This window comes from Paraburkholderia sp. J8-2 (assembly GCF_905220195.1).
In the GTDB taxonomy this organism is placed as follows: domain Bacteria; phylum Pseudomonadota; class Gammaproteobacteria; order Burkholderiales; family Burkholderiaceae; genus Paraburkholderia.
This window is the reverse complement of sequence record NZ_CAJMZA010000007.1, coordinates 171,429-382,542: the sequence shown is the minus strand read 5'-3', so window position 1 is coordinate 382,542 and position 211,114 is coordinate 171,429. Positions and strand designations below refer to the sequence as shown.

At 65.2% G+C, this 211,114-nt stretch carries 172 protein-coding genes, 1 tRNA gene and 2 riboswitches; of the genes, 90 read left to right on the top strand and 83 right to left on the bottom strand.

Going from position 1 to position 211,114, the window contains the following annotated elements; all coding sequences use genetic code 11:
• Nucleotides 1-68: 68 nt before the first annotated feature.
• Nucleotides 69-1,082, bottom strand: a complete 1,014-nt coding sequence (locus U5A52_RS19160) for a LysR family transcriptional regulator (protein ID WP_321916803.1) — start codon at nucleotides 1,080-1,082, stop codon at nucleotides 69-71.
• Between the two features lie 167 nt (nucleotides 1,083-1,249).
• Here U5A52_RS19160 and U5A52_RS19155 point away from each other — a divergent pair, with 167 nt between their 5' ends.
• From U5A52_RS19155 to U5A52_RS19145, 3 genes are all read left to right on the top strand, one after another.
• Nucleotides 1,250-3,469: an FUSC family protein gene (locus U5A52_RS19155; protein WP_321935813.1), complete on the top strand. Its 2,220-nt coding sequence runs from the start codon at nucleotides 1,250-1,252 to the stop codon at nucleotides 3,467-3,469.
• A 129-nt stretch (nucleotides 3,470-3,598) separates the two neighbouring features.
• The gene (locus tag U5A52_RS19150) at nucleotides 3,599-3,820 is read left to right on the top strand and encodes a hypothetical protein (RefSeq protein ID WP_158759427.1); all 222 of its coding nucleotides are present in this window, start codon (nucleotides 3,599-3,601) and stop codon (nucleotides 3,818-3,820) included.
• Between the two features lie 196 nt (nucleotides 3,821-4,016).
• Nucleotides 4,017-5,543, top strand: a complete 1,527-nt coding sequence (locus tag U5A52_RS19145; protein WP_321916807.1) for an acetyl-CoA hydrolase/transferase family protein — start codon at nucleotides 4,017-4,019, stop codon at nucleotides 5,541-5,543.
• Between the two features lie 87 nt (nucleotides 5,544-5,630).
• Here U5A52_RS19145 and U5A52_RS19140 read toward each other — a convergent pair whose 3' ends face one another.
• Together U5A52_RS19140 and U5A52_RS19135 are read right to left on the bottom strand one after the other, a co-directional pair.
• Nucleotides 5,631-5,882 carry a GlsB/YeaQ/YmgE family stress response membrane protein gene (locus tag U5A52_RS19140; protein WP_321916894.1) on the bottom strand — a complete coding sequence of 84 codons (252 nt, stop codon included), beginning with the start codon at nucleotides 5,880-5,882 and terminating at the stop codon, nucleotides 5,631-5,633.
• 186 nt (nucleotides 5,883-6,068) lie between these two features.
• Nucleotides 6,069-6,776: an MgtC/SapB family protein gene (locus tag U5A52_RS19135; protein WP_321916809.1), complete on the bottom strand. Its 708-nt coding sequence runs from the start codon at nucleotides 6,774-6,776 to the stop codon at nucleotides 6,069-6,071.
• A gap of 217 nt (nucleotides 6,777-6,993) precedes the next feature.
• Here U5A52_RS19135 and U5A52_RS19130 point away from each other — a divergent pair, with 217 nt between their 5' ends.
• From U5A52_RS19130 to U5A52_RS19105, 6 genes are all read left to right on the top strand, one after another.
• The gene (locus U5A52_RS19130; RefSeq protein ID WP_321935812.1) at nucleotides 6,994-8,040 is read left to right on the top strand and encodes a LysR family transcriptional regulator; all 1,047 of its coding nucleotides are present in this window, start codon (nucleotides 6,994-6,996) and stop codon (nucleotides 8,038-8,040) included.
• A 265-nt stretch (nucleotides 8,041-8,305) separates the two neighbouring features.
• The gene (locus U5A52_RS19125; RefSeq protein ID WP_321935811.1) at nucleotides 8,306-11,515 is read left to right on the top strand and encodes an efflux RND transporter permease subunit; all 3,210 of its coding nucleotides are present in this window, start codon (nucleotides 8,306-8,308) and stop codon (nucleotides 11,513-11,515) included.
• Nucleotides 11,516-11,534: 19 nt separating this feature from the next.
• On the top strand, nucleotides 11,535-12,782 hold the full coding sequence (locus U5A52_RS19120) for an efflux RND transporter periplasmic adaptor subunit (protein ID WP_321935810.1): 1,248 nt from the start codon (nucleotides 11,535-11,537) through the stop codon (nucleotides 12,780-12,782).
• Nucleotides 12,783-12,784: 2 nt separating this feature from the next.
• On the top strand, nucleotides 12,785-14,314 hold the full coding sequence (locus U5A52_RS19115) for an efflux transporter outer membrane subunit (protein WP_321935826.1): 1,530 nt from the start codon (nucleotides 12,785-12,787) through the stop codon (nucleotides 14,312-14,314).
• 139 nt (nucleotides 14,315-14,453) lie between these two features.
• Entirely contained in the window at nucleotides 14,454-15,143 is a 690-nt protein-coding gene (locus U5A52_RS19110; protein ID WP_042265081.1) for a heavy metal response regulator transcription factor, read from the top strand.
• On the top strand, nucleotides 15,140-16,579 hold the full coding sequence (locus U5A52_RS19105) for a heavy metal sensor histidine kinase (RefSeq protein ID WP_321916816.1): 1,440 nt from the start codon (nucleotides 15,140-15,142) through the stop codon (nucleotides 16,577-16,579). Before U5A52_RS19110 ends, U5A52_RS19105 begins: the two co-directional genes overlap by 4 nt.
• A 30-nt stretch (nucleotides 16,580-16,609) precedes the next feature.
• Here the strand turns inward: U5A52_RS19105 and U5A52_RS19100 are convergent, their stop codons facing one another.
• Nucleotides 16,610-17,701, bottom strand: coding sequence for an AI-2E family transporter (locus tag U5A52_RS19100; protein ID WP_321916818.1), 1,092 nt, complete (start codon nucleotides 17,699-17,701; stop codon nucleotides 16,610-16,612).
• A gap of 105 nt (nucleotides 17,702-17,806) precedes the next feature.
• Nucleotides 17,807-18,964, bottom strand: coding sequence for a metallophosphoesterase (locus U5A52_RS19095; RefSeq protein ID WP_321935809.1), 1,158 nt, complete (start codon nucleotides 18,962-18,964; stop codon nucleotides 17,807-17,809).
• A 438-nt stretch (nucleotides 18,965-19,402) separates the two neighbouring features.
• Here U5A52_RS19095 and U5A52_RS19090 point away from each other — a divergent pair, with 438 nt between their 5' ends.
• Together U5A52_RS19090 and U5A52_RS19085 are read left to right on the top strand one after the other, a co-directional pair.
• Nucleotides 19,403-19,738 carry a hypothetical protein gene (locus U5A52_RS19090; protein WP_321916822.1) on the top strand — a complete coding sequence of 112 codons (336 nt, stop codon included), beginning with the start codon at nucleotides 19,403-19,405 and terminating at the stop codon, nucleotides 19,736-19,738.
• 89 nt (nucleotides 19,739-19,827) lie between these two features.
• Nucleotides 19,828-20,424 carry an alpha-ketoglutarate-dependent dioxygenase AlkB family protein gene (locus U5A52_RS19085; protein WP_321916824.1) on the top strand — a complete coding sequence of 199 codons (597 nt, stop codon included), beginning with the start codon at nucleotides 19,828-19,830 and terminating at the stop codon, nucleotides 20,422-20,424.
• A gap of 135 nt (nucleotides 20,425-20,559) precedes the next feature.
• On the opposite strand, the gene mdcH is transcribed toward U5A52_RS19085, so the two are convergent.
• Genes mdcH through U5A52_RS19045 form a run of 8 tightly spaced genes read right to left on the bottom strand, consistent with a single transcriptional unit; the run spans nucleotide 20,560 to nucleotide 27,575 of the window.
• Nucleotides 20,560-21,498: a malonate decarboxylase subunit epsilon gene (gene mdcH, locus U5A52_RS19080; protein ID WP_321935808.1), complete on the bottom strand. Its 939-nt coding sequence runs from the start codon at nucleotides 21,496-21,498 to the stop codon at nucleotides 20,560-20,562.
• Nucleotides 21,495-22,172, bottom strand: a complete 678-nt coding sequence (locus tag U5A52_RS19075; protein WP_321935807.1) for a malonate decarboxylase holo-ACP synthase — start codon at nucleotides 22,170-22,172, stop codon at nucleotides 21,495-21,497. The genes mdcH and U5A52_RS19075 overlap by 4 nt, the downstream gene beginning before the upstream one ends.
• Nucleotides 22,172-22,987 (bottom strand): biotin-independent malonate decarboxylase subunit gamma, encoded by an 816-nt coding sequence (gene mdcE / locus U5A52_RS19070; protein WP_321935806.1) that lies wholly within the window; start codon nucleotides 22,985-22,987, stop codon nucleotides 22,172-22,174. The genes U5A52_RS19075 and mdcE overlap by 1 nt, the downstream gene beginning before the upstream one ends.
• Nucleotides 22,984-23,865 (bottom strand): biotin-independent malonate decarboxylase subunit beta, encoded by an 882-nt coding sequence (locus tag U5A52_RS19065; protein WP_321935805.1) that lies wholly within the window; start codon nucleotides 23,863-23,865, stop codon nucleotides 22,984-22,986. The genes mdcE and U5A52_RS19065 overlap by 4 nt, the downstream gene beginning before the upstream one ends.
• On the bottom strand, nucleotides 23,862-24,164 hold the full coding sequence (locus tag U5A52_RS19060) for a malonate decarboxylase subunit delta (RefSeq protein WP_321916836.1): 303 nt from the start codon (nucleotides 24,162-24,164) through the stop codon (nucleotides 23,862-23,864). Before U5A52_RS19060 ends, U5A52_RS19065 begins: the two co-directional genes overlap by 4 nt.
• Nucleotides 24,152-25,108 carry a triphosphoribosyl-dephospho-CoA synthase gene (locus U5A52_RS19055; RefSeq protein WP_321935804.1) on the bottom strand — a complete coding sequence of 319 codons (957 nt, stop codon included), beginning with the start codon at nucleotides 25,106-25,108 and terminating at the stop codon, nucleotides 24,152-24,154. Before U5A52_RS19055 ends, U5A52_RS19060 begins: the two co-directional genes overlap by 13 nt.
• A gap of 6 nt (nucleotides 25,109-25,114) precedes the next feature.
• Nucleotides 25,115-26,788 (bottom strand): malonate decarboxylase subunit alpha, encoded by a 1,674-nt coding sequence (gene mdcA, locus U5A52_RS19050; RefSeq protein ID WP_321916840.1) that lies wholly within the window; start codon nucleotides 26,786-26,788, stop codon nucleotides 25,115-25,117.
• A complete protein-coding gene (locus U5A52_RS19045; protein WP_321916898.1) occupies nucleotides 26,772-27,575 on the bottom strand; it encodes a GntR family transcriptional regulator in 804 nt (267 codons plus the stop codon). The genes mdcA and U5A52_RS19045 overlap by 17 nt, the downstream gene beginning before the upstream one ends.
• 217 nt (nucleotides 27,576-27,792) lie before the next feature.
• Here U5A52_RS19045 and U5A52_RS19040 point away from each other — a divergent pair, with 217 nt between their 5' ends.
• A complete protein-coding gene (locus U5A52_RS19040) occupies nucleotides 27,793-29,094 on the top strand; it encodes an MFS transporter (protein ID WP_321916842.1) in 1,302 nt (433 codons plus the stop codon).
• 19 nt (nucleotides 29,095-29,113) lie between these two features.
• Here the strand turns inward: U5A52_RS19040 and U5A52_RS19035 are convergent, their stop codons facing one another.
• Nucleotides 29,114-30,040, bottom strand: a complete 927-nt coding sequence (locus tag U5A52_RS19035; protein WP_321916843.1) for a DMT family transporter — start codon at nucleotides 30,038-30,040, stop codon at nucleotides 29,114-29,116.
• Between the two features lie 149 nt (nucleotides 30,041-30,189).
• Between U5A52_RS19035 and U5A52_RS19030 the strand changes: the two genes are divergently transcribed.
• A complete protein-coding gene (locus tag U5A52_RS19030; protein ID WP_158759449.1) occupies nucleotides 30,190-31,059 on the top strand; it encodes a LysR family transcriptional regulator in 870 nt (289 codons plus the stop codon).
• On the opposite strand, the gene U5A52_RS19025 is transcribed toward U5A52_RS19030, so the two are convergent.
• The 6 genes from U5A52_RS19025 to U5A52_RS19000 form a co-directional block, all read right to left on the bottom strand.
• A complete protein-coding gene (locus U5A52_RS19025) occupies nucleotides 31,047-32,096 on the bottom strand; it encodes an ABC transporter ATP-binding protein (protein WP_321935803.1) in 1,050 nt (349 codons plus the stop codon). The two genes, U5A52_RS19030 and U5A52_RS19025, sit on opposite strands and share 13 nt — an antisense overlap.
• 4 nt (nucleotides 32,097-32,100) lie before the next feature.
• Nucleotides 32,101-33,726, bottom strand: coding sequence for an iron ABC transporter permease (locus U5A52_RS19020; protein WP_321935825.1), 1,626 nt, complete (start codon nucleotides 33,724-33,726; stop codon nucleotides 32,101-32,103).
• A gap of 73 nt (nucleotides 33,727-33,799) precedes the next feature.
• Nucleotides 33,800-34,819 carry an iron ABC transporter substrate-binding protein gene (locus U5A52_RS19015; RefSeq protein WP_321935802.1) on the bottom strand — a complete coding sequence of 340 codons (1,020 nt, stop codon included), beginning with the start codon at nucleotides 34,817-34,819 and terminating at the stop codon, nucleotides 33,800-33,802.
• Nucleotides 34,820-34,861: 42 nt separating this feature from the next.
• Nucleotides 34,862-36,181 (bottom strand): iron uptake transporter deferrochelatase/peroxidase subunit, encoded by a 1,320-nt coding sequence (gene efeB / locus U5A52_RS19010; protein ID WP_321935801.1) that lies wholly within the window; start codon nucleotides 36,179-36,181, stop codon nucleotides 34,862-34,864.
• A gap of 2 nt (nucleotides 36,182-36,183) precedes the next feature.
• On the bottom strand, nucleotides 36,184-37,344 hold the full coding sequence (locus U5A52_RS19005) for a hypothetical protein (protein ID WP_321935800.1): 1,161 nt from the start codon (nucleotides 37,342-37,344) through the stop codon (nucleotides 36,184-36,186).
• Nucleotides 37,345-37,438: 94 nt separating this feature from the next.
• Nucleotides 37,439-38,953, bottom strand: coding sequence for a carbohydrate porin (locus tag U5A52_RS19000; protein WP_415766395.1), 1,515 nt, complete (start codon nucleotides 38,951-38,953; stop codon nucleotides 37,439-37,441).
• A gap of 320 nt (nucleotides 38,954-39,273) precedes the next feature.
• Between U5A52_RS19000 and U5A52_RS18995 the strand changes: the two genes are divergently transcribed.
• A complete protein-coding gene (locus U5A52_RS18995) occupies nucleotides 39,274-40,134 on the top strand; it encodes an arylamine N-acetyltransferase (RefSeq protein WP_321935799.1) in 861 nt (286 codons plus the stop codon).
• 47 nt (nucleotides 40,135-40,181) lie between these two features.
• Nucleotides 40,182-40,880 carry an isoprenylcysteine carboxylmethyltransferase family protein gene (locus tag U5A52_RS18990; protein ID WP_321935798.1) on the top strand — a complete coding sequence of 233 codons (699 nt, stop codon included), beginning with the start codon at nucleotides 40,182-40,184 and terminating at the stop codon, nucleotides 40,878-40,880.
• A 6-nt stretch (nucleotides 40,881-40,886) separates the two neighbouring features.
• On the opposite strand, the gene U5A52_RS18985 is transcribed toward U5A52_RS18990, so the two are convergent.
• The 7 genes from U5A52_RS18985 to U5A52_RS18955 form a co-directional block, all read right to left on the bottom strand.
• Complete coding sequence (locus U5A52_RS18985; protein WP_321935797.1) at nucleotides 40,887-41,666, bottom strand: hypothetical protein; 780 nt, start codon at nucleotides 41,664-41,666, stop codon at nucleotides 40,887-40,889.
• A gap of 86 nt (nucleotides 41,667-41,752) precedes the next feature.
• Nucleotides 41,753-41,893, bottom strand: coding sequence for a hypothetical protein (locus U5A52_RS18980; RefSeq protein ID WP_321916856.1), 141 nt, complete (start codon nucleotides 41,891-41,893; stop codon nucleotides 41,753-41,755).
• Entirely contained in the window at nucleotides 41,868-42,872 is a 1,005-nt protein-coding gene (gene cydB, locus U5A52_RS18975) for a cytochrome d ubiquinol oxidase subunit II (protein WP_321935796.1), read from the bottom strand. The genes U5A52_RS18980 and cydB overlap by 26 nt, the downstream gene beginning before the upstream one ends.
• A gap of 37 nt (nucleotides 42,873-42,909) precedes the next feature.
• Nucleotides 42,910-44,349, bottom strand: a complete 1,440-nt coding sequence (locus U5A52_RS18970; RefSeq protein ID WP_321916861.1) for a cytochrome ubiquinol oxidase subunit I — start codon at nucleotides 44,347-44,349, stop codon at nucleotides 42,910-42,912.
• A 410-nt stretch (nucleotides 44,350-44,759) separates the two neighbouring features.
• The gene (locus tag U5A52_RS18965) at nucleotides 44,760-44,948 is read right to left on the bottom strand and encodes a 4-oxalocrotonate tautomerase (RefSeq protein WP_028205614.1); all 189 of its coding nucleotides are present in this window, start codon (nucleotides 44,946-44,948) and stop codon (nucleotides 44,760-44,762) included.
• 44 nt (nucleotides 44,949-44,992) lie between these two features.
• Complete coding sequence (locus tag U5A52_RS18960) at nucleotides 44,993-45,769, bottom strand: class II aldolase/adducin family protein (RefSeq protein WP_321935795.1); 777 nt, start codon at nucleotides 45,767-45,769, stop codon at nucleotides 44,993-44,995.
• A gap of 10 nt (nucleotides 45,770-45,779) precedes the next feature.
• Nucleotides 45,780-46,751 carry an urea transporter gene (locus tag U5A52_RS18955; RefSeq protein ID WP_321935794.1) on the bottom strand — a complete coding sequence of 324 codons (972 nt, stop codon included), beginning with the start codon at nucleotides 46,749-46,751 and terminating at the stop codon, nucleotides 45,780-45,782.
• A gap of 178 nt (nucleotides 46,752-46,929) precedes the next feature.
• Here U5A52_RS18955 and U5A52_RS18950 point away from each other — a divergent pair, with 178 nt between their 5' ends.
• Nucleotides 46,930-47,511 (top strand): putative glycolipid-binding domain-containing protein, encoded by a 582-nt coding sequence (locus tag U5A52_RS18950; protein ID WP_321935793.1) that lies wholly within the window; start codon nucleotides 46,930-46,932, stop codon nucleotides 47,509-47,511.
• A 5-nt stretch (nucleotides 47,512-47,516) separates the two neighbouring features.
• Here the strand turns inward: U5A52_RS18950 and kch are convergent, their stop codons facing one another.
• The 4 genes from kch to U5A52_RS18930 all read right to left on the bottom strand — a co-directional run bounded on the left by kch (nucleotide 47,517) and on the right by U5A52_RS18930 (nucleotide 51,258).
• Nucleotides 47,517-48,698, bottom strand: coding sequence for a voltage-gated potassium channel protein (gene kch / locus U5A52_RS18945; protein ID WP_321916868.1), 1,182 nt, complete (start codon nucleotides 48,696-48,698; stop codon nucleotides 47,517-47,519).
• Nucleotides 48,695-49,576, bottom strand: coding sequence for a mechanosensitive ion channel family protein (locus tag U5A52_RS18940; RefSeq protein WP_321916870.1), 882 nt, complete (start codon nucleotides 49,574-49,576; stop codon nucleotides 48,695-48,697). Before U5A52_RS18940 ends, kch begins: the two co-directional genes overlap by 4 nt.
• A 123-nt stretch (nucleotides 49,577-49,699) precedes the next feature.
• Entirely contained in the window at nucleotides 49,700-50,236 is a 537-nt protein-coding gene (locus U5A52_RS18935; protein ID WP_321935792.1) for an N-acetyltransferase family protein, read from the bottom strand.
• A 98-nt stretch (nucleotides 50,237-50,334) separates the two neighbouring features.
• Nucleotides 50,335-51,258, bottom strand: a complete 924-nt coding sequence (locus U5A52_RS18930) for a DMT family transporter (RefSeq protein ID WP_321916874.1) — start codon at nucleotides 51,256-51,258, stop codon at nucleotides 50,335-50,337.
• A 122-nt stretch (nucleotides 51,259-51,380) separates the two neighbouring features.
• On the opposite strand from U5A52_RS18930, the gene U5A52_RS18925 reads away from it, so the two are divergent.
• On the top strand, nucleotides 51,381-52,799 hold the full coding sequence (locus U5A52_RS18925; protein ID WP_321935791.1) for a PLP-dependent aminotransferase family protein: 1,419 nt from the start codon (nucleotides 51,381-51,383) through the stop codon (nucleotides 52,797-52,799).
• 24 nt (nucleotides 52,800-52,823) lie between these two features.
• On the opposite strand, the gene U5A52_RS18920 is transcribed toward U5A52_RS18925, so the two are convergent.
• Together U5A52_RS18920 and U5A52_RS18915 are read right to left on the bottom strand one after the other, a co-directional pair.
• Entirely contained in the window at nucleotides 52,824-54,128 is a 1,305-nt protein-coding gene (locus U5A52_RS18920) for an MFS family transporter (protein ID WP_321935790.1), read from the bottom strand.
• A 247-nt stretch (nucleotides 54,129-54,375) separates the two neighbouring features.
• Nucleotides 54,376-55,959: an MDR family MFS transporter gene (locus U5A52_RS18915; RefSeq protein WP_321935789.1), complete on the bottom strand. Its 1,584-nt coding sequence runs from the start codon at nucleotides 55,957-55,959 to the stop codon at nucleotides 54,376-54,378.
• Nucleotides 55,960-56,070: 111 nt separating this feature from the next.
• On the opposite strand from U5A52_RS18915, the gene U5A52_RS18910 reads away from it, so the two are divergent.
• The 3 genes from U5A52_RS18910 to U5A52_RS18900 all read left to right on the top strand — a co-directional run bounded on the left by U5A52_RS18910 (nucleotide 56,071) and on the right by U5A52_RS18900 (nucleotide 59,072).
• A complete protein-coding gene (locus U5A52_RS18910; protein WP_321935788.1) occupies nucleotides 56,071-56,811 on the top strand; it encodes a TetR/AcrR family transcriptional regulator in 741 nt (246 codons plus the stop codon).
• 89 nt (nucleotides 56,812-56,900) lie between these two features.
• Entirely contained in the window at nucleotides 56,901-58,463 is a 1,563-nt protein-coding gene (locus tag U5A52_RS18905; protein WP_321935823.1) for a deoxyribodipyrimidine photo-lyase, read from the top strand.
• A gap of 198 nt (nucleotides 58,464-58,661) precedes the next feature.
• The gene (locus U5A52_RS18900) at nucleotides 58,662-59,072 is read left to right on the top strand and encodes a response regulator (RefSeq protein ID WP_028205606.1); all 411 of its coding nucleotides are present in this window, start codon (nucleotides 58,662-58,664) and stop codon (nucleotides 59,070-59,072) included.
• Between the two features lie 136 nt (nucleotides 59,073-59,208).
• On the opposite strand, the gene U5A52_RS18895 is transcribed toward U5A52_RS18900, so the two are convergent.
• Together U5A52_RS18895 and U5A52_RS18890 are read right to left on the bottom strand one after the other, a co-directional pair.
• Complete coding sequence (locus U5A52_RS18895) at nucleotides 59,209-59,835, bottom strand: Fur family transcriptional regulator (protein ID WP_321916884.1); 627 nt, start codon at nucleotides 59,833-59,835, stop codon at nucleotides 59,209-59,211.
• 57 nt (nucleotides 59,836-59,892) lie between these two features.
• Nucleotides 59,893-60,519 carry a glutathione S-transferase gene (locus tag U5A52_RS18890; RefSeq protein WP_321916886.1) on the bottom strand — a complete coding sequence of 209 codons (627 nt, stop codon included), beginning with the start codon at nucleotides 60,517-60,519 and terminating at the stop codon, nucleotides 59,893-59,895.
• 220 nt (nucleotides 60,520-60,739) lie between these two features.
• Here U5A52_RS18890 and U5A52_RS18885 point away from each other — a divergent pair, with 220 nt between their 5' ends.
• Entirely contained in the window at nucleotides 60,740-62,416 is a 1,677-nt protein-coding gene (locus U5A52_RS18885) for an ATP-dependent helicase (protein ID WP_321935787.1), read from the top strand.
• A gap of 12 nt (nucleotides 62,417-62,428) precedes the next feature.
• Here U5A52_RS18885 and U5A52_RS18880 read toward each other — a convergent pair whose 3' ends face one another.
• On the bottom strand, nucleotides 62,429-63,376 hold the full coding sequence (locus U5A52_RS18880) for a phosphoribosyltransferase (protein ID WP_321935786.1): 948 nt from the start codon (nucleotides 63,374-63,376) through the stop codon (nucleotides 62,429-62,431).
• 285 nt (nucleotides 63,377-63,661) lie between these two features.
• On the opposite strand from U5A52_RS18880, the gene U5A52_RS18875 reads away from it, so the two are divergent.
• Both U5A52_RS18875 and U5A52_RS18870 read left to right on the top strand, forming a co-directional pair.
• Nucleotides 63,662-64,201: a molybdopterin-dependent oxidoreductase gene (locus U5A52_RS18875; RefSeq protein WP_321935785.1), complete on the top strand. Its 540-nt coding sequence runs from the start codon at nucleotides 63,662-63,664 to the stop codon at nucleotides 64,199-64,201.
• Nucleotides 64,202-64,211: 10 nt separating this feature from the next.
• Nucleotides 64,212-66,101, top strand: a complete 1,890-nt coding sequence (locus U5A52_RS18870; protein WP_321935784.1) for a hybrid sensor histidine kinase/response regulator — start codon at nucleotides 64,212-64,214, stop codon at nucleotides 66,099-66,101.
• 118 nt (nucleotides 66,102-66,219) lie between these two features.
• On the opposite strand, the gene U5A52_RS18865 is transcribed toward U5A52_RS18870, so the two are convergent.
• Nucleotides 66,220-67,074, bottom strand: a complete 855-nt coding sequence (locus U5A52_RS18865) for a helix-turn-helix domain-containing protein (protein WP_321910432.1) — start codon at nucleotides 67,072-67,074, stop codon at nucleotides 66,220-66,222.
• A gap of 271 nt (nucleotides 67,075-67,345) precedes the next feature.
• Between U5A52_RS18865 and U5A52_RS18860 the strand changes: the two genes are divergently transcribed.
• Nucleotides 67,346-68,023, top strand: coding sequence for a C39 family peptidase (locus U5A52_RS18860; protein ID WP_321935783.1), 678 nt, complete (start codon nucleotides 67,346-67,348; stop codon nucleotides 68,021-68,023).
• A gap of 13 nt (nucleotides 68,024-68,036) precedes the next feature.
• Here the strand turns inward: U5A52_RS18860 and U5A52_RS18855 are convergent, their stop codons facing one another.
• On the bottom strand, nucleotides 68,037-68,999 hold the full coding sequence (locus tag U5A52_RS18855; protein ID WP_321910436.1) for a LysR family transcriptional regulator: 963 nt from the start codon (nucleotides 68,997-68,999) through the stop codon (nucleotides 68,037-68,039).
• A 322-nt stretch (nucleotides 69,000-69,321) separates the two neighbouring features.
• Entirely contained in the window at nucleotides 69,322-70,374 is a 1,053-nt protein-coding gene (locus U5A52_RS18850; RefSeq protein WP_321910438.1) for an NAD(P)-dependent alcohol dehydrogenase, read from the bottom strand.
• Between the two features lie 191 nt (nucleotides 70,375-70,565).
• On the opposite strand from U5A52_RS18850, the gene U5A52_RS18845 reads away from it, so the two are divergent.
• The 3 genes from U5A52_RS18845 to U5A52_RS18835 all read left to right on the top strand — a co-directional run bounded on the left by U5A52_RS18845 (nucleotide 70,566) and on the right by U5A52_RS18835 (nucleotide 74,798).
• Nucleotides 70,566-71,546, top strand: a complete 981-nt coding sequence (locus tag U5A52_RS18845; RefSeq protein WP_321935782.1) for an AraC family transcriptional regulator — start codon at nucleotides 70,566-70,568, stop codon at nucleotides 71,544-71,546.
• Nucleotides 71,547-71,606: 60 nt separating this feature from the next.
• The gene (locus U5A52_RS18840) at nucleotides 71,607-72,539 is read left to right on the top strand and encodes a 2-hydroxyacid dehydrogenase (RefSeq protein WP_321935781.1); all 933 of its coding nucleotides are present in this window, start codon (nucleotides 71,607-71,609) and stop codon (nucleotides 72,537-72,539) included.
• A gap of 216 nt (nucleotides 72,540-72,755) precedes the next feature.
• The gene (locus U5A52_RS18835; RefSeq protein ID WP_321935780.1) at nucleotides 72,756-74,798 is read left to right on the top strand and encodes an EAL domain-containing protein; all 2,043 of its coding nucleotides are present in this window, start codon (nucleotides 72,756-72,758) and stop codon (nucleotides 74,796-74,798) included.
• Between the two features lie 9 nt (nucleotides 74,799-74,807).
• Here the strand turns inward: U5A52_RS18835 and U5A52_RS18830 are convergent, their stop codons facing one another.
• The 3 genes from U5A52_RS18830 to U5A52_RS18820 form a co-directional block, all read right to left on the bottom strand.
• Nucleotides 74,808-76,124: an MFS transporter gene (locus U5A52_RS18830; protein WP_321910443.1), complete on the bottom strand. Its 1,317-nt coding sequence runs from the start codon at nucleotides 76,122-76,124 to the stop codon at nucleotides 74,808-74,810.
• Nucleotides 76,125-76,191: 67 nt separating this feature from the next.
• Complete coding sequence (locus U5A52_RS18825) at nucleotides 76,192-77,424, bottom strand: CoA transferase (protein WP_321935779.1); 1,233 nt, start codon at nucleotides 77,422-77,424, stop codon at nucleotides 76,192-76,194.
• 11 nt (nucleotides 77,425-77,435) lie between these two features.
• A complete protein-coding gene (locus U5A52_RS18820; protein ID WP_321935778.1) occupies nucleotides 77,436-79,205 on the bottom strand; it encodes an acyl-CoA dehydrogenase family protein in 1,770 nt (589 codons plus the stop codon).
• A gap of 131 nt (nucleotides 79,206-79,336) precedes the next feature.
• On the opposite strand from U5A52_RS18820, the gene U5A52_RS18815 reads away from it, so the two are divergent.
• Nucleotides 79,337-80,248 (top strand): LysR family transcriptional regulator, encoded by a 912-nt coding sequence (locus tag U5A52_RS18815; RefSeq protein WP_321910448.1) that lies wholly within the window; start codon nucleotides 79,337-79,339, stop codon nucleotides 80,246-80,248.
• A 10-nt stretch (nucleotides 80,249-80,258) separates the two neighbouring features.
• Here the strand turns inward: U5A52_RS18815 and U5A52_RS18810 are convergent, their stop codons facing one another.
• Entirely contained in the window at nucleotides 80,259-82,811 is a 2,553-nt protein-coding gene (locus U5A52_RS18810) for an adenosylcobalamin-dependent ribonucleoside-diphosphate reductase (protein ID WP_321935777.1), read from the bottom strand.
• Nucleotides 82,812-83,057: 246 nt separating this feature from the next.
• Between U5A52_RS18810 and U5A52_RS18805 the strand changes: the two genes are divergently transcribed.
• Nucleotides 83,058-83,558 carry a thioesterase family protein gene (locus tag U5A52_RS18805; RefSeq protein WP_321935776.1) on the top strand — a complete coding sequence of 167 codons (501 nt, stop codon included), beginning with the start codon at nucleotides 83,058-83,060 and terminating at the stop codon, nucleotides 83,556-83,558.
• A gap of 25 nt (nucleotides 83,559-83,583) precedes the next feature.
• Here the strand turns inward: U5A52_RS18805 and U5A52_RS18800 are convergent, their stop codons facing one another.
• Entirely contained in the window at nucleotides 83,584-83,883 is a 300-nt protein-coding gene (locus tag U5A52_RS18800) for a DUF3331 domain-containing protein (RefSeq protein ID WP_158759490.1), read from the bottom strand.
• 383 nt (nucleotides 83,884-84,266) lie between these two features.
• Between U5A52_RS18800 and U5A52_RS18795 the strand changes: the two genes are divergently transcribed.
• Nucleotides 84,267-85,334, top strand: coding sequence for an AI-2E family transporter (locus tag U5A52_RS18795; protein ID WP_321910455.1), 1,068 nt, complete (start codon nucleotides 84,267-84,269; stop codon nucleotides 85,332-85,334).
• A 37-nt stretch (nucleotides 85,335-85,371) separates the two neighbouring features.
• Here the strand turns inward: U5A52_RS18795 and U5A52_RS18790 are convergent, their stop codons facing one another.
• Both U5A52_RS18790 and U5A52_RS18785 read right to left on the bottom strand, forming a co-directional pair.
• Nucleotides 85,372-86,226, bottom strand: coding sequence for an alpha/beta hydrolase (locus U5A52_RS18790; protein WP_321935775.1), 855 nt, complete (start codon nucleotides 86,224-86,226; stop codon nucleotides 85,372-85,374).
• Nucleotides 86,227-86,352: 126 nt separating this feature from the next.
• On the bottom strand, nucleotides 86,353-87,450 hold the full coding sequence (locus tag U5A52_RS18785) for an OpgC domain-containing protein (RefSeq protein WP_321910459.1): 1,098 nt from the start codon (nucleotides 87,448-87,450) through the stop codon (nucleotides 86,353-86,355).
• 725 nt (nucleotides 87,451-88,175) lie between these two features.
• On the opposite strand from U5A52_RS18785, the gene U5A52_RS18780 reads away from it, so the two are divergent.
• Nucleotides 88,176-89,033, top strand: coding sequence for a peptidoglycan DD-metalloendopeptidase family protein (locus tag U5A52_RS18780; RefSeq protein ID WP_321910461.1), 858 nt, complete (start codon nucleotides 88,176-88,178; stop codon nucleotides 89,031-89,033).
• 196 nt (nucleotides 89,034-89,229) lie between these two features.
• Here the strand turns inward: U5A52_RS18780 and prpF are convergent, their stop codons facing one another.
• The 4 genes from prpF to prpB form a co-directional block, all read right to left on the bottom strand.
• Complete coding sequence (gene prpF / locus U5A52_RS18775) at nucleotides 89,230-90,420, bottom strand: 2-methylaconitate cis-trans isomerase PrpF (RefSeq protein ID WP_321935774.1); 1,191 nt, start codon at nucleotides 90,418-90,420, stop codon at nucleotides 89,230-89,232.
• Nucleotides 90,421-90,489: 69 nt separating this feature from the next.
• Nucleotides 90,490-93,087, bottom strand: coding sequence for a Fe/S-dependent 2-methylisocitrate dehydratase AcnD (gene acnD / locus U5A52_RS18770; RefSeq protein ID WP_321935773.1), 2,598 nt, complete (start codon nucleotides 93,085-93,087; stop codon nucleotides 90,490-90,492).
• Nucleotides 93,088-93,225: 138 nt separating this feature from the next.
• On the bottom strand, nucleotides 93,226-94,392 hold the full coding sequence (gene prpC, locus U5A52_RS18765; RefSeq protein ID WP_321910466.1) for a 2-methylcitrate synthase: 1,167 nt from the start codon (nucleotides 94,390-94,392) through the stop codon (nucleotides 93,226-93,228).
• 42 nt (nucleotides 94,393-94,434) lie between these two features.
• Nucleotides 94,435-95,325: a methylisocitrate lyase gene (prpB, locus tag U5A52_RS18760; protein WP_321910468.1), complete on the bottom strand. Its 891-nt coding sequence runs from the start codon at nucleotides 95,323-95,325 to the stop codon at nucleotides 94,435-94,437.
• A 275-nt stretch (nucleotides 95,326-95,600) separates the two neighbouring features.
• Between prpB and prpR the strand changes: the two genes are divergently transcribed.
• Nucleotides 95,601-97,655: a propionate catabolism operon regulatory protein PrpR gene (prpR, locus tag U5A52_RS18755; RefSeq protein ID WP_321935822.1), complete on the top strand. Its 2,055-nt coding sequence runs from the start codon at nucleotides 95,601-95,603 to the stop codon at nucleotides 97,653-97,655.
• A 7-nt stretch (nucleotides 97,656-97,662) separates the two neighbouring features.
• Here prpR and U5A52_RS18750 read toward each other — a convergent pair whose 3' ends face one another.
• Nucleotides 97,663-98,055 (bottom strand): hypothetical protein, encoded by a 393-nt coding sequence (locus tag U5A52_RS18750; RefSeq protein ID WP_321910470.1) that lies wholly within the window; start codon nucleotides 98,053-98,055, stop codon nucleotides 97,663-97,665.
• A 213-nt stretch (nucleotides 98,056-98,268) separates the two neighbouring features.
• On the opposite strand from U5A52_RS18750, the gene U5A52_RS18745 reads away from it, so the two are divergent.
• Both U5A52_RS18745 and U5A52_RS18740 read left to right on the top strand, forming a co-directional pair.
• Nucleotides 98,269-98,889, top strand: a complete 621-nt coding sequence (locus U5A52_RS18745; RefSeq protein ID WP_321935772.1) for a DNA-3-methyladenine glycosylase — start codon at nucleotides 98,269-98,271, stop codon at nucleotides 98,887-98,889.
• Between the two features lie 204 nt (nucleotides 98,890-99,093).
• Nucleotides 99,094-99,435, top strand: coding sequence for a DUF4148 domain-containing protein (locus U5A52_RS18740; protein ID WP_321935771.1), 342 nt, complete (start codon nucleotides 99,094-99,096; stop codon nucleotides 99,433-99,435).
• A 409-nt stretch (nucleotides 99,436-99,844) separates the two neighbouring features.
• Here the strand turns inward: U5A52_RS18740 and U5A52_RS18735 are convergent, their stop codons facing one another.
• The gene (locus U5A52_RS18735) at nucleotides 99,845-100,288 is read right to left on the bottom strand and encodes a CBS domain-containing protein (RefSeq protein WP_321910474.1); all 444 of its coding nucleotides are present in this window, start codon (nucleotides 100,286-100,288) and stop codon (nucleotides 99,845-99,847) included.
• Nucleotides 100,289-100,596: 308 nt separating this feature from the next.
• Here U5A52_RS18735 and ribA point away from each other — a divergent pair, with 308 nt between their 5' ends.
• The 8 genes from ribA (at nucleotide 100,597) to U5A52_RS18695 (ending at nucleotide 109,250) form a co-directional block, all read left to right on the top strand.
• On the top strand, nucleotides 100,597-101,244 hold the full coding sequence (gene ribA / locus U5A52_RS18730; RefSeq protein ID WP_321910476.1) for a GTP cyclohydrolase II: 648 nt from the start codon (nucleotides 100,597-100,599) through the stop codon (nucleotides 101,242-101,244).
• A 65-nt stretch (nucleotides 101,245-101,309) separates the two neighbouring features.
• Entirely contained in the window at nucleotides 101,310-102,140 is an 831-nt protein-coding gene (locus U5A52_RS18725; RefSeq protein ID WP_321935770.1) for an SH3 domain-containing protein, read from the top strand.
• 532 nt (nucleotides 102,141-102,672) lie between these two features.
• On the top strand, nucleotides 102,673-103,302 hold the full coding sequence (locus U5A52_RS18720) for a hypothetical protein (protein WP_321910480.1): 630 nt from the start codon (nucleotides 102,673-102,675) through the stop codon (nucleotides 103,300-103,302).
• Between the two features lie 253 nt (nucleotides 103,303-103,555).
• A complete protein-coding gene (locus tag U5A52_RS18715; RefSeq protein ID WP_321910482.1) occupies nucleotides 103,556-104,254 on the top strand; it encodes a response regulator transcription factor in 699 nt (232 codons plus the stop codon).
• On the top strand, nucleotides 104,251-105,675 hold the full coding sequence (locus U5A52_RS18710; RefSeq protein WP_321935769.1) for a FecR domain-containing protein: 1,425 nt from the start codon (nucleotides 104,251-104,253) through the stop codon (nucleotides 105,673-105,675). Before U5A52_RS18715 ends, U5A52_RS18710 begins: the two co-directional genes overlap by 4 nt.
• 11 nt (nucleotides 105,676-105,686) lie before the next feature.
• On the top strand, nucleotides 105,687-108,098 hold the full coding sequence (locus U5A52_RS18705; RefSeq protein WP_321935768.1) for a CHASE2 domain-containing protein: 2,412 nt from the start codon (nucleotides 105,687-105,689) through the stop codon (nucleotides 108,096-108,098).
• 54 nt (nucleotides 108,099-108,152) lie between these two features.
• Complete coding sequence (locus U5A52_RS18700; protein ID WP_321935767.1) at nucleotides 108,153-108,770, top strand: DUF4136 domain-containing protein; 618 nt, start codon at nucleotides 108,153-108,155, stop codon at nucleotides 108,768-108,770.
• A 99-nt stretch (nucleotides 108,771-108,869) separates the two neighbouring features.
• A complete protein-coding gene (locus tag U5A52_RS18695; protein WP_321935766.1) occupies nucleotides 108,870-109,250 on the top strand; it encodes a VOC family protein in 381 nt (126 codons plus the stop codon).
• Nucleotides 109,251-109,257: 7 nt separating this feature from the next.
• Here U5A52_RS18695 and bluB read toward each other — a convergent pair whose 3' ends face one another.
• Genes bluB through U5A52_RS18675 form a run of 4 tightly spaced genes read right to left on the bottom strand, consistent with a single transcriptional unit; the run spans nucleotide 109,258 to nucleotide 112,303 of the window.
• Nucleotides 109,258-109,962 (bottom strand): 5,6-dimethylbenzimidazole synthase, encoded by a 705-nt coding sequence (bluB, locus tag U5A52_RS18690; RefSeq protein WP_321910489.1) that lies wholly within the window; start codon nucleotides 109,960-109,962, stop codon nucleotides 109,258-109,260.
• Nucleotides 109,946-111,256, bottom strand: coding sequence for a cobyrinate a,c-diamide synthase (locus U5A52_RS18685; RefSeq protein ID WP_321935765.1), 1,311 nt, complete (start codon nucleotides 111,254-111,256; stop codon nucleotides 109,946-109,948). The genes bluB and U5A52_RS18685 overlap by 17 nt, the downstream gene beginning before the upstream one ends.
• A 4-nt stretch (nucleotides 111,257-111,260) precedes the next feature.
• On the bottom strand, nucleotides 111,261-111,863 hold the full coding sequence (cobO, locus tag U5A52_RS18680) for a cob(I)yrinic acid a,c-diamide adenosyltransferase (RefSeq protein WP_028205563.1): 603 nt from the start codon (nucleotides 111,861-111,863) through the stop codon (nucleotides 111,261-111,263).
• Between the two features lie 14 nt (nucleotides 111,864-111,877).
• Nucleotides 111,878-112,303 carry a cobalamin biosynthesis protein gene (locus U5A52_RS18675; RefSeq protein WP_321935821.1) on the bottom strand — a complete coding sequence of 142 codons (426 nt, stop codon included), beginning with the start codon at nucleotides 112,301-112,303 and terminating at the stop codon, nucleotides 111,878-111,880.
• Between the two features lie 166 nt (nucleotides 112,304-112,469).
• A riboswitch (cobalamin riboswitch) is annotated at nucleotides 112,470-112,740 on the top strand.
• A gap of 220 nt (nucleotides 112,741-112,960) precedes the next feature.
• On the opposite strand from U5A52_RS18675, the gene cobW reads away from it, so the two are divergent.
• From cobW to U5A52_RS18655, 4 genes are all read left to right on the top strand, one after another.
• Entirely contained in the window at nucleotides 112,961-114,052 is a 1,092-nt protein-coding gene (gene cobW, locus U5A52_RS18670) for a cobalamin biosynthesis protein CobW (protein WP_321910493.1), read from the top strand.
• Between the two features lie 27 nt (nucleotides 114,053-114,079).
• A complete protein-coding gene (gene cobN, locus U5A52_RS18665) occupies nucleotides 114,080-117,874 on the top strand; it encodes a cobaltochelatase subunit CobN (RefSeq protein WP_321935764.1) in 3,795 nt (1,264 codons plus the stop codon).
• Nucleotides 117,871-118,920, top strand: coding sequence for an ATP-binding protein (locus tag U5A52_RS18660; protein WP_321935763.1), 1,050 nt, complete (start codon nucleotides 117,871-117,873; stop codon nucleotides 118,918-118,920). The genes cobN and U5A52_RS18660 overlap by 4 nt, the downstream gene beginning before the upstream one ends.
• 140 nt (nucleotides 118,921-119,060) lie before the next feature.
• Nucleotides 119,061-119,585: a vWA domain-containing protein gene (locus U5A52_RS18655; protein WP_321935762.1), complete on the top strand. Its 525-nt coding sequence runs from the start codon at nucleotides 119,061-119,063 to the stop codon at nucleotides 119,583-119,585.
• Nucleotides 119,586-119,592: 7 nt separating this feature from the next.
• Here the strand turns inward: U5A52_RS18655 and U5A52_RS18650 are convergent, their stop codons facing one another.
• Nucleotides 119,593-120,549 (bottom strand): flagellar brake protein, encoded by a 957-nt coding sequence (locus U5A52_RS18650; RefSeq protein ID WP_321935761.1) that lies wholly within the window; start codon nucleotides 120,547-120,549, stop codon nucleotides 119,593-119,595.
• Between the two features lie 258 nt (nucleotides 120,550-120,807).
• On the opposite strand from U5A52_RS18650, the gene U5A52_RS18645 reads away from it, so the two are divergent.
• The gene (locus U5A52_RS18645; RefSeq protein WP_321935760.1) at nucleotides 120,808-122,325 is read left to right on the top strand and encodes a sensor domain-containing diguanylate cyclase; all 1,518 of its coding nucleotides are present in this window, start codon (nucleotides 120,808-120,810) and stop codon (nucleotides 122,323-122,325) included.
• 10 nt (nucleotides 122,326-122,335) lie between these two features.
• On the opposite strand, the gene cobJ is transcribed toward U5A52_RS18645, so the two are convergent.
• Genes cobJ through cobG form a run of 4 tightly spaced genes read right to left on the bottom strand, consistent with a single transcriptional unit; the run spans nucleotide 122,336 to nucleotide 126,784 of the window.
• A complete protein-coding gene (gene cobJ / locus U5A52_RS18640; RefSeq protein ID WP_321935759.1) occupies nucleotides 122,336-124,048 on the bottom strand; it encodes a precorrin-3B C(17)-methyltransferase in 1,713 nt (570 codons plus the stop codon).
• On the bottom strand, nucleotides 124,036-124,767 hold the full coding sequence (locus tag U5A52_RS18635; protein WP_321935758.1) for a precorrin-2 C(20)-methyltransferase: 732 nt from the start codon (nucleotides 124,765-124,767) through the stop codon (nucleotides 124,036-124,038). The genes cobJ and U5A52_RS18635 overlap by 13 nt, the downstream gene beginning before the upstream one ends.
• Nucleotides 124,768-125,394, bottom strand: coding sequence for a precorrin-8X methylmutase (locus tag U5A52_RS18630; protein ID WP_321910507.1), 627 nt, complete (start codon nucleotides 125,392-125,394; stop codon nucleotides 124,768-124,770). It lies immediately after the preceding gene.
• Complete coding sequence (gene cobG / locus U5A52_RS18625) at nucleotides 125,387-126,784, bottom strand: precorrin-3B synthase (protein ID WP_321935757.1); 1,398 nt, start codon at nucleotides 126,782-126,784, stop codon at nucleotides 125,387-125,389. Before cobG ends, U5A52_RS18630 begins: the two co-directional genes overlap by 8 nt.
• A gap of 95 nt (nucleotides 126,785-126,879) precedes the next feature.
• Nucleotides 126,880-127,068, bottom strand: a riboswitch (cobalamin riboswitch).
• A 141-nt stretch (nucleotides 127,069-127,209) separates the two neighbouring features.
• On the opposite strand from cobG, the gene cbiE reads away from it, so the two are divergent.
• Genes cbiE through cobM form a run of 3 tightly spaced genes read left to right on the top strand, consistent with a single transcriptional unit; the run spans nucleotide 127,210 to nucleotide 129,904 of the window.
• The gene (gene cbiE / locus U5A52_RS18620; RefSeq protein WP_321935756.1) at nucleotides 127,210-128,436 is read left to right on the top strand and encodes a precorrin-6y C5,15-methyltransferase (decarboxylating) subunit CbiE; all 1,227 of its coding nucleotides are present in this window, start codon (nucleotides 127,210-127,212) and stop codon (nucleotides 128,434-128,436) included.
• Nucleotides 128,433-129,176, top strand: coding sequence for a cobalt-precorrin-6A reductase (locus U5A52_RS18615; protein ID WP_321935754.1), 744 nt, complete (start codon nucleotides 128,433-128,435; stop codon nucleotides 129,174-129,176). The genes cbiE and U5A52_RS18615 overlap by 4 nt, the downstream gene beginning before the upstream one ends.
• Complete coding sequence (gene cobM, locus U5A52_RS18610; protein ID WP_321935753.1) at nucleotides 129,173-129,904, top strand: precorrin-4 C(11)-methyltransferase; 732 nt, start codon at nucleotides 129,173-129,175, stop codon at nucleotides 129,902-129,904. The genes U5A52_RS18615 and cobM overlap by 4 nt, the downstream gene beginning before the upstream one ends.
• A 2-nt stretch (nucleotides 129,905-129,906) precedes the next feature.
• Here cobM and U5A52_RS18605 read toward each other — a convergent pair whose 3' ends face one another.
• Entirely contained in the window at nucleotides 129,907-130,353 is a 447-nt protein-coding gene (locus U5A52_RS18605; RefSeq protein WP_321935752.1) for a MarR family transcriptional regulator, read from the bottom strand.
• Between the two features lie 115 nt (nucleotides 130,354-130,468).
• Between U5A52_RS18605 and U5A52_RS18600 the strand changes: the two genes are divergently transcribed.
• Both U5A52_RS18600 and U5A52_RS18595 read left to right on the top strand, forming a co-directional pair.
• Nucleotides 130,469-130,834, top strand: a complete 366-nt coding sequence (locus U5A52_RS18600) for a hypothetical protein (protein ID WP_321935751.1) — start codon at nucleotides 130,469-130,471, stop codon at nucleotides 130,832-130,834.
• 13 nt (nucleotides 130,835-130,847) lie between these two features.
• A complete protein-coding gene (locus U5A52_RS18595) occupies nucleotides 130,848-131,465 on the top strand; it encodes a glutathione S-transferase family protein (RefSeq protein ID WP_321910521.1) in 618 nt (205 codons plus the stop codon).
• A 62-nt stretch (nucleotides 131,466-131,527) separates the two neighbouring features.
• On the opposite strand, the gene U5A52_RS18590 is transcribed toward U5A52_RS18595, so the two are convergent.
• Together U5A52_RS18590 and U5A52_RS18585 are read right to left on the bottom strand one after the other, a co-directional pair.
• The gene (locus tag U5A52_RS18590; RefSeq protein WP_321935750.1) at nucleotides 131,528-133,003 is read right to left on the bottom strand and encodes a sodium:solute symporter; all 1,476 of its coding nucleotides are present in this window, start codon (nucleotides 133,001-133,003) and stop codon (nucleotides 131,528-131,530) included.
• The gene (locus U5A52_RS18585) at nucleotides 133,000-133,215 is read right to left on the bottom strand and encodes a DUF3311 domain-containing protein (protein ID WP_321935749.1); all 216 of its coding nucleotides are present in this window, start codon (nucleotides 133,213-133,215) and stop codon (nucleotides 133,000-133,002) included. Before U5A52_RS18585 ends, U5A52_RS18590 begins: the two co-directional genes overlap by 4 nt.
• Before the next feature lie 247 nt (nucleotides 133,216-133,462).
• Between U5A52_RS18585 and U5A52_RS18580 the strand changes: the two genes are divergently transcribed.
• Both U5A52_RS18580 and U5A52_RS18575 read left to right on the top strand, forming a co-directional pair.
• Entirely contained in the window at nucleotides 133,463-134,140 is a 678-nt protein-coding gene (locus U5A52_RS18580; protein WP_321910527.1) for a MarC family protein, read from the top strand.
• Nucleotides 134,141-134,195: 55 nt separating this feature from the next.
• On the top strand, nucleotides 134,196-135,029 hold the full coding sequence (locus U5A52_RS18575) for a class II glutamine amidotransferase (RefSeq protein WP_321910529.1): 834 nt from the start codon (nucleotides 134,196-134,198) through the stop codon (nucleotides 135,027-135,029).
• Nucleotides 135,030-135,052: 23 nt separating this feature from the next.
• Here the strand turns inward: U5A52_RS18575 and U5A52_RS18570 are convergent, their stop codons facing one another.
• The 4 genes from U5A52_RS18570 to treF form a co-directional block, all read right to left on the bottom strand.
• Entirely contained in the window at nucleotides 135,053-137,041 is a 1,989-nt protein-coding gene (locus U5A52_RS18570; RefSeq protein ID WP_415774021.1) for a PAS domain S-box protein, read from the bottom strand.
• Between the two features lie 71 nt (nucleotides 137,042-137,112).
• Nucleotides 137,113-138,027 carry a glycosyltransferase family 2 protein gene (locus U5A52_RS18565; RefSeq protein WP_321935748.1) on the bottom strand — a complete coding sequence of 305 codons (915 nt, stop codon included), beginning with the start codon at nucleotides 138,025-138,027 and terminating at the stop codon, nucleotides 137,113-137,115.
• 242 nt (nucleotides 138,028-138,269) lie between these two features.
• Nucleotides 138,270-138,944, bottom strand: coding sequence for an HAD family hydrolase (locus tag U5A52_RS18560; RefSeq protein ID WP_321935747.1), 675 nt, complete (start codon nucleotides 138,942-138,944; stop codon nucleotides 138,270-138,272).
• A gap of 116 nt (nucleotides 138,945-139,060) precedes the next feature.
• Nucleotides 139,061-140,872 (bottom strand): alpha,alpha-trehalase TreF, encoded by a 1,812-nt coding sequence (gene treF, locus U5A52_RS18555; protein WP_321935746.1) that lies wholly within the window; start codon nucleotides 140,870-140,872, stop codon nucleotides 139,061-139,063.
• A 235-nt stretch (nucleotides 140,873-141,107) separates the two neighbouring features.
• On the opposite strand from treF, the gene U5A52_RS18550 reads away from it, so the two are divergent.
• Nucleotides 141,108-142,280, top strand: a complete 1,173-nt coding sequence (locus U5A52_RS18550; protein ID WP_321910540.1) for a 4-hydroxybenzoate 3-monooxygenase — start codon at nucleotides 141,108-141,110, stop codon at nucleotides 142,278-142,280.
• Nucleotides 142,281-142,366: 86 nt separating this feature from the next.
• Here U5A52_RS18550 and U5A52_RS18545 read toward each other — a convergent pair whose 3' ends face one another.
• The 4 genes from U5A52_RS18545 to U5A52_RS18530 form a co-directional block, all read right to left on the bottom strand.
• Nucleotides 142,367-143,419, bottom strand: a complete 1,053-nt coding sequence (locus tag U5A52_RS18545; protein ID WP_321935745.1) for an Ldh family oxidoreductase — start codon at nucleotides 143,417-143,419, stop codon at nucleotides 142,367-142,369.
• A gap of 40 nt (nucleotides 143,420-143,459) precedes the next feature.
• The gene (locus tag U5A52_RS18540; protein ID WP_321910544.1) at nucleotides 143,460-144,956 is read right to left on the bottom strand and encodes a DASS family sodium-coupled anion symporter; all 1,497 of its coding nucleotides are present in this window, start codon (nucleotides 144,954-144,956) and stop codon (nucleotides 143,460-143,462) included.
• Nucleotides 144,957-145,259: 303 nt separating this feature from the next.
• A complete protein-coding gene (locus U5A52_RS18535; RefSeq protein ID WP_321910546.1) occupies nucleotides 145,260-145,589 on the bottom strand; it encodes a DUF4148 domain-containing protein in 330 nt (109 codons plus the stop codon).
• A gap of 204 nt (nucleotides 145,590-145,793) precedes the next feature.
• The gene (locus U5A52_RS18530; RefSeq protein WP_321935744.1) at nucleotides 145,794-146,477 is read right to left on the bottom strand and encodes a DJ-1/PfpI family protein; all 684 of its coding nucleotides are present in this window, start codon (nucleotides 146,475-146,477) and stop codon (nucleotides 145,794-145,796) included.
• Between the two features lie 179 nt (nucleotides 146,478-146,656).
• Here U5A52_RS18530 and U5A52_RS18525 point away from each other — a divergent pair, with 179 nt between their 5' ends.
• Nucleotides 146,657-148,183, top strand: coding sequence for an oligopeptide:H+ symporter (locus tag U5A52_RS18525; protein WP_321935743.1), 1,527 nt, complete (start codon nucleotides 146,657-146,659; stop codon nucleotides 148,181-148,183).
• A gap of 69 nt (nucleotides 148,184-148,252) precedes the next feature.
• Here the strand turns inward: U5A52_RS18525 and U5A52_RS18520 are convergent, their stop codons facing one another.
• Nucleotides 148,253-148,690, bottom strand: a complete 438-nt coding sequence (locus U5A52_RS18520; RefSeq protein WP_321910550.1) for a carboxymuconolactone decarboxylase family protein — start codon at nucleotides 148,688-148,690, stop codon at nucleotides 148,253-148,255.
• Between the two features lie 166 nt (nucleotides 148,691-148,856).
• Here U5A52_RS18520 and U5A52_RS18515 point away from each other — a divergent pair, with 166 nt between their 5' ends.
• The 8 genes from U5A52_RS18515 (at nucleotide 148,857) to U5A52_RS18480 (ending at nucleotide 157,763) form a co-directional block, all read left to right on the top strand.
• Nucleotides 148,857-150,347 carry a PLP-dependent aminotransferase family protein gene (locus U5A52_RS18515; protein WP_321935742.1) on the top strand — a complete coding sequence of 497 codons (1,491 nt, stop codon included), beginning with the start codon at nucleotides 148,857-148,859 and terminating at the stop codon, nucleotides 150,345-150,347.
• A 323-nt stretch (nucleotides 150,348-150,670) separates the two neighbouring features.
• Nucleotides 150,671-151,117 (top strand): HU family DNA-binding protein, encoded by a 447-nt coding sequence (locus tag U5A52_RS18510; protein ID WP_321910554.1) that lies wholly within the window; start codon nucleotides 150,671-150,673, stop codon nucleotides 151,115-151,117.
• A 588-nt stretch (nucleotides 151,118-151,705) separates the two neighbouring features.
• Nucleotides 151,706-152,155, top strand: a complete 450-nt coding sequence (locus U5A52_RS18505; protein WP_321910556.1) for a DoxX family protein — start codon at nucleotides 151,706-151,708, stop codon at nucleotides 152,153-152,155.
• Between the two features lie 111 nt (nucleotides 152,156-152,266).
• Nucleotides 152,267-152,815, top strand: coding sequence for a potassium channel family protein (locus U5A52_RS18500; RefSeq protein WP_321910558.1), 549 nt, complete (start codon nucleotides 152,267-152,269; stop codon nucleotides 152,813-152,815).
• A gap of 100 nt (nucleotides 152,816-152,915) precedes the next feature.
• Nucleotides 152,916-153,146 (top strand): YtcA family lipoprotein, encoded by a 231-nt coding sequence (locus tag U5A52_RS18495; RefSeq protein ID WP_321935741.1) that lies wholly within the window; start codon nucleotides 152,916-152,918, stop codon nucleotides 153,144-153,146.
• Nucleotides 153,147-153,168: 22 nt separating this feature from the next.
• A complete protein-coding gene (mdtN, locus tag U5A52_RS18490; RefSeq protein WP_321935739.1) occupies nucleotides 153,169-154,227 on the top strand; it encodes a multidrug transporter subunit MdtN in 1,059 nt (352 codons plus the stop codon).
• A 5-nt stretch (nucleotides 154,228-154,232) separates the two neighbouring features.
• Nucleotides 154,233-156,308, top strand: a complete 2,076-nt coding sequence (locus U5A52_RS18485) for an FUSC family protein (RefSeq protein WP_321935738.1) — start codon at nucleotides 154,233-154,235, stop codon at nucleotides 156,306-156,308.
• Nucleotides 156,309-156,320: 12 nt separating this feature from the next.
• Nucleotides 156,321-157,763 (top strand): MdtP family multidrug efflux transporter outer membrane subunit, encoded by a 1,443-nt coding sequence (locus U5A52_RS18480; RefSeq protein WP_321935737.1) that lies wholly within the window; start codon nucleotides 156,321-156,323, stop codon nucleotides 157,761-157,763.
• Nucleotides 157,764-158,000: 237 nt separating this feature from the next.
• Here U5A52_RS18480 and U5A52_RS18475 read toward each other — a convergent pair whose 3' ends face one another.
• Nucleotides 158,001-159,173 carry a porin gene (locus tag U5A52_RS18475; RefSeq protein WP_321910565.1) on the bottom strand — a complete coding sequence of 391 codons (1,173 nt, stop codon included), beginning with the start codon at nucleotides 159,171-159,173 and terminating at the stop codon, nucleotides 158,001-158,003.
• A 220-nt stretch (nucleotides 159,174-159,393) separates the two neighbouring features.
• Nucleotides 159,394-160,803, bottom strand: coding sequence for a YihY/virulence factor BrkB family protein (locus tag U5A52_RS18470; protein ID WP_321910567.1), 1,410 nt, complete (start codon nucleotides 160,801-160,803; stop codon nucleotides 159,394-159,396).
• Nucleotides 160,804-160,997: 194 nt separating this feature from the next.
• On the opposite strand from U5A52_RS18470, the gene fdnG reads away from it, so the two are divergent.
• The 9 genes from fdnG to U5A52_RS18425 all read left to right on the top strand — a co-directional run bounded on the left by fdnG (nucleotide 160,998) and on the right by U5A52_RS18425 (nucleotide 173,419).
• Nucleotides 160,998-164,069, top strand: coding sequence for a formate dehydrogenase-N subunit alpha (gene fdnG, locus U5A52_RS18465; protein WP_321935736.1), 3,072 nt, complete (start codon nucleotides 160,998-161,000; stop codon nucleotides 164,067-164,069).
• 12 nt (nucleotides 164,070-164,081) lie between these two features.
• Nucleotides 164,082-165,020: a formate dehydrogenase subunit beta gene (gene fdxH, locus U5A52_RS18460; RefSeq protein WP_321935735.1), complete on the top strand. Its 939-nt coding sequence runs from the start codon at nucleotides 164,082-164,084 to the stop codon at nucleotides 165,018-165,020.
• Entirely contained in the window at nucleotides 165,007-165,633 is a 627-nt protein-coding gene (locus U5A52_RS18455) for a formate dehydrogenase subunit gamma (RefSeq protein ID WP_321910573.1), read from the top strand. Before fdxH ends, U5A52_RS18455 begins: the two co-directional genes overlap by 14 nt.
• A gap of 117 nt (nucleotides 165,634-165,750) precedes the next feature.
• Complete coding sequence (gene fdhE / locus U5A52_RS18450) at nucleotides 165,751-166,683, top strand: formate dehydrogenase accessory protein FdhE (RefSeq protein ID WP_321935734.1); 933 nt, start codon at nucleotides 165,751-165,753, stop codon at nucleotides 166,681-166,683.
• A gap of 16 nt (nucleotides 166,684-166,699) precedes the next feature.
• Complete coding sequence (selA, locus tag U5A52_RS18445) at nucleotides 166,700-168,166, top strand: L-seryl-tRNA(Sec) selenium transferase (RefSeq protein ID WP_321935732.1); 1,467 nt, start codon at nucleotides 166,700-166,702, stop codon at nucleotides 168,164-168,166.
• Complete coding sequence (gene selB / locus U5A52_RS18440) at nucleotides 168,163-170,091, top strand: selenocysteine-specific translation elongation factor (protein ID WP_321935731.1); 1,929 nt, start codon at nucleotides 168,163-168,165, stop codon at nucleotides 170,089-170,091. The genes selA and selB overlap by 4 nt, the downstream gene beginning before the upstream one ends.
• A 54-nt stretch (nucleotides 170,092-170,145) precedes the next feature.
• Nucleotides 170,146-170,241 (top strand) — tRNA-Sec (locus tag U5A52_RS18435).
• A gap of 749 nt (nucleotides 170,242-170,990) precedes the next feature.
• Complete coding sequence (locus tag U5A52_RS18430; RefSeq protein WP_321910580.1) at nucleotides 170,991-172,994, top strand: SpoIIE family protein phosphatase; 2,004 nt, start codon at nucleotides 170,991-170,993, stop codon at nucleotides 172,992-172,994.
• Between the two features lie 2 nt (nucleotides 172,995-172,996).
• Nucleotides 172,997-173,419 (top strand): ATP-binding protein, encoded by a 423-nt coding sequence (locus U5A52_RS18425; RefSeq protein WP_321935730.1) that lies wholly within the window; start codon nucleotides 172,997-172,999, stop codon nucleotides 173,417-173,419.
• A gap of 63 nt (nucleotides 173,420-173,482) precedes the next feature.
• Here the strand turns inward: U5A52_RS18425 and U5A52_RS18420 are convergent, their stop codons facing one another.
• On the bottom strand, nucleotides 173,483-173,827 hold the full coding sequence (locus U5A52_RS18420; protein ID WP_321910584.1) for an STAS domain-containing protein: 345 nt from the start codon (nucleotides 173,825-173,827) through the stop codon (nucleotides 173,483-173,485).
• Between the two features lie 1,066 nt (nucleotides 173,828-174,893).
• Between U5A52_RS18420 and tssB the strand changes: the two genes are divergently transcribed.
• From tssB to U5A52_RS18335, 17 genes are all read left to right on the top strand, one after another.
• Entirely contained in the window at nucleotides 174,894-175,388 is a 495-nt protein-coding gene (gene tssB, locus U5A52_RS18415; RefSeq protein WP_321910586.1) for a type VI secretion system contractile sheath small subunit, read from the top strand.
• 37 nt (nucleotides 175,389-175,425) lie between these two features.
• Nucleotides 175,426-176,913: a type VI secretion system contractile sheath large subunit gene (gene tssC, locus U5A52_RS18410; RefSeq protein WP_321910588.1), complete on the top strand. Its 1,488-nt coding sequence runs from the start codon at nucleotides 175,426-175,428 to the stop codon at nucleotides 176,911-176,913.
• Nucleotides 176,914-177,153: 240 nt separating this feature from the next.
• Nucleotides 177,154-177,642, top strand: coding sequence for an Hcp family type VI secretion system effector (locus U5A52_RS18405; RefSeq protein WP_321910590.1), 489 nt, complete (start codon nucleotides 177,154-177,156; stop codon nucleotides 177,640-177,642).
• 23 nt (nucleotides 177,643-177,665) lie between these two features.
• Nucleotides 177,666-178,079 carry a type VI secretion system baseplate subunit TssE gene (gene tssE / locus U5A52_RS18400; protein WP_321910591.1) on the top strand — a complete coding sequence of 138 codons (414 nt, stop codon included), beginning with the start codon at nucleotides 177,666-177,668 and terminating at the stop codon, nucleotides 178,077-178,079.
• Nucleotides 178,080-178,129: 50 nt separating this feature from the next.
• Entirely contained in the window at nucleotides 178,130-179,854 is a 1,725-nt protein-coding gene (tssF, locus tag U5A52_RS18395; protein ID WP_321935729.1) for a type VI secretion system baseplate subunit TssF, read from the top strand.
• On the top strand, nucleotides 179,818-180,801 hold the full coding sequence (gene tssG / locus U5A52_RS18390) for a type VI secretion system baseplate subunit TssG (RefSeq protein ID WP_321935728.1): 984 nt from the start codon (nucleotides 179,818-179,820) through the stop codon (nucleotides 180,799-180,801). The genes tssF and tssG overlap by 37 nt, the downstream gene beginning before the upstream one ends.
• Nucleotides 180,802-180,870: 69 nt before the next feature.
• Complete coding sequence (tssH, locus tag U5A52_RS18385) at nucleotides 180,871-183,510, top strand: type VI secretion system ATPase TssH (RefSeq protein ID WP_321935727.1); 2,640 nt, start codon at nucleotides 180,871-180,873, stop codon at nucleotides 183,508-183,510.
• A gap of 98 nt (nucleotides 183,511-183,608) precedes the next feature.
• Nucleotides 183,609-186,149, top strand: coding sequence for a type VI secretion system Vgr family protein (locus U5A52_RS18380; protein WP_321935726.1), 2,541 nt, complete (start codon nucleotides 183,609-183,611; stop codon nucleotides 186,147-186,149).
• Between the two features lie 2 nt (nucleotides 186,150-186,151).
• Complete coding sequence (locus U5A52_RS18375) at nucleotides 186,152-188,854, top strand: DUF2169 domain-containing protein (protein WP_321935725.1); 2,703 nt, start codon at nucleotides 186,152-186,154, stop codon at nucleotides 188,852-188,854.
• Nucleotides 188,855-188,883: 29 nt separating this feature from the next.
• A complete protein-coding gene (locus tag U5A52_RS18370; RefSeq protein WP_321935724.1) occupies nucleotides 188,884-189,891 on the top strand; it encodes a pentapeptide repeat-containing protein in 1,008 nt (335 codons plus the stop codon).
• A 16-nt stretch (nucleotides 189,892-189,907) separates the two neighbouring features.
• Complete coding sequence (locus U5A52_RS18365; protein ID WP_321935723.1) at nucleotides 189,908-190,573, top strand: DUF3540 domain-containing protein; 666 nt, start codon at nucleotides 189,908-189,910, stop codon at nucleotides 190,571-190,573.
• Between the two features lie 9 nt (nucleotides 190,574-190,582).
• Nucleotides 190,583-190,978 (top strand): DUF4150 domain-containing protein, encoded by a 396-nt coding sequence (locus U5A52_RS18360; RefSeq protein WP_321935722.1) that lies wholly within the window; start codon nucleotides 190,583-190,585, stop codon nucleotides 190,976-190,978.
• A gap of 16 nt (nucleotides 190,979-190,994) precedes the next feature.
• On the top strand, nucleotides 190,995-191,771 hold the full coding sequence (locus U5A52_RS18355; protein WP_321935721.1) for a hypothetical protein: 777 nt from the start codon (nucleotides 190,995-190,997) through the stop codon (nucleotides 191,769-191,771).
• 142 nt (nucleotides 191,772-191,913) lie between these two features.
• The gene (locus U5A52_RS18350) at nucleotides 191,914-192,690 is read left to right on the top strand and encodes a type VI secretion lipoprotein TssJ (RefSeq protein WP_321935720.1); all 777 of its coding nucleotides are present in this window, start codon (nucleotides 191,914-191,916) and stop codon (nucleotides 192,688-192,690) included.
• Nucleotides 192,691-192,707: 17 nt separating this feature from the next.
• Nucleotides 192,708-194,096 (top strand): type VI secretion system baseplate subunit TssK, encoded by a 1,389-nt coding sequence (gene tssK / locus U5A52_RS18345; RefSeq protein WP_321935719.1) that lies wholly within the window; start codon nucleotides 192,708-192,710, stop codon nucleotides 194,094-194,096.
• Between the two features lies 1 nt (nucleotide 194,097).
• Nucleotides 194,098-194,796, top strand: a complete 699-nt coding sequence (locus tag U5A52_RS18340; RefSeq protein WP_321935718.1) for a DotU family type IV/VI secretion system protein — start codon at nucleotides 194,098-194,100, stop codon at nucleotides 194,794-194,796.
• Entirely contained in the window at nucleotides 194,793-198,665 is a 3,873-nt protein-coding gene (locus tag U5A52_RS18335; protein ID WP_321935717.1) for a type VI secretion protein IcmF/TssM N-terminal domain-containing protein, read from the top strand. The genes U5A52_RS18340 and U5A52_RS18335 overlap by 4 nt, the downstream gene beginning before the upstream one ends.
• A gap of 19 nt (nucleotides 198,666-198,684) precedes the next feature.
• On the opposite strand, the gene tssA is transcribed toward U5A52_RS18335, so the two are convergent.
• The 7 genes from tssA to U5A52_RS18300 all read right to left on the bottom strand — a co-directional run bounded on the left by tssA (nucleotide 198,685) and on the right by U5A52_RS18300 (nucleotide 210,638).
• Complete coding sequence (gene tssA, locus U5A52_RS18330) at nucleotides 198,685-200,271, bottom strand: type VI secretion system protein TssA (RefSeq protein ID WP_321935716.1); 1,587 nt, start codon at nucleotides 200,269-200,271, stop codon at nucleotides 198,685-198,687.
• 143 nt (nucleotides 200,272-200,414) lie between these two features.
• Nucleotides 200,415-201,779, bottom strand: coding sequence for an MFS transporter (locus U5A52_RS18325; RefSeq protein WP_321935715.1), 1,365 nt, complete (start codon nucleotides 201,777-201,779; stop codon nucleotides 200,415-200,417).
• Between the two features lie 97 nt (nucleotides 201,780-201,876).
• Nucleotides 201,877-202,881, bottom strand: a complete 1,005-nt coding sequence (locus tag U5A52_RS18320; protein WP_321935714.1) for an AraC family transcriptional regulator — start codon at nucleotides 202,879-202,881, stop codon at nucleotides 201,877-201,879.
• A gap of 323 nt (nucleotides 202,882-203,204) precedes the next feature.
• Entirely contained in the window at nucleotides 203,205-205,154 is a 1,950-nt protein-coding gene (locus U5A52_RS18315; protein WP_321935713.1) for an alkyl/aryl-sulfatase, read from the bottom strand.
• A 193-nt stretch (nucleotides 205,155-205,347) separates the two neighbouring features.
• Nucleotides 205,348-205,833 (bottom strand): PaaI family thioesterase, encoded by a 486-nt coding sequence (locus U5A52_RS18310; RefSeq protein ID WP_321910625.1) that lies wholly within the window; start codon nucleotides 205,831-205,833, stop codon nucleotides 205,348-205,350.
• Nucleotides 205,833-207,539 carry a GMC family oxidoreductase gene (locus U5A52_RS18305; RefSeq protein ID WP_321935712.1) on the bottom strand — a complete coding sequence of 569 codons (1,707 nt, stop codon included), beginning with the start codon at nucleotides 207,537-207,539 and terminating at the stop codon, nucleotides 205,833-205,835. Before U5A52_RS18305 ends, U5A52_RS18310 begins: the two co-directional genes overlap by 1 nt.
• A gap of 273 nt (nucleotides 207,540-207,812) precedes the next feature.
• Entirely contained in the window at nucleotides 207,813-210,638 is a 2,826-nt protein-coding gene (locus tag U5A52_RS18300; RefSeq protein WP_321935711.1) for a LuxR C-terminal-related transcriptional regulator, read from the bottom strand.
• Between the last annotated feature and the right edge of the window lie 476 nt (nucleotides 210,639-211,114).

Genomic DNA, 211,114 nt, shown 5'->3' with positions numbered 1-211,114 from the left:
CGCCAGGAAGCAAAAAAGCCGTCCATTGGACGGCTTTTTTGCTTTAGCCAGCTTTAGCAATCAAAGTCTTATTGCGCCGCCTTCTGCACAGCCGCCGCGACCGCGGCGTCCTTCGCCAAAGCAGCATCCTCTGCGACATCCGAGAGTTGCTCCTGCGTCAGCTCCTCGAGCAGCGCCAGGTCGCGCTCGATGACTTGCGGAAGATGCGCGCGCAAGAATTCCACCCACGTCTTTGTTTTCGCGTCGACGAACTTGCGCGACGGATAAAGCGCGTACACGTTCGTCTTCTGCAGCTTGTGCTGCGGCAGCACGCGCACGAGCGTACCGTTACGCAGTCCTTCGATTGCCGCGTAGACCGGCAGCATCCCAATTCCCATCCCCTCGCGTATCGCCACTGCGAGGGATTCCGCGATATTCACCTGCACGGGGCCGTCCACGTGCATTTCGACGCTACCCTCGGGTCCGTCAAGCGTCCATTCGTGCGCTGGAAACGCCGGTGATTTGAGAATCAGGCAGTCGTGATGCGATAGATCGGCGGGTGAGCGCGGTGCGCCGTGCGTATGCACATAACCAGGCGATGCGCACAGAATGCTGTACGTCGAGCCCAACTGGTGCGAAACAAGATCGGAATTCGGTAGTGACGACGCCGTGACCACCGACACATCGCTGCTGCCCTCGAAAAGATCTGGCATGCGTTGCGAGAGCGTCAGTTCGACGGTGACCTCGGGATGCAGTGCGCGATAGCGCGAAATCGCCGGCAGGACGTACTGTTGACCGATACTCGCGAAGCTGTGCATGCGCAGCGCGCCGGCCGGGCGTTCGTGCGCGCAGCTCGCTTCTTCTTCTGCACTATCGACGTCCGCGAGAATCTGCGAGCAGCGCTTCAGATACCGCTCGCCGGCTGGCGTGAGCGCAAGCCGGCGCGTTGAGCGATTGAGCAGACGGGTGCGCAAATGCGCTTCGAGTTCCGATACCGCGCGCGACATTGCGCCGGTGGTCGAATCCAGCGACTGAGCCGCTGCCGTGAAGCTGCCCGCTTCTACGACGCGGACGAACACCCGCATGTTTTGTAACGTATCCATCAGACCTTCTTGACCTTCTTGTTCGGTGCAGAAACGATATTGTCCGCCTCTCGGGGCGCGTCATTGTTGAGTGATCTGGAACGGAGGTTCCCCGCGCGTCCCATTAATGCGGCGCAATGACGCTCCTACAATCGGCCCCTGTCCTCGAAACAGCCCGAGCGTTTGTCATGAGCCGCCAGCCTGCGATACATCGAGCGTTCGACTCGCGTCGGCGCGCGGAAATCATATGGCGCGCCGCCAGACGGGCGCTGCGCGACTGGCAGGCCACCGATGGCGCGATCTGGATTCATCTGCTGAAAACGGTGGCGGCCGGCTTGCTTGCCATGGGCATTTCCATGCTGCTGGATTTGCCGCAGCCGCGAATCGCGATGACCACGGTCTTCGTCCTGATGCAGCCGCTCTCCGGCATGGTGTTCGCCAAGAGCTTCTATCGCATCGTCGGCACCGCGGTGGGAATGATTGCAGCAGCCGTGCTGGGCGCCGTGTTCGTCCAGCAGCCCGAGCTTTACATACTCGGGATGACGGTGTGGGTGGCTGCCTGTACGGCTGCCGCCATGAGGAATCGCCATTTTCGCTGGTACGGTTTCGTGCTCGCCGGCTACACGGCGGCGCTGATCGGCATCCCGCTAGTCATGCAGCCCAACGGTCTCTTTCTCGCCGCGTTAGGACGCGGCGCTGAAGTGGCCGTTGGCATTCTTTGCTCGGGCATGGTCAGCGCAGTGATCGTGCCCCGGCAGTCAGGCTCGCTGCTCGATCGCACCCTGCGCGCCCGATATCTCAATTTTACTGCGTTCGCCGCGGCGGTGTTGGCAGGGCGGCTCGAAAGGGGCGCGTTCGAAGGGCGATTCGCGAGTCTCGTCGACGATGTCGTCGGTTTCGAGGCGACGCGCGCTTTCTCATTTTTCGAAGATCCGACCATGCGCGCGCGCAGCGGCCTGCTTTCGCGCCTGAATTCCGAATTCATGGACGCCTGCGCGCGGCTGCACGCGCTGCGCCAGTTGCTCAAAAGGCTGCATTGGAGCGACGCGGCGATCGCACCGCTCGCGCCATATTTCGGCGAGCTTGCCGCGCTGCTCGCGCAACGGCCGAGCCGCAACGAAAGCGATCGCGCCTATGCGCGGCGGCTCGCCGACGGGCTCGAAGCCTTCCAGCGCACGCTGCCGCGTCACGTGCGCGAGACGCGGCGGCCGCTCGAACATGCGCTTCCCGACGCGCTGCCCGACTTCGACACCTCGGCTGAACTCATCTATCGCTTCACGACGGAGATCGTGCGCTACAGCCGCACGTGGGCATCGCTCATGGACGCGCGTCCTGCGCAGGAGCCGCGCGGCGCGCGCTACGTGCCTCGCACGAGCTGGTACGTGGTGGCGTTCACCTTCGTGCGCACGGCCGTGGTGGTCGCGGCGCTGGGCTGGTTCTGGGTCGAGACGGACTGGCCGAGCGGCGGCCTCGCGATGATTGCGGCCGCGCTCACGTGTGCGCTCACCTCGTCGTCGCCGAACGCGTCGCGCATGGCCGTGCAGATGGCGGTCGGCGCAGTCTTTGCCGCCGTGACGGGCTATCTCTTCACCTGCTACGTCTATCCCAATGTCGATGGCTTTCCGTTGCTCTGCGCGACGCTCGTACCCGTGCTCGCCATCGGCGCTTTTCTTGCCACGCGCTCGCGCATCGCGGGCTACGGCGTCGGCTTCTCGGTGTTCTTCTGCTTGCTTGCGGGTCCCGACAACGTGATCGTCTACACGCCGGATCTGCTGATCAACAACGGCATCGCCGTCGTTGCCGCGATGCTGGTTGCCTCGCTCGCATTCGCAGTGGTGTTTCCACCGCACATGAACTGGCTCGTCGAGCGTATGTGCGTGTCGTTGCGCGGGCAGGTCGTGCTGGCCTGCCATGGGGAACTGAAAGGCCTCGGGCAGCGCTTTCAGTCCGGCACGCACGATCTGATGCACCAGTTGCGGCTCCTGCTGAACGGGCGCCGCCAGGCGCACCGGCGCGCGCTGCGCTGGATGCTCGTGACGCTCGAAGTTGGGCATGCCGTGGTGGATCTGCGCAACGAGGCGCATGCGGCAGCGTGGTTCGACCGTCATGACGCGCGCTGGCCTGCCGCATTGGAGCGCGTGCAGGAGGCTATCGCGCATCTTTTCGAGAGCCCGGACGGAACCTCGCTCGACCACGCGCTCAGTGCCGTGCGCGCGGCGACCTGGATCGCCCAGGAAGCGCTCGCGACGGTGCATCACGAGCGAGAGAGGCGGCACGCGGTGCAGCGTCTGTTGAGCCACCTGCACTTCATCCGCAGCGCGCTGCTCGACCGCGATGCGCCGCTCGGGCCGCTGGCGCGCCGTGCACGCCGCACGCGTGCGCCGCGCAGATCGTTGAAAACACAATGAAAAAGCAGGCGCGCGCGATCTTGCTGCAGTCTGGAAATATGCCTTCCACCCCGCCTTCTTAATCAATTCGACCGTGAGTCATATAGTCACATCACTGCTTCGCAGTACCCGTTAGCACTGGAGAGTAAAATGAAGTCCGTGAAGATCGCTGTTGTTGCCTGTTCGCTGTTTGCCGCCGCCGCTGCTTATGCACAGAACGAAGCACCGGCAGCGAGTGTCCCCCAGCAGGTCGCGCAGTCCGCTGCTCCTCAAGTAGCGCAAGCGCCCGCTCACCGCGAAATCGTCAAGCCGGCAAAGAAAGATGAATGCGTCGGCCCGGTCAGCTTCTGCAATATTTATTTCGGTAGCTGAGATCGAGATCACGCCCGCCATGTGCAGGCGCACGCCGACATCTTGTGCCGCGACGCCTTCATATGGGTGCCGCGGCTTTGCGCATTGTGGCTGCGCGAAACACTGCAATAGTGTTTTGTGAAACTCGCAGTGCACGACCGCCGATGCAAGACCTGAGAATAGGCACCAGGCGATCAGAGAGTTTGTGGAGACTGTGATGTACGAAGACCGTATTCGTTGTGCCGCCTTGCGCGGGAAAATTACTTCGGCTGCCGAGGCGGCTCAACTCGTGCGCAATGGCATGCGCGTTGGCGCGAGCGGCTTCACGCGCGCGGGCGACACGAAGGCCGTGCCGATCGAACTGGCGCGCCGCGCGCGCGAAGAGAAGGAGCCGCTGCGCATTACGCTGATGACGGGCGCCTCGCTCGGCCACGACGTCGACCGCATGCTCACCGAAGCCGGTGTGCTCGAGCGCCGTTTGCCGTTCCAGGTCGACTCGACGCTGCGTAAGGCGATCAACCGCGGCGAAGTGATGTTCGTCGACCAGCATCTTTCGGAAACCGTCGAGATGCTGCGCGCGAACCTGCTCGGCAAGCTCGATCTCGCGATCATCGAAGCCGCCGCGATCACGGAAACCGGTGCGATCGTGCCCACCACTTCGGTCGGCAATTCGGCGAGCTTCGCGATTCTCGCGGAGAAAGTGATCGTCGAGATCAACCTCGCGCAGCCGCTCGCGCTCGAAGGCCTGCACGACGTGTGGATTCCCGGCCGGCGCCCGCATCGCGATCCGCTGCCGATCGTGCGGCCGCAGGACCGCGTGGGTACGACCGCCATCGAAATCCCGCCAGAGAAGATCGCCGCCATCGTCATCACGAACGAGTCGGACAGCCCTTCGACCGTGCTGCCCGCCGATGAAGAAACCGCGCGCATTGCCAGCCATCTCATCGAATTCCTGCAGCACGAAGTGAAGCATGGCCGCATGAACGCGCAATTGCCCCCGCTGCAGGCCGGCATTGGCACGATCGCGAATGCGGTGCTCTCGGGCTTTGTGGATTCGCCGTTCGAAGCGCTTACGATGTACTCCGAAGTATTGCAGGACTCGACTTTCGATCTGATCGATTCCGGCAAGATGGTCTTCGCCTCAGGCGCCTCGATGACGCTCTCCGCACAGCGTCAGGCTCAGGTGCTTGCCGAACTCGACCGCTATCGCGACAAGCTCGTGCTGCGTCCGCAGGAAGTGAGCAACCATCCCGAAGTCATTCGCCGTCTCGGCTTGATCGCGCTGAACACCGCGCTCGAATGCGACATCTATGGCAACGTGAATTCCACGCACGTGGGCGGCACGCACATGATGAACGGCATTGGCGGCTCGGGCGATTTCGCGCGCAATGCATCGTGCGCGATCTTCGCGACCAAGGCGATTGCAAAGGACGGCCGCATTTCGAGCATCGTGCCGATGGTGCCGCACGTCGATCACAACGAGCACGACGTGGACGTGATCGTGACCGAACAAGGTCTGGCCGATCTGCGCGGTCTCGCGCCGCGCGAACGTGCAAACCTCGTGATCGAGCGCTGCGCGCATCCGCTCTATCGCGACCTGCTGCGCGACTACTATCGCGACGCCCTCAAGATCGGCGGCCAGACACCGCACGATCTCGCGCGTGCGTATGAAATGCATCTGCGCTTCAATCAAACGGGCTCGATGCTGCCCGAAGCGACGGGCGGACTCGCATCGAACGCATAATCGCGGGAGCGATCAAAAGCAGTACACAAAATAAAAACGGGAGCACCGGCAACGGTGCTCCCGTTTTTCATTGATAGCGCGGATTCGCTACGCTCGTCTAACCAACCGGATGATGAAGAGCAGAATGACCGCACCGACAATGGCGGTGATGATCGAACTGATGATACCGGCGCCGATATGAATGCCGAGCACCCCGGCAAGCCAGCCGCCGATGAACGCGCCGACAATGCCGACGATGATATCGATGAACAATCCGAAGCCGCCGCCCTTGACGAGGACGCCAGCGAGCCAGCCTGCGATTGCGCCGATGATGAGCCAGGCAATGATGCCGTGTTCCATATGAATAGACTCCCCTTGTTGGCGTGAAAGAATCACGGTGAATGCAGCTTAGTCCAAGGGCGAATAAGCGTCCATGCAACGCGGCCAGAATTGACAGTTCTTGAACTCTGTCGCGGATAGTTTTAAAAAGCGCAATAAATTAGAAATGCAATCGTAAGGAATCCGAGCCGATGCCATGCGCAATCGTCATTCGGGCGCGATTTCGGGTTCCGCAGCCGTCCAGCTCACGCTGGACACGCCTTTCTCCATGCTCAGGCGGCTCGCCATGAGTTCGAGCTTCGACTGGTACTTCGGATGCAGGCGCATCGTTGCCGTCACGCGCAGGCGCGGCGGATCGCCGGCCAGGTCCTCGCTCGTGAGGCTTTGAAATGAAAGCGGCGTGGAGTACAAAGAATTTGAAAGCAACGTGCGGATATGGACTTCGTCCTCTTCGCGGCAAACCACAGTAAGCACATAAGCGCGCACGAGATCCGCATTCGAAACGGGCGATGCGTTGATGATGCGGCTCACCTCGCGCAGCACGGTATTCGTGAGCAGCACGACGACGGTGCCGGCCACCGCCGGGCCGTAATGACCTGCGCCGCACAGCACCCCCACGGCCGCCGAACACCATAGCGTCGCCGCAGTATTGATGCCCTGAATCGAGCCCTTCTCGCGCATGATGACGCCACCGCCCAGAAAGCCCACGCCAGAAACCACATAGGCCGCAATTTGCGTGACGCCGGTCGAGCCATTGCCGGTCAGCACGCCGAGCGTGACGAACAAGCACGCGCCGCTTGCCACGAGCGTGATGGTGCGCAGACCGGCCGTGCGTTGGCGAATCTGGCGTTCGAGGCCGATGGCGACGCCGCAGGCGAACGCCGCGAGAAGGCGCAGGGCGAATTCGAGAGTCATCGTTTTGTCATGAAAACGCAGGGCGGCCGCACGCCTTGCGGCTCTCGCGCAAGCGTGGCGGGTACATCGGGGGCCCGTGGATCATACGCGGGACGGGGCTTTGCGCCAAGCTGTCCGCGCCGTCATGTTCGAGTCAGGATCTGGCCACGGCTCGTAGGCGAAACTAGTTTCATTCGTGTGGAGATGGGAAGGCAGGCCGAATGAACGGGAGTTTCTGATGGATACGCTGCGCAATATGCGGGTCTTCGTGCGAGTGGTGGAGTCCGGCAGCTTTACGCGCGCTGCGGCGAGCGAAACGATGACGACCGCGCAGGTCTCGCGCGCGGTCACCGACCTCGAATCGCGGCTGCGCACGCGGCTCCTTAACCGGACCACGCGGCGCATGTCGATGACCGAAGCGGGCGAGCGCTACTTTCAAAGCTGCAAGCGCATTCTCGCCGACATCGAGCAGGCCGAGGCCGAAGCCGCCGCGGCGCACGCGAACCCCGCGGGCAAGCTGCGCGTGTACGGCGGCACGAGTTTCGGGCAGCACTACGTGATGCCGCTCATCGCGCGTTATCAGCAGCATTTGCCGGAAGTCTCGGTCGATCTCACCATCGCGCAGCAAATGCCCGACATCATCGAGGAGGGCTTCGATGTGGCGGTCGTGGTGGCCGCCGAGCTCGAGGACTCCGCGCTGATCTCCCAGCATCTGGGCAGCACCGCCGCGATTCTCTGTGCTTCGCCGGCGTATTTGCGCATGCGCGGCGAGCCGCAATCGTTCGACGACCTCGAGGCGCATACCTGCCTGCATCTGACCGACGCGAGTCTGCCCGCCGGCCAATGGGTTTCCGAGGGGCCGCTCGGCGAGACCTTCCGGCATACGGGCGTGACGCCGTTCCAGGTGAACAACCCCGAAGCGCTCGCGCTTGCCATACGCGAAGGCATGGGCATCGGCCCGCTGCCGGTGCCGGTGGCGCTGCCTGGGCTTGCCGACGGCACCCTGGTGCGCGTGCTGCCCACGCACACGCTGCAAAAGCTCAATATTTACGCGCTGTACGCTTCGCGCCGCTATCTGGACGCGAAGATCCGCACCTTCGTCGAGTTTTTACGCGAGAAGGTGCCGCTCGTTCTTGCCGAACAGGAGGCCGCGCTCGCCACCTGTGACGAGCCGCCGCTTCGCGAGATGGAGGCGCACACGGGGCCGCGAGGTACGCGTGCGCGCAGCGGCCGTGGCCGCGCTCACAACACGCACGACCTGGAGCGCCTGCGCCTCGTGAATTGAAGCAGTGAACTGAAGCAGTTAAAGAACGGCTCGCGAAGCGCGCGGCTGTTACCGGGCGTTTCGCGGGCGGCTTTTCAGGCGCTTCGCGACGCTGCAGCGGCGATCTATCTGCGTTCCCGTACGCTTTCGCGCGCCTCGCGCGTTGCCTGTCAATTTCGCCATATTGGCGCCAGCAAACTGCCACCGCCATTGCCTATGATGCGGCACCCGCTGGATGAATGCGTCCTCGTCTCAACCCCTCGCCTGAGTTGTCCGAAACACTGACATGTGGATTGTCAATCTCGCGCTGAAGCGACCGTACACGTTTATCGTGATGGCCATCATGATCGTGCTGGCCACGCCGTTCGTGCTTATGTCGACGGCCACCGACGTGCTGCCGAACATCAACATCCCGGTCATCAGCATCATCTGGTCGTACACGGGCTTTTCCGCGAAGGACATGGCCGACCGCATCACTTCGGTCAACGAGCGCAGTCTCACGACCACGGTGAGCAACATCGAGCACATCGAGTCGCAATCGCTGCCGGGCATCGCCATCATCAAGCTGTTCCTGCAGCCGGGCGCGAGCCTGCAAACGGCGATCGCACAGGCCGTGGCGTCGGAGCAGGCGCAGGTGAAGCAGATGCCGCCCGGCGCCACGCCGCCGCTCGTCATCAGCTATTCGGCCTCAAGCATTCCGGTGATCCAGCTCGGCCTCTCCAGCAAGTCAATGAGCGAGCAGGCGCTGGCCGATATCGCGATGAACTTTCTGCGCCCGCAGCTCATTACGATTCCCGGCGCGCAGGTGCCTTACCCGTATGGCGGCAAGACGCGCGTGATCTCCGTGGATCTCGACACGCGCGCACTCATTTCGAAGGGCCTCACGCCCGCCGATATCGTCAACGCAGTCAACGCGCAGAACCTCATTTTGCCCACGGGTACGGCCAAGCTCGGGCAAACCGAATATCGTGTGGACACCAATGCGTCGCCCGATACGATCGCGGGCCTGAACCGCATTCCCGTGCAGACGGTGAACGGTGCGACTACCTATCTCGGCGACGTGGCGCACGTGCGCGACGGCTTCACGCCGCAGACCAACGTCGTGCGCCAGGACGGCCAGCGCGGCGTGCTGCTGTCGATCCTCAAGAGCGGCGACGCATCGACGCTGCAGGTGGTGGGCGTACTCAAGGACCTGTTGCCCAAGGCGCGCGACACGCTGCCCGCCGACCTTGTTGTCAAACCGCTCTTCGACCAGTCCGTATTCGTTTCCGCAGCCGTGCAGGGCGTGGTGCGCGAAGCGCTCATCGCTGCGGCGCTCACGGCGGCGATGATCCTGCTCTTTCTTGGCAACTGGCGCAGCACGCTCATCATCGCGGTGTCGATTCCGTTGTCGATTCTCTCCTCGATCATCGCGCTCTATGCGCTTGGCGAGACCATCAACATCATGACGCTCGGCGGCCTCGCGCTCGCGGTCGGCATTCTGGTTGACGACGCAACGGTCACGATCGAGAACATCGAACGGCACTTGCATCTGGGCGCGAAACTGCACGACGGCATTCTCGAAGGCGCGGGCGAAATCGCCGTGCCCGCGCTCGTTTCGACGTTGTGCATCTGTATCGTGTTCGTGCCGATGTTCTTCCTGACCGGCGTGGCGCGCTTCCTGTTCGTGCCGCTCGCGGAAGCCGTGGTGTTCGCGATGATCGCGTCATACATCCTCTCGCGCACGCTCGTACCGACGCTCGCCATGCTGCTGTTCGAGGGCCACGATCCCAGCGCGCATGCGCAGCGCGCGCAAGGCTCGTTCTTCTCGCGCATTCACTGGCGCTTCAATCATGCATTCGAGCGCGTGCGCGCCAATTACATCGCGCTGTTGAGCCTGCTGCTCTCGCGCCGCAAGCTTTTCGGCGGCAGCTTCCTCGCGTTTTGCCTGCTGTCGCTCGTCCTTGTGTTCTTCCTTGGACGCGACTTCTTTCCCTCGGTCGATGCCGGCAACATTCGCTTGCACATGCGCGCGCCAACGGGCTTTCGCATCGAGGAAACCGCGCGCCTCGCCGACCAGGTGGAGCAGGTGGTCCGCGACGTGGTGCCGCCCGATCAACTCGATACGATCGTCGATAACCTCGGGCTGCCCTATAGCGGCATCAATCTCTCATACAGCAATGCGGGGACGATGGGCACGCTCGACGGCGAAATCCAGATCGCGCTGAAGCCCGATCACGATCCCTCCAGCACGTATATCGACAAGTTGCGTGCGTTGCTGCCGCAACGGTTTCCGGGCGTCGAGTTCTTCTTTCAGCCCGCGGACATCATCACGCAGATTCTGAACTTCGGTCAGCCCGCCGCAATCGACGTGCAGGTGGTGGGTGCGAATCTGAATCAGGACATGGCGCTGGCGAGCACGCTGCTCAAGCAGGTGCGGCAATTGCCGGGCGCCGTGGATGCGCACATCGAGCAGCGCAACGACGAACCCGCGCTCACGCTTGCGATGGACCGCTCGCGCATGCAGCAGCTGAACCTGAGCCCGCAGAACGTTGCCCAGGACGTGCTGATCGCACTTTCGGGCAGCACGCAGACCTCGCCCGCGTTCTGGGTGAGTCCGCAAAACGGTGTGGAATATCCGCTGACGGTGCAAACGCCGCAGTATCGCGAAACCTCGATGAACGAACTGATGGGCACGCCCGTTTCCGCGCACAGCACGAACGCCAATGCGCCGCTGCAGCTGGTGAGCAATCTCGTGCAGCTCAGGCCGCATAACGGGCCCGCCATCGTCACGCACTACAACATCCGTCCCGTGATCGACCTGCTCGTGAGCGTGGAGGGCAGCGACCTCGGCTCCGTTGGCGCGAACATCAACGACATCATCCGGCATGTGCAGGCGCACGCGCCGCGCGGCACGACCATCACCATGCGCGGGCAGATCGGCACGATGCGTTCGTCATTCGTGGGACTCGGCGTGGGCATTGCGATGGCGGTGGTGCTCGTGTATCTGCTCATCGTCGTGAACTTCCAGTCCTGGGCCGATCCGCTCATCATCATCAGCGCGCTGCCCGCCGCGCTCGCGGGCATCGCCTGGATGCTGTTCATTACCGGCACGCACCTGAGCGTGCCCGCACTCACGGGTGCGATCATGACCGTGGGCGTGGCGACCGCGAACAGTATTCTCGTGGTGTCGTTCGCGCGCCAGCGTCTCACCGCGGGGGCTACGCCGCTCGCCGCCGCGCTCGAAGCGGGGGCCACCCGCATACGCCCGGTGCTGATGACGGCGTTCGCGATGATGATCGGCATGGTGCCGATGGCGCTCGGCCTCGGCGAGGGCGCGGAGCAGAACGCGCCGCTCGGACGCGCGGTGATCGGCGGGCTACTGTTCGCTACGGTCTCCACGCTATTGTTCGTACCCCTGATGTTTGCGACCGTGCATACGCGGCTCGCCCAGCGCACCGCCGCGAAGCGCGAGCGCGAGGCGCAGCGCCGTGGTGCACGCGGCGATACCCGTTAAGTCACAATTGGCCGAAGACATGAACGAACCCCACCACCATTCATCTCTCGACATCACCGTCGGCGGCGAGCAGGGCATGGACCTGCCGGCGCGCGGCCAGGCGGGCAAGCGCGCACGCTTTGCGGTGATCGTGGTCGCGCTGCTGCTCGCGGCAGGCGCCACGCGCACGATCGTCTCGAACCTCATGAATGCGCACCATCTCGCCGATGTCACGAAGCAGAACGCGAAGCAGTACGTGAGCGTCGTGCAACCCGTGGCGGCAGGCGCGGACGGCCGCATCGTGCTACCCGGCACACTGCGCGGCTATGTCGAAGCGCCGATCTACTCGCGCGCGAACGGCTACGTGCGGCGCTGGTACGCCGATATCGGCGCGCATGTGCAACAAGGCCAGTTGCTCGCGGAGATCGACACGCCCGAGATCGACCAGGAACTCTCGCAGGCGCAGGCGCAGCGCGATCAGGCCGCAGCGACGCTCGCGCTCGCGAAGACCTCGTTCGATCGCGCGCAGCAGTTGCGTCAGCGCGATGCGGTCTCGCAGCAGGAACTCGACGACCGCCAGGGCGCGTTCAACACCGGCCAGGCGAATCTCGCCGCCGCCGACGCGAACGTGCGCCGCCTCACGGAGATGAAGTCGTTCCAGCGCATCGTCGCGCCGATCACGGGCATCATCACGCAGCGCAACGTCGATATCGGCGACCTCGTGAATGCGGGCAATGGCGGTGCGGGGCATGCGCTCTTTTCGATTGCGCAGTCCGACCCGCTGCGTCTCTATCTCGACGTGCCGCAGACCTACGCGCACCAGGTGGCGGTCGGCCAGCACGTGAGCGTGACCGAGCAGGAGCTGCCGGGTGTGACGTTCGACGGCACCGTTACGCGTACGGCGCAGGCGATCAACGTCGCCACGCGCACGCTGGAGGCCGAAATCTCGCTGCCCAATCACGACGGCAAGCTGCTGCCCGGCGCCTATGTGCAGGCCGCCTTGCAGACCGATGCGAAGGGCGTGCTCACGGTGCCGGGCAACACGCTGCTGTTCCGCTCGGAAGGCCCGCGTCTTGCGGTTGTCGATGCGGATGGCAAGGTCAAGCTCAAGGCGGTGGAAATCGCGCAGGACCTCGGGCAGACGCTCGAAATCAGTGGCGGACTGGAGCCGACCGATCGCGTTGTGCTCAACCCGAGCGATTCGATTGCAGATGGCGACAGCGTCGTCGTGGTCGCGCCGAACAAGACCGAATCGGCGCGTGAGGCCGCCAGACGGAGCGCGACGTGACGATGTGGCCAAAAACGCGGCAAAACGCGCGGCAAACCGTGCTGCCACGTCCGCGCGCTTACTTCACGGCGCTCGGCGCGATCGGTCTCGCGGCCTGCACCGTGGGCCCCGACTACCACGCCCCGCAAACGCAGAGCCCGACGGCGTGGCGCGTCGATTCCGCCGATTCATACTGGCACGCGGCGCAGCCTTCGCATGCGCCGCTCGATCCGCAATGGTGGAAGGCCTTCGAAAACGCCGAGCTGGACGGTCTGGAAACCGCGGCGCTCGCCGAGAACCAGACGCTGCGCGTGGCCGCCGCGCACTACGCTCAGGCGCGCGCCACGCTCGCTTCGGTGTCGTCGCAGCAAAGCCCGCAGGTCGGCCTCGACGCGGGCCTCGCGCGCGAGCGCATTTCCGCGAACCGGCCGCTCACGAACTACGCCACGCCCAACACGTCGACCGTGCAGAACCAGGTCACCGTTGGCGCGACCGTGAGCTACGAGCTGGATCTGTTCGGGCGCATCCGGCGCATGGTCGAGTCGGCGCAGGCTTCGACGCAGCAGGCCGGCGACGATCTCGCCAACGCACGTCTCGTGCTCACCGCCGAACTCGCCACCGACTACTTCGCCATGCGGGAACTCGACAATGAGATCGACGTGGTGAACCGCTCGGCGCAACTGCAGCAAAAGGCGCTCGATTTCGTGACCGCGCAGCACGATCTCGGCGCGGTTTCGGGCCTCGAGCTGCTGCAGCAAAAAGCGCAGCTCGCCGCGACGCTGACCCAGGTGCATTTGCTCGAAAATCAGCGCCAGCAGGAGCAGAACGCCATTGCCGTGCTGGTCGGCCGGGCGGCGCCCGAGTTCGCGATTGCGCAGAAGGTCACGACGCTCCCGGTGCCGGCGCTTCCCACGGGCCTGCCGAGCGAGCTGCTGCAGCGGCGCCCCGACGTGGCTTCGGCCGAGCGTGCGATGGCCGCGGCCAATGCGCAGATCGGCGTCGCGCGCTCCGCGTATTTCCCGGACATCACGCTTTCGCCCACGTTCGGTTGGGAATCGACGCGCTTTGGTGGCCTGTTTTCCGTACCGAGCCTGATGTGGTCGGTGGGCGCGACGGCCAGCGAGGTGCTGTTCGACGGCGGCAAGCGCGCGGCGGGCGTGGATTTCGCGCAGGCCGGCTACGAGTCGGCGCAGGCGACTTATCGTCAGACCGTGCTCACCGCGTTCCAGGAGGTGCAAAATGCGGTAACGGGCCTTTCGGTGCTCGAGCGCGCATCGACCGATGGCCAGGCGGCCGTGGACGACGCACGCAAGTCCTTCGATCTCGCCAACGACCGCTATCAGGGCGGCCTCGTGGCGTTCATCGACGTGCTCAACGCGGAGCAGCAGTTGCTCACCAGCGAGCGCCAGGAGGTGCAGATTCAGGGCCAGCAGGTCGCCACCGTGGTGTTTCTCGCCAAGGCGCTGGGCGGCGGCTGGAGCGCCGGCGACCGCGAGATGGCATGCAGCGCGGGTACGTGCCGCGAAGTGCCGAAGGCCGAGGGTAGAGGCTAAGCGGTATGCAAGGACTGAAAGCGGGGCATATAAGCGGGCTTGAGCGAGCCCGGCACCAGGGTATATAACAGCGCGCAACGGCGGTCACGAGCCGCAGCGGCCGGAACCGCCAGGGCAGCGCGCGAAGAGGAGGGCGGGCATGAAAGTATTGGTTATCGAAGACGAGCGCAAGGTCGTGGACTATTTGCGCAGCGGACTCACGGAACAGGGCTGGGTCGTGGACGTCGCCATGGACGGCGAGGAAGGCGCGTGGATGGCCACGGAATACGACTTCGACGTGATCGTGCTCGACGTCATGCTGCCGAAGCTCGACGGCTTCGGCGTGCTGCGCGCCGTGCGCACGAAGAAGGACACGCCGGTCATCATGCTCACCGCGCGCGACCGCGTGGATGACCGCGTGCACGGCCTGCGCGACGGCGCCGACGACTATCTCACGAAGCCGTTCTCATTTCTCGAACTCGTCGAGCGGCTGCGCGCGCTCACGCGGCGCGCACGCACACAGGAATCCACGCTGATTTCGGTGGGCGATCTGCAGGTGGACCTCATCAGCCGCCGCGCGACGCGCGACGGCGTGCGTCTCGATCTCACAGCGAAGGAATTCCAGTTGCTTTCGGTGCTCGCGCGGCGGCGCGGCGAAATTCTTTCCAAGACGCTGATCACCGAGCTGGTGTGGGACGTGAATTTCGAAAGCAACGCGAATGTGGTGGAAACGGCGATCAAGCGGCTGCGCGCCAAGCTCGACGGCCCGCATGCTGCGAAGCTGCTGCACACCATACGCGGCATGGGCTACGTGCTCGAAGTGCGCGAGGAAGGAGGCCAGACGTCATGAAACGCTCGATCTCGCTGCGGCTTTCGGCGATGTTCGCAGCGGTGTCGCTCATCGTGTTCACGCTCACGGGCGCGGGTCTCTTCTTCCTGATGCAGCGCCAGCTCTTCAACGAGTTGCGCGAAACGCTCGATACGCGCGCGCGCATTGCGAGCCTGATCGTCTCGCACGCACCGGACGTGCAGAAGTGGGCCTTCGTGCAGGAAAAGCTGCGCGACCTCTCGCCTGCGGACAGCCGCATGCACTACTACGTCGAAGGCCCCGATCCGCGCTTTCGTTTCGGCACGCCCATCGTCGGCAAGGTCACGGGTAACGTCGGACCGAACCATGTGCTCGTGCGTCCGCCCGATTGCAGCTACGACATCATCACGACGACCTTTATCGTGCCCGCGAGCGGCGACCGGCCCCAGGTGAAACTCGTGGTCGGCAGCGACTGCGTGCGCACCGAAGGCATGCTGCGGCGCTTTGGCATTGCGCTCGGCGTGCTGATCGCGCTCTCCACCATCGCGGTCGCGTTGCTGAGCCGCGCGGTCACGCGCTTCGGGCTTGCGCCGCTCACGCGCCTCTCGCGCGAGGCCGCGCAACTGAGCCCGTCGAACCGGCGCCAACGGCTGCATTCTGACGAGCTGCCCGAGGAATTGCACGAACTCGCCACGTCGTTCAATGGTGCGCTGGAGCGTCTCGACAAGGCCTACGAGCGCCTCGAATCGTTCAACGCCGACGTGGCGCACGAGTTGCGCACGCCGGTGAGCATCCTGATCGGGCAGACCCAGGTCGCGCTCACGCGCGACCGTTCGGTCGAGCAGCTGCAACAGACGCTGCAATCGAATCTTGAGGAATTCGAACGATTGCGCGTGATCGTGAACGACATGTTGTTCCTCTCGCGCAGCGACCGCGGCGAACGCGCGACGGACCTGGCAGAAGTGTCGTTGCGCTCGGAGATCGAACGCATGCTCGATTTTCTGGAAATGCCGCTCGAAGAGGCGCAACTGCGCGTGGAAGTGCAGGGCGACGCGCGCGCATGGGTGAATACGTCGCTGATTGGCCGCGCTGTGAGTAATCTGTTCGTCAACGCGATCCAGCATTCGCAGCCCGGCACGACGCTGCGCGTTACGGTCGCGCCGCAGAGCGGTCATGTCGAGATCGCCGTTTCGAATCCCGGCGAGCCGCTCGACCCCGTGACGCGCGAGCATATTTTCGACCGCTTCTACCGCATTCAGGAAGCGCGCTCGAACAGCCACGAAAATCACGGGCTCGGGCTTTCGATCGTCAAGGCCGTGGCGGAAATGCACGGCGGCACGGTGTTCGTGCGCAGTGCGGACGGCGTCAACACGTTCGGGTTTTCGGTGGCCGTGGACGGCGTCGAAGCGCCCGAAGCACCCGTTGCCGGTCTCTCGCGCCAGGGCCGCGCCGGTGTGCCGCTGCACGTCTCGCCCTGACGTTGCTCTGAAGCTGTCCTCTAGCGGCGCTTACACGGGCTCGTCTTCCACGGGCGCGCTCTCGTTTTCGATGTTGTGCTGGTCTTTGCGCAGCAAGTCCCAGCAACTGATGAAGAGCGCGGCAATGAGCGGCCCGATCACGAAGCCGTTGATGCCGATGAGCGAGATGCCGCCGAGCGTCGAGATCAGCACGACCCAGTCGGGCAGGCGCGTGTCCTTGCCTACGAGCACGGGCCGCAGCACGTTGTCCACGGTGCCGATCACGACGGAACCGAAGACGATGAGCCCGACGCCCTTCGCTACCGCCCCCGTGGAGAGGAAGTAGATCGCAATGGGCCCCCACACGAGCGCTGCGCCCACGGCGGGTAACAGCGAGAGCAGCATCATCACGAAGCCCCACAGCAGCGCGCCCTGAATGCCGAGCACCCACAGCGCGATGCCGCCCAGACCGCCTTGCACGACCGCCACCGCCACGTTGCCCTTGACCGTGGCGCGGATCACCGTCGTGAACTTGCGCATGAGATGCAGCTTGTGCTGCTCGTCGAGCGGAATGGCGTCGCGCACGAGCCGCGAAATTTCGCGGCCGTCGCGCACGAGGAAGAAGAACAGATAGAGCATCACGCCGAAGCTCACCAGAAACTGCAGCGTGTTCTGCCCGAAGGAAAGCGCGCGCGTGGCGACGAACTGGCTGATCTGCGCGGCGCCCGCCGAAAGGCGCTGCTGCAGCCCCGGCAGATCCATGAGGTCGTAGCGCGCGAGCAGGTTCTGAATCGACTCGGGCAGGGCATGAACGATCTGCGTGAAGTACGCGCCGACGTCGAGACTGCCGCCGCGCACCTGCTGATACGCCGAGGCGACCTGCTGCACCAGCGTGGCCGTCACGAGCGTGAGCGGAAAGATCACGATGACGAGACAGATCGCGAGCGTGATGAGCGCGGCGAGATTGCGCCGCCGCCCGAGGCGCGCGACGAGCCGGCGCTGCACCGGCTGGAAGATCAGCGCGAGTATGGCGCCCCAAAGCACCGTGCTGAAGAACGGCGCAAGAATGAAGCACAGCGCAATCGACACTGCGAACAGCAGCAAATAGAACGATGTCTGGTGAAGGTGCTTGTTGCCTTCCATGTGCGATGAATTCCGGTTAGAGCGTTCTGGCGGACGAACGGCGGCATCGCCGGATGATACCGGCAAGACCATGCAGGCCGTGGGGCGCAGCGTGCCCGGCGGCTTTTACCTGGCGCCCACGAGCCGTACCTGCGTGATTTCCGAAGGCGCGCCAAGGCGCTTGGGCGGCCCCCAGTAGCCCGTGCCGCGGCTCGTGTAGACCCATAGGCTGCCGAGCTTTTCGAGGCCCGCTGTGAACGGCTGCTGCAGCCGCACGAGGAAATTCCACGGGAAGATCTGGCCGCCGTGCGTGTGGCCGGAGAGTTGCAGCGTGAAGCCCGCGTCGGCGGCGGCGTGGGCCGTGCGCGGCTGGTGCGCGAGCAGCACGCGCGTGTTGACGTCGGCGGGCGCGTCGCGCAGCGCCGCCGCCGGATCGCTGCGGTGCGCGGGATCGAACTGGCCGCCCGTGAAGTCGGTCACGCCGGCCAGCACGAGCCGCGCGCCGCCATGCTCGATCACCACGTGCTGATTCATCAGCACCGTGAGGCCGATGCGGCGGAACTCGGCAATCCACGCGTCCGCGCCCGAGTAGTACTCGTGGTTGCCGGTCACGAGATACACGCCGTGATGCGCATGGAGCTGGCCGAGCGGCGCGGTGTGCCTGGCGAGATGCGCCACGCTGCCGTCTACCACGTCGCCCGTAATGGCGACCACGTCGGCGTCGAGCTGGTTCACGGCGCGCACGATCGCGTCGACATAGCCGTGCTTGATCGTCGGCCCGACGTGGATATCGCTCAACTGCACGATGGTGAAGCCGTCGAGCGCGGCGGGCAGGCCGCGAATCGGCACCTCGACGCTGCGCACGCGCGCGCGCCGCCGCGCATTGAAGAAGCCGAACCCGGTAGTGAGGAACGCAAGCGCGATGACCGCGGCGGCGCTCACGATGCGCCAGCCGGCGAGATCGATGGCGTGGGGCCACAGGGCTTCCACGGTCATGGCCGAGGCGAGCACGATGTCGCGCGCGATCGTCAGCATGAGCAGCGACGAGAAGAAGCCCATGGCGAGCATGCCGATCCAGGCGAGGCGGTCGCCGAGCGGCTGGCGCTTGAAGCGCCGCGCGAGCAAGCCAGGCGGGATGAACAGCACCGACAGGACGAGCCACAGCACGGCGAGCCATTTGCCGGCGGCGGGCACGGGCAGGTCGGGAATCAGGCGAAAGCCGACATAAGCGTGCAGCAGCACGCCAATGGCGATGAAGCGAACCAGAAACGAGAGTCGGGGCATGGCGGCGCGAACGGATGGGAGCGGACCGGCGTGAAGCCAGACCATCGAGGCCCGGCCAGCGTGGCCCGTTCGAAAACCCGGCGAACGGAGCAGCGCAGGTAGCTGCGTTGCATTCTACCGGCGCAGCAGACTTCGTGCCGCCAGGCGGCGGCGGTGAGTGGCTGCGCATGCCGCGATGCGTCATGAACCGGCCCGTCAACATCGCATCGATATCGCTTCAACATACATGCATGCGTGTATGCATCGGCGTTGGCGCTTGGTCTCTTACGCGTGTGGCAGTGCGGCATTTCCCTGGATTGCCAGGGCGATCGCAGTCGTCGCACTATGTTCTCGTGGGGCCGGGCACACTCTATTAAACGTCCATTGAATCGGCCTCTGCGATGGACTATGCTCGAAATGAGGCCCGCGCTGTTTCGGGCGCTCTGGGGGAGACGGATCATGAAAGGCATCCGGCCAGTCACACATGGGCTGCACGAAGGGTTGCATGGTCGTCACGTCGGGCACGAGGGCAGCCATGTCATGCTGCCGATGGTTGGGCTCTCGATCATGGCCATCGCGCTGTATATCGCGGTCAAGCACATCGATATCATCGATATTGGCCGAAGCGCGTTGTTCGACGTCGTGATGGTGTTCGTCGCGCTCGGTATTGCGGGCATGTTCGGCGTGCTGGGGGCCTGGCTGCGATCTCGCACCACCGATGAGCCGGCAGAAGGCTTCTGCTTCGTCGGCGCGCTCATTGGCGCGGTGGTTTTCTACGTCGCGTTGCTCACCTGATTCGCTATCCTGCGGGAAGCGAGGGCGCACGGCGGCGGGGGCCGCGCCATGCGAAACTGCACGTTTCCCGCTCGATTCAAGCATTCTCGATGTTCGATCTTTTCGACGATACGCCGGCCCCCGACGTGGCGTGGCATCCGTCATGGCTCGCGCCTCGCGCGGCCGCCGAGGCGCTCGCGCGCATCATTGCCGAGGCCGACTGGCGTCAGGAACGCATTCGCACGCCCGGCGGCTGGGTGGACCAGCCACGCCTCACCGCCTGGCAGGGCGACGAGGGTGCGGTATACATCTATTCAGGCATCCGAAATATTCCCCAGCCGTGGACGCGCCAGGTCGCCGAACTGCGCGACGCCATTTCTGCGCTTTGCGGCGTGCGCTTTAACAGCGTGCTGCTCAACCGCTACCGCATGGGCACCGACAGCATGGGCTGGCACGCGGACCACGAACCCGAACTCGGCCCCGAACCGGTGATCGCTTCGCTGAGCCTCGGCGCGACACGGCGCTTCGACTTGCGTCACAACGCGACGGGCGTGGTGCGCTCTTTCCAGCTGACGAGCGGCAGTCTGCTCGTGATGCAGGGCAAGACACAGGCGCAGTGGCGGCATCGCGTGCCGAAAGAGCCTGCCGTGACTGGCGAGCGCGTCAACCTCACGTTTCGCGTGGTAACGCCCGGTTTGCGGAAGTAGGCTGCGAGATCGTGTTGGATGGGTGATCAATTGCCGATTTTCGACGCGGCGAGGACTGTTCGGCGCGCGGCTTCGCGTTAAAAAGAAAATAAGAATTTATGCGCATAAACGCCGTGGTCGGCGTTGGCATGGCTTTCAGGCGTCGTCGCCTAGCCGCCGCCGCACGATCGCGACGAGCCGCTCCAACGGCAAACCTGAGCCTGCGAGCGCCGCCACTTCGGGATACTGCTCACGGGCGATGTCTGTGAGCACCTGGCCGGGGGGCGCCTCTACCAGCACGCTGGCGCCCGACTCGATCATGACCGTGAGCGCGTCGTACCAGCGCACCGTGTAGCGCATGTTGGTGGCGAGATCGGCGCGGATCGCGTCGGCGCTGTAGAGCGGCCGGCCGCCGCGATTGTCCACGTAGACGCCACGCGGCGCGCGAAACGGGATGTCTCGCGCCCACTCGACGAGCGTCTCTGCAGCATCGGCCAATAGTTCGCAATGCGAAGGAACGGCTACTGCCAGCCGTTGCGCCTTGCGCGCGCCGGCGGCGAGCGCGCGGGCCGCGAAGGTTTCGAGGGCGGCATCGGCGCCCGCCACGACGATCTGGCGCGGCGCGTTGACGTTCGCCACGTACACCTGCTCGCCGCCCTCACGCGCATACGCGCCCGCGAGCGTTTCCACCTGAGTCTCGCTCAATCCGGCAATGGCCGTGAGGCCATAGCCCGAGGGCCACGCGCTTTCCATCAGCTCGGCGCGTTTGCGCACCATATGCAGCGCGTCGCCGAACGCCAGGGCCTCGCAGCTTACGGCGGCCGCATACGCGCCCACGGAGAGCCCGGCGCTGAACTGCGGCGCGAGGCCTTCTTGCGCGAGCGCGCGTGCGACGGCGACGCCCGCGACCGTGAGGCCGATCTGAACGGCGACCGTGGAGCGCAAGGCGTCGTCGCTATCGAGCGTGAGGACGTCGAAGCCAAGTGCGGCCGACGCCTCGTCGAGCGTGGCCCGTACCGCGTCGTGCTGCGGCAGTTTGTGGAGGAAGCCTGTGCTTTGCGCGCCCTGGCCGGGAAAGAGCAGGGCGAGCGTCATGGCGTGTGCCAAGGGTCGGCGACGAGTTGCGCGCCGCTCGAAGCGCGCGCCAGCACGCGTGGCTTGTGCGCCGCGAGTTCGGCGAGCGCGACGCCGCCCGCGGGCGTTTCGAGTTGCGCGTCGATGCGCGTGCCGGAGCGGCTGGCGGCTTGTGCGAGGGCTTGCGCGAGCGAGTCGATCGCCGCACGCGAGATGCGTTGTGGTAGGCGAATCAGGATGTCGAGATCGCTCGATGCAGTGAGGGTGGGCACGCCCGTGGCGAGCTCGAAACCGGCGCTGCCCGTGGGGCCCCAAACATGATTGCGCAACGGCGAGGCGGAGGTGCGCAGGGTTGCTAGCGCGATGAACGCAGGCAGCGCGCGCCGTGCGCGCAGGGGATCAACGCCGAGAAGATGCTCTGGGCTCGAATATGATTCGATATCCTCAATATTGACCCACGTGCCGAAGCGCTCCGAACGTACGCCGCCGCGCACACCCACGGCCACGAAGCCCTCCGCCGCGCACGTGCGTCGCACGACGACCCAGGGTGCGCGAGCGAGCGCGCCGCGCACCCAATCCGGTTCATTGTCGCCGTGCGCGAGACGCGTGACGCACAGCAGGTCGTGCGGGCGCCAGCGCGCGTCGTCCCCACGTGGCGCATCAGCAGCGAACGGCGGGGCGGCGCACACGCGCATCAGCTAGCGTCCCACTGTTGCGCGAGGCGCTTGCGCACCTCGATCGACGCCGCGCGCGTCCGCTGCGCCGACTCACCCTGCAACCGATGCGCGAGACCGCTCTTGTCGCCGCGCGCTTCGCGCACCTTCTGCGCAAGCACATCGCGCACGCGAGCGATCTGCGCGTCGCTGGGCGCGTCTGCGTCGACGCCCTCGATCAGTTCGTCGAGCAGACCGAGCTTCGCAAACGACTCCATCGAATACGACATCGGCACGATCTTTTCGCCGAGTGCGTCGAGGTCCTCCACGCTGCGCCGCGTCACGCGCGCCGCGGCTTCCTTGCCCATGGCGTGCACCATCGTGCCGGGCGCGTCGAGCGCGACGATGCGATTGGCCTGGTAGCCATGGGCGAGGAACGCACCCGACATCGCGGGCCCGACGATCAGTGCCACCACGGGATGCCCGGCGAGCCGCGCGCTTGCATAGGCGTCCACGGCGGAGGCGCAGGCCAGGTGAATGCCGAGCATCTCCTCGCGATAGCCGTAGGCCTGACTCTTCACATCGACGATGGCGATGATGGGGCGGCGCTTGCCGCTTGCGGCGTCTTCGGCAATCGCTTCGCGCACGGCCTTCGCGAGAAGCCAGCCTTGTTCGAGGCCCACCACGTTGTCGCGTGCGCGCGGGAAACGGTTCGCAGGATCGGGCACAACGGTGATGAAGCGTGCGGCCTCGTCGTCGAGCGGCGCATCGGCATATTGCACGCATGCGCCTTGTGTGTCCGTACCCGCGAGGGCGCGCAGCCAGCGTGCGCCGCGGCTCGTCGTCGTATCGTTCATGCGTTTTCTCCGCTCAGGTTCAGGGGCGAAGCGGTAAACACCGCACGCATCGTTTCGGGGGTGACGCTGGCGGGATCGATCTGCGCGAGCTTCGTGAGCGTGCCGTCGACATTCGCCGATCGCGGCGTGTGTGGCGCTCCTTGTACAAACGCCGCGCGCACAGCGGCGCGCACATCGTCCACGGCATCGTCGACGAGCGCATCGGCGAAACCCGTCTCCGCACGTTGCTCTCCGCCGATCAATTGCCACACCTGGCGGCGGTCGCTCGAATCGAGTTCCTCGATGCTGGCTTCCTGCTCGATCACCTCCGGACCATTCATGCCAAGGCGGCCTTGCTTCGTCATGACGAGCGTCGAACATAGCGCAGCCGCGAGCGACATGCCGCCAAAACAGCCCACCATGCCCGCGATCACGCCAACCACGGGAACGTGCTTGCGCAATGCAACGATGGCCGACTGGATCTCCGCAATCACCGCGAGGCCGAGATTCGCTTCCTGCAGGCGCACGCCGCCGGTTTCGAACAGGATGACGGGCCGCACGATCTTGCCGCGCTCGCAGTCGGCGAGCGCCAGTTCGAGCGCTGCAGCGATCTTGCTGCCCGACACTTCGCCGATACTGCCGCCCTGGAAGGCCGACTCGATCGCGGCCACCACTGCCGGCTGGCCGTCGATCGTGCCGCGCGCGATCACCGCGCCGTCGTCGGCCTGGCAGACGATGCCCTGCAACGGCAGCCACGGCGATTCGATACGGTCGAACGGCCCGAGCAGTTCGCGAAACGTGCCCGCGTCCAGCACAGCGCTCGCGCGTTCGCGCGCGCTCAATTCAATGAAGCTCTCGCGCAGCAGCGCACCGGGCGTCAGTTGATTAGCGCTGCTCATGACTGCGCTCCCTGTGCCGCCTCTACGGCTTCTGCGAGCCGCAGCGCCACCACGCCGGGCGTGGCGCCGAAGTCGTTGATCTCGATGAGCGCCGCGCCGTCATAGCGCGTGAAGAAGCGGTCGAGCACGCTCTTCCAGATGTGGCTGTAGCCGTCCACGCTCGTATGCACGACCACGCGCGCCTGCATGTCGCTTGCGGGCTGCAGCAGCACCTCGAGATCGCCCGAGCCCACCACGCCCACGTGAGCGCGCGTCGTCACGGCGCGTTGCGCCGGATAGTCGAATGTCAGTTGTTCCATGAAACCGTCCTTCCGCCCATGCGGTGCTGAACCAGTTTGTCGATGAAAAGCGTCGCGGCGAGCAGATCGGCCGCACCACCCGGCGATGCGTTGAGTGCGAGCAGCGCGCGTTCTAGCGCGTCGAACGCGGCACGGCCGGCTTGCGTGGCGACGCCACCCGCATCGCGCACGCGCTGCGCGCCCGCTTGCGCGGCCTCGCGCCCGGCGAGTCCCGCGCGGTGCAGCACGCAGGTGTCGTCGAGCGAGGCCATGATCGCGAGCAAGGCGTCCACGCGCGCGTGGGCTTCGTCGTGGCCTTGCGCGCGAGCGGCCTGCAGCGCGGGCAGGCCCACGCGCGCGACGTGCGGAAAGCCTTCTTGCGCTTCGCTGCGTGCACCGCCCACGTTGTAGCGCTGGCGCACGCGTTCCCCGTTGCTTTGCACGGGTTGTGCGAGCAGGTCGTCGTAGCGCGAGATCTGCGCAGCTGTCTCGCAGATATGTGCGGCATGCGCCCACGCGCTGTCGCTGCCTTGCGGTGTATGCACGATCGCCGCGCCGGCCACGAGCAGCCCGACGATCCAGATCGCGCCGCGATGTGCATTGCTGCCTTGCGTCGCGCGCATCATCGCAGCTTCGCCGGCGCGGCCGATGCGCGCGAGATCGGTGCGCAACGTCACGCCCGGCGTGGCCCCGCGCGAAGCGCGCGCGAGCGCTTCGAACGTGGGTTCGAGCGCGTGCGCCGAGCGCAGCATCGTCGCGAGATCGAGATCGTTGTGCGCGCCACTGCCGCGTGCGTCCACGAGCGCGGGCTTCGGCGTGAGGCGCGCCTCTTCGATCAGCGCGTCGCGGGCCAGGCGTGCGAGCAGCGCTTCGGAGCAGGGCGCTTGCGAAGCGTCAGCGTAGGCAACGCGCCGCGCAAGGCCCGCCGAGCCCTCGGCAAGCACGGTAGAAGGAAGCGTGCGCATCGCCGCTTACCAGCTGCGGAAACGCGCAGGTGGCGTGTAGAGTCCGCCCGACCACGTGACCAGATCGTCGATGCTGCGCGCCGCGAGCAGCGAGCGCTTGGCCTCGCCGCGCAGAATGCCGAGGTCCTCGGGAAACTGCACGATGCCGCGGCGGCGCAGTTCGTCGGTTTTCTGCTGCTGCGCGCGCAGGCCGATGGGCGTCACGCCCGCCACGGCCGCGAGCGCGGCGCGGCGCTCGTCGATGCCCTCTGCGCGATGCAGGTGCGCAATGCCCTCTTCGGTCACGACGTGGCTGACATCGTCGCCGTAGATCATGACGGGCGCGACGGGCATGCCGCTCTTCTGGCCCACGGCGATGGCGTCGAGTTCATCCACGAAAGTCGGCTCGCCGCCTTTCTTCCACGTTTCCGCCAGTTGCACGACGAGCTTTTGGCCACGCGAAACGGGACCGTTGTCCTTGAGCAGCTTGAGCCACGCTTCGCTCGCATGGCGCCGCCCGCGCGGATCGTGGCCCATGTTCGGCGCGCCGCCAAAGCCCGCAAGCCGCCCGCGCGTGACGGTGGAGGAATTCGCGTCCGCGTCGATCTGCAGCGTCGAGCCGATGAAGAGATCCACGGCGTATTGCCCCGCGAGCTGGCACAACACGCGGTTCGAGCGCAGGCTGCCGTCGCTGCCGGTGAAGAACACATCGGGGCGCGCGGCGATATACGCTTCCATGCCCACTTCGCTGCCGAAGCAATGCACGCTTTCCACCCAGCCCGACTCGATGGCGGGAATCAGCGTGGGGTGCGGATTGAGGGTCCAGTTGCGGCAGATCTTGCCCTTGAGACCCAGCGACTCGCCATACGTGGGCAGCAGCAATTCGATCGCGGCGGTGTCGAAGCCAATGCCGTGATTGAGCGCAGTGATGCCATAGGGCGCGTAAATGCCCTTGATGACCATCATCGCGGTGAGCACCTGCAAGTCGCCAATGTGACGCGGGTCGCGCGTAAAGAGTGGCTCGACCGCGAACGGGCGGTCGGCCTGCACGACCACGTCGACCCACGAGCCGGGAATGTCCACGCGCGGCAGTTCATCGACGATTTCGTTCACCTGAACGATCACGATGCCCTGGCTGAATGCGGCAGCCTCGGCGATAGTGGGCGTGTCTTCGGTATTCGGGCCGGTATAGAGATTGCCATGACGGTCGGCCTTTTCGGCGCACAGCAGCGCGACCTGGGGAATCAGGTCCACGAACATGCGCGCATACAGCTCCACATAGGTATGGATCGCGCCCACTTCGAGCTGGCCGTCTTCGAGCAACTGCGCGACGCGCAGGCTCTGCGGCCCCGCGAACGCGAAGTCCACCCGGTGCGCAATGCCGCGTTCGAACAGCGTGAGATGCTCGGGACGGCTGATGCTCGAAATCAGCAGATGAACGTTGTTGACCTTGGCCGGATCGGCCTTTGCTAGCGAGCGCGAGAGGAAGTCGGCCTGCTTCTGGTTGTCGCCTTCCAGCGCGACGCGGTCACCTGGACGGATCAGCAGTTCGAGCGCATCGGTCATGCGGGAGGCGGGCAGGACGCCGTCTTCGAGCCAGCCGGAAATGGCGGCGAGGCGGCGGGCCTTTTCGTCCCGGCGCGTAGTCCACGAGCGTGGCGCGAGGTCAGGCGAGGTTGGCGTATCAGCTTGAGGCTTCATCGGCAGTTCGGCTCCGTGAGCGGGAAGAGGCGGCGCGCGGCTTGGCGGCGGCAGTGTGTGCCGAAGGCGGCACTGAAGTTGCCACCGAGGTTGCCACTGCAGGAAGCGCGGCGCGCTCGGTCAGGAAACGGTAGATGAGTTCGCCCGTGCCGAGCAGGTGCTCGGCCACGAGCTTTTGCGCGGTGGGCACGTCGCCGCGCTTCACGGCGGCAAGAATTTCGGTGTGCTCACTATCGGATTCACCCTTGTATTCGGGAAAGCCGAATTTCAGGCGCAGATAGCGTTCTCCGCGGCGATGCAGCGCGGTGAGCATCTCCATCAACTGGGGGCGGCCGGCAGGCGCGTAGAGGCTCATGTGAAACGCCTCGTTGCGCGCGACGTAGAGCGACGGATCGCGTTCGCGTTTCGCGGCGGCGGCCAGCGCCGTCACTTCGCGCAGCGTCGCGCTCGTGTGATTCGGAATGGCGAGGCCGAGCGCGAGGCTTTCGAGTGCGGAGCGGATCTCGTAGATCTCGCGCGCTTCGTCGGCGGAAAGCGAGGCCACGCTCGCGCCCTTGTTCACCTCGATCTTCGCCCAGCCTTCGCTCGCGAGCTGGCGCAGCGCCTCGCGCACGGGGATTGCGCTGACCGAAAAATGCCGCGCGATCGCGTCCTGACGCAGCGGCGCGTCGGGCGCGAGCTTGCCCTCGACGATCGCGCTGCGCAAGGCGTCGGCGATCATGCGCGAGGTGCTGGTGCGGGGCGCGGCTGCGCCTTCCAGGGGAAAACCATTCGTTGCGTCGCTCATGAGATCACATATTATATATAAAACGACCAAGGCGAAAGCCTCGAAAACCCGCAACACGGAAACACCAGATTCACTATAGACGGGTAAGAAGAACGGGGGCTTACAGGGAGTTCCTGAACACGGCCGGCACTGTCGCGGCCTGCATTTCCGCGTTTCGCGGCGCGCGTGCGCATCCTGCTGCGCGTGCTGGCGAGGCATCAAAGGAGAGAGGAGCATCATGAATTCGATTACCGGGTCCGCGGGGCGAACTCGCACCAAGACACCGCTCAACCGGTCGCAGATCGCCGGTTTCTGGGGCGCCTGGGCAGGCTGGACGCTCGACGGGATGGACTCGTTCATCTACGCCCTCGTGCTCACGCCCGCGCTTACGGAGCTGTTGCCGCGCTCGGGCTATGAGGCGAGTGCGGCGAACATCGGGCTTGCCGGCTCGATCCTGTTCGCGCTCTTCCTCGTGGGCTGGGGCCTGTCGTTCATCTGGGGGCCGCTCGCCGACCGCTTCGGCCGCACGCGCGTGCTGGCCGGCACCATCTTCATGTTTGCGATCTTCACGGGACTTGCGGCCACCGCGCAGAGCGTATGGTCGCTCGGCTTTTATCGCTTTCTGGCGGGCGTGGGCATAGGTGGGGAGTGGGCGCTCGCGGGCACTTACGTGGCCGAATCGTGGCCCGAAGACCGCCGCAAGATGGGCGCGGGCTATCTGCAGACCGGCTATTACGCTGGCTTCTTCATTGCGGCCGCGCTCAATTACACGGTCGGCGTGCATTTCGGCTGGCGTGCCATGTTCCTCACGGGCGCGGTGCCGGTGGTGGTGGCGATTCTCGTGCTCACGCGCGTGGAGGAACCGGCGAAGTGGCAGAAGTCGGAGGCGAGCCACGTTCATCGGGGCCGTCCGCTGCGCGAAATCTTCGGCGACCTCTATCGTCAGCGCACCGTGGTGGCGTGCGCGTTGCTGACCATCGCGATCATCGGCTTGTGGGCAGGCGCGGTCTATGAACCGTCCGCCGTGATCCAGCTTGCCACGAAGGCGGGTGCGAACAAGGCCGAGGCGATCCGCACGGCTTCGATCGCCACGGGCATCCTGTCGATCGGCACGATCCTGGGTTGCCTCGCGTTGCCGCCCATGGCCGAGCGAATCGGCCGCCGATGGACGCTCGCCGTCTATTTCGCGGGCATGGCTGTGACGATCGCGGCAAGCTTCGGCTGGGCGTTCTACCTGGAGAACGGGCTCGTGCCGTTCATCGCGCTGCTCTTCGTACTGGGCTTCTTTGGCGGCAACTTCGCGCTCTTCAGCCTCTGGCTGCCCGAACAGTTCGAAACGCGCGTGCGCGCCACGGCGTTCGCGTTCTGCACGTCGTTTGGCCGCTTCGTGGGTGCGGGCGTGAACTTCCTGCTTGGCGCCGCAGTGCTGCGCATGCACACGCTTGGCGTGCCGGTTGCGCTCACGGCGCTGGCCTTCGTGCTCGGACTCCTGATCATTCCGTTTGCGCCGGAAACGAAGGGTCAAACGCTGCCTTCGTAACCTCAGTGCGGCGCGTTGATCAGCGCCGCGCCTTCACGAGCCTCGGCGGCAACAGGCGCCAGCCGAGATTGACGCCGAGGCTCGCCGCCACGATCAGAACCATACCCGCAAGCTGCGGCACGCTCAGCGCGCGGCCGTAGACGATCGCATCGACGGCGATCGCGGTGAGCGGATACACGAACAACAGCACGGCGATCACGGGCGTGGTCAGCATCGGCAGCGCGCCGTAGATCAGCACGTACGAAAGCCCCGTGTGCAGCACGCCCATGCCCACGAGCCAGCCCCATTGCGTGGCCGAGATATGCGCGAGTTCGAGCGGAGCAAAAAACGGCGCGATGAGCGGCAGGCACACCGAACCCACCACGCATTGCGTGAGCGTCAGCAGATGCGGGCGAAAGTTGCGCAGGCTCTTGGCGATGAGCGTGACGCTCGCATAGAGCACCGAGCCGCCCAGCGACTCGCCAATGCCGATCATGTAGCTCGTGCGGTCCGCCACATGGGTTTCCGCAAGCACGCCGGAAGCGAGCACGAGCCCCACGAATGCAATGCCGATCCAGCCCAGCCGGTCGGCGCCGAGCCGCTCGTGAAAGAGCGCCGCACCCATCAGCACGACCCAGAACGGCTGCACATGGAACACGACCGTCGAAACGGCGATGCTCGTGCGATGGATCGCGTCGAAGAAGGCCACCCACTGCGTGACCATCAGCACGCCAGAGATCACCGCGAGCGCGAGCGTGCGGCGCGTGAACTGCCGCGGCGAGAGCCAGCCCTTGTAGGCGCAGTACGCGGCGAGCGCGAGCATGCCGAAAAAGCAGCGGAAGAACACGAGCGTGAGCGCGCCGAGGCGTGCCTCTTCGACGAACACGCCGATCGTGCCCATCAGGAGGCCGCCGCCCGCGAGCATGAGGACGCCTTGCTGGCGGTTGCCGTGATGTTCGGATTGCATGGCCGGAGCGGGGGAATCGAAAGCGGGTTGGGGACATGTCAGTATTCGCCAGTTGCGGGGCGCGGGCAAACGAATTAAATTGAAGAATTCCATCAACGCAGCTTATGAATGGTCACCGCAGGCCATTCTTTGCCTGACGCGCCCCGCGTATGAACCCCGAATTCGACATCGATTTGTTGCGCACCTTCGCCGCCGTGGCGGACGCGGGCAGCTTCACGAAGGGCGCCGTAGCCGTGCATCGCTCGCAGGCGGCCGTGAGCATGCAGATCAAGCGGCTCGAGCAGATGCTCGGCACCACGCTGTTCACGCGCGACACGCGCAATCTCGCGCTCACGCGGCCCGGCAACACGCTGCTCGAATATGCGCGGCGCGCGCTTGATTTGCAGGAAGAGGCATGGGCGGCGCTGGTGCGGCCCGAGGTGACCGGGCGCGTGGTGCTCGGCGCGCCCGACGACTACATGGCGTCGCTGCTTTCGCCGGTGCTGCGGCGCTTTTCGACCCTCTATCCGCACGTGGAGATCGAGATCGTCTGCGCGCAGAGCGTAGCGCTTGGGCCGATGCTCGCGGACAACAAGATCGATATCGCGTTCGTCACGCGCGACCGCAAGATGCGCGGCGAATTCGTGCGGGCCGAGGAGATGGTGTGGGTGGGGTCCGCCACCGACCCCGCGCCGCTCGCCATGTCGCCGCTGCCGGTGGGGCTCTACGAGCATGGCAGCGTGGCGCGTGCGCATACCGTGGCGGCGCTCGATGCCGCCCACATCCGCTACCGCGCCGCGTATAGCAGCGCCAGTTTGATGGGTTTGACGGCGACGGTGGAGGCGGGCATCGCGATCGTCGCGCTCACGCGTTGCAGCGTGCCGTCGCGTTTCGCGATTCTCGGCGAGGCGCAGGGCCTGCCAAAGATCGAGCCGCTGGAGATCGTGGTGGCGCGCAGCGTCAAATCGAATCGCCCGACGTGCGACTACCTCGCGCAGCAGATGGTGCAGGACCTTTCGGTGCCGCGTCAGCGCGGGTAGACGCTCACTTCGCCGCCCACCGCGAGCCGCACGCGCTCGCCTTCGCGTGGCGTGCGATAGCCGGGCACGCGCGCACGCACCGTTGCGGGCGCATCGATCAGTTGCAGCGTGAGCGCGGCGTCCTGGCCCTGGAAAGTGATGGCGCTTACCACCGCATCGAGCGCGCCGTCGCGCTGGGCGGCTTCGGGCAGCACGTCGATCTGCTCTGGGCGCAGCATGACGTCCACGGCGCCTTCTGCGCCATACTGGTCTTGCTGGATCGGCAGCGTGCCGAGCACGCAATGCGCGAACCCGTTGGCCACCGTACCCGGCAGCAGCACCGCTTCGCCGATGAAGGCCGCGAGTTCGCGCGTGGCCGGGCGGCGATAGAGCATTTGCGGCGGCCCGCTTTGCAGCAGTTTTCCGCGCCACAGCACGGCGACCTCGTGGCCGAGCGAGAGCGCCTCGGCCTGGTCGTGCGTGACGAGCACGGCGGTCGCGCCGGCGGCGGCGAGCGCGCGCGCCACGGCTTCGCGCGTTTCGACGCGCAGCGCGGCGTCGAGCGACGAGAACGGCTCGTCGAGCATCACGAGGCCGGGCGACGGCGCAAGTGCGCGAGCAAGCGCCACGCGCTGCTGCTGACCGCCCGAGAGTTGTTGTGGCGCGCGCGATGCATAGGATTCCGGAAGACCGACGAGTTCGAGCAATTCGGCCACGCGATGACGTGCGCGGCGCTGCGCGCGCGGCAGGCCGAACACGATGTTCTCGGCGACCGTGAGGTGCGGAAAGAGCGCGCCTTCCTGCGGCACATAGCCGATATGACGCTGCTCGGTCGGCAGATGCAGCCGGTCGCCGGCCACGCGGCGGCCGTCGATTTCGATCGTGCCGGCGTCGGCGCGCTCGAAGCCGCACAGCACGCGCAGCAGCGTGGTTTTGCCGCTGCCCGAAGGCCCGAGCAGCGCGACGAGCGAACCCGAACGCACGGAAAGGTCGATGCCGTGCAGAACCGGATGACCGTCGAAGGCCTTCTGCAGGCCGGAAATGCGAAGTGTGCTCATGGTCTCAGGCGTCGTGGGAGGGCGCGTTGGCCGTATCGACCGACAGGGTCACGGGTGCTTGGCCCGCGAGCGCGGAGCGGCCTGCAAACGCGAACAGCAGGCCCGAAGCGGCGAGCGAAAGCGCGGTGAGCAATGCGGCATAGGGCGCGGCGGCCGCGAAGGCGAGCGTCGAGGTGTCGGTCCAGACCTGCGTGGCGAGCGTGTGTGTGCCGATCGGCGCGAGCAGCAGCGTGGCGTTGAGTTCGGTGACCACCGAGATGAACACCATCGAAGCGGCTGCGCCAAGGCCTGGGCCCGCGAGCGGCAGCACGACGCGGCGCAGCGTGGCGAACCAGCCGAGGCCAAGTGCGCGCGCCGTATCTTCGAGGCGCTGCTGCGCCTGCATGAGCGCCGCGCGCACGCTCACGAGCGCAAGGGGCAGGCAGAGGATCGCGTACGCCGTAATCAGCAGCGTGGTGCCCTGATAAAGCGGTTCGAGCGCGCGCACGGCCAGCGAGACGATGGCCAGCGCGATGACGAGACTAGGCACGCCCTGCGCAATGAAGGCCGTGCGTTCGAGAAACGTGGCGGCGCGGCCGGGATAGCGCGCAAGCAGATACGCGAGCGGCAGCGCGAGCAGTACGGTGAAAAACGCGGCGGTGATGCCGAGGCGCAGCGAGGCGAAGGTGGTCGAAACCAGCAACTCCGGCGAGACTTCGGCGGGTGTGATCGCGGCCGCGCCCGGCTGCGTGAGCCAGTAGCCGATCATCGCGAGCGGCACGCCGAGCGTCGCCACATTGAGCGCGACGAAGCCCGCCGCAATGGGCCAGCGCCAGCGGCCGAGCGCATGGCGCACGCTCGCGCGGCGCGCGCCGCGATCCACGCGCTCGTAGCGCGAGCGCCCGCGCACGCGAAACTCGAGCACGAGACACACGAGACAGAGCAGGATCAGCACACAGGCCAGCAGCGAGGCGCCGCCGCCATCGAAGCTCGTGCGGTATTCCGCGTAGATCTCGGTGGTGAACGTGCGAAAGCGCAGCAGCGTGAACGCGCCGAATTCGGAGAGCACGCCGAGCGCAACGAGCAGCATCGAGCCGAACAGCGCAGGCCGCAATTGCGGCAACACGACACGCACGAAAACGGCCCAGCGGTTGCAGCCGAGCGCGCGCGCCGATTCTTCGAGCGCGGGGTCGAGGCCGCGCAGCGCGGCGGCCACGGGCAAATAGACGAGCGGGAAGTACGCCGTCGTGATGACGATGAACGCGCCGAGAAAGTCCTGCAAATCGAGGCTCAGCGAGACCCACGCGTAGCTCGTGACGAACGCGGGCATGGCGAGCGGCGCGGCGGCGAGGAGCGCCCACGCGCGCCGCCCGGGCACGTCGGTGCGCTCGACGAGCCACGCCACCGCTGTGCCGAGCGCGGCGCTGGCGAGCGTGGCCGAAACGGTGATCGAGAGCGTGTTGACGAGCAACTCGCCCACCAGCGGCCGGAAGATCAACTCGGCGGCGTCCGCCAGACCAAAGGAGAGTGCGCGCCAGAACGTCAGCGCGAGCGGCAGCAGCACCAGCAGCGGGCCGAGCGCGGCGGCGGCAAAGAGCGCGCGCGGCGCCCGCCGTCGCGCGCGTTGGGGAGGGCCAGCCGCGACATCCACTTGATGAGCCTCGGGTACGGCCTGCGCCGTAGTGACTGCTTCGCTCACGATCTTGCTTCGAACTCCATACGGTTTACAGCAGGCCGGCCTGGCGCAGCAGCTTGCCTGCCTGGCTGTCGTCGCCGAGCTGCTGGATGGTCAGCGCGGGCGGCTTCAGCTGGTCGAACGGCTTGTTGATGGGATCGCTCGCCACGCCGGGCCGCAGCGGGTACTCGTAGCTGATATGGTTCTGCGCCATCAGCTTCTGCGCGCGTTCGCTCACGAGGTAGGCGAGGAACTTCTGCGCACCGTCCACATTGTGCGCGGACTTCATCACGGCGGCGCCCGAAACGTTGACGAGCGCGCCCACGTCGCCATCGGCGAAGTGCGCGACGGCGCTTTGGGTCTTCTTGTCGCCGATCTCGGCGTGCAGGCGGTCCCAGTAGTAGTTGTTGATGATGCCGGTGGCGACGGCGCCACGGTTCACGGCAGCAACCACGCCTTCATCGTCGTCGAAGATCTGCGAGTTGGTCTTCAGGCCCTTGAGCCATTCGAGCGTTGCGGCTTCGCCCTTCACGGCGAGCACGGCATCCACGAGCGGCAGGAAGTCGGCGTCGCTCGGCGCGATGCCAACCTTGCCTTTCCATTCGGGCTTCGCCAGATCGAAAATCGATTTCGGCAATTGCGCGGGCTGCACTTTGACCGTGTTGTACGCGAGCACGTTCTCGCGCGCGGTCACGCCGACCCATTGTCCTTGCGGCGAGTTAAAGCGTGCGGGCACGACTGCGAGAGTGGCTTGCTGGACGGGAGCGAGCAGGCCCTTTTCTTCAAGTAGCATCAATTCCGGCGAATTCTCGGTGAAGTAGACGTCGGCGGGCGTCTTCTCGCCTTCGGCGACGAGCTGCGCCGCAAGCGCCGGGCCTTCGCCGCTGCGGATCTTCACGTCGATACCGGTCTGCTGCCCGAAGTCCTTCGCCAGCTGGTTCACGACCTGCTCGTGCTGCGCGTTGTAGAGCGTGATCGACGCGGCGTGCGCGGCGAGCGGCAGCATGCCCGCAAGCGCGAGCGAGAGGGCGGCGGCGCGCAGCGGCGCGCGCATCATGGAAATTTTCATATTGCTTCGTTGTCCGTTGTTATCGAATGATTTCAAGCGATCTCAGGCGCTGAACAGCTCCGCGCCGATGAACGAGCCCGCTTTCGCGCCGGGCGGGCACGCGAAAATCGCGCTGCCCACGTGCGTCGTGAACTGGTTCATCATGTCGAACTTCGCGAGGCGCTCGTTGATCGGAATGAAGCCCGTGCGCGGGTCGCTCTGGTGCGCAACAAAGATCAGACCCGCGTCGTATTCGGTTTCCTGGCGCCACGGCGGCCAGCGCTCGATATAGAAGTCCGTGCTGTCGTTGTACGAGTACGAGCGGCGCAGGATCTGCGCGCCGTTGTTCGACGCGCGGTTCGAAAGACGCACGTGCGAATTCTCGGGAATCAGCGGGTTGCCGTCCTTGTCCTGCGCTTCGAGATCGACGTTGTCGAACTCCTTCTTCTGCCCGATAGGCGCGCCGCTGTACTTGTGGCGGCCGAACACCTGCTCCTGGAAGCCCAGTTCCATCTGGTCCCAATGCTCCAGCGTGATGCGGATGCGGCGCACCACCGTATAGGTGCCGCCTTGCATCCACGGCGCGTCGGCGGCAGTGGCCCAGACGAACTGGTTCATCGCCTTCGGGTCGGTGGTCGGCGGATTGTTCGTGCCGTCCTTGAAGCCCATGAGGTTGCGCGGCGTCTGCGCGCGCGGGCCCGAGAGAAAGCCCGCCTGGCCCCAGCGCATCGTCAGGATTCCGTAGCCCTGGCGCGCGAGTTGGCGCACCGCGTGGAAGGCCACCTGTGCGTCGTTGGCGCACGCCTGCACGAAGAGATCGCCGCCGGTTTTTTGCGCGATCAGCTGGTCGCCGTTAAAGCGCGGCAGGTCGACGAGCGCGGCGGGGCGCTTGTGCGCGAGACCATAGCGATCCTTGTCCTGCGACGTGAAGAGGCCGGGACCGAAGCCGAACGTGACCGTGAGACCCGCCGGGCCGAGGCCCAGCACGTCGCCGGAATCGGGCGCGGGGTGGTCGTCGCCGGTGCCGTCCAGCGACGCCGCCGGCTGCGCCTGGCTCATGCGCGCCGCGGACTCGGTCCACTTGCGCAGCAGGTTGACGACGTCGTCGCGCGAGGTCGTCGTGAGGTCGAAGGCCGCGACATACGTGTGCGCCTGCTGCGGCGTCACGATGCCGCCCTGGTGCTCGCCGTAGAACGGCTCCACCGCGAGCATCGGGTCGGCGGGCATGGCGTGGTGCCTGGCCTCGGCGGCCTGGGCGAGGCCGCTCGTGGCCGCGCCTGCGCCAAGGCTCGCACCGACGCTTGCACCCAATGCGGCGCCGACTTTCAGGAAGCCGCGCCGCGCAAGGCGCGTTGGGTTGTTGGGAGTATCGTCGGAGGACATGATTATTTAGCCAGCACGAGAGTATTCACATCGTCTTCCACATAGTAGAAGCCGTCGCCCGCCGGGGTCAGCGCGATGCCGAAAAGGTCGCCGTTGCCAGGGGGCGTTTGCGCCTTGTCGGTATCGATCCAGCGTGCGTAGAGCTGCTTCGCTGCGGTCGGGTCAATCTCGACGACCTGGCCGTTCAAGGCATTCGTCACGAGCAGGTGGCCCTGCGGCGTGGTGATCATGGCGAGCGGGCGGTGCAGCAGACCGTCGGCGGTGAGCTGGCGGCCCACGCCCGCGCTCGTGTCGCGCGTGAGCGGGTCTTCGATCACGTTGATGCGGTTGCCGATCGCGTCGGACACGTAAAGCAGCTTGTTGTCCGCCGAAAGCGCGAGGCCGGTCGGGCCGACGAGGAACACGCCCTTGTCCGCCTGCGCGCCAAAGCCGCTCGCCACCACGGTTTCGCTCTTCACGACCGGCGCCTGGCCGCTCGGGATGTCGAGGTCGAGGCGCAGCACCGTGGCCTGCTTGAACACAGGCGGGTCACCTGCTGCGCTGCCCACGCCGAAGCCCGCGTTGCTCACGAACAGCGTGGCGTGGTCGCCGTTGTCGACCACGGCCATGTTGCCCCACGGGTCATTGATGTTCGGACTGCTGATGACCTTCGCGATCTTGCCGCCGCTGTCGAGCACGATCATGCAGCCCGCGCCCTTGGTGCCGGTCGTGCCGTCGTTGCTCGGCGTGCTGCCGACGATGACCCAGCCCGACTTGAGCATCGTCATCGCGGTTGAGAGGCCGACACCGCCCGGACACTCCTTGAGATCGCGCGGAATTGTCGCGAACAGCGTCATCTGCTTCGTGTCGGGGTGATAGTCGATGATGGTGCTGCCGGTGCCCTGCAGGTTGGCCGCATTGTTGAAGTTGTCCACCAGCACGTCGCCTTCTTTCACGGTGCCGGCGGAAACCGGCGCGACGAAGATCGCGTACGGGTTCTGGTCGCCGTTGTCGGGCACGGTGTTGATGAGCGTGGTGTGGTGCTTGACGGTCTCGAGCAGGCCCTGCGGGTCGGCGTGGGCCGCGAGCGGCGCGCCGGCGAGCACTGCCGCGGCGGCCAGCGCGAGCGCGGAGCGGGCCGCGTGGACCGTGCATTGCAGGAGCGTGCGCGTTGCGTGTTTCATACTGAATCTCCGTGCCTCGCGCGGCCGCAGTGCGTGCGGTTGGGAAAACGCGAGGACTTGGGGTTGAACATGGGTCGGTTGCGCTTTCTTGGGCTTAGAACGTGATGTTGGTCCGCACGCCCACCACGAACGTGTTGCGCAGCGGCGCGGTCGGGTCCTGCGGATTCTGGCCCGCGCCCGCGTTGAACGTGTATTGCGCGTCGGCCTGCAGAATCCACCATGGCGTGACCTGATACTGATAGGTCAATTCGAGCGCCGTTTCCTGCGTGCGCACGCCGTAAGGACCGCCGGTGAACATCTGCTGGTCGAGGTCGAGGTTGTGCACGTTGTTGCCGACCTTGATGTAGGTGGCGGCGATGCCCACGCTGTCGTTGTCGCGGCCCTTGAACGGCGCCTTCATCACGATGCCGAGGTTGGCCGCGAGGCTCACGAGATTGCGGTCGCCGGGCGCGCCCATCACGCGTGCGAATACGCCGATGCTGCGCGGCTCGTCCGGGTCGGGGCGCCAGATCATCTGGTCGGCCACGGCATAGAAGCTGTAGTTGCCCTGGTGCTGCAACGCAATGCCGGTCGAAGCCGGGTTCGCGAGCGAAAGCCCCGTGTTGTCGAAGCGCTGGTCGGCGAACGAGTTGGTGTTGTACCAGAAGCCCAGCTTGTAGGTGCCCGGCAGGCCGTGATTGTCTGCGCTGACCAGTTCGCCTTCTGACGGCTGGTTGATGGCGTATTGCAGTTCGCCGATCCACAACGTGCCGTTGTGCAGATTGAAGTTCGTACCACTAAGATTATTCGGATCGTTGCCGAGCGGGTCGCCGGAGAACACACCCGCGAGCGCGGTCAACGAAGGCGTGATCTGCCCGCGCACGCGCACGCCGAGACCGGCGAGCGGATAGGCGGGGCCGCCCGAGGGCATGTCGTACGAGGGCAGCGCAGGCCAGCCGAACATCGTGTTGATGAACAGCGCCCCGTACTGGCTCACGATGAATTCCTGGTCGAGACTTTGCTGACCGATCTTCACGTCGAGGCGCTTGTTGAAGAACGATTGCTGATACCACAGCTCCCACAGGCGCGTGGTCGGCGTCGCTTCAATGCCGCTCGCGGTGTTCAGCGTGCCGAGGTTCGACGTGCTCAGGTTGGTGCCGTGAATCTGCAGGGCGCTCACGTTGAAGAGGCCGCCCGGAATGCCGAGCGCCTTGCTCGTGTCGACCTGCACCGTCGCCGTCGTGAGGCCGTCGTACGCGCCGCCCGTCTTGAGACCGCCACGCAGATTCGCGAGGTACTCGCTCGTCTCGGTAAGCTGGAATGTCACACCGTATTTGCCGAGCCAAGGCCGCAGGCCGCCCATGTCGCCGAGCAGGTTCTGGCGCGTCCAGATGCCGGTCCAGAAGTTCGACGGCTGCGACTGAATGGCGAGGTCGGCTTCCGGAGCTTCAGGAGCGGCGTCGGGGTTGGCATTGCTCTGTGCGCGCGCTGCGCCGCATGCGAATGTCGCGCTCGCGGCGAGCACGGCAATGGCGCGCAACGCCGGTGCGCGCCGACGCGCCGGGCGGCCTGGCGCCGCGCTGCGCGAGCCGGCCGGCGCGGGCACGCGGACGGTTCGGGTCAATTCCATCGTATTCCTTACTTATTGAAATGATTGCTTGATTGATCGCGTTGGCGTTTGTTATTCGCAAGCCGCTGAATACCCGACATCTCCAGACGGCGCCATCGTACTAACAGCAAATGCGAGCGTCAACAAAAACGAGAATGATTCTCAACCGTTTTACGCAAGTTTTACGTGGCGTCATCTGAATGCTTACGGATGCCTGTCTATTGCGCGTTCGTGCATTACAGACAGTTAGTTTTGGACGTAATAGTCAGGCGAATGAAGTCGCATATCATCACGGTTGTGAACGCACGTTCACCGCTCAAACTTCAAACCAAACTGGCTCCATGACCGACACTTCCTCACGCTACGAACTCGATCTCGATGCGTACTTCGCCCGCATCGGCTACGGCGGTTCGCGAGCCGCCACGCTCGCCGTGCTGCGCGAACTGCATCGTCTTCATCCGCTTGCCATTCCGTTCGAGAATCTCGATCCGCTCGCCGGGCGGCGCGTGTCGGTCAAGTTGCCGGACATTGCCGATAAACTCGTGGCGCAGCGTCGCGGCGGCTACTGCTTCGAGCACAACACGTTGTTTGCGCACGTGCTCATGCAACTGGGCTTTTCCGTGACGCCGCTTTCCGCGCGCGTGCTGTTCGGCCAGGCGCCGGGCGCGCGCACGCCGCGCACGCATATGCTGCTGCGCGTGGAGGCCGAGGGCGATTCGTGGATCGTGGACGTGGGTTTCGGCGGCGCGACGTTGTGCGTACCGCTCCTGCTTTCGAGCGAGGCGCAACAGCAAACGCCGCACGAGCCGGCGCGGCTCGTGACGCTTTCAGACGATGAGCGCAAACTCGAATTGTTCGACGGCGAGAAGTGGTTCGACGTTTATCGCTTCGAGTTGATGCCCGCGGAGTGGGTCGATTACGAAGTGGCGAACTGGTATACGTCGGCGTCGCCCGATTCGTTTTTCACGTTCAGCCTGATCGCGTGCATCGCGCGTGAAGGTGGTCGCGCGATCCTGTTCAACGATCGATTTACCGAGCGCGACGCGCAAGGCCAGGTGAGCGAGGAGCGTACGATCGCCAATGGAGAGGAACTCGCGAAGTGTCTGCGCGAACGCTTCGGCATCGACCTCACCCGCGGCGAAGCGGCGCAGCGTATCGACGCCGATGTGCTCTATGCGCGCATGACTTCGCACGGCGCATAGCAGGAAGCGCGCGTAACAACACCTGGCCCGCGCGCAAGGAGGGCATCATGACGAAAATGACGAAAGCGCTAATGGCGAAGCTGTTCGTGCAAGTCGTGGTCTGGTTCGGGTTGATGGGTGCGCTGCTGTTCGTTTCGGCGGGCACGCTGGCCTGGACGGCAGCGTGGCTGTGGCTCATCGAGTGGGCGTTGTGCGGCGTGTGGATCGGCCTGTGGCTCGGGCGCGAAGATCCGGGGCTCCTCGTCGAGCGGCTCGCGCCTTTCGCGCAACGCACACAGCAGCCGTGGGACCGCGTATTCATGCTGTGCGTATCGGTGGGGTTCTGCGCGTGGCTGTGCCTGATGGGCATCGACGCCGTGCGCATGGGCTGGTCGCGCGTGCCGCTGTGGCTCAGCGTGCTCGGCGCCATTTTCATCTTCGTCGATATCTACGCAACGCGTGCGGTCTTCGCGGCGAACCGCTTTGCCGCACCGGTCGTAAAGATTCAGAGCGAACGCGGGCATACGGTCAGCGACACGGGCCCGTATGCCTACGTGCGTCACCCAATGTATGGCTTCGCGCTGCTCTTTCTCGCCGGCACGCCGCTCATGCTCGGTTCGTGGTGGGGGCTCGCGTGCGTGCCCGTCATGGTCGTGGGGATCGGCTATCGCGCGGTGCGCGAAGAGCAAACGCTCGCGGAGAATTTGCCCGGCTACCGCGAGTATCTGGCGCGCGTGCGTTATCGCTTCGTGCCGGGCATCTGGTAGCAGGGACTAGCGCGTGGCGGGCGAAGTCAACGCTTGCGCGTAGCGCCGGTAAAGCCAGGCGAGCGCCGTGGTGGTGAGCAGCGCGAACACGATATTGCCGATGCTCTGGCCAATGGCGAGCGCGGTGAGCCAACCGGGCTGCCGAACGATTTCAGGCGAAACGCCCGCGAGGCCCATGCCGATGAGCACGATGAGGCCGCATACGGCAATGGGCAGCGCCGCGACGAAGGTGACGCCAAAGAGGCTCCAGAAATGCCCGCGGCTGTCGCGCCATGCGGCGCCGAAGGCGATCGGGCTGCCGATTGCAAGCGCCGGAAAGAGCAGCGAGAGGCGCACCGCCACGAACATCCAGATTGCAAGGACCACCAGAAAGAGGAACGCCGCGCCGCCCTGGTACTGAGGCCGCAGCACGACCCACAGCAAGAGCGCGAATGCGCCGAGCGCGACCGCCAGAATGAGGCCGACCGCGAAGATACGCAGGAACGGTTTCGCCCCTGCCGGCATGAGCGGCGCGCTGCGCTCGCCTAGCAGCACGAAGCGCGAGATCTTCAGCGTGAACCAGAGGTAGACGAGCGAATTCAGCAGCGAGGCGAGATTGCCGAGCGCAATGAGTCCGGCCGAGGGCGTCGCGCCTTCGGCCGGCACGGGCCGCCCGGCGAGCCCGAACCACCCGAGCGCCGCGTAGATCACGAAAGTCGCCAGAACGAGAAACGGCATTTGCACGGCGGCCTGCCAGGCGCTCGCCCACGCGCGCTTGACGCATTCCATGAAGGTCATCTGTTGCATGAAGGTTTCACACGGGTGACAGAGAGCCTACAGTCTAACGCGGCGCCGTGAAATCGAGCGCGCCTGTGCCAATCCGCTTGTGCCAATCACTTGACGGCGAACAGCGTGAGGTTCATGAAGACCTTGAACGCGAAGCCGAGCGACACGGCCGCACCCACGCCCGCACACCAAAGGAGTACGAACCAGATCCAGCCGGGCAGCTTAGTGGTAGTGATGGGTGTCGCCATGACGCACCTTGCCTCTGAAGACCCAGTAACCGAGCATCGTGTACGCGAGAATGATCGGCAGAATGAATGCGGCGCCCACGAGCGTGAACGTCTGGCTCTCGCGCGGCGCGGCCGCTTCCCAGAGCGTGAGGCCCTGCGGAATCGCGTAAGGCCACAGGCTCACGAGCAAGCCTGCGTAGCCGAGCAGCACGAGCCCGATGGCCGCGATGAAGGGTGTCTTGTGATGGCGCGCATGCACGGCCCAGCGCATCCACGCGGCGCAGGCGAGCACGAGCAGCGGCACCGGCGCGAGACGCCAGAAGAGGCCCGAACGGAACCAGCGATCGGCAATCGCGGGGTCTTGCAGCGGCGTCCACAGGCTCACGAGCGCGATGAAGCCGAGCAGCATGACAGTAAGCGGCCAGACGAGCTTGCGCAGGCGGCGCTGCAGGTCGCCCTCGGTCTTCGCGACGAGCCAGCAGCAGCCGAGCAGCGCGTAGGTCGCGACGAGCCCGAAGCCCGAAAGCAGGCTGAATGGCGTGAGCCAGCCGAAGGCGTCGCCGGCGAACTGGCCGCCGTCCATCGGAATGCCTTGCAGGAAGGCGCCGAGCGCAATGCCCTGGAAGAACGCCGCACCGGTCGAGCCGCCGATGAACGCGAGGTCCCACAAATGCTTCGTGCGATTGGCCTTGGCGCGAATCTCGAACGACACGCCGCGGAAGATCAGGCACGCGAGCATGAACACGAGCGGCAGATAGAGCGCGGAAAGCACGGTCGAGTAGACGACGGGGAACACGGCGAAAAGCCCCGCGCCGCCTAGCACGAGCCAGGTCTCGTTGCCGTCCCACACGGGGGCGACGGTGTTCATCATGAGATCGCGCTCTTCCTCGTCGGGAAAGAGCGGAAACACGATGCCGATGCCGAGATCGAAGCCGTCGAGCACCACGTAGAGAAGAACGCCGAGCGCGATGATCGCGGCCCAGATGACGGTGACATCCATTTGCTTGCTAGCCTCGTAACGATGAATGCGGGGCGCCTCAAGCGTCGATCAGCTGATCGGCGGCGGACATGGGGCGGCGTGCGGTCTGATTCACAGTGAGCGCAGGGTGGGCCACGCGCGGTTCACGCGGCTCGTCGTGCGAGTGCGGCTTCGTGCCGGGCAGCGCAGGGCCTTTGCGCAGCAGCTTGAGCAGGTAGTAAATGCCCGTGCCGAACACGAGGAAGTACACGGCCACGAACGCCATCAGCGAAACGCCCACTTGCTGCGCCGTGAGTGGCGACACCGCTTGCGCCGTGCGCATCACGCCGTAGACCACCCAGGGCTGGCGGCCGGCTTCGGTCGTGACCCAGCCCGCAAGCAGCGTGATGAAGCCGGTTGGTCCCATGGCGAGCGCGAAGCGCTGGAAACCACGCGATTCGTACAGCGTGCCACGGCGGCGCAGCACCCAGCCCACCACGCCGAGCAGAATCATCAGGAGGCCTAAACCGACCATGACGCGGAAGCTCCAGAACAGCAGCGGCGAATTGGGCCGCTCGTCGGCGGGGAAGGACTTGAGCCCCTTGATCTCGCCGTCCCAGCTATGCGTGAGGATCAGGCTGCCCAGGTGCGGGATGGAAACGGCGTAGCGCGTGGTCTCGGCCTGCATGTCTGGGATGCCGAACAGGTTCAGTGCTGTGCCGCCTTGTTCGGTGTCCCAAATGCCTTCGATCGCGGCGATCTTGGCGGGCTGATATTCGCGCGTGTTCAGGCCGTGCGCGTCGCCCACGAGGGCTTGCACCGGTGCGAGCACGAGCAGCAGGCCGAGCGCCATCGAAAACATCTTCTTGATGGCGGGGTCGCGCCGCCCCTTGAGCAAGTGGTATGCGCCGCTCGCGGCCACCACGAGCGCGGCCACGATGAACGCGGCGATCGCCATGTGCGCAAGACGGTAAGGGAACGACGGGTTGAAAATGATCTTGAACCAGTCGACCGGCACGACGTGGCCATCGACGACCTTGAAGCCTTGCGGCGTCTGCATCCAGCTATTCGAGGCGAGGATCCAGAACGTGGAGATGAGCGTGCCGATGGCGACCATCAGCGTCGCGCCGAAGTGGGCGCGCGGGCTCACGCGGTTCCAGCCGAACAGCATGATGCCGAGGAAGCCTGCCTCGAGAAAGAACGCGGTCATGACTTCGTACATGAGCAGCGGCCCGGTTACAGGGCCGGCGAACGACGAAAAGCCCGACCAGTTGGTGCCGAACTCATAGCTCATCACGACGCCGGAGACGACGCCCATGCCGAAGGCCACGGCGAACACTTTCGACCAGAAGAGGCAAAGGTCCTTGTAGAACGGCTGACGCGTTTTGAGCCAGCAGGCTTCGAGCACGGCGATAAAGCTTGCAAGCCCGATGGAAAGCGCCGGAAAGACGATGTGAAACGAGACGGTGAAGGCGAACTGCAGCCGGGCCAGGTCGAAGGCGGAGAGTGACGTGTGCATGTGCGTGCCTGTTGCTTGCTTACCGGGAAATGCGCGGGGGAACCTGCACACTGCACCGCAGTGGGGGCGCTGCGGTTGCGTGCGATGGACGTAAGCGTAGGGGAATGGCGGCGGTTTTGCTGCACTGCGACGTGCGCCAGCGTGTCGCAGTCGTCAATCTCAATCAGTAGAAAACATGCGCTAACGCATTGATAAAGATCAATTTAGATTAAACGTTCGTTGTGCAGGCGGGGTGTGCGAGGGGTGTGGCGCTGCGGCAATACACCGCGCAGCCGCGTGGGGTGCGTCAATGCGCCTCGGGGTGCGGCGCAAGAAAGCGTGCGAGGGAGGATTCAGTCGCGCCTGGCGGCGCGGGCGCTGCGTGCGACGCCAGGCGGAAAAAGATAAGGAATGCGATAGAAGAGGAAGCGTCAGCGCGGATCGCTCCACAGCTTGCCGGCCGTCGCCCAATTTTCCGGCTTGACGTCGTGAAAGATGATGTCGACGGATTGCGGCTCCACGCCGAGCACCTTGCAGGTGGTCTCGGTCAGTGCCGCGGCGAGCTGGCGCTTTTGTTCGACGCTGCGGCCTTCGAACATTTCGATGTGGAATGTTGGCATGCGGGTCTCCTCGGAAAGTCAGTGATGCGATGGAATGGGCGTGGTTAGTCGCGGTATGACGAATCGATGCGATCGAGCTTGCGCAGCAGCGCCGGCCATTCGAGCACGCCTTCGATCGCGCCGCCGTCGCGCAATTGCTCGGCGGTGCGTTCGGCCACCTCGGGCGGCGGCAAGACGAGCGGCACGCCGCCGGCCTGCGCTTGCAACTGGATTTCGCAGGCCTTGATGAGCGTCGCCATCAGCACATAGGCTTCAGCCACCGTGCGGCCGGTGGTGAGCGTGCCGTGATTGCGCAGCAGCATGGCCGGGTGCGTGCCCAGGCTCGCGGTGAGGCGCGTGCCTTCGGCGGGCGTGAAAGCAAGGCCCTCGTAGTCGTGCCACGCTAGCTGGCCGTAAAAGCGCAGCGCGTGCTGCGAGCCAGGCAAGAGTCCGTCGCGCTGCATCGACACGGCAATGCCCGCCGTATTGTGCAGATGCATTACGCACACTGCGTCGGGCCGCGCGAGATGCACGGCCGCATGCAGCGCGAAACCGGTGGCGTTCACAGGGTGCTCGCTCTCGCCGACGATGCGGCCTTCGGTGTCGATCTTCACGAGGTTCGAGGCGCGCACTTCGTCGAAGGCGAGGCCGAACGGATTGATGAGGAAGCGGCCAGGTTCCCCGGGCACGGCGGCGGAAACGTGCGTGTAGATGAGGTCGTCCCAGCCGTTGAGCGCAATCAGGCGGTAGGCGGCGGCGAGATCGACGCGCAGTTGCTGCTCGGCGGCGGAGCGCGGTGCGGTCTCGGCGCAGGTGCTCGTCGGGCGATGGGCGAAAGACATGGCGATTCCTTCAGCGGACGGTGGATTCTTCAGGCGGCGTGGCTGACGCGGGCAGCGCGCGCAGGCGTCGCGCTGCTATATGCACGCACCAGCTCGCCAGCACGAACGGCGCGGTTAGCGCGGGCAATCCGCAGCGCACGGCGGCCAGATGCAGGGCCGCGGCGAGCATGGTCGCACAGAACGCGGCGCGCATGCCGAGCGTGCACACGGCGAGCGCCGCAAGCGCGCCATTGAAGCCCGCGAGGCCCGCGCCGAAGGCGTCCGGACTCACGCCGCACGCGAGTTCGAGGGCGCTCGCGAGCGCCGCGCCGCTGAGCGCATAGACTGCCGCGCGCCGCGACGACCAGGCGAGACCGGCTAGCACACACAGGCCCGCCGCCGCGCCCGTAGCGAACGTGGTTTGCGCGAGGCCGCTCAATACGCCAGCCGCGGCGTGGACTGCAGCCTCGAGCGGCGAACCGTGCGGGGCGAGCGGTGCAACGGCGCTCGCGGTGGCAACGGGCTCGCTGCCCGGATGCAGCGGCAGCCAGATCCAGGTCGCGATGAGGCAGGGCACGGAATACAGGCCGAGCCGCGCGCGGGCGAGCCAGCGGTTCAGCGGCCCGGCGATCCACGCGCTCGCGCCGCCCGCGATGAGCGCGAGCGCAGCCGCCGTGCCCGCGTCGCCGACGAAGGTGAACGCCGCGAGCGCGGCGAGCGCGCCGTTGTAGCCGGCGAGGCCGTCGTGGATCGCGGTTTCTGCGTGGCCCGCCACGAGCGCGCAGACGTTGGCCGCCGCGGCGCCGAGCAGGGCGGCGAGCGCCAGCCGCCAGTCGGTGAGCGCGAGCGCCGCGAGCAGGCACGCGCCCGTTCCCGCGTTCGCCTGCAGCACGATCTGGCCGAGGCTGCGTAAGAGCGCGCGCAAGGCGGGAGCCACGGCGGAATCGGCAGTATCGGCAGTATCGGCAGTGGCACCGGAGGCGGCGGGAAATCTGGCTGACATGAAGAGGTGGCGTGCGGATACTGGCGAGTGCGGCCCCGGTGCGAGACGCACGGCGGGCCAAAGTGCGAGCATAGGCGATGCAGCTAGCCTCGCGCATGCGCGCAGGTTGATAGTCGCTATTTGCCGCCGCGTTACGATACGCACACGGCGGGTACCGTGATCTTTGTGGAGGCGGACGATGCGGGAAGTGCGTTGGGCATCCGAAACGGGCGAGGGCATCGAGCATCTGGCGTTCGATGCGCATTGCGGCCCGAAATTTGGCGAAAAAGGCGACACGATCCGCGCGGAAAGCGTGGTCGTCGGCGAGCGCTACGGCAAATCTTATGGCCTGGCTTACGCCATCGAGTGCGACGCGCAGTGGCGCGTGCGTTGGGCGGCGTTTCGCGTGATGGGCGGCCGCTCGCTCGTGCTCCAGGGCGACGGCAAGGGTCACTGGGCCGACGGGGAAGGGCGCGCACTGGCAGCGCTCGACGGCTGCATCGATATCGACATCGCCGCGACACCGTACACGAACACACTGCCGATCCGGCGTTTAGGTCTCGCGCGCGGCGAGCGCCAGCCAATTCGCGTGGTGTACATCGCCGCGCCGGAGCTGGAGCCCAAACCGGTCGAGCAGGCCTACGTGTGCATCGAACGCGACCGCGAGTACCGCTACGAGGGCATCTTCCGCGATTTCACGGCGAACTTGCGCGTGGACGAAGATGGGCTCGTGATCGACTATCCGACGTTGTTTCGGCGATTGGCGCCCACGCAACGGTAAAACGGTTATGCGGCGCCCCCCGTGCTCTTCCCAAACAACAACTGCTCGATCAGCGTGTTGTCGATGGTCTCGTTGTTGAGCGTGCGCGCGAGCAGTTCGCCTGCGAGCAGTTGCGGCGAAAACACCATGTCGGGCTGCAAGAGGCGCAACCGCTGCAAGTTGCGGCTGTCGTTCACGAGTGCCACTGTGCGCACCTTCGGCGCGATCTCCTTGATCGCGAGAATCACGAACGCGTTCTCGGCGTCGTCGGAGCGCAGCGCGAGCGCGGCGAGCGCGGTTTCGGCGCCTGCGTTGTGGAGCGTGGCGGTGTCGCTCGCGTCGCCGACGATCAGGTCGGCCTCGGCCGGATAGTTGTGCGGCGTATTCGGCGCGACGATCACGGTTGCCGCGTAGCCGCGCTTAACGAGCCCCCCATACACGCTATGCGCGAGCGGCGAGGCGCCAACGATCAGATAGTGGTTCTTGCGGGTCACGTTGGAAATGCCTCCCTTGACGATGCGTTTCAAATGGCCGCCGATCACGGGCCCGATCACGGCGCTGATCGAAGTCGCGAACACGGTGATCCCGAGCACGATGATCGAGGCCGTGAAAAGCCGCGCGGTGTCCGAGTGCGGCACGATATCGCCGTAGCCGACCGTGGACATCGACACGATCGAGAAGTAGAACGCGGTGACGAGGTTGCGAATGGGCGGCGCAAAGTCGTCGCCGAGATACAGCGCGCCGAACACTGCGTAGACGACCAACGAGCCAATGCTCAGGAATGCGAACAAGGAGCCCGCAGCGACGCTCGCGCGATCGAAGCGGCGCCAGTAGTAAATGAGCGCGCAGGCGAGTGCGAGCGAGAAGGCCGCTAGCGCGTGGCTGCGATAGTCGCCCCACAGGCAGATGCTCGCCGCGCCGGCGAGCAGCACGAGTGAGAGCACCCATGCCACACGCGCGCGCAGCGCAATGCCGAACGACATCATCGTGAGGCCGGTGGCGACCAGCGCCTGGGGAAGCGCGAGCACGCCGAATGCGTTGATGAGCGTGATCCAGTCGTCGAACCAGTTGCCGCGCGCGTGTTCGAGCGCTCTCTGCGCGACCGGGCGCACGAGCAGCAGGCCGTCGAGCACCAGCAGCAAGGCCAGGTAGCCGTGCGGCACTAGCCCTCTGGCATAGCCGCGCAGGCGGCGCGCGTACGCGTTCATTGCTGCGCTTGTTGCGTCGACTGCGTCGGTTGTGTCGGTTGCTCCGGTTGCGTCTGCACGATGTGCAGCTCGCGGGTGCGCAGCGGCAGCGAGCAGTGCGCGTCGTTGAGCGCCTGGCGCACCTGGCGCGAAAGGTCCCAGCGCATGTCCCAGAACGTGTCGATGTTCGACCACACCCGGATGTTGAGCACGGCGGTGCTGTCGTCGAAGCGCGTCACCATCACTTGCGGCGCGGGCGAGGCCAGCACGCGCGGGTCGGCGGCGGCGAGCGTGCGCAATACGTCGATCGCGCGGTTCACGTCGTCGCGCACCGACACCTCCACTTCGAGGTCGAGCCGGCGCGTGGGATTGCGGCTGTAGTTGCGGATCGAATTGCTCCACAGCGCGCTGTTCGGCACGTATTCGCAGATGCCGTCCGGCTTCGTGAGGCGCGTGGTGAAGAGGTTCACTTCCTCGACGGTGCCCGCAACGGTGCCTGCGCCGCCGTCGATATAGTCGCCTACCTTGAACGGCCGCAGCAGCAACAGCATGATCCCCGCCGCGATGTTCTGCAGCGTGCCTTGCAGCGCGAGACCGATGGCGAGACCCGCCGCGCCGAGCACTGCGACGATGCTGGCGGTCTGGATGCCGATTTGCGAGAGCGCGCCGATCACGGCGACGAGGCGCACGCCCCACACGGCCGTGTCGCGCACGATGGGGCGCAGCGTCGGGTCGATGGCGCCGCCGCGTCGCGCGATCCAGTTGGCTACGCGCCGGGAGAACCACCAGCCGAACCAGATGATCGCGAAGGCCGCGCACAAGCGCAGCGCGAGCGCGGAGAGCGCGTCCCACAGGAAGCCCCAGTTGGCCGGGTGCAGGTGTTCGAGGAGGGGTTGCATGGCGAATCAGTCCTTGTCTTCGGAGCCTTGGAACTGGCTCCGTTGCGAAAGGACGTATTGTACGAGCCGCGTTTCGCTTGCGGCGCGTGTGCGGCGCGCAGGAGCGTTTTTGCGCGTGCCGCGTCAGCCTTTGGGCGGCGTATCCACGCCCGGCCCGAGCGTGCGCTGCATGAGCGCCGTGTCGCGCCACTGGCCGTGCTTGAAGCCTACGCCGCGCAGCGTGCCGGTCAGTTCGAACCCGAGGCGCTCGTGCAGTTTGAGCGAGCCGCCGCGCGGGTCGGCGACCACGGCGATCATTTGCCGCCACGGGCCTGCCTCGCAGCGTTCGATCAGCGCGTTAAGCAACGTGTGGCCGAGTCCGCGGCCGCGAAACGCTTCGTCGATATAGATCGAGTCTTCAACGGTGAAGCGGTACGCCGGGCGCGGCCGGTAGGGCGTGGCGTAGCAGTAGCCCGCCACGCGGCCGCCGATCTCGGCGACGAGCCAGGGCAGGCCGTGTTCGCGCACGGCGGCGTGGCGGCGCAGCAGTTCGTCGAGCGCAGGCGGCGTCTCCTCGAACGAGGCCGTGCCGTGCAGCACGTGGTGCGCATAGATCGCGGCGATGGCGGGAAAGTCGTCGGCGGTGGCGTCGCGCACGTGCGCGTCGGTGTGTGGGGTCATCGGTTGGAGCGAGGCGAGAAGGCACAGCGGAAGGAGGTTTGCATCCCTCACTATGCCTCGCGCGCGGGCGCATTTGAAGCGCGCCAAAAATGCGTGGCTTAGACGCGCTGCGTGCGGGTGCGATTCGCGACCGTGGATGCGCCCGTTGCGCGCCCGAAGCGCCGCGCCCCGGCCACGCACGCGATCACCACGGCAGTGACGGCGATCATCGCCGGCGGGACGGTTTCGTGCAGCAGTAGCGCCGCGAGCACGAAGCCGAAGAACGGCTGCAGCAACTGCAATTGCCCCACGCCCGCAATGCCGCCGAGCGCGAGCCCGCGATACCAGAACACGAAGCCGATCAGCATGCTGAAGAGCGACACATAGGCGAACCCCCACCACGAAGCCGCGCCGACGGCGGCGAACGACGCGGGGCGCAGCCACCACGCGAGCGGCGCCATCACGGGCAGCGAAATCGCGAGCGCCCAGCAGATCACCTGCCAGCCGCCAAGGCGCCGCGAAAGCCGCGCGCCTTCCGCGTAGCCGAGCCCGCACACGACGATGGCGGCGAGCATGAGCGCGTCGCCGAGCGGCGAGGCGTCGATGCCGTGGCGCAGCGCGAACGCCACCACGGCGGCGCTGCCCGCCGCTGAAAAGACCCAGAAGGCCGGCTGCGGACGCTCGCCCGCGCGCAGCACGCCGAACACCGCGGTGGCGAGCGGCAGCAAGCCGACGAACACAATCGCGTGCGCCGAACTCACGTGCTGGAGCGCGAGCGCGGTGAGGAGCGGAAAGCCCACCACCACACCGAGCGCGACGATGACGAGCGGCCAGATTTCGTTGCGCGCCGGCCGCGCCGCGCGCAGCGACAGAAGCAGCAACACGCCGAGCACGCCCGCGATGGTCGCGCGCGCGCCCGTGAGGAACACGGGGTCGAGGCCGAGCACGGCGAGTCGCGTGGCGGGCAGCGAGCCGCTGAAGATGAGGACGCCTGCGAGGCCGCAGAGCCAGCCATCGGTGGTGGGATCGAGCGTTTTGCGCATGGGGAATGGCCAACGGGAAAACATCGGTGATCGATCCAGCGATGATGCGCGCCGAGCCGCGCGGAGGTAAGCTACAGATCAGTACAATTTCTTCAAACTGTATTGAACACGGAGCAGTACAGATGAAAGACAGAGCGAGAACGGAAGGCTTGCCCATGACGCGCGTCGAGCAGGTGATGCAGGCGCTGCGCGAGCGTATTGCCGCGCGCTCGCTGGCCGCGGGCGCGCGCGTGCCGTCCATTCGCGCGATGAGCGAGCAGCTTGGCGTGTCGAATTCCACGGTGGTGGAGGCCTATGAGCGCCTCGTTGCCGAAGGCGTGCTGGTCGCGCGGCGCGGGGCGGGTTTCTTCGTGGCCGGTCACGCGCCGCCGCTCGCGCTTGCCGCGCTCGGGCCGCAGCTCGACCGCGAGATCGATCCGCTCTGGCTCACGCGCCAGTCGCTGCAGACCGAGGCGGGTGCGCTGCGGCCCGGCTGCGGCTGGCTGCCCGCCTCGTGGCTGCCGGAGGACGCCGTGCGGCGGGCGCTGCGCGCCATCGCACGCGATCCGCGCGCGCCGCTCACCGATTACGCCTCGCCGCTCGGCCTGCCCGCGCTGCGCCAGCAACTCGCCTGGCGGCTCGGCCAGCATGGCGTGGAGGCCGCCCCCGAGCAGATCGTGCTGACCGACGGCGGCACCCAGGCGCTCGACCTCCTTTGCCGCTTTCTGCTCGAGCCTGGCGACACCGTGCTCGTGGACGACCCGTGCTACTTCAATTTCCAGGCGCTGCTGCGCGCGCACCGCGTGCGCGTGGTCGGCGTGCCGTACACGCCAACGGGTCCGGATCTCGCCGCGTTCGAGCGCACGCTGGCCGAAACGCGAGCGCGCCTCTACGTCACGAACTCGGCGGTCCACAACCCGACTGGCGCGACGCTCGCGCCTGCCGTCGCGCATCGCCTGCTCAAGCTCGCGGAGGAACATGACCTCCTGATCGTCGAGGACGACATCTTCGCCGACTTCGAAATCGAACCCGCGCCGCGCCTAGCGGCTTTCGACGGCCTCGCGCGCGTGGTCACCATTGGTAGTTTCTCGAAGACGATGTCGGCGGCGGCGCGCTGCGGTTTCATCGCGGCGCGCACGGACTGGATCGAACCGCTCGTGGATCTCAAGCTCGCGGTCTCGTTCGGCAACGGGGAGATGGTGGCCGAACTCGTGCACCGCCTGCTCGTGGACGGCACGTATCGGCGGCATCTGGACGGCCTGCGCGCGAAGCTCGCCGACGCGATGGGCGACACGCTGCGCCGCCTTTCAGCGCTCGGCCTCACCGCGTGGACGCGGCCGCAGGCCGGACTATTCGTGTGGGCGCAATTGCCGGATGGGCTCGACGCCGCGCAGATCGCGCGCGAAGCGCTGGTGGAAGGCGTGGTGCTCGCGCCGGGCAACGTGTTCAGCGTGTCGCGCAGCGCGGGCGATTTTCTGCGTTTCAATGTTTCGCAGTGCAATCGTCCGAAGGTCTACGAAACGTTGCAGCGTGCGATGGAACGCGTGGCGCAGCCCGTTTGAGCAGCGGCGTGCGCCACGCCCGGCTCACGGCTCGTGGCGCAAATACCCTTCCTTGGCCGGATCGCGCATGCGCCACGACACGATGAGCGCAACCGCGCAGATCGCCGTGACGTACCAGTAGAACGTGGTCTCGCTGCCAACGGACTTGAACCACAGCGCGACATATTCGGCCGAGCCGCCGAAGATCGCATTCGCCACCGCATACGAAAGGCCCACGCCCATGGCGCGCACTTCGGGCGGGAACATTTCGGCCTTGATGAGGCCGCTGATCGACGTATAGAAACTGACGATGGCGAGCGCGACGATGATGAGCACGAATGCGGCCACCGGGCTCGACACGTCCTTGAGCGCGTGCATGATCGGCACCGTGCCGAGCACCGAAAGCGAGCCGAAGAGGATCATCGACGTGCGGCGGCCGATCTTGTCGGAAAGCGCGCCGAACAGCGGCTGCATCAGCATGTAGACGAAGAGCGCGCAGGTCATCACGTTGCTAGCGGTCTTCGCGTGCATGCCGGCCGTGTTCACGAGGTACTTTTGCATGTAGGTCGTGAACGTATAGAAGATCAGCGAGCCGCCTGCCGTGAAGCCCACCACCGTGAAGAACGCGCCCTTGTGCTGCCACACGCCGCGAATCGTGCCCGCGTCGCGCTTGTGGCGCGATTCGCTCGTCGAGGTTTCGTCGAGCGACTTGCGCAGATAGAGCGAGATCAGCGCCGCGGCCGCGCCGACCACGAACGGAATGCGCCAGCCCCAGGCCTTCAGTTCTTCCGTGGAGAGCGTCTGCTGCAGGATCACGAGCACGAGCAGCGCGCAGAGCTGGCCGCCAATTAGCGTGACGTACTGGAACGACGCGAAGAAGCCGCGCCGGCCCTTGAGCGCGACCTCGCTCATGTAGGTCGCGCTCGTGCCGTACTCGCCGCCCACCGAAAGCCCCTGGAAGAGGCGCGCGAGCAGCAGCAGGAACGGGGCGAACGCGCCGATCTGCGCATAGGTGGGCAGCATGGCGATTACGAGCGAGCCGCCGCACATCATGAGCACCGAGATCATCATCGCATTGCGGCGGCCGTGGCGGTCGGCGATGCGGCCGAACAGCCAGCCGCCGATCGGGCGCATGAGGAAGCCCGCGGCGAATACGCCGGCGGTGTTCAAAAGCTGCGTGGTGGTGTTGCCGCTCGGGAAGAAAGCGGGCGCGAAATACAGCGCGCAGAACGAGTAAATGTAGAAGTCGAACCACTCGACGAGATTGCCCGACGAGGCGCCGACGATGGCGAGTACGCGTCGCCTCGTGTCCTGCGCGGATAGCGTGGTTGGGTCGTTCTGGACGTCCATGGGCGGGTCTTCTCCTGGTTGTGTGTTTTATGGCGAGCGGCCGTCATGCAGCCGTCGCGAGAGTTCGAACGCGCGCCACCGGGTCCCGGCGCGCGGTGCCCGCGATTTTAGCTAACTGTAATTGAATGTGTGGAAAATGTAATGCTGATGCGAGCGGGCCCCATTAGACCGATGGGATGCCGGTTCGCGGCCAAAAAAATGCCAGCGGGAATCCGCTGGCTGGAGGGGAAAAAGCGGCGAAGCGCGCTCAATGCTGCTTGCGCAGCGGCACGTCGCGCAGCAGCAACGACAGCGCGAACGAGAACACCACCACGATCGCAGCCGAGAGGTAAACCGTGTGTAGCGCGCCCGCGAACGCGTCGAGATACTGCGCGTGCAGCGTGGGCGGCAGATGGTGGATCACGTCGGGCGTGAGCGGCTGCGGCAGTTGTACGTCGGCCGTGAGCACCTTTTCGAGTCGCGCGTGCAGCCCGTGCGAAAACACGGCGCCGAACGCCGCCACGCCCACCGAGCCGCCAATCGAGCGGAACAGCGTTGCGCCCGACGTCGCCACGCCCATGTGGCGAAACTCCACGGCGTTTTGCACAGCAAGAATCAGCACCTGCATCACCATGCCCAGGCCGCAGCCGAGCAGCCCCATGTAGAGATACATGCGGTGAATGGGCGTGTCGAGCTGCAAGCGCGCGAGCAGGATCATCGCCGCGGCCACGAGCGCCGTGCCCGCAATCGGGAAGATGCGGTACTTGCCGATCTTGCTGATGATGCGCCCGGTGATGATCGACATCACGAGCACGCCGCCCATCATGGGCAGCATCTGCATGCCGGCCTGCGAGGGCGTGGAGCCCTTCACGACCTGTAGATAGAGCGGCAGGAACGTGACCGAGCCGAACAGCGACACGCCCACGATGAAGCCGATCAGGCTCGCGAGCACGAAGGTGCGCTGGCGAAACAGTTCGAGCGGCATGATGGGCTCGGCCGCATGCTTTTCCTCGTGAATGAAGCCCGCCACGGCTACGAGGCCGAGCAGCAGCGTGAGCCAGAGCGTGGGCGACGTCCACGGCAGCAGCGAGCCGCCCTCGCTCGTGAAGAGAATCAGGCAAGTGAGGGCGGCGGCGAGCCATGCCGCGCCCATGTAGTCGATCACGTGCTTCACGTGCGCGGCGCGCGGCTTGAACACGGCGCCGATTACCACGAGCGCGATCGCGCCGAGCGGCAGGTTGATGTAGAAGATCCAGCGCCACGACAGATGCTCGACGAGAAAGCCGCCGAGCAGCGGCCCGACCACGGTGGCGATGCCGAACACGCCGCCGAACATGCCCTGATACTTGCCGCGCTCCGCGGGCGGAATGACGTCGCCGATGGCGGCCATCGTCACGACCATGAGGCCGCCGCCGCCAATGCCCTGAAGCGCGCGCAGCACGATGAGCTGCTCCATGTTCTGCGCCACGCCGCACAGCGCCGAGCCGATCAGGAAGATGACGATGGCGGCCTGCAGCACGATCTTGCGGCCGAACAGGTCGCCGAACTTGCCATACAGCGGCACGACGATCGTCGAAGTGAGCAGGTAGGCCGTGACGACCCACGAGAGCCGGTCGAGCCCGCCCAGCTCGCCGACGATGGTGGGCAGCGCCGTCGAGACGATGGTCTGGTCGAGCGCCGCGAGCAGCATGACGAGCAGGAGCGCCGGAAACAGCAGCCGGATGGGTGGATGGCCGCCCCGCGGATGGCCGCCGGCATCGGCAGCAGCCGGGCCCGACGCCGTCGCCGCGGCTTTTGCGCTGGCGCTGGCTCCCGCCGTGGCGGGCGCAGGGTGTTTCGTGCTGGGTTCCATCGTCGTGTCCATCTATCTTGAATTTAATTAATTCGGAGGTTAATATTAGGACAATTATTCCAGTTGGTCAAAATTCAATTCGTTACCGAGTTGCTAACCGATAGAACGCCTATGAAAGCGCCAGAACACACCCTCGACAGCGCAGGCGGCGCGCCAGGCCGGCCCGCCGCGCGCCGCCCCGGCCGGCCGAGCGGCGGCGTGGGCGGGGCGGAGCAGCGCGCGCGTTTGATCGACGCCGCGCTCGTACTGTTCGCGCGCCAGGGCATTCTCGACACGTCGCTTGCCGCCATTGCCCGAGAGGCCGGCGTCACGCCCGCGATGGTTCACTACTATTTCAAGACGCGCGACCAACTGATCGACGTGCTGATCGACGAGCGTTTCGTGCCGCTGCGCGAAGCGCTCGGCGACATCTTCGCGGAGCATCCCGACGATCCTGTGAAGGCGCTCACCGCGCTGGCGCAGCGCTTTGTGGCGGTGGGGCAGCGCAATCCGTGGTTTCCGCCGCTGTGGGTGCGCGACGTCATCAGCGAGGGCGGCGTGCTGCGCCAGCGCATGCTCGAGCGCCTGGGCCGTGAGAACCAGGAAAAGGCCCACACGGCGATTGCGCGCTGGCAGCGCGAGGGCCGGCTCAACGCGGCGCTGGAGCCTTCGCTGCTGTTCCAGTCGCTGATGGGCCTCACGCTGCTGCCGCTCGCCACCAACCAGATATGGCGCGGCGACGCGGCGCAGCCCCATGTTGGCGTCGAGACGATCGCGCGCCATGCGGTCGCGCTCATCACGCAAGGCGTGGGACCGGCCCGCGTAGACAGCCCCGCCGATACGCGCGTTGATACGGGCATTGATACGGATTAATCGCCGCCGCGCGCCGTGGTACGCTCCGTGACCTTTGCGGCACGGCTCGTGCGCTGTGCCGCGCGAATGTTTCCCGGTCGAGGTCCGGTCTGCCTTCTTCTTCCGTTTCTTCCCGCGCTTCTTCCAGGCAAGCGCCCGCCATCGTCTGGTTTCGCGATGATCTCCGGCTTGCCGATCAGCCAGCGCTCGCGCAGGCCGCGGCGAGCGGCCTGCCGCTGATCTGCGTTTGGATCCACGATCCGCGCGCCTCGGGCGAACGCCCGGAGGGCGGCGCGGCGCGCTGGTGGCGTCATGAGTCGCTGCGCGCGCTCGATGCTGCGCTAACGGCGCGCGGCGGCCGCCTGCTTCTCCTGCAAGGCGACGAAGTGGCAACGCTGGACGCCCTCGTCACGGAAACCGGCGCGCAAGCCGTGTACTGGAATCGCCGTTACGGCGCGGCGCAACGCGAGGTCGATCGCGCGCTCAAAACGTCGCTGCGCGAGCGCGGTGTGGAGGTCGAGAGCTTCAACGGGCAGCTCCTCAACGAGCCGTGGACGGTGCTCAATCAGTCCGGCGAGCCGTTTCGGGTGTTCAGCGCCTACTGGCGCGCTTGCCTGCGTATGGGGGACCCGCCACCGCCGCAAGGCGAGCCCGAACGGATGATTTTTCAATCGTTGCCAGCACGTCTTACCCAGCGCGCATCGAAACTCGATGCGCTCGGTCTCGCGCCACGCTCGCCCGACTGGTCGGGCGGCTTGCGCGCGGCCTGGCCAGCGGGCGAGGAAGCCGCGCTGGAGCGCCTGCGAGCGTTCCTTGCCACGGACCTCGACGCTTACGCTGGAGAGCGCGACGAGCCCGGCGACGCCGCCACGAGCCGTCTTTCCCCGTATCTCGCCGTCGGCGCCGTTTCGCCGTGTCAGGTCTGGGCGGCGCTCAAGGCGGCGCAGCACGCGCACGGCCGCGGCTCGGCGCGGCGCGCCACGAGCGCGGAGAAGTTCGCAAGCGAATTGGGCTGGCGGGAGTTCTGCCACTACCAGCGCTTTCACTACGCCGATCTGGCGACGCGCAACCTGCGTCCCGCGTTCGACGCCATGCCGTGGCGTAAGGACGCCGCTGGCCTGAAAGCGTGGCAACGCGGGCTGACCGGCTATCCGCTCGTCGACGCCGGCATGCGCGAGCTTTGGCACACGGGGTGGATGCACAACCGCGTGCGCATGGTCGTGGCGTCGTTCCTGACCAAGCACCTGTTGATCGACTGGCGCGCGGGCGAGTCCTGGTTCTGGGACACGCTCGTGGACGCCGACCCGGCCAGCAACCCGGCCAACTGGCAGTGGGTGGCGGGCTCGGGCGTGGACGCCGCGCCGTATTTCCGCATTTTCAATCCTGTGCTCCAGGGCCAGAAGTTCGACCCGCGCGGCGCCTACGTGCGCCAGTGGGTGCCGGAGTTGGCGGCCCTGCCCGATGCGCTCGTGCACCAGCCGTGGAAGGCCGGCGCGCAGCAGCTGGAAGCGGCGGGCGTGCGTCTTGGCAAGCATTATCCGGAACCTGTTGTCGAGCACGAACTGGCGCGCCAGCGCGCACTCGAAGCCTATGCGCAAACCGGCAAAGCCAAGGGCTTCGCCGCTTCGCAAGAGGGCCGGGAGCAGGGCCAAAAGCAGGGCGGCAAAGCGTGAGCGCGGCCGTCATCGGGCTGTCTTGTGTTGCGGCTATCGTGCGCGGCGCGGATGGACGCACGCTCAGCACGCCGGAACCAGACGGCATTAAGATTGCTCTATCAGGACGGCCCGCGGTGCCGTGCGCCCAGCATCACGCCGGGCTCGCAGCCTCGCGGCAATCGGCCTGACAGACAGAAAGGCATGTAAGCAAACACAATGAACGCAGTACACAAGCTCGACCGGACGACCATCGTCCTCGTCGAAGACGACCCGCACAGCCGGGCGTCACTGACTTCGCTGCTGGAGGCGGAGGGCGCGCACGTCGTGGCGGTCGAAGACGCAGAAACGGGCGTCGAAGCAGCCCTGAGCCTGCACCCCGACGCCGTGGTCTGCGACCTCGACCTGCCGGCCATGGACGGCTTCTACCTGATCCAGCGTCTGCGCGACTATGAAATTCGCGGCGATCACGCACCGACCGTCGCGGTCGCGCTCACGGGCCATACCGACGAAAGCTGGCGTTTGCGCAGTATCGGCGAAGGTTTCCAGCACTTCATGACCAAGCCGGCCCGGCCGGAGGAACTCGTGACGCTCTTGAGCGACGCAATCGACGCGCGCCAGTCGCTCTGAGGCGGCGCGCGTAGCGAGGCGGGAAACGTGCGGGTTGAGGGACTGAGGCGCCGCGACATGCGGCGCGGCTGGCGTATTGCTCGCGATTGTCCGCGATTGTCCACGATTGCCCGCGCGCAACGGCGGGCAATAACGGTTAGCTAACGGACGAGGACTGCGCCGCTTCGGGCGCGGCAGCGGCGCCTGGCTGCGCGGGCTTGCCAGCCTGATTCGGCTGATTTGCCTGACTCTCCTGGCATTGCGCGCAGAGTCCCTTTAGCTCGATCCCGTCGCCGGCGAGCCGGTAACCCGCGGCCTCGATCTGCGCAACGAGCGCCTGGCGCAGCTTCGGTTCGTGCAGCTCGGTGACGTTGCCGCACTGCTGGCACACCACGAGAATGCCGTGCTGGCACTGCGTGAGGTCGTGGCAAACGGCGAACGCGTTGATCGACTCGATGCGGTGAATCAGTCCAGCCGAAAGCAGGAAATCGAGCGCCCGGTAGACCGTGGGCGGCGCCGAACCCGGATGGATCTGGCGCATTTCGTCGAGCAGCGAATACGCCTTGGTGGCGCGTCCCGAGGCGAGCAGCAGTTCCAGCACCTTGCGGCGGATCGGCGTGAGCTTTTCGCCGCGCTCGCGGCAATAGGCCTCGGCCATCGCGAGCGCGGACTCAAGCGTTGCGCCTTGGGCGCCGTGCGAGTGGCCGTGATCGTGGTCGTGCGTCTCGCCGTGCGTGTGACTGTGCAAGGCGGAGGCGTCCGGGGACGGTTTTGCTGTCTTCATGCTTGCGATTATACGGGGCGCGCCGCCGGGCCGCCCGCGCCGTCCTGGAGTGGCCGCTCAGGTGAGCGGCAGATCGATGTACTTGCGGAAGCCCTGGCGCTGCGCAATGCGCTGATACCAGCGTTCGAGGTTCGGCAGCGGCTCGCGCTCCACACCTTCGAGCCCGAACCAGCGCCGTGCGTACGCGCCGAGCACGATGTCCGCGAGCGAGAAGCGCTCGTTTTCGAGGAAGAAGCGGCCTTGCAGGTGGTGGTCGAGCAGCCTCCACAGCGGCGTCAGCTGATCGAGATCGGCTGCGATCTTTGCGGTGTCGCGCTTCTCCGGCGGCGTGCGCACGAGCGCGAGAAACACCGGGCGCTCGGCGGGCGCGAGCGTGCTCATCGACCAGTCGAGCCAGCGCTCGATCGAGGCGCGCACCTTCGGGTCGGTCGGGTAGAGCAGGCTCGAGGGACCGTACTCCATCGCCAGATAGCGCAGGATCGCGTTCGACTCCCACAGCACGAAATTGCCGTCCGAGATCGTCGGGATCTTGCCGTTCGGATTCATGGCGAGATAGGAAGGCTCGTTGAGATGCCCGAACGGGCCGCCCGCGTCGATGCGCTGGAACGGCAGGACGAGTTCATCGCAACACCACAGGACTTTCTGGACATTCACCGAATTGGCGCGTCCCCAGATCGTGATCATCTGGCGCGTACTCCTTGCAAGGGGAAAGGGGGTCAAGCCTGGCGCAGGCCGCCACGATACACGATTCTCGCGCGGTTTTTTGCGCCGCCATGCATTTCGTAGAATAGGCGCTGCGCAGCGCCTCGCGTTCCCCCGCCGCGTCCAATTCGTGCGGCACCGCTCCCTCGATTTCCCGCGCGGTCGCGCCGCCTCGCACCCAACGTACGCCCGAGACCCGCTTATGGCCCGCATTGTCCCCGACGACTGGCAGCATCTCGAAGCCACCGGCGCCGCCGCGCGCGAGCGCGAAACGCTCGCCGCGCTCGCACGCGGTTTGCCCAACGGCTACACCGTCTATCACGGCGTGCACTGGACGCGTCTTTCCGAAGGCTTTTCGGTCTTCGGCGAGGCCGATTTCGTGATCGTGAGTCCGGCCGGCCGCGTGATGATCGTCGAGCAGAAAACGGGCTTTCTGCGCGAAACGCCGGGCGGGCTCGTCAAGGCCTACATGCAGACCGAGCGCAACGTGGCGATCGCGCTCGCGCGCACCGTCGAAGGGCTGCACCGGCGCTTCACCGCAACGTTCGGCGCCGGCACCTACGTGCTCGAAGAGCTGTTCTACTGCCCTGACCACGTGGTGCGCGAGCCGGCGATCGCGGGGGTGAATCCCGCGCGCATCGTCGACGCCACGCGCAAGACGCAGCTCGCCGCCATCGTGCTGGAAGCCATGCCCGCCGACGAGCCGCGCCTGCCGTGCGCCGCGAAAATCCATCACTTTCTCGCCGACGAACTGTCGCTCACGCCCGACACCAGCGCACTGGTCGGCGCGGCGGACACGCTCGTCACGCGGCTCGCGGGCGGCCTCGCCACGTGGGCGCGCCGGCTCGAGTTCGCGCCGTTCCGGCTGCGTGTAATCGGCACAGCGGGCTCGGGCAAGACGCAACTGGCCGTGCAGGTCATGAAGGACGCCGTGGCGCGCGGTGCGCGCACGCTGTACGTGTGCTTCAACCGGCCGCTCGCGGATCACATCGCGCAACTCGCGCCGCCCGAAGCGAAGGTGGCGACCTATCACCAGCTGTGCGACTGGGTCGCGCGCGACGGCGGCCACGTGCCCGATTTCGACAGCCCCGGCGCATTCGACGAGCTCGTGCGGCGCTTCGGCGAGATGCCGATAGCCGGGCGCTGGCAGTTCGACGTGCTGATCGTCGACGAGGGGCAGGATTTTCAGCAACCGTGGGTCGGTGCGCTCGAGCGTCTGTTGCGGCCAGACGCTGCGTGGTGGTGGCTCGAAGATCCGCTGCAGAACCTGTACGTGCGCGAGCCGCTCGCGCTGGCGGGCTGGACCGTGCTGCGCGAGAACACGAACTACCGCAGCCCGCGCGACATCCTCGCGTTCCTGCGCGACGTGGCCGGACCGACTGTGCCCGCCATCGCGCAGCTTGCCGCGGGCAGTCCGTTCGATGGCTCCGATGTGACAGTGGCGAGCTGGGACGAGCGCGAAGCCGAACCTGGCGCCGAGCCCGGCGTGGTTCTGGCGACCAAACGCGCGATCACGCAGGCGCTCTCGCTCGGCTTTCGCAAGCAGGACATCGTTGTGCTGTCTTATCGCGGGCGCGAGCATTCGCTTTTCACGGCGCTCGACCAGCTCGGCCCGCACCGGCTGCGCAGCTTCACGGGCCAGTACGACCTGTTCGGCAATCCGCAGTACCGCGAAGGCGACGTGCTGCTCGATTCGATCTACCGCTTCAAGGGGCAGTCCGCACCGTGCGTGATCCTGACCGAGGTGGAATTCGAGGCATTCGACGAGCGCGCCGCGCGCAAGCTCTTCGTTGGCGCGACGCGCGCGGCCATGAAGCTCATCGTGGTGGCGTCGCCGCGCGCCGCGCGCTTCATCGAGGGCCAGCGCGGCCACGCGTGACGGCGTTCTCGCTCAGCTCCAGGCCGAGGCGCCGATCAGCGTGCCCGTGCGCGCGTGGGCGTTCCACCAGATCACGCGCAACAGCGGCGCACTCTGGGCGATCAGGATGGCCTGGACCGGATCGCTCTCGATGAAGTGCGTGACGCCGCTGCGAATGGCCGCGGCGGCCTTGTGCGCCGCCACGGCTGCGGCCGTGTCGTCGTGCTCGTCCGGCCGGCGCATGATCAGTTCGAGGTGCCCGAAGCCGTGACGCTCGAGCCAGGCGAGTGTGCGCTCGCGGTCGATCTCGGGACGCCCCGTGATGATCGCGCGCGCGCGCTTCAGGTCGATGCCGGGCAGGCGCTCGAACGGCACCAGTTCATCGCGCTCGGCGAGCGCGGCGACGAGGTCTTCGTCGTAGCGCGCAACCGGAATGTCGGGGAGCAGGACGCCGTCGAGATCGATCGCGTAGACGGCGTACTCGTGGTCGTCGGCCATGCGCGTGCCCTCGCCGTCGCCTTCGCGAATCCAGTCGGCGCGGTAGCGGTCGGTGTAGGCCTGGCGCTCCCACGGGAAGAGCGCGAAATAGCCGCTTGCATCGATCGAATAATCGGGGCGCAAGCGGCTGAGGTCGTCATAGGCGCCGGTGAGCGTGCGCACGACGAGCCCGTGCTCGCTCAGAAACGCGATGCAGTCCACGAGCGTATGGCCGCGCCCCGCGATGTCCTCGCACAGCAGCACTTTCGCGCCCGGCTCGGGCAGCGGCAACGTGGAGTCCCAGCGCACTTCGCGCGTGGCGCGGTCATAGCGCAGGAACGCGACACCCGCGCCCGTTGCGTGCGAAACCATCAGCGCGAGCGGCGCGCCGCCGCGCAAAATGCCGACCACGAGGTCGAATTCCTCAGCGATCAGCGCCGGTTGCAGCGACTCGACCCAGTGATCGAGCTGTTCGTAGGTGAGCGGAACGACAGGTTTATCCATGGGTTGAAATGAGTGACGAAGCGCGTGCCAGGCAAATGTGCGGCAAATGCACAACGCGCGTTTCCGATAGCGGCGTGCGAGAAAAAGACGGCTATTGTCAGCGCAATGTTTGACGATATTATGCCTATGCTCACCAGCGCCTGCTGGCATGGCGGGTGGAGGAAGCGGGAAGCCGCGGGAAATGGCGGGACCAGCAGCAGAAAAACGCGGCGCAGCGCCGCGCAAAGACACACGACAACGACGCGAATCATCGCGCGAAAGGGCTCGGGCAAGATGTGGCATGGGATGGGATGGCCAGGCTGGCGGCGCTGGGCCGCCGTGGCGGGGTTCGCGCTCGCGGGCGCTCTGTTGCCGTTCGTGCAGTTTGCACATGCGGCGCAGGCGGCGGGTTCTGCGGGTTCGCTCTCGCTCGACGTGGACGGCGAGGTGCGCGTGACCAACAACGCGGCCCACACGGCGTATCACTTTACTGAGGCGCAGCTGCTTGCGCTGCCTGCGCATTCGATCACGACGGCCACGACCTGGACGCCGCGCTCGACCTTCACGGGCCCGCTGCTCTCGGACGTGCTCAAAACGGTGGGCGCCTACGGCAGCCAGATCGAGATCCACACGCTCGACGACTACACCTGCGTGGTGCCCGTGGCCGACGCCGCGCGCTATGGCGTGGTGGTGGCCTACGAGATGAACGGCCAGCGCCTGAAGGTGAGTAATTTCGGCCCGTTGTTCCTGATTTATCCACGCGACCAGCATCCGCTCGAGCTGGATGGCGCGGCCGGCGACGCGAAGTTCGCGTGGCAGATCAAGTCAATGACGATCAAGCGGTGACTGGCGGCTGATGCGACGACCCTTGCGACGCCTGCTGCAGGCGATCATCTGGATGGCGGCGTTGGCGCCGCCCGTGGTGGCGGTCGGCTATCTGCTTTATGCGAACCTGCTCAACCCGCAGGTCGTGCAGCGCATCACGGGCAATTACGACGGCCTGTACTGGGACGCCGCGCAGCTGCAGATTGCCTACGCGCGCTTCGAGAGCCAGTTGCTGATGTTCGCGGACGGCATCGACCGCGATCTCGACAAAGTGCGGCTGCGCTATGAAGTGCTGCAGTCGAAGCTCAACGTGATGAAGGGCTCGACGCTGTCGCTCGACTCCACGCCGGGTTTGAAGCGGCGCCAGGACGCCGATCTCGCCATTCTGGCCGCGACCATTTCCCCGTTCGAAGCCGAAATCGCGACGCTCTCGGACAACCCCGAACGCGCGGTGCCGATGCTCAAGGCGCTCGACCTGCACTGGACCCAGGTGACCGACCTGGCGCTGAACCGGCGTTTCGCCGACGTGACCGAGCGCGAGGCGATCCGGCACGATTTCATCGCCAAGCGGCGCGAACTGTTTGCGTCGGGGCTCGTGCTGCTCGTGCTTTCGGCGGCGGCGGGCGTGCTGCTCGTGATGAACGGCTACCGGCGCACCCGGCTCCTCGACCAGCAGCGCGCGGCGCTCGAAGCCGAGCACCAGGCGAGCCGCGCCGCGCGCGAGGCGAGCATGGCGAAGGACGCCTTCCTTGGCATGATCAGCCACGAACTGCGCACGCCGCTGCACGCAATCGTTTCGTCGATCGAACTGCTCGGCTTCAACTCGCATTCGGAAGCGGACCGCAAGGTGATCCATCGCCTCGAAACCGCCGCACGCCAGCTCGAAGCGCAGATGAAGGATCTCACCGACTACGCGCGCCTTGGCGCGGGCAAGCTCGAATTGCGTCAGGAAGAGTTCGAGCCGCGCGAACTGCTGCAGTCGATTGTCGACGAAAACGAGCAGGCCGCGCGCTCGCGCGGGCTCGCGTTCGAGCATGCGTGGGTGGGACCGCAGCGGCGGGTGGTGGCCGACCCGCACCGCATCCGCCAGATCGCCGGCAACCTCGTCACGAACGCGATCCGCTACACGGAGCGCGGCAAGGTGCGGCTCGAATTCTGGCTGCAGGCGCCCGCGCGGGCCGCGCGGCCTTTGAATGGCGAGGAAGGAGCCGTGCGGCCGGCAGGCGGCGACACGCTCGTGATCGTCGTTGGCGACACGGGGCCGGGTGTGGCGGCGGACCAGATACCGCTCATCTTCAAGGAGTTCACGCAGCTCGACACGTCGCGCTCGCGGCGCTACGAGGGCGCGGGCATGGGCCTCGCGATCGTGCGGGGCCTCGTCGAGCTGTTCGGCGGCACGATCGAGACGCAAAGCCGAGTGGGTAAAGGCACGACCTTCACCGTGCGCATTCCCGTCACGCCGGTCGAGCCGCCGGCGCCCGCGGCCGTGGCCGAAGCGGCGCTGCCTGTGCGGGCGCTGCCGCAGGTGCTCGTCGTGGACGACAACCCGCTCGTGCGCGATTCGCTATGCGAGATGGTGGCGCATATGGGCTACCGCGCGCTCGCGGCCGGCGATGCCGACAGCGCGCTTGGGCTGCTCGCCCACGAGGCGTGCGATGTCGTGCTGCTCGATCTGCATATGCCGGGGCGCGACGGGTACGATTTCGTCGCGGGGCTTCTAACCGCGCAGGATGTGCTCGGGCAGCCGCGCGTGATCGCGGTGAGCGCCGATGTGGCGGGGCTCGCGGCGATTGGGGATCATGCTGGCGCCTCGGGCGGCGAGGGCGCGCCGTTTTTCGACCGGCTCACGAAGCCGGTGCATTACGAGGTGCTGCGTGCGGCGTTGCAGCGGGCGCTGAGTGTGCCTCGGGCCGCGGCTTGAATTGTGCCTCTTGCCGCTTTGGGCTTTCCTTGTGTTCGCTGGCATACCGCCGCGAAAACAAGGAAAGGCCAAAGCAGCGAGGAACCGCAACAAACAAAAACGCTGCGCCGAGCAGCCCTCACCCGCGATTGAGCCGCTTGGAAAGATCGGCAACGAGAATCGCCATGCGCGCTGGTTTTTCATAGCACGCCACGTTGTAGTGCCGCACGACCTGGCTGATCTCCGACTCGCTGGCCTTGCCGGTCAGCAGCTCGCCGGTCAGCACGAAAATAGGCGCATCAGGGTTCTCGGACCCGCGTATGCTGCGGATCGCCTCAGCGGCGGTCTGGCTGCCGAACAGCCAGTCGATCACCACGCCGTCGAACACATTGTTCTCGAGCGCTTCGTTGAATGCCGCGAGACCATAGAGCGCGAGCGCCGCGTAACCGCTGTGCTCGAGGTAGTCGCGCAGGTTGTCGGCGGACGACTGGTCGTCGTCCACGACGGCGATGAGCGGCTTGTCGGACTCGGCGCGGCGCGGGTAGATCTCGATCTTGTGGACTTCGCGCGCGTTCTGGTAGAGCGCCCCGTCCGGACGCACGACGCGCCACTGCCCCAGCTTTTCGTAGGCGACGAAGTCGGGGCGGCTGCCCGCCTCGACCGGTGCGCCAATCCACGCGGTGCACGGCAGCTCGGCCGCGCTCACGCAGAGCGTCGCCTCCTGAGCGCTCGCGCCGACCATGCCGGGGTCGAGCAACTGCGCGCCGAACAACTGGCCCGCAGGTTCGCCGAACGCTTCAGCCACTTTCTTGATCTGCGCGAGCGTCCACGGGCTGTTCCCGCGCAGCTTGCGGTGCCCTTGCGAAAAGCTCAGGTCAAGAATCCGGCACAGCTCGGTCGTTTGCTGACGCTTGCCAATGCCGTGACGGCTCATCAGCTCGCGTACGCGCTCCGCGACCGACGCCGAGTCGGTTGTGTAGGCAACGTTCGACATACTGCTCAAAAGGGGGGACTCGTAGATTCAGTTTCTGATAGATCATGCCGTGGCGCCGTGAGGCCAGTATGACTGGACCTCGCGCAAGCTGCACACGGGAGCACGCTATTCTAATCGCATCAAATACCAAAAGACGGCGCTATTTTAGCTAAATGTAAGTTGGCGCTGAATAACGGGAATGTAAGCGTTTATTCGGCTCCGTTTACGCGGTGCTTACGATATTCGCGACATTGCGGGAAGATGCACGATTTTTAACGCCGCGCGTTCGCGCATGGCCAATCAACCTTACTACATTGAGGGGTATCGTTTGAGCGAGGTGTGCAACGGCAGGACATGGCGCCATGAAGGCGTGCCGTATTACAGCCAGTGGGGCAGCGCCGACTGGGTGGCGCCCATCGTCGAGCGCGGCGCCGACCCGTGCGAGGACCCGCACTGGCGCGCGAGCGGCTTCACGCAGGCCGATGCCTATCGCTTCTGGGCGAAGCGCCTGTGCGGCCTGACCTGCCTCGAATCGGCGCTCGACTATTGGGGCGTCGCGCATGCGCCGCGCGCGCAGCTGCTCGAAGAGGCGTTGCGGCACGGCGTCTATCGCGTGCGTGAAGACGGCGGCGTGGACGGGTTGATCTACCGCCCGTTCGCCGGATGGGTGGAAGCCGCGTTCGGCGTGCGCGTGGAAGTGATGATCGATGAGGGCATCGAGGCGAGCGCCGCGCGCATCGATGCGCAAACGCTCGCCATCGTCTCCGTGAGCCCCGAGATCCGCTACCCCGAGCGGGTCAATCCTGGCCAGGGCGGCCACCTGATCCTGCTGCACGGTCGCGGTGACGGCGGCGTCTGGTTCCACAATCCATCGGGCATCGCGCCGTATCAGGCGGATGCGTGGCTGCCCTACGAGACGGTCGCGCGTTTTCACGCGCGGCGGGGCATGGCGCTCACCCGGCCGCGCTGAACGCGCGCCTGCTTCAGGCCGGGGCCGGCTGCAGGCCGCCCAATAACTGCTGTACGCGCGACAGGTCGCGGTTGATCGCACCCGCGTCCGCAAACAGCTCCGCGAGCCAGTCCACGAACACGCGCACGCGCGGCGACAACTGGCGCGACTTCACGAACGCCACCGAAACCGGTGTGGGCAGCGGCTTCCACTGCGGCAGCACCTCCAGCAGCGCGCCGCTGTCCAGGTATGGCTGCGCCGCGAGCAGCGGCGGCTGGATCAGGCCATAGCCCTGCAGGCCGCAGGTCAGGTAGGCGAACTCGTCGGAAACATGCACGAAGCCGTCCACCTTCACCTTGGTCGGGCTGCCATCCACCTCGAAGTCGAACTCGAACGGGCGGCCCGTGAGCGGCGAGAGGAAGTTCACGACCGGGTGCTGCGCGAGATCGTCGAGCGTTTGCGGCGCGCCGTGCCGCTCGAGGTACGCAGGGCTCGCGCAGGTCACGTGCTCGAGCACGCCGAGGCGCCGCGCCGCGAGCCCCGAGTCGGGCAGCTCGCCCAACTGGATGCTGCAGTCCACGCCTTCGCCGACGAGGTCGACGTTACGCAGGCTCACGCCGATCACGAGGTCGATCTGCGGGTGGCGCGCGTGGAAGTCGTCGAGCGCGGGCAGCACGATCGCGTTGGCGATGAGGCCCGGCATCTCCACGCGCAAGCGGCCGCCGATCGCGCCAGGCGTCTGGCGCACGCTCGCTTCGGCATCGTCGATGTCGGCGAGAATCTGCGCGGCGCGCTCGTAATACGCAGCGCCTTCGGGCGTGAGCGAAAGACGCCGCGTGGTGCGCACGAGCAACTGCGTGCCGAGCAGCGATTCGAGGTTTTGCATCAGCGTGGTGGCGCTGGCGCGCGGCATATCCAGCGACTGCGCGGCTTTGGTGAAGCTATTGGTGTCGACGATGCGCACGAACGTGCGCATCGCCTGGATGCGGTCGATCACGGGCGAGCTCCTAACGATGGGCTTGAGGCTTGAACGAAATCCGCGCTGCTGCAGAAAATGGGTGAGCCGCGTAGCGATGAATGCGCTTCGCGGTGCCGGCGTCTCGCGGAAAGCGACGCTCAGCGGTTAAACAGCGATGACGATTGGATGGCGGCGCACGCGGGCGCCGGCTCGACTACGGGAGGCCGAAAAAGAAGGCCTCGAAGGGGAAGGGCTGGCGGGCCATCCGGAATGGATGGCCCGGCGGGGCAGGGTGTTACGTCTGAATGCGCAGTGCGAGCGGTGCGTGTGGCCCGCGCGATGCTTGCGCGCCAGTTGCGAGTTACTTGCGCAGCGAATCGAGGTCGATCACGAAGCGGTACTTCACATCGCTCTTGAGCATGCGCTCGTAGGCGTTGTTGATGTCCTGCATCTTGATCATTTCGATATCCGACGTAATGCCATGCTTGCCGCAGAAGTCCAGCATTTCCTGGGTCTCTGCAATACCGCCGATCAGCGAGCCAGCCAGACGGCGGCGCTTCATGATCAGGTTGAACACTTGCGGCGACGGGTGATCGTGCTCGGGCGCACCCACCAGCGTCATCGTGCCGTCACGGCGCAGCAGCTCGATGAACGGGTTGAGGTCGTGCTGCGCGGCCACCGTGTTCACGATCAGGTCGAAGCTGTTGGCGTGCTTCGCCATTTGCTCCGGGTCTTTCGAAATCACGACTTCGTCGGCGCCCAGGCGCTTGCCGTCTTCGATCTTCGAGGGCGACGTGGTGAACAGCACCACATGCGCGCCCATGGCATGCGCGAGCTTCACGCCCATGTGGCCGAGGCCGCCGAGACCCACGATGCCGACCTTCTTGCCGGGACCCGCGCCCCACGTGCGCAGCGGCGAGTACGTCGTGATACCTGCGCACAAAAGCGGCGCGACGGCGGCCAGTTCGAGGTTTTCGGGCACGCGCAGCACGAACGCTTCGTCCACCACGAGCTGCGTGGAGTAGCCGCCGTAGGTCACGTCGCCGCTCACGCGGTCGGTGCCGTTATAGGTGCCGACAAAGCCGTTCTCGCAATACTGTTCGAGGCCTTCGGCGCAACTCGGGCAGGTGCGGCACGAGTCGACGAGACAGCCCACGCCAACGAGTTCGCCCACCTTGTACTTCGTGACGCCGTTGCCAACCTCGGCCACGCGGCCGACGATCTCGTGGCCCGGCACGACCGGGTAGATCGTGTTGCGCCATTCGTCGCGCGCCTGGTGCAGGTCGGAGTGGCACACGCCGCAGAACAGCACGTCGATACGAACGTCGAGTTCGCGCAGGTCGCGGCGCTGGAATTCGAACGGGGCGAGCGGCGACGCGGCGTCGCGGGCGGCATATCCGTAAGTTGGGTACATGGGTTTGCTCTCCTCTGGTGCGTGGGTGTTGCGGCAGGGTTCCCATCGTAAGGATCGGGGCCCACCCAGGGAATACCTGAAGCTATCGAAGACTTGCCTGATTCTCCTGGCGCGCAGCACATCCACCGGTTCGGTGATAGATTGGCAAGCCTGTTTCTCTGCCTGATTTCATCTTTTGGGGCACAACCGATATGGGCTACGTCAAAACCCTCGCGGCGGCGGCTATCGCGCCGGCGGCCGCCACGCAGGCGCGCACGGTCGACCTGCTCATGCAACTCACGCAGCGCGACGGCGTGCACGACACGCCGGTCGAAGGCGTGCGGCTCTACCGCGGCAGCGAAAGCCACCCGCGCCGGCCGGTCATGTACGAACCGAGCATCTTCATCGTCTGCCAGGGCCGCAAGCGCGGCTTTCTCGGCGACCAGGTCTTCGTCTACGACGCCCAGCAATATCTGGTCCTCTCGGTGCCGATGCCGTTCGAGTGCGAGACCGAGGCGAGCCCCGAGAAGCCGATTCTCGCCATCTCGATCCGCGTCGATCTGACGACCGTCGCCGAACTGCTCATGGCGCTCGACGACCCGCGCCGCGCCGTGTCCGAACCCTCGGGCATCTACGCAACGCCGCTCGACGCCACGCTCTCGAACGCCGTGCTGCGCTTGCTCGAAGCGCTCGCGCAGTCCCACGAGGCGCGCATTCTCGGGCCTTCGATCGTGCGCGAGATCTGCTACCGCGTGCTCATGGGCGAGCAGGGCGACGCGATTCGCGCGGCGCTCACGCACCAGCACCACTTCGGGCGTATTGCGAAGGCGCTGCGGCGCATTCACACGGACTACCGCGGCGACCTCGACGTCGAAACGCTGGCCTCCGAGGCGGGCATGAGCCTTGCCGTCTTTCATGCGCACTTCAAGGCCGTCACCTCGACTTCGCCCATGCAGTACGTGAAGACCACGCGCCTGCATCATGCGCGCCTCCTCATTACGCACGACGGCTTGACCGTGAGCGCGGCGGCCACGCGCGTGGGCTATGAAAGCGCGTCGCAGTTCAGCCGCGAATTCAAGCGCCTGTTCGGCATGAGCCCCGCCGACCAGATGCGCCGCGCGCGCGACGCCGCAGCCGCCGCGGCCGCGCCGCGCGTGGAGGTCTTGCCGCCGCGCTATGTGACGGCCGTGTGATGCCAGCGCTGCGGCATTCGATTCGCATATCGAAACAATAACGAGAAGGGTGACACAACGATGAAGCCACGCCTGCTGGTCCTGATTGTGCTGACCGATGAAGACCTCGCCGCTTTCGGCGAAACATTCGATGTGATCTACGCGCCCGACGCCGATGCGCGCGCCAAAGCGGTCGCGCAGCACGGCAAGGACGTGCGCGTGGTGCTCACGAACGGCACGACGGGCCTCACCGCCGACGAAATCGACCGCATGCCCGCGCTCGAACTCGCGGGCGCGCTTGGCGCGGGCCACGAGAACATCGCGCTCGACCACGCGCGCGAGCGCGGCATCGCGCTGTGCAACGGCGCGGGCGTCAATGCCGACTGCGTGGCCGACCACGCGCTCGCGCTGCTGCTCGCGGCCGTGCGCGCCGTGCCGCAGTTCGACGCTGCTTGCCGCGCCGGTGTCTGGCGCGACGCGCTGCCCATGCGCCCCACGGTCACGGGGCGGCGGCTTGGCATTGTCGGCTACGGGCACATCGGCGAGAAGGTCGCGCGGCGCGCGGCGGGCTTTGACATGGAACTCGGCTATCACAACCGCAAGCCGCGTGAGGGCGCTCAGGCGCGTTACTTCGCGAGCGTGATGGCGCTTGCGCAATGGAGCGACTTTCTCGTGATCGCGACGCCGGGCGGCGCGCAAACGAAGCATCTGATCGATCGCACCGTGATCGATGCGCTGGGACCGCAAGGTTTTCTCGTCAACGTTTCGCGCGGCAGCGTGGTCGATACGGCCGCGCTCGCACTCGCGCTGAAAGCGGGCACGCTCGGCGGCGCGGGGCTCGACGTCTATGAGGGCGAGCCGCATCCACCCGCTGCGCTCATCGAATTGGACAACATTGTGCTCACGCCGCATGTGGCCGGCACGTCGCCCGACGTGCGCAACGCCACCGTGCGCCACTTCGCCGAGAACGCGGCGCGGCACTTCGCGGGCGAGGCGCTGCTCACGCCGCTTTGAAGTTTGCGTTGAGCGCTGTTGGCGCACGCATGTGCCTTCCGTATGCCGCCGCGCGCAAGCGCTCGCGGCGCATGACGTATCATTCCTTCTGTGCGAGCCAGAATCGCTGTTCGAGCGGCTGCTAGTGACCACAACGGCCATGAATCTGGCGTGACACCCTGCGCATTTTGCACATCTGGGCCGTGACGCCAGAGCGGTGATATCGAAGGCTCAAAGATGAAAACGCTGATCGGCGCGCTGCAAGAGCACGCGGCCCACGTGGTGAACCGCTTCTACGAGGAACTGGGCCGCCTGCCCAAATCCCGCCGTATTCTCGAAATGCTGTCGGGTGCGGAACTCGCGCACCTGAAGGCACGCCAGGTCCAGAATCTCCTTGCCCTTGCCAACCTCGGCCTCACCGCGCGCGAACACGAAGACATGGCGCAGCGCATTGGCCGTATTCATGCCATTGTCGGGCTCGACAAGGAAGAGCTCGTGCGCAGCCGCGGCATTCTGCAGGAGCTGATTTACGCGGACGTTGGCCGCACGGTGAGCACGCAGCAGCTCTCGCTCTATGCGCGCCGCCTGACTTCCGACCTCGCGTGGCAACTGAAGGCGTATCAGGCCGTGCAGGATTCGCAGCAGGAGGCGCTGATGCGCATCACGCGTCTCGTGTGGGAAGCCGGCAGCTATACGAACTTCATCGATCAGGTGATCGCCGCACTGGCGGCGCACGACGAAGTGACAGCCTGCGCCATCGGCCGTCCCGACGAAGCGGGCATTTTTCACTTCGAGGCCGGCGCGGGCGGCAAGACCGAAGGCGGCATGCTCAATGTGCTCGCCGCGCACGATCAGGAAATCAGCGTGCGCGCCGATCATCCGCAAGGGCAGGGCGCCATTGGGCGCGCGTGGCGCAGCGGCAAGCCCGAGCGCGTGGTCAACTACCAGACCGATCCGCTCGTTGCGCCGTGGCGCGATCTCGCGGCGCGCGAAGGCGTGCGCTCTTCGGTGGCGATTCCGCTGGCTGCCCCCGGGCAGCCGCCGCTCGCCGTGCTGTGCTTGTATAGCGCGTTTCCGGGCGGCTTCGTCGGGCCCGATCAGGTGGCTTTCGTCGATTTGCTGCAAACGTTGCTCGGCGGCGCGGCGATGCGCATACCCGGCAGCGATGGCCTGAGCGCCGCGGTGCCGGTGAGCGTGCGTCAGCAGTGGGCGGCGCTCGTGCGCACCGGCGCGCTGGAAATGCACTACCAGCCGCTGCTCAGCCTTGCAACGGGCAAGGCGACCAAGGTCGAAGCGCTGGCGCGCCTGCGCGACGGCGAGCGTCTGCTCGTGCCGGACGTGTTTCTCTCGGCGCTCTCTTCCGACGATCTGCTCGCGCTCTTCGCGCGCGGCATCGATCAGGCGCTCGCCGACCGTGAACGCTGGTACGCCGAAGGCCGCGACCTCGATGTCTCGATCAACCTGCCGCCTGCGGCGCTCAACGACATCCGCTATTTCGAAGCGACCCGCACGGCGCTCGCCGCACACCGTTGCCCGGCTGCACGCCTCACGCTGGAAGTTCTGGAAAACGAATCACTCTCGTTGAGTCAGGGGCAGCGCGCCATTCTCGCGAAGTTCCGTGAGTTAGGCGTGCTGCTCGCGCAGGACGATCTCGGCGCCGGGCATAGCGGCCTCACGCGCCTGCGCGAATTGCCGTTCGACTGGATCAAGCTCGACCGGGAAATGGTGCAGGTGAAGGGCGACGACGCGCTCGATACGCTGCGCGTGATCTACCAGTTGACGCGTCTCGGGCACTCGCTGGGCAGGCTCGTGCTCGCCGAAGGCATCGACACGCTCGACCTGCTGCATGCGCTCGCGATTCTCGGCGTCGATGGCGCGCAGGGCTATGTCATCGGCAAGCCGATGGAGGGCGCGCGCCTCCTCGAATGGCTCGACACGACGCCGGTCTTTACCTCGGCCTCCGAGGGCGGAGCGGGAACGGAAAGCCTGCTTGCGCGGCTGGCGCGCTTCGTGATCTGGGAAGAGCGCATGCTCATGATCGCGGCCGTGCCCGAAGCGGCGCAAGACCTGCTGCGCGCGTTGACACGCGCAGCAGGCGAGGACGTCAACGTTCCGCTCGCGCAGTCGCTCGCGGGCTTCGGCGCCATTCTGCCTGCGGGCGAGCAACGCGACGCGTTGCATCGGGAGGTGGTCGGCGCGCTGCTGACTGAAGGCCCGCACAGCGAAGCGTGGCGCGTTGCGCTGAACGGGCTGATCGAGGCCATCATATCGGCCGCGTAGCAGAGATCGTTAATCCTGCAACGCGAGTCCCACGTCGCTTTGCGTGGCCGACGACTGCTTACGCTGCAGCACCGCGATACACACGAGCGAAATGGCAGCCAGCGCGCTGTAAAACAGCGCCAGCGGCCACCACTGCCCGGGATAGTCATGCGCGAGCAGCGTGCCGACGAGCGGCGTGAGACCGCCCGCGAGCGCCGCGCAACATTGGTAGGAGATCGAAATAGCCGAGTAGCGCACGCGCACCGGGAACGCGTTCGTCATGAAACCTGCCATCACCGCGTACGAGCTGCTCATGCACATCACCGCAATCGCAATGCCAACCACGATCGCGACCGGCCGACCGGTGGAGACGAGCACGAACATCGGGTAAGGCGAAATCATGGCCAGCGCCGCGGCCAGCACGAGGAAGCGCCCGGCGCCCACGCGCTGCGCAAACCAGCCGGAAAAGAGCTGCGTAAACAGCTGGATGAACGCGACGACGAAGAGGCAGTCGAGAATCAGCGCGCGGTCGAGCCCGAGCGTTTGCGTGGTGTAGTTCAGCATGAAGGTGTTGACGAACCACGCACCCGCCACGCCGATCACGTTCGCGCCGAGGCACAGCAGCACCACGCGCCACGAGTCGCGCAGCACTTCGACGATCGGCATCGCGGCGGTGCGGCGCTGCGTCTTGATCGCCTCGAATTCCGGCGATTCGCCCACGCCCGATCGAATCAGCAGACCCACCACGAGCAGCACCGCGCTCGCGATGAACGGCAAACGCCAGCCCCAGGTAAAGAGCGCGTCACGGTCGAGATGCGCGACGAAGCGAAACGCCAGCAGCGCCAGAATCAGGCCTGCGGGGCTGCCGAGTTGCGCAAACGAGGCGAGAAACGTGCGCTTTTCCCTGGGTGCATGCTCGCCGGCCATGAGCACCGCGCCGCCCCATTCGCCGCCAATCGCAATGCCCTGCGCTACGCGCAGCAGCACGAGCAGCGCCGGGGCGAGTGCGCCGGCGCTCGCATAGGTCGGCAAAAAGCCGATGCCGACGGTGCCGACGCCCATGATCGACAGCGTGGCGACGAGCGCCTTCTTGCGGCCGATGCGGTCGCCCAGATGCCCGAACACGAGCCCGCCGAAGGGGCGCGCGAAAAAGCCCACGGCGAAGGTGCCGAACGAGGCGAGCGTGCTGTAGAACGGCTCGTGGGAAGGGAAGAACAGCTTGCCGAAGATGAGCGCCGAAGCGGTGGCGTAGATATAAAAGTCGTACCACTCGATGGTGGTGCCGACGAAGGCGGCGAGCGAGGCGCGGGCGGGCTGGCGCGCAGAATTTCCGTTGGGGCGGGTCATGCATGTCTCCTTGATCGGGGTGAGCCGGCTTGGGCCGGTCTGTATTCCGTTGGGGTTCGATGAAACGCTAGGCGCTTACGGTCGTTTCGGAATCCTTGACAATGCCGGCTTCGAAGAGCCGTTGCTGTGTGTCGGCGTCGATGCCTAGCGCGTCCATCACGGCGCGCGTGTCGGCGCCGAGCGCGGGCGGACGCGTGCGATAGGTCGGCGGCGTGCGCGAGAGCTTCACGGGCGCGCCCGTGCCGCGATAGCCTTCCATTTCGACGATCATGCGGCGGTGCTGCGTGTGCGGATGCGCGGCCACGGCGTCGACCGTTTGCACGGGGCCGCACGGCACGCCGGCCTGGATCAAGTCGCGCGCGAGCGGCTCGCAGTCATGGGCAGCAAGCCGCGCTTCTAGCGCTGCCTTCAGTTCGGGCCGATGCGCGCAGCGGCTGCGGTTGTCGGCGAAGCGCGGGTCGATTGCGAGTTCGGGCACGCCCAGGTGCGCGCAGAGCTTCGCGAACTGGCGGTCGTTTCCCACCGCGAGGAAGATGGGCGCGTTGCCCGTGGCATAGCTGTCGTAGGGCGCGATGTTCGGGTGCGCGTTGCCGCTGCGCTGCGGCGTGCGGCCATTGCCGAAATAGTTCGGCAGATGCGGATGCAGGAGCGACACGCCGCAGTCGTAAAGCGCGATATCCACCGATTGCCCGAGGCCGCTCTTTTCGCGCTCGGCCAGTGCGAGCAGAATGCCCGCGAGCGCGTTCAGGCCCGTGACCATGTCCACGATCGGCAGGCCGATGCGCAGTGCGGGGCCGTCGTGCTCGCCGTTCACGCTCATGAGGCCCGCCATCGCCTGAATCACGGCATCGTAGCCGGGCAGGCCACCGAGCGGGCCGTCCGGGCCGAAGCCCGAAATCGCACAATGAATCAGGCGCGGAAAGCGCGGGCGCAGATCGCGCTCGTAGTCCATGCCCCAGCGTGCGAGCGTGCCCGGCTTGAAGTTTTCGACCAGCACGTCTGCGCCTTCGAGCAACTGCCAGAGAATCGCGCGACCTTCTTCGCGCGAAAGATCGACGGCGATGCCCTGCTTGTTGCGGTTCACGCCCACGTAGTACGACGCCGTATCGCCGACGAAGGGCGGGCCCCAGCCGCGCGTTTCGTCGCCGTCGGGCGGTTCGAGCTTGATGACTTCGGCGCCGTGGTCGGCGAGCGCCTGGGTGCAGTACGGACCGCCCAGTACGCGGCTCAGATCGATCACGCGCAGGCCGTGCAGCGCACCGTTCACCGTAGTTGCTTCGGATTCCTTTGTGGTGTTCATCGTGCATCGCCTCAGTGTGCCGGGAGCAGTTGCATGGCCTGTTCGAGCGTCAGCGCCCGTTCGTCCACGAGCGCGCGCAGCGTTTCGGCGCTTGCGTCGCGTTCGTCGAGCGCGAGCGGGTCGCGCGGCAGCAGCTTGTGGCGCACGAGTAGATGGGCGAGCGCGAGGCGCCGGTAATCAGGCGTGTTTTGCGAAACCTGCGCGGCTTCACAGGTCATGATGGCCGCCGTCGTGGCGTGATAGAGCGCACTCGCGGCCTGGCGCACCGATTCGTCGCGGCCGCATTCGGCCACGCTCACGAGCGCCGCACCGGCACGGTCGAACACGTCGCGCAGGAGCGCTGCGCTGGCTTCAGGCACGCCACTTTCGGCAAGCTCCGCATGCAAGTACTGCGTCAGCGCTTCGAGCGCGCCCTCGCGCTTCGCCGCGCGCGCCACGTCGAGCGCGACGATATTGCTCGTGCCTTCCCAGATCGAGCCGAGATGCGCATCGCGCACGAGACGCGGGTCGCTCCATTCCTCGATATAGCCCACGCCTCCGCGCACTTCCATGGCGTCGCCGGTGACGCGGCGCGCGTCGCGGCAGGCGCGGAACTTGATCAGCGGCGTGAGAATGCGCACGCATTTCGCCGCGAGTTCGTCTCCTTTGTCGGCGCGCGTGAGCAGCGTGGCGATGCGCATGAACATCGAGCGCGCCTGTTCGGCGGGCAGCATCATCTTGAGCAGTTGACGCTGCATTAGCGGCATTTCGATGAGCTTGCGGCCGAACGCCTCGCGGTTGCGCGCCACGTGCAGCGCCTCGGTCACGGCGCGGCGCATGAGGCCCGCGGCGCGCACGCCGTTCGACAGCCGCGACATGTTGATCATGTCCGCCATCTGATGAAAGCCGCGGCCCACCTCGCCGATCAGGTACGCCTGCGCGCCTTCCAGCACGATCTCGCCGCTCGCCATCGAGCGGCTGCCGAGCTTGTCCTTCAGGCGCACGATGCGATAGGCGTTGCGCGTGCCGTCGGGGAGCGTTTTCGGCAGGAGGAACAAGGCGAGGCCCTTGATGCCGGGCGGCGCATCGTCGGGGCGCGCGAGCACCATCGCGAGATCGGCGTCGGCGTTCGAGCAGAACCACTTGTCGCCGTAAAGACGCCATGCGTCCTCGCCATTTGCACCGCGCTCGTGCGTGGCGCGCGTGGCGATGCGCGCCACGTCCGAGCCTGCTGCCTGCTCGGTCATGAACATCGCGCCCTGGTAGAGCGTGTCGAAGTCCTGCGAGGCGAGCATCGGCAAATAGCGCGCAATGAGTTCGGACGTGCCGAAACGGCGCAGCGTGCGCGTGAGCGAGTCGGTCATGCTCACGGGGCAGCACAGGCCGAACTCGGCCTGCACGAACAAATAGGTGAGCGCGTATTTGACGAGCGGCGCGGGTGCGCTCTCGCGATGGCTCATGGCCGCGAGGCCAAGCTCCGCGTAGGCGACGCGTTCGAGCGCCACGTAGTCGGGATGCTTGTCGATGCGCTGGATCGCTTCACCGCTGCGCGTGCGTTGTTCGAGCGTGGGCGGGTGCTTGTCGGCGACCAGCGCGAGCGCGTCGAGTTCGTCGGAGGCACGCTGGCCGAGCGCGACGAGCTGCGCTTCGATCGCGCTGAATGCTGTGATGCCGAGATAGCCGCGCAAAAGGGGCGCGAAGCCGGGGTCGCTCGTGTAGAAGTTGATGCCACGGCTATCGGGAATGTTGGCCGAGCCGCTGGCCAGGGTGGCCGGGGTGGCGAAAGCGGGGCGATCGCTCATCGTGTGCTGTCTCCGTGCTGTTTTGCTATGTGATTCGGCGTAGCTTAGGCGCGGCTTCGATAACGGTCCAATACAACCGATGTCATGTACGATAAGCGCCATCTATCGATGAAACGCCGAAGGAGCCCGCCATGGAACTCAAGCAACTGCGCTATTTCGTGGCTGTTGCGGAAGAGCTGCACTTCGGGCGCGCGGCGCGCCGGCTCTTCATCTCGCAGCCGGCGCTGAGCTTCGATATCCGCAAGTTCGAGGAACAGCTAGGCGTGCAGTTGCTCGAACGCACCAACAAGGCCGTCGCGCTGACCAACGCGGGCAACGTGCTGCTCGAAGAGGCGCGCCGGCTGCTGGAGCAGGCCGACGAAGTGCGGCGCATCGCGGCGCGCTCCGCGCACGGGCTGGCGGGGCGGCTGCGCGTCGGTTTCGTCAATTCGATGCTGTATCGCGGGTTGCCGGAGGCGGTGCGGCGTTTCGAGGCCGATCATCCTGCCGTGGAAGTGGTGCTGCGCGAGATGAACACGGCCGAGCAGGTGCAGGCGCTGCAGCGCTTGCAGATCGATCTGGGTTTCGCGCATTGGGGGCGCTTTCCTGCCGAGGTGCAGTCGGAGGTGCTGTTTTCCGAGCCGTTTCTTTGCTGCCTGCCGGAAGGGCACGCGCTTGCGCGCAGGCGGCGTATCGAACTCGGCACGCTCGCGCGCGAACCGTTCATTCTGTTTCCGCGCTCGGTGTCGCCGCATTATCACGATCAGATCATCGCGACCTGCGTAGAGGCTGGATTCAGTCCGCAGATTCGCCACGAAGCGCGGCTCTGGCAAACCGTCGTCACGATGGTGGAGTTCGGCATGGGCGTCGCGCTCGTCCCCGCTGCGCTTGGGGCGACGGGCGGCGGGCGTGTGGTGTTCCGGCCGTTGGAAAGCAATCCTTATGAATCGCAGGTGCTACGACTCGTGCGCAGCGGGGAGGCCAATGCGCTGGCGCAGGGGTTTGCGGGGTATCTTGAGGGGAGGAAAGCACACAGGGCGGCCGCCGCGCCGCCCCGGGCTTGAGCGCGAGACCTCAACCGCAAGTCCCAATCTCTCCGCACGCCGTACAGAAGTCGCAGCCATCCTTGCGGATCACCGCATTCGCCCCGCACGAGCCGCACTTGCGGCCGAGCATTGCATGGGCGAACGCGTGCTGCGCATCGGCCGGCAGCGCATTGTCGCCATCGAGCACCTGGTCGCCGGGCTGCTCAGCACCAGCCCGCGCGTTGCCGGTGAATTGCGCGGCCAGCGCGCCGTCGCGCCGCTGCGCGAGCAGCCGTGACGGCACTTGCCGGCCTTCGGCATCGAGAAAGCCGCGCCGGTGCAGGATCTGCTGGATTGCGTAGGCAATGGCCGCGACCTCGGAGTCGTGCCACAGCGGAATGCGCCGCCCGTCGAGGCGCTGCGTTTCGCCATAGCGCACCTGGCCGCGGTCCCACGAGACCTTGCGCAAGTCCTGCAGGTTGCGCGCGACAAAGCCGCCGCGCGCCGCGAGCGAGAGCGAACGCATGGTTGCGGTAATCCATTGCTGCTGCTCGTCGCGCTGGCCCACGGGGATGAAGAATTCGATAGGCCGCTCGATTGTCACCGCTTCGCCGCCCACGTGGCCTGTCACTTCGAGGAACGACACCGCGACGTAGAGCGACACCTTGCCCGTCTGCGTGATGTACTCGATTTTCTCGATCACGGCGGGCAGCTCGCCCTTGGGCCGATGGTCGATCGCAACGCGCAGCGGGTCGAGCAGGGCGTCGCCGAGCGCGTCGTCGGCGGTTGCCGCCGCTTCGGGCGGCAGTGTTTGCAGCACCGCGCCAAGCGTCTCGTTGGGCCGGTAGGTCGCGAGACCCTTCAGGCCGCGCCGCCATGCGTCGAGATAGAGGTTCTCGAAGTCCTCGAACGGATAATCCGCCGGCACGTTGACGGTCTTGGAGATCGACGTGTCGACGTACGGCTGCACGGCCGCCATCATCGCAATGTGTTCCTGCGCGCTCATTTCCAGCGCGCTCACGAAATACGCGGGCAGGGCGTTCACGTCGCCGCCCAGTTCGCGGTACACGCGCCACGCGTGGTCTTCGACGTTGAACGTTTCGCGGCTGCCGTCGGCCATGCGGCGCGTGCGCTGGTAGGTCCATGAGAACGCGGGCTCGATGCCGTTCGAGACATTGTCGGCGAACGCGAGGCTCACCGTGCCCGTGGGCGCGATGGAAAGCAGATGGCTGTTGCGGATGCCGTGCACGCGGATCTCGGCCTTGAGGTCGTCGGGCAGGCGCGAGGCGAAAGTGCCTTCGTCGAGGTACGTTTTCGCGTCGAAAAGCGGGAAAGCGCCGCGCTCTTGCGCGAGTTCGACCGACGCGCGGTAGGCGGCGTCGCGCATCGTGCGTCCCACGCGCGCACCGAATGCGCAGCCTTCGGGCGAGTTGTAGCGGATGCCGAGCATCACGAGCGTGTCGCCGAGTCCTGTGAAGCCCACGCCAATGCGCCGCTTGGCCGCCGCTTCGGCCTGCTGCTCGTGCAGCGGCCAGAGCGTGGCGTCGAGCACGTCGTCGAGAAAGCGCACCTGGATGCGCGTGCGTTCGGCGAGCTGATCCCAGTCGAAATCCGCCTTGCCGCCGCGCATTTGTGCGAACGGTTCGGTCACGAAGCGCGTGAGGTCGAGCGGCCCGAGGTTGCAGCAGCCATAGGCGGGCAGCGGCTGCTCGCCGCACGGGTTGGTCGCGCGGATGCTTTCGAGCGCGCGCAGATTGTTGTCCTCGTTCATGCGCGAAATGAACACCACGCCAGGCTCGGCCACGTCGTAGGTCGAGCGCATGATCGCGTCCCAGAGCGAGCGGGCGCGCGTTTCGGCGTAGACCCACAGGCCGTCGTCGCGGCGCCGCAGGTCGCCCGAAGCGCGCAGCGCGGGCGAGGGCTCGGCGCGATGCACGAGTTGCCAGGGCGCGTCGTTTTCCACGGCGCGCATGAATTCGTCGGTCACCGCGACCGAGACGTTGAAGTTGTTCCAGCGCCCCTTCGAGTGCTTGGCCTCGATGAATTCGGGCAGGTCGGGGTGATCGCAGTCGAGCACGGCCATCTGCGCGCCGCGCCGCGCGCCCGCGCTCTCCACGGTGCGGCACGAGGCGTCGAACACGTCGATGTAGCTGCACGGGCCCGATGCGCTCGATCCCGTCGACTTCACGTGTGCGCCGCGCGGCCGGATTGCCGAAAAGTTGTAGCCCACGCCGCCGCCGCGCCGCATGGTTTCGGCGGCCTGCAGCAGCGCGACATAGATGCCGGGGCGGCCTTCGTCGTCCACGCCCTGGATGCTGTCGCCCACCGGTTGCACGAAGCAGTTGATCAACGTGGCTTCGATGCCGGCGCCCGCCGCGCTCATGATGCGCCCCGCGCCGAGCGCGCCGTGGCGCAGGTTGTCGACGAAACGCGCCTCGATCTCGGCGCGCAGCGCGGGCGGCTCGACCGCCGCGACGCCGCGTGCGACGCGGCGGTAGATGTCGTCGGCGGTTTGCTCGTCGCCTTTGGCGTACTTCTCGAGCATCACGTCGAGCGAGAACTGCTGCGGGGGAAACGGAAGCGGGGGCGTGTTTTCTGCCATGGCCTTGGCCTCGCGAAGCGCCGCGCGGGCGGCGCCGGTTGAAGGGCGTTGGGTTTGCGTTCGGATTGCGGCGGCTGTGCCGCGACCGTTCAACCTTACCGCAGCGGCGCGAGGCGTGCACGGCGACGCGAGCGCGCATGCGGCAGCGCCGGAGCATGCCGGCGTCGCGGCGGCGAGCGCGGTCTGCGGTTACACTGCTCCCGCCTGCACGCGGGCACCGCATGTGTAGATGGGAGAGGAGACTGGATGACGAACGAAACGGCGCTCGTGGTCTACCGCGACACGGTGCGCGCGGAGTGGGTCGATTACAACGGCCACCTGCGCGACGCGTTCTACATGCTGATCTACAGCTACGCGACCGACGCGCTGCTCGACGCCATCGGGCTCGATGCGGCTGTGCGGGATGCGCGCGGCCGGTCGATGTACACGCTGGAAGCGCACCTGAACTATTTCCGCGAGATCAAGGAGGGCACACCGGTGCGCGTCGACGTGCGGGTGATCGAGCACGACGCGAAACGCGTGCGGCTGTATCTGGAGATGTTCGCGGGGGAAATCGACGATGCGCAGGCCTCGCCCGTTTCGGCGAGCGAGCAGTTGCTCTTGCACGTGGACCGCTCGGGCCCGCGCGCGGCGGCTTTCGACGCCGATGTGCTCGCGCGGGTGGCGGCATTGTGCGCTGCATCGGCGGGCTTTGCGCCGCGCCACGCCGCTCGGGCGATTTCGCTCGCGCCTCGCGCACCACGTTGAAGGCGCTCAGGCAGCGTCGCCGCGCTTACTTCGGCAGTTCCGCGCCGATGAGGTCGCCGAACACTTCGGCAGCGATCATGACGGAGGCATTGAGCGGGGCGGGGCGTTCGGCCGGCTTGAACACGGCGTCGCCGCGGCGGATCTTGCGGCGCGACACGGCGCAGGTGCCCGAAGAATGCGCCGAGCGGCGGCGCCAGCGCTGTTCGCCATAATGGCAGCGCCCGGGTTCGACCCAGCGGATTACCAACGCCGTATCCGTCTGCTCGAGTATCTCGATACGCTCACCGTTGGCTCCGTCAAGCGAGAGGCACGCTTTTTTCTTCATTGTCGGCTCCGTAAGTGTGGTGCCGCGAATGTATTCCTGCGCGCCGACAAGTGCCATTCTGTCGCCGTTGAAACACCATTCCATTATTAGCAACAATCGGCCTGCGACACGTTGCGATTAACGAAGGAATGGGGGTTTGCGGCGGATTAGGGTCGACATCTCGAATTTGTGCAACGCACTGTTGTACGTAACGCGACATCGAGTGGCCCGAAAACGGGCGCCTGGAGGGCGTTCCAGGTTGGGGACGGAACGGCTGGGGCGGAGATGAATCTGAGGGAAGACCGGCCCGGTTCGATTGACTTGCTGCACCGCGTTGACTTGCAATACCGCGGTTGCGCCGCCATAAAACCCGAGCACCTGTTTTTGAATTTTCACGAGGTTACATGATTCATCGTCCGCCTGCTCCGAACTCCGCAAACGAGCAGAAAATCCAGCGCGCCGCTTCCGCGGTGCTGTACGCCACGCTCGTGCTGCTGGCGCTGTGGATCGTGCGCGAGTTCGTGCCCGCCGTGGCCTGGGCGAGCGTCTTTGCCATCGTTCTGTGGCCCGCCTATCAGGCGATCGAGCGCCGCGCCTGGTTCAAGGGCCGCAAGACGCTGATCGCCACGCTGCTCACGGCCGCGATCGGCCTGCTCGTGGTCCTGCCAATCGCCGTCACGGCCATTCAGGCAGGCGGCGAGGCCCACGAACTGTACCTCTGGCTGCACGACGCCCAGGAGAACGGCGTGCCGGTGCCCGATTTCGTTGCGCATCTGCCGGTGGGCAGCCGCCAGGTGAGCGACTGGTGGCAGGCCAATCTCACCCAGCCGCTCAAGGCTTCTCCGGCCATGAAGAGCCTGCACGGCGAGACGATTGCCTCGTTCGGCCGTCACTTCGGCGCGCGCGCCGCTCACGCGACGATGACGTTCGGCTTCATGCTCGTCACGCTGTTCGTGATGTTCCGGGCGGGCCCGCGTCTTTCAGCCACGGTGATGCGCGGTGCGCGGCGCGCCTTCGGCAGCGACGGCGCGCAGCTGCTGCAGCGCATGGCCGCCGCCGTGCGTGCCACGGTCACGGGGCTCGTGGTCGTGGGCCTCGGCGAGGGCGTGCTGCTGGCCGCCGCCTATATCGCGACCGGCGTGCCCCATGCGGCGCTGCTCGGCACCGTGACGGCCATCGCGGCCATGCTGCCGTTTTGCGCGCCCATCGTGTTCTGCGGCGCGGCGCTGTGGCTCGTTATTCAGGGTTCGTTGATCGCCGCAGCCGCGCTCGCGGTCTGGGGATTCGTGGTGGTGTTCGTCGCCGAGCATTTCGTGCGGCCCGTGCTGATCGGCAATTCCACGCGCCTGCCGTTTCTGCTCGTGCTGTTCGGCATTCTGGGTGGGGCGACGACCTTTGGCCTGATCGGCATCTTCATCGGCCCGGCGCTCATGACCGTGCTGATGGTGCTTTGGGTGAACTGGGCGGAGTGATCCATGCTCCGTCTACGAGGCGCCCCGCGCGCCTCGCTCAGCGGAAACAGGCGAGCGTGTACTTGAGCGCGGCCGGCAGCAGTTCGCGCCACACCGGCCACACATGGCCGCCGTCCACGATGCGCAGCGCCGCCGTATTGCCCGCCTCGCGCAGCCGCGTGTAGAGCAGCGACGACTCGGCCTGGATCACGAGGTCGTCGTCGCCGGCGGCGATGAAGAACGGCACGCGCCAGGGCCGCGCGAAATACGCCTTCCAGAGCGCCGGATAGTTGAGCGTGCGCCAGATCTGCACGTCGAACTGATGCTCGCCGAACACGCCCACATGACGCGCCGCCGAACTGGGCGGCGGGTCGCTCGCATAGACCGCCGGCGAAAGCAGCAGCGCGCCGCAGAACATGTCGGGGTGCTCGAGCGTGTAGCGCAGTGCGCCGAACCCGCCCATCGACACACCGCCGATCGCACGCCCCTCGCGCGTATCGTCCACCGCGAAGTGCGACTCGATCTCGGGCATCAGGTCCTGGAAGAACGCCGTCTCCATCTTTTCCTTGCGGTCGACGTACCAGTCGGTGCCGCCCTGCGGCATCACGATCACCACGGGCGGGATCTCGTGACGGGCGATCAGCGTGTCGGCGGTGGTCTGCAGCTGGCCTTGCGTAACCCAGTCCATGGGCTCGCCGTTGTTGCCATGCAGGAGATAGAGGACCGGGTAGCGGCGCTGGTCGGCGCGATAGCCGTTCGGCAGATACACCACGTAGGGCCAGTCGCGCTCGAGCGCCGCCGAGTGGAACGTGCGGACCGAGATCGTGCTCGCCGCGGCGGGCGCCGCCGGCGTGACGAATGCCGCGCATGAGAGTGCGAGGGGGAGCAGCGCGGTGCGAAGGAGTCTGCGCATGGCAGGGACGTCGAGGGCGGTGGCGCGCCGGCGGCGCGGGGTCATCATGCTAGCAGCCGCCCGCGCGCGCCGGAAGCCGTGATCGGCGAGCCGGCGCGCCGCTCGCTGGCGGCGAGCCGTGTCGTTTCAGGCGGAAGCTTTGGCGCGCGAAGGCAGCAGACGCTTGAGCGGGTCGGACGCACGCGCGACGAGCAGCAGCGCGGTGATCGCGATTGCGTCGGCGCACAGGCCGAGCGGCACGTTCAGATAGCCGTCGGTGTACCAGTAGAGCACCGAGTCGACCGTGAGCGAAATCACGGCGCCGGCCACGAACGAGAGCATCCCCTTTTGGCCGACGAGTCCCACCCACGGCAGCGCATGCGCCACGCGCTTCGCCCAGCCGAGCCGGATGACATGCGCCGTGAGCCACGCGATGCCGAGGAAGTTGAGCGCGCGGAACCACGCGAGGTTGCGCTTGAAGTCGGCGTCGAGCGCGACGTTGCCAAGCTGCAGGCGATAGATTGCGGCGCCCGCCACGACGGCAAGCGCGGCGAGCGTGACGACCACGCCGAAACGGTGTGCGCTCACCCGCTGGAACACGGGTTGCGCCTGCGCGATCACGCCGAGCACGAACATCAGCTGCCAGGCGAACGGGTTGAAGTCCCATTGCACGTCTTCGACGTGCGGCAACCACGGCGCGAGATGGGGTGCTGCGCCCCAGAGCACGAGGCTCACGGCCAGCAGCAGCCACGGCCGCGTGCGCGCGAGCGGCAGCGCGAGCGGCGCAGCGAGGGCGAAGCACGCGTACATCGGCAGCACCCCGGCCAGATAGGGCTGGCGGCGCAGCAGCACGATGTCGCGCAACGCGGCGGCAGGCGCGAGCGTGAGATCGTCGAGGTCCGTGGTGGCGAGGTTGGGCGCATCCACGTTGCAGGCAACGAGAATCGCGGTGACGAGCAGCATCAAGAGCGCCGTCACGACGAACGCACGGTAGATCTCGAATGCGCGCTTGATGAAGCGCTGCCGTGCCGCGGCTTCGGTGCGGCGCGCGCAGAGTGTGGCCCACGCCGTGGCGGTGGCGAAGCCGCCGAGGAAGACGAACACCTCGGCCGCGTCGCATAGCGCGTAGGCGTGCAGCGTGACGCGCGAGACGATGCTGCCGCCGATGTGATCGACGACGATGATGAGCAGGACGAGGCCGCGGAAGAAATCGAGTTCGACTAGACGATTGGATGACTTTGACATGTTGGGGCAGCAGGCCGGGCCGGCGTGGGGCGCACACGGCAGACGAAGAGGCAGCCGGTGATGCAGACGGGCCGGGCGGGCAGATGCTGGAAGTACCTACCTGGAAAAATCAGGAATTCAGGAATTCGGGCGAGGTTCGCGGGGCGTCAGGCGCAGGGAACCGTGAAGCATCCACCAGGGTGGTTGCACGACAAGCGCAGGAAAAGACCAGAAGAATGCGCAAGGGTTCCCCTAAGACCAGGGTTTACGTTGACGCCGCCGATACTACCGTAATTTCAAATGCCTTTCAGCAGACGTGACCCATGCGCCGTTCAAGTTTCCAGGGCATGTGCCGATAAGGCAGGGGAAGGGGCACGACCGTGCTGACGCGGCAAACGCCGCACCGACGCCGGTGTGAGCGCTCCCTTTTGGCCCTTTGACCGTGGTTCGCGGGGCGAGAATTCGCGTATTTAAGAGTTGTTTCAAAGTGTTCTCCCTGGGCTGATTCAGGGGAGTTGCGCTTTACAATGCCGGATCGATTTTGAGATGGCACGCCCGTTCGTTAATGCGGCGATGGCGTGCGTTGAATGTTTATCGCTCGGGATGCAGTCGATTTAGACGCAGATCGAAGCGGACCGGCGCAGACGAGCTGGAACGCCAGGAATACGGGAGCGCGGCACACGCAGCAGACCGTCCCAGGCGCCACTCGCTGCATCGCACGGCGGCAGGTGCCGCAGGAGAGAACAATGTTCGAAGACGATCGTATCGGTCAACGCAGTCTCAAAGGGTTCTGGGCCGCGTTGGGACTGGCGGCCCTGCTGGGCGGCTGTGCCGACATGAACCAGCAGCAACCGCAACAGCCGCAGCCCGACACGGCGGCAGCGGCGAGCCCGGCTTCGGATGCAACGGCCGCCGGCGCCAACTCGCAACAGGCGGCAAGTGCGCCCGTGACGCGCGTCGTCACGAAAACGACGTACGTACGCGTGCGCCGCGGCGACACGCTTGCGCGCATCGCACAAAAGCACAGCGTTTCAGTGAAGGATCTGACCGCCTGGAACCACCTGAAGCCGAACAGCCACTTGCGCGCGGGTCAGTCGATCAAGCTGGTGTCGAAGCAGACGATCACCGTTCAGGTGGCCGCGCCGCAGGCTGGCGGCGCAGCGGCGAATTCCACCGCGAACTCGGCCGGAAACCGCCAGGTTGCCGCGGAGGTGGCGCGCCACGCGAGCAGCGTCGCGCTCGTGTGGCCGGCGCATGGCCGCGTGGTCGAGCCGTTCGCGGCGGGCACGACGCGCGGCATCGAGATTGCGGGCAAGGCCGGCGACCCGGTGATCGCCGCCGCCGACGGCAAGGTCATGTACGCGGGCACGGGCCTGAACGAGTACGGCAGCCTGATCATCGTCCAGCACAACAAGGACTTCCTCACGGCGTATTCGCATAACCGGCGTCTGCTCGTGAAGACCGGCGATACGGTCCACCAGGGCCAGCAGATTGCCGAGATGGGCAGCGAGAACAACGACCGCGTGGCGGTGCTGTTCGAAGTGCGCCGTGACGGGAAGCCCGTGGATCCGATGCCGTATTTGCCGTCGTCGCCGCAGGGCTGAATGCAGGGCTGAACGCGGCGTGGGGCGCCCGGGTTTCTACTGCCCGACCATCAAACGACGCGGATTTTGATGTGTCCAACGCCAGTCCTGTCGTTAAGTTGGAAAACACTGCGCTAAAACAAAACCGCCCTGACACCTCGCAGCGTCAGGGCGGTTTTTTCATCACCGCAAACAGCGCGTTTCTTAATACCGCCTCTTAAAACGCGTCTCCCGGCACCCGCACCCAGCCTTCCATCAGCACGCGCGCGCTGCGGCTCATGATGGCCTTCGTGACCGTCCATTCGCCGCTCTCCTGGCGCGCTTGCGCGCCCACGCGCAGCGTGCCCGACGGGTGCCCGAAGCGCACCGCGCTGCGCTCGCCGCCGCCCGCCGCGAGATTCACCAGCGTGCCCGGAACGGCCGCAGCCGTGCCGATCGCCACGGCTGCCGTGCCCATCATGGCGTGGTGCAGCTTGCCCATCGACATGGCGCGCACCAGCAGATCGACGTCGCCAGCTTCCACGCGCTTGCCGCTCGACGCCGTGTAGCCCGTAGGCTTCGCCACGAAGGCGATTTTCGGCGTGTGCTGGCGCGTGGCGATTTCGTCGAGGTGCTTGATGAGGCCCATGCGCAGTGCGCCGTGCGCGCGGATCGTCTCGAACTTCTTGAGCGCCTCTGCGTCGCTGTTGATCGCGTCCTGCAATTCCGTGCCCGTGTAGCCGATCGCTTCGGCGTTCACGAAGATCGTCGGAATGCCTGCGTTGATCATCGTGGCCTTGAGCGTGCCCACGCCCGGCACTTCGAGGTCGTCTACGAGGTTGCCGGTGGGGAACATCGAGCCGCCCGCGCCTTCTTCTTCGGCGGCCGGGTCGAGGAATTCGAGTTGCACTTCGGCGGCGGGGAAGGTCACGCCGTCCAGTTCGAAGTCGCCCGTTTCCTGCACGTGGCCGTTCGTCATCGGCACGTGCGCGATGATCGTCTTGCCGATGTTGGCTTGCCAGATGCGCACGGTCGCCACGCCGTTATCGGGCACGCGGCTCGGGTCGACGAGGCCGCCGCTGATCGCGAACGGACCCACGGCGGCAGAGAGATTGCCGCAGTTGCCGCTCCAGTCCACGAAGGCCTTGTCGATGGCGACCTGGCCGAACAGGTAGTCCACGTCGTGGCCGGGCTTGCTGCTCTTCGCCACAATCACGGTCTTGCTCGTGCTGGAGGTGGCGCCGCCCATGCCGTCGATCTGCTTGCCGTACGGGTCGGGGCTGCCGATCACGCGCATGAGCAGCTTGTCGCGCGCAATGCCTGGCTGCTGCGCCGAAGCAGGCAGATCCTGAAGGCGGAAGAACACGCCTTTGCTGGTGCCGCCGCGGATATAGGTGGCGGAGATTTTGATCTGGGGTACGTGTGCCATGTGTTGTCCTGAAACGAAGGGCGGCGCGGGGGTGCCACTGCGGTTACCACCGCGCCGCCCGTTTCCCGTTTATGCCGCTGCCTGCGACGACTCGAGGAAGTCCTGTGCGAAACGCTGCAGCACGCCGCCTGCGTCGTAGATCGACACTTCTTCGGCCGTATCGAGCCGGCAGGTGACCGGCACTTCCACGCGCTCGCCGCTCTTGCGGTGAATCACGAGTGTAAGGTCGGCTCGCGGCGTGCGCGCGCCGATCACGTCATAGGTTTCCGTGCCGTCGATGCCGAGCGTCGTGCGGTTCGTGCCCGCCTTGAACTCCAGCGGCAGCACGCCCATGCCGATCAGGTTCGTGCGGTGAATACGCTCGAAGCCTTCCGCGACGATCACTTCCACGCCCGCGAGACGTACGCCCTTGGCCGCCCAGTCGCGCGACGAACCCTGGCCGTAGTCGGCGCCCGCGATGATGATGAGCGGCTGCTTGCGTTCCATGTAGGTTTCAATCGCTTCCCACATGCGCGTGACCTTGCCTTCCGGCTCGATGCGCGCGAGCGATCCCTTCTTGACCGCGCCGTCCACCACGGCCATCTCGTTGATGAGCGTGGGGTTCGCGAAGGTCGCGCGCTGTGCCGTGAGGTGGTCGCCGCGGTGCGTGGCGTACGAGTTGAAGTCCTCTTCGGGCAGGCCCATTTTCGCGAGGTATTCGCCCGCTGCGCTGTTCGCCAGGATGGCGTTCGAAGGCGAGAGGTGGTCCGTCGTGATGTTGTCGCCAAGCACGGCGAGCGGGCGCAGGCCCTTCAACGTGCGCTCACCGGCCAGCGCGCCTTCCCAATACGGCGGACGGCGAATATACGTGCTTTGCGCGCGCCAGTCGTAGAGCGGGTCGGTCGTTTCGCCGCTGGCCGCCGTCACCGCGAACATCGGTTCGTACACCTTGCGGAATTGCTCGGGCTTCACGCTCTTCGCGACGATGGCGTCGATCTCTTCGTCGGTCGGCCAGAGGTCCTTGAGGTACACCGGCTTGCCGTCGTTGTCGGTGCCGAGCGAATCGCGTTCGATGTCGAAGCGGATCGTGCCCGCAATCGCATACGCGACGACGAGCGGCGGCGAGGCGAGGAACGCCTGCTTCGCGTACGGGTGAATGCGCCCGTCGAAGTTGCGGTTGCCCGAGAGCACGGCGGTGGCATACAGGTCGCGGTCGATGATCTCCTGCTGGATCTTCGGGTCGAGCGCGCCCGACATGCCGTTACACGTGGTGCACGCAAACGCGACGATGCCAAAGCCCAGCTTTTCCAGATCCGGCAGCAGGTTGGCTTCTTCAAGGTAAAGCTCGACCGCCTTCGACCCCGGCGCGAGCGAGCTCTTCACCCACGGCTTGCGCGTGAGGCCGCGCGCGTTCGCATTGCGCGCGAGCAGGGCGGCCGCGATCACGTTGCGCGGATTGCTCGTGTTCGTGCAGCTCGTAATGGCGGCGATGATGACTGCGCCGTCGGGCATCTGGCCCGGCGTTTCTTCCCACTTGCCCGCAATGCCGCGCTCGGCGAGCGCGGACGTGGGCAGGCGCTTGTGCGGGTTCGACGGGCCGGCCATGTTGCGCTCCACGCTCGACAGATCGAAAGTGAGCGTGCGCTCGTATTGCGAGTGAGCGAGCGTGTCGGCCCACAGGCCTGCCGTCTTCGCGTAGGTTTCGACGAGCTTGACCTGCTCTTCTTCGCGGCCCGTGAGGCGCAGATAGTCGAGCGTCTGGTTGTCGATGAAGAACATCGCCGCCGTAGCGCCGTATTCGGGCGCCATGTTGGAGATCGTGGCGCGGTCGCCGAGCGTGAGGCTCGACGCGCCTTCTCCACGGAACTCCAGGTACGCGCCGACGACCTTTTCCTTGCGCAGGAACTCGGTGAGGGCGAGCACGATGTCGGTTGCGGTGATGCCGGGCTGGCGCTTGCCCGTGAGTTCCACGCCGACGATATCGGGCAGGCGCATCCACGAGGCGCGACCAAGCATGACGTTTTCGGCCTCGAGGCCGCCCACGCCGATGGCGATCACACCGAGCGCGTCCACATGCGGCGTGTGGCTGTCGGTGCCCACGCAGGTGTCGGGGAAGGCCACGCCGTCGCGCGTCTGGATCACGGGCGACATCTTTTCCAGATTGATCTGGTGCATGATGCCGTTGCCCGGCGGAATCACGTCGACGTTCTTGAAGGCCTTCTTCGTCCAGTTGATGAAGTCGAAGCGGTCGACGTTGCGACGGTCTTCGATCGCGCGGTTCTTGTTGAACGCGTCCGGATCGAAGCCGCCGCATTCCACGGCGAGCGAGTGGTCGACGATCAGCTGCACCGGCACGACCGGATTCACCTTGGCAGGGTCACCGCCCTGGTCGGCAATGGCGTCGCGCAGGCCCGCGAGATCGACGAGCGCGGTTTGCCCGAGGATGTCGTGGCAGACCACGCGCGCCGGGAACCACGGAAAGTCGAGGTCGCGCTTGCGCTCGATGAGCTGCTTGAGCGAAGCGACGAGCGTGGCCGGGTCGCAGCGCCGCACGAGGTTTTCGGCGAGCACGCGCGAGGTGTACGGCAGCGTGTCGTAGGCGCCGGGCTGGATGGCCTCGACGGCTTCGCGCGCGTCGAAGTAATCGAGCCGGGTGCCGGGGAGGGACTTGCGGTAGGCGGTATTCACGGCTTGGGGACCAAAGATGTAGTGGGTTGGCGGCGGCTCTCGCGCGCCTCGAGCGAATGTCTTCACTCTATACGCGCGCGCCGCCGTCTCCCAGTCGTGCGGACGTCATAGTCCGTCCGGGCGACTGGTGTGCCTCATTCAGCGCTTGCTGATCGGCGTGAACTTCAGATTCTCCGGACCCGTGTAATTCGCGCTCGGGCGGATGATCTTGTTGTCGATGCGCTGCTCGATGATGTGCGCGCTCCAGCCAGCCGTGCGCGCGATCACGAAGATCGGCGTGAACATGGCGGTCGGCACGCCCATCATGTGATACGACACGGCGCTGAACCAGTCGAGGTTCGGGAACATCTTCTTGACTTCCCACATCGTCGATTCGAGGCGCTCGGCGATGTCGAACAGCTTCAGGTTCGACTGCTCCTTCGAGAGCTTCTTGGCGATTTCCTTGATGACCTTGTTGCGCGGGTCCGAGATCGTGTACACCGGGTGGCCGAAGCCGATCACGACTTCCTTCTTTTCCACGCGCGCGCGGATATCGGCTTCTGCTTCGTCGGCGTTCTCGTAGCGCGACTGGATCTCGAACGCGACTTCATTCGCGCCGCCGTGCTTCGGACCGCGCAGCGCGCCAATCGCGCCCGTGATGGCCGAATAAATGTCCGAGCCCGTGCCCGCGATCACGCGGCCCGTGAACGTCGAGGCGTTGAACTCGTGCTCGGCGTACAGGTTGAGCGACACGTGCATCGCGTCGACCCACGACTTCGACGGCGCGCGGCCGTGCAGCAGGTGCAGGAAGTGGCCGCCGATCGAGTCGTCGTCGGTTTCGACTTCGATGCGCTTGCCGTTGTGCGAAAAGTGATACCAGTACAGCAGCATCGAGCCAAGCGACGCCATCAGGCGGTCGGCGATATCGCGCGCGCCCGGCAGGTTGTGGTCGTCCTTCTCGGGCAGCACGGTGCCGAGAATCGAGACGCCGGTGCGCATCACGTCCATCGGGTGCGCGGAGGCGGGCACGGCTTCCAGTGCCGTCTTCACATTGGCCGGCAGGCCACGCATCGCCTTGAGCTTCGCCTTGTACGCGGCGAGTTCCGCGGTGTTCGGCAACTTGCCGTGTACGAGCAGGTACGCGACTTCTTCGAATTCGCATGCGGTCGCGAGATCGAGAATGTCATAGCCGCGGTAGTGGAGGTCGTTGCCGGTGCGGCCCACGGTGCACAGCGCCGTGTTGCCCGCCGCCACGCCCGAAAGCGCAACGGACTTCTTCGGCTTGAATCCGCCGGCGGCTTGCGTGGTGTTTTCTGCTTCGCTCATGGTGTCTTCCTCTCTATGTGTCTATTGGCTGTATGGCCAGCGTTACTTCTTCGCGGCAAAGAGCGCGTCGAGCTTGTCTTCGTATGCGTGATAGCCGAGGTACTTGTAGAGGTCATCGCGCGACTGCATCGTCGAGACGGCGGCCTTTTGCGTGCCGTCGCGCTTGACGGTCTCGTAGAAGTTCAGCGCGGCGGCGTTCATCGCACGATACGCGCCGCAGCAGTAGAGCGCGATATCGACGTTCGCGCTCTTGAGTTCTTCGGTCGTGAAGAACGGCGTCGAGCCGAATTCCGTGAGGTTGGCGAGAATCGGCACCTTCACGGCGGCGCGGAAGCGGCGGTAGTCGTCGAGCGTCTTCATCGCTTCGGGGAAGATCATGTCCGCGCCCGCTTCCACGTAGGCCACCGCGCGCTCGATCGCGGCGTCGATGCCTTCCACGGCGGCGGCGTCGGTGCGGGCCATGATGACGAACTGGTCGTCGGTGCGCGCGTCCACGGCGGCCTTCACGCGGTCCACCATCTCACCAGTCGCCACGACTTCCTTGTTCGGGCGATGGCCGCAGCGCTTCTGGCCCACCTGGTCTTCCAGGTGCACGGCCGCCACGCCCGCCTTGATGAACGACTTGATCGTGCGCGCGATGTTGAAGGCGCCGCCCCAGCCGGTGTCGATGTCGACCATCAGCGGAATGTCCACGGCGTCGGTAATGCGGCGGGCGTCGATCAGCACGTCGTCCATGGTGCTGATGCCGAGGTCCGGCACGCCGAGCGAGTTGGCGGCCACGCCGCCGCCCGAGAGATAGACGGCCTTGAAGCCGGTCGCCTGCGCGAGCTTTGCCGCATAAGCGGTGATGGCGCCGACGACCTGCAGCGGTTGTTCGGTGGCCACGGCTGCGCGGAATCGCGCGCCGGCGCTTGCGGGGGAAGTGTTGTTCATGCGTGATGTCTCCAATTGAATCGCCGACCCATACTGCAGGTAGCGTGCCAGCTTTGCGAGAGAAGGCTAACGCATTGATTTTGCGTAGGATTCGCCAAGCCGCGTTGCAGGCCCTGATTTCTTCGGTGAAATCGAGATTTCAAAAATGAAATCAGCGCGCGATAATGTGAAATCAGGCTGGCGGCCGGCTTGCGGCCCCATCGGCCCCATCGGCCACACCGGCCACACCGGCCACACCGGCCAGGACCGCGCCGTTGGACACATCGTTGGACATCATGAACCGCTTTCCTGCTCCCGCTTCTTCCGCGATCCGCCCGCGTGTGTGGGCCATGGGCATCAGCCGCCTGCGCGATCTCTTTCGCGACATCGCCCGCGAATATGACGAACTCGCAGACCTGCGCGTGGTGCCGCGCGGTTTCGAGGAAGCCGTGGCCGAAATCGCCGCAGCGGGGCCCAGCCAGCGGCCCGATGTGGTGGTGGCGGCGGGCTCGAACGGCACCTACCTGAAGGCGCGCATCGACGTGCCCGTGGTGCTCGTGCAGCCCACCGGCTTCGACGTCATGCAGGCGCTCGCCCGCGCGCGGCGCGAAGCCGATCTCGTCGCGCTCGTGACCTATGGCGAGACGCCCGTGGAGGTGCGCCGCTTTGCCAGCGCTTACGGCATCGACGTCGTGTTCGGCCAATACCGCACGGTCCAGGACGCCGAAGCCTGCGTACTCGACCTGCGCGACCGCGGCGTGGGCGCGGTCGTGGGGCCGGGCCTCGTCAACGATCTCGCGGCCCGGCTCGGGCTCGTGCCGTTTTTCGTCTACTCGCGGCCGTCGGTGCGCGCGGCCTTCGACACCGCGCTGGATCTCGTGCAGGCCACCTGGCGCGAGACGCAGCGTCGCCAGCGGCTCGACAGCGTGCTGCAGCATCTGCGCGATGGCGTGGTCGCGCTCGACGCGCGCGGCCGCGTGGAGGCGATCAACCAGCGCCTCGCCGCCGTGCTCGACATCGATCCGGCGGCGGCGGCGGGGCAGTCGCTCGCGGCGCTCGCGCCCGACATTGCCTTCTCGCTGCCCGAAGCCGATGGCGAATCGCTCGAGACCGTGCGTGGCGTGAGCTATGTCGTGCATCGCGGACCGCTCGTCGACAACGGCGTGACGACGGGCGCCGTACTCACGTTCCAGGAGTCGCGTGCGGTGGAGCGGCTCGACCGCACGCTGCGCTCGCGTCAGCGCACGCAGCAGTTCGTCGCGCGCTATCGCCTGGACGACCTGAGCGGCGCAACGCCTGGCATCGAGCGCGTGCGCCAGCTTGCGCGGCGCTATGCGAAGTCGGACGCCACCGTGCTCATACGCGGCGAGAGCGGCACCGGCAAGGAGATGATCGCGCAGGGCATTCATCGCGAGAGTCCGCGGCGCGATTTTCCGTTCGTCGCGATGAATTGCGGCGCGTTTCCCGAGGCGCTGCTGGAAAGCGAGCTGTTCGGCTACGAGGAGGGCGCGTTCACGGGCGCGCGGCGCGGCGGCAAGGTGGGGCTCATCGAGGCGGCGCACCGCGGCACGCTCTTTCTCGATGAAATCGGCGAGATGCCGTTGCCGCTGCAAAGCCGTCTATTGCGCGTGCTGCAGGAGCGCGAGGTGGTGCGCCTTGGCGCAACGGAACCCACGCGCGTGGACGTGCGCGTGGTCGCCGCCACGCACCGCGCGCTCACCGAGCAGATCGAGGCGGGCGAGTTTCGCGCGGACCTTTTCTATCGGCTGAACATTCTCAATCTCGCCATTCCGCCGCTGCGCGAGCGCAGCGCCGACATCGCGCTGCTGGCGAGCGAACTGCTGTTTCAGGCCTCGCGCCGCGAGCCGCGCGTGGCCGTGCGCATCCGCACGCCCGAAGACGCGGCGCGCACGCTCGCACTGGTGAGCGACGCGCTCGCGCAGCACACGTGGCCTGGCAACGTGCGCGAGCTGCAGAACGTGGTCGAACGGATGGTGGTGGAGCTGGCCGATTCGGAAGAGGACGTGCTGACGCCGGACGTGCTGCGCTCGATTGCGCCGGAGGTGTTCGAGTCGCGCCGCGCGGCGAACGGCGCCGCAGCGGTGGCGGCGATTGCGGCGATTGCGGCAGAGGGCGCGCTCACATTGCGCGAGCGCAGCCTCAACACCGAAGCCGACGAAATCCGCGCTGCGCTCGACGCCTGTAACGGCGACCGCGACCGCGCGTGCGAGATGCTCGGCATCAGCAAGACGACGCTCTGGCGGCGTCTCTCAGCCGCGAAGGGCAAGCGCGGCAGCGCAGTGGCCGAGGCAACCGAGGCAACGGCGCCTCGCAAGGCGCCGCGCGGTTGAATCGAACTCAGTTCTTCAGCGCATTGAGCAGCGGTGCAACAGTCCCATGCAAATGCAGGATCTCGGGACTCGCCTGCAACAGCGCCTGATAGCGCTCGTAGAACTCCGCCGATTCCTCGCCGGAAAAGAGCGCGGCCACACCTTCCGCCGCGCCGATACGATCTTCGGGGCTCGCGTCCTTGGCGTCGAGCGTTTCGTCGACGTTGGCGATCACCGTCGAGAGCGGCATGAGCCAGCGAAAGCCCGAACCGTTGATGAGCACCTGCAGGAAGGCCGCCGGCGTGACCGGGCCGAACTCGCGTTCGTACTCCTTGCGCTCGTGGTCGAGAATCGCCTTGTGCAGCGTGAGCAGCGGCTTGCGCACGGTCGAGAGAAATTGAATTGCGCTTTGTTCGTTCATCTTGCGGCTCCTTCTGTGGCGCCCGCCCGGTCGTGACGAATCGTCGAACGACGCGCGCCGGGTCATGAGGTCGCGCGAACCGTTCGCGCAGAGATGCGGACGATGGTAGCGCAACGGCCAGCCGCGCGTGAGCAAGCGGTAGGCGGCGGGGCGCTACACTCTGCCGGTTCGCGAAATCGCCATGCCCGTGCCGACCGACCTGAGAACGCTTCGATGACGACGACGATCCTGCCGCTGCGCCGCGACGACCTGCCGCTCGATACCGCCGAACTGGCGCGCTTCATGGTCGGCAAATATCTCGTGCGCGAGCTGGCGCGCGGGCGCATGGCCGGGCGGTTCGTCGAAGTCGAAGCGTATCCCGTGGGCGACTCCACGAGCTACGCCTATATCGGACGGCGGCCCTATAACGCCGCGATGTTTCTCGAGCGCGGTCATGCGCATGTCCGGCTCACCTACGGCAGCGCATGGATGTTCAACATGTCGAGCGAAGCTGTGGACGTGGGCGCGGGCATCCTGTTTCGCGCGCTGGAGCCGCTCGAAGGCATCGGCGCGATGGAGGCGCTGCGACCCGGCGTCCCGCTGCGCGATCTCGCGCGCGGGCCGGGAAGGCTCTCGCAGGCGTTCGGCATTGCGGCGGCCTTCGACGGCGTCGACCTGTGCCGCGGCCACGGACTCTGGATCGGCCGGGTGGAAGAACCCGAGCGGCCCGTGGGGGTGACGACGCGCATCGGGCTCTCGCGGGAGATGGACCGGCCGCTGCGCTTCTATGAACTGGGCAGCCGGTTCGTGAGCGGGCCGCGCAAGCTGCTGGATGGCAGTGCCGCCCGGTTGTGACTTGCGCAAGCGCCACTGGAAGCGCCGCGCCGCAGGGCGCTCGCGGGACGACTCATGCGCGCGGCATTGTTGCTTTGGTTGAAAGTGTATTTTCTCAAATTAAGGGTTTCCCCTGGTCACTCGTCTCAATAAACTGAAATCACTGGTTTGGCGGTGCATCCAGACACCGCTGCCGGCATAAAACAAGTGATGGAGGTCATGACCATGAAGTCCCGTACCCTGATTCAAGCCGCATTCGTCGCCGCTCTCGTGGCTGCTCCGGCCCTTTCGTTTGCCCAGGTACAAAACAACGGTCCGGTCACGCGCGCCGAAGTGAAGTCCGAATTGATCCAGCTCGAGAAGGCCGGCTATAACCCGGCTACCGCCAACGATGCGACGTATCCGGCCGACATCCAGGCCGCAGAAGCCCGCGTGAACCAGCAGGAAGGCGTGGCGCAGGCGCCGGTAGCCGAAACGAGCGGCTACGGCCCGTCGACCTCGGGTTCAGCGCAATCGGGCCAGCCGGCCACGATGCGCCCGTCGCAATCGGTGTATTTCGGCAACTAAGTGGGCAACCACGCGGGTAGTTGAGCGCATAACCGGGCAGGGCGCGCCGTCAGAGCGCGCCAAAGCCCAGGTAGAGCGCGAGCTGCAAACGGCCGTCGCTCAGACACCGGCGCGAGGCGACATCGAGCGGCCACAGGTTGGCCGCTCCCGTGCAGGCCGGCGCCCGGGCGCTTCGAGCAGGCTCAGACGCCCGCGCAAGATGACCCGGCAGCGGCCCCACCCAGCAAGGCTCCCAACCGATACCGGCGAAGCAGGACACCGTTGCGCCTGCGCAGCCCGCCGCCGCGCACACCATTCGCGCGATTTTTCATACGTGGAACCTCCGCCGCCGAAAGGTGGCTTCGCCCAACCCCGTCGGGATTGGGCGTTTTTTCACATCTGGCAGTTTGGAGACGGCCGGACTTCGACGTCAGGCGCCCGGCCCGCCGGTGATGTAGTGCTCGAGCTGCTCGATCGTGAACTTCTGCTCGGCGATGATTTCCTTCACCAGGTCGCCGATCGACACCATTCCCACAAGCTTGCCGCCGTCCATGACGGGCAGGTGGCGCATGCGCCGCTCGGTCATGAGCGCCATGCAGTCGTAGGTGGTCTGGTTCGGCTCGACGAAGCGCACGTGCGCGCTCATGATGTCGCGCACGGCGGTCGTTTTCGACGATCGGTCCATCAGCACGATTTTGCGCGCGTAGTCACGCTCCGTGACGATGCCGGCGATCGTTGGACCGTCGGTCACGAGCAGCGCGCCGATCTGCTTGTCGGCCATCAGGCGGATTGCGTTATAGACGGAATCGGAGGCTTCGATCGTGTACACCACCTGTTCCGGCTTCGATTTGAGTACCTGTGCAACGCTTGTCATAGGGCGACCCCTCTTCGTCCTTCTGGTTGTCCAGTCATTGCGCGGCGCGGCAGGCCGGGCGTTTTGCCCGTCAAGCCATTGGAAAGCCACTCCAGTATAGGCCGCTGGCGTGCCGGGCGTCGTCGGGGTATGCGCGGGGTCGCACCATTTATGCCGGGGGCATGCGGCGCGCTCGAGCCGCTTTCCGGGTAGTCCCCGGAGCCGCCACCCAAGCACGGCGCGGCGGGGTGGAGCAAATGGCGGTAAACTCCGGTTCCGAACTTCAACCCGGCCCCGTGCCGGTTTTTGCCAGTTTCTTGCTCCAGATCATGCCTACGCTTCCTGAGTCGTCCTGTGCGGACGGCGATAACGCCAACGAATGCGTCGTGCTAGACGCGACTGCCACGCTGCCGACCCGCTACGGCACGTTCGAGTCCTATGTCTACCGGGTGAAGGACGGCGGGGCCGAGCATCTCGCGCTCGTCATGGGCGACGTGGGCAGCGGTGAGCCCACGCTCACGCGGCTCCACTCCGAATGCCTGACCGGCGACGTGTTTGGCTCCTACCGCTGCGACTGCGGCGAGCAGCTCGACCTCGCGCTGCGCTATATCGCGGCCGAAGGCCGCGGCGTGCTGCTCTACCTGCGTGGTCACGAAGGCCGGGGCATCGGTCTGTCGAACAAGATCCGCGCGTATCAGTTGCAGCAGCAGGGCCGCGACACCGTCGAGGCGAATCTCGATCTCGGCCTGCCCGACGACGCGCGCGAATACGATTCGGCGGCGGCGATCCTGCGTATGCTGAAAGTGTCGTCGGTGCGGCTCATGAGCAACAATCCGAAGAAGTTCGACACGCTCAGACAGCATGGCCTCCCGGTGATCGAGCGCGTGGCGCTCGCGATCCCGATGCGCGAGGAAAACGAACGGTATATCCGCACCAAGCAGGTCAAGTTCGGGCATTACTTCGAAGAGAATGAATAACCCGCTGCAAGCAGCGGGCACGAGAATTGCGCAGTGACAAATCAAATGAGCTGGAACAGGGAGAAATGATGTTCAAGCGCCTCAAGACGACGCGCGTGCGCGCGCTCGCGTCTGCGCTCGCCAGTGCGTGCCTCGTAACCGGTCTCGTGCTTGCGTCGTCCGACGCCAGCGCGCAAACCGCGGCCTACACGAGCGAACCTGTGGATCTGTATGCGGGGCCTTCCGGCGACTATCCGGTCGTTGCCGAACTGGCGCCCGGCCAGCCGGTCACCGTGATGGGCTGTGTGGGCGATTATTCGTGGTGTGACGTTACGGTGCCCGGTCTGCGCGGCTGGGTCTACGGTGGTTATCTCAGTTATCCGTACCAAGGCAGTTACGTGCCGCTCACCAATTACGGCGCGGCGATCGGCCTGCCGATCGTGACGTTCTCGCTTGGCGCCTACTGGGGCAGCTTCTATCGCGACCGGCCGTGGTATGGCGAACAGCAGCGATGGGAGCACGTGCCGCCCCCCGAACGCGGCCGCCCGCCGGTGGCACAGGCGTGGCATGGCGCACCGGGCCGTCCGCCCGTCAATCAGGAAGCACCGCGCGCGCCGGGTAACATGCCGCCGCCGGGCGCGGGCCGCCCACCCGGCAACATGGAACAGCCCACGATGCGTCCGCACGAGGCGGGGCATCCGCCCGAGCAGCAGCAGTTCGGCGGCCGCCCGCCGGCTGGGGCGCCCGCGCAGCAGGGCTACGCTCGTCCGCAGCCGCCCCAGCCGCAAGGCGGCATGCGTGCGCCGGCACCCGCGCCTCAACAGGGACGGCCGCCTGCGCCGCCTCAGGGTGGTCAGGGCGGGCATGCTCCCAGCCAGGGTGGCGAACGGGGCAACGAACGGCAACCCGAGCACTAATCCATAGCGATTGTCTTCGCTGCAACGGCGGGATCTTCATGGCGGGATCTCGCCGCTGCTGTTTTCCGGCGATGAATTAGGAATGCCAGGCAGTCGACGTGTACGAACACCAGATGGCGCTGCTCAGAAACGGTGGGGCAATGCCCCTAAGCATGCCAACCGCCTTTCTTACACCGCCTTATCGTCGTCCTGAAGGATTTAACAATCCCTGACAGTAAATTCGTAGCACCCAGGCGAGAATACGTCGTCGCGGCAAACACAAGCACAGCCGCACAACACCAGCGTCACGCGCGCTTCGCGCATGCGCCGCTGGCAACGAATTTCTGCTACGGGGGCTGGCACGCTCGGGACTTGGCGACGCGGTCAGTAAGAGGAAGTCAGAGCGAACCCGAGTTCGCCGGATAACGCTGGGAAAACCAGTGCTTTGAGGTGGACGTGGCGATGGCGGCACGTGCCTCGTCGTGCAGGGAGGCGGCTGCGGTCCGCTGTAGAGCGTCGGGCGGTGACGCTCGCAGCGGGGCTCGCGCTGCGCATGACGATGACTGCGCTGGCGGTCCGACTCCGGGGGCGGATTCCGGAGACCACGCAGTGTTTAGCACGCGGCCGTCGCCACATTTTTTCCGCACTTCTGAACGACACGAATTCTTTTGCCGCTTCGCGCATTGCGAGCGGCTCGACGTTGTTGCGTCCGCGAAAAAAAACGCCTGGCCGCTTCACTTCTGTTGCTCTGCCTGCTTCTCGTCACGGGGGCTCCATGTTTTTCCGATCCGGCCGTATGCGTTTTCCACCGGGCTCGCGCGTAGACCGCCCCGACGGTGGCCGCGAGTTCGACCGCGTCGAGCTCGACCTCGCGCGCGATCGCCACGCGCGCGCCGCGATGGAGGCCTACGCGGATTCCTGCGCGGCCGAACTCCCGTGGCTTAGCGAAGCGTTGCGTCTTTCGCGTTTCGTCGCGGCCGAGCGCCTGACGCAGTGTTCGGCCACGGTGCTGCGCGTGTTTGTCATGGCGCAGTCACGCGCGGCCGTGCAACCCGACTATGCGCACGCGGCATGGGAGCACGTACGCTCCCATCTGACGGCGCTGCTTGCGGGATCGCCGTCAACCGCAGGCGGGGCGGGCAAACCCGGCTCGAACGATGGCAAATTCGACTACCATGAGTGATTAACATGAGAGCGATCTGTTCACCGAAGACGAGCGTGGCCTCGCGCTCCCATTTTTTTCGAGACGCGGCGAAAGTAGTGCGCTTTGGCGCACGGCGGGTTGCGCGTGCTGCCAGCGCCAGAGTGGGCGCGTTGCGACCTGGCGCCGGTGCGCGCAGCCGTCGTCGCGAGACGCGGGTCGCGGCTGCAGCGCGCTGCGGCAGGCAGGCAGTCCATCCTGAGACGATGAAAAACAAACCTGGTTGCGGGGTGCTATGAGAATTGCAGTACTGGACGACGATGCAGCGCAGACAGAATTCGTCTGCCAGGCCTTGAGCGCGGCGGGCCACGCCTGCCACGCGTTTGCCAAGGGCAGCGAGCTCGTCAGGCAGCTTCGGCGGCAGACGTTCGATCTGCTCGTGCTCGACTGGAACGTGCCCGACATGGCGGGCGACGAAGTACTGCACTGGGTGCGGCAGAGCCTCTCCACGCGCCTGCCAGTGCTTTTCATGACGAGCCGCAGCCGCGAGGTCGACATCGCGCAAATGCTCAACGCAGGCGCCGACGACTACGTCGTCAAGCCCGTCTCGGCGCCGGTGCTGATCGCCCGGGTCAATTCGCTGTTGCGCCGCGCCTATCAGCTGCACGCGCCCGCGCTCAAGGAAAGCTTCGGCGAGTACGAGTTCGACCTCAAGTCGCGCCAGGCGTCGGTGAGCGGGCGCAACGTCGCGCTCACGCAGAAGGAGTTCGATCTCGCGCTGCTGCTGTTTCAGCATCTGAGCCGCCCGCTGTCGCGCGCGCATATTCTCGACGTGATCTGGAAGCAGTCCGACGACATTCCTTCGCGCACGATGGACACGCACGTTTCCATGCTGCGCTCGAAGCTCGGCCTGCGTCCCGAAAACGGCTATCGCCTTACGCCGATCTACGGCTACGGGTACCGGCTCGAGCGCATCGAGGGGGACGACGCGTGAGGGGCGCGCGTGCGGTGCGCGCCTCCGCGGCTCCGTTCTTTGCCTTCGCGCTTGCGCTGATTCCCATTCCCCGCGGCGCCGAGGCGCGCGAGAGCGCCCCGCGCGCGCCCGCGCGGTCGCCCGAGACGACCACCTACGTCACGCGCCCCGGCGACTCGCTCTATGACATCGCCAGGCGTTATCTGCGCAATCCCGCCGACTGGAAAAAGCTCGCGAGCCTCAATCACGTGAGCGCGCCGCGCCGCCTGCAGCCCGGCACGACGCTGCGCGTGCCGGTCGCGCTGCTGCGCCAGGACGGCCTCAGCGCAAAGGTGATCGCAGCGAACGGTCCCGTGCAGCATGCGTTCCGCGCCGGCCCGCTCCTGCCGCTCACGGTCGGCGCGAACCTCGTTGAAGGCGATCGGGTGCAGACCGGCCACAACGGCTTCGCGACGCTTGAACTGGCCGACGGCTCGCATATCGCGCTGCCGCCCGATACCTCGCTCGACTTGGCCACGCTGCGTCAAACTGTGCTCACCGGCGCGACCGACCGCATCGTCGATCTTCATCGCGGCGAAGTGAGCAGCGAAGTCACGCATGCCACGAAGAAGGACGATCGCTTTCAGATCCGCTCGCCTTCCGTGGTGGCCGGCGTGCGCGGTACGCAGTTTCGCGTGAGCTATGACGGCGACAACGGCGCGACGGCGGTCGAAGTGCTGAACGGTGCAGTGGGCGTGGACGCCGGCTCGCCGGGCCACAACCGCCGCGGCGCCAACGTACAGCCGCCGGCACCGGGTACGCCGCTGGCCGCCTCCGAACAACTCGTCGCCGCGCACTACGGCAGCCTCACGCTGGCGGGCCAGCCAGCGGGCGCGCCCGTCACGCTGCTCGACGCGCCTGAACTGCTGCACCCTTCCAAAGTGCAGGCCGACGACGAAGTCGCCTTCGATATCGCGCCCGCAGCGGGTGCGAGCGCCTACCGCGTGCAGATCGGCCGCGACGCGGGCCTGCTCGACATGATCCGCGACAAGCGCAGCGCCGACCCGCACGTGTCATTCGCCGACCTCGCAGACGGCACGTACTTCGTGCGCATCTCCGCAGTCGACGCGCGCGGTCTTGAAGGCATGCCGGCGTCGTATGCGTTCGAGCGCCGCCGCGTGGCGCTCGGCGCGAGCGCCGGCCCGATTGAAGGCTCGCGCGACTTTGCGTTCCGCTGGTTCATCGACGGCAACGCACAGAACACGCGCTTTCGCTTCGTGCTCGGCACGACGTCCGATCTGCGTGTCCCGCTCATCGACCGCACCGACATCACGGCGGGCGAGGCCGTCGTGCGCGACCTGCCGAAGGGCGTCTACTACTGGACGGTGATCGCCGAGCAGTTCGACAACGGCCATTACTACCAGAAGGCGAGTCCGGTCCAGTCGTTCAGGCTCGACTGGTGACGCAGGCGCGCATGAGCGTGAGGCCGCCCGCGCGCCTTGGCCGCTCAGTCGGGCGCCGCTTCCTGTTCGAATGGGCCGGCGTGGGCTGCGCTGGCGTGGCCGTGGTCGTGTTCTGCGTGATCTGGCGGCTCACGAGCGGCGCCGACCACCTGGTTTATGACCGCTTGCTCTCCGCGCGCTCGCTGCCGGTGTCGCCCGACATCGTGCTCGTGGAGATCGACAACGCGAGCGTCACCGCGCTCGGGCGTTGGCCGTGGCCGCGCGAGGCGCATGCGCGGCTCGTCGATCAGCTCGCGAAGGCGGGCGCGGCGGCCGTCGTCTACGACGTGTTGTTCACCGAACCATCGCACGACGACGCGCAGTTTGCGCAGGCGCTGCGCGCGCGTCCGGCGTTCCTTCCCATTCTTCTTACGCCCGCCGACGACACCGGTCACCGCGACGCCGTGCTGCCGGTTAAGCCGCTCGCGCAGGCGGCCGCCGGCATGGGCCATATCAACCTCGAAGTCGATAGCGACGGCATCGTGCGCAGCGTCGCGCTCTTCGAAGGCGACGCGCAGCAGCGCTGGCCGCAACTGATGGTGCCGGTGTGGCGCGCGGTGCGCAGCGGCGCCGTGAAGCTCGCGCATGGCACGCCGGCCGCCGCGCAGCGCGATGACGTGCTGCACGCGGCGGCGCCCGGCACCGAGTCGCGTTTCCTGATTCCGTTCAGCGCGAATTCGCAGACCTACCGCAAGGTCTCGTTCGCCGACGTGCTCGAAGGCCGCGTGCCGACCGAGCAGTTGCGCGGGCACGTGGCGATCGTCGGCGTGACGGCCTCGGGGCTCTACGACCGCTTCGCCACGCCGCTCTCCGGTACGCTCGGCCCGTTGCCCGGCGTGTACGTCCACGCCATCGTGCTCGACACGCTGCTCAACGGCACGGCCATCCAGCCCGCGCCACCCATCATGGTCGTGCTCGCCTCGCTCGCGCCGCTCGCGCTGCTGCTGGCGGGTTTCCTCGTGCTCTCGCCGCTGCGCGCGCTGCTGCTGCTTGCGCTCCTGATCGCCGTGTCGCTCGGCGCGAGCGCGGGTATGTTGCACGGCGCGCGCCTGTGGCTGCCGCCCGTGCCCGCGATCGTCGCGCTGCTTGTCGTCTATCCGGTGTGGAGCTGGCGCCGCCTCGAAATGACGATGGCCTACCTGCGCAAGGAACTGCGCCAGCTTGCCGACGAACCCTACCTGCTGCCCGAAGCGCCCACGCAGCGCCGCGAGTTCGCCGGCGATGCGCTCGCCCAGCAGATGGCGCTCATGGCGCAGGCCGCGCAGCGGCTGCAGGACATGCGCCGCTTCGTGTGGGACAGCCTCGATTCCGTGCCGGAGCCGATTCTCGTCGCCGATCTGCGCGGCGTCGTGCTGATTGCGAATCACGCTTCGCGTGCGTATCTCGCCCGCCTGAAGGTGAGCGCCGCGGAAGGGCGCTGGATGCAGGATGTGTTCGGCGACCTCTCGCTCGTCAAGCCGATCGACCCGGCGCCCGATGCGATGGCGTTCGCGCACGCGCACTGGCCCGCGCCGCTCGACCCGGCGCGCGGCGAGTTCGCGGAGTTGATGGAGCGCGGCGTGGAAGTGCGCGCGCGCGACGGCAGCGACTACCTGCTGCGCTACGCGCGCTGCACGAACGCGCAAGGGCAGGCGGTGGGCTGGATCGCGGGTCTCGTCGACGTGACAGCGCTGCACGACGCCGAACGCCAGCGCGAGGACGCGCTGCGCCTGCTGTCGCACGACATGCGCTCGCCGCAGGCCTCGATCGTCGCGCTCGTCGAGACGGAGCGCGAACGCGGCACGCTCGCCTCGGAGCCCGTGCGCGGCGTGATGGAGCGCATCGAGCGCTACGCACGCCGCTCGCTCAAGCTCGCCGACGACTTCGTGCAGCTCGCGCGCGCCGAGTCCCAGGTCTACGCGCTCGAGCCCACGAGCCTCGCGGAGCTGGTGATCGACGCGAGCGATGAAGTGTGGCCGCAGGCGCGCGCGAAACGCATCCAGATCGACACGGCGTTCGAAGGCGACCAGATGGGCTGGATCAACGCCGACCGCTCGCTCATGACGCGCGCGCTCGTGAACGTGCTGAACAACGCGGTGAAGTACAGTCCTGTGGATACGCGTATCGTCTGCACGGTCGGGCTGGACGACCACATTCCGCCGCGGGTGGTCTGCTCGATTCGCGATCAGGGCTACGGCATTGCGCACGAAGACCAGGCGAGGCTCTTTCAGCCGTTCCAGCGCTTTCACGCGGAGCAGCGGCCCGAGGTGAGCGGCGCGGGGCTCGGCATGGCGTTCGTGAAGACAGTCGTGACGCGCCACGGCGGCGATATCCAGCTGGAGAGCGAGCCGGGCGAGGGCACCGTTCTGACGATGTCACTGCCCGCGTTCGACGCGCCGGGTTGAGCCGGGCGGGAAGTGCCGCACCGGAAGCGCATGAATAACCCAATGGAGTGTTGTGTGAAGACCTTGCTGTCGATTTGTCTCTTGTCGGTGCTCGTCGCCCTCGCCGGATGTGCGGGCGTGACGACCGACGTCGCGGCCACGGGCGCGTTGCCCGCCACCGCGAACCAGGGCGCGAACTACCGTTTCGCGCCCACGCCCGCCCAGGTCGACGCGGGCGAGATGCTTCCGTACCAGGCCTTGCTAAGCGATGGCCTCGCGCAGCGCGGTTTTAGCGCGGGGTCGCCCGATGCGGCGCGCTTTCTCGTCTCGGTGGCCTGGGCCACACGTCCCGCCGACGTGAAAGTCGTCGACGGCGACTGCGGTGCCGGCTGCGTGCCAGCCGAGGGACCGTCGTTGCCGTGGTTCGGTCGGCCCTACGTGCATACGCTGACGCTGCGTTTCTTCGCGTTGCCCGATGGCGGCGAGGTCTACAAGGTCAGCGCTGTCAAGCATGATCGCAACGCCGACGCACGCGAAGCCGTGCCGTACCTCGTGGCGGGCGCGCTGGCGCGGCTGCCGTACGCGGGCGCGCCGCAATGGCGCGTCAAGCTGAAGAGTCCGCACAACGCCGGCACGACGGATCAGGCGCCGGGCATGCCGGAAGTGCTCTCCGTTTCGCCAGTCGACAAATAGTTCAGGGCAACTTTCCCCAGGCCGGGGCGGCGACGAAGGCGCTATGCTGGCTCCCGAATCTGGCGCAACGGTTGCGCACAGACATCACGGGAGTCACTCATGTTCGATCACATTGGATTGCGCGTGCAGGATCTCGCACGCAGCGTGCGTTTTTATGAGGCGCTGCTCGCGCCGTTAGGCGTCGTGGTGTGCATGCGCGACGACACCTATGCGGGACTCGGCCAGCCAGGCGAGCCGAAGCTCTGGTTGCACGCCGTCTCTGGCGACGCGGCGCTTGCGCCACGCGGCGTGCATGTGGCGTTCGCGGCGGCGAGCCGCGCGGCGGTCGTTGGCTTCTACGAAGCGGGCCTGCGCGCAGGCGCGAAAGACAATGGCGAACCCGGCGTGCGCGCAGACTACAGCCCCGACTATTACGCAGCATTCCTGATCGATCCAGACGGCAACAATGTCGAGGCCGTCTGCTACGCGCGCGAAGCGTGAGCGGGTGTCAGGTGCCGGGCGTGGCGTCCGGCGCTGCTTTGGGTAGCGCTTCGGGCGCGCCGGTGGCCTCGTCGTGCGGCCAGTGGTTTTCAAACACGCATTCGCCAAGCGGCTTGCGTTCGGCCCACTTTTCCATTTCGAGCATCGGCTGCGGGTAGAACGCGTCGACCTGACCCACGCAGAGTATGGCCACCGGCTTGGCGCCGGGCGGCATGGCGAGCAGGGCGCGCACCTCGTCGACATCGAAGATCGACACCCAGCCCATACCGAGCCCTTCGGCGCGCGCCGCGAGCCACATGTTCTGGATCGCGCAGGCCACGGAGGCGAGGTCCATCTCCGGTAGCGTGCGCCGGCCGAAGACATGAGCTTCGCGGCGGTCCATCAGCGCGACCACGAGCACCTCGGCGCAGTCGCGCATGCCTTCGACCTTGAGCTTCATGAACTCGTCGCGGCGCTTGCCCAGCGCGTCGGCGGTCGCAATGCGTTCGCGCTCGACCGCCTCGTGAAGTTGCTCGCGCAACGTGTTGTCTGTAATGCGCACGATGCGCCACGGCTGCATGAAGCCCACGCTCGGCGCGTGATGCGCGGCGTCGAGCAGGCGTGCCAATGTCGCGGGATCGACGGGGCCCGGCGCGAAGTGCCGCATGTCGCGGCGCTCGTAAATCGCACGGTAGACCGCCGCGCGCTCGGCTTCGTCAAAGGGCTGTGCCATGGAAGAGTGCGGCCGCGAAAGCCGGGTTGGAGGGCCAGTAAGCGTGCATATAGGTGGCCGCGATCGAACCATGCCGATAAAGCGCCTCGCCGGGCGCGCCAGTTTGTGCGTGGCGTGCCGTGAGCGTGGGCGCAAGCGGCGTGGCGATGCGCGAATAGTGAAACGTGTGGCCGCGCAGCGCGCCATGTGCGCCATCGATCTGCTGCATGCCGAGCGCCGCGAAGCGTTTTTGCATGACCGCCTCGCCGGGCAGCAGGCCGAGCATCGGCGTGCGCGTGCCTTCTACGTCGGTGAGTGCATCGAGCAGATAAAGCATGCCGCCACATTCGGCGACGAGCGGCTTTCCCGCAGATACATGCGCACGCAGCGAATTCGCGCTTAGCGTATTGCGCGCGAGCGCCGATGTATGCAGCTCGGGATAGCCGCCGGGCAGAAAAATCGCATCGGCGTTGGCGGGCGCGGGCTCGTTCGCGAGCGGCGAAAAGTAGCTCACGCTTGCGCCGAGCGTTTCGAGCAACGCAATGTTCGCGGGATAGAGAAACGAGAACGCGGCGTCGCGTGCAATGGCGATATGGCGGTCTTCGAGCAGGCGAGGAATTACTTCGTCATGCGAAGAATATGAAAATTCCACCGGAGGCGGCAATTCCGCGAGCGCGGTTTGCGCGAGCGCGTCGGCGGCGCGCTCGATGCGCGCGTCGAGGTCGTCGATCTCCGCGGCCTGATGCAGGCCGAGATGGCGATCGGGCAGCGTCATCATGGCTTCGCTCGTTACGTGCCCCAGCCAGCGCACGTCGGCGGGCAAGGCCTCCTGCAGCATCTGCGCGTGGCGCGGCGAGCCCACGCGGTTTGCCAGCACGCCATGAAACGGCACTTCGGGCCGAAAACGCGCGAGCCCGAACGCAATCGCGCCGAACGTCTGCGCCATCGACTTCGCGCTCACGACAGCGGCCACCGGCACGCCGAACGTGGTGGCGAGATCGGCGCTGCTCGGCGTGCCGTCGAACAGACCCATGACGCCTTCGATGAGGATCAGGTCGGCTTCGCGCGCGGCCTGCACGAGCAGGGCGTGGCACGCCTGTTCGCCCACCATCCACAGGTCGAGCGAGAGCACGGGTGCGCCGCTCGCGCGCGCGAGGATCGTGGGGTCGAGAAAATCCGGCCCGGTCTTGAACACGCGTACGCGCCGGCCCGCACGGCGGTGCAGGCGCGCGAGGCCCGCCGTGAGCGTGGTTTTGCCCTGGCCCGAAGCGGGCGCGCTGATGAACAGCGCGGGGCAGGCAAGCGTTGCGCTCATGCGCTCAAAACTCCACGCCCTTTTGCGCCTTCACGCCTTGCTCGCGATACGGATGCTTCACGAGGCGCATTTCCGTGACGAGGTCGGCGGCTTCGATCAGCGCGTCGGGCGCATGGCGGCCCGTCACGACCACGTGCACGTGCGGCGCGCGCGACGCGATCACGCCGAGCACTTCGTCGAGCGGCAGGTACTCGTATTTGAGCACCGTGTTGAGCTCGTCGAGGATCACCATCGCGTACTCGCCGCTTTCGATCATGCGCTTTGCTTCGTCCCAGCCCTTGCGCGCGGTGGCGATGTCGCCGTCGCGATTCTGCGTGTTCCAGGTGTAGCCGTCGCCCATGGTCACGAAGTCGCAGTGCGCGACGCTGCCGAGAAAATCGCGTTCGGCCGTATGCAGCGCGCCCTTGATGAACTGCACGACGCCGAGCTTCATGCCGTGGCCGAGCATGCGCACGGCCATGCCGAACGCTGCCGTGCTCTTGCCCTTGCCGTTGCCGGTGTTGACGATCAGGAGGCCCTTTTCGTGCGTTGCGGCGGCCTGTTTTTTCTCGTGGCCCTCGCGGCGGCGTTGCGTCATGCGTTGGTGCGATTCGGGATCGGTTTTCATCGTCGTGAGTGGGTTTATTGCGGGGCTTTCGCTTGCGTGTTTGCCGGGTTTTGCAGCGTGCTGGCGATCGCGACCGTGACGCCGTCGAGCGCCAGCTTGCCGCGCACGAGCGGACCGCCGCCCGCCGCGAGACGCGCGCAGGGCTCGCACACGCCGTCCACGCCGAATTGCGCTTGGGCAGCAGCGGAGGGCGGCGCGATCGTGGGCGTCGCGGCGATTTGCTCCCGCGTGAACGTGTACAGCGGCAGCGCATGCGCCCCGCAAAACGCCTGTAGCGCGGGTTCGCCGGCTTTGACGTCGAGCGTGGCCACGGAGGTCACGCTTTCGAGCGGCCACGCACCGAGCGCGGCGCGCACGGCGGCGTCGACCTGCGCAAGCGTCACGCCGCGCCGGCAGCCAATGCCGAGCGCGAGCGACGGCGCGCGCTGTGCGGGCTCCAGCGTGGTTTCGAATGAAGCTGCGCGCGTGGCGCGATTTTCGACAGAATTCACGGCGGGAGCGGAGCAAGCAAAACAGTCGTATTCCGGCCGTTGCCGGATGCGCGCTACGATAGCACACGCTTTTGCGGCTTCCCACGCCTTCCTTGACGCGCAAGCCCCCCGCGCCTACACTCGCACGCACTCTGGTGCTCGCGCGCGCGATTCATGATGCGCGCGCAGTTAAACGGGAATCAGGGAGCCATCCCGCCTCGGGCGTGGCCAACCTGAACTGCACCCGCAACGGTACAACGAGCGCGGCGTTCGAACGAATGCCGCAAACCGCTTCCATGCTTTACGCAGTCCACGCCACTGCCCGAGCCGGCCGCAAGGCCACTCGCGCGGGAAGGCGAAGCGGTGTTTCGTCAGTCCGGATACCGGCCAGATACGTGGGATTCGCGCTGCGGGGATGCGGTGCCGGGTCCATGATATTCACGCGTCGGCCGGGCGAGGCCCCGGTGCGTTTCTGGTCGTTCGTCCCCCCGCAGGTTTTTTTTGAATCGTTACGCGTGAGTGCGTCTCCACGGATACGCGCGTGCTCGCGTGACGACACACAGACACCCGCACGAACGGCCAACGCGACGCACCCCGCTATCCGGCTTGGCGCCGAAGGAGCACTTCATGCAAATGCGCAAGATTCCGGTCACGATCGTGACGGGCTTTCTCGGCAGCGGCAAAACCACGCTGCTGCGTCACATTCTCCAGCACGCGGGTGGTCTGCGCGTCGCGGTCATCGTCAACGAGTTCGGCGAACTCGGTATCGACGGCGAAATTCTGCGCGGCTGCGGCATTGGCTGCGACGAGAACGGCAACGAAACGGAAGGCCAGCTCTACGAACTCGCGAACGGTTGCCTGTGCTGCACCGTGCAGGAAGAGTTCTTCCCGGTGATGGAGAAACTGCTCGAACGCCGCGGCGACATCGATCATGTGCTGATCGAAACCTCCGGCCTCGCGCTGCCCAAGCCGCTCGTTCAGGCGTTCAACTGGCCGTCGATTCGCAACGCGTTCACCGTCGATGCGGTCGTGACCGTGGTGGACGGCCCCGCCGCCGCGAGCGGCCAGTTCGCCGAAAACCCGCAGGCCGTGGACGCACAACGCCGCGCCGACCCGAATCTCGATCACGAATCGCCACTGCACGAGCTGTTCGAAGACCAGCTTTCGGCCGCCGATCTCGTCATTCTCAACAAGACCGATCTGCTCGACGAAGCGGGCCAGGACGCGCTCATTGCCGAGCTGCGCGAAGAACTGCCGCCGCAGGTGAAGATCGTGCGCGCGCAGCACGGCAAGCTCGATCTGCATACGCTGCTCGGGCTCGAAGCGGCTTCCGAAGAGAGCATTCATCTGCGGCACGACCATCACGGTTCCGGCGACGATCCCGATCATCATCATGACGAGTTCGATTCGGTCGTGGTGTCGGGCGCGGCCGCTTCGCGCGAGAGCGTGATCGAAGCGCTGCAGCAGCTCGTCGATGCACACACGATCTATCGCGTGAAGGGCTTCGCCGCGCTGCCGGGGGCACCGATGCGTCTCGTGATTCAAGGTGTAGGCCGCCGCTTCGACAGCTATTTCGACCGCCGCTGGAACGCGCAGGAAAGCGCGACGCAGCCGCTTGCGAGCCGCTTCGTGCTGATTGGCGAAGACCTCGATGGCACGACGCTGCAAGCGGCATTCGACACGGCGCTCGCGAACGTGCAGATCGCGGGCGCGAAGTGACCGCGCTGAGCTAGACGAGGCCGTACCATGCACTTGCTGCGCACCACGCCAGGTGGTTTTGTCGACGACACGCAGGGCGTCATCCGTATTGACCAGCAGCCCGCAGAAATCGTCGTGCTCAGTTCGGCGGATACGACGCTCGCGCTGCTGGCGAGCGCCGTGCCGCGCCTGCCCAACGGTTTTCCGAGTGTGCGGCTCGCGAACGTCACGTACCTGCGCCAGAACGCATCGGTGGACTTCTACGTCGAAGACGTGTTGCAGCATGCGCGGGTGGTAGTGGTCGATCATCTGGGCGGCGAAACGTACTGGCCTTACGGCATCGAGCAGGTCGTCTCGCTTGCGCAGCGGCGCGGGCAACTGCTCGCGATGTTTTCGGGCGACTTGCAGGAAGACCCCAATCTCATCGCGAAGAGCCGCGCCGAGCCCGAGTTTTGCCGCTTGCTCTGGCGTTATCTGCGCGAAGGCGGCGCGGCGAATGCCGAATCATTTCTGCGCGCGCTCGCGTGGCGCGCGTTCGACTGGGGCAGCGAGCCTGCGCCGCCCGTCGCGCTGCCGGCCGCCGCGCTCTATTGTCCGCAGCGCGACGTCGCGACCATCGACGAATGGCGCGTGCGCTGGCAACCCGGCGCCCCGGTCGTCGCGCTGCTGTTTTACAAGGCGCATTTGCAGGCCGCGAACACGGCCGCTTTCGACGCGCTCATTACCGCGCTGCTGGCGCGCGGCATGAACCCGCTGCCGCTTGCGATCACCTCGCTCAAGGACACCTTGAGCCGCGACGTGCTCGATCAACTGGCGGCCGAGCACGATGTCTCGCTCGTGCTGAACACCACGGCGTTTGCGGCTTCGTCGCTGGACGACCCCGAACCGCTCGCGCTCGCCGGCGACGCACCCGTGCTTCAGGTGATCCTGAGCGGCGGCAACCGCGACGACTGGGTCAAGGACAATCACGGCCTGAACTCACGCGACATCGCCATGCATATCGCGCTGCCCGAAGTGGACGGCCGCGTGATCACGCGCGCGATCAGTTTCAAGGGCCTCGCGTACCACTGCAAAGAGACGCAAGTCGATGTGGTGCGCTATCAGCCGGACCTGGAACGCGTGGCTTTCGTGGCCGAACTCGCGCGCCGCTGGTGCCGTTTGCGCGGCCTGCCGAACGCGGAGAAAAAGCTCGCGCTCGTGCTCGCGAACTATCCGATGAGCGAAGGTCGCATTGGCAACGGCGTGGGGCTCGACACGCCGGCTTCGGTGGTCGGCATCCTGCGCATGCTGCGCGACGAAGGCTACCGCGTAGCCGATCTACCCGAAGACGGCGACGCGCTCATGCGCATCCTCACACAGGGCGTGACGAACGATCCCGACACGCGCGCGCTGCGCCCCGCATGGCAGAGCCTTTCGCTCGACGACTATCGCGCGCGCTTCTCGCAGTTGCCCGCCGAGGCGCAAAACGCGCTGATCGCGCGTTGGGGCGCGCCGGAAGCGGACCCCACGGTGCGGCGCGGCCGCTTCATGATCGCGGGCTGGCGCTGCGGCCAGGTGTTCGTGGGCATCCAGCCTTCGCGCTCGCGCGGCGACGACACTTACGCGAACTACCACGACGCCGAACTCGTGCCGCCGCACGCGTACCTCGCGTTTTACTTCTGGCTGCGCGAGACGTTCGGCATCGACGCCATCGCGCACGTGGGCAAGCACGGCAATCTGGAGTGGCTGCCGGGCAAGAGCGTGGCGCTTGGCGACACCTGTTGGCCCGACATGGCGCTCGGGCCGCTGCCGCATCTGTATCCGTTCATCGTCAACGATCCGGGCGAGGGGAGCCAGGCCAAGCGCCGCGCCCAGGCCGTGATCGTCGATCATCTGATGCCGCCGCTCACGCGTGCCGAAAACTACGGGCCGCTGCAGGACCTCGAACGTCAGGTCGATGAGTATTACGAAGCATTGATGGTGGACCCGCGCCGCGCGAAGCTGCTGCGAAAGACCATACTTGCGACCATCATCGAGCATCGGCTGCACGAAGAATTGAGCGTCGCCGCGCCCGCGGATCAGGCTGGCGAAGACGAACTCCTCACGCGCGCCGACGCCTACCTGTGCGAACTGAAGGAAGCGCAGATTCGCGACGGGCTGCACACGTTCGGCGAATCGCCGCAAGGCCAGCAGCGTTGCGACACGCTGCTCGCGCTAGGGCGTTACGCATGCGGGGACGGTCAGGGTGCGAACGCGGGCTTCATCGAGGCGATCGCGCGCGACCTGCGCATCGATCACCTGGTCGATCCGGCCACGGTGGATTGGGCCGCGCCGTGGCAGGGCCCGCGTCCATCGCTGCTCGCAAGTGTTAGCGACACGCCATGGCGCCACGCGGGCGATACGCGCGAACGCCTGGAAATGCTCGCGGCCACGCTGATCAAAGGCATTTGCTCAGGCGAACGAAACGATGCGGCAACTCAATCGTTGCCGCTCGCGGCGCAGGTACTCGCGCGCCTGCACGACGATGTGCTGCCGCGCCTCGATGCCTGCGGCCCAGAAGAAATGCGCCAGCTGCGCCGCGGTTTCGAAGGCCGATTCGTGCCGCCGGGCCCGAGCGGCTCGCCTTCGCGCGGCCGTCCCGACGTGCTGCCCACGGGGCGCAACTTCTACTCCGTCGATACGCGCGCGATCCCCACGCAGGCCGCGTGGGCGCTCGGCATGAAATCGGCGCAGCAGCTCATCGAGCGCCATTTGCAGGAGCACGGCGATTATCCGCGCGCCGTGGGGCTTTCGGTCTGGGGCACGGCCACGATGCGCACCGGAGGCGACGATATCGCCCAGGCGTTCGCGCTGATCGGCGTGCGCCCGAAGTGGGCTGCGGGCAGCCAGCGCGTGACCGACTTCGAGATCATGCCGGTCGAGGCGCTGGACCGGCCGCGTATCGACGTGACGCTGCGCGTATCGGGCTTCTTCCGCGACGCGTTTCCGAACGTGATGCATCTGTTCGACGCAGCGGTGCAGGCCGTGGCCGATCTCGACGAGCCGGAGCACCAGAACCCGTTGCGCGCACGTGTGCTGCGCGAACGCGACGCGCTGGTCGCAGGCGGCATGGCCGCCGACGAGGCGCGCCGCCGCGCGGGCTGGCGCGTGTTCAGCGCGCGTCCCGGCGCCTATGGCGCGGGCCTGCAGTCGATGATCGACCATCGCCAGTGGCAAACCGACGCCGAGCTCGCGAACGCCTACCAGGCATGGGGCGGCTACGCCTACGCGCAAAAGAGCGCGGGCGACGAGGCGAGCGACGCGTTCCGCGCGCGTCTCGCAACGCTCGACGTCGTGCTGCAGAACCAGGACAACCGCGAACACGACCTGCTCGACTCGAACGACTACTACCAGTTCCAGGGCGGCATGGCCGCGGCGGCGCGGCATTTTTCGCAGGCGCAGCCCGCCCTCTATCACGCGGACCACAGCAACCCCTCGGCCCCGCGCATTCGTCCGCTGCACGAGGAGATCGCGCGCGTGATCCGCTCGCGCGTGGTGAACCCGAAGTGGATCGACGGCGTGAAGCGTCACGGCTACAAGGGTGCGGCGGAAATGGCGGCGACCGTGGACTATCTGTTCGGCTATGACGCGACCGCGCGCGTGGTGGGCGATCATCAGTACGCGCTCGTCGCGAACGCCTATGTCCACGACGACGACACGCGCGCCTTCATGCAACGCCACAATCCCCACGCGCTGCACGCCGTGTGCGAGCGCCTGCTCGAAGCGATCCAGCGCGGTCTCTGGCAGGAACCGGGCGAGCATCGCGCACAACTCGAACACCGTCTGCTCGAAGCCGGGCAGCATCTGGAAGGATCAGGATCATGAGCGCCGCCGCCACGCGTCCCGCGTTTCCCTTTACCGCGCTGGTCGGGCAGGCGCCGTTGCAGCGCGCGCTGCTCATCGCGGCCATCGACCCCGCGATCGGCGGCGTGCTCGTGAGCGGGCCGCGCGGCACAGCGAAATCCACGGCAGCGCGTGCGCTTGCGGCGCTCCTGCCTCAAGGCGCGTTCGTCACGCTGCCGCTCGGCGCGAGTGAGGACAAGCTCATCGGCACGCTCGACCTCGAAGCGGCGTTGCGCGAGAGCGCGGTGCGCTTCGCGCCTGGCCTGCTCGCGCGTGCCCACGGCGGCGTGCTTTACGTGGACGAAGTGAACCTGCTGCCCGACGCGCTCGTCGACGTGCTGCTCGACGCGGCGGCGAGCGGCGTGAACACCGTGGAGCGCGATGGCGTCTCGCACTCGCACGAGGCGCACTTCGTGCTGGTGGGCACGATGAATCCCGAAGAAGGGGAGTTGCGTCCGCAGCTGCTCGACCGCTTCGGCTTGATGGTCGAACTCGGCACGCCTTATGACGTGGAGGAGCGGCAACGCATCGTCAAGGCGCGTCTTGCGTTCGACGCCGATCCACAGGCGTTTTGCGCGGCACGCGAGACCGAACAGCGCGCGCTTGGCGAACGCATCGCGGCGGCGCGCGACGCGCTCGCCAGGCTCGACTGGAGCGACGCCGTGCACGAGCGCGCGGCGCAACGCTGCATCGAGGCGGCAGTGGACGGCTTGCGCGCCGACCTGGTGATGCTGCGCGCGGCGCGCGCGCTCGCCGCATTCGAAGGCGCGGATGCCGTGACCCCGGCACATGTCGATGCGGTCGCCGATTGCGTGCTCGCGCATCGGCGGCACGCCATGCCGCAGCGCTCCGATGCGCCGTCTGCCGCTGGGCCGCAGCCGCCCCAGTCCGCATCCGCATCCGCATCCACGCGCGAACAAATGCGTACCGAAGCAACCCCGGATGCCGATTGGGGCGAATTGCCGCCCGAGCCCGTCGCCGCGAAGGCGGTGAAAGGCGTGATCCCGCTGCCCGCAAAAAAACGCTGACCCGTCGGGCACAGGCCGCCGCCTTCGCACAGGGCGGCGCTCGACGGCGAGAAGGCCCGGGGCGCGGTCCCGCGCAAGTCGCAAAGCATGGCGCGCGCATTGCCTGGCCGCCCACGCTCGCAGTCAAACGCGCAGGATCGTTGCAAGCGCAACATTTCCGCTTTGCCAAACGCAAGACGGGTTCCGGCGCGCTCCATTGTTTCGTGCTGGACTGCTCGGCCTCCATGCTCGCGCGCGGTCAACTCGCGCTTGCCAAGGGTTTGTTGATCGCACTGTTCGACCGCGCTCGCACCGAGCGGGTGGAAGTGGCGTTGATCGCTTTCGGCGGCGCGGCCGCCGAACTGCGTTTCGGGCCCGCAGTGCCGCGCTGGTGGAATGAGCGCTGGATCGAGCCGATTGGCGGGGGCGGCGGCACGCCGCTGGAAACGGGCATTGGCCGCGCGGCGCGCGTGCTGGAGACGGCGGCACGGCGTGACCCGGCGCGCGCGCGCCATCTCTGGCTCTTCAGCGACGGCCGCACGACGCAGTGGCCCGCGCGGCCGCGTCATGCCGATCACGTCACGGTAATCGATTGCGAACTGGGCGCGCTGCGCGTGGGGCGCTGCGAGGCGCTCGCGCAGGCATGGGCCGGCGAGTGCCTGGACGCTCAGGCGCTGCTCGCGTGAGCGAGCGTTAGCGCACGCTGCCGGTCCAGTACAGCACGTCGTCCTGACGATCGAATACGTAGACTTTCATCGCCATCTGCTCGGCGGGCGTGAGGCGGTCGAGTTCGAGACCGAGCGTCGTGTGCGCGGGGTCGCCCGTTTCCGCCTGCACGTTGCGGATGACCGCGGTGGTTTCGATCGCTGTATCGTTCTCGCCGGAGCGTAGTTGAAATGCGACGCGCAACCGCTCGCCAACCTTGCCGAGCGCCCACGCCGCGCTCACCGAAAGCCCGAGCGCGCTGATGCCGCGTGCGAGCGCCACCCCGTCATAACCCGCGCCTTCTTCGCCGATACCGTAACGCACGGGAAATTGCGCGCGCACGCGAATCGAGCGGCGCTCGCGCAGGCGGCGGATGTTGGCGGGCTTCGAAAGCACGAGGTAGTCGAGCGGCGACTGGCTGAGCGCATGCACGGTGCATACGAAGCGAAAGACGGCCTGGCTCGCAATCGCGACGATCTCCACGTTTTCGCCGGGCGTGACGGCGATGGGTCGGCCATCGACATAGGGCGTCGTCACAAAGAGCGCCTCATTCGGCGCGAAGCCGATCAGGCGGCACGGGTGCATGGGCGCGCCGCTCGCGCCCATCTGCGGGCGCAAGCCCGTCAGCGCGCCGATGGTCAAATGCATGTCGCGCGTGGTGGCGGCCGGCTCGCCGGCATTGGCCGTGCCCGCCGCGCTTTGCGGTGCAACCTCGAGCCTTTCCATGTCGCCGCGATGCGGCGCGAAGTGCTGGAACAGAAAGGCGCGCTCCGCTTCGCCCACCAGCACCGCGCCGGCCTCGAGCAGCAGGGCGCCGTCGTGATCGACGACAGGCCAGGCGAGCGGCTCGCCTACCGGCATGGCGTCCGGCGTGAGCGCGGCAGCTTCGATTGCGGTGGCGGCGTCGCTGGCTTCGGCTTGAGCTTCAGGGGTCGGGTGGGTCATCGGCGCAGGGTGGTCGGTGAGCGGTTCGCGTCGCGAATTGACATCGCGGGTTCAACTGGTTTACGGCGCTGCGGCAGGGAAATTGAGTGCGTGCCGCGATTCGAAGGCAGTTTCGCGAGGCGCAGTATGATGAATCCCGAATGCAATCTGTAATCGGCCGGCAAACGTGGCAACTCTCACGAGCGGAGCAAGAGGAAGCGCCTCATGGAGTTCTGGAAACGATGTTTGCGAATCCCAAGTCGATGGAATCGGGCACTCATGCAGTGGGTCGGGAGCCATCCGTTCATCGTCGGCACGATGGGCTCGCTCGTCGGCGCGGCCATCGTGGCGATCGTGCTGGTGGGGTTCATGCAGCAGCGCACGCAGGCCATCGTCAGCACGCAACACAATTCGGCCGCGCTCGTTTCGCTGATGTCGAATGACCTCGAGGCGAATTCCAGCATTTACGACCTGTTGCTGCTCGACGCCGCAGATAGCGCGCGGGACCCGCGCACGCAAAGTCTCCCGCCCGACATTCGCCGTAAGCTGCTGTTCGGCCGCGTGGCGACCGGAGCTTATCTCGACGACGCGTTCTACGTCGACGAGTACGGCCATATCGTCGAATCGCAGGACGGCCGCGCGTATCCAGGCGTCAATCTCGCCGACCGGGACTATTTCACGGCGCAGCGCGAGCGCTCGGTCGGCATGTTTCTTTCGGACCCGATTCGCTCGCGGGTGCGCGACGGCCACTATTCGATTGCGCTCTCGCGCCGCGTGACTGAGCACGATGGTTCGTTTGGCGGCATCGTGATGCTCACGCTGCGGCTCGCGTACTTTCAGCAATTGTTCGACCGGATCGACGTCGACTCCAAAGGCAGTGCGTTCATCATGCTGAGCGACGGGACCATGCTCGCGCACCGCCCCTATTCGGACTACGAAGTGGGCGCGCAGGTCGGCGAGCTGGATTACATCCAGACGATGCTGAAAACGAGCGACGGTTCGTTCATTGCCGCGGGCGAGGACGACAAGGTCCAGCGCATCTATACGTTCAAGCGCGTGCCGCACACGTCGCTCATCGCGGTCGTCGCGCCTTCCGTGGACGGCGCGCTCGCCGCATGGCATCAGCGCCTGCGCATCTATGTGCCGATGGCGTTGATCTTCGGCGCGCTCATCGCCGCTTCGTCGTGGCTGCTCGCATTGTCGATGCGCGCGCGACTCGCCACGCAAAAGGAGTTCGAGCGTCTCGCGGTCACCGACGCGCTGACGAGCCTCTACAACCGGCGCGCACTCGACTTGCGTATCGAAACCGAATGGCAGCACGCGAGACGCGCGGGCGAACCGCTCTCGGTGCTCTTCGTCGACATCGACAAGTTCAAGCTGTTCAACGACTTTTATGGGCACGCGGAGGGCGACAAGGTGCTCGCCGCCGTGGCTCGCGCGATACGCGAGGCCTGCCGCCGCGGAACGGACATGGTCGCGCGCTACGGCGGCGAGGAGTTCGCCGTGGTCCTGCCGGCCACGCCTTTCGCTGGCGCCGTGAAGATTGCGGAAGGGGTGCGCCAGCAAGTGGCGGCGCTGGGAATCGTGCACGAGCACAGCGAATACGGCACGCTGACCGTGAGCATCGGCTGCGCCACCTGCGTGCCGCGCGAGCGCACGGGCGCGCAGGCGCTGCTGCGCGCCGCCGACGCCGAGCTGTACGCGGCGAAGCAGGCGGGGCGCAACCAGGTGAAGGCGCGCGAATTCGAGGGCGCGCCGCCCGACCCGCGCGACGCGCTACCCACCTTGAAGGCGTGAGCACGCCTTTTTATTCGGCATCCTCACAATACCAGCGCGGCGTATAAATCCACTCGCCGCCGTCGCCACGCGAGAACCCGCGCGTGGCCGAGGAGCCGACGATCACCATCGTGCGCATATCGACGTCCGACGAACGCAGTTCGCCCAGCGTCGTGGCGCGCAGCGCTTCGCCGGGGCGGCCCACGTCGCGGCCCAGCACCACGCGCGTGAGCGGCGCGCGCACGCTGCGCACGATGTCCAGCGCGCGATCGAGTTGCCATGGCCGCGCGCGCGAGATGGGGTTGTAGAACGCCATCACGAGATCGGCCTGCGCCGCATGCAGCAGGCGCTTTTCGATCACCGCCCACGGCTTCAGGTTGTCGGAAAGCGACAGCATGCAGAAGTCGTGGCCGAGCGGCGCGCCAACCTGCGCTGCCGTGGCGAGCGCGGCGGAAACGCCTGGCACGATCGCCAGCTCGACGGCATGCCAGCGCGGGTCGTCGGCGCCTTCGAGCGCTTCGAGCACGGCGGCCGCCATGGCGAACACACCGGGGTCGCCCGACGAGACCACGGCCACGCGCCGCCCCTCGCTCGCCATCTCGAACGCGTGGCGCGCGCGCTGCAGCTCTTCGCGGTTGTCGGTGGCGTGGCGCTGCTGGTCTGCACGCAACGGTCCCGCCATCTCCACATAGGTTGCGTAGCCGACGATATCGGTTGCGTCGTCCAGCGCGGCGCGCGCGGCGGGCGTAAGCAGATCGGCGCGGCCGGGCCCGAGGCCCAGCACCGTGAGCTTGCCGCGCGAGCGGCCCAGCGCGCGTGGATCGAGCGGCGCGGCGGCGCAGGCCAGCGCGATGCCGTCTTCGTTCGGCGCGTAGCGCTCGACGTCTGCAGCAAGGTTGAGCGCGGCGAGCGTGACTTGCGGCGTGGGCTCGGCGCTATCGACGAAGCGCAGCGGCACGCCGAGTTCGGTTGCCGCCTGCGCGAGCGATGCGTCGCACATGTGAGCAGACGGGGCGGCAAGCGCAGCGAGCGCGAGCGGCGCGAGGCCGTGCGCATGGAGCGCGCGCCGCACGCCTTCTGCAAGCGCCTCTTGCGGCGCGCCCACGGCCGCCACGATGCTGCGCGGATGAATCACAAGGTCGTCGGGGCTGCCGTTCCAGGCGTGCGCGCTCACGCGTATGGCATGACTGGCCGCTGCGTCGCGCGGCAGATCGACGCTCTCCAGCCACGGCGCCTCACCGTCCACGCGTGTCGTTGCGCCAGCAAGCAGATCGGAGACGAAACGCTTGCCTTGCGCGAGGCTCGCGAGCGCATAGCCCGCGGGCGGATTGAGCAAACAGGTGCCGAATCGCAGTTCGCCGCTCGTGGTGATGGCGGGCGCGACCGCGAGCGCCGCGCCAATTTCGCGCGCCATCACGTTCACGCCGGTCAGTCCGCCGAGCAGGGGAACGACGGCGCTGCCGTCCTCGGCGAGTGCGAGCACCGGCGGCTCCGCGCCCTTGTTGGCCAGCAGCGGCGCGAGGCACCGGATCACGATGCCCGCCGCGCACAGCGCGACGATGGGCAAGCCGCGCGTATAGCATTCGCGCAAATGCGCGCCAAGCTCGCTGAACGCGACATCGCCTTCCACGCGGCCTTGCAGCGCATGGATTTGCGCGCCCGCGTAGAGCGCCTGCACGCGCCGCGCGGTGGCCAGCGCGCCGGGCCCGAGAATGACGATGGCAGGCGGCGTCACGACTGCCATTTCACCCCCGGCACGACGAGCAGCGAGAAGTAGGGCGAAGCCATGGGGTCGACGTCGTCGAGCGGGACGATGCGCTGGTTCGCCATCGTTGCGCGCTCGACATACAGCGCGCGATGCGCGAGACCCAGCTCGCCCAGCACGCGGCGCACCTTGTCGAAGTTGCGGCCCAGTTTCATGATGACGGCGGCGTCCGCGTCGGCCAGCCGCCGGCGCAATTCGTCCTCGGGCAGCACGCCCGACAGCACGGCGAGGCTCTGGTTGCGGTAGACGAGCGGCACGCCCAGCACCGCCGCGCCGCCCAGCATCGAGCACACGCCAGGCACGACTTCGGCTTCGTAGCGCGCGGCGAGCCGGTCGTGAAGATACATATACGAGCCGTAGAAGAACGGATCGCCTTCGCAGATCACGGCCACGTCACGGCCGGCGTCGAGATGGCGCGACAGCATTTGCGCGGCGCCGTCGTAGAAGTCGGCGATGATCGCCTCATACGAGAGCGGCGGTTCGAGCGCCTCGGTCGTCACGGGGTACACGAGCGGCAGGCGTTCCTGCTCCGCTTCGAGATGGGCCTCGACAATGCCGAACGCATTGCCTTTCTTGCCCTTCGCGACAAAATACGCGACGACGGGTGCGGCCTTGAGCAGGCGCACGGCTTTGAGCGTGAGCAGTTCGGGGTCGCCGGGGCCGACGCCGATGCCGTGCAGACGTCCTTTGCGGGTCATTTATTCGGTCTCCGAAGCGAGTGCGTTGACGGCGGCGGCGGCCATCGCGCTGCCGCCACGGCGGCCATGCACGACGACGAAGGGCACGCCGTGATTTTCGGCGGCGAGCTGCGCCTTGGACTCGGCTGCGCCGACAAAGCCCACGGGAAAGCCGAGGATGAGCGCGGGCAGCGGCGCGCCGGCGGCGATCATGTCGAGCAGGTGAAAGAGTGCGGTGGGCGCATTGCCGATCGCCACGACGCTGCCTGCAAGATGCGGCCGCCAAAGTTCGAGCGCGGCGGCCGATCGCGTATTGCCAAACTCGCGTGCGAGCGTGGGCACAGCGGGGTCGTCGAGCGTGCAGATGACGGCGTTGTTCGCGGGCAGGCGTGCGCGCGTGACGCCGTATGCGACCATTTTCGCGTCGCAGAGAATGGGCGCGCCGCCTGCGAGCGCGTTGCGGCCCGCCGTGCCCGCGCCTGCGGAAAACGCGAGGTCGGCGGCGACGTCCACCATGCCGCAGGCGTGGATCACGCGTACGGCGAGTTTTTCCAGGTCGGCGGGAATGCGCGAGAGGTCGGCTTCGGCGCGGATCGTCGCGAACGATTCGCGATAGATCGCCTGGCCGTCGCGGATGTAATCAGACATCTTGGGTACTCCGGGGCCGCTGCGCGAGTGCGAGCGCAGCCGCTTCGATCGTCAGGTTGCGCGCGACGAGCTGGCCAAAGCGCTGGCCGAAGCCGCTTTGCGTGTCGTCGCGCTGGTAAAGGTCGTAGTGGTCCGGCTCGCTGGCGAGCAACGTGAACGGCGCGCAATGCGCGGCCGCGCAGGAGCGTTCGCAGCCGCTCAGGTGCGCTTGCGCGCCGGGCGGCAGCAGGGCGGCGAGACGCTGTGCGTCGGCTTTGGTGTCGGCGCGGCTTTTGGCGCACCCCGCCGAGCCCGTGCAGGCGATCAGGCGCGCGAACGGATCGGCGCGCGAGACGATGAGGCCGAGCGCGTGCAGCCGTTCGAGCGCGCCGGTCATGGCGCGCGCGGGCACGTTAGGCAGCAGCAGGCCTTGCCATGGCGTCACCCGCAGCGTCGCATCGCCCGAGTCTTGCGCGAGCGCGGCGAGCGCGCGCAGCGTATGCGCGTCGATGCGGCCGAGCGCGGGCTGCGCGCCTACGTAGCCACTGCCGTCGACGTGCAGCGCGTGCGCGCCCAGTCGCAAGCCGGCAGGACTCGGCTCGCGACGCCACGCGTGCAGCGCGGCGTCGTCACGCATCAGCGCGAAGCCGCCATGATCGCGCGCGCGTTGCAGCAGCGCATCGAGTGAGTGTGCGGCGAGCACGTCACGCATGCGCGTTGCGTCTGCGCCCGCGAGATCGAGGAACGCATGGAGCAGCGCACGTATCGATGCGCAAATATTTTCGGTCGCGAGCGTGCCGATTGGCTGCGTCGTGGGGCACCCTGCAAGGCCCAGTGCAAAGCGCACGGTCGCGCCGTGCGGCAACGCGGCGAGCCAGATGTCGTGCGGATGCCCGAGCATCGCCATACGCTCGCCGCCGTCCAGTTGCAGCGCGAACTTGGGCGAGAGCGCGGCGAAACGCGCTTCGCGCTGCATCATGTCGATGAGGGCTGCGGCGAGCACCGTTGTGTCGCACAAAGCCTCAGGGTCAACGCCCGCGAGCGGGCTCAGCATCACGTTGCGCAATTCGTCGGCGGCGCACGCGTGCTCGACCGGGCTCGCGGCGTCGATGCCAGCGGGCCCGAGGCCCGCACCGATCAGCGCGGCGCTCAACGCGGCCTCCTCGCCCACGCGTACGCCGCGAATCTGCACGTTCGCGCGATTGGTCAGTTCGAGCACGCCGCCGGCATGCGCCAACGCGGCGTCGGCGAGGGCGCGCGCCCGCGTGGCGCTCAGCACGCCGCCGGGCAGGCGGATGCGGCACAGGCCGCCGTCGCGCGCCGCGACCACGCGCACGAGCCCCGGGCACGCCGAGGGGCGGAGCACGGCCAATGCAGCAGCGGGCGAGACGGGCTTCGTTTCGTGTTTCAAGGGAATACCGGGTAAGCATCGCGCGGGAGCGGCGCGCTGCCCGCACGTGAGGCGGGAAACGGCAGCGGTATCGGTACACCCCGCCCGATATGGGTTCGCACGAACAGTCGGCCGGCAGGTCTCCTGGCTCGCAGGTCGTGGACCGCATCGGCCTTCCCGGTAAAACCAGTGGCTCGGGTGGATGCGGTCTCGCTGCTTACAGTCGCGGGGGCGGCCACAGCTTGCTGTGTTCCCTGTTTGCGATCCGGAGTTAGCGCTTCAGCGCTGACTCCGGCCTCATACAAAGTGCCTTAAAGGCGCCGGCGGACACGGTATTATGCCCGTTTTCGCGCGCGCTCCGCCCGGCAATCGGGTTGCGGGCCGATGGCGGCGCGCGGAAACAGGCGACAAACCAGGCAACAAAGCAAGCAAAAGCGGGAGAACGAATGCAGGGCACGCAGGCATGGCTGACGGTGGTGGGCATAGGCGACGATGGCTATGCGGGGCTCGGGCGCGACGCGCGGCGCGCGTTGTTCGACGCTGCCGTCGTGACGGGCGGCGAGCGCCATCTTGCGATGCTGCCCTCGCGCGTGCGTGCGCGCCGCGAAGCGTGGCCGCAGCCGTTCAGCGTCGAGGCGCTGCTCGCGCATCGCGAGTCGAATGCGCCCGTATGCGTGCTCGCGAGCGGCGACCCCATGCTGTTCGGCGTGGGCGCGACGCTCGCGCGCCGCGTGGCGCCCGGTGAAATGCGCGTGCTGCCCGCGCCCTCGTCGCTCTCGCTGGCGGCGGCGCGCATGGGCTGGGCGTTGCAGGATACGGCGATGGTCTCGCTCGTCGGCCGACCGCTCGATGCGCTGCGCCGCTATCTCTACGCGCGCTCGCGCGTGCTGGCGTTGAGCGCGGACGGGCGCACGCCCGCGGCGCTCGCCGCGCTGCTCGCCGAAGCGGGCTTCGGCGCCACGCGTCTTGCCGTGTTCGAGCATCTGGGCGGCCCGCTTGAGCGCCGCATCGAAGGCCGCGCCGATGCGTGGCACGTCGACGAAACCGCGGCGCTCAACCTCGTCGCGTTCGAATGCGAAAGCGATGTTGCGAATGCGCCTGCGCACGGCTGGACGCTCACGCCGGGCCTTCCCGACGACGCCTACCGCCACGACGGCCAGCTCACGAAGCGCGACGTGCGCGCGCTCACGCTCGCGCGCCTCGCGCCGACGCCCGGCGCGTTGCTCTGGGACGTGGGGGCGGGCAGCGGCTCGATCGGCATCGAATGGATGCGCTCGCATGCCGCTTGCCGTGCGATCGCGATCGAGGCGCATGCCGAGCGTCAACGCTTCATCGAACACAATCGCGCCGCGCTGGGCGTGCCGGGTTTGCAACTCGTCGCGGGCCGCGCGCCCGAAGCGCTCGCGGGACTCGCCACGCCCGACGCCGTATTCATCGGCGGCGGCGTGACCGTTCCCGGCGTGCTGGACGCGTGCTGGGCGGCGCTCGCGAGCGGCGGCCGGCTCGTTGCAAATGCGGTGACGCTGCAAAGCGAAGCGGCGCTCGTGACATGGCGCGCGCAGCATGGCGGCACGCTCACGCGTATCGGCATTGGCGAGGCGCAGCCGCTTGGCGGCTTCGATACCTGGCGTCAGGCGTTGCCCGTCACGCTCTACGAGGCCGTCAAGCCATGACCGCACGCATCCTGCTGCTGGGCGGCACAGGCGATGCGCTGGCGATCGCGCGCACGCTTGGGCCCCAGCACGTGTACTCGCTCGCGGGCCTTGGCCGCGTGCCCGCCGATCTCGCCTGCGCGGTGCGTGTGGGTGGCTTCGGCGGGGCAGAAGGGCTCGCGCGTTTTCTCGCCGACGAAGCCATCGCGATCGTTGTCGACGCCACACACCCGTACGCCGCGCAGATCAGCGCCAACGCGGCGCGCGCCTGCCTGGCGGCACACGTGCCGTACTGGGCGCTGCGGCGCGCGCCGTGGCAGCCGCAGCCCGGCGACGACTGGCGCATGGTGAGCGGCTGGGCTGGCGTAGTCGAAGCGCTTGCGCCATTTGCGCGGCCGCTCTTCACGCTCGGGCGCGAACCGCTCGCGCATCTGCACGAAGTGCCGGAACAGCAGCATTGGACGGTCCGTTGCCTCGAAGCGCATGCCGGCCACGCCCGCGCTCGCATCATCGACGCTCGTGGGCCGTTCACCGCAGAAGGCGAGCGCGCCCTGTTCACCGAAGCGCATATCGATGTGGTGGTCAGCAAGAACAGCGGCGGCGCGGCGACCGAAGCGAAGCTCGCCGTCGCGCGGGAATTGGGCCTGCCCGTGGTGTTGATGCAGCGGCCGCCGCTGCCGGATGCGCAGCGCGAATTCACGTCGGCGCAAGAGTCGATCGACGCGCTCGACGACTACATTAAGCGGAGTTTGAACGCATGACCGTTTTCTTCATTGGCGCGGGGCCGGGCGATCCTGAACTGATCACCGTGAAGGGCCAGCGCCTCGTGCGCAGTTGCCCCGTGATTCTCTATGCCGGTTCACTCGTGCCGGCCGCCGTGCTGGAAGGCCACCGCGCGCACAAGGTGGTCGATACCGCACCGCTCACGCTGGACGAGATCATCGCGCTGCTCGAAAACGCGCACGCCCAGGGCTTCGACGTGGCACGCGTGCATTCGGGCGACCCGTCGCTCTATGGCGCAATCGGCGAGCAGATCCGGCGCTTGCGTGTGCTTGGCATTCCTTATGAAGTCGTGCCCGGCGTGACCGCGACCGCCGCATGCGCGGCGGCGCTCGGCAGCGAACTCACGCTGCCCGGTATTTCGCAAACGCTGATCCTCACGCGCTACGCCACGAAAACGTCGATGCCCGAAGGCGAGCAACTGGGCGACCTCGCGCGCCACAAGGCGACGCTCGCGATTCACCTTGGCGTGCGCCATATCGCGCGCATCGTCGAGGAATTGCTTCCGCACTATGGCGAGGACTGCCCCGTGGCGGTGATCTATCGCGCGAGCTGGCCCGACGAAGAACGCGTGACAGGCACACTCGCGGATATCGCCGAAAAAGTGCATGCCACGGATATCGAGCGTACAGCGCTCATTCTCGTGGGGCGTGTGCTCGCGGCCGAGGGGTTTGCGGATTCGACGTTGTATGGGGCTTCGAAGCGCTAGGGCTACGAAAGCGCGCGCAAATGCTCGCGAAGCTTGTCGACCTCGCCCTTGGCGAATTCCTGTTCGATTTCCTCATGCGTTTGCTGCCATATCGGAAATGCCGCGTTGAGCAGTCGATGCCCCTCGTCAGTGAGGCTCAGCAAGCGGCTGCGCTTGTCTTCGGGGTCCTGCTCGATAACCACGAGGCCGCGCCGCTCCAGCGGCTTGAGCGCGGCCGTAAGCGTAGTGCGATCCATGGCCAGCAGCGACGCCACGTCTTTCATGCCGGGCGGATGCGGCCGGTTCAGCGACATCAGCAGCGAAAACTGACCGTTCGTGAGATCGAGCGGGCGCAGCACGTCGTCGAAAATGCGCGCGAGATTGCGCGCCGCCCGCTGCATATGCAGACACAGGCAGCAATCGCGCACCAATAGCGTGGTTTCGAAGGGAAGTTTCTTTGCGCGTGCCATGTTGAAATTATGTTGATATCAACCTATGCTGTCAAGGCCGGACGGGCGTCACGCCGTTGCACCCGATTTCAGACCCGTAGCCGGATCATTCACCAGACCAGCAGTTGGAGGACACATGAGCGATCAGAAACTGTTTCTCGCTGTTTTTCTCGGCACCAAAGACAACGCGCGCATGAAGGGGTGGGCGGCGCTTTCCGAAACGGAGCGGCACGCAAAGGAAAAGGAGGGCATTGCGGCCTGGCATGCGTGGGTCGAAAAGCACAAGGCGTCGATCGTCGATATGGGCGGCCCGCTCGGCAAGACCAAGTCGATTGGCGAGCGTGGCATTGCGGACACGTCTAACGCGCTAACCGGCTATACCGTTCTGCGTGCCGCATCGCACGAAGAGGCCGCGAAGCTGTTCGAAGGGCACCCGCATTTTTCGATTTTTCCTGGCGAGGCCGTCGAAGTGATGCCCGTTCTGCCGATTCCCAGTGCCTGAACGGAGGTTCGTCATGAAACTCTACGGTTTCGCTGGCACCCGTTCGCAGCGCGCGCTATGGGGCCTCAAGGAAGTCGACGCCGATTTCGAATTCATTTCGGTCAATCTGCTCGAAGGCGAGCACAGGCGGCCCGAATACCTGCGCATCAATCCCGCGGGCAAGGTGCCCGTGCTGATCGACGGCGACCGCGTGATTCCCGAGTCGGCCGCAATCGTGCTGTATCTGGCGGACAAATATCCGGAGAAGGCGCTGCTGCCCAAGGATCTCGACGAGCGGGCGCAGGCGTATCGCTGGACCCTGTTCGCCGTCACCGAACTGGAACAGCCGCTCTGGCGCATCACGCGGCACTCGTTCCTTTATCCGCCGGACAAGCGCAGTCCCGCCGATATCGAACTCGCGCGGGAGGACTTCAAGACCATGGCCGCTGTGCTCGAGAAACACCTCGAAGGGCGTGAGTTCATTGTCGGCAACCAGCTCTCGGTTGCCGACTGCGTGACGGTTTATCTGATGGACTGGGCCAACGAAGTGCAACTGCTGGAGGGCTTCCCGCGCTTGCAGGCGTATCTCGAACGCCTCTATGCACGGCCCGAGGCGCCGCAGCGCATCGCCGAAGCGCGCAAGGCAGCATAAAAAGAAAAACGGCCCAACCGGATCACGCCGGTTGGGCCGCCTTGTTATCGCGTCAGGTCAGGTCAATGCGCCCGCGCATGCTCATGATCGATATGCGTGCGCGGCTGCGTCACCGTGCTCACCACGGCCAGCACGATCACGTTCACGAACAGCGCAAGGAAGCCGATGTTGACGTCCTTGAGCGCATCGGGCGCGAACGGAATGAGCTGCGCCACGCTCACATGCGTGAGCGTCGTGACGATCACCACGAGCACGCCCGCCACGATGCCGCAGAACGCGCCTTGCTTCGTCACGCGATTGCGCGTGGAGAGGCTGCACACCATTGCCGGGAAGAGCTGCGTGACGAAGTTGTAGCCCATCAGCAGCAGCGCGACGATGGTGTCGCCGCCGTTGAGCGTGAAGCCTACCGCCACCAGTGCGACCACCGGCACGAAAATGCGTGCGAGCTTCGCGACTTGGGCGTCGTCCGCGCTCTTCGCGACGCCGCCGCGATAGATATCGTTGGCGAGCAGCGTCGAAGCCGTGGTGAGGATCATCGAGCCAGGCACGAGCGCGGTCAGCACGCCCGCCGCGCCAATCACGCCCACGAACCACGGATCGAACGTTTGCAGCGCGAGACGGAGGAGCGAGAGGTCGATGTCGCCGCCCTTCAGGCCCGGCACCTTGAGCACGGCCGCGAAGCCGCAAAAGAACACGAACAGCAGGATGAGCTGGTAGAGCGGCAGGATCATCGCGTTGCGGCGGAAGATACGGTCGTTCTTCGCGGTGTAGACCGACATGAACGTGTGCGGCCACATGAAGAAGCCCAGCGCCGTGAGCAGCACGGTGGACTGGAACCACGTCACGCTCTGGCCGCGCGCCGGGAAGGTGAGGAAGCCGGGCTTGGCCGCGTCGATGGCGCGGAACATCTCGCTCAGGCTGCCGTAGTGATGAATCGGCAGGTAAATGCCAAGGAACACGGCAATCGCGAGAATCATCGTGTCTTTCACGACCGAATTCCACGCGCAGCCGCGCACGCCTGACACGATCACGTAAGTCGTGACCACGGCCGCGCCGATCCAGATCGCCGCCGTGGAGGAAATCGCGCCATAGGAGGCCGTCGTCACAATGATGCCGAGCCCCTTCAGTTGCAGCACGAGATACGGCACGAGCGCGAGCACGCCCACGCATGCCACCAGCACGCCGAGCGCCGGGCTCTGATACTTGCGCGCGAAGAAGTGCGGCTGCGAGACGAGCCGGTGCTGCTTGGCGAAGCGCCACACGGGCGGCAGCATCCAGTACGAGATGATGTATGCAAGCGTGCCGTAAGCCAGAATGTAGTAGACGGGCGCGCCCTTGCCATAGGCGAAGCCGCTGCCGCCGAGGAACGTGAAGGTCGTGTAGATCTCGCCCGCCATCAGCAGGAACACGAACGCGGTGCCGAAGCTGCGGCCGCCCACGGCCCACTGCTCGAGGTCCATGTCGTGCCCTCTGCGGGCGCGCATGCCGAGATAGAGCGCGATGAAGGCCATCGCCGCGATGATGACGAGGGCACTCATGCTTGTACCTCCGCATCCGCTTCGAGTGGCAGGCGGTTGGCCGGATCGAGCCGGTAGACGATCCCCATGATCACTGCGGCCAGCACGACCCACATGACGATCCAGGCCAGCACGAGCGGCATGCCGAGCACGAGCGGCTCGGTGCGATTGACGAACGGCACCCCTAACAGGATGCCGATAAAGGGCAAGGCAGCGAGCAACCGCAGTGACATGGCAACTCCTCTTTTATATGAGAAGAAAAGAAACGTCGCGCCGGGGTGCGAGGCAAACCACTCTATGCTTGTGAACGCGCCCCGTAAAGCTGCCAAAAATACTGAAACGCTTGCGGTAAATATTGGTGCGGCGCGCCATTTTTTCGGGCGCACGGCGACATCGATCAGGCACGCCAAACGCCGATCCGGCTACACTTCTCGCAGCCCGGCGCGCTGCTTGCGCGCATGCCCCTACCGGATCGACTCCATGATCGAGAGCCTGATTTCAGACATCCTGTTCGGTTTTACCGGACTCATCAGCATCATCAATCCCTTGAGCGGGGCTTTTGTTTTTCTCGATCGCACCGTAACGCTGACCGACGAAGAGCGGCGCCTGCTCGCCAAACGCGTGGCGATCAACGCGTTCTTCGTGCTGGTCGGGGCGTTTTTCGTCGGCACGCCCATCCTGCATTTCTTCGGCATTTCCATGGAAGCGTTGCGTATTGGCGGCGGTCTCGCCGTGGCCGTGGCCGGCTGGCAAATGCTCAATGCGCCGGAGCCGGAGCCGCCCGCGGTCGATCATCCGGTCAAGCCCGTGAGCCCGAGTTCGGCCGCCGGCAAGGCCTTTTTCCCGCTGACCATTCCGCTCACCACCGGCCCCGGCTCCATCGCCACGGCCATTGCGCTGAACGCCAACCGCACGCACAAGCTTTCGGCGTGGCTGCTTTCGAGTTGCGCGTCGATCGTGATCTCCGCGCTCGTCATGCTCGTGATCTATTACGTATATAGCCGCGCTGCGCGGCTTTCGCAGTACCTGGGTGTGGAAGGCACGCGCGTGGCCATGCGCGTGTCGTCATTTCTGCTCCTGTGCATCGGGGTGCAGATCATACTGACTGGCCTGACCGGCTTTCTCACGCCGATCGCCGACCTGCGCGCCGTGAAGTAGCGGCGCTTTCGAGGCGGCCGGCGTACACGAGCGTCCTTACACGAAGGAGACCATCATGTGCCGCTGGCTCGCTTATAGCGGGAACCCCGTACAGCTCGAAACCGTACTGTTTCACGCACGCCACTCGCTGATCGACCAAAGCCTGCATTCGACCAAAGGCGCGACCACGACGAATGGCGACGGTTTCGGAATGGGCTGGTTCCAGGACCCGGACGACATTCCTTATCGCTACCGCAGCGTGCATCCGGCCTGGAACGATCGCAACCTGCGCGAACTCGCGCGTGCGGTGCGCGCACCCATGTTCATTGCGCATATTCGCGCGGCCACCGACACGCCGGTGCAGGAAACGAACTGCCATCCGTTTCGTCACCGGCGCTGGATCTTTGCGCACAACGGGCTGATTCGCAGCTATCCGCTCATGCGCCGCGACCTGCTCGTCGCGATCGATCCCGACCGCTTCAACGCGCTCGAAGGCTCGACGGATTCCGAAACGATGTTCTATCTGGCCATGACGTTCGGCCTCGAAATCGACCCGGTCGCCGCGCTTGAACGCATGGCGGGGTTTGTGGAAGCCACAGCGAAAAAGCATGGCGTCGAGCCCGCGCTCAATATGACCGTGTGCGCTTGCGACGGCGAGCAGATCGTCGCCGCGCGTTATTCGAGCGAACGCAATTCGCGCTCGCTTTTTCACACCACGGCGTTCCGGCATCTGCGCGAACTGTATCCCGACGACCCGCGCATCGTGGCGGCAGGCGACGACGCGTATCTGCTTGTTTCGGAGCCGCTGGGCGACCGGCCCGAGGTGTGGGCCGAAGTGCCGGAATCGACGGCCATTGTCGTGCGCGGGCCCAAGGTCGAATACCGGCCGTTCGTGCCGGTCGCGCCTTAAAGCAGCATCAGGCGCTTAGGCGCTCAGGCGTTGCGGCGCCGTTGCCGTGTCGCCGCGAGCGCGAGCACCTCGTCGAATAGCGTGACGTCCACGGGCTTCACGAGGTGCATCTCGAAGCCCGCTTCGCGCGTGAGTTCGATGTCGGCGGCCTGGCCGAAACCCGTCATCGCGGCGAACAGCGTGTGCTCGAGCGGCGGTAGCGCGCGCAGGGCGCGCAGCGTCGCATAGCCGTCGATCTCGGGCATGGCGATGTCGATGAGCGCGGCGTCGGGCGTGAAGCCGTCCACTTCCTCGCGCGCGTGGGCGGCGCTGTAGGCCACGCGCACCTCATGGCCTTTGAGCTCGAGCAGCATGGCGAGGCTGTCGGCCGAGTCGCGGTTGTCGTCGACCACGAGCACGCGCAGCGGCGGCACGCCGGCCTCGGCGAGCGCGGCAAGCTCGGCCGCGTCCGGGGTGAGCTGCGGCGGCTGCATAGCGTGCACGGTTTCGCGCGCGAACGGCAGGCGGATCGTGAACGTGCTGCCTTTGCCCGGCCCCTGGCTCGTGGCGGAGATCGTGCCGCCATGCAGTTCGACGAGCGAGCGGCACAGCATGAGGCCGATGCCCAGCCCGTTTTCCGCGGGCCCCGGCACCGAACGGTCCTGGCTGAACAGGCCGAAGATCGACTCGTGGGTGCCGGGCCGCAGCCCACGGCCTTCGTCGCGCACCTGGATCTGCACGGCGCGCGCAGCGGCACGCACGTCCACGACGATGCGGCTGCCGTCGGGCGAGAACTTCGAGGCGTTGTGCAGCAGGTTCTGCAGCACCTGCACGAGGCGCGTGTGGTCGCCCGTCATGGTGAGCGTCGCGTCGGGCATCTGCACTTCCACGTGCTGGCCGCGCGCCGCGGTAAAGGGCTGCGCCGCGTCGATGGCGTGCGCGACCACTTCGCACAGGTCGAGCGGCGCTTCGCGCAACTCGATCTTGCCCGACGTGATGCGCCCGACGTCGAGCAGGTCGTCCACGAGCCGCGTGAGGTGCACGATCTGGCGGTCGATCATTTCGCGCGCGCGCTCGATTTCGGGGCTCGGCGCATCCATGAGGCGCATGGTGGCCACGGCGTTGCGCACCGGCGCGAGCGGGTTGCGCAACTCGTGCGCGAGCATGGCGAGGAACTGCTTCATCTGCTCGCTCGAATGCTCGAGTTCGTCGGTGCGGCGGCTCTCGGTCATGTCGCGCGTGACCTTCGCGAATCCCGTGAGCCGGCCATGGCCGTCGTGCACCGCGGTGATCGTGACGTTGGCCCAGAACATCGAGCCGTCCTTGCGCACGCGCCAGCCTTCGGTCGCGACGCGGCCAAAGTCCTTCGCGCGGCGCAGCTCGCGCTCGGGTAGACCGGCGGCGATCTCGTCTGGCGGATAAAACACGGAAAAGTGCTGGCCGACGATCTCGGCCGGGCGATAGCCCTTCAGGTTGGTCGCGCCGGTGTTCCAGCTGATCACGTGGCCTTGCGGGTCCAGCATGAAGATCGCGTAGTCGCTCACGCTTTCCACGAGCAGGCGAAAGCGCTCTTCGGAAAGGCGCAGCGCCTCGACCTGGCGGCGTTCGGCGGTGAGGTCGCGCGTGACCTTGGCGAAACCCGAGAGCGAGCCGTCGCGCTCGCGCAGCGCGGTGATGACGACGTTGGCCCAGAACATCGAGCCGTCTTTGCGCACGCGCCAGCCTTCGTCGTTGAAGCGTCCGTGCAGCGCGGCTTGTTCCAGTTCGTGATCGGGCCAGCGGCGCGCGTTGGCTTCGTCGGTGTAAAAGCGCGAGAAGTGCTGGCCGATGATCTCGTGCGCTTCATAGCCCTTGATGCGGGCCGCGCCGCGATTCCAGCTCACGATGTAGCCGCGCGTGTCGAGCAGGAAGATCGCGTAATCCTCGATCGGCTCCACGAGCGCCTCGAAGCGGCGTTCGGTGTGGCTTTCGGCGGCGACGGTGTGCGGGGCGATGCCGGGGTCGGGCGTCGTCATGGTCCTCGGGTCTGTCATAGGGCCTGGTCAGAAGTTTGACAGGCTCTGGCCTCCTGAATGGACGGCCCGCGTGCAGCAGGCGCCGCAGCTTACCACGCGCGCTGCCCAGAGCGGTCGTACTTTTCGGCCATTGCCGGAATGCCTGCGCGCACGTGGCGTTCCGCGCGGCGCACCTGGCGTGTGAGCAGCACGACGTGGGGCGGCACGACGCGGCGCGCCCGCAGTGTCCAGAACGCGCCGCGCAGCAGCGCGACGCCCGCGGGGCCGAGCGAGCGCTGGCGGGCGAACACGGCGAGCGCGCGACCGGTTGCTGCGAGTGCGTCGCGTGCGGGCAGGCGCATCCACGCCACCCAGGCCGTGTTGCGCGCGAGCGCGCATTGCTGCGCGCGCGTGAACCAGCGATACAGCGGTTCGCGATGCGCGAGCGCCTGTTCGCAATAAACGATCTGGTGGCCGGCCGAAAGCATGTCGAGCGCGGCAAGCTCCTCTGCGCCGCCGTGCGAAAGCCGCTCCTCGTAGCCGCCGAGCGAGCGGAACACGGCCGCGCGGAAAATGCACGCACCGGCCATGAAGTTAGCAAGCACAGGGCCCGCCAGGCCTTCGGCGCCCGGCGACGTGGCGGCAAGCATCAGACAGGCGGGGTGAATTTCGCGCTCGTCGCCGCTCACCACGCGCGCGTTGAGTACGGCGACTTGCGCGTGCGCGTCGAACAGCTGCGCCGCACGCGCGAGCGCGCCGGGTGCGAACCAGGTGCTGTCGTCGCAGCACGCAACATAATCGGTGCGCGCGAGCAGCACGGCGCGATTGAAGCCGGCCATGCCGCGGTCGCCGAGCGTCTGGACGATGCGCACTTGTGGAAAGAGCGACGCCAGCAGGGAGACGGTCGAATCGGTGGAGCCGTTGTCGGCCACGATGACGTCGGGGTGCTCGGGCAGCGCGGTAAGGCGTGCGACGGTATCGATGGTTTGGCGCACGTGATTGCGCGTGAGGACGACCACCGTCACGCGTGGCGCGCTGGGAGTTCCGGGGGCATGAGCGGAGTCGTTCATCGCAGCAGGCGGCGGAAGCCGGCCGGTGAGTTGTCGAATTGACCTATGTCAGCATACGCCGATGGCGCGCGACATGCAGTACACGCGATGTGCTAAAGGCGTGGTGCCGCGGCGGTGCTGCTGCACTGCACAGCCGTCAAGCGCGCAATTTTCGCGCCATGGCCGGCGGTGCCCGGTTTGCTCCGTAGTGACCCAACTCAGTCGCGGGCGCAGACTTCGTCGAGGTGGCCAAGCAAATCGGCGGGATCTTCGTACACGCGCAGCGCCCCCGCGCATTGCAGTTCCTCGGTGCCGTAGCCGCCCGACTGCAGGCCAATGCCGAGCGCCCGGCAGCGCTGGGCCGCCAGCATGTCCCAGACGCTGTCGCCCACCACGAGGCAGCGCTCGATCGGCACGTTCAGCCGCAACGCCGCGGCGACGAAAAGATCGGGGTCCGGCTTGGCGTGGCGCACTTCGTCACGCGTGACCACGGTCGTGACAGCCGGGTCCACGCCGAGCGCCTGCAAGTTCACGGAAGCCGTGGCGAGCCGCCCGCTCGTGGCGATCGCCCAGGGCACCTGGGCGGCGGTCAGTGCGTCGAGCAGCGCCCGCGCGCCGGGCAGCGGGCGCACCTGGTCGGCGTGGCGGCGGTAGGCGTCGGCGTGGAGTTTTTGCAGGCGCGCGATGCGCTCGGGCGAGATGGCCTCGTGCGTCTCGCGCAACAACTGGTTCATGAAGAGCCCGCCGCTCATGCCGATACGCCGGTGAATGCGCCACACCGAAAGCTCGATGCCGTCCGCATCGAGCGCCTCCTTCCACGCGAGCACGTGCTGATAGACGCTGTCGACGAGCGTGCCGTCGAGGTCGAACAAAAAGGCCGATTCGCTGCGCATGGGTAGCTCCTGAAGCAACACGACGATGACGCTTTAGCGGCGCAAAAAGTGTACGCCGCGAGCCCAGGGCTTGCGCCGCGGGCGTTGCGGGCGTTGCGGATGTTGCGGATGTTGCATTAAGGCGCGCTTGCCGCCGCCGCGCCTTGTGCCGCACCGGCTTGCGGATATATCTGCAGCAGCGCGCGCAGCACGCCGTTGGTCCACCCGAAGCCATCCTGCAGCGGATATTCGCCGCCGCCCGCCGCCGACGCCTGGGTGGCCGACGCGCTCACGTCGTACTTCTCGACGAGTTTGTGCGTGCGCGCGTAGTAAGCGAGATTCGTCGCGATCCAGCGCGAGGCGATTTCCTGCGCGAGGTCCGCCTCTCCGTAGCGGCGCAGCCCCACGACCGCGAGATATTGCAGCGGCGCCCAGCCGTTCGGCTCATCCCATTGCTGGCCCGTCGCGACCTGGGTGGTGGCGAGGCCGCCCGGGCGCAGCAGGCCGGCGCGTACGGCGGCGGCCACGTCCTGCGCCTCGCCTTTCGTCGCGACGCCCGCATAAAGCGGGTAGACGGTCGCCGCCGTGAGCCGGTGCGTGAGCGTGCGGTGCGCGAAATCGTAGTCGCTGTACGCATGCAATTGCGGGTCCCAGAGCACGCGGTCGATGGCTTTGGCGCGTTGCTGTGCGCGCTTCGTCATCCTTGCGGCCTCGCGCGCGTCGCCCTTCAGGCCGTAGGCCTTCGCGAGCGTGCGCTCGAGGATCACCATCAGCGAATTGAGGTCCACGGGCGCGAGCGAGGTCACGTCGATGGTCGAGAGTGTGTGCCCGTCGGCGAGCCAGCGCGAGCTGTAGTCCCAGCCCGTTTCCGCGCCCGCGCGCAGGTTGCGCCAGAGGTCCGAAGCGTCGCGTTGCGGCGTGGCCCGCGCGGTGAGGATGTCCTCGCGGTACGACTCGTCGCGCGGCCGGTTGCGTGCGTCCCAGTAGCGGTTGAGCAGCGTGCCGTCGGGCAGGCGCACGAGGTGGCGCGCGGCGTGGCCGGGCTTGAGCGTTTGTTCGCCGGCCATCCAGTAGTCGTATTCCTTGCGCAGTTGCGGCAGGTAATGGAGGTACACGGCGTCGCCGTCTTTCTCGGCGACGAGGCTCACCATCTGCGCGAAAAACGGCGGCTGCGAGCGGCTCAGGTAGTACGTGCGATTGCCGTTCGGGATGTGCCCGTAGCGGTCGATCAGCGCGGCGAAATTGTTCAGCTCGTCGAGCGCGAGTTCGTGGCGGCCGCTCGTTTCCAGACCGAGCATGATGAAGTACGAGTCCCAGTAGTAGATCTCGTTGAAGCGGCCCCCCGGCACGACGTACGCATAGGGCAGCGGCAGCAGCGACGAATACGGATTCGGCTTCGCGTCGGGGCGGCGGCTCAGCACGTTCCAGAGCGTGTCGATGTGGCCGACCACGTCCTGGTTCGGATCGGAAACGTAGTGGTCCCCGGTTTGCGCCGGGGCCGCGAAATACTGGTTCACGAACTGCGCGAGCGCGGCCTGGCGCGCGGCGGCGTCGTGCTCGTCCGCGTGCTGCTGGCGCCAGCGCTCGTAGGCCGCCGTGATCTGGGCGGGGCGCTCGTTCGGCAGCATGTCGGCAAACGTCTTGCTGTCGGGGAAGATCTGCGCGAGCTGCACGTCGTGATAGAGGCGGCCGTAGAGGTCGGCGGGCGTGGCGGGCGGGTTCTCTTTTGCCGTGTCGTGTTGCGCTGGAGTACGAACCGGATTCTGTAATTCCTGCGCGCTGGCGGGGGCTGCGGCGTCAGCCTGAGCGTCGGCGGCACAGGCGGGTTGGGCGAGCGGCCATGCGAGGCACAGCGCGGCGGCTAGCGTGGCGGCAAGCGGTGTACGGCGGGGCGTGCGGCGGGATTTCGTGGCGGATTCGGGCGTGGGGGAGCGGCGTGGCAAAGGCATGGGCTTGATGTTCTTGGAGGGCGAGGAGCGCGCCGGCGGGCAAACCTGAAGCGCAGGCGAAGCGTGCCGTTGAGCAATTTCCGTTCCGCACAACGGTTAGCGAGCCGGCCGGCGGCTGCGGCGCTATTCGAAATCGAGATAGTGCATATTCTCCATATCGCGTTGCGCGATAACGGGTGCAGCGGTGAAACTTGCGAAAAATCAATTCAAGCAACGCCGCATCAGGAGACATCTCATGCGCACTCAGGTTGGCATCATCGGCGCCGGGCCCGCAGGCCTGCTTCTTTCCCATCTTCTGCATTTGCGTGGCATCGACTCGGTCGTGCTGGAGCTGCGTGGCCGCGAGCAGATCGAATCGACCATTCGCGCCGGCGTGCTCGAGCAAGGCACGATGGACCTGCTCACCGAAGCGGGCGTCGGCGCGCGCATGAAGGCTGAAGGCGCGCTGCATCACGGCTTCGAACTCGCGTTCGAAGGCAAGCGCCGCCGCATCGATCTCACTGGCCTCACAGGCAAAGCCATCACCGTCTATGCGCAGCATGAAGTGCTCAAGGACCTCGTGGCCGCGCGCGTGGCCGCCGACGGCAAGCTCTTCTTCAACGTCTCGAACACCTCGATTCACGGCGTGGAAACCAGCACGCCGTCGATCCGCTTCCACCACGAAGGCGAGGAGCGCGAGCTGCATTGCGACTACGTGATCGGCTGCGACGGCTTTCACGGCGTGTCGCGTGCCACGATTCCGGCGGCGCTGCGCCAGGACTATGAGCGCGTGTTCCCGTTCGGCTGGTTCGGTATTCTCGTCGAAGCGCCGCCCACTTCCGACGAGCTGATCTACGCGCGCCACGATCGCGGTTTCGCGCTCATCAGCACGCGCTCGCCGAATGTGCAGCGCATGTACTTCCAGTGCGACCCGCACGACAAGGTCGAGAACTGGTCCGACGACCGCATCTGGGCCGAGTTGCACGCACGCGTCGATTCGCTCGAAGGCCACCAGGTGGTGGAAGGCAAGATCTTCCAGAAGAACATCGTGGGCATGCGCAGCTTCGTCACGACCACGATGCAGCACGGCCGCCTGTTTCTCGCGGGCGACGCGGCGCACATCGTGCCGCCTACCGGCGCGAAGGGCCTCAATCTCGCGGTGGCGGACGTGCGCGTGCTGAGCGCGGCGCTCGTCGCGTTCTACAAGGAAGGCCGCAACGATCTGCTCGACGCGTATAGCGAAACGGCGCTGCGCCGCATCTGGCGCGCGGAGCATTTCTCGTACTGGATGACACGCATGATGCACCGTCTCGACGACGCGACGCCGTTCGAGCAGCGCCTGCAGGTAGCCGAGCTGGAGCACGTCACCACGTCGCGCGCCGCCGCGACGGCGATGGCCGAGAACTACGTCGGCGCGGTCGCGGTGTGAGGTAATTGCAGCGCATCGAAACGGCCGCGCGAGTCCCGAGGGGCTCGCGCGGCCGTTATGCGTTTACGGCCTCGTGCTGGGCCGGCTCAAATCGCCGTGAGCGGCGCAATGCCCAGTTCGTTCGCGATATCGGCGAAGGGCTTTTTCACGGAGTCGGGCAGCGTGATCGTCTGCATGTGGCGCGCGCGATTTTCCGCTTCGTACTGGCCAGGATACTGCACCGGCTGCGAGGGGTCCTGGGGCGGGCAACTGAGCAGATAGTCGAGGAACGATTCGACCTCCTGCGAGCGCCACGTCGTATTGAAATCCACCTGCGGATCGAGCACGAGCGCGAACAGATTGTTGGTCGCGACGCCATTGCGCGGATTGTCCGGATGGATCGTGCCGCCACCCGAGAGCACGCCCGCGAGCAATTCCGCCACGAGCCCAAGCGCATAACCCTTGTGCAGGCCGAACGGCAACAGCGCGCCTGGCGGGTCGGCGAACAGCACGTTCGGGTCGCTCGTCGGTTGGCCGTTCGCGTCGATCACGGAGCCATCGGGCGCCGGCAGCCCGTTTTCCGCGAGCACGCGCGCCTTGTTCACGGCAATGGCGCTCGTGGCGATATCCACGACGAAGGGCGGCCGCCCGCCCGGCAGCGGGCCCGCGAAGCACAGCGGGTTGGTCGTGAGCCGCGGCTCGCGCCCGCCGAACGGCGCAACGGTCGGCGAGCGGTTCACCACGTTGGTGAACGCGAGCAGCACATAGCCTTGCGCTGCGACCATTTCGCCGTAATGACCCATGCGCCCCAGGTGATGGCTATGGCGCAGCGTCACGATGCATTGCCCATGTTCGCGCGTGCGAGCGATCGCGTCTTCCATCACGACCTTGCCCACGTGCTGGCCGAAGCCGCTGTGGCCGTCGTAGCCGATCAGGCTGCCGCGGTCGACCACGCGCTCGGCGCGGCCGTCGGCGGCGACGAACCCCGCAGCCAGCACGCGCTTGTAGTTCGGCAGGATCGACAGGCCATGGCTCGCGTAGCCCACGCGGTCCGACTCGATCAAATGGTCGGCTACGTCGGCGGCGATGTCTTCGGGCACCGCGACGTTCGTGAGCACGGCCGTGGCGAAGCGGCGTGCGTCGTCGATATTGACTTCCATGAGCGGCTCCTCGCAACAGTGCAGTGTTCAGGTGCAGCGTTCAGATCCAGCCCAGCCAGCGCCACCACGTCGCGGCGAACAGCAGCAACAGCAGGTAGCCGACAATCGTCAACACGATGCCCACGCGCGCGAACTGCTTCGCCGTGAACGTTTCGGTGGCGAGACACACCATGTTTTGCGGCGCGTTGATCGGCAGGACGAAGCCGAAGCTCACGACGAAGCCGAGCAGCATCGTGAGCCCGAGCCGATTGAAGTCGCCCTGCATGGACTGCAGCACCGACACGAGAATCGGCAGCATGGCGGAAGTGAGCGCCGTTGCGCTCGCAAAACCGAGGTGGATGAGGATGAGGAAGGCCGAGAGAATCGCGAAGGCAATGAATGGGCCTGCGGTGTCGAGCCCGGTGTGATGCGCGACGAGATCGCCGAGCCATTGGCCCGCCTTCGTCGTGAGCAGGGCGGTGCCGAGGCTGATGCCCACGCCGAATACGATCACCGTGCCCCACGGAATGCGGCTCTGCACGGTCTTCCAGTCCATCACGCCGAAACGCGGCAATAACAGCAGCACGAGGCCCACGTACGTGACCGAGGTGGTGTCGAACGGGTGCAGCTTGCCTTCGGTCGCCCAGAAGCACAGCAGGCCGATGGAGACGCCCAGCAGGCGTTTTTGCGGCCCGGTCATGGGGCCCAGTTCGCGCAGCGACGCTTCGACGGCTTCCTTGCCGCCCGCGATCGCATCGGCTTCGGGCGGCAGCATCTTCAGCACGATGAACAGCAGCACGGCCGACATCACGATCGCCCAGGGCGCGCCCGCGATGAGCCAGTCGAGCCACGTGACGCGTGCGCCGAGCATCTTGTCCATGAAGCCCACGGTGAGCAGGTTCTGCGCGGCGGCGGTCTGGATGCCGACGTTCCAGATGCTGGTGGCGTTGGCCACCACGATCATGATGCCTGCCGCGATGTTCGAGCGCTTGTCCACGCCGAACGCCGAGATCACGCCCACCATGATCGGCACGACGCAGGCGCTGCGCGCGGTGGCGCTCGGCACCACGAGCGAGAGCACGATGGTCACGGCGACCGCGCCGATCAGGATGCGCCGCGTGGTGGTGCCGATGAGCGAGAGCGTGACGAGCGCAATGCGCCGGTCGAGACCGGTGACGGTCATCGCTGCCGAGATGAAGAGGGCGCCGGCCACGAGCGCGAGCGCGGAATTGGAGAAGCCCGCGAGCGCCATGCTGATGGCTTTGTTGGTGCCGTAGTCGACAGCGGGGTTTTCGATGGTGGGCGCGGTGCCCACGAGAAACGCCATGAGTGAGGTGATGATGATGGCGCTCGCTTCGTACGACACGGCTTCGGTAAGCCACACGACCACGGCGAATGCGAGGATGGCGAGCATGCGCTGGCCGGCGGGCGGGAGGCTATCGGGCAAGGGCAGAAGCAGCACGACGACGAGCGCGATCACGCCCGCGATCAGGCCCACCGGTATGCCTTTTTTCTGCGGCGCGGCGCTTGCGTTGGCGGCTGGCTGGGGTGCGTTCATGGCGATGACTCCATGTTGGGCATGCACGCGGCATGGCTCGCGATGGCATCGGAGTGGCATCCGGGCGAGCGCGTGCTGCGTCGAAAAGCGACGGTGTAGCGGCTTGCGAACGAGTCAGCGCATTCGCTTCGCGGATGGTACTGCCATTCGACTGATGAAGCGTTTAGTGTGTACGGCGGGAGCGGGCGGGCGCGAAAGCGGGGGACGTGCAGCGTTCAATCGTGCTGCGGGTGCGGCGGGCAAATGGAAGGCGGAAGCGTTTTAACCGGCAACGCAGCCGGTTAAAACGGCTGATCACGCGAATTACTGGGCGGCGCCAGCAGCGTTAGCTTTCTTCTGTGCGTCCTGCAGGTTCTGCGGATAGTTCGGATCGTTCAGCGCCGGCTTGTAGCCCGCGTCTTCCAGCTTCTTCAACTCAGCATTGTTCTTCGCGCGGGCTTCCTTGCGTTCGGCCTTGCGCTGCGCCTTGGCCTGAGCCTTGGCTTGTGCTTTCTGTTCCTTGGTGAGCGGTTGCGTGGCCTGATTGGCGGCGGGAGCGCTGGCTTCCGTTTGCGCGAATGCCGGCGCGGCGACGCCGATCAGGAATGCGGCGGTAGCTGCGGCGAGAGTCAGCTTGCTGGTGGTGGAGCGCATTGATTCCCCTAATGATTGATTTGAACGGCTTACCCAGGGCTGGGACGACGGGCGCAAACGGCGGCGGTGCGCCCGTCACTCAATGTAATCGATCCACAACAAAGGCGGTATCTGGCGCTGACCCTGGCTGCCACGTCACCTCAAGGCAACAGCGAGGCAACGACGAGGCAACGGCGAGGCAACCGCGCCGGCCTCACCTTGCGCTCAGGCGGCGAGTTTCGCGGCTGCCGCGGCGACCACGCGCGCGCGTTCGGCGAGCGACGCAGCTGTCTGCGCGCGCAACCTTTCTACGATCGCAGGCGGCGCGCTGGCTGGGTCGCCAGCAGCGAACGGCGGCGCGGGCGCGTACTCGAGTTCGAGCTGCAACGCCTGGGCGGCCTCGTCGCCGATCAGCTCGGCGGCGAGCGTCAATGCGAAATCGATACCCGCAGTGATGCCGCCGCCGGTCAGCACGTTGCCGTCGCGCACCACGCGCGCTTTCACGGGCAGCGCGCCGAGCGGCTCCAGCAGTTCGTGGAAGGCCCAGTGCGTGGTCGCGCGGCGTCCGCGCAGCAGCCCGGCCGCGCCGAGCACGAGCGCGCCCGTGCAAACCGAGGTCACGTAGCGCGCCGTGCCCGCCTGGCGGCGCAGGAACGCGAGTGTCTCGTCGTCGGGAATCAACTGCGAAACGCCGCTGCCGCCCGGCACGCAGATCACATCGAGCGGCGGGCAGTCGTCGAAAGTCGTGTCGGGCGTGAGCATGAGTCCGGTGCTCGAGCGAACCGGATCGAGCGTCTTCCAGATGAGCCGCGCCTGGGTGTCCGGCATCGAGGCGAGCACGTCGTATGGTCCGGTCAAGTCGAGCTGTTGAACGCTGGGAAAGATGAGAAAGCCGATTTGCAGTGCCATGGTGTGTTTCCAGTCAAGGGTTGGGCTGTCGAAAAGGGCAGGCGGTGGGCCGATGAATCGGGAATCACTGTAATCTCGCCACGATACGTAGCCATGCCAAAAACCGCGCAAAAACTGCCAGCGCCGCCCGCGCGAGTACAATCGCGCGCCGTGCACTACCGCAACAGGAAATACGCAACATGAATACGCCAGCCCCCGCCCCGACCACCGCAAGCCGGACCCGTTCGTTCACGACGGTCTTCCTGATAGAGATGTGGGAGCGCTTCGGCTACTACGGCATGGCGGCGCTTCTGGTGCTGTTCATGGTCGAGCAGGTCGGCTTCAGCGACCGCGAGGCGAACCTCACGTGGGGCGCTTTTGTCGCGCTCGTCTTCGCGGCCCCGGCCATCGGCGGATGGATCGGCGACCAGATTCTCGGCGCACGGCGCTCCATGGCGGCAGGCGCCGTGATTCTCGCCGCAGGCTACTTCATGCTCGCGCTGCCCAACGACAGTCTGAGCCACATGTACGCTTCGCTAGGTGTGATCGTGGTCGGCAACGGTCTCTTCAAGTCGAACGCAGCGAACCTCGTGAGGCGCATTTACGAGGGCGACGACGCGCAACTCGACAGCGCGTTCACCATTTACTACATGGCGGTGAACATCGGCTCGACCGTCTCGATGCTCGCCACGCCGTGGATCAAGGAGCATTGGGGCTGGCATGCCGCGTTCGGCGTGTGCTGCGCGGGCATGGCGCTCGGCATCCTCAACTTCCTTTTGATGCGCCGCTCGCTCGCGCGTATCGGCTCGGCTCCGGACGACCAGCCGCTGCACCTGGGCCGCGCCACGCTCGTGGCAGTGGGCGCCGTGGCGCTCGGCGCGGCGACGATGTTCGTGCTTCAGCATGAAACGATCGCGCGCGACTGCGTGTACGCTGCGGCGGCCGCCATTCTCGCGATATTCGGCTGGATGCTCGTGCGTTGCGAGCACGCCGAACGCGCCGGGCTGATCGCTGCGCTCATCCTCACGTGCCAGGTGATCCTGTTCTTCGTGTTCTATCAGCAGATGTCCACGTCGCTCACGCTGTTCGCGCTGCGCAACGTCGATCCGCAGTTCTCGCTGTTCGGTATGGCGCTGTTCCGATGGAGCCCGGCGCAATTCCAGGCGCTCAATCCCATCTGGATCATGGTGCTTTCGCCGGTGCTCGCCGTGCTTTACACGTCGCTTGCGCGCCGGGGCCGCGACGTGCCGGTGGCGGTGAAGTACGCCCTCGGCTTCGCCGTGGTCGCCGCCGGCTTTTTCGTGTTCGCGGCGAGCGGGCGTTATGCGGTAGAAGGGCGCGTGTCGTCGTGGTTCATGGTGGCCGGCTACGGGCTGTATTCGCTCGGCGAACTGCTCGTGAGCGGCCTCGGGCTCGCGATGATCGCGCGCTATGTGCCCGCGCGCATGAGCGGCTTCATGATGGGCGCGTATTTTGTCGCGACCGGCGTTTCGCAATATCTGGGCAGCGTGGTGGCGAATTTCGCGCAGATGCCCTCGGGCACGCTCGACCCGCTTACCTCGTTGCCGCTTTATACGCGGCTCTTCACCGGACTTGGCTGGCTCGCGTCGTTGGGCGTGCTGGTCGCCGTGCTGCTGTTGCCGATCATGAACCGCCTCTCGCGCGAGCATCACGCAAAAAGCGGCGCGCAAGCCGCGCGCGAGCCGCAATCGGAAAGCATCGAGTGATCGATACGCGCGCCGCGTTCAGCCGCCGCTTAATTTGCTGCGGCGGGAGCGGCGCGCTTTATTGCATGCTCAGGCCGGCAACTTGCGGAACGTCACCGCAATACGGTTCCAGCCATTGATCGCGATGATCAAGAGCGTGAGGTCGGCGATCTCCTGATCGCTGAAATGCGGCTTCACGCGCTCCCATACCTCGTCGGGCACATGCGTTTGTGCGAGCAGCGTGACCGATTCGGTCCACTCGAGCGCCGCGCGTTCGCGTTCAGTGAAGAAAGGCGTTTCACGCCACACCGAGACTGTGGCGAGCCGGCGATCGGTTTCGCCGCCCTTGCGCGCGTCCGTGGTGTGCATGTCTACGCAGTACGCGCAGCCGTTGATCTGCGAGGCACGCAGGCGCACCAGTTCCGCGAGCGGCTTTTCGATCGAGCTTTTGCTCGCGCGCTCTTCGAGCGCGATCATGGCCTTCGTGCCTTCCGGGCTGGCCTTGTAGAAATCCATACGTGCCTGCATGAGCGTTCACCTTTCGAGTTGACTGGCTTGCGTTGATCGGTTGGACCTGCGAATTGCGTAACCACAGGTGCACTTTAGGCGTTGCGCTGGCGCGTTCACATAGCCATTCTGGCAATATTTCGGGTGACCACTTTCGCTCCCGCAGCACGCTATCTGCCGCGTCATCATGGAACTCCACGTCACCGTTTCGGGCCGTCGCGACCTCGCAGGCCAGATTTATCGTCAACTGCGCGACAGCATTGTCGACGGCCGCCTTGCAGGCGGCACGCGTCTGCCGTCCACACGCGACCTCGCATTGCAGCTCGGCGTTTCGCGCAAGACCACGCTCGACGTATTCGAGCGGCTGCTCGCCGAGGGCTATCTGAACTCGCGGCGCGGCTCGGGCACATTCGTCGCCGATACGCTCGAACGCCTGCCCGCGCGCGGGCGCGGTCATCCGAATCCGCAGATTCGTGCAGCCACCGCGGCTTCCAGCGCCGTAGCCGCTTCGGTGCGCAAAGCGCAGGCCACGCCGTGGTGGCAGGCGCAAGCCGAAGCGCTGCACGGCTCGTTGCCGCGCCTTGACGCGCGGCTTGCCTGCGACTTCGCGGGTGGCATTACCGACAAGTCACGCTTTCCCTTCGACATTTGGCGGCGCTGCATCAACGACGCGTTGCGCGTGCAGGCGCGCGGGCACGGCATGTATCGCGATCCAGCGGGCGAAGAGAAGCTGCGCCTCGCGGTGTCGCGCTACCTCGCCTTCAATCGCGCGGTACAGAGCAACTGGCAGGACGTGATCGTCACGCAGGGCGCGCAGCAGGCGCTCGATCTGCTCGCACGCGTGACGCTCGCGCCGGGCGACGTGGTCGCCGTGGAAGACCCGGGCTATCCCCCCGCGCGCGATATCTTCGCGGCACTAGGGGCGAAGGTCGTGCCCGTGCCCGTGGATCGCGAGGGGCTTGTGGTCGCGCGTCTGCCGAAAGCGGCGCGGCTCGTGTACGTGACGCCCTCGCACCAGTTCCCGCTCGGCATGCCGATGAGTCTCGAGCGGCGTGTCGCGCTGCTCGAATGGGCGCAGGCGCGCGGCGCACTCGTGATCGAAGACGACTACGACTGCGAATACCGCTTCGAGGGCCGCTCGATGGAGCCGCTCAAGAGCCTCGACAACGCCGGTCTCGTCGCCTACGTCGGCACGTTTTCGAAGACCATGTTCCCGGAGCTGCGCGTGGGCTACGCGGTGCCGCCCGCCGCGCTGGCCGCGCCGCTCGCCCGCGCACGGCAGATTGGCGACGCGCACGGCTGCGTGCTCACGCAGACGGCGCTCGCCGATTTCATGCTCAACGGCCATTTCGCGCGTCATTTGCGGCGCATGCATCAGACGTATTCGCAGCGCCGCGACGTGCTGCTCGCGCATCTGCGTGGACCGCTTGCACCGTGGCTCGAACCCGTCACGCCGAACACGGCGGGGTTGCACCTGGCGGCGCGGCTCGCCGCGCCGCTCGACGCCGCGGCGGTGGCGCAGGCTGCACGCGGTGCGTCGATCGGCCTGCATCCGCTCTTGCCGTTTCACATGGAAGCGCCTGTGCAGAGCGGTTTTCTGTTCGGTTACGGCGGGGTCGACACCGAGCGTATCGACGCCGCGCTGACGTCGCTCGCCACGCTGCTGCGCACACTGTGACTGCGCGTTACCGTCGCGCGGGCACCGGCATGGCAGCCAAAATCACGCAAAAACGCCATACGTATAGCGCTTTCCTGACAAACGCGCCAGGCGCCGCACCGGGCGAAGCGTGTCGTCCGGCATGGCTTCGGGCACGCAAGGTGCACGTTTACCCCTGTAAACAGGCGTCAAAATGTGTTCGAGAGTCAGCGCCACGCAACAAAATCGTAACGACAACGCAAAAGCTTCACGCAAAACGCTTGCGCGTATGTAGAATCCGCCGTTGAAGCACATGCATTCCGCAGTGCTTCTTCGATTCACTGACCAACACTGGTAGGAGAAACATGCCGACTTCCGCAAAGAAAGTGGCCAAAAAGGCAGCTGCCCCGGCCAAGAAGGTTGTTGCAAAGAAAGCGCCCGCCACCAAGACGGCCGCAGCTAAGAAGGTCGCCGTGAAGGCGTCCGGCGCACCGACGCCGATCAAGGACACCTTCACGAAGGCCTCGCTGGCTACCCACGTCGCTGAGCGCGCAGGCGTCGAGCCGAAGGCTGCCAAGGCTGTGCTCGCAGCGCTGGAAGACACGATCCTCGGTTCGGTCCACAAGAAGGGTGCCGGCGAATTCACGCTGTCGGGCCTTCTGAAGATCGTCGTGCAGGCCGTGCCGGCGAAGAAGAAGCGCTTCGGCAAGGATCCGTTCACGGGTGAAGAGCGCTGGTTCCCGGCCAAGCCCGCATCGGTCCGCATCAAGGCGCGCGCCCTGAAGAAGCTGAAGGACGCAGCAGCAGCCTGATCGCGCTGTAGCCGCGCCCTTCGGGTGGCGGCGATTCGTCAGTACCCAAAGATCCCCGTCGGCGTAGACGCCCGCGGGGATTTTTCATTTCAGGCCGACTTCTGCCTTGTGCGTTGCCGGCGGCACTACGGCCTGCCATCGCAGGTCCCTTGAAAGCAGGGAAGTGTCCACGCCGGCCGGGACGAGTGCATGCCGCCGCCCGCCGCGTGGGCGCAGTTGCGTTCACCGCCAAGTCCGGGAGAGCGTGATTGAACGTCCACGTGCTGCCGGTGGCGACGCGCAGAACATGGTCCATTGCCTACGCCGGACCACTCGCCTTCACTTCGCGCAGAGACAGCGCTCACCGTTCACAACCCCATGAGCGTTGATTGTCCGTGAGCCGCTACTCGGTAGCCGCGTTGTTCTCCCGGCGCGACTTGCCGACGGACGTCTCCGTGCGCCACACAACTTTAAGAATTCTCCTATTAGAAATGGCGTGGAATTTGGATAACTTGTGAGCCGCCGATTCAATCGTTTGCTGCAGCTAATCTCGGGCCTGGTTTTGGGCCTCGCGAAACCCATCTTTTTCTTCAGCGGATCAAATCGTTCATGGACCGAAATTGCGGAAAGTTGGAAAAGTGTGTTGCAAGTGCATCCGTGCGTACCCGGAGTGAGGAAATTGTCGCATTGATAGGACGCGTCCTGATCGCCTTGTTTTTCCTCCCCGCCGGACTGGCGAAGCTCTTCGACTTTTCCGGTACGGTCAATGAGGTCGCCGCCGGTGGTCTGCCCTTGCCTGTCTTCTGCGCGGCGGCGACGATCGCTCTGGAAATCGGCGGCGGGTTGGCTCTGCTGTTGGGCTACAAGACGCGTGTTGCCGCGACTCTGCTCATGCTGTTCACTGTCGCGGCTTCGGTTCTCTATCATCCTTTCTGGGCGATATCGGGCGCGCGGAGAATGCAGGAAGTCATCATGTTTGCCCAGAACATTGCAGTCGCGGGCGGCCTGCTGGTTCTCGCAGGTCAAGGTGGCGGCCGTCTGAGTATTGATAAAGATTAAGAGTCTTAAGTGTTGTCAGGTCAGTTTATTTCAGTGTTTCCAGGTTGCATGGCGAGCGTTTCATTGCCAATGCGAAAGCCGGAGGCGAACATTCACAACGGAGAAGCGTGATTGAATGATTCGCCAGTTTCAGGCGGGCGGTGGTCATGCCGGGCGGTTCGCGAGATCGCGAAGGATCTCTTCGTCGCAGGCACGCCCGTGGGAATCACCTACCTCTCGGCTTTGTTTGTGATTGCCATTGCGCCGGACAAGGATAGTCATCACGGATGGTCCGTGGTGGCGATGTCGATTGCGCTGGCGTTGATGATATTGACCTATCCACTGGGACTTCGGCTTTTGCGCCGCTGGTTTGTCCATCTCGGCGTGAGGGGTGGATACGTCTCGTTATGGGTGTCCTATCTCGTCACTACGTTGTTGTTTCAGCAGCCGCTCTGGTTGATCTGCCAGAAGTTCGCGTTGATCGATAGTCGCAATGCGCTGGACAACGCGTATTTCACCCTGGTGACCTTCCTGACGATCGGGTACGGCGACATGGTGCCGCATAGCGGCCCCGGCCGCGCTTTTGCCATGGTAGTCGGCATCCTGGGCGCAGCACACAACATTTGCTTTATTTCCTATCTGCTCACCATGGGGCAGTCGGCAAAGGGAATAGAAACCTGATGGGCTTATGCAGGCCCGGAGATTGGAAAGTCGAGCCCTGACGAAATCTATGCGAAAAGAAACATCAATCGAATTGCTCATATCCCGATGTGGGGTTGCGTTGCTGCTCGCCGCATCGCTGGCAGGGTGCTCGTTGCCACCTTCCATTCCGGTTCTGGGTGCCTATTTCCCCGGTTGGCTCTTTTGCCTCGTGGGGGCGCTCGCGCTCACGGTCATGGTGCGCGCGCTGCTGATGCGCCTGAATCTGGAGCGGCTCGTTGGGTCGCCAGTCGTCTTGTATTCCGCATTGTATGCCTTGTTTTCCCTGCTCTTGTGGGTGTCGTTTTTTTAGTATCTCTTAAAGGAATACGGTTATGGCCGGTTCATCCAATGAAAAGCAGAACAGGAAGTGGCCAGCCCTCGCTCTTGCTCTCCTGGCGCTGCTCCTTGGCATTTACGTGATATTTCGCCTTGATACGGCTCCGCGCACGGACGACGCCTACGTGTCGGCCGATACGATCGACGTAGCCCCCGAGGTGAGTGGCCGTATTGTCGAACTCGCCGTCAAGGACAATCAACGGGTTAAAAAGGGCGATGTGCTGTTTCGCATCGATCCTCGTTCCTTCGAGAATGATCTGGCGCGATCCAACGCTTCGCTGGTTGCGCTCGACAAGCAAATCGAAACGGCCCGCAGAACGGTGAAGTCTCAGGAATACGCAGCCGAATCCGCGCGCGCCAAGGTGGAAAGCGCGCGAGCAACCGCCGCCAAGGCCGCGCAGACATTCAAGCGTACCGAGCCGTTGCTGGCGCCCGGCTATGTGTCCAGCGAAGACCTGGACCAGGCGCGCACAGCAACGCGTACGGCCCAGGCCGATCTGGCGTCGGCCGAACAGCAGGCGCGCGAGGCTGAGGCCGCGGTGACGAGCGTCGAGGCCCTGGTGGCCCAGCGTGACGTCGTTCAGACCGAAATTGCCCTCGCGCAACTGCATCTGGATCAGGCGACGGTGCGCGCACCGTTCGACGGCCGGGTCGTGTCGCTGAAGACCGCCGTTGGGGAGTTCGCCTCGGCGCAGAAGGCCATCTTCACGCTCATCGACACGGGGCACTGGTACGTGATGGCGAATTTTCGCGAAACAGAGCTGAAAGGCATTCGTCCCGGCATGGCGGCAACCGTCTATTTGATGAACGATTCGACCAGGCGTTTTCACGGCGAAGTCGACTCGGTTGGCTACGGTGTACTCCCCGACGATGGCGGTAGCGTGGTGGACGGCTTGCCCAAGGTGCAGCGCACGATCAACTGGGTGCGGGTTGCGCAGCGTTTTCCCGTCAAGATCCGCGTCGACAATGCCGATCCGGAGGCGTTTCGCATAGGCGCGTCGGCGGTCGCTCTGCTCGAGCACGCGCAAAGCGCCGGGACGAAGAAGGGGAGTTAGTTGCCATGACGACAACCGGGCCTTTCTCCGGAGAGTTATCGACGATCACGCGCTTTTTCAAGCTGGAGCTGGCCGACTATCCCGGTCGCATGGCGTGGACATTGCGTCTGCTGCTTATCGGCTTGCTTCTCGTTCTGATCTCGATGACATTGGGTGTGCCCTATCTGGTCTTGTCGATTGGGGCTGTCGCTTTCAACGTGGTCCAGCCCAACGTCGTGCTGACGCGGCTTGTCGGCATGACGTTCGTGATATCGACGTTTGTTGTCGTCGCGACCATTCTTCTGGTGCTCAAATTTGCATACGGATATCCGATGGTGCGCATTGTCGTGTCGTCGCTCATCTTTCTGGCATGCATGTACCTGATGCGCGTTCACAAGCTGGGGATTGTGTTTTTTGCGGTCGCGGTGGCCGTGCTCATCGGCCAGACCACTCCAGACACGCTCGACTATCCGGAGATCGCCGTTCGCAGCTCAATGTGGATGGGCATGTCGTTCCTCTATCCGGTGATCGTCATCTGGATTGTCTATGGCTGGTTTTTTCCCGCGGAGCCCCTGCGCCAATTGCAGGAGGAGGTTGGTCGGCAGATATCGGATATCGCCGCACGCCTTGAGCGGGGCGCTACCCCGGAGGGCGGCACGACCGCGCTGACTCAAGGCAATCTGGACGCGGCAGCCGGGAGGTTGCAGAAACTGCATGGGTTTGCCGCCATGCGCAGTGCCCGCTATCGGTCGGCGCAAGCTTACTGGAAAGTCTGCATTGATGCGGTGTCCTATATGCACGGCGTGGTATGCAGTGCTTCCGGAGTGAGTGAACTGGGTTCCGGCGATCACGCTCGCCGTTTGCTGGCCAGTTTGCGCGATCAGGTCGAGGCCTTGAACCGATCCTTTATCGATCTGACGCCGTATCGGTCCGACTGGAAGCCGACGGCAGAGGAAGCCGACCAGTACGAGCAACTCGGTTTGGGCGGCGTCTGCAGAGCGCTGCAGGAGCTGGCGCGTCTCGACCCGGCGCAGTTGACCATGCCGCCAGCCAGGAAAGGCGGCATGTTCGTGCCCGATGCGTTCACCAATCCGGCTTACCTTCGCTTTGCCCTGAAGACGCTACTCGCAAGCCTGATTTGCTATGTGTTCTATCACAGCGTTGATTGGGACGGTATTCACACCAGCATGATCACCTGCGGTCTGGTCGCCAATCCTACTCAAGGCGCGACTTCCCGAAAGCTCATACTGCGCTTCGGTGGCGCGCTCATGGGCGGGGCTTTGGCGCTGCTGTGCAGCGTGACCGTCCTGCCCCGGATAGACGACATCGTGAGCCTCCTTTTGATGGCGGCGCCTGTGTTCTTCGTCGGTGCGTGGATCGCTGCGGGTTCCGAGCGCTCGTCATACATCGGCATACAGATGGTGGCGACGTTCTGCATCGCGGTCATGGCGGATCAAGGTCCCAATGTCGATCTCACCGAAATTCGGGACCGTGCCATGGGCATCTGGATTGGTACGGCAGTTTCGGCAGTGGTGTACACCATGCTCTGGCCGGAAAGCGAAGCCGGCACGCTCCGCCAGAAACTGGTCGATCTCGTCAGGCAGCTCGGCCGGCTCGTGGCCCAGCCCATTCAAGGCGCAGCCGACGAACAGTTGCACTATCTGCAGCAGAGGGAGGCTTGCCATATGGCGATCGTGGCCTGCGAGGAGACGCGTAATCGCGTGTTTCTCGAGGACACGCGGCCGCATGGCGAGCGACGAGCGTTGCTGGAGAACGGCGACCAGGTGCTCGAGCAAAGCCGCGCCATGCTCCAGTCGTGGGACGCGTTGCGAGACGGTCTTGCAGCGCAGCGGGAGGGGGATGCCACCCAGCGCAATTCGACAGCCTGGCAGGAGAGGGTACAGGCGCGGCTGCAGCGCTATGCCGAGGGGATGGCGGGCGAACCGGCAGAAGCCACGCATGTCCTGTTTGGCCGCGATGACGCCATCGAGGTTCCGCGTCTCGCCGCGAAAGCGGAGCGACTCATGGACGATATTCGCGATCTGCCGGAATGGGGTGGACCTCAAACCGGCGCGCCGCTCATTTATATGCCGGGTAAGTAAAGGTGTCGTGTAATGACGTTTAAAAGAAAAGCTCTGCGCATTTCCGGCGCCTTCCTCATCACCGGGCTGATGTCGAGTTGCGCGTTAATCCATCACGACACGGCGCCACACGCGCAAATCGCCGCAAAGGACATCAAGCTGGCCAGCGACATTCATCTCGCGAGTGACGGATGGCCCGACGCGCAATGGTGGACACGCTTCAACGATCCGCAGCTCAACGCCCTCATTGAACGAGCGCTGGCGGGCTCGCCAACCATGGCTACGGCCCGATTGCGTGTGACGCAAGCCCAGGCGCAGGTTGATGAAGTCAGGGCCGAAGGCGGCCCGCAGATCGGCGGTCTGGGCGTCGTGATGCGTGGACGCGGCCCGGCCAGCGGCTTTCTGGTGCCGATGAGCCCTTGGTATACCGCAGGTTTGCTCGGCGTATTCGGTACGTGGACTATCGACCTGTGGGGCAAGAATCGGTCGTCTGTCCGGGCCGCGATTGGCGAGGAGAACGCAAGTGTTGCTGAGGCGGCCTCTGCGCAGCTCGGCCTGGCCACTGGCGTCGCCCAAGCCTACTACTCGATGCAGATGAGCTACCGGCAGCTCGATCTTCTCCAGCAGTCGAAACAAGTCCTCGAGTTCATCGTGCAGGCGCACGCGGACAAGTACGCGCGCGGCGTCGAGGCGCGAACGTCGTTGCAGTCCGCACGTGCCCAGCTGCTGGCGCTCGAGCAGCAGGCAACCGCCACGCGTAGCCAGATTCTGGAAACGCGGGAGGGCATTCGGGCACTGATTGGCGCCGGCGCGGACGACATGCCCGAGATCAAGCCAGCGCCGTTGCCTGAAGCGGTGTTGTCCGGTGTCCCGAGCACGCTGTCTTATGCGTTGCTGGCAAGGCGCGCCGATCTGCAGGCCATGCGTTGGGAGGTGGAGTCGTCACTCGATCAGGTCGCGGCAGCCAAGGCGGCCTTCTACCCGAGCCTGAATATCTCGGCGTTTTATGGATTGAATGCCATTCCCCTGTCCAAGCTGTTCAAGAGTGCGAGCCAGCAGGTCAATCTGATTCCCGGACTCTACCTGCCGATCTTCGACAGCGGCAGTCTGAATGCGCAATTGCATAGCGCTCGGGCGTCGAGCGACATCAAGATCGAACAGTACAACCAGGCCGTACTCGACGCGGTACGTGACGTCGCGGTGAACGGCAGTCAATTGCAGACGCTGGCCGACAAGCGCAAATTGCAGGCGGACAAACTGGAAGCCACGCGCTATTCCCAAAGTGCCGCCGAAGCGCGGTATGAGCAGGGATTGGGGAGCCGGCTTGCCGCCATGGAGGCTCGCTTGCCCATTATTGAGGAGCAGGCCAGCTTGCTGTCTGTCGACGGACAGTGGGTCAATCAGCAGATCGCCTTGATCAAGGTTTTGGGCGGCGGATATGACGCCGAGGCGCCTGCCAGCCAGGGTGCGCAATGAACTGGCGATATCGAACGGCGTTGGGCCTGCCGTGTCGTGCCTCGACGAGCGGCATGAATCACAGGCAGGTAGAGAGCCTGCTCTAAAAGCGCGCGGGCATAAAAAAACCAGCCAGGGCTTGCGCCCGAGGCTGGTTTGTGCAGCGTGTAGTTTTTAGCTGCGCGGTCTCGCTCGCTTCGCCGGGGTGGCTCGTCAGCCAGTTCCGGCGCCGGGCCGAAGCCCGGACTAAAGCGTTGCTTAGAACTTGTGGCGGATGCCGACGCTGACCAGGGTCTGCGAGCTCGAAGCCGAGTCGAAGCTGTACGAACCGATTGCTGCGCCAGCGGTCGTCGTGGTGCCGTCCGCGTTGCGCTGCGTGCCGTTGGCGTGCTGGTAGGCAGCCACAGCGTAGAAGTCGGTGCGCTTCGAGATGTTGTAGTCCGCGCCGAGCGAAACCTGGTTGTACGTGTTCGACGTGTCGCCAGCGCCGTGCGTCCAGGTGTAGCCGAGGCCGAGCAGGAGAGCCGGGTTCAGCTGGTAGCCGAGGAAGCCAGCAGCAACGTTGTAGCGCTGGTTCGAAGCGAATGCCGAAGCGGCGTCCTGGCGCATCTGGACGTTGCTGTAACGGCCGCTCATCGTGAACGGACCAGCAACATATTGCAGTGCAACCGAAGCGATGCCGACCGACTTCGCCGTGGTGTAGCCAGCGGTGATCTGGTTGTCGCCGAAGATGCCGTCCGACGTCGACGTCGACGACCAGCCTGCGCGCTCGACTGCCGACGCCGCGTTGTCCATGCGGAAGTAGCCAGCAGCGACGTTGAACGAGCCGATGCCGTACGTTGCTGCGCCGCCCCAGCTTTGACCCGAGCCCGTTGCGCCAGCCACGCCGCCCAGTGCGTACATGCCTTCGAACTGGAAGCCTTGCAGAACCGGCGAAACGTACTTGATTGCGCTGTTCGTACGCGAGGTGTTGTCGTTGTTGTCGACGTCACCCGGCGTTGCGAACGTGCTGCCGAAGTAGTTGTCGGCGGTCAGCGGCTGAACCATGTCGACCAGCGGGTCGTACTGGCGGCCGAGCGTAACCGTACCGTACTGGTCAGCCGTCAGGCCGACGTAGGCTTGACGGCCGAACATCTTGCCGCCTTGACCGAGCTTGCCGGTGTTGATGTCAAAGCCGTTTTCCAATTGGAAAATTGCCTTCAGGCCGCCGCCCAGATCTTCCGTACCCTTCAAGCCGAAGCGGTTGCCCGACAGGTTGCCGCCGGCCAGGCCGACCAAATTCGAATTGTTGCCGTTTGCGTCGACCGTGTTGTGGGCCCACTGGATCGATTCGTCGATCACACCATAGAGGGTCACGCTGCTTTGAGCGTGCGCGGTGCCAGCAGCGGCCAAGAGGGCCAGCGAGAGGGTCGAGAGAGCGACTCGTTTCATTCTGTTTTCTCCACGCAGAAATTGTGTAGTTGTTGCGCGATGGAGAATAACGCAGCAGGTCAGGCGACCTGAACTGAAAAAATAAAGTTTGTCGCAAAAACCTGACACCAGCCAGAATCCCTTGTCAGACGGGGGCTGCGTCGATTATGCCGATTTCAGAAATATTGGATTGTTGACCGAGCATTATTGTCGTTTTTGATAAAAGTTCCGTAAACGACTGTTATTTTTTTGGCTTGCTGCGACCATTGGAAGCAGCCTCGATTGGCCCGGCTTCGTGAGGGTGACGGCGCCTGCCAACGGCCGTCATGGCGAGCGCCGCGCTCGCGGCGAACAGCACCGAACTCCACGGATGGCGCTTCACATAGCGGTCGGCGGCGGCCACCGTGCGGCCCGCCTGGACCAGCGTGAGCGCAGCCGCGTAGGTGGCGCTGTCCTCCATGCGCACGACCGAACGGCGAATCTGCAGCCCCGACTTCATCCTCCCGAACGCTCCGCCACGCGCACTCGCGAGCCCTACCGCGCCGAGCGGAGTTTCCGATAGTGTCGATTTGTCTGCCGCAACGGCCGCCGCCAGGGCCGCGGGCATTGCCGTGGCTGCTGGACTGCCGTTTCCGATCGGCACGGCCAACGGCTGCGGGGCCGCGGGAGGACGGTCCGCCTGCTTCGTGTCGTGACGCGCGACGATGGTGGAGGCGGCGAGCACCGAGGCCAGCTTGGCGCGGCTGCCAGGCGGTGTTTCCTCAAGGAAACCCCACGCGCCGCGCGGGTCGTGCAGGCGCCCGCGCGCCGCCGAGAATTCGGCGCCGAGCAGCAGCACCGCCGCCGAAAAATAGAGCCACATGAGCAGCACCGCTAGCGAGCCGGCGGCGCCGAACGCCGTTGCCATGCCCGCGTGCGCGAGATAGAGCGCAAACAGCTTCTTGCCCGCCGAGAACAGGACGGCAGCGACGATGCCGCCCACCATCGCGTCGCGCCAGCGCACGTCGGCGTCGGGCAGGAAGCGCAGCAGGGCGCCGAATGCGACGGCCAGCACCACGAGGCCCACCCCCAGCTGCATCAGGTTGCCGATGATCACATAAGGAGAATTGCCCCAGAGCCACTGGCCGACAAAGGTGATGGCCGTGTCGAGCACGAGCGAGACGATCAGCAGGAACGCGACGCCCAGCACGAGGCTGAATGAAATGAGGCGCACGCGCACGAGCGCCAGCACGCTGGAGGGGCGCTGCCCGTCCGGCGGCCAGACGATATTCAGCGCGGAATTGAGCGAGGAGAAGGTTGCGGACGCGCCGATCACGAGCAAGCTGAGCGAGATGATCGCCGCGACACCGCCCTTGCCGCCCGCGCGGTGCGCGTTCTGCACGATGGTGGTGATGCCGGCGGCCGCGTCGTTGCCGAGCACATTGTGGACCTGGCGGAAGAGTTCGCCGCGTGCGGCGTCGTCGCCGAAGAACCAGCCGGCTACGGCAATCACCATGACGAGCGTGGGCGCGAGCGAAAACGCCGAATAAAACGCGATGCTCGCCGCGAGCGACGGGCACCGGTTGGCAATGAACTGGCGCAGCGCGCCCACCACCCACGACGCTTCCTTGCGTGCGGCATGCTGCAGTCGTTCGGAGGAAAGCGTTGACATGAGGGAGCGCCCCGAAGTGGTTCTTCCGTGGTTCGTTTCGTCACACACCTGGCTCATTCGCCATCCAATATTAGCAAGCGCGGTTCCCGGGCGGCCTCGCGCTGTACGCGTGCAAAGCTCGCGAACATCCAGCGCGATCCGTCGCCCAAAACGTCTTATACTGAAAAAACCCACAACCAGGCCGAGGACGAATCATGCTGCAGATGTCCCGGCGTCAGTTTCTCAAGGTCACGGCAACGTCGCTGGCGGGTTCCAGCCTCGCGCTGATGGGTTTCGCGCCCGACAACGCGCTTGCCGAGGTTCGACAATACAAACTGGCGCGCACCACTGAAACCCGCAATACCTGCCCGTACTGCTCGGTCGGTTGCGGGATCCTCATGTACGGTCTCGGCGATGGCGCGAAGAACGCGACGGCGAGCATCATCCACATCGAAGGCGATCCGGATCACCCCGTCAATCGCGGCACACTGTGCCCGAAGGGCGCGAGCCTCATCGACTTCATCCACAGCGAGAGCCGCCTGAAGTACCCCGAGTATCGAGCGGCGGGCTCGAACGAGTGGAAACGTATCTCGTGGGACGAGGCGCTCGACCGCATTGCGAAGCTGCTGAAGGAGGATCGCGACGCGAACTTCGTCGAGAAAACGGCGGACGGCAAGACCGTGAACCGCTGGCTGACCACCGGAATGCTGGCGGCATCGGCGGGCAGCAACGAAGTCGGCTATCTCACGCACAAAGTGGCCCGCAGCATGGGCCTGCTCGCATTCGACAACCAGGCGCGTGTCTGACACGGCCCGACGGTGGCAGGTCTTGCCCCGACGTTTGGCCGTGGAGCGATGACGAACCATTGGGTCGACATTCGCAATGCGGACGTGATTCTGGTGATGGGCGGCAATGCGGCCGAGGCGCACCCGTGCGGCTTCAAGTGGGTCACGGAGGCGAAGGCGCACCGTAAGGCGCGGCTCATCGTGGTGGACCCGCGTTTCAATCGCACGGCATCGGTCGCGGACTTCTACGCGCCGATCCGCACCGGCACGGACATCGCGTTCCTTGGCGCCGTGATCAACTATTTGCTCACGAACGACAAGATCCAGCACGAGTACGTGAAGAACTACACCGACTTCTCGTTCATCGTGCGCGAGGATTTCGCGTTCAACGACGGCATTTTCTCGGGCTACGATCCGCAGAAGCATGCGTACCCGGACAAGTCGTCGTGGAACTACGAGATCGGCGACGACGGTTTCGTGAAGACTGACGACACGCTGCAGAACCCGCGTTGCGTGTACCAGTTGCTCAAGCAGCATTACTCGCGCTACACCGCCGACATGGTCGAGAAGGTGTGCGGCACGCCGAAGGACAAATTCCTCAAGGTGTGCGAAATGCTTGCGAGCACGGCCGAGCCGGGCCGCGCGTGCACGATCCTGTACGCGCTCGGCTGGACCCATCACTCGATTGGCGCGCAGATGATCCGCACCGGCGCGATGGTGCAGCTGCTGCTCGGCAACATCGGCATTGCGGGCGGCGGCATGAATGCGCTGCGCGGCCACTCGAATATCCAGGGGCTCACGGACCTCGGGCTGATGTCGAACCTGCTGCCGGGCTACATGACGCTGCCGTTCGAAGCGGAGCAGGACTACGACGACTACATCAAGAAGCGCGCTTCGCAGCCGATGCGGCCGAACCAGCTCAGCTACTGGCAGCACTACGGCGCGTTCTTCGTGAGCTTCATGAAGTCGTGGTGGGGCGGCGCGGCCACGAAGGACAACAACTGGGGCTACGACTGGCTGCCGAAGCTCGACAAGCCCTACGACCTGCTGCAGACGATCGAGCTGATGAATCAGGGCAAGGTCAACGGTTATATCTGCCAGGGCTTCAACGTCATCGCATCGGCGCCGGACAAGGCCAAGACGCTTTCGGCGCTCGGCAAGCTCAAGTGGCTCGTGATCATGGACCCGCTCGCCACCGAGACTTCCGAGTTCTGGAAGAAGTTCGGCGACTATAACGATGTCGATACCGCATCGATCCAGACTGAAGTGTTCCGCCTGCCCACCACGTGCTTCGCGGAGGAAAACGGCTCGCTCGTGAGTTCGAGCCGCGTACTGCAGTGGCACTGGAAAGGCGCGGAGCCGCCGGGCGAAGCGCGCAGCGATCTCGAGATCATGTCGGGCCTGTTCCTGCGCATCCGCGCGGCGTACCAGAAGGACGGCGGCAAGCTGCCCGATCCGATCGTCAAGCTCGACTGGCCGTATTCGGATCCTGCCAGCCCCACGCCGGAAGAACTCGCGAAGGAGTACAACGGACGCGCGCTTGCCGACCAGACCGACGCGAAGGACCCGACCAAGGTGCTCGTGAAGAAAGGCGAGCAGCTTGCGGGCTTCGCGCAGTTGAAGGACGACGGCACGACGTCGAGCGGCTGCTGGATCTTCTGCGGCGCGTGGACCCAGGCGGGCAACCAGATGGGCCGGCGCGACAACTCGGACCCAACGGGCATCGGCCAGACGCTGAACTGGGCCTGGGCGTGGCCGGTGAACCGGCGCGTGCTCTACAACCGCGCCTCGTGCGATACGGCGGGCAAGCCTTTCGATCCCACCCGCAAGCTGATCGGCTGGAACGGCAGCGCCTGGACGGGCGCGGACATCCCCGACTTCAAGGTCGACGAATCGCCGGACCAGGGTATGGGGCCGTTCATCATGAACCCCGAGGGCGTGGCGCGCTTTTTCGCGCGCGACGGTATGAACGAGGGCCCATTCCCCGAGCACTACGAACCATTCGAGAACCCGCTCGGCTATAACCCGTTCCATCCGAACAATCCGCTTGCCACGAACAACCCGGCGGCGCGCGTGTTCCCCGACGATCGCAAGACATTCGGGACCGTGCAGCAGTTCCCGCATGTGGCGACCACGTACCGGCTCACCGAGCACTTCCACTTCTGGACCAAGCATGCGCGGTTGAACGCGATCATCCAGCCGCAGCAGTTCGTCGAGATCGGCGAGGCGCTGGCGAAGGAGGTGGGTGTGGTGGCGGGCGACCGCGTGAAGGTGTCGAGCAATCGCGGCTATCTGATCGCCGTGGCCGTGGTGACCAAGCGCATCAAGCCGCTCACGATCGAGGGCAAGACCGTGCATACCGTTGGCGTGCCGCTGCACTGGGGCTTCAAGGGGCTCACGAAACCGGGCTATCTGACGAATACGCTTACGCCACCCGTGGGCGACGGCAATTCGCAGACGCCCGAGTTCAAGTCGTTCCTCGTGAAGGTCGAAAAGGCATAGGGGGCGCGAACCATGGCATTTCAATCACTCGACGTCAGACGCATTTCCGCCACGACTACGCCCCCGCCCGGCGTGCGCGAGCCGGTCACGGGCACGGTCGCGAAGCTCATCGACGTGACCAAGTGCATCGGCTGCAAGGCGTGCCAGACCGCGTGCATGGAGTGGAACGACCTGCGCGACGAGATCGGCGTCAATACCGGCGTCTACGACAATCCGCACGACCTTAGCGAGCATTCGTGGACCGTGATGCGCTTCGCGGAATACGAGAACCCGAACGGCAACCTCGAATGGCTGATCCGCAAGGACGGCTGCATGCATTGCGACGATCCGGGCTGTTTGAAGGCATGCCCGTCGCCGGGCGCGATCGTGCAGTACACGAACGGCATCGTCGATTTCCACGAGGAAAACTGCATCGGCTGCGGCTATTGCATCACGGGCTGCCCGTTCAATATTCCGCGTCTCTCGAAGACCGAGCATCGCGTGTACAAATGCACGCTTTGCTCGGACCGCGTGGCCGTGGGGCAGGAGCCGGCCTGCGTGAAGACCTGCCCGACCGGCGCGATCGTGTTCGGCACCAAGGAAGACATGAAGCAGCACGCGGCCGAGCGCATCGTCGATCTCAAGGAGCGGGGCTTCGAAAACGCGGGGCTTTACGACCCGCAAGGCGTGGGCGGCACGCACGTGATGTACGTGCTGCATCACGCGGACCAGCCCTCGCTCTATCACGGCCTGCCCGACAACCCGCGCATCAGCCCGATGGTGCGGATCTGGAAGGGCATCGCCAAGCCGGTTGCACTCGGCATCATGGCGCTCACGGCGCTGGCCGGTTTCTTCCATTACACGCGCATCGGCCCGAACGAAGTGACGGCGGAAGACGAAGCCGCCGCGCGCGACGAGGCGCGGCGCATCCGTGGCGAACCACCCGAGGAGCGCAACGATGAAAGACGATGAACCGCAACTGATCGAGCGCTACACGCCCAACGAGCGCAGCAACCACTGGATCACCGCGATCTGCTTCATTTTGCTCGCGATCTCGGGGCTCGCGATGTTTCATCCGGCCATGTCGTGGCTTTATGCGGTGCTCGGCGGCGGCCAGTGGACGCGCATTTTGCATCCGTTCATCGGCGTCGTGATGTTCGTCTCGTTCCTGATCCTTGCGCTGCGTTTCTGGCACCACAACTATCTGGACAAAGACGACATCCAGTGGATGAAGCAGATGGGCGACGTGCTCAACAACCGCGAAGACCGGCTGCCGGAGATCGGCCGATACAATGCGGGACAGAAGCTGTTATTCTTTACGATGGTGGTTTGCCTCGTGCTGTTGCTCTTGAGCGGCATCGTGATCTGGCGGCGGTATTTCTCGTTCTATTTCCCGATCGAGATTATCCGGCTCTCTTCAGTGGTGCATGCGGTCGCGGCGTTCGTGCTGATATGCGGCATCATCGTCCATATTTATGCCGCGCTATGGGTGAAGGGATCGATCGGCGCCATGACGCGCGGCTACGTCACCTGGGGCTGGGCGAGAAAGCATCATCCGCGCTGGTTCCGCGAGAGCATCAAGTAACGCACAGGCTGCGCGCCGCCTGCCGTCAAGGCGGGGGTGGCGCGAGCGGCAAACCGCCGGCGCCCGCAAGGGCACGGCGGTTTTTTCTTGGTGAAGCCGTTCTGGAGCAGACCCGTCGTGACGCAACGCATTCTCGACCCGCAGCAAATCGAATCGCTCGACCCAACGGCCATTCCGCGCATCCGTCTGCCCGAGCGCTTCGCCTTTTTCAGCACGCGCGCCGTGCGCCTGCGGCATCTCGCGGATCACAATCCGATTGGCGGCTATGTGCGATTGATGGCGGCGCTCGTCGACGCGCAGCAGGAGGCGCTCGAACAGTGCAGCGCGCCCATGCCTTCTCGCGACGCCATTGCGAACGCGCAGCATCATTGCATGCCGATTCTGCCGGCGCTTTCGGGCGAGCGCGATCCGCAATGGCGCGCGGTGCTATACCGTCTCGCCGATCACGTTGAAGCCGCGGGCGCCGTTGCGCCTGCGCTCGCAAAAGTGCTCGCCGAACTGCGCGCCATGAATCAAACGCAACTCGACGCCCAGGCCGACGCAATTCTCGCGCAGCGCTACACCGAAGTCGCACCTGCCACCGCGCCGTTCATCATGGCCGCGCTGCAGGTGGTGTGGACCGACCTCGCGAGCCGCATCGACGTGCGGGACATTCCCTATGTCGACACACCGGGCGTATGCCCCGTGTGCGGCTCGCCGCCCGTTGCCAGCATCGTGCGCATTGGCGGCGCGTATCAGGGCTATCGGTATGTGCAATGCGGCCTGTGCGGCACCGAGGCGCACGTGGTGCGCGTGAAGTGCACCAACTGCGACTCGACCAAGGGCATTGCGTATCACGGTATCGAAGGCGGCAATGCCGCACTCAAGGCCGAATCGTGCGACGAGTGCCAGACGTACCGCAAGATCGGCTATCAGGAGAAGGATCTCGACTTCGAGCCGCTCGCCGACGACCTCGCGAGCCTCACGCTCGATTTGCTGATGAGCGACGCGGGCTACCGCCGCGCGAGCCCGAATCCGCTGCTATGGCCCGAAGTGCCTGCCGATCAGTAAAGGAGTCGCGCACACCATGAGTGAAACCGTGGGACAAGCAGCGGAGCACGATGCACGCACCCTCAATGCGCTGCTCGCAACCATGCCGGCGGTCGAGCGGGTGATCGCCTCGGAGCAGGCGCAGCCGCTGATCGCACAATATGGACGCACCCAGGTGCTGGACGCGATACGCGCCACGCAGGACGCCTGGCGTCTTGACGCGCGAGCCGGCGTATTGACGAATGAAGACAAGGATACCGAACCATTTTCGCTAGAGCGCATCATCGCGGCCACCTCGCGACGGTTAACCGAACGCACGCAAAGCCGCCTGCGGCCGGTCTTCAATCTTACGGGCACGGTGCTCCACACGAATCTCGGCCGCGCACTGCTCCCCGACGAAGCTGTAAAGGCCGTCGTGCAGGCGCTCACGCAACCCGCGAACCTGGAATTCGATCTCGCGAGCGGCAAGCGCGGCGACCGCGACGATCTGATCGACTCGCTCATCTGCGAACTGACGGGGGCCGAGGCCGCGACCGTCGTCAACAACAACGCGGCGGCGGTGCTGCTGCTGTTGAGCGCACTGGCCAATCGCAAGGAGGTCGTTGTTTCGCGCGGCGAACTGGTCGAGATTGGCGGGGCGTTTCGCATTCCTGACATCATGAGCCGGGCGGGCGCACGGCTGCGCGAGATTGGCACGACGAACCGGACACATCTGAAGGACTATGAAGCAGCGATCAACGCGCGCACGGCGCTGCTGATGAAGGTGCATTGCAGTAACTATGCGATCAGCGGCTTTACGAAGAGCGTCGAACTCGATGAACTCGCGCCGCTGGCGCGGCAGCATGGCTTGCCGATAGCGGTCGACCTGGGCAGCGGGACGCTCGTCGATCTCGCACAGTGGGGCTTGCCCGCCGAGCCCACCGTGCGCGCGACCGTGGAAGCGGGCGCGGACCTCGTGACCTTTAGCGGCGACAAACTGCTGGGCGGCCCTCAGGCGGGGCTGATCGTCGGACGCAAAGAACTTATTGCGAAGATCAAGAAGCATCCGCTCAAGCGCGCGTTGCGGGTGGGCAAGCTCACGCTCGCCGCGCTCGAACCGGTTTTGAGGCTCTATCAGGCGCCTGAATTCTTGCAGGAGCGGCTGACTACGCTGCGCCTGCTCACACGTCCCGCCGCGCAAATGCAGGAGGCTGCGCAGCGCGCGCTGCCCGCGCTGCAGCGTGCGGTTGGCGACGCGTATGCCGCGAGCGTCGAGCCGATGTTCAGCCAGATCGGCAGTGGCGCGTTGCCCGTGGACGTGCTGCCGAGCAGCGGGCTCGTCGTGCGCCATGCGGGCAAGGGCGGCAGTGGCCGCGCGCTGCTCAAGCTCGAACGCGCCTTGCGCGAACTGCCTCGGCCCGTGATCGGCCGCATTGCCGACGACGCCCTGCATCTGGACCTGCGCTGCCTCGAACCGGCGGACGAAGCGGCGTTCGTTGCGCAACTCGCGGAGCTGCGCCTGTGATCGTCGGTACGGCGGGGCACATCGACCACGGCAAGACCACGCTGGTCCGCGCCTTGACCGGCGTCGACACCGACCGCCTGAAAGAAGAGAAGGCGCGCGGCATTTCGATCGAGCTAGGTTACGCGTACCTGCCGCTCGCCAATGGCGATGTGCTTGGCTTCATCGACGTGCCTGGCCACGAAAAGCTCGTGCATACGATGGCGGCGGGTGCATGCGGCATCGACTTCGCCTTGCTCGTGATTGCCGCCGACGACGGCGTGATGCCGCAAACGCGCGAGCATCTCGCCATTCTGCAACTGCTGGGTGTGCAGCAAGGCGCCATTGCGTTGACCAAGGTAGATCGCGTGGAGGCGGCGCGGCTCGACGCCGTGCGTGCAGAAATCGCTGCATGGCTCGCTAACACGATGCTTGCGGGCGCACCGGTCTTCGAGACGAACGCAACGCAGGCGCATGACGAAGGCGTCGCGCGCCTCGACGCCTGGCTGCGCGAGCGCGCGAGTACGTGGCGCGCGCGACGAGACGATGGCCTTTTTCGCCTGGCGGTGGATCGCGTCTTTACGCTGGCGGGCCAAGGGACGGTGGTGACGGGCACGGTATTCGCCGGGTGCGTACGAGCCGGCGACACGCTCATGCTTGCACCCGCCGGCACGCCCGCGCGCGTACGTGGCCTGCACGCGCAGAATCGTGCGGTCCACGCTGGCGACGCGGGTCACGCCGGCCAGCGTTGCGCACTCAATCTCGCGGGCATCGACAAAGAACAGATCACGCGCGGCGACTGGATCGTCGATGCGCGTCTCGCTGAGCCCGCCATGCGGCTCGACGTCGAACTGCGCTTGCTCGACGACGCAGACGTGACGTTGCAGCACTGGTCGCCGCTTCATGTGCACCTGGGCACGACGCATCGTGTTGCAAACGTCGCGCTGCTCGAAGGCGAAACGCTCGCACCGGGTGCAGTCGCCCGCGTGCAACTCGTTTTCGACGCACCGTTGCACGCGTTGCCGGGAGATCGGTTTATTGTTCGCAACGCGCAGGCAAACCACACCATAGGTGGCGGCCGCGTGCTCGATCCATTCGGCCCGTCGCGCCGGCGCAGAACGGCAGAACGACGCGCATGGCTCGACGCGTTGCGCATGTGGCTCGACGAAGCGAACCTCGCGCCGCTAATCGAAGAAGCGCCGCGCGGCATTGCGCGCGCGACGTTGGTACGGTTGACCGGCTACGACGATGCCGCGCTGGCATTGCCCGCCGATGCGATTTCAATCGCACCGCAAGGGCGCGACGACGAAGGCGCGGTGATCGCGCGTGCGCACTGGGTGAAGCTCGCCGAGCGCATTGATGAAGCACTCGGCGAGTTTCATGCGCGCTCGCCCGACGAACAGGGGCCGGACGCGGCGCGTTTGCGGCGCATGGCGGCGCCGCTAGTGAGCGATGCGGTGTGGCGCGCCGCGATCGAAGCGCTCGAACGCGAGGGGCGCGTGGCGCGCAGTGGCCCGTGGCTGCATTTGCCTTCGCATGCGGTGACGCTCGACGCCGACGACGAAGCGCTCGCGGCACGCCTCATGCCTTTGCTTGCGCAAGGGCGTTTCGATCCGCCGTGGGTGCGGGACCTCGCGCGCGAGACGGGTCAGCCGGAGGAGAAGGTGCGTGCGTTGCTGCGCAAGCTCGCACGCTTTGGTGTGGTGTATCAGGTCGTGCGCGATCTCTTTTACGATCGGGACGTGGTGCAGACGCTCGCTCGCGCCGTGGCGCAGATTGCGGCGGAGCAGGGCGGCGCCGTCAACGCTGCGGCGTTTCGCGACGCCACGGCGTTGGGCCGCAAACGGGCGATCCAGATTCTGGAGTACTTCGACCGCGTTGGATATACTCGCTTTCAGCGCGACACGCATCTGTTACGGCACGATAGCCGGATGCGAGAGTGGTTGTAGGCACATCGATGTGTGCTTTCGATTGCAGTCGCGGTTGCTGTTGGTTTCGACGAAGGAAGGCATTCGTATCCGGTGGTACGGCCGGGCTTCAAACCCGGTTGGGGGCGTCAGCCGCTCCCGGGTCGGTTCGACTCCGGCTGCCTTCCGCCAGTTCACGCTGTGGGTCCTAAAGCTGCTCCCCCCATTCACGGTGATACCTGAGGGGCGGCTATGGTCGAATTGTGAGCGTAGCTCGCACGTTAGGTTCCAGTGTCCTGTAGTCGTTCCAACAGCAGGATTCTCGTTCGCTCAAGACAGATCGTGGCCACATTGAGGCGGCCGTTCGCAAAATCCACCAAACGTCTTCAGGAAGTCACCGTGGGCAGGGCGGCTATGCCACGGCCGAAAGCTCTTTTTCGGCAAACGCCGCTATCAATGCAAGAATACTTATTGCAATAGCTCCGTTATATGTCGATTTACGGGAAACCTGGACCCTGCGCGCTCCGGAGTGGGACCTTTGGGAGGGGTTTGCAGCGCAGAGAGCTTTACGTCGGGATGAGCAATTCGCGCACGCTATTGGCGGCCACTTGAAACAGTTGCCACCGCAGAACCAGCATTAACTTAAACCAGCCAGCCTCCATGATTCCCGGGGCGGTTCAGTTGCGCTGGCGCAGGCGTAATGCCGCCGAGGCGGCAAGACGAATTCTTTAGGGCCGACTTCTGAGACGCACGGTAAAGACTATATAGAGGCGGTCTGATACCGTCGTTTTTTTCCGTGCAGTGAAAGTTCACACGATTTCGCGCTTCACGACGCGAAACGAACCTATATAGAAGCCTGCGAGAATCACGGAGTCAGCGAAGGTGAGGTCGGATGGAAACGGTTTATCGGATGCGTGGTACGTGAGCGAGTAGCAGGACATATGGTCGACCTTACAGCTGTGCTATTCAAGCGCTACAACCGTGTTATGTGGGGCACGTTTGTCGGCGTTCTCCTCGTTGCTTGTGCACTCGTCTATTTTCGGTTCAAGCTGATACTTGGCGCGGAAACGGCAAGCTTGGTGCAAAGCGTGCAGGAGCAAGCCGTCGTGCTCGATGCGATAGTCAAAAGCAACGCTGACGCAGTCAACGAGATGCGTATTCACGCGCAGAGTTGGTATCGTCTGCATCCGGAGGGGGCGCGGCCTTCCCAGTTGCGGCGGGCGCTTCAGCCTTGCCCCGACTCGGGCCGCGTGTGCCTCGACCGTTTGCCGCCACCCTGGACGACAGCAGATGCCGGAAACCTTACCGGCCTGATAGATTCGCCTGCGCCGCCGCTCGACAAGGAGCTCGAAATGGCGTTGAGTCTGAATGACGTATTCAAGGCGATCAAGGCGAACCTGGCGGGTGTGACGTGGGCCTACTACTCATCCAGGCGCCGCTTCAGCAACGCGTATCCGTGGGCCTCGTCAAAAGAATTCTTTTACACCGATACGGCGGCACAGCGTGAGTTTCTGGACAGCGTCGAACGCGCTCCCGATCCCAAGCGAGCCGTGGTGTGGTCGCCCGCGTACCTGGACCAGGCGGGGCGGGGGGTGATGATCACCGCTTCGGCCGGCGTCTATGGGGACGGCGCCTTTCTCGGCGCAGTCTCGATAGATGTCACGCTGAATTGGCTCAATCAATTCCTGCGGAATTGGCGCAGCCCGTTCGGGACACTGTTCATCATCAACGACCGCGGGCAACTGATCGCGCATCCAACGCTGGTCCATGATGGCGCGCTCGGGGTCGAGTCAGCGGCCGTGGCCTTTCCACGTTCTCTGGCGCAAGACATGAACGCGACGCTGGAAGCGTCGACCGGACGCCTGGTGCTGCTGCACGGTTATTACGTCGAGACCGTAGCCATCCAGAACTCGCCGTTTCGACTTGTCTTGCTTGCGCCGCAGTGGGCCCTTGTCAGTACGGCGCTGCAAACCGGTTTGCCGAGCATGTTCCTGCTGTTGATCAGCTTGGCCATCATGCTGGTTACTGCAAGCCGGTTTGCGTATCGCGACGTGATCGTTCCCGCGCAAAAGCTCGTGCGCTACATTCAGGATGAACAACGCGGCTCGGTGAAGTCGATTCCGGATATTCCCCGGCCTTGGCGCCCTTGGTTTCTCACCATTCAACATGTCTTCAACGCTCATACGCAACTCGTGTCGATCCAGCAGGAACTGGATGTTGCGCGGCGTATGCAGCAATCCATTGTCCCTACGCGCTTTCCGTCGCGCCCCGATCTGCAGATGTTCGCGCGCATGATTCCGGCAAAAGAGGTGGGCGGCGACTTTTACGATTATTTTTGGCTCTCCGACAACAAGATCGGTATGGTCATCGCGGATGTATCAGGCAAGGGTGTGCCCGCAGCGCTTTTCATGGCAGTGGCGAGAACGCTGCTGCGCGCGATCGCGCCCGGTGCTAGCGGCCCTGCAGCTTGTCTTGCCCTCGCTAACGACCTTTTGAGCCAGGATAATGAAGCGACGATGTTCGTGACGTTGTTTTACGGCATTCTGGATATCCGCACGGGTGAACTCGAATATGCGAATGCGGGCCATAATTCGCCATATGTGATCACAGCCGACGGCAAGGTATCAGCGGTTCAACGAACGTCAGGTATGGCGCTCGGTGTAATGGATGGTATTGTTTACGAGCAGGGGCGCATGCGGCTGGAGCCCGACTCCACGCTGCTACTCTATACCGACGGTATTACAGAGGCGTTCAATCCGGTCAACGAGCAATACGGCGAGGCACGCCTCGCGTCTTGTCTTACCGGAGGGGAGGAATTGACTGTGGAGGCGTTGCTGAGCCAATTGGTCAATGACGTTGTCGCGTTCGCGATCGACGCGCCTCAGTCTGACGATATTACCTGTTTCGCGGTGCGCTTTGGGGCGATGTCGCTCGTTATGGAGTAGCAGTGAAGCACACATTCGACGCGACTCTCGCCCCTGCCGATCCAGACATCAACGGATTGCTCGATAAACTGCAGCAATTTTTTGCGGACCATGGCCTGCACAGTTCACTAGTGCAGTGCTTTGCGCTTACATTTGACGAACTGATTAGCAATATTGTCATGTACGGTGCTGCGCGCGAGCCCATCCAGGTTCATCTAAGCATCACTGACAGTGAGGTCAGTGCGTGGATAATCGATGACGGTGTGCCGTTCGACCCGTTAAGTTTGCCTGATCCGGACGTGACGAGCGGCGTCGAAGAACGACCTGTCGGCGGCGTTGGCATTTATATCGCCCGGAAAATGATGGACAGGATGACTTATGAGCGCGACGAGCTGCGTAACCGAATCAGCCTTTCAAAGCGCATAGATACGCCGACGCCCGAATGAGGCGAGCAATATTGTCGAGCTCGCTCTCACTTCTGGTCTGGTTGCGGCGAGATTAGCCTTAGCTCAAGCGGTCTGGTTGAAGCGTGAGAGCGCCTGCTCGCGCGTTTCCGCCACATCGAGAATATTGAAGAATCCGCTGATTTCAAAAACTTCCCGTATCGGGTCGCTGATGCCACAAAGTGCCATCTGGCCGGCCGACTGTTTGAGCCGTTTCGCGGTCACAAGTACGACCCGCAGCCCGGCGCTGGAAATATAGTCCAACTCCCCAAGATCAATCACCAACTGGTTTGTGCCCCGGTTGATGTGCTGCAGGATTTGCGCCTCCGTTTGCTCCGCATTCGTGCTGTTTAGCTTCCCCTGCAAACAGGCTACGAGGACGGTGCCGATCATTTCGAATTGGTTGGCCATTTTAGTCTCAGGTATTGCATTTTAAGATTGAACAGATCAATTTCGACTGCTACACGTCTGAAGCACGCGCTCAGACGGTGGTGTTAAAGTCAGTTTCGCTATTGAATCGTCAGGATTTCTGACAATTATTTACGCTAAAGCGAACGATAGGGCTGAAATCGTTTTCTCTACTGTGGTCGCGCAAGCTCTCCTTCCAGAAAGAAAAGAAGGCGCGGTGCTTATCGGTCGAGAAGCGCACCCGCGAGCGGTTGGCTGCGGGGAGCGAGGCGACATCAACGTGGCTATGCGCAATAGCCCTCGACGATGGTTGCGATGGCCGGTTGGCGGCCCGGGTAGCGTATTGGTCCATTATTTTGACTCCGCCCGTGCGTAACGTGACGCCGCAGGTTGGCCGATTGTATCCGATGCGGGAGCGACTGCAACGCCCACGAAAGTCCGTACGGCGTTTGTAAGCAACGATGGCTTTCCGGGGCGAGTCCTGGCTTGGCCATTTGAGGCGTGATCGCTGAAAAACTGAGACGCACGGTCAAGTGAATTTTTCGGGCCGGTGCTACGATTTTCGCCGATCACGTCCTGCTTATCGGACAGGTTGTGAAAGGCTGGAGGCAGGCGTCAACGCCAGAGGAGAAGCCATCGAAAGTGGCGGCAAACGAACCTCAACGCTTGAAATCAGCCTCAATGCGACAACCGAAGAAAGCTGAACTCGAGTTGAGATTGTGTTGCTCGAGAAATGATGTGCCAGTACGTTCAGGTGGCATGGTGCGCTTGCGCCGGGTCGAATTTTGGCGGTCTTTCAGGAGGGTATTTGTGGCACCCGCTGGACGATTTTTCCCTGGATGCCTTGTAAGGACTGTGCGCTGCCCCGCAGAAGGGGGCAATGGCTTCGTTCGGAAGACCGCTGGGAAGCTATCCGACCTTGACGCCCACACACATACAGCCCTCGAACGGGAGATGAGTGACTCCACTAGCGAGCGCTGGCGGTAGCAGATTTGTCGCGGAACGTATCAAAAAGATCATAAAAAAGCTTGGGTTTTCAACTTTCGTTGTTTTTGAATTGGGAGTAAGCATGGCATCCGACGGTTCAGTCGCTCCTAAGGAGCGAGTCAATATTGTGTATCGTCCGGCCACCGGCGATGCAAAAGCGGAAGTCGAGTTGCCGCTGAAATTGCTCGTGCTCGGCGACTTCACGTTGCGCGATGACGACACGCCGCTCGAAGAGATGAAGCCGACCAGCGTGGACAAGGACAACTTCAACGAAGTGCTCAAGGGGCAAAAGCTTTCGCTCGATCTCGTGGTGCCGAACCGACTGGAGGCGAACGCCGAGGGGCGCGAACAACTCGCAACGAGTCTGAAGTTCGACTCCATTGACGACTTTTCTCCCGATGCGATCGTCGAGAAGGTGCCGGAATTGCGCCAGATGATCGCTTTGCGCGATGCGCTCAAGGCACTGAAGGGGCCGCTCGGCAACATTCCGGATTTCCGAAAGCGCGTTCAGGAACTGATCGAAGATCAAGGCGTGCGCGCTCGCTTGATGAGCGAACTCGGCATCGAAGACAAGTGACTTTCGTATTTATCGGTGGACGCAGCGGGGACCGCACATGAGTGATTTGGAAAAAGGACCGGGAAGCGCGGTCACGACGGAATCGGAATCAACCGTTTCGCTGCTCGATCAACTGATCGAGTCGGCACGGATCAAGCCAGGCGACGAAGCCTATTCGATTACGCGCCAGGGCATCCAGGCCTTTATTTCGCAACTGCTGGAGCCGAACCTCGCGGTCGAGCGCATCACGCAGGCGACCGTCGACAGCATGATCGCGGACCTCGATCAAAAGCTGTGCGCGCAAGTTGACGCGATTTTGCACCACGCCGACTTTCAGAAGATGGAATCGGCATGGCGTTCGCTGAAGTTCCTGGTGGACCGCACGAACTTTCGCGAGAACGTCAAGATTCAGGTGCTGAGCGTCAGCAAGGGCAAACTGCTCGAAGACTTCGAAGACGCAGCGGACATCACCAAGTCGGGTCTCTACAAGAATCTCTACACCGCTGAATACGGGCAGTTCGGCGGCCAGCCGTTCGGCGCCATCGTGGCGAACTACGAGTTCGGGCCGGGCACGCAGGACGTGAAGTTGCTGCAGTATGCGGCAAATGTCTCTGCCATGAGCCACGCGCCCTTTATCGCAGCAGCGGGGCCGCAATTCTTCGGTGTCGACAGCTATGATCAGCTGCCGAATCTGAAGGATCTTTCATCGATTTTCGAAGGCCCACAGTTCGTCAAGTGGAATGCGTTCCGTGAATCGGAAGATGCCCGCTACGTCGGCCTCACCTTGCCGCACTTTTTGCTGCGCGTGCCCTATGGAGCGGATACGGTACCGGCCAAGAAGTTCAATTACAAGGAAGACGTTTCGGGCGGTAACAGCCAGTTCCTGTGGGGTAACGCGGCCTTTGCGTTCGCTTCGCGCCTGACGGCGAGTTTCGCCGATTACCGCTGGTGCGCAAACGTGATCGGACCTCAAGGCGGTGGCACGGTGGGCGACCTCCCCGTGTACACGTATGAATCGATGGGCGAGTTGCAGAACAAGATTCCGACGGAAGTGCTGATTTCCGAGCGTCGTGAGTTCGAACTGGCGGAGCAGGGTTTTATCGCGCTTACGATGCGTAAGAATAGCGACAATGCGGCATTCTTCTCTGCCAACTCGGCGCAAAAGCCGAAGTTTTTCGGCAATACCAAGGAAGGCAAGGAAGCCGAACTCAATTACAAGCTCAGCACCCAACTGCCCTACATGTTCGTTGTGAGCCGTCTTGCGCACTACATCAAGGTGATCCAGCGCGAGAACATTGGCACGTGGAAAGAGCGCGTCGATCTCGAAGGCGAGCTCAACATGTGGATTCGCCAGTATGTTGCGGATATGGACAATCCCGCGGAGGGAGTGCGCAGCCGCCGTCCGCTGCGTCAGGCGGAGATCGTCGTGGCCGATGTTGAAGGCGATCCGGGCTGGTATCGCGTGGATATGAAAGTGCGTCCTCATTTCAAATACATGGGCGCATCGTTCACGTTGTCCCTGGTGGGCAAGCTGGAAAAAAAGTAGGCGGAAAATTGCCGTGAAACAGGCCATGTTTCATCGATAACGCAACCTGGAAAGACAGCGACAGTCCGGTCGTCGCGTCTTGCAACAGGTGAAACATGAGCCACACGAACAGCAGTTGAGCAAAACCACGGCGGTCGGCTGGCCGCCGTGGCGAAATGGAAGTCAGTGCGAGACGTCGAACGCGACTCGCAGTTCAATTCCGTACCACTAATTATTTACTGCCGTAAAACGGGGATTACTATGCCAATGCCGTGCTATCTCACTCTCGAAGGCCAGAACCAGGGCAAGATCGAGGGCTCGACCAAGGTTCAGGGCCACGAAGGAAAGATTCTCCTCCAGGCCGTCGACCACTCCATCGAAATTCCGAAGAGTCCGCAAACGGGGCTGCCGACCGGCAAGCGTGTTCATCTGCCGATGACGCTGACCAAGGAAATCGACAAGTCCTCGCCCAAGCTGTTTCAGGCGCTGACGTCGGGCGAACAGATGAAGAACGTCACGCTGGAGTTCTATCGCATTTCGCCGAAGGGTACGGAGGAGAAGTACTACACCGTGAAACTGTCGAATGCGATCCTGACCAATATGCGGTCGTGGACGCCGAACTGCCTGTCGCCGGAAAACAAGCAACTGGGTCACATGGAAGATATCTCGTTCACGTACGAGAAGATCACCTGGACGTTCGATCCGGACGGCATCGAAGCCGAAGATTCCTGGCTCGCGCCGAAGTCCTGAACCCAACCAGAGCTGGAGCGACGGTGAGAGAGCAGCGGCTGTTGGAGCGAATCGCGAGGTGGGGCCCGGATCAAGAGCGTACCAACGAAACGAAGGTTGACGCGCTCATTGACTCGGTGATGAGCCACCTCAGCCGTCTGCTCAATACCCGGCAAGGCAGCGTGCCGATCGACCCGCTATTCGGTGTGCCCGACTTCACCAACCTTGCCGGGACGACTTCGATGGGCTCGACGCGCGAGATCGAAGAAGAGATTCGCCGCATGATCGTGCGCTACGAACCCCGTATCAAGTCGCCGCGCGTGACGCTCAATCGCGAGGAAACGGATGTGCTGTCGATCCGTTTCGCTCTCGAGGGCACGCTCGAAGTCGCGGATCGGGAGATTCCGCTGCGTTTGTCGACTACCGTTGGCGCCAACGGCCGCGTCAGTGTCGGCTGATTTCATCCCGTTTGCACTCTGTCTTTTCGATCCAGCTGAAGCAGTCACGCATGTTCAATCGATACTACCAGGATGAGCTGAACAAGCTGAAGGGGCTGGCAGCTGAGTTCGCACGCGCGAATCCGGGCATCGCTCCGATGCTGTCGGGCAGCTCCGCGGACCCCGATGTCGAGCGCCTGCTGGAAGGGGTTGCTTTTCTCACGGGTCTCACGCGCCAGAAGCTGGACGACCAGTTTCCCGAGTTCATCCAGGAACTCACGAATCTGCTGTTTCCGCACTATCTGCGGCCAGTGCCGGCGTCGACCCTGATCGGGTTTTCGGCCAAAGGCCGACGCTCGGGGGCCGCGCGGGTTGCGGCTGGCAGCGAGCTCGCGTCCGTGCCAGTGGACGGCACGTCGTGCCGCTTTCGCACCACCCGCGATCTCGATGTCGAGCCGTTGCAGATCGCCGAAGTGAATCTGTTGAGCCACGCCGGCGCGGCGCCGGTGCTGATGATCGACTTCGAAATGGACGACGGTCTCAGCATCGCGCAGTGGAACGGCGACTCCATCCGTCTGTTCCTGAACGGCGGCTATGTCGCGGCGTCCCGCTTGCTGCTGCTGTTGATGCGCCACGTCACTGATGTGCGTATATCGAGCCATGGAGGCGAGCGGATCTCGGTAGGCGCAAAGAGCTTGCGCGCGAGCGGATTCGACACCGAACTGCTCGCCTGGCCGAGTCACGCGATGAGCGGCTACCGCACGATCCAGGAATTCTTCACGCAGCCCGAGAAATGTCTTTTCGTCGATATCGTCGGGCTCAAAAACTGGTCGGCAAATGCGAAAGGCACGAGCTTCAGCATCGTCATGACGCTCGATGCGCTGCATGGCTGGATGCCGGAGATCAACGCCGAAAGCTTTCTGCTCAACGTGGTTCCGGCAATCAACCTGTTCTCGCACGCCGCAGACCCGATCACGCACGATCATCGCGTCGCGGAATATCGGGTGAATCCGGAAGGGCGGGACCGTCGCCACTTTCAGATCTATTCGGTCGATCAGGTGCTCGGGTATCAGCAGGGCAACGCGCGGGAGCGCGTCTATCAGCCCTTCAGCATGTTCCGCCACGACGGACGCGGCACGCAACTCAGTTATCGAACGACGCAGAAAAGCTCCAACGTCGAGCGGGGCAGCGACGTGTATCTGTCGTTGAACTATCCGCCGTCCGAAACGCCGTTGCCCGAGACGCTGTCGATCCGCGTTACCTGTACGAACCGCTCACTGCCGGAGGGTCTGAAAGCGGGCGACATCAACGTCGCGACCAGCACGTCGCCCGATCGGATGAGTTTCGCCAATATTCGCGCGATCACGCCAGCGCAGGATCCGCCGGCGGGCGAAGAACTGTTGTGGTGCCTGCTTTCGCACGTGTCGCTGAATCTGGCGTCGCTGGCGAACGCCGATAGTTTGCGCAAGCTGCTCGGACTTTATGTATTTGCCGGAACGCAAGGCCAGGAATTGGCGAATCGCCGTCGCATCGAAGGTATCGTCGATGTGGCTGCGACTGCAGAAACGCGTCTCGTGGGCCGTGGCGGCACCCGGCGCGGCCAGCTGATCCGCATTCGTTGCCGGGAGGACCATTACGCCGGGATTGGTGATCTGTATCTCTTTGGCTGCGTGCTCGAACGATTTCTCGGCGACCACGCCGGCATCAATTCGTATACACGCGTCGAGCTCGAAGACACGCTTTCAGGGACCGTATTCAAATGGCCACCGAGACTCGGACAACAAGCGATGCTGTGAAGGCGCTGCTTCTCACCAATGGTGAAAAGTACTCCTACTTTCAGGCGATCCGGCTGCTGCGGTTGTACGACCGTCACACGGGGCTTCGTCAGGAGAACCTGCGCATCCGGCCGCGGCTCGCGCTCGGCTTTCCCGAGAACGACATCGATCGCATCGAGCCGACGGCGGAAGACGGGTATCGCATTACGGCGAACTTCTTCGGCCTGTACGGCGTGGCCTCGCCGCTGCCGACCTATTACACCGAAGATCTGCTCGAAGAGGCGCGCGAGGGTCGTCACGTTACGCGTGAGTTCCTCGACATCGTGCATTACGCGATGTACCCGCTGCTCTTCGACGCGTGGGCGAAGTATCGGGTCGAGCAGCGCGTTGTCGAGGATCGTCACGAGGCGTCGCTCAATCAGTTGTATGCGTTCGTTGGCCTGCACGATCCAGACCTGCGCGCCGATCTGCTGCCGGGGAGCGCGGAACTGCTGCGCTACGCGGGCCTGTTCAACCAGCGGCCGCGCTCGGCGCTTGGGCTGAAAACGCTGCTTGCCGATGCGTTCGCGCCCGCCCGCGTCGAGGTCGTGTGCGGCGTGATGCGCCCAGTGCCGATTCCCGACGACCAGCGTTGGCGGCTTGGGGAGGGGCAGAGCTGCCTCGGCGAGGACGCGTGGCTCGGCTCCGAGGTCGACGACTACGAAAGCACGATCAGGGTCGAGTTCAGCGATCTGCCGCAAGCGCTATTTCAACAGATGCTGCCCGGCGGAACCGCGCATGCGCGGCTTGGCTTTTTCACGCGCCACTACCTGACGGATCCGCTCGATGTGGAAGTGGACCTTCAGCTGCGTCGCGACGAAGTGGCCGCTGCGCGCACGGGGCGTGGCCCGTGGTCGCGGCTCGGCTTCGACACCTGGCTCAATCCAGGCGAGGCGGAGCTTGCGACCCGCGTGCAGTACTGCCTTTAAACCGGGCTTCAGACAGGATTCCATTCCCTTTGCTGGCTATTGCTCGAAAGACTAAAAAAAGGACAAACGATGTTGCTCGTTGAACTGAAGCCGCTGGTGGGCCGCCTGAACGGCTTTTGCAAACAGGCGCTCGAAGATGGTGTCGGGCTGTGCGTGTCGCGCGGTCACTACGAGATCACCGTCGAGCATCTGCTGGTGAAGCTCTTCGACGATCATCAGGCCGATATCGCGTTGCTGTTGCGCCAGAACGATGTCGACGTTGCACTGATGCAGCGCGCCGTCAACTTGTCGCTCGAACAGATGAAGACGGGCAACGCGGGGCGGCCCGCGTTCTCGCCGCTCCTGCTCGAATTGCTGCAGGACGCCTGGCTCATCGCATCGGTGGACCTGCAGGAACCGCTTATCCGTTCCGGAGCGGTCTTGCTCGCCTTCCTCGCGCGCCCGACCTACTACGCGACCGGCGACTACGCCGCGCCGCTGCGTGCGTTGAATCGCGAAACGCTGATCCGTGCGTTCGACGCTATCTGCGGCGGCTCGGTCGAGGCCGGCGCGCGTGGGGCCTCGGCTGACAACCCAAGCGATGGTTCGGCGCCCGCGAGCGGCGACGGCAGTGCGATTGCGCGGTTCTGTGAGAACTTCACCGAGAAGGCGCGTGCGGGCAAGCTCGATCCGGTGTTCGGCCGCGACGCCGAGATTCGCCAGATGGTCGACATCCTTGCGCGCCGCCGCAAGAACAATCCGATCTGCGTGGGCGATCCGGGGGTCGGCAAGACGGCGGTGGTCGAAGGGCTGGCGCTGCGTGTGATCGAAGGCGACGTGCCCGACTCGCTGAAGGACGTGACGATCCTCGGTCTCGACATGGGCTTGCTGCAGGCTGGCGCGAATGTGAAGGGCGAGTTCGAGAACCGCCTGAAAGGCGTGATCACCGAGATCAAGGCGTCGGCCAGGCCGATCATCCTGTTCATCGACGAGGCGCACACGCTGATCGGCGCAGGTGGTCAGGCGGGCACTTCCGACGCGGCCAACCTGCTCAAGCCGGCGCTTGCGCGCGGCGAGCTGCGTACGATCGCCGCCACCACGTGGGCCGAGTACAAGAAGTACTTCGAAAAGGACGCGGCGCTCGCGCGGCGCTTCCAGCTCGTCAAGCTCGACGAGCCGGACGTCGACACTGCCGTGCTGATTCTGCGTGGCTTGAAAGCGAAATATGAAGACGTGCACGGGGTCGTGCTGCGCGACGATGCGATAGTCGCGGCCGCCGAGCTGTCGAGCCGCTACATCATGGGACGTCAGCTGCCGGACAAGGCGGTCGACCTGCTCGACACCGCCTGCGCTCGCGTCAAGGTGCTGCAAAGCGCGAAGCCGGACGTGCTGGAAAATACGGAGCGCCGCATCCAGGCCTTGCAGCGCGAGAAGCACGGACTTGAGCGCGATGCGGACAACCAGCAGCCCGTCAATCTCGCGCGCCTGGAAGAGATCGATACCGAGCTTGCGACGCTCACGGCGCAGGCGGACGAATTGCGCGTCTTCTGGGAAAAGCAGCGTGACGCGGCACGCGCGCTGCTGGAAGCGCGTGCGGCACGTCACGCGGCAAAGGCAAGCGATGCACCGGCCGATACGCTGCAAGCGCTCTCGGTGGCGATTACGGCCGCTGCCGAGGCGTTCAAGGCCGCGCAGGGCAGTCAGCCATTGGTCCACGTCGACGTCGATCCAGACGTGGTGGCGCGCGTGATTTCGGACTGGACCGGCATTCCGGTGGGCAAGATGCTGCGCGATCAGGCACAGAGCGTCATGCGCATGGCCGACACGCTGAAGGCGCGCATTCGCGGGCAGGATCATGCGATGGACCAGATCGCCGAAGTGCTCAAGACCGCCAAGTCGGGCCTGAAGGATCCCGATCAGCCGCTGGGCGTGTTCCTGCTCGCCGGACCGTCGGGCGTCGGCAAGACGGAGACGGCGCTGTCGGTGGCGGACATCCTGTTCGGCGACGAAAAATCGACCACGGTCATCAACATGAGCGAGTTCCAGGAGAAGCACAACGTGAGCCGCCTGATCGGCTCGCCGCCGGGCTACGTGGGCTACGGCGAAGGCGGTGTGCTGACGGAGGCGGTGCGCCAGCGTCCCTATTCGGTCGTGCTGCTCGACGAGGTGGAGAAGGCGCACCTCGACGTGATGAATCTGTTCTACCAGGTGTTCGACAAGGGCATGCTTTCGGATGGCGAGGGCAAGGAGATCGACTTCTCGAACACGGTGATCTTCCTCACGTCGAATCTCGCGACCGATGTGATCACCGAGATGACCGCCGGTGAAGACAAGCCCGATGCGGCGACGCTGCTCTCCGCCGTGCGGCCGATCCTCTCGAATCACTTCAAGCCGGCGCTGCTTGCGCGCATGACGGTGATTCCGTACTTCACGCTGCAGGGCGAGGCGCTGGCGGGCATCGTGCGGCTCAAGCTGGACAAGATCGTGCGGCGCGTTGCGCGCAACAACAAGATGCGCTTCACCTACAGCGAAGCGGTGGTCGAGCAGATCACGGCGCGCTGTACGGAAGTCGAAACGGGCGCTCGCAATATCGATTTCATTCTTCGTGGCACGGTGCTGCCGTTGATGTCGCAGGAGATCCTCACGCGTATGGGCGAGGGCTCGGCGTTGCCGGAAGTAGCGCTCGGCGTGGACGAGAGCGGCGATTTTGTTGTGAGTTTTCCGGGCTAGTCGCCGCGCGCAATCAGGCGTTGTCAACCCGACGCCATTGATGTTGGTCGGCGACTCAGCGCCACCAACACCGAAGAAGAACAGGACAGAAAATCAACATGGACTCAGCCGCCAGTCAGATCACCGCCAACAGGCGTTTCGATTTCAGATCGAGCGCATTCGCCAAGGACAACGACAAGTTCGAAGTGGTCGAGATGGAGGGGTTCGAGTCGATTTCGCGCCCCTTTCGATTTACGCTGACTCTGTCGTCCAGCGACGCGGCAATCGATTTCGACTTGATGCTCCGCAATCCCGTGACCTTCACGATCTACGGGCCGGAGAGAACGTTGAGCACGCCCTATCACGGCGTGCTCGCGGAGTTCGAACAGTTGCACCGTGCGGATGGGTACGTGTTTTACCGGGCGGTTCTCGTGCCGAGACTGTGGCGCTTGTCGCTGTACCGGCTCTCGGAAGTCTATCTGCAGGAGCAGACCATTCCGGAGTTGATCGAGAGCATCCTGAAGAAGGCGAAAACAGGCGGGCCTGACGACTTCGAGTTCAATCTGAAAGGAAGCTATCGGCAGCGTAGCTTCGTCTGCCAGTATGAGGAGACTGATCTCGACTTCATCTCGCGGTGGATGGAAAAGGAAGGCATCTACTACTACTTCGATCACTCCGGCAAAGCGGAGAAACTGCTCCTGATCGACGACAAGATCAAGCAAGCGCCGGGCGCGCTGAAGGTCGGCTATCGGCCCGACGACACGCTGGATACAGGTGTCGCGGCTGATTCCGTGCGCAACCTGGTCTGCCGGCAAAAGCCTCTTCCAGAAGCCGTTGTGCTACAGGATTACAACTACTGCAAGGCTAATGTGGATCTCACCGCGAGAAAAGACGTGTCGGCGGATGGGTTCGGTGAAGTGACCATATATGGAGAAAACTTCCTCGACGCGGACGAAGGCAGTCGCTATGCGAGCCTGCGCGCTGAGGAGATCATTTGCGGCGCGAAGGTTTTTTCCGGTGAGGGAGTAGCGGTGGGATTGCGCAGCGGGTACGCGATAGAACTGACGGGACATTACCGCGGCAGCTTCAACGGCAGCTATCTCGTGACCGAAGTCCATCACGAGGGTTCGCAGGCCGGCGCCCAGTTCAATGGTGTGAGCAATCCGTCCAGTTCAAGCGGACGCAGCAATGAAATCGTGTACCGGAACAGCTTTCGGGCGATTCCCCTCGACATCCAGTTTCGCGCGGAACGGGTGACGGCCAAACCCCGTGTAGCCGGCACGATGAATGCAAAGATCGACAGTGAGGGGAAGGGAGAGTACGCCGATCTCGACGAGTTTGGACAGTACAAGGTGCAGTTGCTGTTCGACAAGACTGACAAGGACCCCAACAAGGGATCGGCACGCTTGCGTATGGCAACGCCGTATTCTGGTACCAACCATGGCATGCATTTTCCTCTGCATAAGGATGCCGAGGTGCTGCTGTCATTCATCGACGGTGATCCGGATCAGCCCGTGATTGTGGGCAGTTTGCCGAATTCGGAAAATCCGAATGTGGTGACGCAGGCAAATGAAAGTCAGAACGTCATCGAGACGGCCGGCGGGAATCGGGTCCAACTCGATGACGCAAAGGGCGACGAGAGTATCTGGCTTCATTCGCCAGCGGGGAAAAGTTCGATCGGCATCGGCTCAACGGTTGCGGACGGAGGAGGTGGAAGCCTGTGGTTTGCTACGACCGGTAGTTCCGGAAGCCTGGCGGCACTGTCGACCTCGTCTGTCAGCGGAATCGCGAACTCCTCAGTGGCGGGCGTCCAGATTGGTGTGACGGCCCCAATTCTCAGTCGTAGTTCTCTTTTGGATTCTGCCATCACCAGAAAATATTCAAGATGGACAACCCACGACAGCAAAACGGTGGTTGGGGAAAAATCTTATGAGGTCTGTCGTGAGAAATATTTGAAGGCTGATAAGAGCGTATTGATTATGGGCGGGCTTAGCAGCGACGTAGCGATAAAAAACCTTTCCATCAGGAAGTGGTGTGGACGTATCGCCGCCGCGCTTTCAGCCTTCGATTGGGGAATGGCTGCGGCTTCGGTAAGTGAGTATGCAGCTATAGGATCTGTCCAATGGGGCGAAGTTGGCAACATTGAAAAGGTGTCGAAAGAACCGATCAAATCGTGGGTTGGCTGGACGAAGACAGCTCTGGGTATTGGTCGAACTGTATATGATTATAAAAGAAAAATTAGTGATGGGCTGGTGCAAACCGCAGAAGAGAATTATCAAAGCACCCTATCGCTTGACGACGAGAGTGTGTCTCTGAATTTCAAGAATAAATTGATGAACCCCGCGAGCAACCTGAAATTGAATGCGAAGGGCGCGATTTTGTCTTGTGATTCATCGAAAAAACGGGGGAGTGTGGAGTGCACGGGGAAAAAAGTTCGTCTGGAGGTTTTAAATGATGGTGGTTTGAAAGCTCGGACCTACCTTGCGGTTAGAGACGGAGCTATATCTCTGCGCCTCATGGATGATTTTTCCAGTAAAAAAGCCTCGCTGCATCTCGCGGAAAAACAAACGTCCATGTCAACTAAAGGGACTATGAAATTCGAAGCAGGCGCGGACATAACCGTGAAAGCCGGAGAAGGTAAGCTGATACAGCTAGGCTAAAGATGAAGATCCTCTGCTCCAATGATCTCGCGATGCATTATCGCAGCCTGCAGTTCGCCCAGCGTAACGCACTCGTGATCGGCATGATGGCGTGCTTCCGGTTCGCACAAACCGGCCGGAATGCGCTGATCCCTGGCAATGAGATGTGGCCGCTCGTCACGCAGGTGTTGGGCGAGGCCGGCCTATTGGATGAGGTATATCCGAAGCCCGCGGGAGAGTACACGGTCTACGGGGCAGCGTACGCGCCGGAGGGCCGGGCTGTCGAACAACTTCGCGTCAGTGTTTGCCTCGGTTCGTTGAAAAAATCGCTCATCGTGACCGGCAATCGCCAATTCAATGCCATCGGGCTCATGTCGCGGCCGAAGCCGTTCATTCGCATGCCGATCGTTCCCGAGACAGCATTCGGCGGCGACGGCTTTGCGGACAACCCGCGCGGGAAGGGTTATGGCGAAACGGGAGACGCCGACGGCGCAACAGTCTGGCCATTGCCGAATATCGAATATGAATACGGTCGTATTGCAAGCCGTGGTGAACGTATTGCACCCGCTGGTTTCTGGGGGTTCGACATCGCGTCGCCGCCGCGCCAACAGTACCTTGGTACGTGCGACGATCACTGGCTCAAGCATGATTGGCCACACTTGCCAGCCGACACGCGCTCCGAATTGTTTATGAGTGCCGCCCCCGACCAGCGGCTGCGGACCGGCTATTTCTCGGGCAACGAGTCCTTTGAAATCGCCAACATGCACCCGGTGCGGCCGACGCAGAGAGGGGCTCTGCCGGGGCTTCGCGCACGATGCTTTGTCAACCAGAAAACGTCCACTGGCGATTTGCTGAGCGAAGTCACCGCCCATGCAGAGACTGTCTGCCTGTTCCCCGAACTCGACTGCGGGGTCGTAGTCTATCGCGCGATTTTCCATTGCGCGGACGACGAAGCGAGCGACGTGAAGCATATCAAGGCCGTATGGGAGACGTTGAACGAAGTGCCGCTGCCTTTTGAGCACTACCGGGCCGAGTTCGAGCGGGAAATCGGCACTGTGAATGCTGAAGCGGCATCCGCCCAGCCGCTAGCGGGAACCGGTGAGATACAAGCGGAGCAGGCCACCGCTGAGGCGCAGCCGCCCGGTAATGCAGCCGTGAACACGGATACGGAGGCGTCGGCCACGGTAGACGTGGAGCGCGACGCACAGTTTGCAGGCATCCATGCAATGGCTGAACAATTGGACGCGGAGATGCGTGCACTGATGCGGCAGCACAACGTCAGCGACGTTGACCTCGAGAAATTCATGCCCAAGCCGGAACCGGTTGGGCCTGCGCCCACGTTCGAGGAGCTGCAGAGGCAGGGTGACCAGTTGGGTGATGAGCTTCGGTCGTTGATGGAAAAGTACAACCTGACCGATGAGGACGTGAAGAAATTCATACCCGAACCGGAACAGGAGGACACGCCCTCATTTGCTGCAATGGGAAAAATGATGGCAGAACTGAGCGCCGAGACCCGGGCGCTCATGCAAAAGTACAACCTCACTGAAGAGGATCTTAAACGCACGCTGCCGCCAGAAGTCGTGGAAAGCCTGGGTGAAGGTTCGCTTTTGGAACCGCCCGATGTCGATTTCGCTGCGCTCGATATGAGGCAGCCGCCTCCAGCACCTGAGTCGGAACTCCGATCAGGGGCAGTTCCTCCGGCGCGTGCAGCCGCGGAAGATGCCGCCGCCGCTGCACTGACGCGCGAAGACGTTGCAGCCCGCCATGCAACGCGTGGCAGCTTTGCGGGCTATGACCTGACGGGGCTGGACCTTTCCGAACTCGACCTCACGGGTGCGGACTTCTCGGGCGCTACGCTAGATAGAGTCTCGTTTGCAAAGAGCCGGCTTGACGATGCCGTTTTTGCGCGCGCGTTGCTACGCGGAGCCGATTTCAGCGAAGCGACGCTTGAGCGCGCGAGGCTCGATGGCGCTAGCGCCGAGGGCAGCACATTCGCAAAGGCCAATCTGCAAGCCGCGCAACTTGTCGGGGGCGATTTCAGCAGCAGTGACTTTTCGGAGGCTTGCCTCGCGAAGACTGAACTGGATCGGGCAATATTCGACAAGGCCAGGCTGCCTGGTGTGAATGCCGCCTCTTGTCGAGCGCAGCAAACGAGCTTTACCGAGTGTGATTTGAGCGGTGCGAACTTCAGCAACGCAACGCTGCAGAGCGCGAGCTTCAACGAAAGTCGCCTTGCTCAAAGCCGCTTCTGCGGCGCGCTTTGCGAGCACGCCGAGTTCTATGGTGCCGAAGGCCACCAGGCCGATTTCACCGGCGCAGACCTGCGCAAGTCGCGTGCTGACGAGAAGACCTGCTTTGATGAAGCGGACTTTGCGAGCGCGCAGATCGCGCACGCGTGCTGGGACGGTACACAACTGCGCAAAGCGTCGTTCGAAAGTGCAAGGCTCGACCATGCCGACTTCACGCGCGTGCAGGCAAGAGGCGCACAGTTCCGCCTGGCCTCGGCCAAAGGTACCCGCTTTGAGCACGCCGACCTGAGCGGCGCGGAAATGAGCGCCATTAACATGTTCGGCGGCTCGCTGCGCAAAGCCAACCTGAGCGGCACCCGCATGCAGGACGCCAACCTGTATGGCGTGGACTTCGGCGGCACTCAGCCGACGTTCGCGAGCGTCGAGCGAGCAAACATCGACTGCACCATTCTTCAATACCGTCCGCCCGTCATATGAGCCCTACGAATCCAGGTACACGGACGCGCATGGATGCGAACGAGGCACGAGCGGCACTCGCGCGCACCCAACGGATTGACGATGCGGACCTCTCCGGCGCAGATCTGTCGGGTTGCGACCTGTCCGGGTGTCGCCTTTCTAACGTGACGCTCGAAGGCGCAAATCTGCGGCAAGCGAGACTCGACAACGCGGACTTGCGGCAAGTCAGTTTTGCGGGCGCACAGCTCGAAGGCGCGACGGCTCAGCAGGCCCGCTTTGAAGATGTGGACTGGAGTGGCGCTGTCGCGAGCGCTGCGGACATGAGCTTCGCCTCTTTCGACGACTGCAACTTTACGCGGACGTCGTTCGCAGGCGCGCGCCTCGCGCGCTGCGACACGAATAGCTGCATTCACGTCGACACGGATTACGCGAAAGCTGATCTGTTCCGCTGGTCGGCGTCGCAAGCGGATCTGAGCCGGGCGCAACTGGGTGGGGCATCGCTCGTCAAAGCTTTTTTGCGCGGCGCCAACCTGAACGGTCAGGACTTGCGCAGCTGCGACCTGACCATGACGAGTTTTGACGGGGCCTCCCTTCAGAGGGCGAATCTGGCAGGGATGACGCTCGATAGAACCAGCTTCCTCGGCGCGCAACTCCAGGGCGCGGATCTTCGCGGTGCGCGCGGCCAGTATGTTGGACTGATCCTCGCTGTGCTGACGCAGGCAGACATTGGCGACACGCATTTCGACGGTGCGAATGCGAGTGAAGCCGATTTCGGCGGCGTGCAATCGGGCGGTGCATGCTGGTCGAAATCCGTGCTGTGCCACAGCGTCTGGCGTGCAGCATCGCTTCACGGCGCAAGATTCATTTATTGCGATCTATCGCACGCCGATCTGTCCGACGCCGACTGCTCGGGCGCGGATTTCAGCGGTGCCAATCTTCACTCGCTCGTGCAGAAAAACACGCTCTGGAGCGGGGCGAAGCTGGATGGCGCGCGGCAAACCGATCCAGTATTGGCGCGCGCCGAAGCGTGGCAGCCGCCCCACACCGATAAACGCTAAAGAGGGAGAGTCCTTTATGAATCCCGCACTCGTATCAATAACGCGCCCTGGCAGCGATCAAGCTGTCTCGATGACATACGCAACGGTAACTGGTCGTGCCGGTCAGTGGTATTTCCTGCAGACGGCTGATGTCGTCTCGACTCGCGCCCTGCGCGCCGACAGTTGCCTGATCGATCCAGACTGCGGAGATCGGGTGCTGGTTTGCACGGGCGGTTCGCATACCGCTTCGTACATTCTTGCCGTCCTTTCGGGCGCAGTTCAGGGTGCCGCCGCAATCGTGCTGCCCGGCGAGGTTTCCCTGCATACGGACGACGGCGTCTTGAGGGTCGAGGCAGACCAGATCGACATGCACGCACGCCGGCGGGTGGAACTGGATGCGCCGGAGATCGGCATGTCGGGGTTGCGTGGCGAGTTCAAGTTTGCCCGGTTCGACGCCACCGTACAGCAGTTGCAAGCCAGTCTGGGTTCCGTGCGCACTCTGGCTCACACGATGACGAATACCGTCGGGCGGCTGATCCTGCGCGCTCGCGACAGCCTGCGCTGGGTCGAGGACACCGATGAAACTCGAGCTGGGCGCGTACGCATGCATGTGGACGAGCGTTTCCACATGTCGGCGCGGCACGCAACGGTACTGGCGGAAGGCCAGGTCAAGATCGACGCCTCGAAAATCGACCTCGGATAGGACGCCATCATGTTTGCAGTTACCGTGGAAGCCGGTCAGTGCATGAGCACACCGGACGTTTGCAAGACGCCCGCGCCGCCGGGGCCACCCGTGCCAGTGCCGTACCCGAACATCGCGATGCCGCAGATGGGCTATCAGCTGACGCAGAAGGTACTGATCGTGGGCAAGCCGGCACTCACGAAGGCGTCTCAAATCCCGAACTCGTCCGGCGACGAACCCGGCGTCGCAGGTGGTGTGGTGTCGGGCAAGGTGATGGCCGAGATGAAATTCACTGCAGGCAGCATGACAGTCAAGTTCGAAGGCAATGCGGCTGTGCGCCTGAACGATCCGACTCAGCATAACGCGGGCAACGCGGTGGGCGCGGTCCTCGTCCCGAGTCAGAACGTCGTTATGGTCATGAGTTGATAGTTAGGAAGGGGCAATGAAGACTATCTGGATTACAGCATTCGACAAAGAAAAAGACGCCACCCGCGTCGCCGCATTGTCGCAGTTGCTAAAGCAATACGGCCTCGCCACGCAAGGCCACTTCTGGGTCGACGAACCCGAAAAGCTCGCGTGGCGAGCGGGGCTCGATGCGCTCAATGCCGCGCGAGCCGACCTCTGGCTGATCCTCGCCGACGACGACACGCTCGCCAAGCCTTCAGTCCGCTACGGACTATCGGTGTTCGCTGCGAGCCTGCGCGCCGCGCGCGGTTCAGGCTTTCCCGTTGTGGTGTCAGCGGTGAAAGGTATTGAGGACATGCCTGCGCTACTCGGCGACGCGACCGTGCTCGTAGAAAGCCATGCCGCGTGGCCGGCGAAGATCGTCGCGCGCGCGAATCTCGCGAAGGCGGGCGAGCCGCAAGACCATCGCTTCGAGGTGGTCGGCGAAGAGCAGCTCGGCCAGTGGTTCGCCATCGGGCCGCGTAGCGGCGAGTGGCACGGCGTCGTGTTCGGCGTACACGGCGGTGATGCGAAGATCGATTTCCAGGCGGTGGGCCCGCGCGGCAAACTGCCGGAAAAGACTGTGCTCGAATACGCGCAGGAAGGTCTGACGTTGCAGGTCGGAGAGCGAGAGTACACGGCTTGGGCGGTGCGCAACCGGCTTGGCGATGGCGATGCTTACTACGCCCGGGTCAAGGGATCGCCGGAAAGCATTCTTTTCCTGCCCTACACCGAGGACAGCGAGGCCAGCGCAACGATTCTGCCGCTGGTTTGACGCGGCGTTCCCCAGATCGCTTTCGATTCAGTTTTGAATAATGCCGCATATTGGTCTTTCTTCACTGCTTCAGTACACCAGAATATCTGCAAAATTCGTGGCGGCGGGCAACGCTCCACTGCAAAAAAATGAGGCACTGACAATGGCCGAGTCTGTAAAGAAGAGCAAGGCCGCAAAGCGCCTTGGAGCTTGCACGCGGGTTGCGCGGCCGCTAGCCGGGTTGGCCAGCATCGCGGGTGTGCTCGCGCTCGCCGCATGTGGAAGCACGCCGCCGAAAGATCCGCTCGCCGACGTGAACTGGAGCTATGCCGCCGACTCGATCATTCTGGAGATAAGTGCCGATCCGGCGCTCAACCAGTACGACGGCCAGTCGCACACGCTGCTGCTCGGGATCTACGAATCAGGCGATGCACAAGCCTTCCGCAATCTCACCGCCGAGCCCAGTTCGCTGGCGGATACGATGGCATCCGGCAAGGTGCCACAGGCCTTCAGCCAGTTTTCGCGCTACGTGGTCTCACCAGGTCAGCACTCCTGGCTCATTCTCGATCGAGCGCAGAACACACGCGCGATCGGCGTGGCCGCGGGTTATGCGCAGTTCGGCGTGGCCAATGCGGCTCGGCAATTCGACGTGCCAGTTGTCACCAAAACTTCAGGTTTCATTTTCCGTACGCACAGCCAGTTGCCCGGACCGCTCGTCGTGCGGCTCAACCTGGGCACGCAGGGCATCCTGAACGCCGAAGTCCAGTCCGACGGGCCAGACCCCGCAGCGTTTCAGCACGCGCAGCCGCTCGAAGGCGGCGGCAAGCAAATTCGTTTGAGTGGCGCCGCTCCGGCTAATCCGGATGCAACAGGCGCCACGACAGGCATTCTGGGCGCCGCGAGTGCGCAGGACACGTCCTTTCGCAAGCTCGCTAACTAGCATATCGATCCCATCACATGGACCATAACAAGGGTATCTATTGGCACCAGGGCATGTTCATGCAGCCCCAGCACTTCCAGCTGGCGGCGCTGCACGAACAGTCCCGTAACAAGCCTGTCTTCGAGACCGGCTTGCCGCACTTTTGGGGCGTGGGCGCGCTCGACATCGCGGCGGGCGCGATTGCACGCCAGACCATCGAAGTGCGATCGGCGCGGCTGATCTTTCCGGATCACACGTATGTCGAATTTCCCGGTAATGGGGTGCTTGCGCCGCGCTCGTTCGACGCAAGCTCGATCGGCGAAGGGCGCACGCTGACCGTCTATCTCGGTGTACGCAAACTCGCTGCCGAGGGCAACAACGTCACGTTGTGCGAATCGCTCGACGCCGCTGCCGCCGTGCAGACGCGCTATGCGAGTCTCCAGCACCCGCCCGAGGTGCCCGATCTGCACTCGAACGGTCCCGCCGCGCCGGTGCATACGCTCCTGCACGTGCTCAAGATTTTCTTCGAAGGCGAGACCGCCAATCTCGGCCAGTACGATCTCATTCCGATCGCGCAGCTTGCGCGAATGGGCGATACCGTGACGCTATCGGACCGCTTTGTTCCGCCGTGCCATGCATTGTCCGGGTCCGATACGCTGCTGCGCATCGTTCGCGAGATTCGCGATGACGTGGTCGGGCGCGCGCACCAGTTGCAGGAGCTGAAAAATCCGCGCGAGCTGCAGAAGGCCGAGTTCGATCCAGGCTACATGATGCTGCTGCTCGCCATGCGTACGCTCTCTCGCGCCGCCCCGAGCCTCGTGCATCTTGCGCAGACGGCAACAGTCCATCCGTGGCACCTGTACGGCGAATTGCGCCGCCTGGTGGGCGAACTCAGCGCGTTTTCCGAGCGCTTCGACATGCTCGGCGAGGCGCAGGACGGCACGCCCGGTCTGCCGTCTTACGATCACACCGATCTCTACACCTGCTTCTCGCGCGCGCAGGTGTTGATCGGCTTTTTGCTCGCGGAGATCGCAACCGGACCCGAGCATCTCACGGTGCTCGACTACCGCGATGGCATGTTCGCGGGCGATCTGCCGCGCTCGTTCTTCGACCGGCGCAACCGCTTCTATCTCGTGCTGCGCACGGAGCAACTGGCAGCCCAGGTTGTCGATGGCGCGCTGCACGATGCGCGCCTCGCCAATGCCGCCGACGTCACGCGCCTCGTCGCGCATGCGTTGCCGGGGCTCGAACTCATCCATCTGCCGAACGCGCCTCAAGGCATGCCGCGTCGCGCGTCGTCGAACTACTTCCGGATCGAGCAGGTGAGCGAGCTGTGGGATGCCGTCGAACGCGACGAGAACATCGCGCTGCAGTGGCCCGATGCGCCGCAAGATCTGCGTGCCGAAATTGTCGTGCTGCGGAGATAGCGTGAAACTTGCAGACATCTTCATCCCCCTTTTCGCGCAGATGCGTGCATTCGCGCTGTCGCCCTCGTGCGATGCCGAAAGCCTGACCGTGCAGCTCGACGGCGCGATCGCGTCGGCGCGGCGCGGCGCGCACGACGCCGGTTTTCAGGAAGCCGACATCGACGAGGCGCTGTTCGCCTTCAACGCGTGGGCCGACGAGCTATTGCTCACCACGCAGTGGGACGGCGCCGCGCAATGGCAGCGTCATCTGCTGCAGCGTCGCTACTCGGACGTGAGCAATGCCGGCGTCGTGTTCTACGAGCGACTCGCCAAGCTCACCCCTGCGCAGTTGCCGGTGCGCGAGGTGTTCTATCTGTCTCTCGCACTGGGTTTTGGCGGCCGTTACGCCTACGACCGCAACCAGAAGACGCTCACCGACATTCGCCGCACCAATCTTGCGATGCTGCTGCCGGACGCCGATCTGCTCAGTGCGTCCGCGCGCGCGTTTCTGTTTCCCGACGGCTATCCGCTCGCTGGCGTTGAGGGGGCGGCGCACGCGCAAACTGCGCGCACGCGTCTCGCCGCACGTTTTTCGCGCTTCTCGGGCCGCAAGCTGACCGCGTACCTCCTTCCGCTTTTCCTGCTGGCGTTGCTGTACGGCGTGTATCACACCGTCGTCGCGCAGTCCGCCGATACGCTTCTTGCGCAGATCCATCTATGAAACTGCTGGGCATCGCATTGCTGTGGTTGTTGACGCTGATCCTGCTGGCGCTCGCCAGCTGGGGCGTCGTCCTCTATTTCGGCTGGCCGCTGTGGGTCGCGCTTGCGATATTCGTCGGCGTATTCGCACTGTACTTTCTGGTGACCTACGTTCGCCGCATGATCGTGATGATGCGCTCGCGCAGCCGTCTCGCGGCCCAGGCGGCGGCTCTCAACAGCGAGGCGGCCGCTGCTTCCCCGGAAACGCTGCTGCGGCGCAAATGGAAAGCTGCCGTCGCCACGTTGCGGCAATCCAGTCTGCGCGGCCAGGGCGACCCGCTGTACGCGCTGCCGTGGTTCATGGTGATCGGTCAGTCTGGCACGGGCAAAACCACGGCCCTCACGCGTGCCCGTCTTGCGTCGCCGATCCAGAAGGTCAGCCAGCAAGCCAGCATTGGCCAGACAGCCAACTGTGACTGGTGGTATTTCGACCGTGCCGTAGTGATCGATTGCGCCGGTCGCTACGTGCAGGCGGAGGACATCGAGCAGGACCGGCGCGAATGGGAGGTCGGCCTCAATCTGCTGGGGCGCTACCGGCCGCGTGAAGGGCTCGACGGGCTCGTGCTCGCGATCAGCGCGGACCGGTTGAACCCTCCGAATGCCGATACCTTCGCCGATGAAGGGCGCATCGTGCGCGCACGCATCGAGCAGCTGATCCGCATGTTCGGCAAGCGCTTTCCGGTCTACGTGCTCGTCACCAAATGCGATCGCCTTTATGGCTTCGAGGAATGGGCGAAGTCTCTGCCCGCCGACGCGCTCAGTCAGGCGATGGGCTATCTCGCGACGGAGAGCGAGACCGGCGAAACCGCGTTCGTCACTCGCGCGTTCGACTCCATCGGTGCGCGTTTGCAGGCGCTGCGCCTGGCTTTGGTGTCGCGCGAGGCGAAGCCGTCACCCGAATTGCTGATGTTTCCGAGCGAACTGGAGCAATTGCGCAGCGGTCTGACGATGTTTCTCGGCACCTGTCTCGCCGACAGCCCTTATCTCGAGAGGCCGCTGTTGCGCGGCATCTTCTTCAGCAGCGGGCGACAGGAGGGCGGCGCAATGTCGGCGCTGTTGGGGGCGGCCCTGCCACCGTCGCCATCGCACGAGGCCAGCACGGCAGGCGTCTTTCTGCACGATTTTTTCGGCCGCATCCTGCCGCAGGATCGTCACGCCGCCAAGCCGACCGTGCTCGTGCACCAGTGGCGGCGCGTCACGCAGCGCGTGGGCGTGATCGCGTGGACGCTGCTGCTTGCGACGTTCGGTATTCTGATCTCGGTTTCCTACGCGGGTAACAAACAGACGCTCGATCTGCTCCGAAGCGCGCGGCCCGACAAAGTCGCCCTCAATGGAACCCTGTTTCACGACGCAGCCGCGCTAACGTATTCTGCCAACGTCTTGACGCAGGCCGAACAGAATGACCAGCGCTGGCTCTCGGGGCTGCTCGGCAACGGCGCGGGAGTCGCCGCCGTTCAAGCGCGTCTGCATGCCGTGTTCGTGCAGCAGTATCAGCAGGGGATTCAGTCCGCCATGGACCAGACGCAGGAGGCGACGCTGGCGGCGCTATCCGGTTTGGCGGGGCAAGCGGGGCAAGCCATGCAATCGGCGGAGCAGGCGCAGCAGATCTTGAGCCTTGCCCGCTCGGTCGCCCTGCTGCAAGCGCGTATCGATGGTGCGGATCGGGCCACGCTCGAAGCGATGCCGCAGCCTGGCGGCAGTTCGCTCTATCCTGCGCAGCTCAACGAGGAACTCGATTCGCTCAGGCTGTCCTACCTCGCCTGGTCGCCGAAGGATGCCGGCTATCTGCGCGAGCGCCTGAAGCAGCGGCGCGCACTTCTGAATCAGGCAGTCGCGGCCGACCCTCAGCTGACCTGGCTCGTCGGGCTCGTGCCGGACGGGGGCGAGCTGGCGCCAGTGCGCGCGGCGGAGTTCTGGGGGGGCGACGCCCAGCCCGTGAACGCGCTGTACGGTCCTGGCCAGCACACGGTAACGGGCGGCGTAATTGGCGCTGGCGGTACGAGCAGCGCAAGCGTGCCCGAAGCCGCGGTGCCCGCGGCCTTTACCCTCGCGGGCCGCAAACAGATTGACGAACTTGCGGCGCAGATTCGCGCGGCCATTAGCGACCCGGCGCAATTCGACAGACAGCGCGCGGCGTTCGACGGCTGGTATCGCACGCAGCGCGTGATCGCGTGGCGGAACTTCGTCGAAGCGTTTTCGGACAATCCTGGGGGCTACATGGGTGAGGCCGACTGGCGCGCCGCGCTCGGCATGGTGAGCGGGCCCGTGAGTCCGTATTTCCGCCTCATCGCGCGACTCGACGAGGAATTTGCCGGTGAGGACGTTTCTGCGCCGCTTCCCGGCTGGCTGGCTCTCGCACGGCAATTCCAGCAACTGCGCGAGCAGGCGACGCGCGTCGGCGCGGCCAACCACATGGTCAGGGTGGCTGGCGCCATCAACGCGGTCGGCGGTTCGGCGATCAAGGACGTGCTCGCCGGTGCTCCCATGCGCGGCAGCCAGGCGGTGGCCAACAATCTCGGTGCAGTCGATGCGCTGGCCAACTACTTCGCAAACCTGAACAAGCTCGCCATCGACAGCGGCGTGGGCAGCGGCAAGGACTACCAGCTTGCGGCCGATTTCCATCAGTTCGCCGTCAGTGCGCAAGCACAGCCGTCGGAGATGATCAGTGTCTTGCAATCGTTTACGCAGCTTCACTCGCTCGCGGGCGCTGGTGATGGCGATGGCTCTGACGCGCTGACCTGGCGACTGATCCGCGGGCCGTTCGATTTCCTCGCGGCTTATATCGAGCGGCAGGCATCGTGCGAACTGCAGCACAGCTGGGAGTCGAGCGTCGTGTTTCCGTTGCAGGGCGCCACTGACGAGAGCGCGGCGAACGATCAGCTGTTCGGTGCGAAAGGTGCGGTCTGGGCATTTGCCGAGGGGCCGGCCAAGCCGTTCCTCACGCGCAACGCGAGCCGCTATGACGTCGTGCAGACGCAAGGGCTCAGTGTGCCGTTCACGACGGCATTCGTCTCGACGCTCAACGGCGCGTACGCACGCCAGGCCGCGCAGCAGCGGTCGGCCGCGCGCAGCGCTGCGGACAAACAGACGCAGCAACTTCAGGCGCAGCGCGCCCAACTGGACGCGCAGGCGTCACTCGACCAGCTCGACCGGGCACTTGCGACAGCGAAACAACAGGCTGACGCGGCGCGTGCGCTGACGGTGCCGCTCACGCTCACCGCGCAGCCGACGAACGTCAATGCCGACGCGCAGGCGAAGCCGTACGCGACGATCCTTACCGTGCAATGTGCGTCGGGCCAACAGACACTGAATAACTTCAATTTCCCGGTCAGCACGAGCTTCGCGTGGACGGCTGGGCAGTGCGGCGACACACGCCTGCAGATCAAGATCGGCAACCTGACCTTGACCCGCAGCTATGCGGGGCCGCTTGGCGTCGCGCAATTCCTGCAAGAATTCGCGAACGGCCAGCATCAGTTCGGGCCTGGCGATTTTCCGGCGAGTGAAAGCGCGCTCAAGACGCTCAACGTGCAGTCGCTGAGGGTGAGCTTTGCAGTGACGGGTGGGGACCAGGTGAGCGACGCCGCCCAGAAGATCGAGCGCTACGAGGCTCTGCTGAAGACCACGGCGCAGCAAAAGCAGCAGATTCAAGACGCGCTGCTGCAGCGTCAGCAACTCAATATCGCGGATCAGCTCGCCGCGACGAATCCGCCGCTTCCGGCGAACCTGCCGACGGTGGCTGGCAATCCGGTGAGTCTGGCGGAGTTGGGGTTGCCGAAGACGATCGGTGCTTGCTGGAGCGCCCAGGCGCCCCAGCTGACGACCGGCTTCTGAGCCGGTCGAGCCCGGCTGGTCAGGTAATCAGGCGCACCGCGATGGCGGCATTCAGCGGTGCGATGCGCGCGAGCAGGGCCGCCGTCTCCGCTTCGTTCTGCTCGTTGCGGCTGAGGATCGCATAGGCGGCGCGCAGTGCGTCGGCGGTGAGCTCCGGTTCCCACGCCGCCGCGCCGTAGCGATCGATTTCCTCCACGAGCGCGCGAGCGAACGCATCAAGCCGCGCGCCCGGGCGGTTCTCCAGCAGCAGGTCGCACAACGCCGTACGTAGCCGCAGGCGAGTGCCGACTGCCGTGCTCTGGGCAATCCCGTCTTGCAGGCATTGCGAGGCGGCGTGCAGATCGTTGTCAGCGGCGAGCGCACGCGCGCGCGCAAGCACTGCGGCGAGCGGGTCCGGCGCGGTGGCCGTCTGCGTTTGTCCTGCCGACGATGTGAGCGTGCCCAGCCACTCCACAGTGTCGGCATTGGCGAATGGCACCCCGTTGGCAAATTTCAGACGCTCGATGCCTTCCATGCGGGCGACGAACTTCGCGGTCTCATTGCAAACTTCGCGGTGCGCGCTATGCCAGGCGTCACCGAGTTGCGCGAGTGCCATTGCCGCCGCGTGGTTCAGATCGAGCCAGAATGGGTATTGCAGAATCTGTGTCTCGGCAAATGCAACGATGTCTGCATATGCCGCGCGCGACAGCAGCCCACGCAGCGCATCCTGCAATGGTGCAATCGGGCCGGCAAGCTGAGTCTCCGAACCGTTGGCGGCCGGCGCACGCTCGATGCCCGTCCACGCGGCGACGCGCCGTAGCCGGAAGCCAGGTGCGCTAGAAGGTTGGTTCTGCGCGTACCATGAGCCGATAGTCGCAAGGCGATCGAGTGCTTCGTCGATCGCACGGCTTGCACTGTCGATTGAATCGACGGCGAGTGGCGTGAGCGCTTCGGCCTGCAACGCGGGCGCAGGCGCGGCCGCTGGTGCGGCCAAAGGCGTGGGGGCAGGCTTGTACTCAGGCTCGGGTGCCGGTGGCGGCGCAGCGGCGACGATCGGTTGCGGCGCCACAGGCTCTTCCACGGCAACCTGCATGGTGTCCACGAGTGCGCGCAGCGGCTGCATCGACGGCGCGTCGTCGTCCTTTTCGGCTAGCACGCGGTCGATACTCGCGAGCGCAGTGCGCACGTCATCGAGCAGGGCGGGATTCTGCGGCGGCCAGCTCGACCAGTCGCGTTCCGCACCGTCGGCCTTCACCCGGTCGATCAGCCATTGCATGGCGTTGCGCCTCGCACGCATGCGTTGCAACGGCGGATACAGTTCGTCCCAGTAGGTCTGCAGCAGGTCGGCCACCACCTGCACGCCGTCCGCGAAACCCGTCAGGCCTTGGGTCTTGAGCAGGCTGGTCGCCAGATAGGACGCGACGAGCACGTCTTTGCCCTTGTTCGCCAGCAGCGTCGTGGACAGGTCGCTCACGCGGTTCCAGTCGACGCTGCTCGTTGCGGAGGGATTCGAGAGTTTGCCGATTTCGTTCTGCAGCAACTCGAACTCGGGTTCGTCGCGGACATCACTGCCGCACGGTTGCGCGGGAGTGACAGGCAGTTTGCCGAGGCTGGAAAGACTGGACATTGGGTCAGATATCGTTATTGTTCGGGGGCACAGGGCGGCTTACGCCAGAGCCGTTCACCTTTGCCGCCACTATGGCGGGATTTTCCCAGCTAGAGCGCGCAATGCGCCGATGGGACGCGTGACAGCCCAACACTCAAACGTCATCAATGGGTTTTCATGGCCATTTCCCGGTCTCGCTCGGGGAAGAACAAGAGTGCAATAAAACTAACAAGGCATGCAGGCGCGGCATACCAGGCGGCCGCCATGGGATTACCGGTCCACTTGATCAATGAAGTGATGATCAGTTGAACTGTGCCTCCGAACAGTGCCACCCCGAATGCGTATGAAATTGAAAAGCCGCTGGCACGCACCTGGACTGGAAAGGATTCCAGGACCAACACACTGCCCACGCTGCTCAACGGTGCGACAAACACGCTGATTAGCGCCACGCCGGCCAGCACCGTGGTTAAGTCATGTGCATGGGTGATGATATGGAATACAGGGAAAATGAGAAGGGTGGTCGCGCCAGCTGCAAACAGCAATAAGGGTTTGCGATTCTGAAGTCTGTCAGCCAGCAGACCGGTAAGCGGGGCGAATAGCATAAACACGAGACCAAAAACGACCGAGGCAAGAAACCCGGCGATAGCTGGCCAATGCATCACATGTGTCAGGTAACTCGGCATATAAAAGGCAATCGCGTAAGCCGGTATCGTGCGGCCAGCGATCATGAGCGTTGCCAAAGCGAGTGTCTTTCCATGGCTCCTGGAGAGTTCCGCGAGAGGAACCAGCTTGCGATTCGGCGATGCCCGACCAACCATGTCGTCGGGTAGCCGCCGCCGGACGTAAAAGCCGAACGGAACGATTAGCAGGCCAATCAGGAAAGGGACGCGCCAACCCCACGCGGCCAGATTCGCGGCAGACAGGCTGCTGGACATCACGACGCCTAGCGACGCCCCCAGGATTGCCGAGCTCGCCTGGCCGACCAGTTGCCAGCTCACCAGATAATTGCGCCGCCCGAACGGGCTCGCTTCCATGACATAAGACGCCGCGCTGCCGACTTCACCCCCAGCGGCGAGCCCTTGAACCAGACGGCTCAACAGCATGATGACGGGTGCCACGATGCCGACTTGTGAATAAGTCGGGCAAGCTGCAATCGCCGCCGTGCCTGCCGCCATTAGCCAGATGGTCAAGGTCATGGCGGCCCGGCGGCCTGAACGGTCGGCGTAGGCGCCGATGACGATCGAGCCGAGGGGACGAAACAAAAAGCCGACTCCGAATGTGCCGACTGCCATCAACAGGGAGGACATCGAATTCGTTGATGGAAAGATTTGACCGCCGATCCAGCCCGCGAAGAGCCCAAAGGCAGTGAAATTGAAGATTTCGAGGCAACTGACAAAGGATGTCGCGATGACGACTCTCACAAGGCGACGAGAGGCGAGGGCTGGTGAGGGCAAATGGCTGGTCATTCTGGAAAGGGAATCAACTGATTTCGGCTTTTCGGGCGTCGAAGCATGATTTGCGAGCCACACCGGGAACGGGTTCTCCGACGAGGGCTATCGTTGTGTTTCGCGTACTTGAAAGCGGGGAAGCAGCAGGTGGAACTGGCGCTCGACTTGATCGGCATGCTCAAGCCGCATTGTTCAGGGAAGCCTCCCGAAAATCGCGCGGAGCCATGTCAAAAGCGCGTCGAAAAGCGCGCGTGAAGTCGGAGGAACTGGTAAAGCCGAGTCCAAAAGCGATTTCCGTCACCGAAAGATGCTGGCAGCGGGCGAGTTCCTCTGCCGCCTGCTTCAGTCGAAGGTGCCGGATATAAGCGTTCAGTCCACCCTCGTGCTGGAACAGTCGGTACACGCTCGGTCGTGCAAGCTGCAATGCTTGCACCACGCTTTCGGGGGACAGTGCGTCGCTGCGAAGATTCGCCTGAATGTACCTGCGCACACGACCAAACATCGCCGCCCGCACTGCCGATCTCGCGTTTCCGGTTAATCCAGCGTCTTTGCCAAAGGCGGTGACCAGAAGTTCGGCGCCAGCAAGAATGGCACTTCTCGCTGCGCTCGGGTCCATGAACGGGATTTCCCTGCTTAGCGCGGCTGCGTGGTCGACGACCAGTTGGGTGAAGGGCGTTTCATTGCGCATCATCCGTCCGTGGACAGCCTCGGGATCGGGAAAGATCTTCGCCGTGAGCGTGCCCGGCACGAAAAACGAGAGCACATGACAGGTATTTCTGCGCATTCGCACCGGTTGGCCCAGGTCAAGCGCGAGGAACGTTGCTCGAGTGGCCGCTCCAGTGCGCGCAGATGGGCGTGCCGTCACGTTGTCCACGTCTCCTTCCAGAAAAACATGGAACATGAAATCTCGCTTGTTGTCGGTCGAGATACGCGCCAGTGAGCGCTCGAGAATCATCGTCTCGGAGCGGCAGTCGGTGAATGAAAGGTCGTCGCCGACGCCGTATCGGTCAATGGATGCGCGAAATGGCGTCTTGACGTCTGATCGGGAGGGGAGAACGTCGATGACGTGGCTGACCCTTTCCCGCCAGGCAAGCAATTGGCGGCTGGGAGGGAGCGACATGACATCGAAATGGCTATGTGCAATACCACTCGAAGGCAATTCCGGCGGCACGTTGTTGGTCAATGTAGTTTACGAATCTATTATTACAATTCCAATCGCTTGGTCCCCATAATCACCGATGGGAATTGTTAACTAATCATACCAGACCGCCTTGCGGCGACAGCGCATGTCCCGGTGGCTCGTACCGGGATGCACCCGGCGCCTCCTTTCGGAAGACACGGATGGACGGCAACCTGACGGCGGCATCTGAATTGCCTTGGACGGCTTCGAGCGAAGATCAGGGCGCGCTGTGCACTTCAATGCGACAAAAATTGATTGTCAAACCGCGGAGTTAATTCCTGAACTCCGCAGCGCCCCATATCGGCCAGAACTCGCACGAAAGCGAATCAAGGCTCGACAACATTGAACTGCCCGCTAAACGTGTCCAGCGATCCAAGAAGCGAATGAAACACGCTGGCGTCGCCGTTGATCGTCAGTTGGCCTTGCCCGATCGCTTCGGCGAAATTGGTCTCTCCCAGCAGGATGCGGTCGAGCGTTTGCCGCGACATCGACACTTGAGCCTGCACCTGGCGCGCATCGGTCGAGGTCGCGCCTGAACAGGTCAGTGCTCCGTGCTGAACGTTCAGCGTATAGCGCCGGCCCGTGTCCGTGAAATGCCAGTCGATGCGGGCATGCATCGTCTGCACCTTCAACCCGTCCAGACGAATCGCCAGATAGTCGAAGAACATCTCGTCGGTCATCGCGCGAACCATGTCGGCGCTTCGCGAACCATAGGCCTTGTCGCGCGGGTTCCCTTCACGCAATTCGCGCGCGCCGAGCAGAAAGGCGTTGCGCCATGTCGCGGATTCCGCCTGAAAGCCCATTTGTTCGAGCGCTGCCGCGCCAAGCTCCCGCGCTTCGCGTAACGTTGGCTGCGCGAACACGAGATGATTCATGACCTGCGCCACCCAGCGATACTCTCCGCGCTCGAAGTCGCGGCGCGCCCGTTCCAGCATCGCATCGGCGCCGCCCATGTATTCGACGTAACGCGCACTGGCCATTTCGGGCGGCAGCGAATTGAGGTTGCTCGGATTGCCGTCATACCAGCTCAGGTAGTGCTGGTAAATCGCCTTGACGTTGTGCGAGACGGTGCCGTAATAGCCATGCGCGTGCCACTGCGCGGCGAGGCTGTCGGGCAAGCGCATATGCTCCGCGATTTCAGACGCGGTGAAGCCATGATTCATCAGGCGCACCGTCTGATCGTGCAGGTACTTGTACAGGTCGCGCTGCTGCTCGATGAACGCGCTCAAGCGTGCGTTGCCCCAGGTCGGCCAGTGGTGCTGGGCGAACACGACGTCGGCCTGCGGAGCATAGCGTTCGAGCGCCTGGGCCAGATAGTGCGACCAGAGCTTTGCATTGCGCACCTGTGCGCCGCGAAGCGGGCAGAGATTGTGCAGCGTGCGTGTGCCGTTTTCCGCGAGATTCAGCGCGCGAAACTGCGGAAAGAAGAAGTGCATCTCCGCGGGCGCTTCGCTCTCCGGCGTCAGCTGAAAAACGATCTCCACGCCGTCGACCACATGTGTCTCGCTTTGCTCGCGGATCAACATCGTCGGTGCGATGAGCGTGAGTGTCCCCCGCGGGATGTTCTTGCCGAGGCCCGAATCGATCTGGCAGCAGGCGCTTCTCGCGAGCGTATGGCCGAACTGGAACTGGGCGCGTCGCGCCATCGCCGTGCCGACCATGATCTGTTCGGAGACGGTCTCTTCCATGAAGCCATCTGGCGCGATGATGGCCACCTTGCCGGCCTTCACATCCGCCTCGTCGACGACGCCCTTCACGCCGCCGAAGTGGTCCGTATGACTGTGACTGTAAATGACGGCGACGACGGGCTTTGCGGGACGGTGTGCGAGGTAGAGGTCGAGCGCGGCGTGCGCGGTTTCCTTGCAGGTGAGCGGGTCGATAATGATCAGGCCCGTGTCGCCTTCGATGATCGTCATGTTCGCAAGATCGAAGCCGCGCACCTGGTAGATGCGCGAGGTCACTTCGAACAGGCCGTGATACCGGTTCAGTCTCGCTTGCCGCCAAAGCGACGGATGCGCTGTCGACGGCGCATCCGTCGCGTCGAGAAAGCCGTAGTCGGCAAGACTCCAGACGAGGCGGCCATAGGCGTCACGCACTTCGGCGTCGGGTATCGTCCCGATGAAGCCGCGTGTGGCTTCTGCTTCATCGAGGCCATCTTCGTGCGGCAATTCAGCAAGCGCTTTCTGGTGGGCGAGAAGGGTGGCTGCAGTTGCCGCGCCGTGTGGGAGCGTATCGGGCGCGCAGTCGGATTGCGGGGCGTTGGAGAGGGTTTGCATGTCGGTATCGCGTGGCATGGAGCGAGGAGGCAGCGAGCGGTCGCGGCGCGCCTTCCGCCGGGTTGAATGAGTTGACGGTGCGCTGCCAGTTAGGCATGCCAGGGGGCACAGAGCGCTCGCTGTCGCAAACGCGCCAGGTAGTGCGGCATGGGCGACCCGTCTCCTGTGTGTCTGTGCTTTTCGCGCGGTGGTATCAGGCGTCTGTAGAAGCCAGCGCCGCCTGATGCGGCGCGCCCATATAGAAGACGCCGTTCGCGTGCAAGATGGTGCGGCCATTGGCGGTCGCGACACATGTGGCGTTCGTGAGCCGTCTGCCTGCCTTCACCAGGGTAACGTGCGCTTCGAGCCAGGTGCCGGGCCGTACCGCAGCGATGTAGTCGACGCCGAGGTGAACAGTCGGCGTCGCCATGCAGTTTGTCTCGCGGCGAATAATGGCGCCGAACGCCGTGTCGGCGAACGTCGCGAGGAATCCGCCGTGGGCGATGCCGAGCACGTTGAGGTGTTCAGGCTGCACCCGCACCGCCAGAACCGGCCGCTCGCGGTGCAGAAAAAATCCGCCGCAGGAGGGAATAAAGCCCGTCGACACGCGCAGCGGTTCGAAGCCCTCCGGTACGGAACAGGACAATGTGTCGGCGCGCGCGGGCGTTGCGAGCGAGCCCGACGTAAGCAGCGTGGTCATCAAAAATGCTCCGGATCGGGGAGGGTTAGCGCGGCTTGCGCGAGTGCGCCGACGTTCGCGGCGACTGGCGGCGCTTTGCCGAGCATCAGATCGGCGGCTTTCTCCGCGATCATGATGGTGGGCGCGTTCGTGTTGCCGCTCACGAGCGTCGGCATGATCGACGCGTCGACGACACGCAAACCCGCCACGCCGCGCACGCGCAACTGCGTATCGACCACGGATTCCGGATCGTTGCCCATCCGGCACGTGCCGACGGGATGGAATGCGGTCTCGGCGCGCGAACGGATCAGCGCGCGGATTGCCTCGTCGCCGCTGTCGTTTGCATGCAGCCAGGCGTCGACCGGATCGCCGCCAAAGCGCCGCAGCGCGGGCTGATCGAGAATCTCTTTGAGCAGACGCACGCCGCGCACGAGCGTATCCATGTCGCGCTCGTCGGTGAGCATGTTCAGGTCGATCACCGGCGCCTCGCGGCAGTCGCCCGAGCGCAGCGTCACCTGGCCGCGGCTATGAGGGCGCAGCAGGCAGACGTGTGCGGAGTAGCCATGGCCGAATTTCATCGGCACGGTGATGGCTGCGTTGGCAAAGTGGACCTGCAGATCGGGCTCCGCCAAGTCGGGACGACTCTTGAAGAAGCCACCCGCTTCGGCGACATTGCTCGTTAGCATGCCTGATCGTTCTCGACGGTAACGCCTGAACTCCTGCCACATACGCAGGCCGCCGCGAAGCGAAACACCGAGCAGATCGCGGCTCGGCACGTTGCGTTGCACGAGCAGCACGTCGGCGTGTTCCTGGAGATTCTGCCCGACGGCAGGCGCGTCGCGAACCACATCGATGCCGAGTTCCCGAAGATGCGCCGCAGGCCCGATGCCGGAGGCCATCAGCAGTTGAGGTGTGCCGATCGATCCCGCGCTCAGCACCACTTCGCGGCGTGCCGTGAGCCGGACTTCCTGACCGTCGCGCAAGATGATGACACCCGTCGCGCGACCGTCCTCGACCAGAACACGCATGACCTGCGTATCGATCAGCACGTTCAGGTTTGGCCAGCGGCTGTTTCCGGTTGCGGTGTTGCTGGTTTCGCCGCGATGAAGATACGCGCGCGCCGCGTTCCAGCGTTCGCCGTCGCGCTGCGTGACCTGGTAATAGCCAACGCCCAGTTGCGTCGCGCCGTTGAAATCGGAGTTGTAGGGGTGCCCAGCCGCGAGCGCCGCTTCGATGAAGTAGCGCGAGAATGGCCCCGGCGAGCGCAGGTCGACCACCGACAGCGGGCCCGCGCCGCCATGCAGCTCGTCATCGCTATGGCCGGCTAGGCGCTCGTTGCATTCGGCACGCTTGAAGTAGGGCAGCACGTCTTGCCACGCCCATCCGCTGCAGCCTTGCGCGGCCCACGAGTCGTAGTCGGCGGCATTGCCGCGGACATACACCATGGCATTGATCGACGAACTGCCGCCGAGGCCCCGGCCGCGCGGCACGCGCACCTGGCGGCCGTCGAAATGCGGCTGCGGCGGTGTGCGGAAGCCGTAATTGAATGGCCCGCGCTTCGGCGCCGTCAACGCGAAGCCGAGCGGCGTGGTGACTTTCGGATGATGGTCGTGCGTACCGGCTTCCAGCAGTGCAACCGTGTGCGTCGAGCCTTGTGCGAGGCGGCCAGCGATCGCGCAGCCAGCCGAGCCGCCGCCGATCACGATGTAGTCGTAACTAGTGTCCATTAAGCTTCCGCAACGTTGAGCGTGCCGCAACGCACGACTGAGTGAGGCGCCGTTGCGCCCGATACGGCGATGAACAAGTAGACCATCGCCCTGCGTGCGCTGGGCCCACCCGAAAAACAGGGGGCTTTGACGCGCGTGCGGGTGCGAGTGGTTGTTGCGGGAGGGAGGCGTTGTCGGCCACGCGGCGGCCGGATGGGTTTGCGCTTTCGGAGGACGCCGTAGCCGGAGCCGTATCACCGGCAGCGCGCAAGTCGGGGTGTCAGCTTCGCCGGGTCACTCTTGCGGCTTCGCGCGCACGAGACCGGGCCCGGAACCCCACTGGATATCGCGAATGCGGTCGAGCGCCTCGTCCCGCCCGCAAACGCCGAGCTTGCCGTAGATGTTCGCGAGGTGCCACTTCACCGTTTCGGGCGAGAGGCCGAGCGTGCGAGCGATCTTCTTGGCCGTGAAGCCTTCTGCGAGCAGGCGCACGACATCCGTCTCGCGCTGGCTCAGCTTCGCGATGCCCGACGACTGCGCGCTTGCGTTGGGCACGGGTTGCTCGCGCGTCGCGCCTTGCGCGGCTCGCGCTTCCAGCCGCTCGACATAGAACGCCACGACGGGATCGTCCGCGCTTTCCTGATTCACGGCGACGATCAGGGCCAGCGCGTCGGGCGCCGCTTCGATCAGCGTGCGGTAGAGCCCCAGACGGTGGCCGCGTTGCAGCGCGTCCAGCGTGTCGACACGCGCGGCGGGGTGCCTTCCCAGCCTGGCGAGCGTGACGGCGCGCTGCATCAACAGGCTGACCAGTTCGCGCTGGCGGCCGTGCGTTCTGCAATAGTCGATTAGCGGGGCGAGCTGCTGTGTGGCGTGTTCGAGGTCGCCCGTCGTGAGGCACCGTTGAATCTTCGCGTTTTGCGCGACGAAATGAATTTCGCTGAACGCAGGATGTGCGTTGCCATGGTGTGCCGCCTCGAGCGCGCCGAGGCGTTCGAGCGCCGCCAGTGCCGCGTTGGATTCGCCAATTGCGAGCCGGCAGCTGGCCTGAGCCGCCAGGCTGTGCGCGATCAGACGATCGAGTCCGAGTTGGGTGGCGTATTCTTCGAGCCGTTCCAGATAGCCAAGCGCGTCGAGCCGGTGGCCGCTGCCCCAGTGCGCGGCGGCGAGCGTCATCATGACGCGCAGCACGGCATCGGGAAGCGAAACGCGTTCGAGCATATCCACGCGCTGTTCGAGCAGGTCGCGCGCGGCTCGATATTCGTTGCGTTCGACGAGTATTTCGCCAAGCAGCGCGGCAGCGAGGTTTGCCGACTCGTAACAGGCTTTCCCCCTGAGTTCCGCGTCGCGCAGCACGGAGCGGTAGATGGGTTCGGCCTGCGCGAAGTCGCCTTCGTATGCATAGGTCAGGCCTACGAAACAGCGTCCGAACAGTGAGCCGGCGATGCTGCCTATGAGCGGCGCACCTTCGACCGTTGCCACGGGTGTATCGAACTGCACATCGCGGGCGCGTTGATATTCGCCGCGTTGCAAATAGAGCCACGTGAACACGTGCCGCGCCATCGTTGCGATGACCTTTTCAGCGGACTCCGGCATCGCCTTGAGCGCTGCTTCGAGCGCCTGCACTGCGTGCACGTCGTCGCGATGTATTTCGAGCCCGGCGCGCAGCACGGTCGCCGAGAATCGCGCCCGCGCATTGCCGGGCGGCAGCGCGGCGTCCAGCGCGTCGAGCGTGGCGGCGCACGCGTCGAATTCCCGCCAGTAGATCTGCACGTGCGCCATCCACGTGCGCAGCGGCAGACTGGCCTGCACGTACTCGGCTGGCAATTCGCGCATCAGGCGCATCAATTTCGCGCGGTCGCCGCAGAGGAACAAAGTCTGCGCGCATTGCTCGAGCATGGCTGCGGCACGCGCTGGCTCGCCGGCGCTCAGCGCGTGGCGAATCGCTTCGTCGAGGTGGCCGTGCTCGTGGAACCACTGGGACGCCTTCGCGTGGACTTCGTGCCGCGCGGCTTCGTCCCAGCCGTTGAAGCGCTCGGTCAGCGAGTCGCGCAGCAGTGGGTGCAGCGCGTACCACGTTTCCCATTCGCTGCGATCGACCGTCGATACGAACAGGTTGTCGGCTTCCAGGCGCTCGAGGGTTTCGTTGACGTTTGCGCCCGCATTCGTTTCGTGGAGCAACGCGGCGCACAGCGAGGCACAAAAGCGGTTGCTGGCGCTGGCGCGAATCAGAAGACCCAGATCCTGGGGGGCGAGACGGTCGAGCACTTCCTCGTCGAAGTACTGGGCGAATGCGCGCGTGTCGCGCAACTGGTTGTGGAAGAACTTGCTCGTGGCGCCGGGCTTCGGTGCACCGCGGCGCCGACGCTTCCACGCGACGGAAAACAACTGGAGCCCCGCGGCCCAGCCGTCGGTCAGTTCGTGCAGGTGCCGCGCGCTCGCGTCGTCAATCGAGCCGAGTTGCCGGTTGAGAAAGAGCACGGACTCTTCTTCTGAAAATCGCAGATCGGCGGGGCCGAATTCGACGACCTGGGCTTCGACACGCAGGCGGTCGAGCGAAACGGGCACGGACGAGCGGGAGGCCAGGACGAGATGCAGGTTGTCCGGCGCGTATTCCAGCAACCACTGCAATGCAGTGTGTATCGCGCGGTCCTTCACGTAGTGAAGATCGTCGAGCACGAGCACGAGTTCGCGTTTATGCCGCGCGATACCGCGCACGAGCGCGATGACGGCACGTTCCGCCGCGGCTTCGCTGTCGCCCGTTTCTTCGAGTTCTTCCGCTTCGAGCGTCATCGTGGGCGAGACAGCAGCGATGCTCTTCGTCACATAGCGCAGCCAGACAGGCAGGCTGTCGTCCTCCGGCGCGAGAGACAGCCATGCCACGTCGTAGCCGAGCGGCATGAGCGAGCGGCACCAGGCGGCGAGCGTGGTCGTCTTGCCGTAGCCGGCGGGCCCCTGAAGCACGAAGCAGCGCTGACGGCGCGCTTCGGTCAGCCTTTTGAGCATCGACTCGCGCGTGACGACACCGCGCACGATACGCGGCGGCACGAGCTTCGTGTCGATGACGGATTTGAGCGGCGCGTCGTTTGCGGCAGACCAGGCGCCAGGTGGACTCTCAGGCATGCGCGAGGGGCGCCGGTCGTCGCGGCGCGGGTCATTCTGAGAAAGCAAATCTAGCATATCCGGACAGCTTTGAAGACCAGGCTTCGCGCGGCCTGGGTGAAGGCGCGGGGCGCGTGCGAGGTCCCGGGGCGGGCGTGCGAACGCGGCGGGACGGGCCTTGCGGACGGTCCTTGCGAGCGGCGGAGCGCCTGCGTGACCGGCCCGAATAATCGGCGCCGCCGTTTCCGAGAATAGGCCGGCTAGCGGTGCGCAAACACCACCGCTTTTTGGGGGGGGGCGGCGTCGAGCGCTTGGCCTGCCCTTGGCGCTGGGGCGGAGGAAATCGTGTCAGAAAGGCTGGCTCGGGGGGCCAGCGCCGCGCCGACAGGGTTGGCGATCCGTGCAACGGTCGCGTCCCGCGGGTATTCCAGCCCCCTCACATCAGGTAGGTTTTTGCCGCGTGCTCCCTGAAACACTGCTGTCAGACGGGGCCGGTG

Bases quoted from the DNA above. Each gene is read 5' to 3' on its own strand.
- U5A52_RS19160 (WP_321916803.1), bottom strand. From the start codon at position 1,082: ATGGATACGTTACAAAACATGCGGGTGTTCGTCCGCGTCGTAGAAGCG.
- U5A52_RS19155 (WP_321935813.1), top strand. From the start codon at position 1,250: ATGAGCCGCCAGCCTGCGATACATCGAGCGTTCGACTCGCGTCGGCGC.
- U5A52_RS19150 (WP_158759427.1), top strand. From the start codon at position 3,599: ATGAAGTCCGTGAAGATCGCTGTTGTTGCCTGTTCGCTGTTTGCCGCC.
- U5A52_RS19145 (WP_321916807.1), top strand. From the start codon at position 4,017: ATGTACGAAGACCGTATTCGTTGTGCCGCCTTGCGCGGGAAAATTACT.
- U5A52_RS19140 (WP_321916894.1), bottom strand. From the start codon at position 5,882: ATGGAACACGGCATCATTGCCTGGCTCATCATCGGCGCAATCGCAGGC.
- U5A52_RS19135 (WP_321916809.1), bottom strand. From the start codon at position 6,776: ATGACTCTCGAATTCGCCCTGCGCCTTCTCGCGGCGTTCGCCTGCGGC.
- U5A52_RS19130 (WP_321935812.1), top strand. From the start codon at position 6,994: ATGGATACGCTGCGCAATATGCGGGTCTTCGTGCGAGTGGTGGAGTCC.
- U5A52_RS19125 (WP_321935811.1), top strand. From the start codon at position 8,306: ATGTGGATTGTCAATCTCGCGCTGAAGCGACCGTACACGTTTATCGTG.
- U5A52_RS19120 (WP_321935810.1), top strand. From the start codon at position 11,535: ATGAACGAACCCCACCACCATTCATCTCTCGACATCACCGTCGGCGGC.
- U5A52_RS19115 (WP_321935826.1), top strand. From the start codon at position 12,785: ATGTGGCCAAAAACGCGGCAAAACGCGCGGCAAACCGTGCTGCCACGT.
- U5A52_RS19110 (WP_042265081.1), top strand. From the start codon at position 14,454: ATGAAAGTATTGGTTATCGAAGACGAGCGCAAGGTCGTGGACTATTTG.
- U5A52_RS19105 (WP_321916816.1), top strand. From the start codon at position 15,140: ATGAAACGCTCGATCTCGCTGCGGCTTTCGGCGATGTTCGCAGCGGTG.
- U5A52_RS19100 (WP_321916818.1), bottom strand. From the start codon at position 17,701: ATGGAAGGCAACAAGCACCTTCACCAGACATCGTTCTATTTGCTGCTG.
- U5A52_RS19095 (WP_321935809.1), bottom strand. From the start codon at position 18,964: ATGCCCCGACTCTCGTTTCTGGTTCGCTTCATCGCCATTGGCGTGCTG.
- U5A52_RS19090 (WP_321916822.1), top strand. From the start codon at position 19,403: ATGAAAGGCATCCGGCCAGTCACACATGGGCTGCACGAAGGGTTGCAT.
- U5A52_RS19085 (WP_321916824.1), top strand. From the start codon at position 19,828: ATGTTCGATCTTTTCGACGATACGCCGGCCCCCGACGTGGCGTGGCAT.
- mdcH (WP_321935808.1), bottom strand. From the start codon at position 21,498: ATGACGCTCGCCCTGCTCTTTCCCGGCCAGGGCGCGCAAAGCACAGGC.
- U5A52_RS19075 (WP_321935807.1), bottom strand. From the start codon at position 22,172: ATGCGCGTGTGCGCCGCCCCGCCGTTCGCTGCTGATGCGCCACGTGGG.
- mdcE (WP_321935806.1), bottom strand. From the start codon at position 22,987: ATGAACGATACGACGACGAGCCGCGGCGCACGCTGGCTGCGCGCCCTC.
- U5A52_RS19065 (WP_321935805.1), bottom strand. From the start codon at position 23,865: ATGAGCAGCGCTAATCAACTGACGCCCGGTGCGCTGCTGCGCGAGAGC.
- U5A52_RS19060 (WP_321916836.1), bottom strand. From the start codon at position 24,164: ATGGAACAACTGACATTCGACTATCCGGCGCAACGCGCCGTGACGACG.
- U5A52_RS19055 (WP_321935804.1), bottom strand. From the start codon at position 25,108: ATGCGCACGCTTCCTTCTACCGTGCTTGCCGAGGGCTCGGCGGGCCTT.
- mdcA (WP_321916840.1), bottom strand. From the start codon at position 26,788: ATGAAGCCTCAAGCTGATACGCCAACCTCGCCTGACCTCGCGCCACGC.
- U5A52_RS19045 (WP_321916898.1), bottom strand. From the start codon at position 27,575: ATGAGCGACGCAACGAATGGTTTTCCCCTGGAAGGCGCAGCCGCGCCC.
- U5A52_RS19040 (WP_321916842.1), top strand. From the start codon at position 27,793: ATGAATTCGATTACCGGGTCCGCGGGGCGAACTCGCACCAAGACACCG.
- U5A52_RS19035 (WP_321916843.1), bottom strand. From the start codon at position 30,040: ATGCAATCCGAACATCACGGCAACCGCCAGCAAGGCGTCCTCATGCTC.
- U5A52_RS19030 (WP_158759449.1), top strand. From the start codon at position 30,190: ATGAACCCCGAATTCGACATCGATTTGTTGCGCACCTTCGCCGCCGTG.
- U5A52_RS19025 (WP_321935803.1), bottom strand. From the start codon at position 32,096: ATGAGCACACTTCGCATTTCCGGCCTGCAGAAGGCCTTCGACGGTCAT.
- U5A52_RS19015 (WP_321935802.1), bottom strand. From the start codon at position 34,819: ATGAAAATTTCCATGATGCGCGCGCCGCTGCGCGCCGCCGCCCTCTCG.
- efeB (WP_321935801.1), bottom strand. From the start codon at position 36,181: ATGTCCTCCGACGATACTCCCAACAACCCAACGCGCCTTGCGCGGCGC.
- U5A52_RS19005 (WP_321935800.1), bottom strand. From the start codon at position 37,344: ATGAAACACGCAACGCGCACGCTCCTGCAATGCACGGTCCACGCGGCC.
- U5A52_RS19000 (WP_415766395.1), bottom strand. From the start codon at position 38,953: ATGGAATTGACCCGAACCGTCCGCGTGCCCGCGCCGGCCGGCTCGCGC.
- U5A52_RS18995 (WP_321935799.1), top strand. From the start codon at position 39,274: ATGACCGACACTTCCTCACGCTACGAACTCGATCTCGATGCGTACTTC.
- U5A52_RS18990 (WP_321935798.1), top strand. From the start codon at position 40,182: ATGACGAAAATGACGAAAGCGCTAATGGCGAAGCTGTTCGTGCAAGTC.
- U5A52_RS18985 (WP_321935797.1), bottom strand. From the start codon at position 41,666: ATGCAACAGATGACCTTCATGGAATGCGTCAAGCGCGCGTGGGCGAGC.
- U5A52_RS18980 (WP_321916856.1), bottom strand. From the start codon at position 41,893: ATGGCGACACCCATCACTACCACTAAGCTGCCCGGCTGGATCTGGTTC.
- cydB (WP_321935796.1), bottom strand. From the start codon at position 42,872: ATGGATGTCACCGTCATCTGGGCCGCGATCATCGCGCTCGGCGTTCTT.
- U5A52_RS18970 (WP_321916861.1), bottom strand. From the start codon at position 44,349: ATGCACACGTCACTCTCCGCCTTCGACCTGGCCCGGCTGCAGTTCGCC.
- U5A52_RS18965 (WP_028205614.1), bottom strand. From the start codon at position 44,948: ATGCCAACATTCCACATCGAAATGTTCGAAGGCCGCAGCGTCGAACAA.
- U5A52_RS18960 (WP_321935795.1), bottom strand. From the start codon at position 45,769: ATGTCTTTCGCCCATCGCCCGACGAGCACCTGCGCCGAGACCGCACCG.
- U5A52_RS18955 (WP_321935794.1), bottom strand. From the start codon at position 46,751: ATGTCAGCCAGATTTCCCGCCGCCTCCGGTGCCACTGCCGATACTGCC.
- U5A52_RS18950 (WP_321935793.1), top strand. From the start codon at position 46,930: ATGCGGGAAGTGCGTTGGGCATCCGAAACGGGCGAGGGCATCGAGCAT.
- kch (WP_321916868.1), bottom strand. From the start codon at position 48,698: ATGAACGCGTACGCGCGCCGCCTGCGCGGCTATGCCAGAGGGCTAGTG.
- U5A52_RS18940 (WP_321916870.1), bottom strand. From the start codon at position 49,576: ATGCAACCCCTCCTCGAACACCTGCACCCGGCCAACTGGGGCTTCCTG.
- U5A52_RS18935 (WP_321935792.1), bottom strand. From the start codon at position 50,236: ATGACCCCACACACCGACGCGCACGTGCGCGACGCCACCGCCGACGAC.
- U5A52_RS18930 (WP_321916874.1), bottom strand. From the start codon at position 51,258: ATGCGCAAAACGCTCGATCCCACCACCGATGGCTGGCTCTGCGGCCTC.
- U5A52_RS18925 (WP_321935791.1), top strand. From the start codon at position 51,381: ATGAAAGACAGAGCGAGAACGGAAGGCTTGCCCATGACGCGCGTCGAG.
- U5A52_RS18920 (WP_321935790.1), bottom strand. From the start codon at position 54,128: ATGGACGTCCAGAACGACCCAACCACGCTATCCGCGCAGGACACGAGG.
- U5A52_RS18915 (WP_321935789.1), bottom strand. From the start codon at position 55,959: ATGGAACCCAGCACGAAACACCCTGCGCCCGCCACGGCGGGAGCCAGC.
- U5A52_RS18910 (WP_321935788.1), top strand. From the start codon at position 56,071: ATGAAAGCGCCAGAACACACCCTCGACAGCGCAGGCGGCGCGCCAGGC.
- U5A52_RS18900 (WP_028205606.1), top strand. From the start codon at position 58,662: ATGAACGCAGTACACAAGCTCGACCGGACGACCATCGTCCTCGTCGAA.
- U5A52_RS18895 (WP_321916884.1), bottom strand. From the start codon at position 59,835: ATGAAGACAGCAAAACCGTCCCCGGACGCCTCCGCCTTGCACAGTCAC.
- U5A52_RS18890 (WP_321916886.1), bottom strand. From the start codon at position 60,519: ATGATCACGATCTGGGGACGCGCCAATTCGGTGAATGTCCAGAAAGTC.
- U5A52_RS18885 (WP_321935787.1), top strand. From the start codon at position 60,740: ATGGCCCGCATTGTCCCCGACGACTGGCAGCATCTCGAAGCCACCGGC.
- U5A52_RS18880 (WP_321935786.1), bottom strand. From the start codon at position 63,376: ATGGATAAACCTGTCGTTCCGCTCACCTACGAACAGCTCGATCACTGG.
- U5A52_RS18875 (WP_321935785.1), top strand. From the start codon at position 63,662: ATGGGATGGCCAGGCTGGCGGCGCTGGGCCGCCGTGGCGGGGTTCGCG.
- U5A52_RS18870 (WP_321935784.1), top strand. From the start codon at position 64,212: ATGCGACGACCCTTGCGACGCCTGCTGCAGGCGATCATCTGGATGGCG.
- U5A52_RS18865 (WP_321910432.1), bottom strand. From the start codon at position 67,074: ATGTCGAACGTTGCCTACACAACCGACTCGGCGTCGGTCGCGGAGCGC.
- U5A52_RS18860 (WP_321935783.1), top strand. From the start codon at position 67,346: ATGGCCAATCAACCTTACTACATTGAGGGGTATCGTTTGAGCGAGGTG.
- U5A52_RS18850 (WP_321910438.1), bottom strand. From the start codon at position 70,374: ATGTACCCAACTTACGGATATGCCGCCCGCGACGCCGCGTCGCCGCTC.
- U5A52_RS18845 (WP_321935782.1), top strand. From the start codon at position 70,566: ATGGGCTACGTCAAAACCCTCGCGGCGGCGGCTATCGCGCCGGCGGCC.
- U5A52_RS18840 (WP_321935781.1), top strand. From the start codon at position 71,607: ATGAAGCCACGCCTGCTGGTCCTGATTGTGCTGACCGATGAAGACCTC.
- U5A52_RS18835 (WP_321935780.1), top strand. From the start codon at position 72,756: ATGAAAACGCTGATCGGCGCGCTGCAAGAGCACGCGGCCCACGTGGTG.
- U5A52_RS18830 (WP_321910443.1), bottom strand. From the start codon at position 76,124: ATGACCCGCCCCAACGGAAATTCTGCGCGCCAGCCCGCCCGCGCCTCG.
- U5A52_RS18825 (WP_321935779.1), bottom strand. From the start codon at position 77,424: ATGAACACCACAAAGGAATCCGAAGCAACTACGGTGAACGGTGCGCTG.
- U5A52_RS18820 (WP_321935778.1), bottom strand. From the start codon at position 79,205: ATGAGCGATCGCCCCGCTTTCGCCACCCCGGCCACCCTGGCCAGCGGC.
- U5A52_RS18815 (WP_321910448.1), top strand. From the start codon at position 79,337: ATGGAACTCAAGCAACTGCGCTATTTCGTGGCTGTTGCGGAAGAGCTG.
- U5A52_RS18810 (WP_321935777.1), bottom strand. From the start codon at position 82,811: ATGGCAGAAAACACGCCCCCGCTTCCGTTTCCCCCGCAGCAGTTCTCG.
- U5A52_RS18805 (WP_321935776.1), top strand. From the start codon at position 83,058: ATGACGAACGAAACGGCGCTCGTGGTCTACCGCGACACGGTGCGCGCG.
- U5A52_RS18800 (WP_158759490.1), bottom strand. From the start codon at position 83,883: ATGAAGAAAAAAGCGTGCCTCTCGCTTGACGGAGCCAACGGTGAGCGT.
- U5A52_RS18795 (WP_321910455.1), top strand. From the start codon at position 84,267: ATGATTCATCGTCCGCCTGCTCCGAACTCCGCAAACGAGCAGAAAATC.
- U5A52_RS18790 (WP_321935775.1), bottom strand. From the start codon at position 86,226: ATGCGCAGACTCCTTCGCACCGCGCTGCTCCCCCTCGCACTCTCATGC.
- U5A52_RS18785 (WP_321910459.1), bottom strand. From the start codon at position 87,450: ATGTCAAAGTCATCCAATCGTCTAGTCGAACTCGATTTCTTCCGCGGC.
- U5A52_RS18780 (WP_321910461.1), top strand. From the start codon at position 88,176: ATGTTCGAAGACGATCGTATCGGTCAACGCAGTCTCAAAGGGTTCTGG.
- prpF (WP_321935774.1), bottom strand. From the start codon at position 90,420: ATGGCACACGTACCCCAGATCAAAATCTCCGCCACCTATATCCGCGGC.
- prpC (WP_321910466.1), bottom strand. From the start codon at position 94,392: ATGAGCGAAGCAGAAAACACCACGCAAGCCGCCGGCGGATTCAAGCCG.
- prpB (WP_321910468.1), bottom strand. From the start codon at position 95,325: ATGAACAACACTTCCCCCGCAAGCGCCGGCGCGCGATTCCGCGCAGCC.
- prpR (WP_321935822.1), top strand. From the start codon at position 95,601: ATGAACCGCTTTCCTGCTCCCGCTTCTTCCGCGATCCGCCCGCGTGTG.
- U5A52_RS18750 (WP_321910470.1), bottom strand. From the start codon at position 98,055: ATGAACGAACAAAGCGCAATTCAATTTCTCTCGACCGTGCGCAAGCCG.
- U5A52_RS18745 (WP_321935772.1), top strand. From the start codon at position 98,269: ATGACGACGACGATCCTGCCGCTGCGCCGCGACGACCTGCCGCTCGAT.
- U5A52_RS18740 (WP_321935771.1), top strand. From the start codon at position 99,094: ATGAAGTCCCGTACCCTGATTCAAGCCGCATTCGTCGCCGCTCTCGTG.
- U5A52_RS18735 (WP_321910474.1), bottom strand. From the start codon at position 100,288: ATGACAAGCGTTGCACAGGTACTCAAATCGAAGCCGGAACAGGTGGTG.
- ribA (WP_321910476.1), top strand. From the start codon at position 100,597: ATGCCTACGCTTCCTGAGTCGTCCTGTGCGGACGGCGATAACGCCAAC.
- U5A52_RS18725 (WP_321935770.1), top strand. From the start codon at position 101,310: ATGATGTTCAAGCGCCTCAAGACGACGCGCGTGCGCGCGCTCGCGTCT.
- U5A52_RS18720 (WP_321910480.1), top strand. From the start codon at position 102,673: ATGACGATGACTGCGCTGGCGGTCCGACTCCGGGGGCGGATTCCGGAG.
- U5A52_RS18715 (WP_321910482.1), top strand. From the start codon at position 103,556: ATGAGAATTGCAGTACTGGACGACGATGCAGCGCAGACAGAATTCGTC.
- U5A52_RS18705 (WP_321935768.1), top strand. From the start codon at position 105,687: ATGAGCGTGAGGCCGCCCGCGCGCCTTGGCCGCTCAGTCGGGCGCCGC.
- U5A52_RS18695 (WP_321935766.1), top strand. From the start codon at position 108,870: ATGTTCGATCACATTGGATTGCGCGTGCAGGATCTCGCACGCAGCGTG.
- bluB (WP_321910489.1), bottom strand. From the start codon at position 109,962: ATGGCACAGCCCTTTGACGAAGCCGAGCGCGCGGCGGTCTACCGTGCG.
- U5A52_RS18685 (WP_321935765.1), bottom strand. From the start codon at position 111,256: ATGAGCGCAACGCTTGCCTGCCCCGCGCTGTTCATCAGCGCGCCCGCT.
- cobO (WP_028205563.1), bottom strand. From the start codon at position 111,863: ATGAAAACCGATCCCGAATCGCACCAACGCATGACGCAACGCCGCCGC.
- cobW (WP_321910493.1), top strand. From the start codon at position 112,961: ATGCAAATGCGCAAGATTCCGGTCACGATCGTGACGGGCTTTCTCGGC.
- cobN (WP_321935764.1), top strand. From the start codon at position 114,080: ATGCACTTGCTGCGCACCACGCCAGGTGGTTTTGTCGACGACACGCAG.
- U5A52_RS18660 (WP_321935763.1), top strand. From the start codon at position 117,871: ATGAGCGCCGCCGCCACGCGTCCCGCGTTTCCCTTTACCGCGCTGGTC.
- U5A52_RS18650 (WP_321935761.1), bottom strand. From the start codon at position 120,549: ATGACCCACCCGACCCCTGAAGCTCAAGCCGAAGCCAGCGACGCCGCC.
- U5A52_RS18645 (WP_321935760.1), top strand. From the start codon at position 120,808: ATGCAGTGGGTCGGGAGCCATCCGTTCATCGTCGGCACGATGGGCTCG.
- cobJ (WP_321935759.1), bottom strand. From the start codon at position 124,048: ATGGCAGTCGTGACGCCGCCTGCCATCGTCATTCTCGGGCCCGGCGCG.
- U5A52_RS18635 (WP_321935758.1), bottom strand. From the start codon at position 124,767: ATGACCCGCAAAGGACGTCTGCACGGCATCGGCGTCGGCCCCGGCGAC.
- U5A52_RS18630 (WP_321910507.1), bottom strand. From the start codon at position 125,394: ATGTCTGATTACATCCGCGACGGCCAGGCGATCTATCGCGAATCGTTC.
- cbiE (WP_321935756.1), top strand. From the start codon at position 127,210: ATGCAGGGCACGCAGGCATGGCTGACGGTGGTGGGCATAGGCGACGAT.
- U5A52_RS18615 (WP_321935754.1), top strand. From the start codon at position 128,433: ATGACCGCACGCATCCTGCTGCTGGGCGGCACAGGCGATGCGCTGGCG.
- cobM (WP_321935753.1), top strand. From the start codon at position 129,173: ATGACCGTTTTCTTCATTGGCGCGGGGCCGGGCGATCCTGAACTGATC.
- U5A52_RS18605 (WP_321935752.1), bottom strand. From the start codon at position 130,353: ATGGCACGCGCAAAGAAACTTCCCTTCGAAACCACGCTATTGGTGCGC.
- U5A52_RS18600 (WP_321935751.1), top strand. From the start codon at position 130,469: ATGAGCGATCAGAAACTGTTTCTCGCTGTTTTTCTCGGCACCAAAGAC.
- U5A52_RS18595 (WP_321910521.1), top strand. From the start codon at position 130,848: ATGAAACTCTACGGTTTCGCTGGCACCCGTTCGCAGCGCGCGCTATGG.
- U5A52_RS18590 (WP_321935750.1), bottom strand. From the start codon at position 133,003: ATGAGTGCCCTCGTCATCATCGCGGCGATGGCCTTCATCGCGCTCTAT.
- U5A52_RS18585 (WP_321935749.1), bottom strand. From the start codon at position 133,215: ATGTCACTGCGGTTGCTCGCTGCCTTGCCCTTTATCGGCATCCTGTTA.
- U5A52_RS18580 (WP_321910527.1), top strand. From the start codon at position 133,463: ATGATCGAGAGCCTGATTTCAGACATCCTGTTCGGTTTTACCGGACTC.
- U5A52_RS18575 (WP_321910529.1), top strand. From the start codon at position 134,196: ATGTGCCGCTGGCTCGCTTATAGCGGGAACCCCGTACAGCTCGAAACC.
- U5A52_RS18570 (WP_415774021.1), bottom strand. From the start codon at position 137,041: ATGACAGACCCGAGGACCATGACGACGCCCGACCCCGGCATCGCCCCG.
- U5A52_RS18560 (WP_321935747.1), bottom strand. From the start codon at position 138,944: ATGCGCAGCGAATCGGCCTTTTTGTTCGACCTCGACGGCACGCTCGTC.
- treF (WP_321935746.1), bottom strand. From the start codon at position 140,872: ATGCCTTTGCCACGCCGCTCCCCCACGCCCGAATCCGCCACGAAATCC.
- U5A52_RS18550 (WP_321910540.1), top strand. From the start codon at position 141,108: ATGCGCACTCAGGTTGGCATCATCGGCGCCGGGCCCGCAGGCCTGCTT.
- U5A52_RS18545 (WP_321935745.1), bottom strand. From the start codon at position 143,419: ATGGAAGTCAATATCGACGACGCACGCCGCTTCGCCACGGCCGTGCTC.
- U5A52_RS18540 (WP_321910544.1), bottom strand. From the start codon at position 144,956: ATGAACGCACCCCAGCCAGCCGCCAACGCAAGCGCCGCGCCGCAGAAA.
- U5A52_RS18535 (WP_321910546.1), bottom strand. From the start codon at position 145,589: ATGCGCTCCACCACCAGCAAGCTGACTCTCGCCGCAGCTACCGCCGCA.
- U5A52_RS18530 (WP_321935744.1), bottom strand. From the start codon at position 146,477: ATGGCACTGCAAATCGGCTTTCTCATCTTTCCCAGCGTTCAACAGCTC.
- U5A52_RS18525 (WP_321935743.1), top strand. From the start codon at position 146,657: ATGAATACGCCAGCCCCCGCCCCGACCACCGCAAGCCGGACCCGTTCG.
- U5A52_RS18520 (WP_321910550.1), bottom strand. From the start codon at position 148,690: ATGCAGGCACGTATGGATTTCTACAAGGCCAGCCCGGAAGGCACGAAG.
- U5A52_RS18515 (WP_321935742.1), top strand. From the start codon at position 148,857: ATGGAACTCCACGTCACCGTTTCGGGCCGTCGCGACCTCGCAGGCCAG.
- U5A52_RS18510 (WP_321910554.1), top strand. From the start codon at position 150,671: ATGCCGACTTCCGCAAAGAAAGTGGCCAAAAAGGCAGCTGCCCCGGCC.
- U5A52_RS18505 (WP_321910556.1), top strand. From the start codon at position 151,706: ATGGACCGAAATTGCGGAAAGTTGGAAAAGTGTGTTGCAAGTGCATCC.
- mdtN (WP_321935739.1), top strand. From the start codon at position 153,169: ATGGCCGGTTCATCCAATGAAAAGCAGAACAGGAAGTGGCCAGCCCTC.
- U5A52_RS18485 (WP_321935738.1), top strand. From the start codon at position 154,233: ATGACGACAACCGGGCCTTTCTCCGGAGAGTTATCGACGATCACGCGC.
- U5A52_RS18480 (WP_321935737.1), top strand. From the start codon at position 156,321: ATGACGTTTAAAAGAAAAGCTCTGCGCATTTCCGGCGCCTTCCTCATC.
- U5A52_RS18475 (WP_321910565.1), bottom strand. From the start codon at position 159,173: ATGAAACGAGTCGCTCTCTCGACCCTCTCGCTGGCCCTCTTGGCCGCT.
- U5A52_RS18470 (WP_321910567.1), bottom strand. From the start codon at position 160,803: ATGTCAACGCTTTCCTCCGAACGACTGCAGCATGCCGCACGCAAGGAA.
- fdxH (WP_321935735.1), top strand. From the start codon at position 164,082: ATGGCATTTCAATCACTCGACGTCAGACGCATTTCCGCCACGACTACG.
- U5A52_RS18455 (WP_321910573.1), top strand. From the start codon at position 165,007: ATGAAAGACGATGAACCGCAACTGATCGAGCGCTACACGCCCAACGAG.
- selA (WP_321935732.1), top strand. From the start codon at position 166,700: ATGAGTGAAACCGTGGGACAAGCAGCGGAGCACGATGCACGCACCCTC.
- U5A52_RS18430 (WP_321910580.1), top strand. From the start codon at position 170,991: ATGGTCGACCTTACAGCTGTGCTATTCAAGCGCTACAACCGTGTTATG.
- U5A52_RS18420 (WP_321910584.1), bottom strand. From the start codon at position 173,827: ATGGCCAACCAATTCGAAATGATCGGCACCGTCCTCGTAGCCTGTTTG.
- tssB (WP_321910586.1), top strand. From the start codon at position 174,894: ATGGCATCCGACGGTTCAGTCGCTCCTAAGGAGCGAGTCAATATTGTG.
- tssC (WP_321910588.1), top strand. From the start codon at position 175,426: ATGAGTGATTTGGAAAAAGGACCGGGAAGCGCGGTCACGACGGAATCG.
- U5A52_RS18405 (WP_321910590.1), top strand. From the start codon at position 177,154: ATGCCAATGCCGTGCTATCTCACTCTCGAAGGCCAGAACCAGGGCAAG.
- tssF (WP_321935729.1), top strand. From the start codon at position 178,130: ATGTTCAATCGATACTACCAGGATGAGCTGAACAAGCTGAAGGGGCTG.
- tssG (WP_321935728.1), top strand. From the start codon at position 179,818: ATGGCCACCGAGACTCGGACAACAAGCGATGCTGTGAAGGCGCTGCTT.
- tssH (WP_321935727.1), top strand. From the start codon at position 180,871: ATGTTGCTCGTTGAACTGAAGCCGCTGGTGGGCCGCCTGAACGGCTTT.
- U5A52_RS18380 (WP_321935726.1), top strand. From the start codon at position 183,609: ATGGACTCAGCCGCCAGTCAGATCACCGCCAACAGGCGTTTCGATTTC.
- U5A52_RS18375 (WP_321935725.1), top strand. From the start codon at position 186,152: ATGAAGATCCTCTGCTCCAATGATCTCGCGATGCATTATCGCAGCCTG.
- U5A52_RS18370 (WP_321935724.1), top strand. From the start codon at position 188,884: ATGGATGCGAACGAGGCACGAGCGGCACTCGCGCGCACCCAACGGATT.
- U5A52_RS18365 (WP_321935723.1), top strand. From the start codon at position 189,908: ATGAATCCCGCACTCGTATCAATAACGCGCCCTGGCAGCGATCAAGCT.
- U5A52_RS18360 (WP_321935722.1), top strand. From the start codon at position 190,583: ATGTTTGCAGTTACCGTGGAAGCCGGTCAGTGCATGAGCACACCGGAC.
- U5A52_RS18355 (WP_321935721.1), top strand. From the start codon at position 190,995: ATGAAGACTATCTGGATTACAGCATTCGACAAAGAAAAAGACGCCACC.
- U5A52_RS18350 (WP_321935720.1), top strand. From the start codon at position 191,914: ATGGCCGAGTCTGTAAAGAAGAGCAAGGCCGCAAAGCGCCTTGGAGCT.
- tssK (WP_321935719.1), top strand. From the start codon at position 192,708: ATGGACCATAACAAGGGTATCTATTGGCACCAGGGCATGTTCATGCAG.
- U5A52_RS18335 (WP_321935717.1), top strand. From the start codon at position 194,793: ATGAAACTGCTGGGCATCGCATTGCTGTGGTTGTTGACGCTGATCCTG.
- tssA (WP_321935716.1), bottom strand. From the start codon at position 200,271: ATGTCCAGTCTTTCCAGCCTCGGCAAACTGCCTGTCACTCCCGCGCAA.
- U5A52_RS18315 (WP_321935713.1), bottom strand. From the start codon at position 205,154: ATGCAAACCCTCTCCAACGCCCCGCAATCCGACTGCGCGCCCGATACG.
- U5A52_RS18310 (WP_321910625.1), bottom strand. From the start codon at position 205,833: ATGACCACGCTGCTTACGTCGGGCTCGCTCGCAACGCCCGCGCGCGCC.
- U5A52_RS18305 (WP_321935712.1), bottom strand. From the start codon at position 207,539: ATGGACACTAGTTACGACTACATCGTGATCGGCGGCGGCTCGGCTGGC.
- U5A52_RS18300 (WP_321935711.1), bottom strand. From the start codon at position 210,638: ATGCCTGAGAGTCCACCTGGCGCCTGGTCTGCCGCAAACGACGCGCCG.